This window comes from Gluconobacter sp. Dm-73, assembly GCF_018256215.1.
Lineage (GTDB): Bacteria > Pseudomonadota > Alphaproteobacteria > Acetobacterales > Acetobacteraceae > Gluconobacter > Gluconobacter cadivus.
Map to the genome: position 1 here is coordinate 1 of NZ_JAERLW010000005.1, position 230,686 is coordinate 230,686.

Here is a 230,686-nt window from a genome sequence, read left to right on the forward strand (position 1 = left end):
AGGCCTACACTCCATCGGTAAGCCTGTGAATCACAACCTCTCGCTCAGTTCAATAAATTAATAGGTCCTGAGCCTAGCGGCTCGACCCAGTACGAGGCATCTCTCAGAGCCTGCGAGGTGTTGAATGGCGCAGAGAAGTGTAGAGTTTTTTGTAAGTAGTATGATGCTGTCTGTATTTTCTGATGATGCATGATCGGTCTGTGAACCTCCACGTGAGGCGGTTCATCCGGACAGCAAAATCCCGTCTCGGACTCTGCAACGGACCATATCAGCGATTTTCTCGCCCCACCAAAACCGGGACGAAATGACGATCCAATCCTCTGAACTCGCTCCTTGGTAGACGACGGCTCAACTCTCCTCTGTTAGGCACAAGGAGGCGTCCGGCAGGTTCTATTCCAACAGTTGAAAAGTCAGGATCCTGCTTTGGACACGAGCTTTTCGACGCACGAACATTCGAGTTCATCACAAGAAGGCAAGAATGATCGTGAAGCAGTTGGCCGATCATGTAGGCCCGACCAGCTTTCTATCGTCAGTACCAGTCAGGCAACCATATCGAACGCGGCGTCCCCACAGGCATTCGCTTCGTCGATTGTCAGAAGCAGCCGGACACGCTCCGACACCGGGCGGAATGAAAGAGGGGGTGAGCGATGGAGAATTTTCTCCGCCTCGTCCCAGCCTGGAAAATGCTTCCCCTTGAGGAAAACGACTGCCCCTGTCGGAGCCTCCTGCACAGTCTGTCCCTCGTCAGCAGTCCACTGAACGCCCAGCCCGACATAAGCCCGAAGCAGCCGCAGATCCACACAATCCACGTGGAATTTCCGGCAACTGTCCGTGGTGATTTTCTCCAGCCGGACACGCAGATTCCGGTGTCCGGACACCGCACTGTAAACTTCCGCAAGCTCAAGCATGTCCGGAATCAGAAGCCGCGCTGACTCCGGACAATGCGGAGTAAGCTGTGCGGCCATTTCGGACAGAGCCCCCTTTGCCATAAGCAGACGCGGCCCCGTCACAAGATAGGCTGACGCTGCCGCCGTCAGAGCCGGTGACATGACCATCGGGTGCATCTCAAGGCTGCGATGCGCAGACAGGATGTCACCGAACGGGAACTGGCGCTCCAGACGGCGGCGTGTCGGACAGAAAGACATCGCAGACAATATCCCTTATCATTGATATGTTATATCATATCAAATAATGAAGGCGGATCAACCCGCTGCAACGTCCCAAGGATCTCCTCCACATGTCGGATACCCGATTGCCCGTGACTGTCCTTTCCGGTTTTCTGGGGGCCGGCAAGACAACGCTTCTCAATCATGTCCTCAATAACCGTGCAGGGCTGAAAGTTGCCGTCATCGTCAATGACATGAGCGATGTGAATATTGATGCGGATCTCGTTCGCAATGGGGGCAGCAACCTCTCGCGAACAGACGAAAAACTGGTCGAAATGACCAACGGATGTATCTGCTGCACCCTGCGCGACGACCTTCTGACAGAAGTGGACCGGCTGGCGCAGGAAAAGCGGTTTGATTATCTCCTGATCGAGTCCACCGGCATTGCCGAGCCTCTCCCTGTGGCCGCAACCTTTGAATTCCGCGATGAGGACGGGCGCAGCCTGAGCGACGTCGCACGCCTCGATACGATGGTGACGGTCGTGGATGCGGTGAACCTGCTCCGGGACTATGGCTCGACCGATTTTCTGCGGGACAGGGGTGAAGTCGCGGGAGGGGACGATGAACGCGCGCTCGTGGACCTCTTCGTCGATCAGATCGAGTTTGCGGATGTCATCATCCTCAACAAAATGGATACCGCCTCGCCTGCACAGGCCGAGGCGGCCCGACTGATCATCCGCTCCCTGAACGCCGATGCAAAGCTCATCGAAACACGCCAGAGCCAGGTTGCGCCGGACCAGATCCTGAATACGGGTCTTTTCGACTTCGACAGAGCACACCAGCACCCGACCTGGTTCCGGGAACTGCACGGTCATGCCGAGCATCGCCCCGAGACTGAGGAATATGGCATTACCAGCTTCGTCTACCGGGCCAAACGCCCCTTCAATCCGGAAGCTTTCGCCGCGTTCATCGAACAGTCATGGGAGGGTGTCGTCCGGGTCAAAGGCTATTTCTGGCTCGCAACACGACCGGACTGGGTTGGCGACCTGAGCATCGCAGGCGCTCTGGCCCGGCATCAGGCTGCCGGACGCTGGTGGGCCAGCGTTCCCCACCAGAACTGGCCGGACGACGCGGCATGGCGCACCACACTCGCAGGCTACTGGGACGACGTTTACGGAGACCGCCGTCAGGAACTCGTCTTCATAGGCGCAGGAATGGACGAAGCGGGCATCCGCGCAGCTCTGGACGATTGCCTTGTCCCGCCCTCACAGAATGAGGTGTTCATGCCCTGGCATTACGATCATCTCGCGGATCCTTTTCCACACTGGGAATAAATAAAAGTTTCTAGGCTCAGGACTCATAGCCAGAACAAGACGGTTGCAGCGAGGCAGATGGGTGAGAGGAAGACGGTCGGGCATCTGTCATAGCGTGTTGCGACCCGTCTCCAGTCTTTGAACCTGCCGAACATGATCTTGATACCTTTCTCCTCCAGGGCATCCCTGAACCAGTCAGCGTCATAGCCCCGGTCCGCCAGCATCCATTCGGCTGGTAGGAGACTGTCCAGAAGGGCAGCGGCATCGGTATAATCACCGATCCGACCTGCGGTCATGAAGAAGTTCAGTGGACGCCCGTTCGGTGACGGCATGCAACCTCGTATTCATCCCGCCTTTGGTCCGCCCGCTCAGACGGCCTGGGCCCCCTTGTTTAACCGCAGGCTCGAAGCTGTGCGATATGCCTTGAGATAGGTCGCATCAATCATGATCGTCTGAGGCTCCGCCTTGTCAGTGGCCAATCCGTCGATCATGCGAATGAATGTCCCCATAGCACTCCAGCGCTTCCAGCGGTTGTAGAGCGTCTTGTGTGGACCGTACTCCCGGGGTGCATCACGCCAGCACAGACCATTTCGTTTCACGAAAATGATCCCGCTCAACACACGATGGTCATCGACGAGAGGTTTGCCATGGCTCTTCGGGAAAAGGGCCGCAGACGATCCATCTGCTCGTCCGGCAGCCAATACAGATCACTCCTCTTCAGTCTCCTCAGGGAGCCTGAATTACATCCTGCCGTCCAGATCAATGCGTCCTGGGCCTAAAATGCGTTGGGAAAACCAGCGATGTTCCATGCAATGTGTGCTGCCCGATAACGCGACGGGCCAGAACTTCCGGATCATGCGACGACAGAGTGCGAACATCGCGCCAGTACTGATCGAAATCGGCTGCCCATGCCGTTCCCCGACCTCCTGCGAGTTCAAAAATACGCGGCGTGATCTCAAGAGCGGTCCGGGATGCAAAAGTCCGGAGCGAGAGTGTCTCAAGGGCGATTTTGCTACGTTCATCGTCCGTCAGTTCGCGGCGACGCTCCCACCCGACCTGAACTGTCTGGATGGTGGTGTCGAAATATGCGCGAGCTGCCTGGGCTTCTACCCAATACTGACCGAATTCTGCCTGTATAAACGGATCGTCTGCGGATACCGTGGCACCGGCAAACGTGCCCTGACGTCGACCGCTCAAAGTATACTCACGCACGCGCTCCAGTGCTCCCAACGTTCGTCCGATAAAAACAGCCGAATAAAAGATGGCTCCAAAACTTGCCCAAAGCGGCAGAGGCCCAGTCTGACCCGGCCCATGGGACCAGTGGAGAACTTCTTCGGGTAGAATTCTGACATTATCGAATTCAATCGTTCCGGAATCAGCCCCGCGCAAACCAATAGGATTCCAGTCATCGTGAAACGTCAGACCCTCCCGACTGGTCGGAATGACCGCATAGATATAGCGGTCGCGATCAGGATGAATGGCAAGAACAGTCGTGATTTCTGCCAGCGGAGCACCTGTATTCCATTTCTTGATGCCGCTGATTGTGAAGCCGCCTTCAGGATGATGTTGCGCCACGAAGTCCTTGTTCACATACTGCGTCACATTCCCCCAAAGCCAGCGTGACTGCGTTGAGCGTTTTACGAAATCAGCATTTTTATCCGTATAGTCGGCAAGTAACGGCACGAGTGAATTATAGAAGTGAAATCCAAGAAGCGCTGCTGTGGAGCCGTCAACTTTGGCAATTTCCAACACGCTCTGAGCCGCGTCTTGCAATGTCCCGCCGCCGCCACCGAGCGCTTTTGGATAGAGCAGACTCACCAGTCCGCTCTCACGCAGGCGGCGGATCTGGTCGACAGGTCGCTGGCCGTCATGATCCCGGTCAATGGCACCCGCCTGAAACTCCGCAGCAAGTTCACGGGCGCGTGCAATCCAGTCTTCAGGATAGGTTTCGACTGTTTTGGGACGTGTCGCAGCAACAAGGGCATTCCGCGCCGCGGCAACCGGAAACAGAGTATTGATGGTGTTCATGGTGTCCAAGCCTTGAGGATATGAAGGATCAGGATGCGCGGGTACGGAAGGTATGAAGGGTCAGGCCAATCCAGAAGATTGCTGCCAGAGCATAGAAAGCCGGACCGACCAGAATGGCGTTGGCCAGCCCGAAACGGTCCGACAGCAATCCGAGGAGCCATGGAGCGATCAGTCCGGAGATTCCCCCGGCAACCATTGCGCCGAACGACCCCGAAATCGTACGAAGCGATACCGGCACGGTCTCGATCAGCAATGTCGTCAGACTGCCAGCCGTTGCCCCGAACGTCGTAATCGCAAGCAGGCAGAAGACTTCGCACAACGGCAAACTGGAGGTCGTGAAGGCAACCAGGAACAGGGACGCAGCCAGCAACGCACTGACAGCAAGGGAAGCGGCAATTCCCCAGACCCGATCAGCCAGAAAACGTCCGGTCAGCCATCCCCCGAGAGGCCCTGCTGGCAAAGTGGCGATGAGAACCAGAAATGCAAAACGCGTGGCCTGAAGGTTATCCAGCCCATGCGCCCGGTGCAGAAAGGCCGGCAACCACATCTGTGCCGTCATCATACCCGAGAAAAACAGGCATAACGCCGCCAGATGCGTCACATATGGACCAATTTTCAGGACGGAAAGCTGATGCTTCCACCCCGCTGGGACTTTTCCGGTCACGATATGCCCATCGGCATGGCCGGGTGCTGGCTCAGTCACCAGCAGGAGTAGAAAGGCCAGAGCAAGCCCCGGAAGCCCCGTCAGCAAAAAAGCCTCATGCCAGTTTGCGTGGGCTGCGATCCAGCCTCCAACCCCGAAAGCCAGAGCGGACCCCAGTTTGTTTCGCAGCATGAACAGGGAGAAGACAAAGTTCCTCTCACGCCGATCGTAGAGATCTGCCAGCCATCCGGGGGCAATTCCCTGATAGGCAGCGATGCCGAAATTTGTCAGCGTGCGCCATAACACCAGTGTTGCCAGGCCAGACGCCAGGGCACTCCCCGCAGACGCAAGGCTCCAAAGAATAATTGATCCAACCAGAACGCTCTTTCGGCTGAACCGTGATGCCAGTGCAGCAAATAACGGCGCACCGACGACGCCCGCAACAGTCGAGACGGACGCAACACTTCCAAAAGCCGCATCTGACAGATGAAGATCCGCCTTGATCGGGGTTAGAAGCCCGGCAAGGATCATGCCATCCATGGCGCAGGTTGTTCCCGTCGCCAGCAGGAGGGCAAGCGCCCATCCGCGCGATGCGCGGGCAGAAGGGCCAGCTGTCGACATGGCGGCTCCAGTCTCGGCGGAGAGGATCAATGATGCGTCGGACATGGCGGTTAGACCTTCACGGTCCGGGCCTGCCGCTGACGATGAAGCGCCGTGGCATCGACAAGAATGGAACGGTCAATCCAACTTTCCAGATCGAAATCATGTTCGATCAGACGGTGTCGCAGGAGGAATTCCTTCTGGGCCGCCAGAGACGCGACGTAGTCATCGTTCAGCTCAAGACGGACACCTTGAGGAATATTTTCATAGACTGCCGCCAGACCTTCAGGGGCCTGCCCCAGATCACCGGCCAAGGTCCGGATAGCTTCCAAAGGAGCCTGCGCGGCCCGTTCCGACGCCTCAATCAGGCGCTCAACAATCCGGACCACAAGATCACGGCGTTCCTCAAGAAGCGGCTGACTGACAACCAGACCTCGCAGGACGGACGGATGCACACGCGAGACTCTGTCTGGCGCAAGGCGTGTGTCATAAACCACGTTAAGCTGCGGATAAAAGCCGCCATCAGGGGGGATAGAGGCCGCAACTGCATCTACGTCTCCGCTCTCAAGCGCTTCCAGTCCCTTGTGAAAGAGCGAGAGCAGAAAGCTGCCCTTTACGGCGCCGGGATAAAAACGCGGGAGGTAAACAGGCTCCACATCATCAAGAGATAACCCGACTGATTGCAGGGCGGTCTGATAGATTTTGAGCTGTTGGGCGACCATCAGATCGAACGGGCTGTCCGGATTATGGAAGACCGCAACGCGACGGCCTTTCAGAGACGCAGGACTGGCGATCCCCTTGCTATGAAGAGACAGGACAGGATAACGGCCTTCAAGGAAAGCAAGGCCCACGACCTTGCAGGCAACCCCCAGACTACGCTTCCACACCGCTGGTGCATGACCGGCATTGCGCAGCCACAGGCGGTCTGCGGCCTCATATTTCAGTTTGGGTGAAAACCCGACAGACGTGAATTCGAAATCCACATCGGGCTCATCGCGAAACTCTTCCTGCAAAAGCCCTTGTGCCTGCGCAAGCGCCGTGACGGTCGGAACGGAGGGGCAGCGGGTATAGTGAACAATAGGACGCGTCATGGTGCAGTATCCTTGAAAGCCGTCAGATGTGCGGGAAGGCCGCCATGGCGGGAGAGAAGCGAAAGGGCATTGGAAGAGAGCACGGCGCGCTGACTGTCCGGATCGGTGGATGTAGCGGCACGGACACGCTCAAGGGTGGGTCTGACGTCTGGCAGGGGCGCGTAATCGGAGCCAAAGACGACCCGTTCCGAACCCAGAACACGGATCGCCGCAGCCACCGCAGCACTTCCACTCCCCGCCGCACCGGTGTCCAACCAGATCTGACGGAAGTGATGGCGTAATGAGCCGACCTGAATGCGGGGAGACACTTCCGCCTGTTCTGCGGCCAATGCCCCCAGCCCGCTGCCTCCAAGCATCGCAATCTGAAGCGTGACATCAGGAAACGGATCCAGAAAATCCGTGAACGCCAGTGTTGCTATGGCCGAAGCAAAGTGAAAGCCGTTGTCGATGACCCAGCGGATCGCTTCGTTATCCTCATAGAGGATATTGGGCGGCTGCCCTGCGATGACGGGATTGGCGAACCCTGTATGCAGATAGATATGGCTGCGATGGGCCTGAGCCACCTCGAACAACGGCCTGAACTGCTCAGCGGACGCACGGGAAAAGAACCCATTCACCGGCAACACGCCGCCAATCAGACCAAGTTTCTCATGCGCTCTCGCCAGTTCGCGGGCAGACCATGCAAGATCGCTGGTGCTCAGTGCGGCGACTGCGCTGAAACGATCGGGATGCTGACGAACCAGAGACGATGTCTCGTCATTCCATGCAGTCCAGAGATTGAGCGTTTCCGAGGCCGGCAGAGCAGCATCAACGCCAAGAGTGGTCGGCCAGGACAGAAGCTGGTGCGCTATGCCTGCCTCATCCAGATGGGCAAGGCGCTTTTTGACGTCTGTCCATTGTGGGCCAAGGGGAAATGCGCCGCCTTTCCCCGCTCCAGCCCCGGGACGCCAGATGGCAAGATGATCCCCCTGCTGTCCGATGCGGGGCGCTTCCTTACGCTTGCCCAGAATATCGAGGGTCGAAGGGGCAAACCAATGGGCATGAAGATCAATGACCGGAAAAGACTGAACCATGACGATTCCCCTTCTCAAAAGAAATCTACGCGCGCGGACAGTAGGAACATCCGCGGAGCGCTGTATTGATATGTGAAAGTCTGGCTTGTTGCGGAGTACGGAAGAACCTGAACGACGTACCGGTTACCGGTAATGTTCGAGACAATCCCACTCAGCTCCCAACGACTGTTTCCGGGCCGAAAGGACGCATGCACATCTCCGAGCCAGACGGCCGATTGCTGCAAAGCAGAGGCTTTTTCATTCGAAACGAGGTAAAAATAGTGCCCCGTGTAGTTCCAGCGTGTTCCGACCGAGCCATCACCAATGCGGGTATGGTAGCTGTAATCGACGGAAATATTGGCCGTCTGGTGCGGAGCACGGGCAAATTCATTGCCTGTCAGATCCGTTGCGCCTGTCGGGGCCGTAAAGTTCGTAAACTTCGTGCGCAGGATACCGACATTTCCGGATACGGTCAGATCGTTCAGAGGACGGGCCTGAAACGCGAACTCTCCACCGTAGGAAATACCCGATGCTGCATTCGTCAATGAAATGATGGTCGATTTCGTTGCAGCGTCAGTAGCCGTCCAGGAAACCTGGATGTTGTCATACTTGGAATAAAAACCATCTGCGCTCAGGGTCAGGCGTTTGTTAAACCAGCTTCCCTTATAGCCGCCTTCATAGGACGACAGGGTTTCCGGATTGACAGGCGCGGCCTTCTGGAGCGGCGCTCCCCCGCGATTGACCGGATTGGGGGTAATCTGCGTGTTGAACAGCCCGGAGCGATAACCATCGGCAATCCGGACATAAAGCATATGGTTTTTCCCGAGCAGAACCTGCGGCTCGACTTCGTAGCTGACATTCGACCAGCTCCGCCCACCATGGTAGCTGTCAATCCCGGCAAGCGGGGAGACGACGCTTCCCCCATTCCACCAGTTGGCAGGGTTGGACGAGAACGAAACTGGTGACAGCCCCTGCCTGCTCTCCAGATCCAGATGGAGGTAATCATGCGTCCAGCGGACACCGCCTGCGATCTGGAACCATTTATTGACGTGGATCGTCGTGTTGCCAAAAATCGCAACGCTATCGGTTGTCTGCGTGTAGTTTGTTCCTGAATATCCCGGTTGACCAATAATCGCCGGTGTCGTCACCGCCCCCGGTGGAAGCGTTACGCTTGCATTCGCATCATTGAGATTTTCATGAAAGTAATAAGCCCCGGCAATCCAGGAAATACGTTTGTGTGCATCGGATGCCAGCCGGAATTCCTGACTGACCTGTGTCGGGTGCAGTTTGTCATAAGAGCGGCTGAACTCCTGAGGCGTGTAATCCCCGTCCCCCGAAAGGCGACGCTGGGCATTTTCGAACGCCGTTATCGACGTCAGTGCGAGCCCTGCCCCCGGACGCCATGTGGTGTGCAGTGAGGCTCCCTCTGAAACAAGCGCCTGCCGCCCGTTGACATTGGTGTTCGTCAGGTCACGACTGCCGGTTTTCAGAGGGGAATAAACCGAAGTCCCGGGCGCGCTGTAATATGGAACATTCGTGCCTTGCATGTCCCGCACATGCAGGTTGAGCAGGAATTCCAGCCTCTCGCTCGGACGCCAGAGCGTTTGGAAACGGGTTGCGAAATCGCCAAAATTTCCAACGCGCTTGTCAGTCTGCTGGTTATGAGCCCAGCCATCAGAGTTTTCGTAACGTACAGACAGACGCGTTGCGAGTTCGTGCTTGATAATCGGCGTGTTCAGAACCAGTTCGCCACGCTTTTGTCCATAATTCCCGAAATCGACCTGTGCATGCCCGTCATTGCGGAATGTCGGGCGCAGAGAGGTAAACTGAATTGCACCTGCCGTAGCGTTTTTCCCCCAGAGCGTGCCCTGCGGCCCGTTCAGAACGGCCACCTGCGCCTGATCGAACAGTGGAAATCCCTGAAAAGCGAGGCTGTTCAGGTAAACATCATCAGCATAAAGCGCGACGGCACCCACCGCATTATTGGCGACATTCCCGTTACCAACGCCTCGGATGTAGTACCGGGGGCGCAAACGACCATCGAAATTATACCCCAGTGCATTCGGGGCAAAAGCAGCGACGTCCGCTGCACTGTCCAGATGCTGGCGCGCAATCGTTTCTGCACTGATCGCCGTAATGGTCGCAGGGACTTTCTGAATATCCTGCGAACGACGGTTTGCTGTAACGATAATTGTCTCCAGCCCCGCCGGCCGCCTTACCGAAGCAACCTGCTTCCTGGCGTGTGTGTGTCCGACAGCTTTGTCCTTGTGAGGTAAATCACTGGCATGGCCCGATGCCGTGGACACGCCTATGGCAACAGTTACGAAGGCCAGCGTCTGCCCGCAAAGTGCCGATGCCATGCTCCATTTGCCTCGGCACGCGCAGCTCTGCGCGCCTGAAAACAGGGAGGACACAGTACGAACTGTAGCGTAACGGACGAGACCAACCACAACGTGAGCTTTCTTGCTATGCGACAAAACGAAGTGATAGGGTGAAATCAATATATCACGATAGGTACAGATCATATTGTTTTTATGGGTACAGATATAACGTAATCATATAGTTATATTTAGGCTCTGGAGAAAATCCCATGGTGATGTTCTTGCCATTTCTGGACCGCCAATCGGACGAAAGCCTTCAGAAACAGATCGTCCGACAGATGGTGAGCGCCATCACAAATGGCACATTACGGCCAGGGGAAGCTCTTGCAGGAATACGGGAATGCGCCACGAACTGGGGGGTCTCACGCAACACCGTCATGCACGCGCTGGAGCATCTGGAAGCTGAAGGCTATGTGGAAAAGCGCCCTTCAAAGGGGACTTATGTCCATCGCACACCACCGCGAGATGCAGACGCAGTCACGAACATGATTGGTGTTACCGAGGTGGGCGAGGCAGCCCATCTTGAAGTCGAGCCGCTGCACAATCGGGCCTTCGCAAGTCAAAACAACAAAAATAATGCGTTGATTGATTCCCCCACGACAATCAGCCTCGGGTTCGGAAACGATCAGCCCGTCTACCGATCGCTCGAATGGAAACGGACCCTGCAAAAACTGTTCCATTATGAGAACTGGAAACGTGGTGGCCAGTATCAGTCCAATGCCGGCCTACCGTTTCTTCGCGCAACCCTTGCCCGATGGCTGACGGCCCGCCACGGCGTCTCGGTAGATGAGAGGCAGGTCATTATCGTTGCCGGTCTTCAGCAGGCTCATTCTCTGGTCGCTCAGGCCCTGCTTGCCCCTGGCATAAACGTGGCCCTGGAAGACCCATGCTATATCGGGAAGAGGCTTCTGTATGAGAAACTTGGCCTTCATATCCTGAACCTTCCGGTGGACGAAAAAGGCGCCAAACTTTCTGGCGTGACGTTCGATGATGTGCGGCTCATCTGCGTTAATCCGGGTTGTCAGGTGCCGACGAATGCATCTTTGTCTCTCCCCCGCAGACGCAAACTGGTGACGCTGGCCGCTCAGACCCAAACGCCAATTTTTGAAGAATCAATGTTCGATCTGCTGATGCTGGAGGGAAAATCCACCCCTTCCCTTCTGTCCCTTTCTGGCGGGCAGAATGTCATACATGCCGGCCTCTTCGCCCCGGCGCTGGGGGGCGGCATGATGCTCGGATACATGGTTGTTCCATGGCCCCTCTTACCTGCCATACTCGACGCCAAACTGATCTTGGATAACGGATTGCCTTGGCTTGAGCAGGAAGCTCTGGCACGGTTTATTGATTCCGGTGATCTGGACGATTTTCTCAAACGCCGGCGGATGTCCCTGATGAGGCGTCAGGAGCATCTTGTCAGCGCCATGACGCATCAATGGGGTAATTTTTCTATTTTTAACGCCAGTCAGGCACCAAGAATGAGCTGGTTTCTTCCTGGCCCCGTTTCCGACAGCGCGACATATATAAATAATGCCCGGAAATTAAATCTCCATATCCCTGGAGATTATCCTTTCCATTCCAATTCCCCCACAAACATCCCCAATCTTGATCGGCTCATTTCTCATGGGTATGGCGAGCTGGCGGAGAATGATATCGATAAGGCTGTGCAGCGCATGACACAGTCCAATATTTGATCTGGGTAAAGCGGCTCCTGTTTTAGCTCACCTCAGAAGATCTTCCCCATCTTCTGCAGAATTCCTCGATATTTTCCTCCTGAAAACAGCCAAGACGTTCCATAATCAGGGGCAAAGGCCAGTCCCACCAGGCAATGTCTTCAAGCCTCTTTGCAACATCACGAGTGAACCGTTCCCGAATAACCCGGGCCGGCACGCCCCCTGCAATAGTGTAAGGCGGCACATCCCGACTGACGATGGCTCCCGCCGCCAGAATGGCGCCATCCCCCACAGTCACTCCGGACAGCACCACAACTCCGTGCCCGATCCAGACATCATTTCCGATGTGGACCCGTCTTGCGCGACGGTTCTGAAAGAACGCATGATCCCGTTGCACATCGTCTGAATAATATTCAGGACAATACGTAAAACGGTGCATGGACGGCCTGTTGATCGGATGATTGGGCGCCCCGATCCGGACATGCGCCGCAATCGCACAGAATTTCCCAATCGTTGCATCCGCAACCATCGTCCGCTCGCCGATATAGGAAAAATCGCCCAGCTCGCAATATTCCAAAACACAGTCTTCCAACACTTCGCACTGCGTCCCGATCTGCGCCTCTCTGAGGCGCACACTGGGATGAATGACAGTCCGCGCAATTTTCGGCCAGGCAGATTTTTCCTGAGACATCGTCACATATTCCACAGGTTGTTTTCAGAAATTTGCGTCAATTCGCCCGAAGTAATAGCCGCCATTGATCGGCACCTGCACGGAATCCTGATCGTACTGACTTCCTTCCGCCACCTTGAGTTGCTGCGAGACTTCACGCGGACGCACGTTGAAAATATTGTTCGCCCCCACCGCGACATGCAGGTTTTTATTGATCCGGTAGCCGATCTGAAGATCGGTCAGCCAGCGCGGCGTATTCTTGAACTGGGAAAAGCAACTGCTGGAATAGCGCAGGGCCCCACCCGATGGACAGGTTGCCGATGCCGGCGTCCAGTCCTGATATTCAAGCATTTCCGTAGTCTCGCCGTAGCGTGTCTGACGCACATTGATATCCCAGTTTCCAACCTTCCACAGCGCGCTCAGAATGATCTTGCTCCGCGGATAAGCGGTCGTGAGATAGCCAATTGTCTGGGCATTCAGCAGCGGCTTTCCAAGCAGGGACGTTCCGTTGTGATGAAGGCGCGTCCGGTTCAGGTTCAGCGCCATACCCAGATTCAGCGTGCCGTAATCGGGACGGAAGCGGAATGTATAGTCAGCCTTGATATCAAGACCCTGCGTCCGCGTGCTGGCGCCATTGGACAGGTAATAGGCGTTGAAGTCGGAAACCTTGGTTGCTGCCGCGGGAATGGCAAAACCGAAATTATTGATCGCTTCAAGAGCTTCTTCTCCAGAAACGGTTCCGCCCTGCACAATCCGGTCCCGAAGATTGATCTGATAAACATCCGCCTCGACATGGAAGCCGTTGACCGGTTCAAGGACAACACCGCCGCTGGCGTTGGTGGATCTCTCGGGCTTGAGTGGGGATGCTCCCAGGATCTTCGCCGCTTCGGAACTGACGGGCAGGAGGCCACGCACACTATCTGTATAGACATTCATCCGGCTGAAATGCTCTTCCTGAAGCGTTGGCGCCCGAAAGCCGTTACTGATCGTTCCACGCACTGCGATCCGACGTGAAAAATCATAACGGGCGGAAATCTTGCCGGTCTCGGTATCCTGTGTGTCCGTATAATATTCATATCGACCTGCCAGATCGATCTGGAGATGTTTGATCGGATGCAGGTTGACGTCCACATATCCCGCCCAGACGTCACGCGACCATTTCCCGGCACTTTGCGGCGGGATACCGGCATGTCCTTCCGCGCCGCCCGTCTGATAGGAGTCCGGATTGCCAGAAACGAGCTGGTATTCATCCATGCGCTGTTCGGCGCCGAAAGAGAGGCCAATGGGAAAAGCATGTCCGATCATGAACTGTCGGCGGAAATCAAGATTATTGGTCCACTGGGCATTTTTCTCGGTGTAATCCCAGAACTTGGTGGGAGAATATCCGCAGCCATTCTGTGAATATCGGGAGGACGTCGTATCCACGGCATTACAGTTCGAAGCGAGCATCCCGAGATTGATGGAGTCTTTCTCCGAAATACGGTCAGAGTCCGCTCCCCATGTCGTGGACAGATCCCAGTCAAATCCGAGGAAATGACGCCCCTTCAGACCGAGCGTGGCGGAATAGTCGTTTTCATCAATCTGGGTGATGGGTTCAACACCATTCGGATACATGGTCGTCGCGCCCGAAGGCCAGTCCAGATCAGGATATTCATACCCTTCCAGAATTTCGGCATGGCGATGGGCGTAAATGACCTGACCGTAGAAATCGATATTGTCCGTGACAGACTTCCCGAAATCGATCCCGAGATTTTCGCGGGTTTCTTCAGGAGTATTGGTATAGTTATTAACCTTGCCTGTATTAGCCTTCGCACCTGGAACAACACCCGCATAATAACCTGACGTATCAGCGCCAGCCGGCCAGTATCCGAGCATGCCGTGATCCTGGGAATACGCTACCATATGGTCTGTGTGATAAACCTGACCACTGATATGCATATATCCGTCATTGCCCAGCTTCAGCCCGCCATCGGCATTGAACTGGTACTGCCAGCCATCGCCGTTATAGGCATTGGCGCCTGTCTGGCCGCTCAGGTTCAGTCCATGATCCTGCTTTTTCGTTATGACGTTGACCACACCTGCAATCGCATCCGATCCGTACATGGCCGCTGCGCCATCCTCAAGGATTTCGATATGATCGATCATGTTCGATGGGATCATGTTCAGATCCACAGAAGATGAAGCGAATTCCGGTCCTGATTTCTGCACGATATTGGCTGTCGAATGACGGCGCTTGCCGTTCACCAGAACCAGAACCTCGTTCGGATCCAGACCGCGCATTTCGATGAACGACGTCAGGGCGTTCGTATTATGCCCACGCGGCGTTACTTCCAGTGAAGGATAGAGCCGCGCAAGAGCATCCGAAGTATTCATGGAACCGGACTGGGCAAGTTTTGCACCCGAAACTACAACGACCGGGCTCATGCTCTGTCGAGCACGCACATTCGTCGAACGCGTTCCCGTCACGATAACCTGTTCGTCTTTCGGGAGCGGCTGATTTTCGGAAATATTCGCCTGCCTCGACAAGACCATCGCAGCAGCCCGGCGCTTTTTGCCATCCTGCGCGACAGATGCTGGCTGAACCTGACGCGTCCGCCCTTCGGCAGCGACATGTCGTTTTTTACTGACAGGAACCTGCGTCGTTGGCAGGTCCCCTGAAGACGCGGCAAAAGCTGTCTGCGCCATGAAAAACGGCGAGGTGCAGGCCGACGTCGCGACGAGCAGAAACATGGCTCTACGCATCGTAATTCTCCAAAAGAAATCGCTCAGAAGCGAAACGATGAATGTTCGAACCGCATAAAGAAGGATTCTCTTGGTATTGTGTATGAATAAATTATGAATGAATCTATAAACTAGACAACAATAGCTTGTTGTCTATCCATTACAACAAATAGATGTTGTATAGTTATTTTGGTTTCATATTTCTTTAATAAATATCTTCTTCACAATTTTCTTCTTCAATGCAGAATAAGTCCGTTCTTTTCATGTTGGTTCGCCCAACATCTTTTGTCTGCATGAGGTCGCGATGACCGTTGATTTCTCTCCTGTCCCTGAACGGCAATTCTGGATGGGTCTTCTCGCGCGTGCCGAACCCGAGGTTCTGGTGCAGCATCTCCAACAGGTCGAACCCCTGCCGTCCTTTACCGTTCTGCGTCGTCCGGAAACCGGTCTGAGCATGGTGCGAGGACGCGTTGGAGCGGATGGAGAAGCCTTTAATTTCATTGAAGCGACGCTGACACGCGCCAGTGTGACCGACCAGAATGGCTATACCGGGCACAGCTATATTCTCGGCCGCAACGAAGAGCATGCCGTCGTTGCGGCACGGCTGGATGCCGCCCTTCAGAACCCGACACTGCGGGAAAGGTTGATGACGGCGGTGATCGAGCCTCTTCAGGCCCTTGAAACCGCCCGTCATGCGGTCATCGAGGCCCGTGCGGCAGAGACTGAAGTCCGCTTTTTCACCATGGCAACGGGGCGTCTATGACCGTCATGTTCCCTGGCCTCCGCGACAGCCACGAGGCCCAGCGCACTTTCCGCGCGCTGCTCAATGCCCTCGCCCATCCCGGTCGCCCACAGACCCTTCCCCGGCCTGAAAGAATGCCGGAAGGATATCCACCCTCCATAATCGGGCTGCTGTCCCTGCTCGACGCCACCGTCACTGTGGGTTTTCCTGCCGTGCTCACTGATCTGGAGCGTTGGCTGGTTTTTCATACCGGGACGTCTGTCGCTCCGATGCAGCGCGCCGATTTCATTTATGTCCCGCAGGGTTATGCCCGCCCCCCGCTGGCATCCCTGCGCCAGGGCGCTCTGGATGCGCCGGAAACAAGCGTCACGCTGATGCTGGAAATTCCATCGTTCTCCGCCGGCAATGCGCTGGAACTGACCGGCCCGGGAATTCAGGCCCGCGAGATCATCAGGCCCGTTCTGGATTGCGGGCTGCTTTCCGAATGGCAGCGCCAGTCCGGCCTTTTTCCGCGCGGCGTGGACATCTTTCTTCTCTGCGGCACCGATGTGATCGGCCTGCCGCGCAGCACAGCCATCCGGGAGATCTGACCATGGCGTTTGTTGCAACCAAAGGCGGCGAAGAGGCGATTGCCGCAGCCCATGCCTGGCGTGCCGATCGCCGGCATGGTGATGGTGAAGGCTGCACGCTCAAACAGGCCACCACGAGTTTCGGGCGCGCCATTGACCGCGTGATGGCCGAAGGCGCGCTCTATGATCCGGACCTTGCGGCCCGTGCCCTGCTTCAGGCCGAAGGGGATCTGGTGGAAGCGGCGTTCCTCCTGCGCTCTTTCCGCGCCACACGTCCCCGTCTGGTCGACAGTCTGCCTGTCGAGACGGGAAACATGCGGGTCCAGCGTCGCGTCTCGGCGATTTTCAAGGATCTCCCGGGCGGCCAGCGCCTCGGCCCGACAACGGATTATTCGCATCGCCTGTTCGAAGCTGACGACGGCGAGCAGCGGTTCGAACCAACCCTGACCGCCCCACCTGCCGAAACACCGTGCAGAATACCGGGTGCCATCAGAATTCTGGGCGAAGAAGCCCTGCTTGAAGGCGTGCCCCTGCCGCATGACGCAGATCTACCGCCCGATCTCTCAACCACGCCGCTCCGTTTCCCGGCGGAACGCCGGGTTCGCCTTCAGGCGCTGGCACGCGGCGACGAGGGGTTTCTGCTCTCCCTCGCCTATTCGACACAGCGCGGATACGGAAATACGCATCCTTTCGTCGGTGAACTGCGGATGGGGGAAGTGCCCGTCACAATTGCCCCGCCGGAACTGGGTTTTGAAATCGATATCGGCAGCATCGTCGTCACCGAATGCCAGATGGTCAACCAGTTCAACGGCTCCAAGGTCGCGCCACCGCAGTTCACGCGTGGCTATGGGCTGAGCATCGGACATGCGGACCGGCGCGCCATGTCCATGGCGCTTGTGGAGCGTGCCCTGCGTGCGGAAGAACTTGGGGAAAGCACGGGTAATCCCGCGCAGGATCCGGAATTCGTGCTTTCCCACTGCGACAGCATCCAGGCGACGGGATTCGTGGAGCATCTCAAACTGCCCCACTACGTGGACTTCCAGAGCGAACTGGAAATCGTCCGCGCCATCCGCGCCGAAGCGACCATGCCGACACAGCACAAGCAGGAGGACGGCGATGATCTCGTATAATTTCGCCTATCTCGACGAACAGACCAAATGCAGCATCCGTCGCGCCCTGCTCAAGGCCGTCGCCGTCCCCGGCTGGCAGATCCCTTTCGGCAGCCGTGAAATGCCTCTGCCCTATGGCTGGGGAACAGGCGGAATTCAGGTCACGGCGTCTGTCATCGGTGAGACAGATCGACTGAAGGTCATCGATCAGGGTGCGGATGATACGACAAATGCAGTGGCGATCGCGTCTTTCTTCAGACGGATGACGGGAGTGGACATCACGACGCGCACCGCAGATGCCACGATTATCCAGACCCGGCACCGCATTCCCGAACACCCGCTGACGGAAAACCAGATCATCGTTTATCAGGTCCCGCAGCCCGAACCCCTGTGGCGCCTCATTCCTGAGCGGCCCGTCGCCATGCGCGCCCATGCGCTCGGCGATTACGGCACGATGTACGTCAAGCTCTATGAAGATATCACCCGTTTCGGCCGCGTCGCCAGCGCCTACGAACATCCCGTCATGGTTGGAGACCGGGTGCTGATGTCCCCAAGCCCCATTCCGGCTTTTGACAACCCGAAAATGGACCGCATGCCCGCGCTTCAGCTCTTTGGCGCCGGGCGCGAGCGGCGCCTGTATGCCGTGCCGCCCTACACGTCCGTACGGTCACTGGATTTCAGCGACCATCCGTTTCACCCGGGACGCGCGGACGGCACATGCACACTCTGTGGCAGCACGACCAGCTATCTGGATGAAATCATCATGGATGATCAGGGAACGCGCCGTTTCGTCTGCTCGGATACGGATTACTGCTCTGAAAGGCAGGACGCGAAAGAGGCCACGTCATGAGCATCCTTCTTCAAGCCACAGGGCTGAACAAACGTTTTCAGAGTATCGATGCCCTCGACGATGTGTCCCTCACCGTCAGCCGTCGCGAAATCCTTGCTGTTGTTGGCGAAAGCGGGTCCGGGAAATCCACGCTTTTAGCCACGCTTGCGGGGCTTCAGACCGCAGATTCCGGACGCATCACCTATTATGGTGGGGACCGGCCGCGGGATATCGGCGATATGGACGAGATGCAGCTTCGCCGCCTGCAACGCACGCAATGGGGCTTCATTCACCAGAATGCCCGTGCGGCCCTGCGACTGGATGTCAGCGCCGGTGGCAATATCGGTGAACGGCTCATGATGAATGGCGCTCGCAATTACGGCGACATCCGCGAGACCGCCGCCCGCTGGCTGGATGAGGTCGAAATCGGCCGCGAACGCATCGATGAAATGCCCCTGAACTTTTCCGGCGGCATGCTCCAGCGCCTTCAGATCGCTGCCACGCTCGTCACCAGCCCCGAACTCGTTTTCATGGACGAGCCGACGACCGGACTCGATGTTTCGGTCCAGGCCCGTGTGCTCGATCTGATCCGCAACCTCGTCCACAAACTCGATGTCGCGACGATCATTGTCACCCACGACCTTGGCGTGGCGCGTCTTCTGGCGGACCGTACGGTCGTCATGCAGGGGGGCGCAATCGTCGAACATGGTCTGACCGATCAGGTTCTGGACGATCCGCAACATCCCTACACCCAGCTTCTCGTATCCTCGGTGCTGCCCTCATGATACTTTCCCATTCCGGGCCGCTGGCCATCAATGCCGCCGACCTGCACAAACGTTTCGTTCTCCATCTTCAAGGCGGACTGCAACTCGACGTGCTGCGCGGAGCCAATCTGAAGGTGCAGCCCGGCGCGTGCATTGCCCTTGTGGGGCCGTCCGGCGCCGGGAAATCCAGTCTGATGCGTGCCCTGTATGGCAATTACAGGATTGATTCCGGCTCCATCCGGATTGCCCATGACGGGGGGATGGTCGATATCGCATCCGCCTCCCCGGCGGAAATCCTCGCGGTCCGGCAGTGCTCTTTGGGGTATGTCTCGCAGTTTCTGCGGGCCATTCCACGCCTCAGCGCCCTGGATGTCGTCGCTAGTTCCGCCATTGCGCGTGGTATTGACGAAAACGAGGCGCGGCGTCAGGCCGGAGCAATGCTGGAACGCCTGCGCATTCCCGCCGCTCTCCATACTCTGCCGCCCATCACCTTTTCGGGCGGAGAACAGCAGCGCGTCAATCTGGCCCGCAGTTTCATCTGCGACTGGCCGACCCTCCTGCTCGACGAGCCCACGGCCTCCCTCGACCCCACCAGCCGCGATACAGTCTGTGACCTGATCGCCGAAGCCTGCAACCGCGGGTCAGCCATTGTCGCCATCGTTCACGATCCCGCACTCCGCGACCGTATCGCCGACCGCAGCGTACGGCTCGAAAACGGTGCCACCCTTGAGGAAATCCCTGCATGACCCGACTGATCAATGCACGTCTCGTCCTTCCGCACACCATCCTCGACGGCGACCTGACGTTTGATGATACGGGCATTATTGCTCCGGAAGCGACCACATCAGACCCTGCCGGGGATGTGCTGGATTGCGACGGTGACTTCATCATCCCCGGCATCATCGACCTGCACACCGACAATCTCGAACGTCAGGTCCTGCCGCGCGTCAACGCGCGCTGGCCGTCGCGCTCAGCCTTCATTGCCCATGATGCGCAATGCGCCGTCGCAGGGGTCACGACCGTTTTCGACTCCCTCAGTCTGGGAGACATCAATGGCCGCGACCGGATCCAGACCTTCGAGGACGGAATCGACGATCTGGCGGAACTGTCTGCTGCCGGTGTCCTGCGGGCGGAACATCTCCTACATCTGCGCTGCGAACTGATCGCGCCGGAAATGCAGGAGCTGTTCGAGATGGTCCGGGACGACGAGCGTCTCCAGCCGATCCTGCGTCTGGTCAGCCTCATGGATCACTCTCCGGGCGTGGGCCAGTACGCCGATATCGCCCGCTGGCGGAAAGGACGACTGGGCGACGGCCTGACCGAAATCGAGATCGATGTCTCCCTTGAGAAAATCCGCGCCAACCGGATCGAGCATCTGGAAAAGAACAGGGCCTATGTGCAGGCGTTCTGCCGCGAAAATCACGTCGCTCTGGCGTCCCATGACGATCGTCTCGAAGAGGAAGTGAACCGGAATCACGCGGATGGAATTTCCATCGCGGAATTTCCCGTTTCCATGACTGCAGCACGCTGTGCCCACGCCCTGAACATGGATGTCATTGCCGGAGCCCCCAATATCGTGCGTGGGGGGTCGCATTCCGGAAACGTGAATGCGATGGATCTGATCCGCGCGGGACTGGTGACGGCCCTCGCCTCCGACTATGTGCCATCCGCCATGCTGGAAGCCGCTTTCTGCTGTGTAAACCAGAAAGCCCTTCCCCTTCCCGACGCCATCCGCCTGATCACGGACGGACCAGCCCGGATCGCAGGCCTGACTGACCGGGGACGGATTGAAGACGGTCATCGCGCGGATCTCGTTCAGGTGCATGTCCATGACGGCCTGCCCATCGTTCGCCGCGTGTGGGTGGGAGGGCGCCGTGTCGTCTGATCCCGCCTATCGCTACGCCCTGTATTACGCGCCCGAACAGTCCGATCCGCTGTGGCGGGTGGGCTGTGAGTGGCTTGGGCGCTCTCCCGTGACGGGCGATCCGGAACCGGATCTGCTCTCACAGGCAGACGCAGACCGCGTGAAGCTGACGACCTCGGCCAGACGCTATGGTTTTCACGCCACCATCAAGGCGCCGATCGCCCTGTCTGGCAGTGTCGAGGACTTTCTGGCGGATGTGGCAGCACTGGCGGCGACCGTGAAACCATTCACCCTGCCGCGGCTGAGAATTTCGGAAGAAGACGGGTTCACTGCGCTCCGTCCGGTCGTTCTCAATGACGTCCTGCTGTCGGCCGGAGAAACCTGCGTCCGCGTGCTGGACCGGCACCGTCGCCCCGAAAACGCCGAGCGTGCTGCGGCGCGGGCCCGTCACTGTACCGAACGGCAGAAAGCCCTTCTGGCCCGCTGGGGATATCCCTATGTCTGTGAGGAGTGGCGGTTCCACATGACGCTTGCCGATGACATTCTGCCGTCTCCTCTGCGCGCGGAAGTCGAAACACGGTTCGCCCCCGCCCTGGCGATGGATCGCAGGGTCACGTCGCTCTGCGTCTTTCAGGAACAGTCTCCGGGTGCGCCCTTCACCATGCTGGCCCGTTTTCCTCTCGCGGTGCAGCCATGACAGTCGGGCGTCTGATCCTCGTCGTCGGCCCCTCCGGGGCGGGCAAGGATTCCGTAATCGGATATGCGCGCCAGCACATGGCACAACAGAACGTCGTCTTCGGACGCCGGATCGTCACGCGCCCGGCGGATGCGACCGAAACGCCGGATACGATGGATCTGGCGCAGTTTGAACAGGACGAACGTGCAGGTCTTTTCCTGACGTCCTGGCGCGCTCATGACCTGGCTTACGCCCTGCCCCTCTCCCTTGCCGAAGATGTGGCCGCGGGAAAGCAGGTCGTGGTCAATGTCTCACGGCGCGTCATCCCCGAGTTGCGGGAACGTTTCCCCTGTTTCGTGGTCGTGGTTGACGCTGACGAAAAACTCCGTCGTGACCGGATTGCGTCCCGGGGACGCGAAGCACCCGCCGCGCTCGAAGCCCGTCTCCGACGCCGCATCCCGACCGACTTTCATGCCGATGCCATCATCCGCAACGAAGGCTCTCTGGCCGAGGCAGGCGAAGCACTCATGCATCTGATCGGGGCACCGGATCATGACTGACGCCAACCGCACCTGTCTGATCCCCTGTCTGGAAGTTTTCGAACGCCAGTTGCATGCGACGCCCCGGATAATGGCCGATCGAAATCTCGATCGGACGTCCGGCGGGGGTCACGTTATAGCCGACGGTTCGCAGGATGGGATCGTTCAGCTCGATCCGCAGCAGGGAAGCCTCGTGAGAATCCGGGCACCGCGTACTCACCTGCGTCCTGCGCCGGACACTCTCAAGACCCAGTTTCCTCAGCGCCTCGGTAATTGAATCATGCGCCTCCAGAGCCGCCATCAGCCCTTCATGCAATCCGGCATCGAAAATATGCCGCGAGTAGGACACCGGACGGTCGGCGGAATAGCCGATCCGCTCCAGCACGATCACGTCCGGCACCCCTCCCAGCAGATCCCTGGCCAGAGCACGATCCGGCGCGTCCACCAGAGCCATACGACGCAGGGACAGTTTGCGCCGTGTGGTCGGCCGGTTGCTGTCCTTCATCAGTTCGCTGAATCTCGGACGGGCATGAATGCGGTATTCGACCGGATCGTCACACACGAAACTGCCCCGGCCCTGCTCCGTCCGGATCATGCCGATACTGGCAAGCTCTTCCAGCGCCCTGCGGATCGTATGGCGATTGAGCTGGAAATGCCGCGCCAGATCGTTCTCGGTCGGCAGCTTTTTTCCCGGTTCGTAAATACCGTTGCGAATACCTTCAGAAAGGGAATTGGCCACGTCCCGCCACCGGGGAAGTCTTTCCGTCATCTGCCACCTCTTCGCGATCACCGCGCGAAAATCATGCGCTCGTGGACATTCCAGAAAGGCACTCAACATGTCTAGACATGTCATGAAAGTTTCATCGCTGGCCGCGTTCTGCATGGGGCTATCCGTCTTGTCCGTCCCCATCACAGCCTCTGCGGAAGATGAGGTGCCGTGCCCTCATCCGGACGGAATCACGTTCGCCATCGAGCCCTACGAGCCCATCAATACACTTGAGCCCGTCTTCCGCGCCATCGGAGAACAGCTCTCCGAACGTCTGCACTGCCCGGTCCATGTCATGATTACGGTGTCCTACAGCGCCGAGATCGAGGCCATGCGTTCCGGCCATACGGACCTCGGACTGTTTGGTCCGCTGGGATATGTGATGGCTCACAAGATGGCGGGCGTCGATGCCATCGCGGTCCTCTCCACACCCACCGGCCAGGCAGGCCTCTATACCGCCAGCATCGTCACGCGCCCGTCGACTGGAATCCATGATCTGGCCGGACTCAGGGGGCGCAGCTTCGCCTACTCCGATCCGGCCTCCACTTCGGGCCATCTGCTGCCGGCAGCGGCCCTGCGCAACGCGGGGCTGGATCCGGACCATGACCTTGCCGTTCGTTATGCCGGCACGCATACCGCCGCTTTCGAAGCCATTCGCAACGGTCAGGTCGATGCCGCCGAACTCAACAGCGAAACAATCGCCGATGTGCGCGCAGTTGGCGAGTACGACCCGAAGGATTATGTGGTTCTCTGGCAGTCCGAACCCATCCCGCAAGGCCCGATTGCGGTTGCAGCCGGCCTCTCCCCGGCTTTTCGCCAGAAGCTCCTGACCGCGCTTATGAGTGTGGATGTCAGTAAAATCCGCCTCAATGATAACGGAAAAGATACGGTTGCCGCCTCCCGTCTGACACCGCAAACAGATGCCGCCTATGACGGAATCCGCAACCTCACGCCCATCATTGGCGTCGATACGCATCGGGGGCCGTGATGAGCGAGACGACGGACCGCTCCCTGCTGCTGCGTGGGATCACCAAATCTTATGAAACAGGTGCAGGCGGTTCGAAAACCGTTCTTGAGGGCATCGATCTGCATATTGGCCCCGGAGAACTGGTCGTGCTGCTCGGTGCGAATGGAAGCGGCAAGTCCACGACGCTCAAGATCGCATCAGGCATGATTGCGCCTACCGCTGGGGAAGTCCGGATCGGCAGGACCGATATCACCCAAATGCGTGGAGAAACCCGACGACAGTCCCGCATGAAACTGGGCATGGTGTTTCAGGATGCCCGCCTCATCAGGCGCAGAAGCGTCCTGTCCAATGTCCTGTGCGGCACCCTTGGACGTCATCAGAACATCGCCACAGCGCTGGGATTCCTCCCTCAGTCCGAACGTCCCCTCGCCATGGCGTGTCTGGAACGTGTAGGCTTGGGCGCTCTGGCGGGTCAGCGGGCTTCCACGCTGTCAGGGGGACAGGCGCAGCGTGTTTCTGTCGCCCGCGCCCTGGCCCAGAAGCCATCCGTCATTCTGGCTGACGAACCGGTAGCCAGTCTGGATCCTGAATCCGCAGAAGAAGTCATGACCCTGCTGACGACAGTGGCCCGGAACGAGCGACTGGCTGTTCTCTGTGTTCTCCATCAGATCGATCTGGCGCGCCGTCATGCAACCCGTCTCATTGGGTTGAAAAAAGGCCATATCGCCTTTGATCTGCCGGCCTCCGAAGTGACCGACACCATGATCTCGACCCTCTATACAAGAGACGCCCCATGACCAGAACAAATATCCAGCCCGCTCCCGACAGCGGCAACACGGCGGTCGCCCGCTTTTCGTCAGGCACGTTTCTGGGCTGGGGCGGAGCGGCCATCCTGCTGTTCATTCTGGCGCAGGCCGCCCATAACACACAGGTCAGCCCCACCAATCTCATTACGGGTGCCGGGCGGATTGTAGATATCGTCGGACGCGCGGTTCCCCCAGACTGGAGTCAGCTTCCATCCGAATGGGGCCCAACCCGCGAGACGATCGACATCGCCCTGATCGGGACAGCGCTGGGGGCCATACTGGCCTGTCCGCTGGCCCTTCTCTCGGCACGTACGCTTGTTCCCAATCCGGTCATCCGCATGCTGGCCCGAAGCATCGTCGCCTTGCTTCGGGCTGTTCCCGACCTCGTCTGGGCACTGATTTTCGTAACAGCCGTTGGTCTGGGGCCATTTCCCGGTGTCCTGTCCTTAATTCTGCATACCGCTGGCATGCTTGGCAGACTAGGTGCGGAAATGATTGAAGACATGGACGTGATGCCCCTGGAAGCGATGGAACTGGCAGGCGCCAATCGACTACAGATTTTCATACACGGCATTCTCCCAACTCTTATGCCTTCAATGTTTGGTCTGATCCTTTATAGGCTTGATGAAAACCTGCGCTGTTCCCTGGTGCTGGGGTTTGTCGGCGCGGGCGGACTAGGCTTTCAGCTTTTCACAGCCATCAGTCTCTTTCAGTATAGAACTGCGTCGCTTCTGCTTCTGATGATTCTGGCAATTGTTCTCATTGTGGAAACATCGTCTTCAGCAATAAGAAAACGACTGATGTGATCAATCTCCGCAAATTTTCTGGGATACACTGAAGCAGCTTGATACCCAGAAGATACCGCGCTCTGTGCGTCTTGAAAGGCTTATGACAATACCAGAAGCAGAGCCAAAACGGTAAACGACACCCCTATCGCCTTCGTTTCAGGTAACTATGGTGCATAACCCTTTTCTGAAAGCGAAATATGAGACGTCTCACCATCGCCGTCATATCCTGTTTATTCCTCCTGTTAACAGCATCTGAGGCGTTCGCTCAGAATTTTCCGGTTGAGCGGGCTGTCAACAATCTCGGCTTTCAGACGACTTATCAGAAAACAATTTCGGTCTGTGCGTCAGGGTGTGATTATTCCAGCGTTGTAGCGGCATTTACTGCTGCGGTCGGTCAGGCGCACAAACTAGCCACTCACGGCATCATCGTCGTCTCCGTTGCTGACGGCACCTATACCGAGACCGCACAGGCCTTCACGAACGATCCGGCGTCCTCTGCGGTTCAGGTCATCGGAAACACCCACGACCTGACAAAAGTGCAAGTCAATTTCACCCATATCTCCGGTACGAACCAGAGCGGCTTCATCGCAATCGGCGGCGGCCAGATTGGCCTGATCGACGGCATGACCATCAATGGTATTGGCGCACAGGCGTCTCATACAAACACCCGGACGACATGGAAGAACCAGTCTTACGGCGCCGGGATCATGGCGCAGGGAGGGTCGGTCATCAATCTCGGCCCGCACATGGATATCGAACATTTCTACTACGGCGTCGAAGCAGACGATGGCGGTGTTGTGAATGCCCGTTCGGGGGGTGTGAAAGCCGGAGATGCCGGCGATGTTGCATTTATGGCAAGGGGAAATGGCGTCATCGTCTGCACACCCTGTACGGCCGTTCGGGTCAGCGACCTCACCAATCCGGACACAGCAAAACTGGGCTATTGCTACGATGCCGAACGCGGAGGTGCGCTTTATATCGACGGTTCGACATGCTCACAGTTCGGATCGGGAGGACTTTACGCGCTAACCAACGGGAAAATGTGGGCGCACGGCGTAACCGTTTCCAATCCGCTGAACACAACTCTTGCGAAGGGCGCATACGCCTTGACCGGTGGCGTCATCGAAAGCCAGAACTCAACCTTTTCAGGGGGTTACATCGGCGCAGAAGCGCAGGATCTCGGCGTCATTACCTGTAATTATTGCACATTCAAAGGAGTGTCTTCCGATGGAGTTGTCTCTGACGGAGGCGCTTTTCTGGCGGGGTCTTCGGTCTCACAGAATAATGCGGGCTATGGCTATCATGCCATTCATCAGGGCGTCATCCGGCTCTATGGCGTAACCGCGAAAACGACCGGAAACAAAACCGGAAAATTCGCGGCAGACACAGCAGGGACGGCAAATGGCGTTGCCTATACCGCCGCTTCGGTTTTCGTCGGCAACTGAATCCTCCCGGCAGGCTCGCTGTTTCCAATCAACCCAGCCGCCTCCGGGCAGTTTTTATATCTGGAGAACGCTTCTTTCAGACCAAAAAGCAGATTAAAGACTGTATCCCATTCTCCGATACAGCCCGTTAATCACCGAAACACTGCGTCTCGCCTCGGCCAGATCAGGCGTTTCGTCCGTATTGTCGTAACCAAACCCCATATCATCGCCCAGCCACTGAACCACGATCCCGTCTCTTCTGGACACAACATAGACGTTTCCAAAACTCATACTGCACAGCGCTTCCGGCTGGGGAATGAGCCACGCGATCTGTCCGCGTACGGGAATGATGCTGTTGTCATTCCACAGCGCCCGCGCGCCATACCCGGTACAGTTGATGAAAACCGGTTCTGGAAGACCTGTCAGTTCAGACGGATGATGCAGGGTCAGGATCTTGATCTTTCCGCCCTGCTGCAGGAACTGCCGCATCAGATAGTCCGAATAGCTGGCAACATTGAAAATCAGATTGGGCTTCTTGTGCACTTCCGAATAAGGAAGCCGGCTGTCGTCCACCCGAATCAGGTTCCCCTGCGGTTCGATGTCCCGGATCCGCTCGTCCAGTCTGGCATAACCGATTGGATCGGCGTGAGGGGCGGAGGGTTCACGGGAATGCAGGCCATAAAACGTATCCCATTCCACCGGATTTCCCGGCAGCCCCTGAAGGCTCTGGTAACAGGAGAACGAATACCGGGCCATGCTCTCCCACCGTGCGGCAAATTCCGGTGTAACGGCGTCTGCGCGCGCAATGCGGGACGATGGCGTCCAGCTTCCGGACGCCCGTGACGAGCGGACGAACGGCGGCAGAGCCTCGGTATAGATCGTCACCTGCGCGCCAGCCTGCTGGGCGACGATGGCGGTTGTCAGACCAATCGCACCACACCCGATCACCCCGATATTTCGACTGACAGGCAATGCCCGCTCCACAGCCAGCTTCGCGCTCCCCCATGACAGCGACCAACCGCTACCACCATGTCCATAATTATGGACAACCGTCTTGTGCCCGACCTGAACAACATCCAGACGCGGCCCGGCGGCCCTGAAAGGACGCAGGCAGACCGTAATGCGGTCAATCCTGTCCGTCCGCGCCCGAATGACTGGAATGGAACGGACGTCAGCATCCAGATCGGGATTGAAAAGCGGTCGGGTCGCGCAGGCGGACAGGCCGGAAAGACCGACAACGGACGCCCCGCCTGCCATGACATGCCGACGGGAAAGAAGAGGCATCATAAAACCTTCCGGCTGGGACAGTGCATTCGATGGAAAACGAGCATCAGGCAAGCCGGGCAGGAAGGGAATTCTCAAAAAGCCTGCAAAGCATAGCCTCAGGTTATGGCCGCCCTGAAAAGCAGCCTCGGAGACGTTCCGCCACATCTCCTTTTGCAAAAGAAACGTAAAAAGAGTTTCATTCATTGCGGAAGGTACCGGAGCCCGCATCCGCTCCTTCCGCGAAACATTCAGCAACCCGCCTTCAGAACAAGGACCGCCAATGCGCCTGCGCCAGATCGAAGTTTTCTATGCGATCATGACGACGGGTTCGCTACGACGCGCCGCGGAGCTGCTTCATGTCTCGCAACCAGCCGCCAGCAAGGTTCTGCGCTACGCTGAACAGTCTTTGGGATTTGCGCTGTTCGAGCGGGCGGGAGGACGGCTTGTTCCAACGCGGGAAGCCCTCATCATGCTGCCACACGTCAACGCCATTTTCGAAAAACTGTCCGACCTCAAGCGCCTGACCAACAATCTGCGTTACGCGCGCGATGGGCACTCGATCAGTATCGGATGCGTACCGAGTCTGGGTCTGGGACTGGTGCCACGCGTGGTGCAGCGTTACCGCAAGGATCATCCGGGCATGGAGCTGACGATCGATGCCATGCACGGCACCGAAATCGTCTCGCGCATCATGAACCATGACCTCGATCTCGGAATCGTCTTCGGCGACTACACATTCGAAGGCATGACGGCCCTGCATCTTGCGGATATCCCGCTGATGATGATCGACGAAGAAGGCGGTGAAGGTCCGGTCAGCGTCACCGACATTGATCCCGAACGCTATATCGGGTTGAGCGAAAACGATCCCACAGCCCGCATGCTCGACATGCTGCTGGAAGAAGCGGGCGTTCCGGCCAAGACCCATGTGCGGGTTCGAACCCATTTCATGGCCGCCGAACTCGTGCGCCTCGGAGGAGGATGCGCCATCGTGGATGCCGTAACGGCCCTGCATCATCCGGGACTGTCACCGCCCCGCCCCCTTTCTCCGCCTCTGAGCGTCAGCTGTACCGTCCTGTTCCGGGCCGATCATGCTCTCTCGCATATTTCGCAGGATATCCTCGCCCTGCTCCGAAGCGAACTGGATGTCGATCTGCGCGCCCTGAAAAAATCCTGACAAAATGACGGGCAGATCTTAACCCGAGGTTAAGAGCACACTGCATCTTAGGACAGGACAGTCAGACCGTTTCGTGCTCTGAATGATGCTTCTTTTCGCAGGGTCCCGATGAATCCGGGGCCGGAAAATCATATTCAGAGCCGCCCATGATCCAGCCTGCCCGACAGTCCCTCATGCGCGCCATCTCGGCAGCGCTCCTTCTTTGCACGACATGCGCCACACACGCCGCAACGCTGCCCGCAGGACTACCCGAGGGCCTGACCGAACAGGTTATTACCACAACGGTAGAACATGCCCGCTCGGCCTTTGACGTGCCGGGAATTGCGGTAGCCGTGGTGCAGGACGGCGAGATCGTGTTCAGCCGCGGCTACGGACGACGCACACAGGACAGCGCGAGCGCGCCCGTCGACGCCCGCACGATGTTCGCCATCGGCTCCAACACCAAGGAATTCACCGCAACGGCACTGGCGCAACTGGTGGATCAGGGCAAACTGGGATGGAACGACCGCATCATCGATCACATGCCGGAATTCCGCGTCGCCGATCCGTCCATCACGCGGGACTTCCGCGTCTCGGATCTGCTGACACATCACAGCGGCATGGGACAGGGCGCAGGAGACCTGATGCTGTTTTCGCACAGCACCTTCACGCGCCCGGAGATTCTGGCGGCTCTGCCGTTCATGCCCTTTACGGCCCCCTTCCGCAGCGATTACGCCTATAACAATCTTCTGTATGTCGTGGCGGGCGCTCTGGTGGAGCGCATGACGGGCCAAAGATGGGAAGAGGTCGTCCAGAAACACCTGATCGACGCCGCAGGCCTGCCCGCCTGTCAGAGCACGCCACCGGTCAAAGGCCAGACAGACGTAGCCATCGGCGAAGGCGAGAGCACCGTCCTGCCAGACCGCAGCGCCCTGCGCCTGCCAGCCGTCGCACCCGCAGGCGGCATCTGGTGCAGCGCCGATGGCGTAGCACGCTGGGCCCAGACCTATCTCAATGGCGGCCGCGCCCCGAACGGCCGACAAATCTTCAGTCAGGCCAGCCGCGACACGCTCTGGGCGCCACACGGAATTCTGCCCCTGCCTGACACGGCCGCGGCCACAAAGACCCATTTCCGCGCCTATGGTTATGGTTGGTTCATGGAAGATTTCTTTGGTCTCAAGCGCGTCTGGCACACAGGAACCATCAGCGGAATGGTCAGCTATGTGACGTTCTTGCCAGAGCGGAAATCAGCCATTATCGTTCTGACCAACCATTACAGTCACGCGGCTCCTTTCGCCATCGCGACGGAACTCAGCGCCTATGTCGCGAACGGCAAAAGTGCGGACTGGGTTACGTATTTCCAGAACGAGCAGAATGCCAAAGAGGCGGCGAACAGGAAAAAAGCCGCCGAAACCGGCCCTGGCTCGCCCGCCCGACCTTTCATCACGCTCCTGGATGCAGCGCAAAAGGACTATATCGGAACCTATCGCGATGACTGGCGCGGCCCGATTTCGGTCAGTGGCCGGGGAAAGGATCTGCGGATGTCTTTCAGCCATGCTGACGGCCTGACCGGGACCCTCTCCGCCCTTCCGCATGATCTGTTCGTTGTTCGCTGGGATGACCGCGGGCAGGACGCTGATGACGATTCCTATGTCCAGTTCGAGCGCGACACGTCCGGTCAGGTGACCGGTCTGAAAATGCAGGTTATCGGTTCGGATTTCAGCTTCGATGCACAGGATCTGCATCCGAAGAAAATCAGTTCTTCTCCAGAGGCACTGACTCCCTGATTTATTGTTTTCATTACAAAACAACACCTTAACCGCAGGTTATGGGAAGATGGCCTCTTTGCATTGGCCCGAGCGGTTTGGGAAATGTAGGTTTTGATCATGATAATGGCGCAGGGGATTATAACATCTCCCTGCGCCCGGCCTCTGGACGTTCGGGACTTTTATGGCTGGCAAACGGACCATCACCATCATCGGCGGAGGCGTGATCGGCCTGACAGCCGCCTACGCCCTCGTCCGGGAAGGGCATGACGTCACCCTGATCGAACGTCGCGGAGACGTTGGGCAGGAAGCCAGCTTCGCGAATGGCGGCCAGCTCAGCTACCGCTATGTCAGCCCACTGGCCGATGCCGGGATCGCGCGGGACGCCCTGGGCTGGCTGTTTCGCCCAAACTCCCCGATCTCCCTTCGCCTGACGGCCGATCCGTCCCAGTGGCGTTGGCTGCTCGCGTTCCTGCTCGCCTGTAACCGGCAGACAAACCGCCGCAATGCTGGCGTCCTGCTCGATCTGGCGCTCAGTGGGCAGGCGGAACTTCAGACCTATCGCGAAGAAGGCTTGCGGGACTTCCTGTGGCGGCGTCCGGGAAAGCTCGTCCTGCACCGCAACGCCACCACTTTCCACAAAGCTGCGAAATCCGTCAGCGACCCGCAGCGCCAACATGCGCTCTCCCCGTCCGAATGCGCGGAGATCGAACCCGCCTTCGCAGGTCTGCGTGACAAGATCGCGGGCGGTATTTTCTCGCCCGAAGACGAAGTCGCAGACTGCTTCCTGTTCTGCGAAGCCCTGCGCGATGCCCTCGCATCGACACCGAATTTTCGGCTCATCCATAGCAACGCCACCCTCACGGCTGGTCCCAGAAACCGTTGTACCGTCTTGCTTGAGGGCAAGCCGTTCGAGACCGATCTCGTCGTTCTCGCAGCCGGGATCGCCTCCCGCAAACTGGCCCGACCGCTCGGGATCGACCTGCCGCTTTACGGCCTGAAAGGCTACAGCCTGACTACAGGTCCGCGCCCCGGCCTCGTTCCTTCGGTCAGCGTAACGGATTATGATAACCGCGTGGTCTATGCCGGGCTGGGCGACCGCCTGCGGGTTGCCGCGATGGTCGATATCGGCGCGCAGGACACACGCCTGAACCCCAAACGCCTCGGCGAACTCCGCGCGCTCGTGAACGAAACGCTTCCGGGCGCGCTGAGCCAAGGCACACGGGGTCAGGGCGACGATACACCTTGGGCCGGACTGCGCCCCGCCACCCCCACGGGCGTCCCGATCATCGACCGCACCCGGTATGACAATCTTCTGCTCAATGTCGGGCAGGGCGCCCTTGGCTTCACGCTTTCGGTCGGCTCGGCCCTGAGACTGAAAGAGATCGTGGCCGGGTGCGATTCCCGCGCCGTCAGTTGAAAAAGGAAAAGGTTCTTATGCAGGCCACCCGCCGCACGGTTCTTCTTGGCGGCGTCGCTGCCACCCTGTCCGCGACGGGATTCAAGACCCGCGCCGCAGCCCCCCTTCAGGGTCTAAAAGGCCTCGGCCAGCCGGTCGAAATTCTGGAAGACCGCTGGGGCGTCCCCCATGTCCGCGCGCAAAGCATCCCTGACGCTTTTTTCGCAGACGGCTATCTGATCGCCCGCGACAGGCTGTGGGAGCTGGATTTCGGCCATCGCCAGTCTCTGGGGCGTCTGGCGGAAGTGTTCGGCCCGGCCTTCGTCCCCTCCGACACGGCCAACCGGCTGGTGCTGTTTCGCGGTGATGCCGAGGGCGAACTCGCGGCCTTTCCTCAACTGACCCAGGACTGCGCCCGCGCCTATGTCGCCGGGATCAACGCGCGCATCGCGGAAGTCACCGCAACACCCGCTCTCCTGCCCCCGGAATTCGGCATTTTCGCCGCCACACCTCTGCACTGGGATGTGCTGGACCTGATCCGTATCCGCGCCGAAGTTACCGGCAACACCCGCACCGAAATCCGCCGCGCCCGACTGGCCGTACGCGGTGCGCTGGCCTACGACGCCCTCATCACGCCGCTGGAACCTGTTCATGACCTGCGGGTGCCGGACGGGCTGGACACTGCCGCCATCAGCGAAGCCGATCTCGGACTGTTCGGCGTGCTTCAGGCCCCCCTGCCCCGCCACGACATCCGCGCCGCAGCCGATGACGGCACGCGACGACGAAACGAGGGCAGCAATGCCTGGGTCATCGCCCCCTCCCGCACCGCAACCGGCCGTCCCATTCTGGCCAACGACCCGCATCTGTCCTTCGGCGTGCCCGGCCCGCGTCACGTCATTCATCTGACGGCACCGGGGCTGGATGTAATCGGCGGCGGCGGGCCGGGTATGCCCGGCGTGATGCAGGGCCATAACGCGACGATCGCCTTCGGGCGGACGAATTTCCATATCGATCAGGAAGACCTGTTCATCCTGCGCACCAACCCCGCCGATCCGCTGCTTTATGCCCATCAGGGCGGCTGGAAACGCATGGAACAGGTCGAGACGCGGATAGCAGTCCGTGGCGAGGCCGAGCGTGTGGTGAGCCTGTTCTATTCGGTGCACGGGCCGATCGTCTCACGCGATCCGGCACGTAACCGCGCCACCTCAGTCTCCGCCACATGGCTTGCCCCCGGCGCGAACGGGCTTCTGGCCAATATCGGAATCAATCTGGCCCATGACTGGACCAGCTTCCGCGAAGCCCTGCGCGTCCATACCAGCCCGACCAATTTCACCTATGCCGACACCAGCGGCAATATAGGCTGGCAGGCCGCAGGCGGTCTGCCCCGTCGCGCGCCGGGACATGACGGGCTGATGCCCGCACCGGGAGACGGGCGATACGACTGGCAGGGTCTTCAGCCGCTCGAAGCCCTGCCCAGCAGCTTCAATCCCGCCCGCGGCTGGTTCGGAACATCGAACGAGATGAACCTGCCCCCCGACTATCCGGTCGAGGAACGGCGCGTCAGTTTCGAATGGCGCGACGGCTTCCGCCACGAACGCGTGGCTCAGGTGCTGGATGCCACGCCGCGTGCGACCCTTGCCGACAGCGTAGCCCTGCAACACGACACATTCTCTGTGCTGGCGCTGCAAATGGTCCGGCTCCTACCCGACGTCCCGCCCGACCTTGCCGCAGAGGCCGCAGTGCTCAAAGCATGGAACGGTCGTGTGGATGCGTCGAGTGCAGCCGCCGCGCTGTATGAAGTCTGGTGGACCCGGCTCGAACGTGCCCTGCACGCGCTCATCATCCCGGCCGCCCTGCACGACCTGCTGCCGGGGCCGGTGAACGCCACGGTTCAACTCTCCCTGTTCCAGTCCCCCGACGCCCGCTTTGGCGCAGATCCGGTGAGCGCACGGAACAGGATGCTCGTCGAACAGTTCCGGGAAGCCGTTCAGGAGTTGCGGAAGCGCCTCGGCCCGCTTCCCGCCGCATGGCGTTGGGGCGCGCTTCATACCATCACGCTGCGTCACCCGCTCGCGTCCGTCCCGGCCATCGCCGCAGCTTTCCCCACGGTCGGCGGTCCTTCCGCCCAGAGTGGCGGCGACCCCTATACCGTCATGGCCCGCTGGTACAGTCCCCAGACCGGGGGGGCCGACGCCTATGCCACGACCGGAGGCGCCAGCTATCTGATGGTGTGTGACGTCGGCGACTGGGACCGCTCACTCTATCTCAACTTTCCCGGACAGTCCGCCGATCCGAAATCGCCGCATTACGCCGATTTCCTGCCTGTCTGGCTGCGTGGGGCCATGCAGTCGCTGTCTTTCAGCACCCGCAATGTCGATGCGGCCACTGTCCGACGTATGACACTTCGACCGGAGGATCGACCATGAGCAACTGGCATATTCGCAGCCTCACACTGATCGCCCTCGCGGCCCTGTCTTCAGCCGCACAGGCGCAGACACGGGTCCAGACGCCCACCGAGACCACCCATGCGCTGGATCATGTTCTGACGCAGGGTGAGGTCCGTCCGCTGGCCGCCATTGCCGCCGTCCGTCTGCGACACGGTCAGGTTGCTTACAGCTATTATGGCGGCTTTGCGCGACAGAGCCCGGACGCAACGGTGCCTGTTGGGCCACAGACGCTCTTTCGCATCGCTTCGATTTCAAAAGTCGTCACGACCATCGGGCTGATGGAACTGGTCGAGCAGGGCAAGATCAACCTCGATCACGATGCCTCCGACTATCTGGGATTCCGGCTCCGCAATCCGGATTTCCCCCAGACACCGATTACGGTGCGGATGCTGCTCAACCATACGTCCAGCATTCGCGACGGTGACAGTTACACACTCCCTCCCGAACACCGCATCAGCGAAGTCTTCGACGCAACCCACAAACCCGGCGATGCCAGCTATCATTTCGCCCATGGCGAGGGACACGCGCCGGGCACATGGTTCAGCTACTGCAATCTTTGCTATGGCCTTGTCGGCACGATCATGGAGCGTGTCAGCGGCGAGCGCTTTGACCGTTACCAACAGGCGCATGTGCTTGATCCGCTCGGGATTGATGGCGGCTATAACCGCGCCACCCTCACCCATCCCGAACGCCTCGCCACGCTCTACAGCCACCAGCCCACAGGATGGAACGCCGAGACAGACACCCTGCCACTGGTGCAGGTCTGGGATCCTGTCGCACTCGCTCAATACAAGCCCGGAACCAATGGCACGCTGTTTGCCCCTCAGGGCGGCCTGCGGATTTCCATGGAAGGGCTGACCCGGCTGGCTCGTTTCATGCTCGGCCACGGCACGCTGGACGGCACGACGCTGCTTTCGGCCCGCAGCATCGCCCTGATGCAGACGCCGAGTTGGCAGTATGACGGAAAGAACGGCGACTGCCCCTACCCAATCGCCAGCTACGGCCTGAGCATGGCGCGCCTGACCGGAGCACGGGATTCTTCGGGCCGCGAAACCCGGCCCTATAAAGGCTATTCCGGCGATCTGGCCGGTCATCTCGGCGATGCCTATTCGCTGCATTCGGGCTTCTGGTACGACCCCACAACCGGCGACGGCTTCCTGTTCGCCGCAGACGGCTTCCCCGACGCCGGGCAGGAACGTGCGGGCCTCTTTTCATCATTCACCCGCGTCGAGGAAGAGATCTTCACCGCCCTCGCCGGAGCCGGGAAAGACATCCCATGACCCTTCGCCTGTCCCTCCTTGCTGCCTCGGCGCTCCTTGCCGCCACAGTCTCCGGCGCAAACGCAACCCCCACGCAGGACAAAATCCAACTGGGTACCCTTCTGGCCATGCCCTATGCCAACGGCCTGACCGGGGCTGCGAAATCGGCGCGTCTGGCCTGGGTCGAACGTCGGGACGGCGTCCGCAATATTCTGATCTCGGACGGAGGCGCTGCCCCCCGCAGGGTCACGGCCTATACGCAGGATGACGGGACCGATCTGTGGGGCCTCGCTCTCAGCCCGGACGGACAGACACTGGCCTTCGTCGAAGGCGGCGATGCGGAATATCCCAACGACCACGCCCCCAATGCCGGCAACGCCGCTGTCCCGGGCAAGGAAACCGTGCGCGTCCTCCTGCCCGATGGCCGAACCGTCACCGCCGGAGAAGGACATAGCCCCGTCTTCTCCCCGGACGGACGCCTGCTCGCCTTCATGCGCGGCGGCACACTTCTTGTTGGGCAGCCGGGCCAGACGCCGCGCGTGGTCATGACCACGCCGGGCGACATCACCGCCCTGCACTGGTCCCCGGACAGTAACCGTCTCGCGCTCGAAATTGACCGGGGCTCCCACAGCCTGATCGCGCTCTGGGACGCCAGACACAGCAGCGCCGCACCCGTGTTCCTGCCCGCCGCACTGGGCCACGATCAGGACGCGACCTTCTCGCCAGACGGACGCGCTATCGCCTTCGTCCGGGCCTATCAGCCGCTTTTGACGGCCGAACGCGGCAAGGGACATTTCTGGTCCCTTCAGGTCTATGACACCGCCTCCGACGCAGAGCATATGCTTTGGACCGCACCGGAAGGCACCGGGAACCGCTTCTGGGCGCCTGAAGGCATGGACCTGACATGGACCCGCAACGGACAGCTCCTGTTCCCCTGGGAAGGCAGCGGCTGGCTCCGCCTCTGCGCCCTCAGCGTCACTGCACCGGCCTCAACACCACACTGCCTGACGCCGGATCACGCCGAAATCGCGTCTTACCGTCTGTCAGCGGATGAAACACGCCTGCTCTACACGGCCAATATCGGCGATCCGGATCACTGGCGCGCGTGGTCCCAGCCCCTCGATAACACTCAACCCGTAGCCCTCAGCGCACCCAACGAGCAGGTCATGGACCTTACACTGGCGGGACCGGCCATTGCCATGATGGCCACCGGCACAGAGCAGCCCGCCCATCCGGTCGTCCTTCAGGACAACGCCCGACACGTTCCCGTGACGCCCGCCGTCCCGGACGGCTTCACATTCACGCCTCCTCAGGTCGTCCATTTCCACAGCGAGGACGGCCGAGACATTCACGGACAACTGTTCCTGCCGCCCGCCGAAACACCCGGCCCGCATCCTGCGCTGGTTTTCGTGCATGGCGGCCCCCACCGCCAGATGCTCCCGGCCTTCAATCCGATGGGCTATTATTCCAATGCCTATGCCATGAACCAGTATCTGGCATCGCGCGGATATGTCGTGCTGGCCGTCAATTACCGCAGCGGCACCGGCTACGGCGTAGACTTCCGGACCGCCCCCGGAATCGGCCGTGCCGGTGCGAGCGAATACAAAGACGTTCGCGCAGCCGGGCTTTTCCTGCGCAACCGCTCAGATGTGGCCCCGGGCAAAATCGGCATCTGGGGCGGAAGCTGGGGTGGTTATCTGACCGCTCTGGCTCTGGCCCGCAACAGCGACCTGTTCGTAGCCGGAGCCGACTTCCACGGCGTCCATGACATGACAGAGCCAGATCATTCCGGTCTCTCCCCCGAAGAAAAACAGCGGGAAAAGGACAGCGAATGGCACTCCTCCCCGATCGCGGATATCGCCCATTGGCGCTCGCCCGTTCTGCTGATCCACGGGGATGACGACTTCAACGTCGAATTCGAACAATCCGTCCTGCTGGCGCGCATGCTCGTGGAGCGGAACATTCCGTTCGAGGATCACGTCTTCCCCGGCGAACGCCATGCTTTCCTGCGGACACAGGACTGGCTACAGGCCTATCTGTGGACGCTGCATTTCTTTGATACAAAGCTTCCAACCATACAGTCTCATTGATCTTCTATCGGATCTGCCAACGGAAAAAATATCCTGAAATGGCAGATCCTTGCGGAAAACGGGCCATCACTTCCTCTATCGCCCCCAAAATATTGCCTTCGTGAAACGTCAGGGGATGGCGCGTACATAACTTCGGGTTATATGGCGCGCGCAGTTTCGACATCGACGCCTGCGCGACCGACAGGCATATTAATTCGAAACCGAAACATCACCGCCCACTGGCGCTTATCGAAGGAACGAGGGTATGACCGCCAGACTGTCCCTGAAGTCTTATTTCCTGTCTTTTGCGGCCCTGTCATCGGGCGCAACGTTCCTCATGCAGCAGCAGGCTTACGCTGCCGCAACGGTCTCCACGCCTGCCGATACCAAGGCCGATGCCAAGCACGCATCCTTGCAGCCTGCGAAACCTGCCGCAAGTCACAAAAAGACACAAAAACAGACTAACTCCAACCGGGAAGTCATCACTGTTACGGGCAGTCACATCGCAAACTCGCACATCAAGTCCCCGACCCCCATAAGCTCCCTTAACCAGCAGGAAATCCTGAATCAGGCGCCGAGCAACAACCTCGCCGACCTGATCAACCAGATGCCGCAGTTCGCAGGCAGCCAGACGCCCCAGAACTCTGCCTACTCCCTCAGTGACGGCACAGCCGGCATCAACGCGCTCAACCTGCGCAACCTCGGCCCTGTCCGCTCCCTCGTGCTAATGGACGGCCGACGGATCACGCCTTCCGCCATCACCGGCATCGTCGACATCAACACAATCCCCCAGCAGCTCGTCAAACGCGTGGACGTCGTGACGGGCGGTGCATCCGCGCAGTACGGCTCCGATGCCGTTGCAGGTGTCACAAACTTCGTACTCGACAAAACCTATACGGGCCTGAAAGTCAGCGCGGATTCCGGCATTTCGGACTATGGGGACGGTGAGAACGAACACGCCGCCATCGCAGGTGGCTTCGGCTTCGCCCACGGCAAGGGCCACGTCCTGCTCAGCGGCGACATCGCCCATCAGGACGGCATTTTCCACGTCTCCCGCAGTTGGAACGTGAACGGCAGCCGCATCGTCGCCAATCCCGACTATGTCGCAGGAAACGGCCAGCCCTATTACCTTCGCGTCGGTGATGCAGGCACCAACAACGTCATGCCCGGTGGCATCATCAATGCTTCCACGGGCGGCGTGGCCAACTCCCTGCGCGGGATCTATTTCGGCCCCGGCGGCAGCGTCAATCACTACAACTACGGCTCGTTCTCAACGTCCAGCGTCTCGGTCGGCGGCGACCAGAACCTTGCCAACAACAACAAGAACATCGGCCTGGAGCCCCAGAGCGACCGCAAAAACCTCTTCGGACGCCTGAGCTATGACGTCGCGCCCTGGATGACCCTGTATGCGGAAGGCGCCTATAATGAGAGCGAATACGTCTACAATTCCGGCCCCCAGTATATCAGTTCGGTGTCCCTGAAAGGGACCAACCCCTATCTTGTCGATGCGCTCGGCGCGGCAGCCCTTCAGAACGTCTCGAATGTCACCGTCGGCACGACTGCGCTCGACATGCCGTATCGCCGGACCGACAACACGCGCAACGTCCAGCGCTACACGTTCGGTGGCGAAGGCAATTTCGAGATGTTCGGCAAACGCGCCTCATGGAGCGCCTACGGCCAGTATGGCGTCACCCATACGCACGAACAGATCTATAACGTCATGAACACGGCGAAGATCGCCAACGCGACTGACGCCGTCCGCAACTCCGCCGGACAGATCGTCTGCCGCTCGTCCCTGACCAATCCCGGCAATGGCTGTTCCCCCATCGACTGGCTGGGAACGGGCGTCATGTCTCCCGCATCCATCGGTTACGTCCTTGACGCACCATGGCGGAACCAGCGGTTCCAGGAAATCGTCTCGGGCGTGAACCTTTCCACGATCCCGTTCGCAACATGGGCAGGCGACGTGAACGTAGCCGTCGGCGGCGAATATCGTGACGAACGCTCATCGGGATATGTGCCGACCGAATACCAGTCCGGCTGGTCCGTCGGCAATTACCGCCCGACCTTCGGCCATTACAACGTCAAGGAAGCCTATCTCGAAACTGCCGTTCCGCTGGCAAAGGGCCTGGCCTTCAACGGCGCCGTCCGCGCTACGGACTATTCGACCTCCGGCTATGTCACGACATGGAAGATCGGTGGCACCTGGCAGCCCATCAGGGACGTCCTGCTCCGCGCCACGCAATCCCACGACATCCGCGCACCCAACATCAACGAACTCTACAATGCCGGAACGTCCCAGACGACAAGCGTGCTCAACCCGGCAACGGGCCTGACGAACACCGTTCTCGCCACCACGACCGGCAACACGAGACTGCGCCCCGAAACGGCCAATACGACCGTCGTCGGCGCTGTCATTACGCCGCGTTATGTGCCCGGTATGGCGATCTCGGTTGACTGGTTCCACACCAAGATCAAGAATGCGATCGAACAGTTCTATCCGCAGTCCATCATCAATGAATGTTACTCCGGATACACCACGTTCTGCTCGGCCATCCGGCCCGACCCGACAGGCACGCGCGATCTGCTGATCAGCGCCTCCCCGTTCAACTTCGCCAAGCTCGAAACCAGCGGCATCGACATCGACGCCTCCTACACCTTCCCGCTCCGCCGCCTGCTGCGCGACGCCGACGGCAAGATCACCATCCACGGTCAGGCCACGAACTATCTGAAATATGTCTCGGCTTCCGGCGTGGGCTACACAGTCGACACATCGGGCGACATCTCGTCCGGGCCGCCGCGCTGGATCTACCGCTTCTCGGCCACCTACAGCACCGACCGCTACAGCCTCACAGCCATCGCCCATGGCATCAGCGCAGGCAACTATTCCAACAGCTATATCCAGTGCTCTGGAACGTGTCCGGCGTATAACGCCAATTATCCCACGATCAACAACAACCGCGTCACGGGCATTTTCTACTTTGATATGAACGCGACCTACACTCTGCCGGTCGAGAAAATCGGCAAGATGCAGATCTTCCTGACCGTCACCAACCTCGCCAACACGTCCCCGATCCTGCTGCCGGAAGGCGGACTCGAAGCCGACGAAACCTACAGCAACCTGCTGGGCCGGGCCTATCGCGGCGGTATCCGCATGGAGTTCTGAGCCAGCCTTTCCGCACCTGACCTGCCTACGAGGCTGCCTGTCTCCCCGACACAGGCGGCCTCATGTCTTTTCAGCTTCCAATCCCACTCAGCCAGGGCCTTCATGCATCAGATCTCCAGCCATGTTCCGCACCGTTTGCCCCGGCTCTTCCACAAGCTGCTCTCCCGCGCCACCGCCGGACTGCCTATCGTCCTGAGTGCCTGCGCCGTCCAGAGCAGCCCACCCCCTCTCAGCCCGCACGCCCTTGCGAAGCAACTCGCTCCCATCCTGCAACCCTCGCAGGATCAGGGCGTCCGATGGGGCATCGTCATTGCCACCCAGGACGGAAAAATCCTCTTCTCCCGCAACGCCAGAGGACGCTTCATCCCGGCCTCGAACACCAAACTGTTCACCACAGCCGCAGCCATGGCCGAGGTTGCAGAACTTGACCATGAAGCCACCGCACACCCCACAACGCTCCTGCTCGCCTACCGCCACAACGGAGCACCGGACCTCATCCTGCGCGGCTCGGGTGATGCCGCCCTGTCCGATGACGCTGCCTGCAGAACCGACTGCCTGAAAACACTGGCGGATGCCGTCTCCGCCAGGGGCCTCAGACATATCCACGCCATCATCGCGGATGACCGGCTTTTTACGGACGAACGCTGGGGCGACGGATGGAGCTGGAACAACCTGCCGACACAGTGGGGCACCGCTGTCTCGGCCCTGACGCTGAACGACAACACCGCCGAACTGATCGTCCAACCCGGAGCCCACCCAGACGACCGCCCGATCGCTCACTGGTCGGCACCCGACGAAGGCCTGTCCCTACTCAATCAGGCCCTGACAGTTCCGGACGGCAAAGCTGAACTGAGTTTTGAAAAGAAGCCTGGCGACAACCGCGTCGTTCTGACAGGAACACTCCCGCTCACCGCCCCCGTCCAGACACTGAAAATCGGTCTGGACGACCCGGCCCTCTCAACCGCCCGTCACTTCAAATCCCTGCTGCACGACGCAGGCATCCGGGTGCAGACGGTACAGGTCCGACACCGTCTGACCAAAACCGCCGCTGATACTCCCACACCAGACGCCCGTATCCTTGCCACCCTGCCCGCTCCTGATCTGAAAGACGACATCCGCCACCTGCTCAAAGTCAGCCAGAACCTCCATGCCGAGCTTCTGCTGCGCCGTCTGGCACTCGTGCACGGAAACGGTTCGGTCGCGGACGGCCTCACAGAACGCAGCCGGGTGCTGGCAGCGCTAGGCCTGTATGCCGCAGGCGTCGCGCTTTATGACGGCTCGGGAATGTCCCCCTACAACCGCGTCACGCCACAGAGTGTCATTCAACTCCTGCGTCTCGCGGAGCTTCAGCCCTGGGGCGCAGACTGGCGCGACGATCTTCCCCTCGCAGCGCAGGACGGAACGCTGGTGCACCGCTTCATCGGCACCCCCGTCGCGGACCACCTGCACGCAAAAACCGGCACACTCGCCGCCACGCATTCTCTGTCCGGCTATCTACACACCACGCACGGCCAGACACTTCTGATCGCCATTTTCGCAAACGATATCCCGGACGACCTGCCGCATCCGACCAAAATCATGGATGATCTCGTCACCGCCGTCGCCAAAGCCGAGTAACGAAAGACCGGAAGCCCGCCTCACATGCCCCACCCTTCTTCCGCGCACCCCGCCCGAAAAACGAGCATCGGCCGCCGCACCTTCATGGGCCTGTGCGCGGGAACTGCGGCCACATCATGGGCAACCGCTTCGGGCCTCGCGGCCGGATGCCTCTCCCCTGCCAAAGTCCGAACCGGCTACGACGTTCTCGAAGCCGACCACTATCAGGCCCTCAAAGGCCGAAAACTGGGCCTGATCGCCAACCCCACAAGCGTGGACCGCCATCTGCGCCATATCGCGGACCGATTGCACGCCGCACCGGGCGTCAACCTGAAAGCCATTTTCGGACCGGAACACGGATTTCGCGGATCGGCACAGGCGGGTCATGCCGAAACGAAAAGCATTGACCCCCGCACCGGCATCCCCGTCTATGACATGTACACGCTCTCCGGCCCGAAGCTGGATGCGCTCCTGAAATCGGCAGATATCGACCTTCTCGTCTTCGACATTCAGGATATCGGCGCCCGGTTCTACACCTATATCTGGTCCATGTTCGACGCCCTCGCCGCCTGCGCCCGCTGCGGCATCGCGTTCATGGTGCTGGACAGACCCAACCCCATCACAGGCCTGCACCCCAGCGGCCCCACCCTCGATCCGGCCTTTTCTTCATTCGTGGGCAGGGTGCCACTTCTTCTGCGACACGGCATGACCGTGGGCGAACTCGCACGCCTGTTCAACAGCCAGTTCGTGCCCCAACAGGCAGGACGCCCCGCCCAACTCAACGTCATCCCCATGACCGGCTGGCGGCGCGATCTGTATCTGGACGAAACCGACCTCGTCTGGGTGCCTCCAAGCCCCAACATGCCCGACATCACCACAGCCCTCGCCTATCCGGGGACCTGCCTGTTCGAAGGCACAACCCTCTCTGTCGGCCGCGGGACGGCATCGCCCTTCCTCACACTCGGCGCGCCCGATCTGGACGCGACCCGTTGGGTGGACAGCCTCAACGACGCCGCCCTGCCGGGATGCCTGTTCCGCGAAGACTGGTTCACACCCACCGCAGACGTCGCGAAAGAGCAGCTATGCCACGGGCTTCAGTTCGCCATCATGGACCGCAAGTCCTTCGATCCATTGCTGACAGGCGTGACCCTGCTTCAAAGCGTCCTGAAAATATCGGACCGCCCGATCTGGAGAAAATCCGGCGCAACCTTCGACATCCTTGCCGGTAGCAGCACCCTCCGCCAGCAGCTTTCCCAGAACCTGTCAGTCACCGAAATCATGGCAGGCTGGAAACCTGAGGAAGCGGCCTTCACTCAGAAACGCCGCCCTTTCCTGCTCTACTAAAACTATAGGGTTTCTCATTTTTCAGATTCAGGCAGTGTTGATCTGAGGTAAAAATCTGCTTCAGTCTTGGAAAAGACCTTAAACTGCTCATCACACGCGATCGATAGTCACCTATGTCCAATGATTTGTAAGAAATAAAATCCAACCGGCCGCCATGAGCATACAGGCCACAGAGATGGGTGCTCCGACACGCGAAAAAGTTGCAAAAGAAATTTTTACACCGCAACGAGCTGCCTGTTCGACAACGATAATACCAGCAAGACTACCGAAAATTATCAGGTTACTAAAGAACCCTGTTCCCAGCGCCAGGGCTGCCCCTATAGCATTAACATTTGTACCCGGACTTAAAAATGGGACCAGCAACATAACAGTCGGATTATTCCCGATAATGTTGCTCAAGGTCGCACTTGTTAAGAACAGGGACAAAGGATTGTTTAAATCAATTCCATACCTATGAAGGTCATGCAAAATATTTTGAGGCAAACCTGTCTTCGACAGGGCCGCATTCACGATGAACAGGCCCGATATCAGCAACAAAAGATTTGCATCCACTCGCCGCAAAACATCGCTTGATGATATTTTTCGATTCAACAATAGAATTGCGGCGGCTGTCAGTGCCACCAGTTCTTTTGGCCAGACATCCAGAACAAATGCAATAATGACAGCAATGGTGATAAAAATTGCCTTACAGGTTTCAGGGATATTCAAGGAATTTGGGGCTGTTTTGTCTGTATCTTCCCCTTCCGAAACCCTTGCATGCTCTAAAGTCCATTTGCCCCGATACATCCAGGCAACAATGCCCCATACAATTGGCAGGGATACCAAAGCCGGTATTCCAGCTACGGATAAGAAGCCTGTAAATGAAATCCCCAATTCCTGGGCCGCAATCATGTTCTGGGGGCTTCCAATTAAAGTCCCGGCTGATCCGGTGTTGGCTGCAAAGCAGAAAGCCAGCAGAAACGGAACCGGATTAAGACCACGCGCCAGGGTAACGGATACCAGAAGAGGCGTCATGGCGACGACCACGACATCATTTGTCAGCAGTGCAGAGAGGCCCCCAGACACCGCAACGAAAACGGCTAGAAGCGTTACTGGCCCAACAGAAAGCGTTGCAACTTTGCGTGCCGCCCATTCATAAAAACCTGATTCAGCAAATGCACCCGAAACGACCATCAGGCCGAACAGCATTCCGATCGTTCGATAGTCCACTGCTACCCATGCAGCCTTGGCACCGATGCTGCCAACGGCCATCATCGCCATGGCACCAATCATGGCCGCGCCCGTACGATCGACTTTGAAGCCGGGCAACTTGCCCAGCCCCATTGCCAGATAAACCATCAGAAAAATAAAAAGTGTTATATTCATAAACTATACCCGCCCAGACATCGGGAACATCAAAACTCAATTTTGAAGACCACTCCTGAGCAGCCGATTAAATATTTTCTTTTTTCGCCTGATGATATTCTTTTCTGATTTCCTCAATATTAACGGTCGGTTCTGGAAAACGCAGATCCATATCCTGAAGGGTTTTCCAGATGATATTGGATACAGCCAGGTTCCTGAACCATTTGTTATTCGACGGAATAATGTACCAAGGCGCATGTTTTGTAGAACATTTTTCCATCATGTCCTGATAGGCGGCAGTATACTTATCCCAGTATTCCCGTTCCTTATAATCAGCATCGCTGATTTTCCACTGCCGGGCCGGGTCGTCCAGACGTTGACGAAAGCGTTCCAGTTGCTCTTCCGGCGTAATATACAGGAAGAACTTCAGAATGGTCACATTGTTCGCAACCAGCATTTTTTCAAAATCATTGATAAGATCGTATCGATTTGACCAGATTTTTTTGGGAACAAGATCATGCACTCTCGTCACAAGAACATCTTCGTAATGCGATCTGTTAAAGACACTGACCTGCCCGCGAGCAGGTGTATGGGGATGCACGCGCCATAGAAAGTCGTGAAGCTTTTCTTCTTCCGTTGGCTGTTTAAAGCCATGCACGGATGTTCCCTGAGGGTTCATCGCTTTCATGACGTGCCAGCACGTTCCATCTTTGCCGGCAGCGTCAATCCCCTGAAGAACAATCAAAAGAGCATGTTTCTTTTCAGCATATAATTTTTGCTGATACGCACTGACAAGGGCCTGATGTTCTTCAATATCCTTATCGGCGTCATGCTCTGTTTTGTAATGCGCGTGATATGACGCGTTGACATCCTTAAGACGAACTTCAGTTTTCGGCTTAACGATCAATTTACGACGTAAATCCATAGCAATAATCCTTTTTCGAAATCAAAAATTAGCTGTGAGCAATCGGCTGAACCAGTTTCAGACTATTTTTTTCGCGACGCTTTATTTGAGAGTTGGAAATAATCTTGACGGCATCGATAATGACCATCCAGATCAAGGCATAGGCCCAAACAACACCAATCATGATCCAGGGTAGTGCTGGAACGAGAATGCCGAAGACGCAAAGCAGCACGGCCACGATCTGCGTTCCAACAACCGCAAGAAAGAGCGGGCGGCTGGGATACGGAGGCCGAAAGATCGTATTGCGGGTACGCACAACGAACAGAAGCAGGTGGCCGCCAGCAGCAAGTTGAAGGAAAATCATCGTCTGAAGATGAGCGGTCGTGAGAGGAACGATGTCCATCAACCAGGGCGTATGCATCCAGCCGACGCCGAGAAGAAGAAGCCCAAAACTTTCAGCCAAAGACGCAATACCCATGATGGAAGAGAACGAAATAATACGGTGCATGTTCCACCGCACCGGTTCGGGCGACGTCACGACGTTGTCGTAAGCGATTGTCATGATCGGAATATCGTCCAGCAGCGCCAGAACGACGATCATGATCGCGGTCAGAGGCTGGAAACCGAAAACGAGATATGCGGCGACGACAAGGAACATGATATCGATCGTCATTGCGATACGATAATAAATATATGACGTGATACGCTCGAAGATTGCTCGCGCTTCCACGATCGCATTCACGATTGTTGATAGTCCCGGAGCTGTCAGGACGAGTGCCGCTGCAGAACGGGCTGCGTCTGTTGCCCCGCTGACAGCGACCCCACAATCAGCCTGTTTGAGAGCAGGAGCGTCGTTAACGCCGTCACCTGTCATGGCGACGATATGACCCAGTTCCTGCAAGGCTTTGACAATTTCAAACTTATGCTCGGGAAAGACGCGCCCAAATCCATCCGCGACTTCAACGGCGCGTGCCGCATCAACCGGAATTTTGTTTGGATTCATATCTGCTGAGAAGATGTCGCTCGCCTTGAGCAGATGCTCGCCCAGTCCCAACTGATGGGCGATTTCAGAGCCGATCGCGACGTCGTCGCCTGTCACCATTTTTACCGACAACCCAAGCTTTTTCGCCTGAGCAATCGTCGCTGCCGCATCCGGGCGCGGCGGATCCAGCATGGGCAGAAGCCCCAGCAAGGTCCAGGTCGCTCCATCATCCTGAGAAAGCGCTACACCCAGAGATCTGGTGCCATGGCTGGCCAGTTCGGAAACTTTACCGAAATATTCGGCCGTCGGAGTGTTATCATTCGCGCCAGCCGGCTCTTCTTTCATTCCGCACAGCGTCGCGATAACCTGTGGGGCGCCCTTGGCATATCGGATGTTATGCCCGGCAGCGTCTTGCACAATGCCGACGGTCTTCTTGTTAACAGGATCGAACGGAATAAAATCCACAGACTTGTAAGAACTCAGCGGATTATTGTCAGGAAGCGCCTTGAGAACAGCAAGATCAATGGCGTCCGTGCTTTCTTTCTGCGTCGCCAAAGCAGCGGCAATGACGAGATCGTCTGCTTTGGCGGTTCCAAATGGGATCGGAGCTTGCAGTGTCAGCTTGTTTTGAGTGAGTGTTCCGGTCTTGTCCGAGCACAGCACGTCAACACCTGCCAACTCTTCAATGGCTGACAGACGTGACACGATGGCTTTCTGCCGTGAAAGCGCCAGCGCTCCGAGCGCCATCGTTACAGACATCACCGCTGGCATGGCCACTGGTACAGAGGCGACAAGAAGAACCAGCACAAACTGTGCGATCCCGCCGGCTTCGCTCCAATGCCAGACACCATGATAAGCCAGATCGTGCCAGAGTTGCGCTCCAACCAGCACGACGGCGAGCGCTGCCGCAAGAATGATCAGAAAGTCTCCAATCCGCAGAACAGCCTGCTCTGCATGTGACTTGCTTCCAGCGGACGCGACCAGCTTTGCGGTACGGCCAAAAAAAGTATTATTTCCTGTCGCAACAGCCACACCGATCATGGAGCCCTGGCGCGCAATCGATCCGGAATAGGCTCCATCACCAATTTTCTTTGAAACCGGCAAAGACTCGCCCGTCAGAGCAGCCTGATCAACAGACAGATATTTCCCATCAATGAGCAGCAGGTCGGCAGGAACGATTTCTCCCGCAGCAACCGTTACAACATCTCCCGGCACAAGCTCAGTTGCATCGATGGAGGCCCACACACCGTCGCGACATACAGAGGCCTTGAGAGCCAGGCCTTTTTTGAGGGCGGCCAGCGCATTGGCTGCTTTATTATCCTGCCAGAAGCCGATTGCTGCGTTGTAAAGGAGCAAGCCGGCGATAACAAAAAAATCTGGCCAATCTGCACGCAGAAACGAAATAACCGCTGCAATTTCGATCATCCAGGGAATTGGTCCCCAGAAATAGCCCAATAGCTTTTTCCAGCGGCTTTCTTCATGCGCCTGAATGGCATTTGGTCCATCTTTGGCGAGACGGTCTTTAGCTTCTAATGACGTCAGGCCTTTAGAAGATGTTTTCAGCTCTGAGAGTTTCGCTGCAATTGCTGCAGCATCCAAGGTCTTTGAACTGCCAGTCTGATTTTTAATTTGTGCCTGAAGGGGCTTTGTGGAGGGAGAAGAATCTGCAGCTCCCAAAGGAGGAGATGACATAACAAACTCCAAAAATATAAATGAATTTACTCTGCAATAATCAAAACATATTTTAATGAAGGAGAATCATTCGTTAAAATGCAGGAAAATTTATTGCAATGATAAAAATAAATTTTTATCGCTATGGAACTTTTATTTTTTAAGTATTTCTAAAACTAACCATATCGATATTTCTGACGCAGATTGATTTGAATTACTTAAGAAATGATAAATTTTTAGAATTTCTCTGAACTGAGATGAGGACATTTCCGCACTTGGGCTTCCATAAGCCATTGACGTTCAATCTTCATAGAACTGACGCATCTCTCTGGACATCGATCCAGATACACGTTCTCCTGCCTGAACGACGCGCCCGCATAGGGCGTTCATGCGTTATGGCCGTCAACAGACGGCAATGTCTCAACGTGGATGCAAGGATCTCTGAAGCTATGGCCCATCTCAGTCCTCTGGCCGGAAAAACACTTTCCGCTTCCCAACTCACCGATATTCCCGCCCTGATCGCAGCCTATTATGATCGCAAACCCGACCCTGCGGTTTCCACGCAGCGCGTGTCGTTCGGAACATCAGGCCATCGCGGCTCTTCGCTCCATACCAGTTTCAATGAAAACCATATCCTCGCCATCTGCGAGGCCATCTGTCGCCATCGCAAGACCGAAGGAATTGATGGGCCGCTCTTTATCGGCATGGACAGTCACGCGCTCTCTGGTCCGGCACAGAAATCCGCCATCGAGGTATTTGCGGCTCACGGCATTGACGTGCGGATCGACGAAGATGGCGGCTATACACCAACCCCGGTCATCTCCCATGCCATCCTGACCTACAACAAGGGCCGCACCACGGGCCTCGCCGATGGCGTGGTCATCACGCCGTCGCATAATCCTCCGGCGGATGGCGGGTTCAAGTACAACCCGACCAATGGCGGCCCCGCAGATACCGCCATCACCAAAGCCATTCAGGACATGGCCAATGACTTTCTCGCCAACGGCCTGAAAGACGTCAAACGCCTGCCCTATGAACAGGCGCGGCAGGAAGCCTGCATCAAGGGCTACGATTTCATCACGCCTTATGTGAACGATCTGGACTCCGTCATCGACATGAAGGCCATTCGGGACGCTGGCGTGAAAATTGGCATCGACCCGCTAGGCGGCGCAGCCGTCGCGTACTGGAAGCCCATCATCGACCGCTATGGCCTAAGCGCCACCGTCGTCAGCGACGTGGTGGACCCGACCTTCTCTTTCATGACTGCCGACTGGGACGGGCAGATCCGCATGGACTGCTCCTCCCCCTATGCCATGGCGCGTTTGATCGAAATGGGAGACCGCTTCGACGTCGCCTTCGCCAACGATACGGATGCAGACCGCCACGGGATCGTCGCCATGCCCGATGGCCTGATGAACCCCAATCATTATCTTGCCGTGGCGATTTGCTATCTGTTCCAGAACCGCCCGGACTGGAGCCCGGAACTCGGCGTGGGCAAGACGCTCGTCAGCAGTGGCTTGATCGACCGCGTGGCAGCCGAGATGGGGCGCAAACTGGTTGAAGTACCGGTCGGCCTGAAGTGGTTTGTGCCCGGTCTGATGGATGGATCGCTGGGTTTCGGCGGCGAGGAAAGCGCAGGCGCCACGTTCCTGCGGCGCGACGGCTCCGTCTGGACCACGGACAAGGACGGTCTCATTCTGGGCCTTCTGGCGGCTGAAATTACGGCCAAGACCGGTAAGAACCCCAGCGCTCATTATCATGAGATCATCGCCCGTCTCGGCACGCCTTATTACGAGCGCATCGATGCGGCAGCAAACCCGGAACAGAAAGCAAAGCTCAGCAAACTCACGCCTGAACAGTTCCCACTGGAGACGCTGGCCGGTGACAAAATCATCAGCAAGCTGACCCGCGCACCGGGTAATGACGCACCGATCGGCGGACTGAAAGTTGTTACCGAAAACGGCTGGTTCGCCGCACGCCCGTCCGGCACAGAAGATGTTTACAAGATCTACGCGGAAAGCTTTGTCAGCCTGGAACACCTGCGCGCCATTCAGCAAGAAGCACAGGACGCCATTTCAAAAGTATTCGCTGCCTGAACCGTATTGCCCCCGGAGCGTACTCCGGGGGCAATCGGAAAACTAGAACGTCAGTTATAAACCAGTTCAAAATAAATACTGCGGCCGTAATCTTCTTTCGCTTCCAGGCGATTGAGGTGCTCTCCGTAATACATACGTGTATGCGAGCCAGCCAGATTATAGACTTCGTATTTCAGGCGAAGATTATCGGTAATATCGTTCCAGGCGCCAAGATCCAGACTGGGCTGTGAACCATAGCCATACATCTGGGTCGGGTCGTCATTGAGGCCTTCAAGATATTTCGCAGAATATGAAAAGGCTGCTTTGACCGCACCGCGGATCTGCGGGATGTGCCATGTCACGCTCCCGTTAAAGACATAGGAGGGCTGCTCGGTCAGTTGCTTCAGCTTGTATGAGACGTTGACACCTTGATAGGTCATCCGACCGCGCATCCAGGTTCCACTGGCATTGATGTCGAAGGACTGCCTCCATGGGCCTTGAATGCTACGATCAACAACAGAAACCTCGACACCCATCAGTGATGAATTATTGGCGTTGCGCGGCTGCGTGACATAAGTCAGTTCATCATTGATCAATTCGGTTGATCGGGTGGTATAGATGTCATGCTTGATCATCTTGTCGAAATAAGCGACGCTAAAGACGCCTTTTCCGCGATTGAAGAACTTATCAAGAGAAATATCGAAATTCTGAGCCTTACGCGGCATCAGATTAGGATTACCTCGTGACAGCGAACAGTTAATGTCTCCGGGCTGCGTATTCTGGGAGTCACCACAGCTATATTGTGCAGCCTGCGCGAGGTCCGTCGGCTGAGGGCGACCTACCGACTGGCTGTAGACGGCATGCAGTATCAGATTTTTGGGAAATTCATGAACGAATGTCACGGAAGGAAGGGGGTTGATATAACCGCCCCGGTTTTTCTCGATTTTCCCTGTCGGATTCGATGAACTGTCGGTGCCTGGAATAAACGCATTGAAGTTCACCGAGTCAGCACGGACACCGGCGATAATCTGTGACTTCCGCCACTTATAATGCAGCGAAACATACCCATCAAAGAGTTGTTCCTGATAACGGAAATACGCCAGTTCCGTGTAATTTTTGGATTTGGCGGGATCAGGGGTCTGCTTGTCCCACGGGAAATTCGTCAGATCGAAGAATGGCCCGTTCGGGTTCTGCATATTCGGGATGAACATGCTGGATGCCGCATTTCCGCCCGGCTTGTACCAAAGCTGATCTGACGAATTGGTGGCGTTCAGACTGCGCCATTCAAAACCGCTTGCAAATCCAAACCCGTGAAAATCCGGATTCAAATTACGCGTGTAATCCAAGCGGACGTTCGTAACCCCTTCATGGTCACGGTCGTATTCCTGCTGAACTGTCTGGAAAGCATAACCGCTGTTGAGGAGTTTGTTCATATCGATAATATCGACAAGATTGGCGACATTATCTTTGTTTATAGTATAATCGGCGTAAACAGCGCCTTTTGCATTTTCTTTAGGGTAGACTCTCGCAGTCACATAGGGCTCGTGATTGTAATAGTCTTCCCATGTATAGCCAGCGCGCAATTTCAGCGTCGAAATATTGTCGTGCCAGCTCAAATTCCCCAGAACACCATTGGTATTCATCCGCCAGTTATCTTTCCGGCCGATCGTCCGGGCGCGATAGATGTATTCACGGCCGGACGTGGGGGTCTGGTTCCAGATCGCTGTATCGTCGAGCAGGTATTCGTTGTGCTCCATGAAGGAATTTTCCCATCTTTCGTAGGAATATCCCATAACGGATGCATTAAATCCGCTATTTTCGGGATGCCATTCAAGACGCGCGGCACCACCCAGAGAGTTCAGATCGTTGGAATAGCTCCCGCCATCGACATAGCGAGGAGCGGTCATGCCATTCCACCCCGGCGTACTGGGATCATTCGGACTTAGAATTTTGCCCTTGGCATTATAATAATTGTAGCTGTCTTCCTGCCACTTCTTGGTCGTGTTCCGGGTCCGCCTCTGGTACCGGAACGAGGTCATGATGCCGAATTCCTTGTGTGCCCCGAACCGGTCCGAGAACACAGCTTTGGCACCCTGTCCCAGATGTGGCGACATGCCGGGGATCCTGTTGGCGCCTGCCGATCCTTTTTCGGTGCCGTAAATGCCGTAAGCATTGATGTATTTATAAAGTCCATCATGGTCGAAGGCGCTGCGGGGGTTCATGTTAATGACCGCACCGATGGCACCCCCATCCTGTTCGGCTGTAAAAGTCTTGTAAATATCGTCTTCGCCCGTCATTTCGGCCGGTATGTTCTGCATATTGACGCGTCGGCGGATGCTACCGCCGTCACTGATACTTGCGAGCGTCATACCGTCCAGTGTCGTCTGGTTAAGATCCGACGACACGCCACGCACGCTGATATAACGGGGTTCGTCGCCATTACGGATCCCCGTGACCCCCGGAAGCTGCGTCAGCAGCTGGGCCATGGACGTCGCTCCACCCAGATTGGACGTGTCATCATAAGTGATCGAATCAACGACACCCGCAAAATTACGCTTGGTCCGTAATTCGTGGCGGCTTCCCCTCACCGTCAGGTTGTCCACCATATCAGCTTCGGTACCGGTGGATTTTCTGGCAGGTCTCGCATGCAGCGTGATGTTTTTGGGATTTGATGCGTCAATTTTGAAGGCATTCTTACCAAGAAGCCTGCGAAGTGCCTTCAGATTATCCATTTTCCCATAAAGGGGAGCAGAACGCAGACTGTTTGCCGCCTTGGCATCAAACGCGACATGAACCCCGGTCTGTCGACTGAAAGCCGTCAAAGCAGATGTGAGAGACTGCGCAGGAAGAGAAAAAACGTTCTGGGAATCTTGGGCAAAAGCAAAAACAGGCGCAAGACATGGAACGGACGCGGAAAGCGCCAACGCGAAAGACCGACTTGAGAAAGACATTCGTAAAACCCTGGACTGGAAAAGACAGAGATCTGCTCTCGCTGCGCGGGACATTTACTGGTTTCTGATTATTTCTCTTGTTAATGTTTTGTTTCATTTAACGTTTTATAATGACATTTTCTATCAATTTTAACTCAGATCACGATATTTTCTGGTTTTAGACTACTGAAAACACCTCTTTTCTTATCGGAGGGACGCAACATCTAAAAAAATCTTTTCAGTATATTTTGTAAAAATTTATCACACTTATTTGAGTTTTTACGAAACAGGAAAGAACTCACCGAACTTTATTACAGTCACCTGAATATGATTTTCGTCATATCCGGAATGCTCATAATAGTCTCTTCCGAACCTCACTGTTTACTGCCGTGGCGAGGCGTAAACAGCTTTCTCCCGTGTATCTTTTTCTGATGCCCGTCCCCTCAACGGAGGCCTGAAAACCGATGCTGTCTCGACCTGAAATCCTGATTGTCGGAGGTGGTGTCGCCGGCCTGTCTCTCGCAACGCGTCTCGGAAAATCAATGGGGAAGCCCGGAAAAGCGCGCATCACGCTGATCGACAAGAGCTTTTCCCATGTTTGGAAGCCAATGTTGCACTGCTTTGCCTCGGGCACGCTCAGCAACGAGAATGATAAAGTAAATTTCATCTCACAGGCCAGCGGTCATCATTTCGAATTCTGGCCGGGCGAAGTTGCGTCCATTGACCGCGAAAACCGGGAAGTGATCCTCAGCCCGCTTCTGGAAGCAGACGGCACCGTCGTTCTGGAAAGCCGCCGTATGAAATACGACACGATCGTCATTGCGATCGGCAGTTGCGCCAATGATTTCGGCACACCCGGCGTTAAAGAATATTGCATGTCCATCGACAACCTCGTGGAGGCTAATGCTTTCAACGAGAAATTCCGTATGGAACTGCTTCGCGCATTCGCCAACACGTCCGAACTGGACATCGCGATTGTCGGCGGCGGTGCGACGGGTGTTCAACTTGCCGCAGAGCTGCACAAGGCGCTGGAAATCGTAGGCCCGTATAATCTGCACGCTTTCGGTAAGGCACCGCCCAAGCTGCATGTCACGCTTCTTCAGTCAGGCCCGCGTATCCTCCCCGCCTTTCCGGAATCCGTTTCTGCGGCTGCCCAAAAGGAACTCGAACATATCGGCGTGACCGTTCAGACCAATGCCCGCGTTGCGGGAGCGGACGCCCATGGCTTCATTCTGAAAGATGGATCTTACGTTCCCGCCAAGCTGCGTGTCTGGGCGGCAGGTGTCAAAGCCCCCGAAGTCACTACTGCCTATGGCGGACTGACGATCAACCGGACGGGCCAGATTCTCGTCAATCCGAACCTCTCTTCCATTGACGATGAACGTATTTTCGCGCTTGGAGACTGCTCTTTCATTCAGGACGATCCTCTCCCCGCCACAGCTCAGGTCGCGGGGCAACAGGCGAAACATCTGGCTCGGTATCTTCCCGCATGGATCGAACATGGTCGGGAAGTCCCGGGATGCATCTTCCATAACAAGGGCGCGATCGTGGCCCTCGGAAAATACAACGGATGGGCAGCTCTCCCTGGAGGCACCGTCTGGGGCGGAGGAATCTCGCATGGTTTTTCGGCGCGACTGGCGCATCTGATGCTGTATCGCCAGCATCAGATGGAGCTCTTTGGCTATTATCGTGGTCTGATGTCCTGTTACTCGGACTGGGTGGAAACCTTTGTGCGTCCCTCCGTCCGACTGGACTGACAGGACGTCGCAGGCCCCATTACATCAGGACGTGCGCAAACGTTCCGTAGAGTTTTCCCTGAATTCAGACGCTCTGACTTTCGCGGATCAGGCGGTGAATGAAAGCGAGTTTGTGCATGACACCTGCCGTCAGCACAAACGGGTAGAAATCCGCCAGACCCATGGAGCGGTTCAGACTGTTCACGGCGTAGGTCAGTGGCAACCAAGCCTGCATGATGTCTTCGAAAGATGCCTGCGTATACGGATCTTCGAGTGTTCGCCCGGAAGCATGGCCGATCCCCTCAAGACGCGGATTGACGCTCACACCGAAAGCACAGGCAGTTTCGAGCGTTGAGACGATGTGCAGGTAATGCGCCCAGGTTTCTGCAAAATCCTCCCAAGGATGAGATGTCGCATAGACGCTGACATGATTGTCCTGCCATTTGGGCGGAGGGGGGCTGTCATAATAGACCTGAAGCGCCTGCTGATAATCCGCGCGATCATCACCGAAAACGGCTCGACACTCCTCCAGCCGCCCAGCGTCGCGCACTAGCAGGTTCCAGTAATAATGCCCGATTTCGTGCCGGAAATGCCCTAGAAGTGTGCGGTAATATTCTCCCATCTCGACACGCATCCGTTCGCGCGTAGCATCGTCGGCTTCGCGCATGGCGATGGTAATGACGCCGTTGGAATGCCCCGTCATGACGGGGGCCGATCCGTCCAACGCATCGTCGAGGAAGTCGAACACCAGCCCGTTCTCCGGGTCCTGACGTCGATCCCGAATGGGCAGTCTGAGTCGCAGAAGCGTGTAGAAAAGCCGGTGCTTGGCTACCTCGATCTTGCGCCAGCGCTCCAGATTTCCGGGAATATCAAGGCTTGGAATCGTACGGTTGAAGCGACAGGCAAAACAGAACGACCTGTCACTCTGCGGGTCAGGTTCGGTCAGCCAGTTGCAGACGTCATGATCATGATTAGAGCAGTAGCGCAGACTCTCGTGCCGGGCCGAGGGCTCAAGCGGGTGCCACAGCCGCTCCCCAGTTGGGTCCAGCGCAGTCAGCAGAGACTGTTCCGGCAGGTACCCGACGGGGTGGCGGCAGTGCTCGCAAACCGTGTTTTCAAAAAAGAGAATCTGTCCGCAGGACTGGCACTCAAAGAGCTTCATGGGAATGCATTACACCGGCTTCCCCGATCATGGCCAGTTCCGGGATAATATTCCCGATGGGAAGCGGTGTCGCACGCATCGTGACTTCAAACGTGGCCTTGCACCGGTCCAGCAGCCCTGAAATGGGTGCGGTTTCCTCGGGACGCCCGGCGACCGCCAGCGGAATGTGATGCTGCGCCACCATCAAACCGGACGTCGTATCAAAACCAACCCATCCACTTTCTGGAATCCACGCTTCAGCCCAGGCGTGCAGGTCACAGTTCAGGCCAGTGACGTCATCCGGCTGGATCAGATAACCAGACACAAACCGTGCTGAAAACCCTAGATGCCGCAGGATCGTTACCAGAAGCCAGGCACTGTCACGACATGAGCCGCTTTCCCGCTGCAACGTCTCTTCAGGCGTCCACACACCCGGCTCAAATCTGCGCTGATAGGTCAGACGCTCCGCCACAGCCCGGTTGAGATCCGCCACCACGGACGGAACCCTCTGCTCACCCGCGACCCGCCACGCTTCAACGAAACGAGACACCTGCGCTCCAGCCGTATCGACATCCCGATAGGCCGCACAGACCGGTATTTCTGCTTCTCCTGTCTCGCCCGGCTGGCTGCCCAGATCCACCTCCATGCTGACCGTGACATCAAACGCCGTCACGCGCTCTGGAACCCGGATTTCCGCCACACGGTTGCCGTACGCATCGTGCCGCCAAAGCACATCCGCAGCGTCCGGCGATATGTCGAGCGCATAATTCCGGACAAGAGAGGCCACACGCGGCACCGGACACAGACGCACGGTCTGACGGCCCAGAAAGACAGGTCGGTCATACTGGTATTGGGTATGGTGACGCAGTACGACGCGGGAATTCATGCTCGGCAGGCCCTGAGAACAATCAGTTTCAGAAATACATTCCAGACACAGGATTTTCGGGCCATCCCGCTCCAGCAACCACCGGGTCTGATGGCCGTTCAAACCATTACCCTATCAGTCTTGTCGGGAACCGCAACAATTTCCGCCACACTTCCCACGATCTGTCCAAACGCCAAATTTCACGCTTGGCAAAGCGTCGAAATCTTGCTCCGTTAATAAAATATCGTAACGAACCGGCACGGCTGATCGGGCTTTCCTTCAGCAAACGGGGTCGGGAAAAAACAGGGTGTGAGGCAGAGAATGAACAAGCCGATTTTGCAGTCTCCCGATCCCTCCGCGACCAGCCTTTCCGTAATGGCTCCGACAAAGGCCGCGGCAGGTATTTTCGCCGCCTATGACACACCGGATTTTTTCTGCGAACTCATGCGCCGGACGGATGACATCCCCCCCGCACTCAGGACCGTGCGAGACCGTCTGGCCGGTTTTGATCTTTCGGAACTGCGTCATCGCACCAGCACGGCCGAGACGCAGCTCTATCGATTGGGCATCACATTCACCGTCTATTCCGACCGCGAAGCGATCGACCGCATCCTCCCCTTCGACATGATCCCGCGCGTTCTCACTGCCCCGGAATGGGATCATATCGACCGTGGCGTGCAGCAGCGCGTCAAAACGCTAAACCTGTTCCTGCGGGACATCTATCATGAGCGTCATGTTCTGCGAGATGGCATCATCCCCGCCAGTTTGGTCCTCGGCAACCCCAATTACTGCGAAGCCATGGTCGGCGTCCGCGTCCCCGGTGACGTCTATGTCCATATCAACGGGACCGATCTGATCCGGGACAGCAGCGGCCGCTTCATGGTGCTTGAAGACAATGCGCGCACGCCGTCGGGCGTCTCCTACGTCATCGAAAACCGGCACATGATGCTGCGCCTGATGCCTGACCTTGCTTCAGGAATGCCTCTGCGTTCGGTAGAGGAATATGGCCTCAAACTGCATCAAACCCTCTGCGAGGTCGCGCCCGAGGGCGTGACCGATCCGCAGGTCGTGCTGTTCTCGCCCGGCATCTACAATTCCGCCTATTTCGAACATGTCTTTCTGGCCCGCGAGATGGGCGTGCCCCTTGTCGAAGGCCGGGATCTGATCGTCGAGAACCATCGCGTCTATATGCGGACCGTCGCAGGGCTGCGGCCCGTTCATGCGATCTATCGCCGCCTCAACGACGAATATCTGGACCCTCTGGCTTTCAATCCGGACAGCATGCTCGGCGTACCCGGCCTCGTGGAAGCCTATCGCCGGGGTAACGTCACGCTGGCGAACGCTCTGGGAACGGGCGTTGCGGACGACAAGGCCGTTTATGCCTACATGCCCCGCCTCATCCGCTATTATCTGGGTGAAGACCCGATCCTCGACAGCGTCCAGACCCATATCTGCGCCGAGCCGGAGGGGCTGGCCTATACGCTGGCCAATATGGACAAGCTGGTCGTCAAACCCGTCGGCGAGTCCGGTGGCTACGGCCTGTTGATAGGCTCGCAGGCCACCCAGACTGAACTGGACGAATTCCGCGCAAAGCTGCTCGAAGATCCTTCCAATTATATCAGCCAGCCGGTCATCGACCTCTCGGTCTCTCCCACGCTTTGTCCCAGCGGTGTGGAAGCCCGACATGTGGACCTGCGACCTTTCGCCCTGACCGGGAAAAACACATGGGTCCTCCCCGGTGGCCTGTCCCGCGTGGCCCTTCGCAAAGGCTCGCTGGTCGTCAATTCCTCACAGGGCGGCGGCTCGAAAGACACCTGGGTGATGGCCCGATGACACAGACCGGCACACGCTTTCCCGCCATGCTCGCCAATCTCAACACGCTGCTGTCGCGCTATGGCGAGAGCATGATGTGGCTCGCCCGTTATATGGAGCGGATCGAAAATCTCGCCCGTATTCTGGAAGTAACGGAAGCCTTCGTCCGCAATCCCGATGGAAGTCCGGGATGGGATTCCATTCTTCAGATCAATTCTGATGAAGAGCGCTACGCCGCCCTTTATGCGTTGCCCGCGACGGAAGAAAATATCCTCGCCTTCTACATCACGGAAAGCTCGAACCCGACATCCATCCGCGCCATGGCGCATATGGTTCGGGAAAATGCCCGTTCGGCCCGTCCGCTGATCTCCACCGAAATGTGGATGCAGCTCAATATTTTCACCCAAAGCATGATGGAACTGTCCACGCCCGACATTCGCCGCAATGGTCTGTCCGGGCTGTGCAACCGTATCAAACAGGACTGCCAGACGCATTTCGGCGTTACCGAAGGCACTCTGTACCGCGATCAGGCGTGGCTGTTCTATCTGCTCGGGAAATATCTGGAGCGTTCCGACCAGATCACCCGTCTGATCGATATCCGCTACCATACACTGCTTCCGGGTGGCGAAATCTCTGGGTCGCAGATGGACCTGACGCAATGGGGGTCCGTCCTGCGTTCGGCTGCGGCCTATCATGCCTTCCGCCGACTTCAACCCGTGACGACCACACCGGCCAATGTCGTGGGGTTTCTGCTGAAAAACGAAGGGTTTCCGCGCTCCCTGATGCTCAATCTGCGGCAAGTTGAGAGCACGCTCAACGCCCTGTCCACACACTACAATCTCCGCCACCAGTGCGGTCCGCTACAGGAACGCATCATCAATCTGAGGGCCACGCTCGAAGACCAGACCGCTGAGGAGATCATTTCCCGCGGACTGCACGAATACATGACTTATATTCAGGACGAACTAGGGGCCTTGCAGGCGGAAGTTTCCGTCACATTCTGGCCAATCGCCCCGGTCATAACGCGACAGACGACTGTCAGTCCGCAGTAAGTCCGGGAGCGGGGCGCGGGACATTGGCAATCCTTAGCGATATGCCCGCGTCCCGCAATAGCTCGGCGCAGGCGGGATCGATCCCGTCATCCGTAATCACGACGTCGAATTCGGACAGGAGCGCCAGCCGGTTCATGGCCACAGTGTCGAATTTCCGGCTGTCTGCCAGAAGAACGCGGCAATCCGCCACGTCCATCAGGGCTCGCTTGGCCTGAATGATGTCCTCGACCTGATGATAGGCCGTCACGCCGGATATTGCGGCTGCCGACACGAATGCCATGTTGATCCGCATGGACATCACACTTTGCTCGCAGATCCTTCCCACGAAAGCATCGAACGTCGGACTATAACGTCCTCCCAGACCGATCAGTCCGACCGTTTCGCAAGGCCCCAGACGGCTGACGACGCCCAGACTGTTCGTCACGACCGTCAACTGGGCGGTTTCGCACAGCCTGTCTGCCATCGCCCCTGCGGTTGTGGAATCATCCAGCGCCACGGTGTCGCCTTGGCTCACCATGGAGGCAGCCAAGGTCGCAATCGCCCGTTTTTCAGCAACGGCCTGCGCCCTGCGATACATCACACTTGCCGATGCGCCGATGTTCGGAAGCGTCGTGATATCCGTTCCGATCCGCCGGACCAGACCCTGCGCGCAGAGCACCAGAAGATCCCGGTTGATCGAGGCCCGACTGAGCGAAAAGCGTTTCAGCAGGTCAGCGACCGGCACCACGCCATGTTCGGTGACATAATCAAGGATCCCGCGTCGGCGGCCAGACAGTGCCTGCCCTTCCGTAAGCAGGGCATTCATCATGCAGGAACCTTCGGAGAGACCACATCACGCACGCTCTCGACCAGATCCATGAAATCCGCTGGATCCCAGCCTGCCCGGCCGATCAGCACGCCGTCCACGTCGGGCAGGGCCACATAGTCGCGAATATTGCCCCGCGAAACGCTACCGCCATAAAGCAACGGAATCCGAACGGAACTGCCCTGCCCCGCAATCCCCTGCACAACACCACGCAGCGTCGTATGGATCTGGGAGACGAAAGCCGGTTCGGCCGGACGACCCGCCGCCCCTATGGCCCAGACGGGCTCATAAACTACCAGAACACGTTCAAGGTCTTCCTGAGAAACCCCATGCAGCGCAATTTTTGTCTGCCGCGCCAGAGTCTCCTGTGAAACACCGAACTCATATTCGTCGAGCGTATCCCCAATACAGATCAGAGGGCGCAGGCCATGCCGAAGCGCTGCGCGGACCTTCAAATTGACCGTCCAGTCCGTTTCCCCGAAATGCTGCCGACGCTCCGAATGCCCCAGCACGACAATGGACGCGCCGCATTCGGCGATCATGGGAGCGGAAATTTCACCCGTCCACGCCCCATTGTCCTCCCAGTACATATTCTGCGCGCCGACCATCAGGGGGCTGTCCTGAAGAACCGCTCCCACATCGCGCAGCGACGTGGCGGGTGGGGCCAGAAAACACTGGACGCCCTCCGGGGGACGAAAAAACGCCAGGGCGCGGGCATCCGCGATGGCTTCGGCCGGCCCCTTGTTCATTTTCCAGTTCGTCCCGACCCAGATGCTTTTCTGATTCACGATGCCTCTCCCGACAGCTTTCCGACCCGCTGGATCGTCACGACGATTCTCCTGACCCCAGACCAGCCAGAATTTTCTTTAGCGTTAAACAGTAACAGAGAAAATGTCATGCGTCTCATGAATAACGATACATCACGCAACTCAGCGACAGTCCCGAATTAAAGTGATCAGTACCTTTCCGACGTCTCTTATGTTGCCAACCGGCCCCTGCACGCCCATACAGACAACACGACATTGCAGGTCCTGCCGGGGGCGATCCCCGCTGGATTTCAGCCATTCGGCGTATGACGGCCTGCTTCTGGAGACGGAGCACGCACATGACCCGAGAAACAGCCGCAACCGCCTTTCTGACGGCCCGGAACATTCCTTTCAGCGTTCATGATTATGACTATGCCCCCAATGGCGGTCTGATCGGGATGCAGGCGGCAGAAGCCATCGGCGTGGCGCCAGAAGACGTGCTCAAGACGCTGGTTGTCGAAGTGGACAAGAAACAGGCCGTCTGTGTCGTCGCCCCCGCGCATCAGCGCATGAATCTGAAGAAAGTGGCAGCTTTGTTCGACGGGCGAAATGCCCGCATGATGAGCCCTGAAAAGGCGCATGAGCTAACAGGCTTCGAGTCTGGCGGAACCAGCCCGTTCGGATCGAAAACCCCGATCCCGGTCGTCCTGTCGCAAGACGCGATGCCGCGCGCACATGTCTATATCAATGCGGGTGGTCAGGGGCTGGTCGTGCGGATCACACCCGCCGATGCCCAGCGGGCCACGGATGCCACAGTCGCCGATATCGCGGCGGACTGAATGTCGTGAGTGTTTCCGGGAATGCCGCCACGGGCAAGCTCTCCCCAGAACGCGCACTGTCGGGGCCGCAGATGGATCTGTTGCAGCGCGTGGTTTCATTCTGCGAATGCCACCGACAGGACGACAGCGCCCTTTTCATTATTGAAGGCGCGGCAGGCACAGGAAAAAGCGTCGTCCTGAACGCAATCTTCAACACACTCCAGACCCGGGCACGAAATGGTTCACCCGCCGACCCGCTGAAGGGTCTGCGGAACATGCTGATCGTCAATCACCCGGAGATGCTCAAGCTCTATCGCAACATCACGGCCACCATGCCCAACCTGCGCAAGAGCGATTACGAACGCCCCACGACCTTCATCAATAAATCCGCAAAGACCGGACAACGCGCGGATATCGTTCTGGTGGACGAGGCGCATCTGCTGCTGACCCGTCCGGACCGGTACAATCACTTCTCCCAGCAGAACCATCTGGAAGAAATCCTGCGATGGGCGCGGATCGTGGTGGTGGTGTTTGATCCGCTGCAGGTTCTGAAGTTCAAAAGCAACTGGTCCAGTGATCTTCTCGAGAGCTTCCGCAAAGACCGTCCTTCAGAGACTTTCCATCTTAAAACCCAGTTCCGTGTCGCGGCCAGTACCGCCACATGTTCGTGGATCGACGCTCTGGCGCAGGGCAAAATCCTGCCCCGGCCAAAAGATCCGCGCTTCGATCTGCGGATCTATGACGACTGCGCAAAGCTGTATGCGGATCTGCGCGCTTGCAACGCGAAATACGGCCTTTGCCGTCTGCTTTCGACCTATGACTATCCCTACACGCTCAATGGTGAAGACCATTTCATCACCGAGGGCGACTTCCATTTACGATGGGATCGTTCCCTGCCGAGCGAAAAACTCCCCTGGGCCGAGCGCCCGGATACGATCGACGAGGTCGGGTCCGTCTATACGATTCAGGGGTTCGACCTGAATTATGCCGGAGTCATTCTCGGACCGTCTCTGTTTTATGATGCGGAACATGACCGGATCGGCGTAAGGCCGGAAAGGTACGAAGATAGCGCGGCCTTTCAGGGGCGGGATGGAATCGCTGCACCCGAAGAGGCAAAAAAGCGCGTTATTCTCAATGCCCTGAACGTCATCCTCACGCGTGGGATTCATGGGCTGTTTCTGTATGCCCACGACCCTGCCCTGCGCGCGCGCCTGCTGAAACGCTGATCTTCTGCACTCACGTGGGCGTGGGTTGTCAGGCCTGAGCCATTCTGTTCCTTTATCGGTAAAGGAGATCTCAGATATGGCTCGTCAGACATTTCTAACCTTCGCTTTCAGCGTCGGTATTGCAGCACTTACTACTGCCTCCCCCCTTCTCGCCGCCGAAACCGTCGACAAAGGTACACTTCCGTCCGGCAATGTGCAGGTCATCGGACGCTTTTCCAACGCACAGCCTTCCGGCATTGCCGTTCTGCCTGATGGACGCATGGTGCTCGGCTTCCCCCGGAGCGCGCACGAACATTCCGGCCCGAAACTGGGGCTGTATACGAAGGGTAAGCTGACCCCCTTCCCCGATGCTGCCGCACAGGAACAGTTCGTCTCACCGCTCGGTATGACCGTTGATGCCAACGGACAGCTCTGGGTTCTGGATGAAGGCATGGTCGCTGGCACGGGAACAGTAGCAGGCGCGCAGAAGCTCTTCCGAATTGATCCTGTGAGCGGAAAAATCGCGCAGGTCATTCCCCTCAGCGCCCCAGCCCTTCTGCCGGACAGCCACGTCAATGACGTCCGCATCGACCTGACGCATGGCAAGGCAGGAACCGCTTTCATTACCGACACGTCCGTCGATGTACATCCCGCACTGATCGTCGTTGATCTGGCCACGGGACATCAGCGTCGCATTCTGGCGGACACGGTTTCCGTCATGCCGGTTCAGGGCTTTGTTGCCGTAATGGACGGTGTGGCAGGACGCTACGATCCGGCGCATGCCACGATCCCTCAGGGGGGTGTAAACGGGGTTGCACTCAGCCCAAACCAACAGACGCTCTACTGGCAGCCGCAGAGCAGCCGCCGCCTCTATTCCGCACCAACCGCTGTTCTGTCTGATCCGAACACCAGCGAAGCCAATCTGGAAAAGGCTGTAAAGGATGAAGGCGAAACCGGAGTGGGCGATGGTATGGCAACTGGCCCGGACGGTTCGCTCTACATCACGGATGATGAGCGCCATGCCATCCTGCGACACCGGCCGGATGGTCAGGTTTCCGTGGTGGCACATGATCCGCGCCTGACCGAACCCGATGGCTTGACATACGCCAATGGCGCTCTGTACGGCACGGTCGGACAATGGGCACGCCTGCCGGTTTTTCATAACGGCAAAGACCTCGAAGTCATGCCGTATATCGTCGTGAAAATCGCACCGCTGGACTGAAGACAGTACCGTCGGAGATCAATCGTCAACTCTCCGGCGCATTTCCTGATCATATTAATACGGGAATGCCGGGACAGACACTTCTCGCTCCGGCATTTACCGTTTCCTGTGGTCAAACCATTTCGAAAACCTGAATAATATACTCTATCTTTTTTATGATATACGATACATCTATAATAATAGAAATTTATAGTAAATATTTATTATTAACTTTTGAAAAATCGCGTTATTTTATTTAAAACAAAGGCGAATTTATTTTTTTTCGAATTTATATTTATATCTATTGCAGAGTAAATTTCAATTTTATCATCAAAATTGAAATTATTAAAATATATTTCAAAAAAATCTCTTGAAAAAGGAATCTTTCTATAATCTTTACCAATTTTATTTGTATCTAAAATAATTTTATTATAATTCATTTCAATAAGATTAGAATTATAGAAACAAAAACATGATTTTTTTTGGATATCTACGATAATAGGAGAAAATCTATTATCTTCGAATGGAAACTCTGACCAAAAGGAGCCCGCTATCGACGAATAAAAACTCATTATATAACCGTGTTTGTTAATAATAATAAATAACTCAGAGCTTTCTTCATTTGGAAGATAATCATAAACGAAATAGTAGTATCCTCCATATTGATCTGGGTTATTAAAATATATTTGATTTTTAACGCAAATCTTTTCCTCTCGGGAAAGAGGAAATTCGAGATAAGAATTAAGAATATGTTCTAATATATTTTTAGTCGGCAATGAATAGGATTCATTTAATTTATTTCTAATCACAGAACTAAGAATTTTTCTTTTTTCAAGGCAATATAATGATAAGTGCCCCAAACCCGGAAGAACAACAATATTAATTTTATTAAGAAATTTGTTAATTAAGTAAAATGTCTTATTATCATCTTTTATTGATAAATCAAGTATAACTATAAATTTATCCTGATCTTTTGGTGAAAGGGATGATACCTTAATATTATTAAGGCAGTAATTTTCTATGTAGCTTTTATTTATTTTGTCAAATAAAATAAACTCTTCACTATCATTTAAATTCATTTCCTTTTCTGAAAGAGATAAATATGGACTACAAACAACGCATAAATCTACCTTTATGTAACTAGATATATAAAATGCAAAAAATCCCCCCATAGAATGGCTTATTATTACTACTTTAGAAAAATCTTTTAGAAAATTTCTTAGAAAATCAAGAGCATTTTCAGTAGAATCATTTATGAAGAAATCTCTTTTTTTATTTGTTATTCCTAAAACGTTAAAATCTAAAAAACTATCTTCTAGCAAGATATATTTTTCTGATTCATCTTCATGCCCAATACCACTTATAGTTACAATAATTGTGTTTTTTATATTTTTTTTTGTTGGAATTTCTTGCGCCTTTGAGAAATTCATCGAAATAAATTCATTACAGAAGACCATAGCATTCTCCAAAAAATATAATTACTTATATTTTTTTATTTTGTTTTTTTGTATAATACTATACCGTTGTGAACGACGCTGAGGGATTTGAGTTCCTCAAAAATCAATCTCACAATCGATTTCGTAAATTCCAAGTTAAAAAAAATACTACTATGTAAATATAGAATAAATATTAGTATTATATTATATATTATTATATTAATCGCCATAGCGGAGAATATAATGAAAATATTTGCCTGAATATCATAAATATATACTATATAATTTCTACAATTTCTGCGCCTATTCTAGCTGAATCTACCTTATATACAATGCGGATTCTTGGGGAAATCTTCCTATTCTAGGTATAGTATATGATTCCTTGCCTCCGGTTCGGATTGAAAAAATAGTGATCTGAAGCAGTCCAGCCCAGTCAGACCCGGCGCTGACGCTAAAACGATCCGTCCGTTTGATGAAAGTCCAGGAGCAATATCCTTGCTACTGGTTCATACGCTGAGCGAAATACCTCTCGAAACCAAGATACTATGCTCCCAAGCAACGGTTTGTCGCCTCTTGCAACTCCCGCTCGACATTTCTGGGAAGAGGAAATCTTTGCCGCTCAAATCACTTCTCTTGTGCGCGCCACACGATGCACATCGTTATGATGGGAGAACCGCTGACAAGAGAACAACGAACTGGCAGCTGGCTGCTACCGGCACGAAGTTATGATTATTTGATTTATTAGATTTTGGTGACCTGGTGGAGAGAGTTGGATTCGAACCAACGTAGGCGTACGCCAGCGGATTTACAGTCCGCCCCCTTTAGCCACTCGGGCACCTCTCCGGGTCGGCGGTTGAGATATGGCGGATTGGCGGCTATGTCAATCGCCTGTTGTCGATTATATGCTTTTTATGGCCAGAAGATCTCCCTCCCGCTCCGCTCCCGACCGTTCTACGGATCGCGCCTCCCCTCCATCCGCACGCGCGGACCAGCCGTCCCGCCCCTCCGGTGAGCGCTCTGGCGGACGTAGTGGCCGTTCCGGTCGCGGTCATGCTGGCAACTCCGGTTCCGGCTACTGGATTTATGGGCACCATGCCGTGCAAGCGGCTCTCGCCAATCCTGAGCGTGTGATCCATGATTTTCTGGCGACGCGCGAAGCTGCGGCGTCTTTCGAAGGCGCATCGCACAAGCCGCAGATTGTGGACCGTGAGCGCCTCGACAAACTCTGTGAGCGCGATGCCGTGCATCAGGGTGTTTGCCTGCGGGTTGAGCCTCTGGAAACACTCGCCATTCTCGATATCGTCGAGCGTACCGGCCCGGTTCTGGTGCTTGATCAGGTGACGGACCCGCGCAATATCGGCGCCATTCTCAGATCGGCTGCGGCGTTCGGAGCGGCAGCGCTTCTGGTGCAGGATCGCAATGCCCCGCAGGAAAGCGGCGCCATGGCGAAGGCAGCTTCAGGCGCGCTCGACCTCGTTCCCATTCTGCGTGAGGTCAATCTCTCCCGCGCCCTTCAGGCGCTTCAGGCCGAGAATTTCTGGGTTGTCGGTCTGGATGCCGGTGGCACACGACTGGATGGAAAAGGGTTTGTCGGGCGTCGTGTGGCGCTGGTTCTGGGGGCCGAAGGGGCTGGATTGCGCCGCCTGACGCGTGAGACCTGCGACGAAATCGCCAGTGTTTACATGCCCGGCGACATGGAGAGCCTGAACGTTTCCAATGCTGCGGCGGTCGCGCTGTACGAACTCGTCCGGCCCGTCTGACTGAAAATCCGGGAGCGACCAAGAGCTCCCGGACTGCCTCAAAGCTCAGTTAGGGCCTGAGGTCGCGGACGGGTAGTCGATATATCCTTCCGGCCCCTGACTGTACCAAGTCTTCATATTGTCAGGTTCAAGAGCGATGCCGCGCTCGAAACGCTCCGGCAGGTCGGGGTTCGAGATGAACTTGCGGCCAAAGGCAATCGCATCGGCGTGCCCTTCTGCCAATGCTTCCTGCGCCATCTCAAAGGTATAGTCCTGATTGAGAACCAGCGGCCGGGTAAAGGCCTTGCGGATCTGCGGGGACAGTTTGGGCTGATCGGTTTTGCCGAAAGTCCCGTCCGGGCCGGGTTCGCGCAGTTCGAGCCAGGCCACGCCCAGATCCTGAAGCAGTTTGGCGGCCGGTACGAAGACCGTTTCCGGCGCGCTATCGATGCAGCCCTGCGTATCACCATTCGGGGACAGGCGGACGCCTGTGCGTTCCGCACCGATCGCGCCAATCACGCGCTCGGTCACTTCACGCAGGAAGCGGATACGGTTTTCCGGCGAACCGCCATATTCGTCAGTGCGGAGATTCGTCCCATCCCGCAGAAATTCATCGATAAGATATCCATTGGCCGCGTGGATCTGCACACCGTCAAAACCCGCACGGATGGCGTTGCGCGCCGCGTTCTCGTAATCGTTCAGGATACGGCTGATGTCAGCGGCGTCGATTGCACGCGCCTGTTCGTAAGGCTTTTTGCCTTCATAGGTATGAACTTCGTTCGGAGCCGTCGTGGCCGAAGACGAAACGGGCTGCGTACCAGTGACGGAAGAATGGACCATCCGTCCCATGTGCCAGAGCTGGCAGACAATCTTGCCGCCCTTGGCATGAACCGCAGCGACAATCGGCTTCCAGGCTTCCACCTGTTCATCCGACCAGATACCGGGGGCAAACGGCCAGCCCAGACCTTCGCGGGAAATGCCTGTGGCTTCACTGATAATCAATCCGGCGCTACTGCGCTGGGCGTAATATTCCGCCATGATCGGAGTCGGTACGGCATTCCTGTCGGCGCGCGCACGCGTCAGAGGGGACATCAGAATCCGGTTCTTCGCGTGAATAGGACCGAAATCAATCGAATCGAACAGCGTTGGCATCCTGTTTCTCCTTCAATGGACTGATCACCATATTGTTCGATAAAACTCGAACAAAGCAAGTGTTGCGATAAAACTTCAGGAAAGGGATAAGACCTTTATGGCTGCCTACGACCATCCTGACTCCGCGACATTCGAACTGATTCCGGTGCTGCGTGCGCTGGCTGATCCTGCGCGCCTGGAGATCGTGCGACATCTGGGGCGCGTTGGGGAAGCCAACTGCGCCACGCTGATCGGAACGCGGCCCAAATCCAGCATGTCACACCATTTTCAGGTCCTGCGTGAGAGCGGCGTCCTGAGAACACGGATCGAAGGCGTTCAGCACCGTAATTCCCTACGGCTCGAGGAACTCAACGCCCGGTTTCCCGGGCTTATGGCGGCCATTCTGAACGCCGCCTGAGGCGTCTTTAGTTCGTACGCCAGATTTCTTCGTGAATGCAGGTGGCGAAGATCAGCCATGCAAAAAACGGAACCTGCATTGAGGCCGCCTTGCAGTCCACCTTGTGCGCTGCACAGATCGAGGCTCCGGACGTCATGATCAGGCCGACACAAATGGCCAGACCCGTTCCAAGCTGCCGTTTGCGGAACACGAAGAACGGAAAGCCTGCCACCCCTGCAACGCACAGTGCCCAGAGGATCAGCGCCGCCGTCCGGCAACAGGATTTTTCAGCACGCAGAAGCCGATACCCCGACCAAGCCAGAAGCCCGTCCAGAATCGTCCACACGATGCCGTAAACCGGACCGGGCGGATTGAAATACGGCTTGTTCAGCCGGTCGTACCACCGGCGCGTGGACGGATCGTCCGCCGGGCTGATTTCACGCGAGGCGTACTGCACTCCAAAAACCGTACCGACGGCCAAGGCCGCATCAATCAGACGTCCCATTATCCGTGATCCTTCACAAATCCTGCCGCCTTAACGCGGAAACACAGCGGCAGGTTCAGACCGGTCAGGGCGAAGACGGTGCGGGGGTTTCGAAATCCAGCTCGGCGGCGATTTTTCCGGCCTCGGGATTCCACAACAGCACCCGGTCACTTCCGGAACCGCTGAGCGTTACGGCCATCAGACCGTCAGGACGCGCCGTAACGGCCGTAATATGCTCGCCCGCACCAAGCGGAAGAGCCAGACGCGAGAAGCCTCCTTCGGCCAGCGGCACGGTTGCCGTAACGCTCGGCCGGGGATGCAGGAAGCGGTAGGCAATCACCCCGATCAATCCGAAAACGGCCGCGATAATCAGCACGCCCATCAAAATTACAGCGGCCAGAAGCGCTTTTGGTGTCTGCGACTCGCTGTTCGCCATTTCCTCGGCTACACCCTGTGTCATGTCTGATCCTGTTTCCCCATTCCCTCTTGTTGTCGATGCGTCCACGGCTGGCCAGAGGGCCGACCGCGCGCTGGCGGACGCCATCGGCACGGTTTCACGCTCCCGGGTCAAGGCCCTGATTGAAGGCGGCAGCTTTTCCGTCAACGGAAAGACGGTCTGCGAACCGGCGGAAACGCTGCGTGACGGCATGGAACTGCTGCTAACATTTCCCGAGCCCCTCCCTGCCCGCCCCATCGCTGAGCAGATCCCGCTGAACATCCTGTATGAGGACGACGACCTGATAGTGCTCGACAAGCAGGCCGGGCTTGTCACGCATCCCGCTCCCGGAAACGAAACGGGCACACTGGTCAACGCCCTGCTCGGCCATTGTGGAGAAGGTTTCGAAGGAATCGGAGGGGAGAAGCGCCCCGGTATCGTGCATCGTCTGGACAAGGACACGTCCGGCCTGATGGTCGTGGCCAAGACGGCCATGGTTCATAATGCCCTGTCAGAAGCCTTCGCTGCCCGCGATATCGACCGGGCCTATCTGGCCCTCGCCTGGGGGCTCCTGCCGCTGGAAGGCGAATTCGACGGTAATATCGGCCGGGACAAGCGGGATCGTAAACGCATGGCTGTTGTCGGAAGCGGCGGCAAGGTTGCCCTGACACGCTTTAAGCTGATCGAACCCTATCAGGCCGCCGTCTCCCTGATCGAATGTCGTCTTGCCACTGGACGCACCCATCAGATCCGTGTTCACCTTTCAAACGCAGGCCATCCCCTGCTCGGCGATCCGGTCTATCTGCGCCGGATTCCCGCTGCGGCACGTGGTCTGTCGCAGGATGCGAAAGATGCGGCGCTCGATTTTCCCCGTCAGGCGCTTCATGCAACCCGACTCGGATTTATCCATCCGCGAACGAAAAAGCAGCTTTCTTTCGAAACTGCCCCTCCTGAAGATTTTCAGACCTTGAAAAAGAGACTGATCGGCTAAACCTTAAAAGGCCATTGACTTTTTTGGCTGAGCCTGTCATAAACAGCTCATCCGACGAGCTGACGCGCCGCCGGAACGGATCGTACCGCCAGAGGTCGCCCAGTCCGGGGGCTGACGGTCGGGGACGTGAAAGTCCTTCCCAATGCGTCACCTGGGTCAGACGGAACTATCCCGTCGCCGGTCCGTATGAGTCTCCATCTCATCCGGATGCGGGTTAAGCCCCGGGCGAAAGGAGTCGAAGACCATGGCATCCCCAGCCGTCATTTCAGTGGGTCCAGAGAACAATCTCACCCGCTATCTTCAGGAAATCCGCAAGTTCCCCCTGCTGACCCCGCAGGAAGAGCTCGATCTTTCCCGCCAGTGGCGCAAGAACGAGGATACAAGCGCGGCACACCGCCTCGTCACGTCCCATCTGCGCCTCGTTGCCAAAATCGCCATGGGTTATCGTGGCTATGGCCTGCCGGTGAACGAACTCATCAGTGAGGGCAATATCGGCATGATGCAGGCCGTGCGCCGGTTCGACCCGGAGCGTGGTTTCCGCCTTGCCACCTACGCCATGTGGTGGATCCGCGCCGCCATGCAGGAATACATCCTGCATAGCTGGTCTCTGGTGAAAATCGGTACGACCGCCTCACAGAAGAAGCTGTTCTTCAATCTGCGTCGTCTGAAAGGACAGATGCAGGCGATTGACGACGGCGATCTGAAGCCAGAGCAGGTCAACTCCATCGCGACCACTCTGGGTGTGCCGGAACAGGACGTCATGTCCATGAACCAGCGTCTGGCCGCACCGGATCACAGTCTGAACGCACCGCTCCGCATTGATGGCGAAGGCGAATGGCAGGACTGGCTCGTGGACGACCACGACAATCAGGAGCAGACCTATGCTGCTTCTGAAGAGTTTACGGGCCGCAAGGCGCTTCTGGATCAGGCCATGATGACGCTGAACGAGCGTGAGCGTCACATCCTGAGTGAGCGGCGCCTGAAGGAAGAGCCCTCCACTCTGGAAGATCTCTCCCATCATTATAACGTCTCACGCGAGCGTATCCGTCAGATCGAAGCGCGTGCCATGGAGAAGCTCCAGAAAGCCATGGCCGCGGAAGTGGAACTGCGCCGCCGGGAAAACGGCCTTCAGGCCTGAAGCGACACATCACGAAAAAAGCCCGTTGGGATATCCCGACGGGCTTTTTTATGATGGCTGATTGACCCGCGCCTATCCGGCACCAGTCCAAAATTTCAGAAATAGGGCGTCTGGTCCGGCTTTGAGGGGGAGAGAAGCATACCCGTCGGGCGCCCACTGTGGATGGGTTCGCCCGTAGACGGTGGTGCGGGTGCTGTCGGCGGCTGATCGTAAGCCTGACAGCCCGCGAGACCGCATAATAGAAGACAGGCGGACAGCCCTCTTCTCCACATCGCCACTTCTCCATAAAAAAAGCCGAGAAGGTTGCCCTCCCCGGCTTTCGTTCAGGTGAGCCCCAGATCGTGGCCCGCAGAACGCAGAACCTCGATCCCCGGCAGGATTTTACCTTCCAGCCATTCGAGGAAAGCCCCGCCAGCCGTAGAGACATAGGTCATCTGGCTCACGACGCCTGCATGACGCAGGGCCGAGACCGTATCGCCGCCACCAGCGATCGTCTTGAGCTTGCCCTCTTCGGTAAGCTGCGCGGCATACTGCGCGACATCGACGGTCGCCTTGTCGAAAGGCGCGATCTCAAATGCACCGAGCGGACCGTTCCAGACCAGCGTTTTGAGCGTGTCCAGACGCTCACGGATCAACTCAACCGTGCGCGGACCAGCATCGAGAATCATCGCATCGTCCGGGACTTCGCCAATCAGGCAGGTCTCGGTCGGGACATTGGCCTTGAACTCGCGCGCCACGACCGCATCGACGGGCAGGATGATTTCGCAGCCTTTTTCCTGCGCGAGATGGGCAATTTTCCGCGCTGTCTCGTGCATGTCGGCTTCCTGCAGGGACTTGCCCACATTCATGCCTTCAGCCGCGAGGAACGTGTTGGCCATCGCACCCGTAATAAACAGCGTGTCCACCTTCTCGATGACATTCCCGATCAGGTCGAGCTTCGTCGAGATCTTGGAACCGCCGATGATCGCACCGACCGGGCGCTCCGGGTTCTCCAGAGCAGCCGACAGCGCGCTCAGTTCCGCCTGCATCAGACGCCCGGCAAAAGACGGCAGGTCGTGCGCCACGCCTTCGGTCGAGGCATGGGCACGGTGTGCAGCCGAGAACGCATCATTGACGAAGATGTCGCCGTTCTGTGCCAGAGCCTTGGCGAAGGCCGGATCATTGGCCTCTTCACCCGCATGAAAGCGCGTATTTTCGAGGACGATAATGTCCCCGTCCGCCATCGCGCCGACTGCGGCTTCCACGGTCGGGCCGACGCATTCGGCGACAAAGCCAACCGGCTGTCCGAGGATCTGACCGAGCTTCAGCGCGATCGGACGCAGCGACAGAGCCGGGACGACCTGCCCCTTGGGGCGGTCGAAATGGCTGAACACCACGACGCGCGCGCCTTTGTCGGCCAGTTCGCGGATCGTGGGCGCAACCCGTTGCAGGCGGGTGTCATCGGTGATGACGCCATCATGCATCGGGACGTTGAGGTCGGCGCGGACCAGCACGCGCTTGCCGCGTGCGTCCACACCATCAAGGGTGCGGAAGGCCATCACTCACAGGCTCCCGAACAGGGCAGCCGTGTCGGCCATACGGTTGGAGAAGCCCCACTCGTTGTCGTACCAGGAGCAGACGCGCACCAGCTTGCCACCATCGACCAGGACCGTCTGCGTCGCGTCGAAGATCGACGACGCCTTGTCATGGTTGAAGTCCGAGCTGACGAGCGGCGCTGTGTTGTATTCGAGGATACCCTTCAGGGAGCCTTCGAGCGAAGCGGCGCGAATGGCTTCGTTAACGGCTTCGGCGGACGCCGGAGCGCGCGTCGGGACGAAATCCAGCGAGACGACCGAAACATTCGGCGTCGGAACACGGATGGAGGTTCCGTCCAGCTTGCCCTTCAGGTGCGGTAGAACCAGACCGACTGCCTTAGCTGCACCCGTGGAGGTCGGGATCATGTTCAGGGCTGCGGCGCGGGCGCGGCGCGGATCCTTGTGGAGGGTATCCACCGTGCGCTGGTCGCCCGTGTAGGAGTGGATCGTGACCATGTAGCCGCACTCGATCCCGAAGGCCTTGTCCAGAACGGAGGCCACGGGTGCAAGGCAGTTCGTGGTGCAGGACGCGTTGGAGATGATCTCCATGTCGGGCGTCAGAACGTCGTTGTTCACGCCGAACACGATCGTCGCATCGACATCTGTAGCCGGAGCGGAAATGACGACGCGCTTCGCACCGGCTTCAAGCAGGGCAGCGGCCTTTTCGCGGGACGTGAACAGACCCGTACATTCCATCGCCACGTCGACGCCCTGAAACGGAACCTGTGCCGGGTTGCGCTCGGCCGAGACCTTGATCGGACCGTAGGTGCGGCCATTCGCTTCGATGATCAGGCTGTTACCCTCGGCACGGACCGTACCCGGAAGGCGGCCATGCGTGCTGTCATAAGCCAGCAGATGCGCGTTGGCCTCGACGGAACCCAGATCGTTGATGGCGACAACCTCGACATCCGTACGACCGCTCTCAATGATGCCACGCAGCACCAGCCGTCCGATCCGTCCGAAACCGTTGATCGCGATTTTTACAGCCATGACCTGCCCTACTCCGTTTTTTGAAAACTCGGGCATCCTCCATAGCACCGCCACAGCAGAGCGACAGGGGGCATCAACAGTTTTTCATGAAGTTGACTCTATAATCTTGCTCAAACCCTCCGTTCCTGCGACGGTTCCGCACGATATGGCACCATTTGTCCGACATTTCCGTTCGCAGCGGGGCTTTGTTCCGCATTCCGCACTCCTGATGGGAGGGCTGCTGCTGGCCGCACCCCTGCTGTCGGGGTGCAAGTTACTGGACCAGCGTACGTTTAATCCGAACGCGGGCAAACCTCCACACCCCTATATTCCGCCCGCACCTCCGGCTCCCCCACCGCATGCTCCGTTCCTGTCAATTCCAGACGGCACGCCGGAATCCGCATACGGCCCCATCGTCGAACGGGCCGCGAAAACTGCCCTGGCACGCAAGGCAAATGTCCTGTTCATCGTGCAGGCTTTCGCACCACCCCAGCCCAATCCGGACGCGCAGGCACAGGCTCTGACGGACGTGACCGATCATCTGGCAGCGGGTGTGGCAGCTCATATTGAAAAAGCCGGTGCCCAGTCCATCCAGATCGAAATGCACGCCATGACTGATCCGTCGGCCACAAAACCGTTCGTCCGTGTGGATGTTCGCTGAAGGCCATAAACGACAGAACACACCACGAATTGCCGAAATGCAGTGTCTCAGCGCCGTACTTTTTCAGGTTCGGCGCCAAGGATAGTTATTTCGCGGACACATCGCGTGTGGTCTGATTGATCAGAACGAAACTCACGACAGCCTGACAGGTCAGAGTAGCCGCGTCAGCAGCAGCCCCAGCACCAGGCCGATCGCAAGCAGGATCAACCCATTCCGCAGACGAGTTCCGATCGGTGCTCGTTCCGGCGCAATATTCAGCGCCACGCTGTCTCGAAGTGCGGCCATTTCTTCCTGTTGCGCGCGGGCTTCTTCCTGCTCCTGCCAGATCCGGCCACTCATACGCCGGATATAGTGCCCAGCATCGGCAGGTGTCGTGGCAGCATGATCCACAACACGCTCGGCGAGCGTCCGGTTGGCCGTATGTCCCACACCCAGAACGCGATGCGCCGGACAGACCGCCAGTGCTTCCATCACCTGTGGGCTTTCAAACACCACGAAATCCGAGGCATCCCCGCCGCCGCGGATCAGGACAACGATCTCTTCGCGACAGGTGCCAATCGCTTCCGCCAGACGGCCGGGATCGTTCATGGCCGTGGGCAGGCTTCTGACACGTTCCGGACGCCACGCGCCGCCAAGCGCCTGAAGAAAGTCTTCCGCTACCAGTGCACTGGACGCTGCCGAGTGGATCAGCAACAGGCGTGCCTCGGGCCGGGTTGGATACGGATGCGAGGCACAAGGCAGTCCGCGCAGAACGTCGAGTACGGAGCGTTCGGCACGCTCGACCTTTTGCCGCGCAGGATCGTGAAGTTCAACGGCCACCGCCTCGAAACGCAGCACAATCTGCCCCCGATATTGGCGCGCCCGCAGCATGCCCGTCACATGGACATAATCACCGGGCCCGACACCCGCTCGCGCCAGAACGGATTTCTGCACCTCCAGCGACAGGGCAGTCCCGAACTGCGGATCGGTCAGCGGAAGCTGGTAATATTTAGGATAGGAATTGGGCGCGGCATCTCCAAGCTGCCCCGCCACAATCAGCGGGAAACCCCAGTCGTCGAAGGCCGCACAGATTTCTTCCAGCCGCGCAGAGAACAGGTCCTGAACCTGTAGCGGCGAGAGAACTGTCAATGTTGTGGTGTCTCCTGCCCCGGAAGATGAGCGGGAGCGTCTCGGAAAAGCGTCCATTCATCACCATATGGAGAAAGAACAAATGTTCTTACAGGGGGATTGCGTCCTCTCACGCGATTTTTTGCCTGTTTTTCAGAAGGTTGTGGATCAGTGAGCCGTTTTGACCCCGAAGATCTCTTCGAACGCCTCGCCCGGTCCCGTTTCCGCTCACGCTTTCATCTGGACGATCAGGCCCGACTCTATCTGGAAAGCCGGGGCCTTGATGCGGTCATGGAGCATGGGGCAGCGTTCATCGCCGAACGCCTCGCACCGGCACATCCTCCGCGTGACGGCAAACAGACTCCCATGCGCGGTCATCCGGTCTTCATCGCCCAGCATGCTACGGGGGCCTGTTGCCGCAGTTGTCTGTCGAAATGGCACGGCATGGGGCTGGGCAAACCACTGACATCAGAACAGCAGAAACAGATCCTGTTTGTGCTCAAATGCTGGATCGAGCGGGATTTTGGGGCGAGCATCCCCGGAAGCCCGGCACAGGGAGCGTTATTCTAGCAGTCCCATCCCATGGCTCATAATGTGACTTTACTCCAAGTTAAGAAACTTCCTGATAAATATTTCGTCTTTAGTACAGATAGAAAATTCTGAATTACCCACGCAAAAATTATCAAATACGATTTTCAGGACCAGCCCAATGAAAATAACGTCTCTTTCCAGTATGATGCTGTCCTCTGTCCTTTTATTTCCGACAATCGGACAGGCCTGCTCAAGCCTAGCGATTACGGATAACAAAGGCCATGTTTTTCATGGACGCACATTGGAGCTTCCTGAAGATCTGCCGTCATGGGTGACTTTCTATCCAGCACAAACGGCGTTCCAGAAAAAAGCGCCGAACGGCAGTGCCGGAGCGCATTACAAGTCTCTCTATCCCATTCTGGCGATTACCACGCCCGTCTATGATGATGGTGACGACCACAACATGCTTGAGGGTATGAATGGGGCGGGCCTGTCTTTCAGCGCCAACATGGTGCCGGACGCCACCCTCACTCCACTTGCGGAATCAGACTACCGGGAATCCATTCCTGTAACATCGCTCGGGGAATGGGCACTGGCCAATTTCGCCACCGTGGAGGATGTCCGAAAGGCCGTGGACAATGGGCATTTCTGGTCTCCCGTTCTAGCCAGACTAGGTGGTGTGAAATCGCCTTTTCATTTTGCGTTTTACGATAAAAACGGCGGAAGCATCGTCGTCGAGACGCTCAATGGAAAATTCCATGTCTATGACAACCCCACAAAGGTCATGACGAACGGACCGGATTTTCCGTGGCATCTTCAGAACCTGAACAATTATACGCAGCTGACCAATCAGGACAGATCTGCCGCCACTTTGGGGGGCGTCGAGGTCGTCCAGCCGGATAGCGGGATTGCGGCCTCGGATCTGCCATCCTCAGACACCTCTGTCGGGCGTTTCATTCGTGGCGTTTACTACACCAGCTATGCACCGGTGGCCCAGTCATCAGGGGATGCGGTCAATATTCTGGCGCATATCATGAACCGGTTTGATCGCATGAAGAACATTACTACCGATACGCTTGGCGGCGAAACACAGAAGAAAGCCGGCAAAACGGTCTCTGAATACACCGTCTGGACGGCACTCTCTAACCTGAGCGACGGAGTGATGTTCGTCCGGGGATATAAGGATATCAGTTACCGGAAATTCTCACTCCAGACGTTTCACGACACGCCAAAACCGGTCTTTGAAAAAATCAACGACCGGGATCTGGCGGTACCTTACTAAGTCATCAGTCCGGCTGACGCCGTGGAACGAACCGTTCTGCGGCGAAGATCAGCAGGAGCGCGCCTGCCCCGAGAATAATCTGTGAGCGCGTTTCAGGCTGGATCAGCATGGCGACCAGCGTGCAGGCAATCAGCACCAACGCCGCATAGGCCCTCCACGCAGACTCCCGCACCAGTTTCAGACGTCCAGCCACGATCATGGTGTTGTTGAACACCATGAACCCGCCCGTCAGACTGACGAGCAGCCCGAAAATCAGCGTTGGCGACAACACGGCCACGGCTGCGACGAAAATGGAGGCCAGCGCACTCACCAGAATGGCCCGACGGGGGAGTTTCGTGGAGGTATCCACCGTCAGGAACAGCTTGGGCGCAGACCCGGATTCTGCCAGTTCGTACAAAATACGCGATGTCACGTAGATCCCGGAATTGAGGCTAGACAGCGCCGCCGTCATGACCACGACCGCAAGAGCCACATCCGCGAACGGTACATGCAGACGGTGCAGCACCAGCAGGAACGGCGAATAGCCTGACACCACATCGCTCCACGGCACCAGACAGAGGACCAGCGCGATCGAGACGATATAGAACCCGCCGATCCGCAGCGCGATGGAGCGCGTGGCGCGGACGATATTCTGCTCCGTATTGTCGGATTCAACGGCTGCGACGGTGGAAATCTCGCTGCCGCCCATGGAGAACAGGATGGTCGGAATGACTGCCAGCAGTGCCAGCCAGCCATGCGGCAAAAGACCGCCATGTGCGAACAGGTTTTCATGCACCGGAATGGGGCGGCTCAGCAGCGCCCAAACACCGATCCCGATGAAACAGACAATCGCCAGAACTTTGATGGCCGAGAACCAGTATTCGAATTCCCCGTACCCTTTGACGGACATGAGGTTCACGCCCGTCATCAGGGCCATGATGAGCACCTCGATAACGGCATAAGGCAGCGGAATATAGGGAGCGAGCATTGTCGCGACCGCGATGACTTCCACGGCAATCGCAATGATCCATGTCAGCCAGTACGCCCAGCCCGCGACAAAGGCTGCACGCTCCCCAAGCGCATACTGGATCTGCCCCAAAAATGAGGCCCGTCCCGGCACTTTCAACGCCAGATCGCGCATCATCAGATTAACCAGAAACACCAGCGTTCCGGCCAGCGCATAAGAGAGCAGGACCGCAGGGCCACCCAGCGAGAGTGCCGCGGACGCCCCGATAAAATATCCTGCACCGATCACCCCACCGAGGGCGATCATGACGACATGGCGCGTACGCAGACTGTGGGCAAGCTGGTCGGGCTGACTCATGGACAAAAGACTTCCTGCTGTGGACGGGATGGGCGTTTCAGACCGGAAGATCCCTGTTGTCCGCCAGGGTTTCCATGGTCATGTAGGACGTGATGGCATCGAGTTCCACCTTGCTGATGATCTGCTGATACACACGATCGAAATCGTTCATGTCGCAGGCCACCACCTTCAGAAGATAATCGTATTCGCCCGCGATCCGATAAAAATCAACTATGTTCGGGATCGAACCGACAACCTTACGGAATGTCTCGAACCATTCGCGGGAATGGTGACGCGTTCGCATCAGCACGAACACCGTTAGCGTCAGGCCCAGCGCAGTTGCATTGAGGCGGACCGTATCATGAGCAATCACGCCATCCTCGCGCAGGGCGTTCAGCCGCCGCCAGCAGGCATTCTGCGACAGCCCGACCTTCTCGGCGAGTTCACGTTGAGAGGGGGTACCCTGTTTTTGCAGGATTCTCAGGATCGCCCTGTCTGTCTGATCGAGTTTTCTGGCCATATCGCATCATATGACCACAAAAAGGATTTTTTATCCTCAAAAAAGAAGCGGTTTTCGCGCGTTTGGTCGGTCTATCGTTTCTCTATCACGCAGGGGAAAACATCGCGCCATGGAAACGATCGGCAATCTCGACAACAGCACTGCCATTCTTGAACAGTTCGAGCAGACATTGCGCAGCAACGGGCTGGCAGCGCTCGCCAAAGGCGTGATCGGTGATGGTGCGAAATTCTCGACGCCGTTCGGCACGCAATCCCTGCTCTACGCCGATTATGTTGCCTCCGGACGTGCGCTGAAGCAGATCGAGACGTTCATCATGGACGAGATCCTGCCATTCTATGCCAACAGCCACACCGAAGCCTCCTTCTGCGGCGCCTACATGACGCGGCTGCGCAACAGCGCCCGCGCAACCATCGCGCAGCTATGCCACGCCCCCTCCCCCGATTTCACGACCATTTTCATGGGCAATGGCGCAACAGCAGGGCTGAATCGTCTGGTACATCTGCTTGAAATCCCGGCTCTCTGTGATGCCGGACAGCGGCCGATCGTCTTTATTGGCCCTTACGAGCATCATTCCAACATCCTGCCCTGGCGCGAGAGCGGTGCGGAGATCGTCGAAATTCCTGAGGCAGCCGAAGGCGGGCCCGACCTGTCTATTCTGGAAGAGGCCCTGAAATCCTGCCCGGCGGACCGTCTGAAAATCGGCTCGTTCTCGGCCGCCTCCAACGTCACGGGCATTCTGACGGATGTGAACGCCGTCACGGCCCTGCTCAAACGGAATGGGGCCCTGTCGATCTGGGATTATGCAGGCGCTGGACCGTACTGCCCGATCGACATGCAGCCCGGAACGCCGTTCGAGAAAGATGCAGTTGTCGTTTCCTGCCACAAATTCATCGGTGGCCCTGCGGCTTCTGGCATTCTGATTGTGCGCAACGCCGCAGTCTCGCGCACATTGCCCGTTCTTCCGGGCGGAGGCACCGTGCGGTTCGTCTCGCCGTGGAACCACGACTATTCCGCCAATCTTGCGTCCCGCGAGGAAAGCGGCACGCCGAACGTGATCGGGGACATCCGTGCCGCGCTGGCCTTCATCGTCAAGGATGTCATCGGAGACGCCTATATGGCGCAGCGCAATGCGGAACTGCGCGCCCGGGCCGTGAAAGCCTGGAGCAGCAATCCCGCCATCGAAATTCTGGGCCACCCGACCGCTGCTGCGCTTCCGATCTTTTCATTCCGGATCCGCGATGTGAAGAACAATGTGTTCATCCATCAACAGCTTTTCACGCGCATGCTGTCGGACCGTTATGGCATTCAGGTGCGGGGCGGCTGTGCATGCGCGGGGCCGTACGCGCATCATCTGCTGGGGATCGACGAGACTGAGTCCGGCCAGATCCGTGGTGCCATCCTATCTGGTCAGGAAATCGAGAAGCCGGGCTGGACACGTCTGAATTTCAGCGTGCTGATGGATGACGCCAAGGTTGAACGTATTCTGGAGGCCGTCAACGAACTCGCCAGCAATCCCTGCGAAACCGCCGCACAATATGACTGCGACATCACCACGGCACGTTTCCGGCCGAAGGCGGCGGCCTGACGGTCAGAAAAGATAGGCGATCTTCATGTAATAGGCGTTCGTTTCCGGCACGTTCCGTCCTTCGACCGAATGGGAATAACGAGGCGTGAACGACAGGCGTTTGGTGATGTAAAACATCGCACCGACGCCCAGCGCCGTTTCGCGGCTGCTCGAATTGGCGACCCAGAGATTGGATGTGTTGTCGTGCATGCCGCCGCTGTTCTGCCAGTCGAGCGAAAAGAACGGCTCAAAACGTGACGTGGCTTTCCAGCTGAAACGCAGGTTCGTGTAAAACACGTTGCCGGGCGAGTAGCTGTGCTCGCCATTGCGGTGTTTGGTCGAACTCACGACGCTGCCCAGATCGCCATCGAAGCTGAAATGCTTCCATTCGTAGTCGAAGATGATGCTCGACAGGTTCGCCCAGTAATGCATCGCCATGGAATCCCGCGTCCCTGACGGGGTTTCCATAAAGGTCTGGATGCCGAGCGTACTGTGTTTATTGGGCTTGAACCATGCTGCAGGGCCAACGATCGTCGTCCCCAGACCGCCCCAGTTCTGCCCGTTGGCCAAAGTATAGGCCTCGGACTGGATCAGCTCGAAGGCAAAGCTGACATGCGGGATCGCGTCGAAGCTACGGAAATGTACGTATTTCGTCATGCCGCTCCAGGTATGGCTGCCGCCATGAGCCCGGCGCTGGCCACCGCTGTCATAAACTGAACCGGCAGCATTTCCGTCGCCGTACTGCACGACGACGTTGAATGGCTTGAAATCCACCGGCAGGTCGTATTCGTGCGGGCCGATGATGGCCAAGGGAATATCCGCGCCATGAGCGGCAAAACCCGGAACAAGAGCAACAGCAGGCAACCAGGCGGTCAGGGCACCAAGACGCACTCCGAGCGTGAATTTGCGACGCATGACGTGAATTTCCATAGAGATTGAGCGGGAGTGTGGAGCGTGTCCTCAGGGGGACACGCTCCGTCCGTAAGTGGGCGATCAGTGCGCGCTCGCGCTCTGGTCTCCATTCAGGCTGTAGGCGATGATATAATCACCGCTGCGGGTGCCAAGGCCCCCATGACCACCTGCGGCGATCACAACATACTGCTTCCCATCAATTTGATAGGACATCGGTGTTGCCTGTCCGCCTGCGGGCAGACGGTCCTGCCAGATGACCTTGCCGTTCGACATGTCGAAACCGCGCAGGTAATCGTCGGCCGTCGCTCCCATGAAGGACACGCCGCCCTTCGTCAGGACGCTGCCGCCGATGTTGTACATGCCGGTCGGAAGCGGAAGGTTGTTATGCGTCCGGAAAGGACCCGTATCGCGCGTGGTGCCGACAGGGTGCTGCCAGACGATTTTCTTCGTCACCAGATCGATGGCGGTGATCGTACCCCAGACCGGTCCCTTGCAGGGGATCTGAAGCGGATTTAGCCACGGGCTGGTATAGGCGATATAGGGTGTGCCGTAGTCCGGAGACACGCTCAGCGCATCGCCCTTGGCTTCCGGCTTGTCGCCCTGACCATTCCACTTCGGCAGAATACCGGCGTTTTCGGCCTTCTGACGTTTTTCCAGACGAATCCGGAACGGCAGGTAGCTCGCATTGGCGATCAGCAGTTTACGCTGCGGATCGATGGAAGCGCCCTGCCAGTCCACCACACCATAGAATGCCGGATAGACAATCGTCGTCTTGCCGACATGCGGCGGCGTGAACTGACCTTCGTAAGCAGACTGACGGAACTGGATGCGGCAGATCATCTGATCCAGCAGCGTCGCGCCCCACATGTCGCTTTCCTTCAGGTCCGGCGGCGTCAGGGACGGCAGACCGACAGCGAAAGGCTGCGTCGGCGTCACGTGATCGTCCGATGCGACACCTGTTGTCGGAACCGGACGTTCCTCGACCGGATAACCCGGAACCGGCTTGCCGGTGCGACGGTCCAGAACGAAGAACTCTCCGCGCTTCGTGCTCTGGATCAGAGCCGGAATGTTTTCGCCATTCGGGCCGGGCAGATCGACCATGGACGGTCCGATGGCCAGATCCATGTCCCACAGATCGTGATGCACGGTCTGGAAGGTCCACCGGCGTTCACCCGTCTCGATATCGAGGGCAATCGTGGCGCTGGAGGTCGCATCGTCGAACGGACGGCGCGAGCCACCCCAGTTATCCGGCGGCGAGTTGCCCATCGGCAGGTACAGAAGACCCAGTTCCGGATCGGCTGTGTAAACGCCCCATGCGTTCGGGGTGTCACGCGTCAGCTCGTCGTTCGGGCCGGGTTTCCAGTTTTCCGGGTTATGACCGGCATCCCACGCCCATTCGATCTCGCCGTTGATCGGGTTGAACGCACGGATTGCGCCGGAGGGCTCGAAATTCGCCTGATTGTCGAAAATCCAGCCGCCCAGAACCACGCGATCCTTCACCACCAGCGGCGGAGACGTCACGAAGTGGAAGCCATGCGGCACATGACCGAGATACTGGCGCAGGGAAATGAAGCCGTGTTCACCGAAATCTTCGCAGGGCTTGCCGGTTTCAGCATCTACAGCCAGCAGGCGCACGTCGCCAACCGGGGAGAAAATGCGCTTCTGGCAGGCCTTGGAGCCGTCAGGAGCCGTATAGTCGTCCGGCGCCTTGTAGTAAGATACGCCACGGCAGGCCAGATAAACGTTCGCAGCCAGATCCTCTGCAGCAGGCTTGGGATCGAACTTCCACTTCACCTTGCCCGTCTTGGCATCGAGAGCCATGACCCAGTTATGGGGCGTGCAGAGATAGAGCGTGTCATCGACCTTGATCGGGGTGACTTCAAGGTTGAACTCGTGGCCCTGATCGGGGCCTGCAACAACGCCTTCATCGGCCTTCTGAACGTCACCCGTACGGGTCACCCAGGCGCGCTTGAGGTTGCTGACATTCGCAGGCGTGATCTGGGCCAGCGGGCTGTAGCGGTCTCCACCCACCGTACGGCCATAGGCCGGCCAGTCGGCGTCGGGCGTGTCCTTGGCCGTCAGGTCGGACTGGTTGGTCGCGGCCATACGGTCAGCGGGGAGCGTGCCGTTGATGGAGTAGGACGTGAAGCAGCTTGCGATAATCGCAATCATCGCGATCACGGCAGAACCGAGAAGCTCGCGCTTGTCCGAAACCCAGGTCTGACCGGTCCGCCACACCCATGGCAGCAGCATCCAGGCCGCGATCCCCACGAGCGTGAAGAGACGGACTTCCAGACCCCAGATGTCGAACCCGACTTCGAAGACAGACCAGATGGTCGCCACCAGCAGCAGTGCAGCGTACAGACGCGCGCCCAGCAGCGGATTGCGGAAGCTGACACCCGCGGCGGCAAGCATCACAAGGCCCATCAGGGCATAGAACCACGAACCACCGAGAACGAGGAGATATCCTCCCCCTCCCAGCAGGAAAAGCCCGACAACTGCGAGCAGGATAGAGGTTAATGGAGACATTACCCTCTGGAGTGAAGCAGACATGACACCTCGTTCTTGCGAAAAACGAAAACCATTCTCTCTGAAATGATTTGTTTTTCCTGATCATCGGCGGAACGCGTTACCGTTAGCGCTCCGTCATGGCTGTGACGGACGGGACAGCTCTGTTCGTACGTCAGGAGCGGCAATGACCGGCGCTTGCAAAAGCTCCGGCTTTCATGCCTGTGTCCCTTCCGACCCACAGCACTGAACCGGAAAAGAAAGGAGTATTGCGTTACCGATGGCCTGCGAAGAAACACACCCGATACGCAACGCTTCGCCTTTTCCAGAACCCGTCATTCCTGAATGTCTTCGCCGCAGGCTATCCCGTATGGTTCCACCCTCACCCGATTGTGACTGTCTGCGCCGCACCTGTCGCAGAACTGCGACAGGTTTTCGGCACCGGGTGCCTTATCCCGCCCTATGGGGTGCGCGATGACCGCTGCCGCTGCCCGGACATGCCTGTCGGATTCCTGGGCGAGATGCTCGACAAACTACAATCTGGACCCATCCGAACGCTGGGAAACGCAGGTGCTCAGCCAGCCCGAACTACGCTTTGTCAGCGGGCGCACGCAGCGACTGATCCAGAGTGCTCTTCCGGAAATGCAGCGCCTGCATACGCTCGTGGATCCGCTAGATTTTACGGTCATGCTGGCCGACCCCACTGGCGTCGTCCTCTCCCGGCACACGCAGCGCAGCAATCTGAGCGGCTGCCGACGGTGGCGTTTTCAGGCGGGTGCGGTCTGGGATGAAGCCAATGCCGGGACCAACGCGATCGGAACCTGCCTGCGCGAAGAACGCCCGGTCATGGTTGTTCACGACCAGCACTGGCGTCTGTGTTTCCGTAAGCTGACCGGCATGGCCGTGCCGGTTTATAACTCCATCGGGGATCTCGCCGGGGCCATCGACATCAGTTCTTTCGTGGCCGAGAACGTGCTGCCTGCCGCGCCGCTTCTGATGGATGCACTCCAGACAACGGCCCGGCGCGTCGAAGAGAAACTGTTTCACGACCGTTTCCGGGAGGACATGATCCTGACGCTTGGGCCGTCGACATCGTCTTCGGCCATGCTGGTTGCGCTGGATCGGGACGGGCATATCCGTGGCGCCACCCATGCCAGCCGCCAGCATATGAACTGGCCGAAAGGCGAATTATCGGGCCTTCCGGCGCTCCTGCCTCTGCTCGACAGTCAGGAAGAGCCGAATTTCCGGCGGGCAGAGGCGCAGGTGATCCGCTCCGCCCTTGGGACAGTCCGTGGAAATGTGAGCGCGGCCGCACGTCTTTTAGGCGTGAGCCGCGCCACACTGCACCGCAAAATCAAGGCGCTTGGTCTGGATCACTAGGACCGGACAAAGCCTTTGCGTAGTCGTCGGGTCGGAACCCGACCAGCAGCACATCCGGCCCCTCCAGCACAGGACGCCGGATCATGGCGGGATGTTCCAGCATGAGCGCCAGCGCCCGGTCCGTATCCAGAGCCTCCCGAAGCTCGGGCGGCAGTTTGCGAAACGTCGTTCCCGAGCGGTTCAGGAGCTTTTCCCAACCCAGTTTCGCAACCCAGCCCTCCAGGCGCGCCTGCGGAACTCCGTCTTTGCGATAGTCATGGAAAGTGGCCGCAACACCGTGCTCGGCCAGCCATGAGCGGGCCTTGCGCATCGTATCACAATTGGGGATTCCGTAGATCGTGACGGACATGAAATCTGTCTCCGGTTTCAGGCGACGAGGCCGCCATCCACCAGAATGGATGCACCAGTGATGTAAGAGGCATCGGGGCTGGCGAGGAAGGACACCGTGCGGGCAATGTCATTGACCTTGCCGTAGGATTCCGTGGCCGTGAAGCTGCGGATGACAGCGGCACCCTCACCGTCTTCGGGGTTGAGATCCGTTGCGATCGGGCCGGGCTCGACGACATTCGCCGTAATGCCCTGCGGTCCGAGATCCCGCGCCACGCCCTTTGCAAAACCGATCAGACCAGCCTTCGTCGCGGCATAGAGTGAAATACCCTGAAATGGTGCGCGCTCGCCAAAAGCCGAGCCGATATAGATCAGGCGGCCACCTGTCGTCATATATTTCAGAGCTTCAACCGTCTCGATCATCGCCGCGCGCAGGTTGAGGTTCAGGACATCTTCGATCTGCGTCACGCTCATCTGGGCAATCGGGCCGTAGGGATAGATGCCTGCATTGCACACCAGCGTGTCCAGACGCCCGAACGCCTCATGCGTCTTCGTAATCGCTGCAATATTGCCGTCCGCGCTGCCACCATCAGCCTGCACCGCAACAGCACGACGCCCGAGGGCTTCAACTTCGGAAACGACTTTCTGCGCGGCCTTTTCATTGCGGGCGTAAGTAATGGCGATATCAAAGCCATCCTGCGCCAGCTTCAGCGCAATGGCCGCACCGATGCCGCGTGATCCACCTGTAACGAGCGCTACTCTCTGGGTCATGATCCTGTTCCTTCTGGCTGCATGGACGAAAGATCCGTCCTTGATCTGGCAGATCATGAGCCATTTTCGAGCCGGACCCAACCTCCTCCGGAACATTGTGAAGACAGATCCCGACCACAGGCCTAAAACACAGCTCATGTCAGCACAGCCCCAACCCACAGCGCCTCGCCGGAAATGGACCGATATTATCGCGGGGCTCTCGCTGGCGTCGGTGAATATTCCGCAGGTGCTGGGCTATACGCGCATCGCGGCCATGCCCGCGGTTACAGGGCTTTATACGGTCCTGCTGCCGCTTGTGGCGTTCGCAGCCTTTGGGTCCTCCCGACATCTGGTTGTCGCAGCCGATTCCGCAACGGCGGCTATTTTCTCAAGCGCGATTGGCAAGATGGCGCCGCAGGGCAGCCCGCATTACATGGCGCTCGTCAGCATGACAGCGCTGCTCTGTGCAGCCCTCCTGCTTGTGGCGCGGGTCTTCCGTCTGGGATTTCTGGCGGATTTCCTGTCCCGTACCGTTCTCACCGGGTTTCTGGCCGGTGTGGGCGTACAGGTCTGCATCGCGATGCTACACGACATGCTCGGCGTGTCCGTCAGCGCGCATAACCCGCTGCTTCAGGCGTATGGCACGCTTCGGCAGATCCCGCAGGCCAGCCTTGTTGTCGCCGGACTTTCCGCTTTTACGGTCGGGGTTCTCATGACCGGACAGCGCCTCGCCCCGCATCTGCCAGCCGGGCTTTGTGTCGTTATCGGCAGCATCGCCCTGAGCATGGGGCTGAACCTTCCGCATCATGGCGTTCCCATCCTTGGCCGTGTCGCAGGCGGGTTGCCGCATTTCGGTCTGCCGGATGTCGCATGGAACGAACTTTTGGCCCTCCTGCCCGTGGCGGCGTCCTGCGTGTTCGTCATCATCGCACAGAGTGCCGCCACGTCCCGGGTCTTCTGCGAGCGGTTTCATGAAACCGTTGATGAGAACCGCGATCTTCTGGGGCTGTCCGCCGCCAATATCGCCGCAGGTCTGAGCGGCACCTTCACCGTCAATGGCAGCCCCACCCAGACCGCGATGGCGGTGCATTCCGGTGCGCGCAGTCAGGTCGCACAGGTGACGTTTGCCTGCGTGACGCTCATGGTCCTGCTGTTTCTGACACGCCCGCTGGAGGCCCTGCCCCGCTGCGTTCTGGCCGGGATCGTTTTTACCGTCGCCATCGGGATGATCGACCTGAAAAGCCTGTGCGCAATCCGGCAGGAAAGCCCGGGCGAGTTCTGGCTGGCCATGACGACCGCCGCCGTTGTCGTGGGAGTTGGTGTTGAGGAAGGCATTTTCCTCGCCATCGCGCTCTCGCTGTTTCGCCATGTCCGGCACAGCTACGAGCCGCATACGGTGGTCCTGCAACAGGCCGCAGGCACAGGAATTCTGGAAGCCCTGCCCGCGAAGGACGGGCTGGAAACGGTTCCGGGCCTTATCGTCTTCCGGTTCTGCGCGGATCTGTTCTACGCCAATTCGACGCGCTTTCGCCAGGACCTTCTGGCTCTGGTGGACCACGCGCCGCACCCGGTCCGCTGTGTCGTCCTCGATGCCAGCCCCGTCACGGACATCGACTATTCTGCCGCCGCCGACCTGCGCGACCTGATCGCACAACTCCAGCAGCGCGGGATTACACTAATTTTCGGACGGGTGAGCGTCTATCTGCGTTCAGACATGGACCGCCATCACATCACACCCGCCCTCGGGGCAGGGAATATCTACCCGGAACTACATACGGCGCTGAAAGCCGCCCACGATATTCTGGACGGCCCGGCGTTGTCCGTCAGGCCTTCCTGACGAACTCGGATTTCAGGTTCATCGCCCCGATCCCGGCAATCTTGCACGCGATATCATGCCCGTCTCCGCCGTCCGACAGGCGGATGTTCTTCACCTTGGTCCCGCCTTTGACGACCATGGACGAGCCCTTGATCTTCAGATCCTTGATGACCGTAACCGTATCGCCATCCGCCAGAACATTGCCGTTGGCGTCCCGGATCTCGCCGGACGCCGCGTCATTTTCCGCTCCCGTCTCGGCCGGGTTCCACTCATGCGCACATTCCGGGCACATCCACAGCGCACCGTCCGGATAAACATGTTCGCACCCGCAGACCGGGCATTTCAGATTGCTGTCCATGATGACCTTTTTTCGTTTGTGGCCGGACACTACTGCACGCAGTCCGTATTTCAAAACGGGGATCGGCCGTTTTCATAACCTGTTCGTTTGACAGGACGCGCGCTATCAACAGCCAGACATAGATTGCCACGCTGATGGAAAGACTGTTCCGATGTCCGACGCCACGCCCCAACCCGTTGCCGCCCCCCTGACGCGCGCCGCCATTTTCCTTGTCCTGAACATCAATCCCGGCACGGATGCGGAAAAGACCATCCGCAGCCTTTGTGCGGATCTTTCCGGCCTGCGCCGCACGGTCGGCTTCCGGGATCTGAACGGGCAGCTTTCCTGCGTTCTCGGGTTCGGATCAACGGCGTGGGACCGGCTCTTTCCGGGCCCGCGTCCACAGGAACTGCACCCGTTTCAGGAAATCAAAGGCGTCCATCACGCCGTCTCAACACCCGGCGACATGCTGTTCCATATCCGCGCCACCCGCATGGACATGTGCTTCGAAATGGCCAAGCTGGTCATGGAGCGCCTGCGCGCCGTCTGCACGGTTGTGGATGAAGTCCACGGTTTCAAATATTTCGACGACCGGGACCTGATCGGTTTCGTGGACGGCACGGAAAACCCTGAAAATGCCGCAGCCTGCGAGGCCGCCATCATCGGCGACGAAGACGCGGCTTTCAAAGGCGGAAGCTACGTCATCACGCAGAAATATTTCCACGATCTCGACGCCTGGAACACCCTGCCCGTCGAGATGCAGGAAAAAATCATCGGCCGCAAAAAGCTGTCCAATGTCGAACTCGATGACAAAACAAAGCCCGCCTACGCCCATAACGCCCTGAACGTTGTGACGCGCAATGGAAAACAGGTCGATATCCTGCGCGACAACATGCCGTTCGGCGAGGCGGGCAAGGGTGAGTTCGGCACCTATTTCATCGGCTATGCCCGCTCCCCGTCCGTCACGGAGGAAATGCTGCACAACATGTTCGTCGGCAAACCGGCAGGAAATTACGACCGTCTGCTGGATTACAGCCGTCCTGTCACAGGCTCGCTGTTCTTTGTTCCGTCTGCCGATTATCTTGACGATATCGACGCCTGATCGTGCAAAGAAGCGTGGTCACACGCTCGCCCGTAATGATAGACAAACCGGGCCATAAAGCGGAGCGTGGTTGAGCATGTATCACTGGGGCAAGCGGATCGCGCGCTGCGTGATGGGCGTTCTTGGGGTCCTTTTCTGCGCGACGGCCTATTCCGCTGACCTCACCGGCGGCGGCTCCAGCTTTGCCGCCCCGCTTTACCGGGAATGGGGCAAAGGTTTTCATCGCCAGACCGGCCTGTCCTTCACCTATCAAAGCGTTGGCTCCGGTGCGGGACAAAAGCTCGTTATGGCTGCGGGCGTGGATTTCGGAGCCTCGGATCTCCCACTCTCGGCCGCTTTGCTGGACTCAAACAGCCTCTATCAGTTCCCGACCGCACTGGGCGCGATCGTGGTGATTATCAATGTCCCCGGCATTGCTTCGAACCAGATGAAACTGGACGGCCCAACGCTCGCTGCGCTGTTTGACGGCACGATCACAACATGGGCCGATCCACGTCTCCGGGCCCTGAACCCCGGCCTGCGCCTGCCGGATCTGGATGTTCTCCCCATCCACCGCGAGGAAGCCTCGGGCACCAGCCATGTTTTCGCGGATTATCTGCATGACGTCGCGCCCGACTGGAAAACCGGGATGTGGGGTGATGGACCGGAAGCGCGGGGCAATGACGGGGTCGCAGCCAGCGTACGCCAGTCCATCGGGGGCATCGGCTTTGTGGAATATGCGTTTGCGCGCCAGAACAGGCTCAATACCGTCCGGCTGAAAAACCATGCAGGGCAGTTCGTCACGCCGGAAAAAGCGTCGTTCACCAGTGCCGCCACCAGCGCGGACTGGTCGCACGCTGAGCATTACGCCGTGAATCTTCTTCAGGCCCCGGCGCCGCAGGCCTGGCCGATCATGAGCGCAACCTTCGTTCTCGTGCCTGCCCATCCGACAGACAAAACGGCAGCCGCCGCCACAAAAGCATTTTTCAGGTATGGCCTGAAACAGGGCGATGACGTAACGCGGGATCTGGATTACGTACCGTTGCCCACGAACGTGAAAGACAGGGTCCTGTCCGGCTGGCCCTGAACCCTGCCACGTCATAATAACTTCACTTCACTTCCCCCTCCCCGTCCTGTGAATGGTCCGAACAGTCCATGCCCTCAGGGAAGGGGAACCGTCTTGCCAGACCGTGTTCCGGGTCATTGCCGATCTCCACACGTCTCCAGCCCTGCAGGAGCACTAGATCCGGTTTTCCCACCGCTGTTCCTGTCCGCCTCTATCTGACGGGATACTGGCATGTCCGAAGGACATTCTCCTTCGTTTCTGCGGCTGACAGGCCGATATTTTGCTCTGGTTTTCCTGATCGGAACCGCACGGGCGGCAACAGCGCCGCTCGTCACCGATGTGCTGCCATCAGGCGTTCCCCTGCCCTCCCCGGCACCGGGTTTCGTTTTACCCCCTGAAGATACGGGAACCGAACTTCTTGGGGATGTCGGCGGCGCACGATCCTGGCTGGGCCGGAAAGGGATCCGCTTCAATCTTCAGGATGTCGAGGAAGTCTGGGGCCTCGCTTCCGGCGGCCTGCACCCCGGTCCGACCTATGACGGCATGACGGCCGCAACGCTTCTTCTGGAAACACGCCGGGCCTTCGGATGGCATGACGGGCTGTTCAATATCAGCGCCATTCAGGTCCGGGGACGGTCTCTGGCCGGAGAACGCCTTGGCTCCCTCAATCCGGTTAGTGGTTATGATGCCGGCCGGACGACCCGCCTGTTCGAACTCTGGTACGGGCAGGGGTTTTTCGGAAACCGGCTGGATATCCGCGTCGGGACGATTGATCTGGATACCGAGTTTCTGGTCAGCCAGAACGCATCCCTGTTCCTGAATGCCAGTTTCGGCTGGCCACTCTCCACGTCCAGTAATCTCTACTCTGGCGGCCCCTCATGGCCGTTTTCCGCCGTCGGAACACGAATCAAATGGTCCCCCGCCTACCCGCTCGTCCTCATGCTCGCCATCACGGACGACAATCCAACCCGAGGTCCCTTCTACAGCACCCTCAGCCCCACACGGATCGACCCGTCGGGGACGACCTTTTCCACCAAGGGCGGCACTCTTTTCATGGGAGAGGCCCAGCTCTGGGTCGATGCAGCGCAAAGCCTTTCAGGAAAGGACGCCCCTGCCCTTCCGGGAACATGGAAAATTGGCGGACTGTACGATACAGGCCGCTTTCCGGACCCGCGTTTCGACAATCAGGGTGGCCTTCTGGGGAGTCCGGAGAGCAATGGCACACCCTTTTACCATTCCGGAACCTGGCTGGGTTATGTCGTGCTTGATCAGGCGCTCTGGCGCACAGTCGGCGATCCGGTCAAGGCCATCAACACTTTCGTACGCGCCACCATGGCCAGTGGCACCCGAAACCGTCTTACCGCCGAGGTGGAGGCCGGACTGACCTTTCAGGGCTTTGTCCCTTCCCGCCCCAATGACGTGATCGGAATCGGCTGGGGAACAGGATTTTTCAGCCACCGCGCCAAGGAAAACGCACGCGATGTCATCCGTCTTTCAGATAGCACGGCCAGACTTCTGGTGCCGGAAAACCATATCGAGCTGACATGGCAGGTTCCGATCCGCGATTACGTCACCCTCCAACCGGATTTTCAGTATTTCTGGAATCTGGGCGGTCAGGAACCGGTAAAAGGCGCCGCATCCGCATCGCGGGGAGCTGTCTTAGGTCTGAACATGACCACGTCCTTCTAAAACCGGTTTTATGATTTCAATTAAGTTTCAAACTTCGGTTCCGCTTTGCCCGGTAAGGTTCTGTTCACGGCCTGTAAAGCCGGTGACAAAGGAAACTATTCATGACGCAGGACAACGATTTCGGCGGTCTCTCGCCAGACGAACAGGCTCGGGCGCGCATGCGCTACGAAATCATCGATGACCTGGATGAAGAATTCGAGCTTTCTCTGGAAGAAAATGAAGGCGAAGGTCTCGATCCTGCGGACCGTGAGTTCCGCCGCACCTATTTCCGCGAACTGATCCGCCTTCAGGGCGAACTCATCAAGCTGCAGGACTGGGTCAAAGCCAGTGGCGAGCGGATTGTCGTCCTCTTTGAAGGCCGGGACGCTGCGGGCAAAGGTGGCGCGATCAAACGCATCACCCAGCGTCTGAACCCCCGGATCTGCCGCGTTGCCGCCCTGCCAGCCCCAAATGACCGCGAACGCACGCAGTGGTATTTCCAGCGCTATGTGGCCCATCTCCCGGCCGCAGGTGAAATCGTTCTCTTTGATCGCAGTTGGTACAACCGTGCCGGCGTTGAGCGTGTCATGGGGTTCTGCACGGACGAAGACTATGAAGAATTCTTCCGCTCCGTTCCCGAATTCGAGCGCATGCTGGTCCGCAGCGGAATCCGGGTCATCAAATTCTGGTTTTCGATCACGGATGAAGAGCAGGAATCCCGCTTCCGCGCCCGAATCGAAGACCCGCTGAAGCAGTGGAAGCTCAGCCCGATGGATCTTGAAAGCCGTCGTCGTTGGGAAAATTACACTCTAGCCAAGGAAGTCATGCTGGAACGCTCCAGCATCCCCGAAGCCCCATGGTGGGTCGTTCCCGCCGTTGACAAGAAACGCGCGCGCCTGAACTGCATCGCCCATTTCCTGTCACTCGTGCCCTACGAACCCGTCAACCGCACAGAAGTTGTGCTGCCGGAGCGGGTCTTTCATCCGGATTATGAGCGCGAACCCACGCCCGAGACCATGCTCGTTCCCGAACGCTACTGAAAGCCACGTCTTCTCCTCCCTCTGACGGGAGGAGAAGATGCCTGATTTTAATCAGTCATCCCCGGGAAAGAGCGGTCCTGACGCGACGTTGAAGGCTTTTTCCAAAGTCATTGAATGGAATTTCAATGAAACGAAAGGCAAAATAGGACGCTGCCAAGGATATTGCGAGAACCGGAACAAGCATCAGGGAGGCCTGTACAGGAAGCGAGTACGGAAGCAGGAAAGACGTCATCAACCGCGCAACAATGACGATAACCAGAAAATGGACGAGATATATTCCAAAGGAAATATCTCCAAGCCAAACCAGCCAGCGCACCGAAAGAAGCCGGGACATATGGCTCTTTGTCGCAAGGCCATAAATGATGACAGCCGCAAAAATGGCTTCGACAAGACTGCGGAACGGATCGTTGAATGCCGGATCAACCTGGCCTGTCACCACCTCCACTATCTTCCAGGCCCCAACAAGTCCGATCACCGCCGCATAGAAAAACAGGTCGGAATATCGTTTGTCATGAGCCTGTAAAATCCTGAAGGTCAGAATTCCGACAACAAAATCGACCGCGTAAACTACAGGAAGACTTTTCCCGCCACCATCGGCAGCAATAAACGATAATACCGCCGCAATGACAAACGTCAGTACGGCAAGCCAGAGACGTCCTGTGCAGGCTTTGACCAAGAATGGCAATATCAATGCCACCAGTAATTCGCAGGCGATCGTCCAGTTCTGGGGAACGAGAGCACTGTTCATGCCAACAAAACATCTGGCCAGGATCGAGGCCGACAACGGCACGCCATGCGGAAGCAACCCGGCAAACCAGGAATTGGTAAATGGCACGTCCCAGGTCGAAAAAGACGATTTTACATAAATAAGCGATAAAGCCGTTACGACTGCAAGCAACGGAACAATGCGGAAAAAGCGCCGGACGTAAAATCCGGCAAGCCCACTCACGCTTATGGACTTTCTGAAAAGAGACGGAGACAGGACGAAGCCGCTTAGAACAAAAAATACGACAACGGCCGCCTGCGAATTCAGAAAGATATTCTGGTATGCCAGCCAGAAAGTTTCGCCTCCAGGAAAGCAACGCACATAATGACGCAACAATACGGTTATGGACGCAATTCCCCGCAGTGATTGCAGAGACGGGATATGATCCCCTGAAGAGCTACTCAAACCGGTGGGCTCGTGCGTCCTGTCAGACATTTTGTTTGTTGTTCCTGAAACGGTTTATTATCCAACATTCATACTGGAAACAAAAAAAGAAGCACCCGTTTCCAGGTGCTTCTTCTTCAATCCCGGAACAGACTAATCGCCAGAGCGATTAGCAGCCCCAGTGAGACGTGTTGTGGATCACAGATGCCTGGGAATGCGACGAAGACTGTCCCGATGACGAGAAGCAGCCGTGTGAACCGCTCTGCTGGCCCCAGTTGAAAGAAGAGCTCCAGCCGCTACCGGACTGGGCGGAATTGCCACCAAACCAGTTGCTGCTGCCACAGCTGCTCGACTGCCAACCCTTGCAGGACGAGAAAGCATTGCTCCAGGACGCAATGATCTGCTTGATGGAAGAGGAGTAGTCACAGCCACCCGATCCCCAACCCCAGCCCCAGCTCGCGCCATGGCCGCCACAACCCGTGCTGGAGCCATTATGACCGTTCGATCCCGAGTGACCGTCGTGGCCGTTCCAACCGGAATGACCGCTCGAGTTTCCATCATGATGACCCCAGTGGCCACCGTGCCCACCACAATGGTTGCCCGAGTTGCCACTGTTCGCGGACGTATCAGAAATAAGATAATTACCGCTCTTATCCTGAGTAATCGCGAGGGTGCCCGGAGTATATCCGGAAGCCATCGTGACACTGTTCAGGGTCAGCGTGTGGTTATCGCTTTCCTGCACAACGAGGCTGTAGCTACCGTCCGTGTTCTTGACGTACGATGCTGAGAGCGGGGTCTCGCCCGTATTGGCTGTGATGCCGAACTGGGTTTTGGAAGAAACACCCGAGAACTTGGTGTCGACCGTTCCGTCCGAACCATTGAGGAAAAACTGCTCGCTCGACTTTGAGTCGAATGCAACAGAGACACCCGTCGTCAGAAAACCCGTGTACATCGTGCTGTTGCCAGAGAGCGTGATGTGCATCGAATTTTCGACGTTGATGCTGGCTGTCTGGCTACCAAACGTGGAATCAACCAGATTCAGCGTACCGCCGCCATTCAGACGAGAACCCGCGCCCATGAAAACGTTGCTACGGTTGTTTTCGATGGTGAGAGTGCCGTTCATGACGTTGATGTCGCCAAGCTGAACTGCAGACGGCGTATCGATCACGATCGTGCCGTACTGGAACACCTGGAAAGCACTGGTCGAGAAGACAGGAGAGCTTTCGCTGGACTGGCAGGACGTTGCCGTGATGTCGAGTGTGCCGTATCCACCGATTGTCAGGCTGGGAACCGGCGTTGCACTGACCGTGCTCGCGACAGCTTCTGCCGTGACAGTAGCGCTCGTACCGAAAATGGAAACGTCATGATACGTGGTCGGAGACTCACCCGTCGACCAGTTCGTGACATTATAAAAATCGCCGCTAGTGCCGCCGGTCCAATAAGTCGAAGCCATGTCGCAGTTATCCTGTACTATCGGGAGCAGTCCCGAAAATATTACAATCAATCCCAAGGCGCTCAATTATTGAGTTAGCGCACTTTTGGATCGAATAATGTGCACTTACTCGCACATCCGAAAAATCTTTTCTCATTAATAAGACGTTAATGAGTTTTTTTGTTATCAACATCGCTCTCAAGGCCGAAATATGCGCAACTAAGAGGGCCTTTCCAGCGGAAAGGGCCCAACAAAAAAAATCCAATCCAGACTTTTCGTCAAAAAAGCCAAATATCTTCGGCAGATATTCCCAATAGTTAAAATGTGATTAATTTTGCCCTATTAGAACAAATGCTTAATTTTTGAGCATCGATGAAAAATATACGGAAAATCAACGGAGCATTGTCATTCTCTCAACGAGACGCCCATGCCGCCGATGGCCTTGGCTCCGAACAAACCATTAATATGGACCGGGAATCGGGTTGGTAGGCAAATATGCTAGCGCTATGCCCTGCACTGGAAAGAATGAGCAGATCGGAACCTTGATCTTCCACAATCCAATCTGACTGCATTGGGTAACCTGCATCCGCGCGCAGGTCTTTCCACCCTCGTCAGCAATTTTGAGGTCATGGCGCTGCCCTCCCGAAATAACATCAAAACATTTTAGGAGAGGGTTTTTGTAGGCAACAGCATGAAAGGCGGGTGACAAACCAAAATAATTCGGCAAAACGCAAAGACGAATGATGATAATTTTATTTTCACGGCATGGAACAAACGTCTCAAAAGAAATAATCTTAGAACTTGAACATCTCCTGGACTGGAGGCATCCATAACCAGAATGATAGCGCTGAAGGGTTGACGCACTCTCGTGACTAATAGCCTCGAACCGGAAAATGCCCCGATCCCGGAGCAGGAAAAATTTACGAACGTCGGCGCAAAAGCCGCACGCGGTGCGGCACTTCTGCTCGGGGCCAAGCTGTCAGGTCGTCTCCTGGATTTTGTGTCGCTTGTTGTTCTGACCCACCTTCTGCTGCCGGCAGATTTTGGCGTCGTGTCTCTGGCCATGTCCGTCATTTATCTTACGGAAGCCATTTTCGAACTTCCCTTATCTCAGGCGCTCGTTGTTCTGGAGACCATAGACAAAGATCATCTCGACACATCATTCACGCTCAGCTTCCTGCGCGGCACCATTATTTGTATTATTATCTTCGTCATTTCCCTCCCATTTTCCATTATATACCACGACTCCCGGCTGTTTCCGCTGCTCATGGCGCTTAGTCTGGCTCCTGCCCTGCGCGGAATGTGGAGTCCGACCCTGACGCTCTACACAAAGCGTCTCGATTTTACGCGCGAATGTATCATCGATTTTCTTGGAAAATTTGGCTCTATGACCATTGCGGTTATTGTGGCCGTGACAACGCGCTCCTACTGGGCTGTTGCAGCCGCAACGATTACAAATACTGCTTTTGGGATGATCGTTTCTTATGTGATCTCTCCATACAGACCACGCTTTACGCTATCGCGATGGAGCGATTTCAGAAATTTTCTTGGCTGGAGCAGCGGAGGCCAGATCATCAGCGCCATCAATTGGCAATATGACCGCCTTATTCTGGGACGTATGGTTCCTCCGCAAACCTTGGGAGCCTTTTCGATCGCGAGCGATCTGGTGGGGATTCCGTCACAGGCCATTATCGCGCCTCTCAGTCGCCCCCTGCTTTCTGCCCTTGTGGCGCGGCGGGACAACATGGATCACTTCAGAAACCTCTACCAGTTGTCGAACGCCAGTGTGTTCATGATCATTCTTCCTATTTTTATTGAAATGTCTGCGCTTTCAGGGGAGATCGTCCACACGATTCTGGGGGCAAAGTGGGAAAAATCCATCACCTATATTTCCCTGCTCGCCATTCCACCGATCCTTGCAGGATTGGCAGAAGGCATTTCAGCACTGGTCATGGCTTTCAAGAAAAACCACCTTTACATGCGCCTTAATTCTCTGGAATTTGCCTTCAAGATCCCTATCGTCACAGGAGCGTCCTATTTCTTCGGAGCGCTGGGAGCATGCTGGGGACGCATCTGCGTCGCATTCATCATGATGCTTATCTATCTCTCGACCACAAAAACCCTGATCAAAGTCTCTTATGGCGAAGTCTTCTTTCAGAACTGGCGGACCTGCCTGGCCGGCATCGTGTCGTGGCTCAGTATAGAAAGCATCAAATGGTATCTTCTGCCGGCTGCATGGCCCGGCATTATAAAACTCTTCATTCTCGGCAGCGCTGGACTCATGGCTTATGTTCTTGCGCTGCTCGCACTCTGGTCTATGACCGGAAAAAAACCTGGATCGGTAGAAGCCAGGGTCGTTGGACTATGCATGTCAAAGCTCAGGAAAAACCGCGTCGCGCTTTGACAGGCACACTGTCTGCCAGACAGGCATTCATCCCTGTCAGTTTTTCCTACCCGAAACGTTGCAGCAATTCTTTCGCAGCAGCGTTTCCTCGCGATGCTGCGAAATGCAGAAGCCTTTTCGCCTCTGCGGGATCAGCAGCACATCCCATTCCATTATAGACCAGCTGGGCCAGTGTTACCGCAGCGCCCGCGTGTCCGGATTCTGCGGCCCTGCGATACCAGGAATGGGCCTCAGGAAAATTGGGACTCACACCATCGCCCTGAAGATTGATATCTCCGACCAACGCAATCGCTTCAACTTCTCCACCCTGTGCGGCTTTGCGCAACCACGTCTCGGCTTTGGAAACATCTCGCTCCACGCCACGCCCCTGATAATAGGCGATTCCAACCTTCATCTGTGCCGCAGGCCGATCATCTTCAGCAGCTTTCATGAAATGCTCGAAGGCCTGCGCGTCTTTTCCGCCCTCATATTCCAAAACGGTTCCGAGAGTCAGTTCAGCATCCGCAAGACCAGCCTGCGCTGCCTTGCGGATACAGGATAGACCCTGCTCGCGCTCCGCGGCATTTTGCGCAGCTCCAAGCAGATCAAGACCATAGCCATAAAGACCCTGCACATTGCCAGCCTCAGCAGACCTGCGATAAAGCTCCCGCCCTCTTTCAGGATCGCGCAGAGTGTCAGGCCCCTGCATCAGGAGATGAGCCATCATCGCCATACCGTCGGGATCTCCGCCGTCAACGGCTTTCTCCGCCCAGTGCAAGGCGCCTTCATAGTCAGGCGCTCCCTGTTCGGGAATTCTTTCAAAAACTGTCGCGCGATCTACGGATGCTGGGCCCAGTCCCATGTAACACAACTGTGCCAGTTTATGGCACGCTTGGGCGTGACCATGTTCTGCGGCTTTCTGAAACCAGCGCAGGGCTTCTCCGGGGTTTATAGGGACGTCTTTATCCGCCAGATAAAGCTCTCCCAGAACAAACTGAGCCTCCTCATTGCCTGACGTCGCCAAAGTATGAAGCTGTCTGAGTCCCTGCCTGGCCTTTCCATGCTCCAGCAGTCTCTTCGCATTTTGCAGCTTTGCCTCGGGCCGGAGAAATAACGGGAATCCGAGTTTACTCATGGGACTTTTCCAGACTTGAAGAAATATAAGGTCAGGTTGTGGAGAGTGTTACAGGACAGTGCCTGAATGGCGCAACAAACCGGTGAGAAAAATATTCAAGCCATACTTCCGCTGGAGACCGCAGACCATGCAGTGACAAAGCCACAATCAGAACGCCCACAAGAAGCACTACAACAGACCAATCAGGCTTCTTTTGTTTCGAGGATGTCTGTATTTCCCGATAGCGTGCAAACGTCAGCAACAGAACGCCCAGCATTCCCAAAGCGCCCCCCACACACACCTCGGCAACGGAATGGACATGCAACCAGACACGTGCAGCGCCAGCGAGCAGTGCAATCGCCAGAGCCCCCATAAAACCCGCGATCGACAGCCTGCCAAACAGCACAATCATGCTGCCATAGACAAACGTCGTACCTGCTGTATGCCCGCTCGGGCTGTAAAGATTCTGGCCCGGAAGCCGGCCGCATGCTTCAAACTCCAGTTTGAGCACCAGCATTCCGCCAAACACCACGATCACCAGAGCCAGCCATTGGAAAAATATTTTCCGCCGCGCCTGCACGATCAACAGAAGACCAGTCAGGGCCATCACCGGCCACAGGATATTTTCGTCTCCGAAGTCGCTAAAAAACCCGATAAGACTTATGAGACCGTCAGGCACGCACCCGCTTTCCCGCTTTGGTCTGAAGGCGAATCAACGATGACACCAACATGGCCAGCATCACATAAAAATCCATCGTTCCCAGAACGGGCCCTGAAATCAGGGTCGCCACCGTTCGCCCGAGCAGGGCAGTAAATGTTGCCTCGATCATCCATGCATCAAGCGATCGTTCACCCGCTGCCGCCTTGATCGTGCGATAGATTTTCAGAAACAGGCTTCCATTCCAGATCACCAAAATCAGAACACCTACAACGCCTATCGTAGCCAGAAAGCCTGGAAGAAGACTGGAGGAACGGTCACTTCCCCAACCGGTCCCAAGGCCATAGGTGTCAAATGCAAGTTGGTACGAATCAGCGTCCTTCTGGGTCCGCTCCTCATAAGAAGCCGACTGTTTCTTGTCCTGAGTTTCCAGCATGACTACCGCCGCCGCTTTTACAACATCAGGCGCAAAAGCCGTCAGAGCCAATGTCGTCACCCCCATACACACTATTCCGCCTGCAATGAACATCATCAGACGTCGGAACAATCGCCTCTCACGACTTAATACGGCGTAAACGATCAACAGGACCAATCCAGCCAGCATGGCGACATATCCCGTCGTCGACGTCGTCATCAGCAGACACAGGGTACTCATGAAAATCATTAACCGTGTCGCCCAGTTTCCATACCCTCTCAGAGTGGACCATACGGTTGAATAAAGCGTCCCTGTGAGAAATGTCGCACAGGATGAAGGTTCGGTGAAGGTTGCATTGATGCGCGGCACCGGGCCGCTCATCTGCCCATCAAGCACGGCCCAGCCTGGATTGGAGTAGAAAAGTTCTTTCGGAAACGGAATACTTCCGACCAGACGGTGCGCCATCTCCCAGAAACCGATCCCACACGCCAGAGCGGCTCCCAGAAGATAGGCATTGTAAAGCCGACGTGGATCAGCCTCACGCCGGGTCAGAAAAAAAACAGTCATGACAAACATGACAAGATCTAAAACCAGATAACAATCCTGGGTCATGTTCCCGCGCGTGGGCGCAAGCGGAACACGGGCGGCTACGTCGTCCATTTTCTGGGGCCAAACCAGCACAACCCCTTCAAACAAACGGGGCAGCAGAATGGAACCAAGGAGCGCCCAGAAAAACGAGATAAAAAGCGGCACGCAAAATTTGAGGGTCGGTCCAACCGCGGGGAACTTGACCCCCAGCATGAACTGAAGACCCATGAACGCAATGAAGAGCATGCCCGGAGCCATTGTCGGCTGCAGGCCAAGCCCTCCCATGACCAGAACCGCTGCCGCCTGAAAAATGCCTCCTATGAGAGTCAATTCCAACAGACGCTGCGGATCTTTCCTAAAGAAGAAAATGAAGCTGAGGGGCCAGAAAATCAGCCCCATCGCGGTCAGAGGCATATCAGACCCTGTCGTTCGGCCGGGATGGCATGAAGTCTTGCCATTGCTGTTCGACAAAGGATGTGAAGCGTGAGCGGAACAGCTCTTCCGAAAAACGGAGAGCGTTCTGATGACATAGTTCCGGGGTCATATCCTGTTCATGCTCTTCGAACTCCTGAACAGCTGCGACGATGCTTTCCGCGCTTTGGGTATCAAAAAGAAGACCTGTCACGCCTGACTGGACGATATCGCACGCCCCCCCGCGACCATAAGCAATCACCGGCGTTCCTGCTGCCTGCGCCTCAACCAACGAAATACCGAAATCTTCTTCGCCCGCATAGACGAAAGCCTTGGCGCCACCCAGCGTCGACTGGAGTTCAGCATCGGACACATGTCCCTTGATCGAGATATTCGGAGCGTCTCCGGCCTTTTCCCGAACAAGTTCCAGATCTGTACCACCGCCAATAACGATCAGTGTCTTATCAGGCATGTTCCTGAAGGCTTCGACCACCAGATCAATCCGCTTGTAAGGCACCAGCCGCGACACCACGACGTAGTAGTCCTTTTTCACCTGTGCGACCGAAAAACGCTCCAGATTAACGGGAGGCGGAATAACCGCAGCCTCACGCCGCCATGTCTTTCGTATCCGCCGGGCGATATAATTGGAATTGGCGATAAAAGCATCCACTCCGGCCGCGGCACGAACGTCCCAGTTCCTCAGGCGATGGAAAAGCCAGCGGATATAGAAGCCCCGCAAGCCACGATTCAACCCGCTCTGGCGAAGATAGGTGTTCTGGAAATCCCACGCATACCGCATCGGCGAATGCACATAAGACACATGCAACTGATCAGGGCCTGTAATGACGCCCTTTGCCACTGCGTGATGACTGGAGATGACGATATCGAATCCACTGAGATCCCACTGCTCCACAGCAAGCGGCATCAGACCAAGATAATGCCTGAAAAGGCGACGTGCGAAGGGCAGTTTCTGAATGAATGACGTCTGGATTTTACGGCCACCGAGCCGCGCCCGGTCTTTTGGAGACAAAAAATCCACCACGGCAAAGATTTTTGCATCCGGGTAACACTTAATTAATTGCTCGATGACAAGCTCGGAGCCGGCCCAATTTTCAAGCCATTCATGTACGATCGCAACTCGGATGGATTCCATGTCTCTTTTTTCTCATTCTGCTGCCATCGAACGCCAGTCAATGGCAGGTGCCTGCACTCATTCAACGAAACCCGCGTCGGTGGAAGATACATCGCCCATCGCTGGCAGCGGAATTGGACTTGCGGCGTTTCTGGGAACATTCATCTGGATCGCTGGCGGTTACTGGCTCTTTTCCTGAGCTGTTGCCACTTGAGAGTAACAACCCAGTAAGAGCCTGCGACGCCCGGCATCAGAAATGCCGTTCGTATACCTTGATGACATCTCCCGGCTTTACGAAATTCTGGGGATAAAGCAGTCCGGCGACCGTATAATTTCCCTCTTGGCGGATTGTGTAGGCATATCGCTCCCACGACCGGTAAGTGAACCCACCAGCCGCAGCGACAGCTGACAGCATCGTCATGCCCGGCTGATACGCATATTGCCCCGGATGTTCGACTTCGCCGATTATTGAAATCAAACGGTAGGCCGTAACCTGAACCGCAATCTTCGCATCCCGAAGAATGGCTTTCTGTCGCAGAGCCGTTGTAACCTGTTGGCCAAGCTGTTCCGTCGTCAGACCCGACGCGTGAACGTTCCCGAGTAACGGGATATCAATGTCGCCTGCACTGTCGATTCGAAAATCAGAGGTCAGCTGATCCTGCCCGTAGGTTATCAGACGCACCTCGTCATCGGTTCCAAGACGATACTGCACTGGATCGTAGACAGGAACCGGGGAAAGACCGGCACCCGGGCTACAGGCCGCTAGAGCAATGCCCGATATGGGAAAAAGGATATATTTCCGCACACTCTGTAACAGCGACATTCGGGAGATTTCTGTCATGATGAGAACTTTATCATAATTGATATTTCACACTTATCATAGCCATATCGATGCTGTATCGGCTGCTCCCCGAAGCATTCGTATTTCGATAGACGTTAGAAGCCTCAAGAGAAAAATGCTGGTCCAATGCCCAGTCCACGCCAACGTTGAAGTTGGCATTCAGCTGGGACGTCATCGTCTGATACAACGGGGTATTGTTGAAGATAGCCGGGCTCTGTCCAGCTCCGCCCTGTTGAATCTGGAAGCCGGCGTGCAGGACGACATTACGGGAATAGACCTGACGGATATCAAGAGCAGCGGTCGTATAAACAAAACCGATCACGCTTTCAAAAGCACTATCAGAAATCCCACGTGATACGGTCAGCGACACTCGCGTCATGCGTGTAGGGGTCCATGTCCCACGCAGCTCTGCATAAAACGTATTGAGGGTTTTATAGGCTGAGACATTATAGAATCGATTCTGATACCCCCCCAAAACACGAATACTGAAAGGACCCGGCATTTCATAATCATAGCCGAGCAGAGCTGAAAAACCGTTGGAATCTCGTGAAGGAAGATGAAACCGGTTATTGGAGTACCGGATCTCAACACCCTGCCCGATCAGCAACAGATCGCTGCCTTCCGCAAGGCTGTAACGCACCCCAACGCCTTCAGAGAAAAGGAGCCGGTCACGATAGGACTGATGCAGATAGATGTTATCGCCTGGAAGGTCTGTGAAAAGGAAACGCTTCAGATCGAAGTTCGGAATGATCGACAATCTTCCGCGCGTCTCGATCCTATCATCCAGACTGAGATCTTCCGTAAAATAAGGAATGGGCTGATTGACCTCAGCAGCCCCCAGATCAGATGGCATCTGGGTCATCTTCTCATGATCAAACCGATAAGAGAGGCGATGGCGGCCGATCTTTTCATATCCGCGCAGAAAGGCCGTCCAGTTCGTCTGGTTCTGTAATTTCCGCTCCGGATAATACTGCTGGCTAACGGTAGCCCCGATATCAAGCAGTCTTCGATTTTGGGTCAGCAGCCCTTCAAGATTGGCATTGGTTACACTGGCTGCACTTGGAACCCCGCCCATCATCTGGTCGGCATTGTTGGTATAGCCCCATCCTTCGGACGCCCCTCCACTAATCGCCCAAGGCCCATATTGCAGACCCTGTGATCCATAGCGACGATCCGTATCAGACTGAAACGCATCGACAGAAAGGCCGTCTTCGGCGCTTCCCAGCGCAGAGAGATTCTGTGTCACGACCTGCGCATGCGCCGCCCCGCTCAGAAACAGGGAGAGCTGCGAGGCGATCCCGATCTCAAGCGCAAAAAACAGACGCAAACCAGTTTTTTCACGACACACGAACATAGGACCTCTTCTAACAGAAAAAGATCCACCCAGAAATGCTTCGATTGCAGCAATAGCGACAGATATGAGACATATACGCTATGACGATTTATTAATTGTCAATATTGTAGACGTACATATGTTTTTGTGTCTATAAAAGCCTTAATTACCGATAGATCGTTATTTTTGTACCCGTTCGCCCGGAGACTAATTGGGGAACAACGCTGCTATCGCATCCGGTAGCATCTTTGAAATGCAGAGAGCCGATGAGCCTATTTCCTTCTTCTTTCCCCCAAGACGCTCTCGAAATTTTTCCAGACAGGGAAGCCTTAACTGCGCCCGACGGCGTGCGCTCCCGATTAACATCTGATCGCTCATCAAGGATTTTTTTCGTCTTTCTTGTGAGTGACGTGATCGCTTTATGCTTTTCGGTACTGTTTGGCAGTTGGGTCGCCTCAGTCCTGCACAACATGTCCTCTGGAAACCCAGCTTTTCTGGATGCCCGTATCAACGCGGTGCACACGATGGGCTCTCTTATGCCCATCTGCCTCGGCGTTCTCCTCTATATGTTTGCGAGTGGAGAATACCGCATCCGGTTTCCGTTCTGGAGTGAGTTCGGGCGCCTGATCACAGCCGCTTTCTGTGCCTTGCTGGCGACAGGTTTCTGGGCCTTCGCCTTTCAGATTTCCGGACCACGCTCTGCGCTTCTGCTGCCTTGGATTATCTTTCCCTTCTTTGGCGAATTCATGCGGCAGTGCGCCAGGCGCATTCTCCACGCGCTGCGGTTATGGCAAATTCCTACGGTCCTGATCGGAAACGAGACCGAAACTGCTCAGGTACGTCATGTTCTGGCCAGCGAAACGCTCTCCAGCTACGAAATCATCGGATCCCTGAGCCCCGAAGCCGCAATAGGGTCTCTGCTGGCTTCTGAAAATGCGAATGCATCTTCGAGGTTTCAGTTTCTCCTCTGCCTCGACCCGACCGACACGTATTCACGCGATATCATCGAGTGGCTGACGCGTCGGCGTGTTCCTTTTGCGCTGATCCCGCAGATTTCCGGGATGCCCACGCATGGCCTGACACAATCGTCCTATTTCAGCCACGACACCATTATTCTGTCCTACAAGAGCAATCTGGAAAATCCGCTTCAGCGCAGGCTCAAATTCACCTTTGATTTCCTCGCCGCCCTGCTTCTCTTCATTCTGGTCCTGCCCGTTTATGTGATCCTCTATGTCCTGATTGCTCTGGACGGTGGTCAGCCAATCTATGGTCATCGACGGATTGGCCAGAACGGGCGTGAGTTCAAATGTCTGAAATTCCGCTCAATGGCGAAGAATTCCGATGAACTGCTGAAGCAGCTTCTGGAGACCGATCCTCTTGCCGCGGCCGAATGGCAGGAAACCCAGAAACTTCGCAATGATCCCAGAATCACCCGTGTTGGTCACTTCATCCGGAAAACGAGCCTTGATGAACTGCCGCAGCTCCTCAACGTATTACGCGGCGATATGAGCCTGGTCGGGCCACGACCCATTGTTCAGGCAGAAGTCCGTCATTACGGCGAGAATTTCGATTATTACCAAGCCATCCGTCCTGGAATTACCGGGCTGTGGCAGGTCAGTGGCAGAAGCGATACCGGCTATGCTGAACGCGTCCAGCTGGATCGATGGTATGTGCGTAACTGGACTTTGTGGCACGATATCGCAATTCTTGCGAAAACCCTACCCGCCGTTTTCCTGAGACGCGGCGCACGGTGAGCAGGACACATCACTCATGAGCCAGATTTCCGGTGCAATGCCCCCACAACAGTATTCCCCGATGGACATTGGTCCTGCCCCCGAGCAGGAATTTGCCGGTTTCGGTAGAATTTTCTCCATCCTGCGCCAACACAAACTTCTGATGTGTTCCGTTGCGGGCGGCACTTTCCTTCTGGGAGCGGCCGCTATTGCGACACTGAAGCCCTATTACGAATCTGTCGCCGAAATTGCGATCGGTGCACGAGGCATGATTTCCCCATCGGAACTCAGTCCTTATGCAGACCGTGCTCTGGATCTGGTCGCCCTTAATACCCAGATTGATATCCTCAAAAGCCCAACCATTGCCCTGATGGTGACGCAGCGTTTGCACCTCGCGGACACTCCTGAATACGTCAAGGCTTTGAATCCTTCTTTTGTGTCACAACTCAAGAAAAGACTTGGCCTTCAAAAAGCCTCCCCTCCTCTGACGCCGCAGCAACGTAACGAGTTGGTTTCCGGTCTGCTCATGGGGAAAGTTCACATCAGCAATGATGGGCGCTCCGCGATCATAGGAATTACTGCACGATCTGCAGGTCCTGATCTGGCGCCCGCCATCGCCAATGGCTACGTCAAAGCCTATCTCGACTTCGAGCAACAGGCCAAGATTCAGGCCGCACGGAACGCGAGCCTCCTTCTGGAGGAACAGATCGCTCCTTTGCGCCAAAGATCAATCCAAGCCGAACAGGAGCTCTCGCGGTACAGGCAGGAGCATAATCTCTACCTGCTGGGCGATGATTCGGGCGGCGATTCGGGTCGGACGGCCCGTATTGCACTGCCTGCCACACCCAATGACCTTCATCTGACACAGATGAATCATGAACTCGGCGAAGCAGAGGCAGATCTGGCGAGCAAGCAGGCTATTTATCACGAGGCTGCTTCTAGCGGTAACGTTGGAACCATTACTGCCATCACCGCCTCCCCCCTGATTCAAGGCCTCAGACTTCAGCAGACCCAGATCAACGCCCGTATTTCGACACTCGCATCCACGGCACTGGAACAGAACCCGGAGCTGGTCGCAGCCCGCGCCCAGGCCGCACGCATCGATGCCCAGATTGCGGCAGAGAGCCAGAAACTTCTTCAGAATTTGCGTTACGAAGCGGACGCTGCCCAGCAGCGGGTCAATGCTTTAAAAGAGCGCACTAACGCCCTGCAGGCGAATGTCACGGAGGAAGAACACGCAGACATCCGGCTTCGCCAGCTTGTGGGGGAAGCAACTGCGGCACAGACCCTGTATCGTGACTACCTCTCACGCCTTGGTCAGGTGTCCGCAGAAACCACCATTCAGCAGGCAGAGGCGCGCCTGATTACACCGGCAAACCAGCCTCTGGGGCCGGCGGGGCCGCCCAAGAAGCAGTATGGCATATTGTTGTTCCTGGTTTCTCTGGGGCTGGGCGCTGGTGCGGCCCTTCTACGTGACCGCTCCCGCAGCAGTCTGCGGACGCTCGCCGAACTAGAGCAGCAGACACGGCTGTTCGGGCTCGGCGCACTCCCGCGTTTCAGAGGCTCGCTTCGCGAACAACTGACATCCGGAGACTCCCTGTATGGCCGGATGCTCAACTCCATGCGGGCTATCCTGACCTTCGGCAATCCCTCGATCCGTACGAAGATCACGGTCATCACCTCTGCGGAGAGCGGCGAAGGAAAGACCACGCTCGCCATTTCGCTGGCTGCCAGCATCGGGGCACTCGGCAAACGCGCTCTTCTGATCGACTGTGATGCCCATCGGCCCAGCGTCCTGCGGGCGCTCGACCTCAGAGCACACGAAGAAGGTTTCATCCATGATGCCCTCCCGGGGCTGGATATTTTCGTCGCCAGCCAGACAGGCGAACCCGGCGTCCTGAATTTCGGCGCCCTCGGAGAATTTCTGGAGAAGCATCGCGGCGAATATGATCAGATCATTATCGACACGCCACCCATTCTGAGCTTTCCCGAAGCGGGCGTTCTGGCGTCCTTTGCCGAAGGTGTCATCATCGCCGTCAAATGGCATCAGACATCCGCAAGTGCCGTGATCGAAACGCAGAGAATTTTGCGGACACATCACGCAAACTGTCTGGGCGCGGTCCTGACCTTTGTTGATATCGAAAACCTGCGACCGGAAGAAAGCCTTCGTATGGGTGATTATTCACACTATCGCAAACTTGTTTCTTCTTCGTAATGGCTGTTTCTCCAATGAGCAAATTTTTCCTTAACGGACGCTTTTCCGTCCAGTCGCTCAGTGGCGTTCAGCGTTTTGCGACGGAAATTACGCGTGCCCTTTCGGAAATCTGGCCTGCAGATCTGCCACATCCAGAACTCCTGACACCCCGGACAAATCCCGGGACTTCAGTGTCTGTCGATCTTGGTTTTCCTGCACGTTCCTGTGGCCGGTTCCAGGGACAGATCTGGGAACAGATTGATCTGCCAAAAGCCGCAGCATCAGGTTTACTCGTGAATCTGGGCAATACGGCCCCTCTTCGTCTGTCATCGCGGCATAGTCGACAGCTAGTTGTCATTCATGATGCCGGTGTCTTTTCAACGCCACAGTCTTACTCGCGTCAGTTTCGCGCCTATTACAAGATTTTGCATCGCCTTCTGGCGATGGGCAAAACACGCATCGTTACGGTCTCAGAGTTTTCCAGAAATGACATCGCACGTCATTTAAAGATCGATCCTGCACGTATCAGCGTCATCACCGAGGGTGCGGATCATGCCACCCGTATTGCGGCGGACAGATCCGTTTTAGAGACCCATGGTCTGGAAAGCGGAAAATACGTTCTGGCAGTTGGCAACAAAGCACCTCACAAAGATTTTGCAGCCCTTGATCACCTGGCCGCAACGCTGGGTCAGCGCGGGATCAAACTCGTCATCAGCGGTGGAATGAACGGACGCGTTTTCAGCGCAGGCGCTCCTGATCTGCAACACGCAGCCTATGTCGGCAGGGTCACGGATGCGGAACTGCACGCGCTCTACAGCGAAGCCGCGTGTTTTGTCTTTCCGTCCATCTATGAAGGTTTCGGCCTCCCGCCCGTAGAAGCTATGGCAGCCGGTTGTCCAGTTGTTGCACGCGATATTCCCGTCTTGCGCGAAGTATGCGGTCAGGCCGCCCTGTTCGGCCGAGCCCCCGCCGATCTGACGGCGCGTGTCATTGAATTGCTCGACAATCACGAGCGCGCCAATGACCTTCGCCGCGCGGGTTACGAACAGGTTCAAAAATACCACTGGACGATCGCCGCAAGACAGCTCCTAGACATCATGCGCGAGGAATCTGCCAAATGCTGACAGCTTCCCGCCTATTGGCGATAATGATTGGCATCGCTGCCATCGTACCTGCCTGTGGACAGGACGAGAGCGCAGGCCTTTCCCCAAGAAAGATGGTCTTATGGTGCACAGTCATGGATGGAGCCTCGAAACGCCTTTTCGCGTCTGATCCGGTTCCTACATCCGCACTTAGCCATATGGCTCTATGGAATGCCAACAGTCGTTTCATAACAATCGTCAATAGTCGCTACAATCTGACAATCCGTAACAACGATCATTCATGTTCCGTTTACCTCGATATGACACACGCTACAAAAGCCCGCGACGTGCTCGTCTCCCTAGCGCAACAGCGTGGCAACCGTATTGTAAACGTCGGATCGAATTAATTCATGACCCCCGATACAACCCAGATGCCCTCGGCAGACCTCCTCTGCCCTCACGGTTCTCATGAGGACAACCGACAGATGCAGCCGACACCCACGAACACTGAAGAGACTGTGCTTTTTACAGAAAAAATGCAGGTCGTCGTGGGTATCGCCACCAGTAGCCGTCCAACAATTCTGGCCGAACTCGTGCGTCAACTGGCTCATCAAACGGTCAAACCACACAGAATCATCATCAGTTACGCCAAACCGGACGATATTTCCGCTATTCCCCAGACACTTCGGGACATGGCTTCAGTCGAATTCGTTACCGGGCATCAGGGAGCTGCCGTTCAGCGCAATGTCATCCTTGACCGCCTTAAAGACGAAGATATCGTCCTGTTTTTCGATGACGATTTTTTTCCCCACCCAACATATATCGCCCGTATCATCGAAGCATTTCGTGACAATCCCAATATTCTGGGCGCAACAGGACACGTTCTGGCGGATGGCGCACAAGGGCCCGGTCTGCTGATTGAAGATGCAAACCGTCTGAATGCCCAGGCTGACACAGCGGCAGTTTCTAAAATCGAAGATGCTTTCAACACTTATGGCTGCAACATGGCGTTTCGTTGTGCCGCCATAAAACGTCTTGGCGCGCGCTTCGATGAAAGACTCCCTCTCTATTCCTGGTATGAAGACATAGATTTTTCCCGCTCTCTTCTGCCTCATGGCCGGGTCGTCAAGGTCAACAGCGCACAAGGTGTGCATCTTGGAAACAAGACCGGGAAAGGCTCCGAACTGCGGCTAGGTTACTCCCAGATCATCAATTGCATTTATCTGGCTCAGAAAGGAACGTATCCTTGGTCCAACGCCCTGAAAAGCGCAGGGCGGCATCTCGTTATTAACACCCTGAAATCATTCAGACCAGAATATTACATCGACCGCAAAGGCCGTTTGCTAGGCAATCTGATCGGACTTGGCGACCTGCTGAGGAACCGCATTACGCCAGAACGAGCTGCAAAACTTCATTCAAATAAAAAGGCTTCCTGAGATGCGATTCTCCTTGGTTGTCTCGACTCTGGCCCGCCCTGCCGAAGTCGAGGCCTTCATGCAGGGGTTAGAGAAGCAGACGTTCAAAGATTTCGAAGTCATTCTGGTCGATCAGAGTCAATCGGACATCTACGAAGATCTTGTCGCTCGATACAGCGCCAAATGGCCTTTGAAACACCTTCGCCCCGAGATCAACGGACTGCGTTATGCTCGCAATTTTGGCGCAAACCTCGCAGTGGGCGACCTCATAGCCTTTCCGGACGACGATTGCATTTACGAGCCCGACACGCTGGAACGGGTGAACGCCTATTTCCGCAAAACAGATGATACAGGCTTCATTACTGGTGCCGTGCTCAATCTGGACGGCGCCCCCACAGCCATGGGGCGCTGGCTAAGAAAAAGCCAGAACCTGAATAAGCATAACATCTGGACCGGGCTAATCGAGTTCAATTTTTTCATGCCGCGCAACACGTTTGAAAAAATCAATGGGTTCGATGAAGATCTGGGGATTGGAGCCCCATTTGGGTCTGCAGAGGGCCCTGACCTTGCCCTCCGCCTGATGGCGGTAGGATCGAAAGGGTATCACGATCGCGCCCTTCTGGTCCGCCATATGGACAAACCGCCCACTCTCAACCGTGAACGCGCCTATGACTATGGCATTGGGATGGGGTATGTCCTTCGCAAGAACCGTGCAGCCCTGAAAACAGTCATGACATTCTTTATCCGCCCCTTCGGAGGGATCTGTCTCAGCATCATTCGCAGACGATCTGAAATGACAGCCTATTATTTCAAGATGCTTCAGGGGCGATTGTCTGGATATTTCTGCCAAGCGGCCAGTGAGGCAGCCCGGCATAGTGCAGGAAAAATTCTTTCCTGACAGACGTTTTTTACAAGTGGGAAAGACATACCGCCATGCAAGTTCACTCACTGAAGATCCTCGCGGTCGCTAGCATGGTGGCAGTGTCGATTTCCACTTCTCCTGCCATTGCCCGTCCGAATGATCCTGCCGCGATGATCGCAGCCTGTCCCGCATGGCCAGCCCATTGTCGGGTCGATCTGAACGGGCGCGTTTACAGACTTCAGAACACCCTGCACCTCAATCCGCTTACGACAACTCTGACCAATGGCGTATTGGACGCCTCCAGCCTTCCCGATGGGCAGCCTGCAATCCTTGTCTCATCAGATGGTAAAGGGCAGCCGGAAAGTTACGATACTGCCTCTAACAGCATTGATCATCTTGTTCTGACCGGTCAGTCCAAAGCAGACGGAATCGTTCTGGACAACAAAGATGATGATAACATTCGTGCCGCTGCAATTACGCTGGAAAACGTCTCCATTTCAGGCTTTCGGCGGGGACTGACTTTCGGAAACCATGCCTATGTTTTCGGTCTCTCGCATGTTCAGATCCATAATAACGCGACGGGGATCTATACCATTCCCAACCCCTCGGATGCCGGTGAACGGATTGCGTTGGAAGACGTCAATGTTTTCAACAACACACTCGGCGTCGATGATGAAGGCGGCATGGAGTTGGACTGGCTCGCATCACGTCTCGATTATAACGCGACAACCGCCTTCATTTCCGGTCCGTGGACGTTTGACGGGCATATCGAACTTGCTCCTCCGCAGACGCCTCCGATCCGGTTGCACGCCTTGGTCGGAAAACCAGCAGGTTCTCTTTACATGACCACCGGATCGATCATTCTTGTCAACCAGTCCGGCGGCAAGGCCAGCAGTGATTACTGGGTCCAGAGCGACAGTCCCTACAGCACCATCCAGTTTCCAGCCCAGACTTATGGGGTCCGCGGAAAGATCGGCATCATGAATGGCCCTGCCGCCGTTTATGGTCCCGCCTTTCCGGCGTTCAACCCTCACTGATCAGACAAAGCCCCTGATGAGGTGCAAAGCCTGATCAGGGGGCTGTCGCCTACGCCATCCAGCGTCTGACAGATTCAAGAGCCAGTGTCAGGAGTTCTTCGGCCCGTTCGGAGGTCGCCGACTCAACATATACCCGCAATTCCGGCGCATTCCCGGATGGCCGCAGATGAATGATGTCGCCACGTTCGAACGTCATCCGGATACCGTCCGTCTCATCGACGGTCGCGACAGGCCCACAGGCCTCCACGAAGCCCAAAGCGCCGCTCACAGCCGGAACATCTGCGCGCAGGAGGGCCAGACGGGCCTTGCTTTGCTCTGTCGGGACATCTTTCAGACGGTCGCTCACCGTGAAGCGGGGCGGAAGTGTTTCAAGCAGCTCCGCAAGCCCGCTCTGCCCGCTTCTGACCGAAACCAGCGCACAGAGCATCGGCAGGACGGCATCGCGCGTCGGCAAAGCCACGAGACGTCGGCCGTCATGCTCGATATCGCTGGCGAGCAGAAAGCCCCCATTGGCCTCATAACCAACGGACGGAACATTTCCCTTCTCCACAGCCTCCGTCATGCCTGACACAACAAACGGCGAGCCAATGCGCGTTCTTTGAACGAAGGGCGCAACGCCTGACGCTTCCAGCGCCGTATTGCTGCTGACAGGCGTTGTGACGGAAACGGCGCCAAGTTTGCGGGCCGCGAGAATGCCTAGTACATCCCCCCGGAGCCAGCGACCGTTCTGATCCGCCAACAGCGGTCGATCGGAATCGCCATCCGTCGTGAGGATCGCATCGAACTGTCCAGTCTGCGTCCAGTCCCGTGCGAGAACAACGTCTTCCGGGCGCACGGCTTCCGTATCGACCGAAACGAACACGTCCGAGCGCCCCAAAGGATGCGCTTCCCCCCCGAGGGCTTCGACGACGGACACCAGAACGTCCCGGCCTACAGCGGAATGCTGATAGATCCCGAGTTTCAGACCCGAGAGCGCTGTCGGGCCGAAGAAATCGACATATCTGGCGACATATTCCGGCAGCACATCAGTCAGAGGCGGAACTGCGACGTCAATTTTTAGCGCGCCGTGCTCATCGAACCAGCCATCCGGAAGTGTGACGTCCTCATGCCGCATGGCAGCTTCGTCGCTTTTGAGAAATTCGCCGTGCGCGCGGTTGAACTTGATGCCGTTCCGGTCGTCCGGAATATGGCTTCCCGTCACCATGAGGGACGGAATGCCCCTGCCAAACGCATAGAGGCTCAACGCAGGCGTCGGCACAAAACCGCAGTTTACCGGCTGGCCTTCCATCCAAAGAATGGCAGCCGCACAGGCACGCAGAATACGCGGCGTACTCGGCCGCAGGTCTCCCGCGATGGCGACGGATGTGCCGGGAGTGAACTCACCCAGTGTCTGTAAATGTTTGAGATAGCCGACGGTATACGCAAAACAGACAGCATCCGTCATGGACGTCACAAGCCCACGCGCGCCGCTCGTTCCAAACGCAACGCCTGATTCCACCATCCAGTCAGCTATTTTCATATGTAATCAGTCCCAAACAGTTAGAAAAACAGGCGATGGATGGACATGTCAGTGCCTGATTGCGAGCAGTATGACGCGCTTCTTTTTGCATCCACTCAAGAAGAAGCATTCCCTGTTTTTATGGCTGAGGGTTGCTGCGATGACAACCGTGCAGGTTATCCGAACCAGATCAGATTTCTGGCCCGTCATCGGGGCATCAGCGTGATAAGTCACACTAAATCTTAAAATATCACAGATATATGTGTTCTATATCTCGCAATCGGTGATATGGCTGTCCTTCGAATTTGAGTGTCCCTGACACTGAAGCCGTCTGGAGGGCCAGAAATGCGCCGGGATTTCATCATCGGAATCGATAGCGGTTCCACCACGACCAAAGCCGTTGTGTTTTCGTCCACAGGGGCCATCGTCGGAACAGGGCGACGCCGTGTCGCACAGCACATGGAGCGCCCGCACCATGTCGAGCGCGATATGCACGAAGCGTGGCAGGCCGTTATTGGGTCCATTCGCGATGCGCTGAGCACCGCGGGGCTGGACGGAAATGCCATTGCCTCTGTCGGTGTCACCGCGCACGGGGATGGTGTTTTTCTACTTGACCGCTCAAGAAATCCGCTTGGTCGGGGTATCATGTCGCTCGACAGCCGGGCGACGGCCATTCACGAGCGATGGAAGCGTGACGGCATTTCCGATCTAACGCTCCCGATCGCGGGGCAGCGTCCGTACGTCTATTCGGCCAACACACTTCTTGCCTGGATCCGGGACAACGAACCGGAACGGTATCAGGCAATCGGCTCCGTGATTTTTGCCAAGGACTGGATCCGTTACTGCCTGACGGGTGAAATCGCGACGGATCTGACCGAGGCCAGCACGTCTTTTACCGATCTGTACACGCAGGATTACAGCGACGACCTGCTGGATGTTCTCGGCCTTGCGGACATTCGGAACGCGCTGCCGGAAATGCGCCTCTCCTGTGAGCAGGGTGGCGTTGTGACTGCCGAAGCCGCAGCCCTGACAGGACTTAGAGCCGGAACGCCCGTTTCGGTCGGGTTGCATGATGTGACGGCCGCGGCGGTCGGTCTAGGCCATACCAGAGCGGGCGATCTGTCGATCACGGCTGGGACCTTTTCGATCAACGAGGTTTTCCGTGACCGCCCTGTCGTCGGGGAAGGCTGGGCCTGCCGTGCGGGATATCGCCGCGGGTTGTGGAACTGCATGGCGATTTCTCCAGCATCTTCGAGCAATCTCGAATGGCTGGCAAAAATCCTCATGCCCGGCGATCAGGACGCTGCCCGTGTTCTTTCTGCGGAAATAGAAGCGCGCTTGTCCCAGCCGGGAGCCCGTCCTGCGGTTCCGCTGTATCACCCGTTCCTGTTCGGCTCGCCCTATGACGCCCCCGCCAGCGCGTCCCTGTTCGGTGTGCAGTCCTGGCACGACCGGGCGGACCTGTTTCAGGCAATGGTGGAAGGCACTGTCTTCAATCATCGCGAACATGTCGATGCCCTCAAACAGACCGGACCCGTCCGCAGGATCGGAATTTCGGGAGGTGGAAGCGGACAGCCTGCCATCGCTCAGATGTTCGCGGATATTCTGGGCATGCCTGTCCGCATCCCCGAAGTCCGCGAAGCCGGAGCTTTGGGCGCGGCCCTGACGGCGAGCGTTTCCGTAGGGTTGTACGCAAACCTTGAGGATGCCGTGGCCGCGCAGGACGTGCCGATGCATACCTACAGGCCGCAAGCGGAACGCGAACGGGTTTATGAGGGAATTTATCGCCGCTATGTCGCCCTGACGCAGGCCATGAGGCCGTTCTGGTCAGATCTTTATGATGGCGGAACGTCCTCTCTGAAGCCTGCCGTGGCGGAGCGGTCCCGCGAAAACGATCTCGTGGAGGCCGGGCCGGTTCTGAACTACGCGATGGCCGGCACCATAACGCAGGGAGTTCGGCCATGAGCGGACTGAAAGATATCCGCGAGAATGCGGAGTTCGATGTCGTCATCATCGGGGCCGGTATCAACGGAGCCGGACTATTTCGCGAACTGGCCCTACAGGATCTGCGCGTCCTGCTTGTTGACCGGAGCGACATCTGTTCCGGTGCCTCCTGCGCGCCCTCCCGGCTGATTCATGGCGGCATTAAATATCTCGAGACGGGTGAATTCCGTCTGGTCGCGCAGTCCACTTTGGAGCGCAATCTTCTGCTGCGGAATGCACCGCATGTGGTCAAACCCCTGCCAACGGTTCTGCCAATCCGCTCCTGGTTCGGCGGCATCGTCCCTTCCCTAAGGAAGTTCCTGCGTCTGGGCGGAAAAATGACCGACCGGGGGGCTCTGGTGCTGGAAGCCGGGCTTCAGATCTATGATTTCCTGGGACGCCGCGCGCGTGTCATGCCGCGACACAGCCTCTTCCTCAATCGCAGAACGCGGGAAGAATGGCCGCATATGGCGACGGACATTCTCGCCACCGCACAATATTATGACGCAGCCATCACCCAGCCCGAGCGGCTTGGTTATGAATGTGTGCAGGACGGCCTAAATGTCGGGACCGGCTGCGGGGTTGCGACCTATACCGTTCCGGTTTCATTTGCCGATGGTATTCTGCGCCTTAGGGACAGCATGACCGGAGAGACACGCAACGTCCGGGCGCGGGCGCTTGTGAATGCGGGAGGCGCGTGGATCGATCGCATCAATGCCGTCCTCGGCCAGACGACGCGTTATATCGGCGGCACGAAGGGCTCGCATTTGCTGTTGCGGCACGACGGGCTGCTGCGCGAACTCAAAGGACGCATGATGTATTTCGGAACGCCGGACGGGCGGATCTGTCTGGCCTATCCGTTTTACGGTCACGTTCTGGTCGGCTCAACGGATATCCGGATCGAAGATCCCGATACCGCCACCTGCACCGACGACGAACAGGAGTACATGCTGCGGATGGTCGCGGACCTGTTCCCCGGCTTCAGCTTCAGCGCCGACGACGTGGTTTACCGCTACAGTGGCGTCCGCCCCCTCCCCGCGACCGATGCGTCCGATCCCGGAGCCATCAGCCGCGATCATATCGTGCATGAAAACCGGATTGGAGACACGCCCCTCCTGTCACTGGTTGGCGGGAAATGGACGACATTCCGTGGGCTGGCCGAAGAGGTTGCAGACCGGCTGCTTGAAACGCTGGGCGCTGCACGGCACCTCTCCACAAAGACTTTCCCGATTGGCGGCGGCCGCGATTATCCGGCACCGGAGCGCTATTCCGCGTATCTGGACGAGTTTTTCGTAACCTATGGCATGCCGCGCCAGAGGGCCGGAGTTCTGCTGGAGCGGTACGGATCGCGCGCCCGCGCTTTTGCGACGTTCTGCCAGAAGGAAGCCGACGCGCCATTGCGGACACTCCCGACCTACACACGGCGCGAACTGGCCTTCATCGCTTCGGAAGAACTGGTCCGCACCCTTTCCGATGTTCTCTTTCGCCGAACGCCAATTGCCCTGAGCGGCCTCCTCACACCCGACGTCGTTCTCGAGGTGGGCGGTGTCGTGGGTGCAGCTCTGGGATGGAACGCGCAGGAAACAGACCGGCAGTGCCGCGCCGCTTGGAAAGAAGCGCAGGAGCGCCACAACCTGAAGGGCAACCTCCCCGACACCTCCCCCTCACAGACAGCCCTGAGAGCCTGAACCATGAACCGTTACGAAGAAAAAATCGCGCGCATGCTGGCCGGTCAGGACGACCGTACGGATTTCATTCTCGCAGATGCCAAGGATTCCGACATGGCCGCGGGCATCAGCGCCACGGGCCTGAGTCGCGACCCCAAACAGGGTCATTCCCGTTTCCGGACGCGCCGCGAATATGTTGACGTGATCCACAGCATCCTTCAGCAGAACATCGTGGACATCATGCTGACGTCAGCCTCCATTCTGGAGACCCTGATCGCGGAAGACGGTTTTGCCGGAACCCGGATCCAGTCCGCGATCCGGGCCAATGACACGACGGATCTGTGGCGCGGACGGGGTGGGTCCTACCAGTCCCAGAAATCCGTCCCGTTTCGTTCGGCATCTCTGAAAAAAGCGCAGACCAGCCTTGGCCTGTATTCCATGACCTTCAACGGCGACGCCGAGCAGGACAGCTTTGCGCTGGAAGAATTCGCCCGCTTTCGGGAAGAAGCCGAAGAAAGCCGCTTTTCGTATTTCCTTGAGGTCTTCAATCCCAATGAAGGCCGGATCGCACAGGCGGACCGCGGCTTTTATCTGAACGACATGATCGTCCGCTGTCTGGCAGGTTTGCGGCGTGAAGAACGCCCCGTTTTCCTCAAGGTACCCTTCAATGGCGCGGACGCCCTGAGCGAACTCTGTGCGTTCGACCCTTCCGTAATCGTGGGCATCATGGGGGGCAGTAGCGGAACAACGCGCGACTGTCTGGAACTGATCCATCAGGCACAGTGCTGTGGTGCGCGCGCAGCGCTTTTCGGCCGCAAGATCGTGGATGCGGATGACCCACTTTTACTGATCGAGGCCATGCGCAGCGTGACCGACGGCGCGCTGTCGGCGAAAGAAGCAACGCATCTGTATCATGAAAAACTGGGCGCTCAGGGCGTACCGCCCCTCAGAGAGGCGGATCTGGATAGTGTCGTGACCGAAGCCGTCCTGCTGGAGCGCGCAGCGTAACATTTTTATGTGATGATAAAGCAGGGTGAATTTCCCAAAAATTCAGAAGAAAATCGCTCTCAAAGAGGATTTTTCTTCTGAACTTCCTAAATTTTGTATCGTTACTTTTGGTATTGGTAACTCTCTTATGTTATGCTTTAACGTTCAAGCTAACATATGCCGTTCTGCAACACGGAGAATCGGGATGAACATTCAGCCTCTCGGAAGGTCAGAAATGGATCAGGTCTGGATCGGAACGAGCTGGAAGATGAACAAGGGACCAGCCGAAGCCATCGCTTCAGCGCAGGCCCTTGAAGGATTTGTTCCGCCACAGGGGATCCAGCCTTTCGTCATCCCGCCGTTCACGTCCCTGAAGGATGTCTGCACCGTGCTCGAAGACAGCGCCCTGATGGTGGGCGCGCAGAACATGCACTGGGAAGACAGCGGTTCCTGGACGGGCGAAGTTTCACCGGAAATGATCCGGGGCTGCGGCGCTTCGATGGTGGAGATCGGCCACTCCGAACGTCGCCAGCATTTCGGCGAGACGGACTGGACGGTGAACCTGAAGGTTCATGCAGCCCTCCGCCACGGGTTACGCCCGCTCGTCTGCATCGGCGATACGCTGAACGAGTACGAGTTTGGTGTCTCGCACGAAACGCTGGCCCGGCAGACCAAAATCGCACTGCATGGTGTGACGCGGAAAGATCTGGCGAATGTCCTGATTGCCTATGAGCCGGTCTGGGCCATCGGAGCTTCCGGCCGCCCGGCGGACGCAGACTTCGTTTCGGATGTTCACACCCGGCTTCGGCGCGTCGTGCAGGATCTCGCAGGTGCGGAGGGCGCACGCATCCCGCTACTTTATGGCGGCAGCGTCTCGCGGGACAACATCCGCAGCTATGTCGGACTTGCGGATGTGGATGGTGTGTTCATCGGGCGGGCGGCCTGGAAGGCGACGGACTTCATGGCCCTCATCGACAGTGTGCGTGATCTGGTTTCGGACAAAATAGCGGCCTGAACGGTCGCCTGAGCGCAAGAACAGGAAAAATGACCATGCGTATTGCCATTGGTGGAGACAGCGCCGGCGAAGGTCTGGCGAGACTTCTGACCCAGCATCTCTCGACGCTTGGACGACATGTCGTCGTCGACATGTCCCATCCCGAAGATGAACGGGTCGAACTGTATTCCGAACTGAGCGAGCGCGTATCGCTGGCGGTTCTGAGCGGTGAATTCGACCGGGGCATTCTGTGCTGTGGAACCGGAATTGGCGTGTGCATTTCCGCCAACAAAATTCCCGGCATCCGGGCGGCGCTGACCCATGACACCTATTCCGCCGAACGCGCGGCCCTGTCGAACAACGCGCATATCATCACCATGGGCGCGCGGGTGATCGGGCCGGAAGTGGCGAAGTCGATCGTGGAAGCCTGGCTGGCCTGCACCTTCGATCCCAAAAGTGCATCGGCGCGCAATATTGCCGGAATTGATGCACTCGGCAGGAAATACCGGCAACCCGTCTCCGCGGACATGAGCTGCTGAAATAAAAACCTTCAGCCCGAACAGGTTCTGGCTGATCTTCGAAAGAACAGAGTTATGAAAACGGCATTCGCTTTTGCCGCAATGCTGGCGGCTGCGCCAGCTCTGTCCTCCGGCGTCGCCTGTGCGGCGGAGAGTGGCGCGCCCCTGCATTTCGTTCTGATCCCCAAAACGGTCCATCCGTGGTTTGACAAAGCCATGACAGGGGCGAAGGCCGCTGGCGACATGATCACCAAAGCGACGGGCCGCCCGGTCGAGATCGAATATCGCGCGCCACAGACGGCGGATGTGTCTTCTCAGAACGACATTATCGAACGCGCTGTCGCGACCCATCCTGATGGCCTGATCCTCGATCTGCTGGATGAGAAGGGCAATCGCGCCGCCATGGACGAAGCAGCGGACCAGAAAATCCCGATGACGGTGTTCGACTCCCTGCCTCCCGAAGGCATGGACATCACGGCCGTCGGCGCGGATTTCTGCGAACAGGGCACTATGGCGGCCGAGCGGCTGGCGAACCTTGTTGGCAAGAAGGGTGAGGTTGCCATCATGATGGGCGTGCCGACGGCTCCGAACCATACGCTTCGGGCCGAGTGTGAAAAGAAGGTCTTTGCGAAATACCCCGACATGAAAGTCGTCGCGACGGGGATCGACAATGACAGCATCGAAACCGCACAGAAACAGGCTTCCGCCATCATGCAGGCCCATCCGGACCTGGTGGGCTGGGTCGCCTGCGATGCCTCCGGACCGGTGGGCATCGGACAGGCCATCCGTGAGGGCGGCAAGACCGGCAAAGTCAAGGAAGTCGGCCTCGACAACCTCAATGACATGATCCAGCTCATTAAGGACGGCGTAGCGGAATCTTCCGCCTCCAGCCGCCCCGAAATGCAGGGTTACTGGGCCGTCATCTCCGCCTGGCAGAAAGCCATGGGACAGAAGACACCTAAATATATCGATACCGGAATTGATCTTTTGACCAGCAAAACCCTCTGACATCTTGCCGTACGATCAGGACAAGGGAAACACGACCATGACAATTCTTCAGATCGAAGCCGTACGGAAGACCTATCCCGGCGTGGTCGCGCTCGATCATGTGGATCTGACGCTGGAGCCGGGGAGAATCCATATTCTCGCGGGCGAAAACGGTGCCGGAAAATCCACCCTGATCAAGGTCCTGACCGGCCTCGTCGCCCCCGATGAGGGCCGCGTCCTGATCGAAGGCGGAGACGCGCTGGCGGACCGCACCCTGTTTACGAAAGTCGCCTATGTCCCGCAGGAGCTGAGCCTTTTTGGTTCCATGACGGTGGCCGAGAACATGTTCATGCCGTTCGACCGCTCCGGGTTCGGCCATCTGACGGTCTCGCGGCGTGCCATGGAAAAGGCTGCGGCAGACCTCATCCAGCGCTTCGGAATTCATGCAAAACCAGGCCATCTGGTGAACCGAATCAGCGTGCCGGACCAGCAGCTTCTGCAGATCGCGCGCGCGGCCTGCCGTGAGGAATTCAGGGTTCTCATCCTTGATGAACCAACCTCCTCGCTGACGGCGAACGAAACCGAGCATCTGTTCCGGATCATCCGCAGATTGCGCGATGACGGCTGCGCGATCGTGTTTGTCTCCCACAAGATGGAAGAAATCTTTGAGCTGGGCGACACGGTAACGGTTCTGCGCAATGGCCGCAGCGTCGGCACCTACCCCATGCAGGGCATGACGGAAGGACACCTGATCCAGCTCATGTCCGGCAGTTCTGTCTCACTGGAAGAGAAGTTCCAGCCGCGTTTCGCCGTTAGCGAAAACGACACGATCTTGAGCGCTAAACAAATTTCGGGACCGGGGTTTACGGACGCATCCTTCACCCTGCGCCGGGGCGAGATCCTTGGATTTGCGGGGCTTGTCGGCGCGGGCCGCTCCGAACTGATGCAGACGATTTTCGGCTATCATCGGGCGACATCCGGCCACTGCTTCCTCGACGGAGAAGAAATCCCCCGTGGCCGCACGGACCGTGCCGTCGCGATGGGGATGGTTTACCTCTCCGAAGAGCGCAAACATCACGGCATTTTCCCGCTGCTCAGCGTGCGGGAAAATATCAGCCTCTCGGTTCTGGATCGCATGAAGCGCGGCGGCATCATTTCCTCCCGGCGTGAAAATGACGTCGTGGCGGAGACGATCCAGCAGTTCGACGTCCGGACGTCCTCCGCGTCCAAAAAAATCGTTCATCTGTCAGGCGGCAACCAGCAGAAGGCGATCATCGGACGCGCGATGGCCCGCAGACCTCGCGTCCTGATTTTCGACGAGCCCACCAAAGGGATCGATATCGGAACTAAATTCCAGATTTACCGCATCATGCAGCAGCTTGCCGAAGAAGGCGTGGGGATCATCCTCGTCTCGTCCGAAATGACCGAGCTTCAGCGCTGCGCCTCGCGGATCATCACCATGTATTCCGGCCGGATCACGGGTTCGTTCGATCAGGCCACCACCGACGTCAACACGCTTGTCGGCGCGATCATCGGCGCCCCGGAGACCCGTCATGTCGCTTGAAACCACCCTCCCCGCCGCGCCCTCCAAGCCACCGAAACTGCCGCCCATGAAGGCTCTGGTGTCGCGTCTGGTCGGCAATCCGCTGGGCGGCGTCATCGCCGCGCTCGTCATCATTTTCGGGACGTCCTGTGCGCTGTCGCCGCACTTCCTGACGTCCTTCAACATGATGATCATCGCGCGTGCGCTGGCCTTTGTCGGGCTGGTCACAATCGGACAGTCCGTTCTCATGATCCTGGGCGAGCTCGACCTGTCCGTTGGTGCCATTGGCGGTCTGGCGGGCGTGGTCGGCGGCATCTTAATGGTGCAACTTGGGCTGAACCCGTGGCTTTCGCTCGGGCTGTGCCTGCTGATGGGAGCCGGGTGCGGGTTGCTGAACGGAGCGCTCATTACGCAGCTCCGCCTGCACTCGCTGGTGCTGACAATCGGTATGGCCGGCGTTTATGGCGGCGCCAACCTCGTTGCGACCAAAGGCGTGGCCATTACGGGCATCCCCCGTGACATCTCCTTTCTCGGACGTGGACTCGTCATGGGCGTTCCCGTGCCGTTCGTCGTGCTCCTGGTGTGTCTGGCGGTTGTGGCGTTTGTCATGTTCCGCACGCCCGTCGGCCGCTACATTTACGCGATCGGCAGCAACCCGGACGCCGCCCGGATGCTGGGCATCCGCGTCAATGCCATCCGTATGGGCGCTTTTGCCCTCGCCGGATTCCTGTCCGCCCTTGCCGGGATCCTGATGGTCGCCCGCCTGGGAACGGCCCAGCCTTCCATCGGTGACACATGGGTTCTCGCACCCATCGCCGCAGCCGTTATTGGCGGTGTCGCAACCACGGGCGGCATCGGCAGTCCGGTCGGAGCGGTTCTGGGTGCAGTCATCATCGGCATGATCGAAGACATCATCGTCCTGTTCGGAATTTCGCCTTACTGGCAGTCGGTCGTCAGCGGCGGGATCGTTGTCCTCGCCATCTCCTTCGACGCACTGGCCCGTCGTTACCTCAACCGTGATGCAGCCTGACGGTCCCGCTGCGGGACACGACTGGAGGAAAAACACATGACCAAGATCTGCGGCGACGCATCCAATTTCGCAATGTCGGCCCTTCGCGGGTTCAGCCTGATCCATCATGACCTTGTGCGCCTCGTCCGTGGCGGCGTTCTGCGGGCAAAGCCCGGCCCGAAAGGCAAAGTCGCCGTCGTGCTGGGCGGCGGTTCGGGCCATTATCCCGCCTTTGCAGGCTATGTCGGCAAGGGCTTCGGCGACGCCGCCGTAGCAGGAGACATTTTCGCATCGCCCTCCACGCAGGCGATCAAGAGCATCGCCCGACAGGCCGATCTCGGCGGTGGGATCATCCTCGGCTACGGCAACTACGCGGGCGATGTGCTTAATTTCGGGATTGCCGCCGACCGTCTGCGCGAAGAAGGCTATGATGTCCGCGTTCTGGCAACCGCCGATGACGTGGCCAGTTCGGACGCCTCCACCCGCGAACGCCGCCGGGGCATTGCGGGAGACCTGCCGATTTTCAAGATCGTCGGAGCCGCTGCCGAAGCCGGACTGACGCTCGATGAGGTCGAGGAAGTCGCGCATCGCGTGAACCGTCAGACTTGCACCTTCGGCGTGGCTTTCGATGGCTGCACCCTGCCCGGCGAGACTGAAAAACTGTTCGAAGTCCCCAAAAACCGCATGGCCCTAGGGCTTGGCGTTCACGGTGAGCCGGGAATTGATGAACAGGACGTCCCCAGCCCGGAAGCACTGGCAAAAACCCTGTTCGACCGCCTTCTGGCCGAAATTCCCCACGAGGCCCCGCGCCGTGTAGCCGTGTTGCTGAATGGTCTGGGCAGCACCAAGCAGGAAGAGCTTTTCGTGCTGTGGAACGCACTGGCGCCAATGTTCGAAAACGCCGGACTGACCCTCGTGGCCCCTCTGGTGGGCGAATATGTCACAAGTCTGGACATGGCAGGTTGTTCCCTGACCCTGACTTGGCTCGACAAAGATCTTGAGCAGTACTGGCGTGCGCCAGTGGATTCCGCAGCCCTGCGCCATGACAAGTTAGTCGGGGACGGCGTGGCCGACCTTGCCGTCGAAGATGAGGCAACGATCGTCTATATGCGCTCCGCTACCGCAGCGGGCCGTCAGGGCGGCGCGTGCGTCGCGGATGTCATGGAAAATCTGGCGAAAATGCTGGCCGCCGAGGAATCCAGCCTTGGCCATATCGATGCCCTTGCAGGCGATGGCGACCATGGACAGGGCATGGCGCGCGGGTCCGCAGCGTCCGCCCGCGCCGCCCGTAACGCGGCCAATGCTGGTGCAGGCCCTGCCACGGTTCTGGCCACGGCCGCCGATGCCTGGGCCGATCGTGCCGGGGGCACATCGGGCGCTCTCTGGGGGGAAGGTCTGCGGGCCTTCAGCACGGCGCTCGATGACGGCCGTCTGCCGAGTGCCGAGCAGCTTTCTCAGGGAGCCCGCAACAGTATGGAACGCATCATGCTGCTCGGCAGGGCCAAGCCCGGCGACAAGACACTCGTGGATGCGCTGGTCCCGTTTGTGGAAACGCTGGAGCGGGAACTGGCCGCGGGCCATGAGCTTGTCAAAGCCTGGATGGAAGGCGCTGAGGCCGCCTATCAGGCCGCGCAGGACACACGCAACCTGTTGCCCCGGATGGGACGGGCGAAAATGCACGGCGAACGGAGCAAGGGCCATCCCGATGCCGGTGCCCTGTCCCTCGCCCTCTGCGTACGTAGCGTTGGCAGGGACCTGAAAGCCGGAATGGCTGCCCAGCACGCACACGATCTGCTGCACGACCTCAGGGCCTGACAGCAAAGTCACCGATCATCGTCTCTTCTGCTGTAGCAGACGATGATCGGTGTTCCCTTTCGTTGGTTAAAGGGCGATCGGATATTCACGCGACGGCCTGTGTTCCGACACAAGCCGCGCGGAAAGTTCACGGACAATCTCGGGATATCTGTCGGCCACATTACGCTTTTCGCCCGGATCTGCCGTCAGGTCATAAAGCTCCAGCCGGGACGATCCGACAGGCCGCACGATTTTCCATTTCCCCAGACGCGCCGCCTGCCAGAAAGACGGCTCATATGTCTCCCAGTAGAGCAGTCGCTCCGGCAGCTCCCCCTGCCCCAGCAGAACGGGCGTCAGATCGCGACCATCCGTCACCACAGGAACACTGCGCCCTGCCAGCCCGAGAACCGTCGGCAGCAAATCGGGATGATAAACGGGTGTCCCGTTCGTCGTGCCCGCGGCGATCCGTGAAGGCCAACGCGCAATCAGCGGAACACGGATGCCGCCCTCGTAAAGCTCGCGTTTATAGCCCCGCAACGGACCATGAGAGTTGAAGAAGGTCACAACCTCCGTCTGCTCCGCCGTGGGTTCGGATCTCGGCCCATGATCGGACGACACAAACACGATCGTATCATTGTCCAGCCCGGACGCTTCAAGCGTTTGCAGAATACTGCCGACGCCAGCGTCCAGAAATTCGATCATGGCCGCATAGGCCTTTTCCCGGGCGCCCCAGGGCTCTCCTGCATAATCCCCCTCGGCTGGCGTAATATGCGGGCTATGCGGCGCATTATAGGCGACCGTCAGGAAAAAAGGCTTCTGGCGATGACGCCTGATGAAGTCGCAGCTCTGACCCGTCACGATGTCGGTTTCGTAGACAGCCCGCCCTCCGTCGGCATTTCCCGCGACATCCTGCAACGTCGTGCCGTCGTACCATTTCTCCGGAAAATAGCCCTGCGTCTTTTCCGTCTGCGTCAACCATCCGTGGAATTCATCAAACCCGTGCCGCGTCGGGATGGCATCAGGATCGTAACCATCGAGATGCCACTTCCCCACCAGCCCCGTCACATATCCCTGCTCTTTCAGAACGGACGCGACCGTCGGTTCCTTATCGAACAGATTGGCCCTGCGGATCTGTTCCTTCCCCTTGTATCCGACCACGCCTCCGGCGAGCGCAAAATTGTCTCGGATGGACGCATGTCCCATATGGCGCCCCGTCATGAGCGCACAGCGGGAAGGCGAGCAGATGGGCGCGCCACCATAAGCCTGCGTGAACTTCATGCCCTGAGCCGCCATCCGGTCGATATGCGGTGTGCGGATTCTGGTCTGGCCGTAACAGCCCAGATCATACACACCCAGGTCATCCGCGATGATGTAAATGATGTTGGGCGCCCGCGAGACTGCCTTGGAAGCTGCATGTGCAGCCCCCTCCGACAGCCCCAAAGTCACCGTGCCGAGCGCTGCGGTTCCGGCGAGGAGTGTCCGGCGGTTCATACGGATTGAACGGATCAAGGCCTGCGCCTCCTGTGATGGAACGGGATTCATTGGCCGGAGGACTGCGCAGTCGTGAGGGTGACCGTGTCGATACTGCCCGTAAATGCTGCGGGCACCGTATAGGCCGGGCTCACGGCAGACCCCAGATCACGACCGATATCGAGGGTCTCGCGCGATGACAGGGCGATGTTGCTGAAACGCGCCTGCCGGGCCGGAGCTCCGTCCACGGAAAGCCCTACCGTCGCGGGAACCGGCTTCCCGCCCACCCAGCGCCGGATCATCTCCGCTGCCGCATCGCTTTTACCCGCTGTCCGCTCCTGCTCCGGTGTGACCGTCAGGACAATATGCCGCCGTCCTGCCGCCAAAGGAGCAGACGTTACGATCTGTCCTGTCCGCACACCATTTGCATTGGCTTCATAAACAAGGCGCCCCTTCGAAACATAAAGGGTGACACCCCCATATCGCCCGCCCTCGGCGAAAATCACCCCCTGCGCCCCGCCCGCAGGAACATCGACATCAGCACTCAGCGTATACGGATCATGCCCCAAATCCGGTGCAAAACGCGGCCCTACGCGATCCACGCCAGAGTGGTATGTAAAGACCGTCTGGCCTGTCGCCGTACCAAGCGGATATGCGTCAACTCCAGGCCGGAGCGGATCTGCATGATTACGGCTGGCCTCGTGCTGGAAAAGCGCCTGAAGCTCTTTGAGTTTTTCGGGATATTTCGCAGCCAGATCATGGGCCTGACTGTAGTCATCGCTCAGCCTGTAGAGCTCCCACGGATGCGTCTGTGGCTGTGTCCCACGGGTCAGATACACGCGGTTATCACCCACCTCCCATGTTTCCTGAGCAAGCTGACCGGCCCACCATCCATCGGAATAGATGCCCAGATTTCCGCTCGTGGTGAAATACTGCACTTTATGCCGCGACGGAGCGTCGGGATGATCGAACGTATAAAGCAGGCTCCGGCCTTCAAGCGGGAGTTGCTCAACGCCCGCCGTGTGGGACGGCGGTGTAATCCCGGCGGCTTCATAAAGCGTTGGCGCAATATCGTTCAGATGTCCGAACTGCCCCCGTATTCCGTGAGTGTCGTGGATGCGTGCGGGCCAGGAGATGACCAGCGGGTCCGTCGTCCCACCCAGATGGGCGGCATCCTGTTTCGTGCCCTGAAACGGAGACGTCAGCGCCCATGCCCATGCGGCGGCATAATGGTTGAGATACAACTCGCTTCCCAGCGCATCACTGTTGGCCAGACGCGTCCTGACATCCGGCGTTCCGCCCTCCGCAGTCTTCGCATCCCTCCCCAGAAACCCGCCTTCGGCACTCCCGCCATTATCCCCGAACACTTCCAAGACAAGCGTGTTGTCCGCAATGCCTTCCTCCCGCAGAGTCGCCAGAAGCCGTCCGACTTCATGATCGGTTTCTTCGGCAAAAGCGGCATAAACCTCGGCCTGATGCGCGAGCAGCTTCTTTTCATCCGCAGACAGACTGTCCCATGCAGGCAGGGTGGAGGGGCGCGGTGTCAGTTCCGCATTCGCCGGGATGACGCCAAGCGCCTTCTGACGCTCAAAGCTCTGCTGCCGGATAACATCCCAGCCCTGATCGAACTTCCCTTTATATTTCGCAATCCATGCCTTGGGCACATGATGCGGCTCGTGCGTCGCACCCGTCGCATAATAAAGGAAGAACGGTTTATCGTGCGCCACGGCGTCATGCTGATGCAGCCAGCGGACGGCTTCGTTGGTGATGTCGGTCGTGAAATAATAGCCCTGTTCCGGCGTGGAAGACGGCTCAACAGGGGTCTGGTCACGGTAAAGACGCGGATAATACTGGTTGTCCGCTGCGGCAAGGAAGCCGTAGAAATGTTCGAATCCCCACCGCCCTGTCGGCCACAGATCAAACGGCCCCGCCGCGCTGATCTGCCAGTAAGGCGTATTGTGCCATTTCCCGAACGCCGCCGTATTATATCCGTGCTCCTTGAGAACTTCGGCAACCGGTGTCACGTTCGCAGGCAGAACGGTATTATATCCCGGATGCTTCGAAGCCGCTTCCTCGATATTTCCAAACCCCACCTGTCGGTCATTATATCCTGTCAGCAATGAGGCCCGCGACGGGGAGCACAAAGCATTGACGTGAAAATTGTTATATCGCAGCCCAGCATCCGCCAGACGTGCAAAATCCGGTGTCGAAATCGGGCCACCAAAAACATTCGTCGCACCAAATCCGACATCATCAATCAGAATCACGACAATATTCGGCGCCCCCCTGGGCGCCTGTGGCGATTGCGGCCAGCCCTGCGTCGCCTGGGACGGCTCTGCGGCACGGGCATGCTGCACAATACTGCCCCATAAAAGCGTACTGCCCAGAAGAAGGCCTAGAGACGTCTGTCTTTTCATGACCATTCCTCGCCGGTTCAGTAATTCACGCGGGCAATAAAGCCGAAATTGCGGGGCTGCGTGACATAGGCGTACCAGCTGCCATTTCCCGAAGCGGCGCTTCCTTGGGAAATCTGCGTGACACGCCGCTCGTCCGTTGCATTATTGATGAAGCCCGCAAGCTCCCAGCGCCCCTGATGGTCGCGAAACCCGAAATTCAGGTTCAGCGTGCCATAAGCCGGCACCCAGCCATAAACGGAGTTGTTGCTGGAGGTGTTCATGCGGGTGTTGTAATTGTAGCTCCCGCCTGCATAAGCATCGAGAGGGCGGGAAAAAACCTTTCCGATCCCGTGCGAATACTGCACCGCAGCCGACAGCGCCCATCTCGGCACGAACGGAATCTGCGTATGGGCGAGACTGTAAGCGCCTTTCCACGCCAGCTCCGGCGGCGCACTTGTGGAATACTGGAGGAACTGGGCGTCATTGTAAGATGCAGACAAAGACGTCACGAGATTGGCAAGCGGGCTGTAATGAATGTCCATCTCCGCGCCACGAACCCGCACTTTCGGAGCACTGCTCAGATAGGAAACCAGCGCACCCTGATATTCATGGACTGCCGTGACCTGATAGTTGTGGTCGTTCGTCTGATACAGCGCACCGCTGACCAGAAGACGGTTCTGAAGAAACTGCGCCTTCGCCCCGACCTCAAAAGAGTCGTCCGTCTCCTTGCCCACATTCGGCGAAACTGCGCCCTGAGAAAGCTGGCTCGCAGAAAAAGAGACCAGATTGAGGCCACCGGATTTTCCACCGCGGCCATAGCGGCCGTAAACAATGGCATTATCCGCCACATGGTATTTCGCAACGAACTGTCCAGTTACGAAACCATTATCGACATGCGCGCCATATCCCGTGTTACTACCATACAAGCCCCAGATTTTCTGCGCCGTAGCCAGTGGTGTGATGGCTGAATTATAGCTTTCAGGTGTGACCTGCCATTGGGAAAAACTTCCCGTTTTGGTGCTGTAATTATATCGTACACCCGTCACGAAATCCAGTTTGCGGGTGATGTGCCAGGTCCCGTTCGCATAAAGCCCGTAATAATTGGTGGTGGGCTGTCCGTAGCTGCGCACGTCATAATTGTTCAGGACATTCGAGGCCTGTTCGGCAGAGATACCACTAACGGGTGAGCTTCCGGTTCCATATCCATACCACGCTCCGGCATCCGGCCCGTAGCGGGTATCACCATAAACGCGGTTTTCCTGCCACATGTAAAACGCTCCAACCCGATAATCGAGCAGACGCCCCAGAGAACTGGAAAAACGGAGTTCCTGCGTGAACTGCCTTTGATCGACCTTGGCATTGCTGTTGAGAATGGCATTCGCCGGCCCCAGATCACCGTCATTATGCGGTGCCCAGTCCCACCACCGGAAAGCCGTGATGGAGGACAGCGTGAAATTGGCATGGTGCCAGTCCACATGGCCCGAAAGCCCCATGTCTTCCTGCTCTGCGTCAGAAAGAGAGCTTCGGTTGATGGTATAGGGCGCATTGGACGGAGCCGTCGCGCCATATCCGGCCCAACCCAAACGCTGCGGCAGCGTTCCCGCTACGGCGCTGCCATCCGTCTTGGTTGCAACGATCTTGTAGAGCCCCCCAGAGCAGCAGTTTTCACGAAGATGGGCATAATCTCCCGTCAGCCGGACACTCAGCTCATCCGTGGGGTGATACAAAACCTGTGCGCGGAAAGAGCGGCTTGTCTGGCCATTAATATCGCCCCCGCCCGCAAGGTTTTTGACCCAGCCGCTGTTGCCATATCCCAAAGCACTCAGCCGGACCGCAAGCTTGTCCTTGATCAGCGGCGTCGTAACGCCAAGGCTCCAGCGGTTATAATCATAATTTCCAACCCCCGCCTCGCCATAGACATGTCGGGTATGCAGATCCGGCGCGGCCGTTGTGAGTTCGATGGCGCCTGCCGTAGCCGTCATGCCCCCTTCCGTTCCCGCCGGACCACGCAGGACGGTGATCCCGTTCAGATCGACCAGATCGCTCAGCGCAGTCGCAGGGCGTGAACGATAAACACCATCGACATACACCGCCACGCCCCCTTCGATCCCATCCGTCGCTGCCGTCCCGGCGGCTCCGAGGCCACGGATATTGATTGTGGTGTTGCGCGGATTGGAAATATTGAGCTGAACGGTCGGCAGGAGACGCGCGGCCTGAGGGAGGGCCGTGATATGTTCGGCCTTCAGTTCCTGTGCACCGATCCGTGTCGCAGCCTGCGGAACGTTCTGAAGCGCATGCGTTTCCTGGTCAATCGTATGCGCTGCTGCCTGCGCCGGAGATGCGACCACGTGGATCCGTTCCGGATCGGAAACCGGCGCCCTGACCGCTTTGAGAGTGGGCCGTGCTGCCGGAACCGATTTTGCCGTGTGATGCCTGTGCGCGGCATGCGTGGCCGCGATTCCTTCTTGGGGGGCAGCGTTCTGTGCCTGCGCACTGTCCCACCCCGTCACATCAACCACGGCAGCGATGGCGGTAAGCAGGACGTATTTTTTCTTCATGACCAGAATATTCCCGAACCGCATTAACATTTATATATCGTTGTTCTTACATAAGAACGATATATCGTCGTTTTGATTCGGTCCATACGAACGAATCGGATTCGGGATGTATTTATTTATACTATTTTATAATGTTATATATCCTATGTTCTGGTCTGCTTTGGTGAACCCCACATCAGTCAGACCGGGACGCATCATAATGATCCGCAAAATCCTGGGCATCCGCTCCCCAACTGTAGCTGCCCTGCGGGAAAGGCAGCATCGTTGCATTCCAGGCTGCCCATTCCTTTTTCAGACGGGCAAAAAGCTCGGGTTTGCGATCTTTCAGATTGGCTCTCTCGCGCGGATCGCTGACAACGTCGAAGAGAAATTCGTTCTCCCCGATTTTCAGATATTTGTAATCGCCATCGAGATGAGCGTGCTGGTCATGGATCTTGTAACGCCAGAACAATGAGCGCGCCTGGCGTTTCTCCGGATCACTCAGGAACGGCAGAAGATTTGTACCGTCGGACGGGAAAGTTGCGTCCGGCGTCACACCCGCAGCAGCCAGAAAACTGGGAAGCCAGTCCATCGTGATGAGGGTCTGGTCACTTTCAGACCCTGCCCTCACCCGTGCGGGCCACCTCAGAACCGCCGGTACCCTGAGCCCACCTTCCAGAAGCTCCCCCTTCATACCCGTAAAAGGCCAGATCTCGGAGAAACGCTCGCCACCGTTGTCGCTGGTAAACACGACGATCGTATTTTCCGTCAGTTGATGGCGGTCAAGTGTTGCAAGAACCCGGCCGATCTGGTCATCCATGGCTCTGACCATCCGGCCATAGGTCTTCTGCGTTCCGCCATCATAGTCGAAGATCCTGCCTTTCAGGCGCTTTGATTCGGCCTCGTCCTCCGGCCCTTCCCAAGGCCAGTGCGGCGCATTGAAATGCAGACTGAGGAAAAATGGCGACGGGTCCTGTGCAAACGTCTCGACCAGCCGAACGGCTTCGTCCCCCAGAAGCCCCGTCAGATAACCATGATCGTGGATCAGATGGTCGTCCCGATAAAACTGGTCCTCACCGGGTTTTCCCTGATGGGTGAAATAGTCGGCAGCACCACCGGAAATACCGTAAAAATGGTCATAGCCGCTCTTGAGCGGCCCGAACTCTGGAGGGCTCCCAAGGTGCCACTTCCCCACCAGAGCCGTCCTGTACCCGGCCCTGTGAAGTTGTTCCGGCAAGGTCGGCAATCCCGGCGGAAGCCCGATTTTCCCGCTGGAGGAGGCAATCGGTTCTTCCAGACCACAGGCAATCCGGTCCTGATAACGCCCGGTAATCAGGGCCGTCCGCGTCGCGGAACAGACGGCGGAGTTCGCATAGGCGCGCGTCAGCTTGATGCCTTCATGCGCGATACGGTCGATGGAAGGCGTTGTAAAACCCGGCGTGCCGAAGCAGCTCACATCCGCGTATCCAAGATCATCCGCAAGAATGAAAATGATGTTCGGTGCCTTTGCTCTTTCGCCGGAACGGCCCGAAATCCCCGGCTGGGCGATCGCCCGCGCTCCCGGCCCCGTCATTGCGCCAAGGCCGATCCCTGCGACAGTGGAAAGGAAGGCGCGACGCCTCTGGACAAATCGGGTCATCTGCGGGCTTTCAGTCTGGATTATTAAACTATCAATTATGGTTAAAAATATTAACAACCAAAAAATAGGATGTAAATTCATAAAAACCAATATTGATGGTTGAAAGAACCTCGAAAAGCGGTTTCAGTTGGCAAACTCCTCCGGGAGACCATGATTCCAGATAACAGGGTAAGTGATATGGCTTCGTTCCCACTCAGGCTCTCCACCAGCGCTATGGGCACGATGGCCTTGTGCACTGCCCTCATGGCCATCCCCAACGCAGCAAAAGCCGTCCCCAGCGTGGTGCCGACCGGCGTCACCCGTTACAGCCCCGAAAAAGCTTACAACAGCTTCATCCTGTTTTCCGGAAGCGACAATCACACCCATCTCATCGACATGAACGGTCACGAAGTCCGGCAATGGGCACAAGCCGGATTCCCCGCCAAATACATTGATCCCGCTCTGGTCCAGGGGCAGAAAGGCATTATCGGGCTTCAGCTTTCAGAAATCCGCGGGGACGGCACCCACAAGATCCCCGGAGCCACAGCCGGTTTCCGTAACCGAACGTTCGGCTATGTGGACTGGTCTGACAAAACGCTCTGGGAATGGGGTCTTCAGTCGCCCGAAGGCAATGCCCGTCAGCATCATGACTGGGCCCGCCTGCCCGATGGCGGCACGCTTCTTCTGGCCAACCAGAACCGCTCCATCCCCGGCGGGGCCAAGCCGGTACTGGATGACGTGATTTATGAGATCGCCCCGGACGGCAAAATCCGCTGGACCTGGAAGGCCGGAGACCATCTTCGGGAATTCGGCTTTACCGACAGCCAGCTTCAACTGGTAACGCATGCTGAAAATCCGGATTACCTTCATATCAACAACATGCAGCTTGTAGGCGATAACCACTGGTACCGTGCGGGAGACAAACGTTTCGCACCGGACAACATCCTGATCGATTCACGGGAGGCCAACTTCATCGCAATCCTGGACCGCCATTCCGGCAAGGTCGTCTGGCGTCTGGGCCCCAACCTCCCGCAGCGGCGCCGCAGCGAACCTGCTGTTCCTTTCGCCGTCGACCAGTTCGTCGGACAGCATGACGCGCATCTTGTTCCCGAAGGCCTACCGGGTGCAGGCAACCTGATCGTTTTCGACAATCAAGGCGAAGCAGGCTATCCCGCCCGTCCGTTGCAGGTCGCCAACGGTTCGCGAATTCTAGAAATCAATCCTGTAACGGCGCAGGTCGTCTGGCAGTACACAGGCGAGAATTCCGGCGGCCCGCCATGGTCCTTCTACAGCAGCTTCATCAGCTCCGTGGACCGGCTGCCCAATGGCAATACCCTAATTGACGAAGGCATGAACGGACGCTTCTTCCAGGTCACGCCCACGGGTGAAATCGTGTGGGAATATGTGTCGCCCTATTCAGGTGAAACGCCTGGCAGCTCGCCCGGAAAAACAACGCGCTCCAACTGGGTCTATCGTATCCAGCCCGTGCCATATGGATGGGTGCCCTCGACCGTCTCCCATACCGAAACAGTCGTGGTTCCGGCTTTAGATCCGGAAAAATAATACAACCGCAGGGCTGCCGGCCAAAGTCATGACGCCAGCCCTCCCTGCTCAGGCAGGCACCGTCGGTCCCGAAGGGGACTGGCCATCGGGCGGATTGACAACCGCCCCCGCCGGAGCCGCTACAGGCCCTTTGAGAAGCGGGTCCTGCGTCTCCTGCATCCAGCGCCTCAGGCGCTTTCTCATTTCCCGCAGAACGTCTCCATACTGCGGATCGTGACACAGGTTACCGGTTTCCGCAGGATCGAACGTCAGATCATAAAGAGCCTCTTCAGGCAGACGATGATCCGGCCATCCGGCCCCGACCCAGACGGACTTGCTGGGACTGTCATCGCAGTTCGGCAGCACGGGCTGCCTGCGATTTCCAAATCTGCGAATATATTTCCATCGCTGCGTCCGGACGGCCCGCATCGGTTCATATGACGCGTGATACGTCATCTCAGCATAGACGGCATCCCGGATTTCCGCCTGACTGCCCCGCAAGACCGGAAGAAAAGATTGCCCCACAAGCCAGGAAGGACGCGGGATGCCCAGATAATCATAAACTGTCGGAAAAACATCAATCTGCGAGACCATCACGTCCGACTGATGCCCCACGGCCAGACCCGGCCCTCGCATGATCAGTACCGTTCCGATCCCGTCATCCGTCAGGTTGCATTTCATGCCCGGAAAAGCGATGCCATGATCCGTGACGAAAATAACCAGCGTATTGCGGTCATAACCATTTCTGGACAAAGCCCGCAAAACCCGCCCGACACCCGCATCCAACTGACGCGCGCTTGCCCCGAAAGCCGCGAAATCGTGGCGGATTTCCGGCGTATCGGGTAATGGACGCGGAACGCTTCGCACACGCTCCAGATCCGCGGGTGTCGGGTCCGGATACTCCCGATGCGTCTCGAAAAATCCGACATCCAGAAAAAACGGCTGCTTGGGCCGGCTGTCCAGAAACCGCTCGGCTATGGGTGCCACCACAGAAGCTTCCGCACGCCATTTCCCGCTCTCGTCGCGATAGGCAAGATTCCTGTCATACCCCAGCGTGTCCGGATCAGCGGCAACATGCTGCATCCCTGTCAGCACGGCCTGATATCCGAATTTCTGCAGGTCCCGGAAAAGGAGCTGCCGCGGATCGTTCAGCCTGAAACCCCGATGCGCCAGCCCAATCATTCCGGAACGATGGGGAGACTGACCGGTCAGCAGAGCCGCACGACTAGGAGAGCAGACCGGTGCCGCACTGAACGCCTGCCGGAACGTCACGCCCTCACGCGCCAGAGAGGCTATTTCCGGAGTAGAGACCGCGCTGTCATAAGGCTCGAGCGACCGTCCACTGTCGTGGGAATGAAGATAGAGAATATTCGTCCACCTGCCTTTCGGAAGGGACTGCCCATATCCTTTTGCCACGAAGGCGCCTCCGCCTGAGGCAAGAAGGGTGCGACGTCTGACCTGTACCATGATGTTCCTGCGGATATTCTGCCCCCGCGCAGAGCCAAAAGCTTTGCGGAGAGTATGAGAGAATTGAGAGTTTCTTCCCGCAGCCTCTAGATCTGCGGATCGCTGATCCTGCCTCCCATGGCCGCCACCAGCTTCTTTCCTGCCGGACTCTGCATGGCGGCTGCATCAAAATCGGACGGCTGTTTCAGACGCGGCGTATAGGTTCCGGCGCGTTTTTCGCTGAGATACCGCGCGGCGGCCCGTACCGCGAAAAGCCCCAGAACACCCTGCACATCAGGCGGCGAAACACGCGTCGTCAGGGCCGCCTGAACAGCTGGCGTTACGGCGGGAGAGCGCACGTTCCGCCCATAAGTCGCCGCCAGAACCGCAGCCAGCGCCCCCTCCGGATCACCCGTTTGCGCGATCTTTCCCGCAACCCAGTCGATGGCCTGAGCAGCATCGGGGCCATTCAGCAGAATTTCACCCAGCACAGCCCTGATCACCACAGACGGCTCTTTTCCAAATGCCAATGCCACATCATGAGTGGTCCGGGCATCCAACGGCGTCTGCACCGCAAGAATACCCGTAGCCGCCCAGTACCGCACGGCTTCGCTATCATTTCCAAGAGAGGCCCTGAACGCCGGAAGATGGTCTGCGCTACGCTGGGTCACCTTCGCCCCCAGCGCCATCAGTTCGGGCAACGGATAGGCTCCAGACTCGCGGCTTGCCTGATATCCCTGATGTCGCAGTCCTTCCGCAAGGAACGCATTATCGTTGATCGCAGTCATCTGCGCATCAAGCACATCCCGCAGATGTTGCAGTGCAGCCTGATGCGCCGGATCGTCGATCAGGTTGCTGATCTGATGCGGGTCAGCCGCAAGATCGTAAAGCTCCTCACCCGGCTTGGCCTGCCAAAAGGCTGCCTGAACGGGATTTAGACGCCCCGCCAGCCACTCCTCTTCCCAGGATTGATAACCGCGACCTTTCCACTCATACGCATTATGCTGTCCGTAAATGCGATGTGGCATGTAGTTACGGATATAGCGGTAACGCCCACTCCGGACCGTCCGTATCAGATCCAGCCGTTCATCCATCCGGTTGCGACCGCTGAACACATGTTCGCGTGGCGGGGGAACGTGCTGCCCCAGAAACGGCTGTCCCTGCATATGCCGGGGAATTGCTGCCCCTGCCAGCGACAGTGTCGTCGGCGCCATATCCACCAGACTCACAAGATCCGGACTGACCTGCCCGGCCGCACGTTGCGCAAAATGCTGGAATTTCTTTGGAAACCGCACGATCAGGGGCACGTGCAGCCCCCCTTCATAACAGTAGCGCTTCGTTCTGGGCTGCACGCCGCCATGATCAGCGAAAAACATGACGATCGTGTCCTGCGCCAGACCATCCTGTTCAAGCTCGCCCAGAATATGGGCCAACGCTTTATCCTGCCGGTTCACCATGTCGATGTTGCGCGCAATAGAATCCCGGATATCGGGCGTGTCCGGCAGATAGGGCGGAATATGGACCCGCGCAGGATCAGTCACGGTCGCACCCGTCTCAAACAGATGGGATTCATGCGTGATGAGATAATTGTAGACCGCGAAAAAGGGTTTCCCCGTCGGGCGGTTCCGCCAGTGCGCCGTCACTGAACACGCATCCCAGATCGTCGCAGGATCAAGGTCACAGTTGTAGTCGGTAAAGACGTTATTGGTGCAGTAATACCCCGCCCCACGCATCAGTTCCGGAAGGCTTTCGAACTGTCCTGCAATGCGGGCCACAGCGCGCATGTTTTCCGCCGGTCCACAGCTTTGCGGATACAGTCCCGTGACCAGCGAGAAACGCGACGGAGAGCAGACCGGAGCGGTAGCATAGGCGCTTTCAAAGCGGTTTCCCTCGCGGGCCAGCGCGTCAATCGTCGGCGTCACCGCCAGAGGATTGCCGTAACATCCCAGAAGAGGCGCATGGATATCATGGCAGACGATCCAGATAATGTTCGGCTTCCGGTCTATCGGGGTCTTTGACGCGGCAGAGATGGTCTTCGCCCTGGCATTAACACCAGCACCGGCCGAAAACGCCACACCGGCCGCGCCCGTCGTCGCCAGAAGATGACGACGGCTCACCGCTCTGGAGGGTCGATCCATGCTCACAGATCTACCACGGCCGATGATGCGCATCTGAAACCGATATGACCGAGAGAGCTGTCAGGCGTCGTATGGGTCCGTGCCGAATTGCGATACCGGTTGCAATAAGAGTGATGGCACATATGCGATCCCCCCCGGATCACCCTGTCCGTCCCCTCGGGTGGTCCTGAAGGATTGCAGCGCGTCAGGGCATTTTCAGCCTGATGCCAGACCGGGCTCCAGAAATCGGAGCACCATTCCCACGTATTGCCCACCATGTTGTAAAGGCCGTATCCATTCGGCGGAAATGCGGTAACGGGCACGGTCGTCACATACCCGTCCTGCCGGGTGTTCTCATCAGGGAAACGTCCCTGCCAGATGTTGCACTGCACCTCCCCATCAGGACGCAGTTCATTTCCCCAGGGGTAACGGAAATTCTGCATCCGGCCCCGCGCGGCAATTTCCCATTCCGCTTCCGTCGGCAAACGCTTGCCTGCCCAGACCGCATAGGCGGCCGCATCATTCCACGACACATGCACGACCGGATGATCCTGACGGGCCGAAATATGCGACCCCGGCCCTTCAGGATGACGCCACTGCGCGCCACGGACCGGCAGCCACCACGGCGTCTGCGGAACAGAACCCCGCAGACGGCGCTTCTTCGCCGTCGCCGTCGCTACCCCTTCGAAAACGAACGACCACCCCTCTGCTTCAGCTTCCGTCACATATCCCGTAGCTGCGATAAAAGCCGCAAACTGCCGGTTGGTGACGGCATATCTGTCGATCCAGAAAGCATCGACCTCCACGAGCCGGACCGGCCCCTCGCCATCCGCGACATGGGTTTCGGAATCATCAGCGCCAATCTGGTGTGTCCCCTCCCCGATCAGCACCATGTCCTCATAGCCCGATGCATGGCAGAGCTGACGATCCTGAAACACCGGAACAGACGGCGCGCGCGAAGACGCCCGTGCCGCCTGCGGAACGCAGCACGCTTTTTTCGGGTGAGCAGAAGCGGAGCTGAGGGTCATTAAACTGATCCTGATAGTTTTATTATTTAAAAACTCTATTTCATCGTTATTGAAAACACAAACCCTTCGGCGTTTTCAATCCCGCGTTGCAGAATCGTTCTGTTTTCTTCTGAAATCTTTGTTTTTCAGCCGATTTTCAAGAATCGATCCGGGACACGCTTGACGGCAAGAGGCAGATCTATAATCAAAATTATATCGTTGTTTTAATTAATGACGTTTTGTTTTTGTTATATAGATCGACCCGACATTCCCCTGCTCCCGAAGGCTCATGGCCATGAAAAACCTGTCGTCCCGCCGTTACACCCTCAAAGGAACACTGGCTCTCGCTGCAACCCTCATCGCAGGTCCGTGCCTGGCAGCCGCACATGCTGCGGATTACCACCTTCTGAATGTGTCCTATGACCCGACGCGCGAGCTTTACAGCGACATCAACCAAGCCTTCCCGGCCTTCTGGTCCAAGACCAATAGCGGAGATAGCGTTGTCGTAACGTCATCGCATGGCGGCTCCGGCGCGCAGGCGCGCTCGGTTCTGGAGGGTGCACCAGCGGATGTCGTCACGCTGGGCCTCGCATACGATATTGATATTCTGGCCCAGAACGGCCTTCTGGCTACAGACTGGCAGAAACGCCTGCCGCACAATTCAACGCCCTATACCAGCACGATCGTGTTCCTCGTGCGTAAAGGCAATCCAAAGAACATCCACGACTGGCCCGATCTGATCCGCGACGGTATTCAGGTTGTCACCCCAAATCCCAAGACATCCGGGGGCGCACGATGGAACTATCTGGCCGCGTGGGGCTGGGCACTCCATCAGCCCGGCGGGACGGAACAGTCTGCAACGACGTACCTCAAGGCGCTCTTTGCGCATGTCCCCGTTCTTGATACGGGCGCGCGTGGCGCCACCAACAGCTTCGTCCAGCGCGGCCTGGGCGATGTTCTGATCGCATGGGAAGACGAAGCCCTGCTGGCCTCGCGCGATCTGGGACCCGATAAATTCGATATTGTCGTGCCCCCCCTCACCATTCTCGCCGAACCTCCCGTCGCCACCGTGGACCGCAACGTGCAGGAACACGGAACCGAAGCCGTCTCCCGCGCCTATCTGGACTTCCTGTTCTCCCCAGAAGGCCAGCGGATCGGCGCCAGACACTATTTCCGCCCCGTGGACCCTGCGATTCAGGCCGAAACAGCCGCAGTCTTCCCACACACCACAACCTTCGACGTCGCCAGTCTGGGCGGCTGGACCCGCCTGCAGAAAGCCCATTTCTCGGACGGCGGCGTGTTCGACCAGATCTACAGCCACTGAGTGTGAAACCCCTGACCGTGACGGGCCTGCGTTCTTTCCCGCGCCGACGCCAGACATTACCCGGCTTTTCACTGTCGCTGGGCCTGACCCTGCTCTGGACCGGGTTGCTCGTCGTGCTCCCCCTGACGGCGCTGCTGCTCCGGCCCTGGCAGCACGGCCTCAGCCCGATGATCCATGCGCTGCATGACGCACGCATGTATGCCGCCCTGCGGGTCAGTTTTATCTGCGCCTTCCTGGCGGTCCTCATTGACCTGCCGATCGGCCTACTGCTGGCCTGGACCCTCGTCCGCTACCGCCCGCCCGGCCATCGCGCCGTAGACGCCCTGATCGACCTCCCCTTCGCCATTCCCACAGCCGTGACCGGCATCGCTCTGGCCACCCTTTACGGCCCCGGCGGATGGATCGGCGCCCCTGCAGAAAAACTGGGACTGAAACTCGCCTTTTCTCCCGCCGGAATTGTCATCGCGCTGACCTTCATCGGACTGCCTTTCATCGTCCGTTCCGTCGAACCCGTGCTTCGCAGCTTTCCCAAAGATGTCGAGGAAGCCGCTTTCCTTCTGGGCGCATCGGGATGGCAGCGTTTCTGCCGTATTCTCCTGCCCGCTCTCGCGCCCCCGCTTCTGAGCGGTGCAGGGCTCGCCTTTGCACGGAGCATTGGGGAATACGGCTCCGTCATCTTCATTGCGGGCAACCAGCCTTTCCACAGCGAGGTCGCACCGCTACTGATCGTCATGCGGCTTCAGGAATTCAACTATGATGGCGCAACATCCATCGCGCTGATCCTGCTCGTCACGGCCCTGCTCTGCCTCATTGCCGTCAGCCATCTGCGTCGTTCGGTCTCTTCCGGACTGGTCCGCGAGGACGGCGCATGACCCGTCAGTCTTCCCGGATAACCCCCGTTGTCCTGACCCTGCTCAGCTACACCATCATCGGCCTTCTCATCGTCCTGCCTGTGGCCCTGATCCTGCATGAAGCCCTGCGTCAGGGTCTGCATACGGCTCTTGAAACCCTCAAAGACCCGGAAGCCCGATCCGCCATCCGCCTGACAGCCTGCGTCACCGCCATCGTGACGGTCATCAACACGGCAGGCGGCATCGCTGCGGCCTGGACATTGACGAAATACGACTTCCGAGGTGCCCGCCTTCTGGTCAGCCTGATCGAACTGCCCATCAGCGTCTCGCCCGTGATTGCGGGGCTGGTCTGGCTGCTGCTTTTCGGCCGGCAGGGATGGTGGGGGAACTGGCTCGGCCATCACGGCCTACACATCGCCTTCGCCGTCCCCGGCATCATTCTTGCAACGCTCTTCGTGACCTTCCCCTACGTCGCACGCACCCTCATGCCCTATATGGAACAGCAGGGCCGTGCCGCCGAAGAAGCCGCCTTCCTGCTCGGCGCGGGCTTCTGGAAAACCCTGATCCACGTCACACTCCCAGACGCAGGCTGGGCGCTTCTTTCGGGAATTCTTCTCACGACAGCCCGCGCCATGGGGGAATTCGGCGCAGTCGCCGTTATTTCAGGCCACATCCCCGGCGTCACCGAAACCATGCCGCTCCATATCGAGACCCTCTATAACGGCTACCAGTCCGTAGCAGCCTTCGCGATGGCGGCCCTTCTCGTCCTTGTCGCAATGACAACGGTCCTGATCCGCATGTTTCTCGAGCGTTCTTTCAGAAAACAGCATCCATGAGCATCACTCTCGAAGCCTTCACGCAATACGCTCCCCGCTCTTCGCGCAAACTGCTCGATAACATCGCGCTAACCGTCGAAGACCGCGCGTTCGTCGCGCTTGTCGGGCCATCCGGAGCCGGAAAAACCACCCTGCTCAGAGCCATTGCAGGCCTTTCCTCCCATTCCGAAGGCACGCTGCTGATCGACGGCCTCCCCATCCACGACCGCCCCGTACAGGACCGGGGCATCGGGTTCGTCTTCCAGAACTATGCCCTGTTCCGACACATGACCGTGGCCCGGAACATCGCCTTCGGGCTCGACGTCCTGCCCCGTGCGCGGCGACCCGATCGCGCCGCCATCCAGCGCCGCGTCACCGAACTTCTGGACCTCATCCAGCTTCCCCATCTCGCAAAAGCCTATCCGGACCAGCTTTCCGGCGGCCAGAGACAGCGCGTGGCCCTTGCCCGCGCACTGGCAACCGGCCCCAGACTTCTCCTGCTCGATGAACCTTTCGGCGCCCTGGACCCTCTGGTCCGCCGTGACATCCGCCGCTGGCTCCGGGACCTGCACGACCGGATGAACCTGACGACCATTCTCGTCACCCATGACCACGAAGAAGCCATGGACGTCGCAGACACGCTCGTCGTCATGCAGGAGGGCCGCATCGTTCAGGCCGCCGACGCCTCCTCCCTGAATGCTGCCCCCCAAACGCCCTTTGTCATGGAGTTTCTGGGCGAAACCCTCAAATTTCCGGGTACCGTCCGGTCTGGTCAGTTCGTTCCGGACAACCCCGACATCGCCCCTTTCCCGTTCGAGGGGCCAGACGGAAACGCGACCGCTTTTATCCGCCCACATGACGTCTTCCTCCTGCCCGGGGCTGGACAGGCTTCCGTGGAAAAACGCCCCCATTTTTCCAACGGGCTTTTCCGCTATCAGATCGTTACCGCCGAGGCCGCATTTGAAATGATTACACCCACAGACCTCTCCCCACAGGAGATGCAGAATGTCCGCGTCGACATCAGCCGCGGAAAAATTTTCTATCCCGCTGCTGCGTCAGAAGACCCTCCGAAGCCAGCCTGAGCGGGCCATTCATATCTGCACATCAAAGGTCGTCGTCCATTCCGATCGCTCACCAGCCTGGCTCAGGACCAGCGTCCCGCCATGTCCCCTGACAATCTGGCGCGCCAGAGGCAGTCCGATCCCGTTGCCGCTCGCCTTGAACGAGACAAACGGCTCGAAAACCTGTTCCCGCAGCGCTGCATCAATCCCTGAACCATTATCGCGGATTCTGATCAGAACGGCCCGATCGGCCATTTCAACAGCCAGTTGCACTCGGGGCGCAGACTGTCCCAGAGCAGCCTCGGCCCCGTTGTTCAGAAGATTCATGAGCGCCTGCTCCATCTGCGCGGCATCAAGCCGGACCATGAGCCACCCCGCAGGCACCACCACGTCCAGCACCACGCGCGCACCCCATCGCGCCATAAAAAGCGTGGCGATTTCACGCACCAGCGCGCCAAGGTCTGCGGGCTTCAGATCCGGTCTGGGCAGACGCGCCAGATCGCGATAGCCGCGCACGAAACGATCCAGCCCCTCTGCACGGCGCCGGATCGTCCCAAGCGCCTCCGCAATCAATGACCCTGTCTCATGGCTGCTGTTTGCCGGTCCCCGACATTCGGAAAACAGCTCTTCGGCGGTGGCGGACAGGGAAACGATGGGTGTGAGGGAATTCATGATCTCGTGGCTGAGCACCTGAAGAAGACCACGCAGCGCCTGAGCTTCCGCAGCGTTCAACCCGGCTTCGATGTCCGTCAGCGCCAGATACGCAACGATCCCTCCTGCCCCGGCACCTTTTCCGACCGACAGCGCATAGACCCGCGGCGCACTCCCAGCGGACGGCAGACGGATCAGGCGTTTTTCCGGCCCCGACCCCTCCTTCTCCAAAGCCGCGATGAGAGCTTCGGGTGGCTCACGCAGAACCCCTTCCGTCATGAACAAACGCCGCGCCGCACGATTGGCGGCATGCAGGGTCCCATCCACATACTGGACCAGAAGCGGCACCGGCGCATGATCGAGCAGCGCCCGGTTCCGCAGCTTTTCCCGATCCACGGGACGCACGACGGAAGGCTCATGCCGTTTCAGACGCCGCGTCACCCGGATCTGCGCCGCAACGACAGACCCTGCACAGATCAGCCCGACGCATATGCACAGCAGGGCCGTCGCATAAAACCCCCGCTGCCAGGCCGGAACGGTCAGCAGACAGGCCGCCACGATGCCGCAAAGCCGCAGGAACGTCTCAGCCACGACCCGCATCTAAAGCCCGTACCGTGCCATACGACGATACAGCGCCGGTCTGGTCAGACCCAGTTCCCGCGCAGCCTGCGTCACATTGAATCCATGCTTGCGCAACGCCGTCTCGATCAGGGATCGCTCGGTATCACGCAGCGTCAGCGCTGCGTTCGGAACCGCTTCGGCCTCTTCGGGAGCCGTTTCCCATGTCCCGGTGAGTACAGCCCGCTCAACCACCGCACGCAGACCGCGCACATTCTGAGGCCACTCTTCCTCACACAGCAATCGAAGCCGGCCCTCATCCATTCCGGGTTCGGCAAGCCCATGCCGCGCTGCGAAATACCGCAGGAAATGCGTGCTCAGAGCAACGATATCGTCCGCTCGCCCCTGCAAAGGAGAGAGGGTCAGTCCGACCATTCCCAGATGCAGCATCAGCCGCGGATCAAGCATACCCTCCAGAGCCGCATGATCGCGCGAGGACAGAGCAATCACCCGTGGAGCCACGCGTGCGTCCAGCCTGTCCGCCAGACGGCGCTGCATGGGCGCAGACAGCGCCTCGATATTGCGAAAGATCCACGTTCCCCGCCCTTCCGGCAAAGCCTCGCAATCCTCCGCACGGAGCATCACCGCAGGATCGTCTTCATAAGAAAGAGCATGAATGCGCCGCGCCAGCAGCACCTTCCCGACACCCGGCGCACCCGTGATGATCAGTGACGCGCGGGTCACAGCCAAACGGTCCGCTTCGGCAATGGTCCGCCTCAGATCATCAGACGCTACAATCAGAGCGGGTTCTGCCTCAGTCGCCTGACGGGCCCGGCATTTCTTCAGCGTCCCTTCGACCAGCGCCAGAAGGCGCTCGTTATTCCAGGGCTTCATAACGAAATCGACAGCCCCCGCGCGCATCGCCGCAACAGCAATCGTCACGCCACTATGGCCGGTCACGACAATCACCGGCAGGTCCGGGCGCAGGACCAGCATGTCCCTGAGCAGGGCCAGCCCTTCGGCACCAGCAGTCATTCCTTTCGTATAATTGAGATCGAGCAGCACGAGATCGACAGAAAAGGACGCCAACTGCGTCAACGCCTCATCCGCTCCATGCGCGGACAGAATATCCAGCCCACTACGCCGGAACAGCAGACGGGCCGCAACCTGCACATCGCGATCGTCATCAACGAAAAGAAGACACGGTGCCGGAGGGGCGGATTCCCCCGATTCGTTTCGGATTGCGTTCATTATGATCTTGACAGACCTCTCAGGGGTGTCCGGTTCCGGACACCCTGTTCGAAACCGGACATACCCGTAAAATCAGAATCAATTTTATCGTTATTTATCAATAAGTTAAATTCCATTCCCACCATGATACACTGTTTGCCGACAGGAGAAACAGTGCATGGATCAACCCGTTTCAAAAGCCCCACCGAACGCCGCACTCCGCCCTGCATCCGGTGCCGTCATGGACCGGGCAGTCGCCCCGTCGCGGAGCAGGATCCTGACCCGGCGGGCGTTGCGTTATGGTGCCCCCGTCGCGGTTGCGGGCCTGATCTGGGCCGGGTGGCGCCTTGTCCCGGCATCGGGAACGCTTTCTGTCTCCCAAGACCAGTTGACAGTGGCAACCGTCCGATCCGCGCCCTTTCTCGACTACCTTCCCGTCCGCGCCACCGTGGCGCCCCTCAACGTGACCTTCATTGATGCCATTCAGGGCGGCGAAGTGTCCGAAGTCGTGGCGAAGGACGGCGCGCTCGTGAAAAAGGGAGACGTTCTGGCGCATCTGACCAACCCCCAGCTCCAGCTCGACGTCACCTCCCGCGAAGCCCAGATCGCAAGCCAGCTTGGGGCGGTCAGCGCCCAGCGCCTGACCCTGCAACAGACCCGCACGACCGAAGAAACGCAGCGCGCGGAGGCCCGCTACAATCTCCTCAAGGCCCAGCGCGAACTCTCCATCCGCCAGCAGCTTCACGATCAGGGTTTTGAATCTGACGCCAACGTCCAGTCCTACCGCGACGAGGCGGACTATTATGCCCAGCGCCTGAAACGCCTCGAAAGCGCCCTGACGCAGGACCTGAAAGTCGCGGACCGGCAGGGTGGCGAAATCGACGAGGAAGCCCAGCGCCTGCGCTCCAATCTGGACGTGGTGGAGGCCAGTCTCGGAGCGCTTGATCTCCGTGCGCCGCTGGATGGTCGTCTGACCAATTTCGATCTCCAGCCCGGCCAGTCGCTCAAAGCCGGAGACAAGATCGGCCAGATCGACAGCGAAGGCCACTACAGGCTCGATGCGGATATCGATGAGTTCTATCTGGGCCGGATCGCCGTCGGCGAGCGTGCCGAAGCCGATCTGAGCGACACGAAACTGCCCATGACCGTCTCACGGGTTCACCCACAGGTTACGAACGGTCAGTTCCGCGCGGAACTGACTTTCGACAGACCGCCACCAGCCGGACTACGGCGCGGAGAGAGCGTCGATCTGCGCATCACGCTCGGAGAAACCCATCGTGCGCTCGTCCTGCCCAACGGAGCATGGCTGGAGGCCAGCGGCGGCTCTTCGGCCTTCGTCATGGCCTCGGGCGAGCATAGTGCGGACCGCGTATCGATCACATCCGGCCGCCGCAATCCCGAACAGGTCGAGATCACCGGCGGCCTGCATGACGGCGATCGGGTGATCGTCTCTTCCTACAATTCCTACAAGAATTTCAGCCATCTCGCGATTCACTGACGCAACGCATTGCAGGACCGGACACCATGCTGATCGAACTCTCGCACATCCAGCGCCTCTACCGCTCCGACGAAGTGGAGACGACCGCTCTGCACGACATCGAACTCCAGATCGAAAAAGGCGAATTCGTCGCGATCATGGGGCCGTCGGGCTGCGGCAAATCCACGCTGCTCAACATCCTCGGCACGATCGACCGTCCGACCGGCGGCTCATACCGCTTCGGCGAGCATGAACTGACGGCGATGAACGAGGCAGAACTGGCGAAATTCCGCCGCGAACATCTGGGCTATGTGTTTCAGAGCTTCAACCTGATCGACGAACTGACGATTGAGGAGAATATCGAACTCGCCCTGATCTATCGCAACATGCCCAAAGCCGAGCGGCAGAGCCGTGTGTCCCATGCCATGGACCATGTCGGCATCGCCCATCGTGCACGACATTACCCGTCCCAGCTTTCGGGCGGCCAGCAGCAGCGTGCGGCCATCGCCCGCGCCATCGTGGGCGAACCCAGCCTCATCCTCGCCGACGAACCGACCGGCAATCTCGACACCGAAAACGGCGCACAGGTGATGGACATCCTCCAGCGCCTCAACGACGAGGGTGCCACCATCATCATGGTCACCCATTCCCCCAGCCACGCCGACCTCGCCCGCCGCCGCATCGACATGCTCGACGGACAGGTCGTCGTCTCCGTCCGCAACGCGATCTGAAGCGACAGCAAGGGAGGAACGAGGGCCATGAGGACGATGATATCGGATTTCTGGCGGCTGGCCGTGCGCTGCAGGCTCTACACCGCCCTGAACGTGATCGGTCTTGGATTGGGCGTGGCCACGTTTCTCACCTTGGCGCTGGTGGCGCGTTACGAACTGAGCTGGGACAGCTTTTACCGGCACTCGGCGTCGATCTACGAACTACAGGCTGATTTCGTGATCGGCAGCGGCACATTTCATATGGCCGCGCTTCATGACTCGGTGCTTCCGGCAGTCCAGACCCGTATGCCCGGTCTGCAAGGCACGCGCCTTGAACAAATCTCCGCAGATCTGGTGGCGCCTTCGGACATCAGCAAAACGGTGCATTACGACCAGACGGTCAGCTTCGTCGATCCGAATTTCTTCGACCTTTTCGACCTGAAATTCACAGCCGGTTCGCCAGCCGTTCTCTCCTCGCCCGAAAACATCATCCTGTCGGCGACCATGGCGCGGCAGCTGTTCGGAACAAAACCCGCGCTCGGCCAGACACTGGAGGTCACGCGTCACGGGAAAACCTCCGTCTATCGTGTCGCGGGAGTGCTTCGCGACCATCCGTCCAACACCACGATCCCGACCGATCTGATTGCCGCTATCCCGAAAACTGCTGCGGACCGCCCGTGCGACGGCTGGAACACGATGTGCGCGCAAACCTACGCGGTGCTGCCCACACCCGCATTGCGCCAGTCTTTTCTGCAAAACGCCCATGACGTCCTGATGACCTCCCCGATGTCCCGCGCCATTGAGCAGAAAGATCCGGGGGGTGAAAAAATGACCCTCAAGATTGTTCCTCTCCCGCTCGTTCATTTCGGCTCCGATGGCGTGGCGGAGGACGGGGCATCACGCAGCGTGCTGTTCGCACTCGCTGCGATCGGCACCCTGTCCCTGCTCGCGGGGGCGATGAATTACGTCAATCTCGCCACAGCGCAGTCTCTGGGGCGGGCGCGGGAAGTGGCCATCCGCAAAGTTCTCGGCGCCTCCCACACCCGACTGGTGGTCCGCTTTCTGGGGGAAACCCTCGTGCTGACGACGCTGGCGGCCATACTGGGGCTGGTGTTGACGGAGATCGCCGTCCCGACAGTTGCCAGCCTCTCGGGCTGGGCCGTGACGCTGGATTACGGCTGGGCGCTCCCGCTTCTGTGCGCCGTCATTGTCGTCCTCACGCTGGGAGCCGGCTTTTACCCCGCCTTCATGCTGTCCTCCTTTTCACCCGCACCCGTCCTCGCCTCCGCCCGCCTTCCGGCACAGGGGCGCTTCGGTGCACGGATCCGGCTCTTTCTGGTGGGGCTCCAGTTCGCATTCGCCGTGACGCTCGGGATCTGCACCCTCGTCGTCAACGCGCAGGCGCTGCATCTGCGTCATCTGGACCGGGGCATGACGATCCCCGGCCTCGCCATTATCGCCACGGAAAATCTCAACGCGCTGGACAGGCAGCAGACCGCCATCGTGAACCTCCTGCGCGCCATGCCCGAAGTCACCGACCTGTCCGTCTCGGCGGGAGGGACACTCGGGCGCTACGACGTCGGGAGCGTCCACCGCGCACCCGGCCAGAAAGCCTTCATGGCGCAGACCGTCGCCCATGACGAAGCATTCTTCAGGACGTTCCGGCTGCACCTGCTCGCGGGACGCCTGACAACATCCGCCCGCGCGACAGATGTCACACATACGAAAAACGGCAATCCGGACGTGCTGGCGCAGAACTTTGTCCTCAGCCGGGAAGCAACGCGCAAGCTCGGTTTTTCCTCGCCGCAGGCCGCTCTGGGACAGACCTTCATGTTTGGTGACAGCCATATCGCCGAGAAACGCACGATTGTCGGTGTCGTCGAGGACGTCATTCTCAATTCAGGGCAGGACACGTTGCCTCCCTCAATCTACGAACTGGAAACAAGCCCGATCGAGCAGGGGATCATTGCGTTCCGGACCGCACCGGGTGCGATGCCCCGTGTTCTGAGCACACTGCGCAAGGCGTGGCCGACACTGGCGCCCGGCGTTCCGTTCGAGCCCCAGACCATGACCGAAATCATCGCTGAATCAACCCGGAGCGATATCGCACGCGGCCGTCTGTTCAGCATTGGCGCGGCCGTCGCCATCGCCATCGCCTGCCTCGGTCTGTACGGACTGGCGGCTTTCAATGCCGAACGCCGGATGCACGAAGTCGGCATCCGCAAGACACTGGGCGCCACGACCGCACAGATCATGCGTCTGCTGCTGGGGCAGTTCCTGCGCCCTGTCCTGTACGCCAGCCTGATCGCCTGGCCGGTGGCCTGGCTGTTCATGCGGAACTGGCTCACGGGCTTCGACAACCCGATCGCACTGACGCCTCTGTATTTCGTGCTCACCACGCTGCTCGCCGCACTGCTGTGTGCGCTGACAATCTTCGGCCGGACTTTCGGCCTCGCCCGGGCCGAACCCGCCCGTGCCCTTCGCGCGGAGTGATCGCCATGCTCTCCCGATACGTCTCTCCTGTTTTCACGGCGTTCTTTCGCCAGATGCGCCATCATCGGCTCTATACGGCCATCAACATCGCAGGACTGGCCCTTGGGCTTGCGACCTGCCTCACCTTTGGGCTGATCGTCCGCTACGAATTCACGTTCGACCGGTGGCTGACAAGCGCAGGCGACATTTACCGGCTAGACGCCGTCAATGCATCCGGCGGGAAACCAGCGGAAATCGCGGATGCCCCGTTCCGGGTTTACGACGTGCTCCGGGCAGCCTTCCCCGAAATTACGCATGCCACGCGCATCCGCCCCGACAATATTTCCATTATCACACCGGACGATATCCACGCGTCCAACGCGCTCTATGTGGATCCCGATTTCTTCGCGACGCTGCCCTACCCCCTCATCCGCGGCAATGCGGCTTCCGCGTTCTCGGCACCAAACAGCATCGTCCTTTCGCAGGAACGGGCGCTGGCCTATTTTCATACGATCGACGTGATCGGGCGCAGACTGACCGTCGATCACGACGGGCGCAAGGCCGACCTCACCGTCACCGGTGTTCTCGGCCCGGTCCCGGGCAATACGACACTCAGACCCGACATGCTGATCCCGATCGACAGTGCGATGCTGGCCTCCCCGGCCTTCATGCAGTGGGGGATCGAGGGCGGATATCTCTTCTTTCGTCTCCGCAGTCCCTCCGACGCCAGACTCATGCAGAATGCGATGGTGCAGTTTTCCAACGACCATGTGCCTACGCAGGTGCGGCAGAACGGGGAATTACGGGACTGGCGGGTCCGCGAACTGCCGTCCCTGCATTTTCTTGACGGAACGCTGGGCGCGTCGGACGCCAGCCGCACCGGCGTCATCATGCTGGGGCTCATCGGCGTTCTGGCGCTCCTCTCCGCCCTTATCAACACGATCAACCTGTCTACCGCCCGTGGTCTGCTCCGCGCCCGCGAAGTGGCGATGCGCAAGACGCTGGGTGCCACACGATGCGATCTGATCGTCCAGTTCATGGGCGAAGCGATGCTGCTTGTCCTGTGCGCAGCCATCCCGGCCCTGGCCCTGCTTGAAATCGCCATTCCGACGGTCAACGCGCTGGGCGGCTGGGATATCGTCATTCCCTATGGTCTTGTGCTGCCGGCACTCCTGGCGCTGACGGTCCTCGTGGGCCTGATGGCGGGCGCCTATCCGGCGCTATGGCTTTCGTCCTACCAGCCCGCAAGAGTGCTTGCGGCCTCGCGCATGGCGACGATGGGCCGCCTTGGCGCCATCGTCCGTCTCGGACTTGTGGTCGTTCAGTTCGGCTTTGCGATCGGGCTGAGTGCCTCAAGCGTGGTAATCCTGCGCCAGTCCGTTTTCGTGCGGGACATGAACCGCGGGTTCGAAAGCAGCGGGCTGGCCTTCATTCCGTTCATCGACAATGTCGGCCCCTCGGCCACACAACTGTCGCTCATGGATGCTTTCCGCAGCATTCCGGGTGTGACGACGGTGTCCTATTTCTACACGATGCCGGGTAATTACGGCTTCTTCGCAGGTGATTATTTTTCACCCGCAACCATGCCGGATCACCGCCCGCGGCTCGAATGGCAGGATATCGGACGCGACTACTTTCAGCTCTTCGGAATGCACCTGATAGCGGGGCGTCTGTTCGACGACGCCCATGGCGAAGACGACCAGCAGAAAGGAAGCGGCATCCATTCAGCCATCATCGACGTCAGTTCCGCACGCGCACTGGGCTACACAACGCCAGAAGCCGCGTTGGGCCAGACGATCCGCAAGAATACTGATCGTGCGTCATGGCGCATCATCGGCGTGGTGAATGATATCCGCCTGAAATCGGCACGCGAACAGAGCGTTCCCCATGTTTATTTCTACACGTCCTCCCCGTACCGTTTCACAAGCGCCGGCATCCGCTTTGAAAACCGTTCGAAACAGGACGTCAAAACCGCTCTTCAGGCGATCTGGCGGCAAAGAGCACCTGGTCTCGCATTTAACGCCGTTCTGGCCACCGATCTGCTGTCCGGTGACTATCGTGACGACGAACGGCGCGGCGAGCTTCTGGCCATCGGCGCGGGTGTTGCCATCTTCATCGCGGTGATGGGCATGTACGCGCTCGCCTCCTTCACCGTCGCCCGCCGCATGCTTGAAGTCGGAATCCGCAAGACGCTGGGCGCCACGACCGGCCGCGTTCTGGCTCTGCTGATGGGACAGTTTCTCAGACCGGTCGTGGGGGCGGGGCTGATCGGCTGTGCCCTGGCATGGATGGCGATGCGGAACTGGCTGTCCGGCTTCGACGCGCGCATCGCCCTCTCCCCCCTTTATTTCGCCTCGGTTTTCGCGGCGGCACTGCTTGTGGCCGCCCTGACCGTCCTGTTCCAGACCTTGCGCGTCGCCCGGGCCGAGCCTGCCCGTGCCCTGCGCGCAGAGTGACCGTCATGCTCTTCACCATCCTGCGCAGCATCCTCCGTCAGGCCCGTCGTCAGCCGCTGTATCTGGCGCTCAACGTCCTCGGGCTGGGGCTCGGCATGGCGGTCTGCCTCGTGCTGACCCTTCAGGTCCGTTACGAATACAGCTTCAACGCGACCATTCCCGACGCGGCGCATGTCCTGCGACTGGACTCCCATCTCATGTTCCCGGGAAGCGCACCGCAGGAATATGCCGATGTCCCGTTCATCGCCTTTCCGTTCCTGCGCACCGATTTCCCGCAGATCGTCGATGCGACGCGCTACGAAACGGAAGACTACCAGCTCCATACCGGCAACAGAAGCATCTCCGCCGACGCCGCCATGGTGGACCCGTCCTTTTTCAACGTCATCGCCCTCCCGCTTGAGCACGGCGACGCGCGTTCAGCCCTGAGCAGGCCCGACGCCATCGTCCTCTCCGCCGAGACGGCACAGGCCCTGTTTGGCACGACGGACGTACTGGGTCGCACGATCACAACCGATCATGAAGGGCACCGCAGCAGTCAGACGGTTACAGGCGTACTGGCCCGTGCCACAGGTCCGGTCACGATCGCCCTGGACGCCATCACGCCCTTCCTGTCCGATGAAATGCAGAAACCACAGTTCACACGCTGGGGTTCAAGCTCGGGCAATATCTTCCTACGCGTGCGGAACGAAGCCGACCGTACCGCCATCGCAAGAAACCTGACTCGCTTCGTGATCGATCATGCTTCCGGTACAGCGAATGATGACAGCAGCGAGGGTGTCCACCCCGAGCGGCGTTTCGCCCTCTCCCTCGTCAGCCTGCGCGAGACGCATTTCAATGACCTGCATGTCGTCGGGGGCGATGACGCGACCGATCGCTCGGTGGTGAATATTCTCGCACTGATCGGCGCGATTGCGCTTCTCCTTGCTGTGCTTAACGCCATCAATCTTGCCACGGCCCGCTCTGGCCTTCGGGCGCGGGAAGTCGCCATCCGCAAGACGCTCGGCGCCACGCGAAAGACGCTGTTTGTCCAGTTCGTCGGCGAAGCGATCGCCAGTACCGCCATTGGCGGCGCACTTGCGCTTGCGCTGTGCGAGATCGCCCTGCCCTTCACGGCCGCTCTGACCGGCACGACCCTGCACATGGATTACGGCTTCACGCTGCCCTTCCTCCTCGGGGCCGTGCTGCTGACGGGGCTTACCTGCGGGATCTACCCCGCGCTCGTCCTATCTTCCTATCAGCCCGCGCATGTTCTGGCGGCTACGCGCATGCCGTCTGGCGGACGCGGGGCAACGCGCCTACGGAACGGTCTTGTCATCGTGCAGTTCGCCTTCGCAGTGGCTTTCGCCATCTGCACACTGGTGGTGAACCGGCAGGCCCATTTCATGCAGTCACAGGATCTGGGGTTCACGCGTGACGGCATTCTGATCAGCTCCGATATCATGACGAGCGACATCGGAAAGCAGCGGGCAATTCTCGAAGCCCTGCGCCATACGTCGGGTGTCGTCTCGGCGTCGCTGTCCGAACTGACCCCGCATATCGACAACCGCCACCGCTTCAACGTGACGCCGGTTGGCCCGCATCACGAAGACATTCATGTCCTTGGCGATACGGTCGTCGGAGACTACGCCACGACCTATCGACCCCGCATGCTCGCGGGTCGCTGGTTCGACAGCAGCCATGGCGAAGACGACAGCCCCGGTGATAACGGATTCTACCAGACGCCCGGAAAGACCTGGAACGTCGTCCTCAACCGCACGGCGTTGTCCCGCCTCGGGTTTTCTTCCCCCGAAAGCGCCATAGGCACGCCCCTCAAAAGCGGACACACCACGCTGCGGGTCATCGGCGTCATGGAAGACATGCGCTTCGTCTCCGCCCGCGATGACGTCTCGCCGCAGATTACGTTCAATTCAACCGCCGCCCTCGATTATCCCCATGCGTCGGTCCGTTTCTCGGGTGTGCCCGAAAACATCATGAAAACGCGCCTCAAATCGGCCTGGGACCCGGTCTTTCCTGATGATCCGACCAGTTTCCGCACGGTGCAGGACCGTATGTCCACGTTCTACATCACGGAGCAGCGCCGGGGATGGATGTTCTCCATCGCATCCGGCATCGCGATCTTCATCGCCTGTCTGGGCCTGTACGGTCTGGCCTCCTTCACGGCCCTGCGGCGGACCCATGAAGTCGGAATCCGCAAGGCGCTTGGGGCCACGACGCACAACGTGCTGACCCTCATGCTCGGTGATTTCCTGCGCCCCGTCCTGTTGGCCTGCATCATGGCGGCCTTTCCGGCGCTGTTCATGATGCGCTCCTGGCTGTCCGGTTTCCATCAGCGCATCGCGCTTTCCTGGCTTGATTTCGCAGCCGTCGTCCTCGTGACCCTGCTTATCGCCGCCCTCACCGTCCTCGGACAGACCCTGCGCCTCGCCCGGGCCGAACCGGCCCGCGCGCTCAGAGCGGAGTAAACGCCATGCTTTCCCATATCGCCCTCGTTTTCTGGCGCGGCATTCTCCAGCGCCGCCTGTTCACGACCCTGAACGTGCTGGGCATGGCGCTCGGCATGGCGACGTTCCTGACGCTTGCGCTGATCGTACGTTACGAATTCACCTTCGATCGCTGGATCCCCGATGCCGGGCACATCTACCGGCTGGATGCCTTCTCCGACGAGGAAGCCTCGGTCTCCAGCATCCGGCTGATCGATGCGCTCCGCGCAGAGCATCCGGACTGGAACGCGACCGCGATCCTGCGCGGCTTCTCCGGAGCAACCGTCCGCATCAATGACAACGCCTGGGACGTTTTCATCGCCCGGACCGATGTCCATCTGTTCGACGTATTCGCGCTCCCGCTGGCGGAAGGCGATCCGCGCACGGCCCTTGTGCCGGACGGCGTGGTGCTGACACGAACGCAGGCGCGGCGCTTCTTTGGGCAGGATCATAATGTTCTGGGGAAGACGCTGGACATCACGCAGAAGGGCCGGACCGAACGGCTCCATGTCACCGGCGTCCTGAAGGACCTGCCGCCGAACACTACGCCACAATTCGATCTTCTCGTCCCAACCTCCGCCTCCGAAATGCAGGCCGGGTCCTCGTGGGAAATGAGCGCGGCCGAGACCTGGGTGCGGGTTTCACCAGCCATTGCGTCCCAACTGCCCGATCTTCTCAGTGGTATCGTACAGCGTCACGCCACCGGACTGTTATCCGACGACGCCAAGGCGTTCAAAATTCGCGCACGGCCCCTCACGACGCTCCATTTTTTCGACGCGACCATTGGCTGGGGCGGAGCGGATGAACGCCTGCCGATCATTCTCGGTGTCGTCGGGCTGCTCGCACTCGGGGCGGGGCTGGTCAATTTCGTCACGCTCTCCACGGCCCTTGCCGCAACCCGCGCGCGGGAAGTCGCAATGCGCAAGGTGCTGGGGGCCACCGTCCTGACACTCGGACTGTCTTTCACGGCGGAGGCCATCGGCCTGGCCCTGATCGCGGCCGTCATCGCGCTCGTCCTGACCGAACTGACACTCCCCTGGATCAGCACATTAAGCGGCTGGCCGGTCGGCCTCGATTTCGGTTTCGCGCTGCCCCTGCTGCTGGCTTCCGCCATCATCGGCGGGGCCTGCGCGGGCGCCTATCCGTCCTGGATGCTCTCACGCTTCCGCCCGGCGGCCGTGCTCGCCTCGGCCCGGATGCCGGGAAGCGGGCGTCTTGGCAGCCGTCTGCGGGAGGGGCTGACCGTCGCTCAATTCGCCTTCGCCGTGACGTTAACGATCTGCACGCTGGTCATCTGGCGCCAGACCCATCTGCTCCAGACGATGGATCGCGGCTTTCACCAGTCCGGCCTCCTGATGGCCTATCTGCCGAACGAACAGGCTGAGCGCCTGCGCCAGCAACGCCTGAGCGATCTCGTCCGTGGCCTGCCCGGCGTCACCGGCGTCACGGTTGCGGACGACGCACCCGGCGGCGGGAGAGCGGGCATAACATTCGATACGACCCGTCCGGGACGTTCAGACCCACCGCCTCTGCTGGCCGTAGTCGCGATGCAGCCCTCCACGCTGCCTGTCTGGGGCGCGCATCTCCTCGCCGGTCGCCTGTTCGACACGAGCCACGATTATGACAGCCGCGCAATGCCGGTCGCACCCTTCGACAGCTTTCTGGCCGGACAGAGCTGGACATTCGGCACCCACAACGTCGTCCTCAACGAGTCCGCCATCCGCGCGCTCGGCTTTACGAACGCCGCCAGTGCCATCGGAGCGCCCATCACACTGCACGGCAAGGACGTCCAGACGGTCATTGGTGTCGTCGCTGACATGCGGTTCAAAAACAGCCGCGCCAGTGTCACGCCCGCACTGTATTACGCCGTGTCCGGCCCGATCGGTTACGGTGTACTCTCCATCCGCTTCGACCACGCTCCCGAAAATGCCGTCCGGACTGCGATCGCCACGGTGTGGAAGCAGGTCTATCCAGAAAGCGCGCTGAATCTGCGCAGTGTCGGCGACATCATCGACAACGACACCCGGCCGGAAAAACAGCGCGGAACGCTGATGATCGTCGCGTCCTTCGTGACGCTGTCGATTTCCTGCATCGGTCTGTACGGCATTGCCGTGTTCAACGTGCGCCGCCGCCTGTTCGAGATCGGCGTCCGCAAGGTGCTGGGCGCAACGGCGGAACAGGTCACACGGCTTCTGGTGCTGCAATTCCTGCGCCCCGTCCTGATCGCAAACCTCATCGCCTGGCCGGTCGCCTGGTGGGTGATGCGGGGCTGGCTGTCCGGGTTTGACCGACGCATCAGCCTCTCCCCGCTCTATTTCGCCCTGACCGCGCTGATCGTGCTGACGCTCGCCACACTCACCACCCTGCTCCAGATCCGCCGCGGCGCCCGAAGCGCCCCCGCCATCGCTCTCAGCTCCCAGTAAGTCCCCCGCTTCTTCCGGACCCGATACGCCCATGACCCACCGTAAAGCCCTCCTTCTCGCCCTGCTGGCCTCGGTCCCTGCTCTTCTGCCCGCTCCGGCGGAAGCCCTGACACTTCAGGAGGCGCTGGCGCTGGCCTATCGCAGCAATCCGACATTGCGGGGGGAACAGGCCAACCAGCGCGCCGTCACCGAGAATTCGGCGCAGGCCCGATCCGGCTGGCGACCGACCGTTCAGGTCAACATGGACGCCTCCTATCAGCAGGGGCCTTACACGAGTGCCTTCGCGCTGGGGTCCTATACGTCCAATTCCGCTGAAGGATATGTTTCGGCGAAACAGACGCTCTATTCGTTCGGACATGTTGCCAATCAGGTGCGCGCGGCGGATGCGCGCTCGCGGGCAGAGCTGCACCAGTTGCGACTGACCGAGGCGCAGGTCTTCACCGGTGTGGTAACGGCCTATATGAACGTGTTGCGAGACCGGAACATTCTCGACGTGCGGCGGGCCGATCTGGATATGCTCACCCGTCAGGTACAGCTCACAACCTCCCGCTACACTCTCGGCGGACAGCCCTCCGAACAGGTGACGCGCACGGATGTCGAACAGGCGGAAACCCGGCGTCGTTCGGCGGAAGTCGCCGTCACGCAGGCTCAAGCCACGCTCGCGGCCTCGGTCGCGCAGTTTCGCGCGGTCATCGGGACGGACCCGGACACCCTGACGATGCCTGAGGGGCTACCCGGCCTGCCCACCACACTGGATCAGGCGCTGAAAACCGCACTGGCGCTCAATCCGCAACTGATCCAGATGCAGGAAACCAAGAAAGCCACCGCCGCCGATATCGACACAGCACGCTCGCAATGGGGCCCTCAGATTCAGGTGCAGGGCACGTTCGGAACGATCGGTCCGGCCTCTCCGTTCCATGGCGACCAGTATGGCGAGCAGGTGACGGGCCTCGTCCAACTCGTGCAGCCGATCTATAATGGCGACCTGTACAACTCCCAGATCCGTCAGGCCCGCAACAAGGACGAACAGGCCCGCGAGAGCGTCGAACTCGCTCGGCGCACCGCGTTGCAGGACGTGGCGACCAACTGGCACGCGGTCGAAAACGGGTTACAGGCCATCCGCGCCGGGACGGCGGAAGTCCGCTCCGGCGAGACCTCCCTCAAGGGTTATCAGATCGAATATGGTTACGGCCTGCGTAGCACGACTGACGTGCTCTATGCCGATCAGAATTTGCGTTCGGCACAGGTGGAACTTGCAGGAAGCCGCCATGACACCATCGTCGCCGAAGCCACCCTCCTCGCCTCAATGGGCCGTCTGCAAGCCGAAGACCTGTTGCCCAACCTTCCGCATTATGACGCCGCCGCGAAGCTCCAGCGCGCACGCACGCGCGGTTGGGAGCCCCTTCAGGCGCCGATCTCCGCCATCGACAAAGCCGGCTGGTAAGGAAAAAACGATGTTCGCAGAGACCTTCCGAGCAACCTGGCGCACTCTTGCCGCCCAGAAACGCTATACGCTTCTCAATCTGGCGGGTCTGGCGCTCGGCATCGCCGTGTTCCTCACGATGGCGCTGATCGTACGGTACGAAACCAGTTATGATTCCAGCGTTCCCAACGTCTCGCATCTCTATGCCGTGGACGAAGCCTTCCGCCCGGCCGGACACGCACCGGCCGACAGCGATTTCATCAGCTTCGTGCCTTTCCCGTTCCTGAAGCAGGATTTTCCCGAAATCAGCAGCGCCATAAGGGTTCTACAAGAAACGCTCGTAGTGCGGGGTGGGACGATCCTCGCGCAGGAAAAGGTGACGATGACGGACCCGGAATTCTTTTCCGTCTTCGCACTGCCCCTGCTCGCCGGAGACCGCACAACCGCACTGGATGGCCCCGGGAAGGTCGTGATTTCAGCCGATATGGCGCGAAAATACTTTGGAACCGAACAGGCGCTGGGCAAGCGGCTGCGCATCGATAATGGCCAGACGGACGCGATCGTGACTGGTATTCTCGCCCCCCAGCCACCGAACCAGACGATGAAATTCGATCTGATCGAAGTTATTCCGACGAACTGGCTCTCCCGCTACGCCTTTACGAACTGGGGGTCACTCTGGGGCACGATCTGGCTCCGTATTGATGACCCGCGCGCCATCCCGCGCATCCGCGCCGGTCTCGCGCACTATCCCTACACCCATCCCGGAAACTGGACGAAGGCTCTACTTGAGGAAATGTTCGGGACCGGCGGACTGAACCTGCTGCCGCTGAAAGATTTTCATTTTCATGCGGCGGCCATCGGGGAAGGCGGCAACAGCCAGGCTCTCATCCGCATTCTGGGTCTGATCGGACTAGCTGGTCTGGCCACAGCCATTATCAACTATGTCAATCTGGCCACGGCACGCTCGGCCTTGCGTGCGCGTGAAGTGGCGGTGCGCAAGGTTCTGGGCGCGACACGTCCGCGCCTGATCGCGCAGTTCATGAGCGAAGCCTATCTGATGGTCATGATCGCTGCCGCTCTGGGTACGGCTCTGACGGAGCTCGCCCTGCGCTGGGTCAATCTCTGGGGCGGCTGGAGCCTGTCGATGGACTGGGGATTTGTCCTGTCGGTTGATGGGCTGGTCGTGCTGGGTGCCGGAACACTGGCAGGCTTCTATCCCGCTCTGGTCATTTCTGGCTTTCGTCCGGCTGCGGTTCTCGCCGCCAGCAAAACCCCCGCGGGCGGGCGGATCGAGAGCGGACTGCGCTCCCTTCTGGTCGTGCTGCAGTTCAGCTTCGCCATGACACTCGCAATCTGCAGTCTCGTCATGAGTCTTCAGGCGCGTCATGTCCGGACACTGGATCGTGGCATGACGCAGGACGGGCTGATCGTCATCCCCGCACTCGATGATTCCTCCCTCCTCAGTCGCCAGCGCGACATCATGGCGCGTCTGGCCCAGGTGCCGGGTGTGCGGATCGCAACGCGGTCAGACATTTATCCCTATAACGCCGTCAACAACGAAGACTGGCTACGCGTTGGCCATCCCGAAAAGCACTCGATGAACTGGGGACGCGCAACCGAAGGGTATTTCGACGCGATCGGCGCGCATCTTCTCGCGGGGCGGTTTTTCGATCCCCATCATGGGCAGGATTATCCCGCCAACCCGTTCACCGCCGGCAACGGCACCAGCGTCATCCTGACGCGCCTCGCCGCCGAACGCTTCGGGTTTGCGTCTCCGCAGACTGCCATCGGAAAAGATATTCAGGAATCAGGCGCGCCTCAGACCTATCATGTCATCGGCGTCATCGACGATATCCGGATCCATTCGGCAAATGCCCCCATGAAACCGCTGCTGTTCACAGGGGCCTCTGGCTCGTTCCCCTATATCGGCGGCCTGATCCGCTATAACGGCGCGTCCGCGCAGATCGAAATGGAGCGCTTGGCAGAAGCCTGGGCCGAAGTCGCACCGGACGTTGCTTTCTCTGCCCGGACAGCGTCAGACATTTTCGCCGAGGACTATCGTGCAGATGAAAGCCACGGCGCACTCTTCGGTATCGGCTCGACGATCGCTATCGCAATTGCCTGTCTGGGCCTTTACGGCCTCTCGGCGTTCAATGTCTCAAGACGACGTCAGGAAATCGGCATCCGCAAGGTCCTCGGTGCAGGAACGCGGGACGTGTTGTGGCTTCTCCTCACACAGTTTCTCCGTCCGGTCGCTTTCGCCAGCCTGATCGCATGGCCCGTCGCCTGGGGCCTCATGCGGCTCTGGCTGTCCACATTCGATGACCGGATCAGTCTGACGCCCCTGCCCTTCCTCGCCGTTACGGCCGCGGCCATCTTCATCGCCGTCCTGACGATCATCACCCAGACCCGGCGCATCGCAACCCTGCCCCCCGCCACTGCCCTGCGCCAAAACGGATAACAGGCCGCACAGACAGCTCCCTCACGAAACCCAACCATGAATTAAATTCATAGAACAATGAAATAAAATCATTTTTGCTCACTGAACCTCTCGGGCATAACAGCATCCAACGCGTCTCAACATAACCGGCCTGAAAACTGCCGATTGGAAGCTGCACACACGTAAAATTCTCTACAGATCCCATCATGATCTGGAGAATTTCTGCCCGAGCAAGGTGAAACAGGAATGTCTGCCGAATTTACGTTCTCTATCAAAAAAACCCGGTTTGACGAAGACTATACGCCTTCGGACGACACACGCCTGACAACCAATTTCGCCAATCTGGCCAGAGGTGAACACCGGCGAGAAAACCTGCAGAGAGTTCTGCAGATGATCGATAACCGCTTCAATTCCCTCGCGCATTGGGACAACCCCAAGGCAGATCGCTATTCCATTGAGCTTGAAATCATTTCCATCGAAATGAACATCAATGCTGATGCAAAGCGTGACGTCTTTCCGCTCATTGAAATTCTCAACACGACCATTGTCGACAAGGTTAAAAACGAGCGGATCCCGGGCCTCTCGGGAAACAGTTTTTCGTCCTATGTTCGCGATTATGATTTCAGCGTCCTGCTTCTGAAACACAATCAGGGCCGTTCAGAGTTTCAGGTTCCCGAGCATTACGGGGATCTGCATGGCAATCTGTTCAAGGCGGCGATCCATTCGGCTGACTACAAAGCCCTGTTTGGCAAGGCACCCGTCATCTGCCTGAGCGTTTCCAGCAACAGAACCTATCACCGAACCGAAAACCATCACCCGGTTCTGGGGACCGAATACGAACAGCGCGAATTTTCCCTGACCGATCAGTATTTCGGGAAAATGGGCATGAAAGTCCGGTATTTCATGCCCGCTTTTGCCACCGCGCCGCTGGCATTCTATTTCATCGGGGACCTTCTGTCAGACTATTCCGATCTGGAACTGATCAGCACGATCAGCACGATGGAATCCTTCCAGAAAATCTACCGGCCGGAAATCTACAATGCCAATTCCCCGGCATCCGACTGCTATCAGCCCACCCTGAAGCATCAGGATTATTCGCTGACCCGCATCGTTTACGATCGTGAGGAGCGCAGCAGGCTGGCCGTTGAACAGGGCGTGTTCACGGAAGAACGCTTCATCAAGCCGTATCAGGACATTCTGGGACAGTGGTCTGCCCAGTTTCCCGCCTGATCCATCAAAGACACCAAGGCCGTAATCATCATGAAAACACTTCTCCCGACCTCGACCGCTGGCAGCCTGCCGAAACCGTCATGGCTCGCGAAGCCGGAAACCCTCTGGTCCCCCTGGAAACTTCAGGGTGACGAGCTGGTCGAAGGCAAGCAGGACGCCCTGCGCCTGACGCTGGATAACCAGAACCGTGCCGGCATTGATATTGTCAGCGACGGCGAACAGACGCGCCAGCATTTCGTCACGACATTCATCGAACATCTGAGCGGCGTCGATTTCGAGAACCGCCAGACGGTCAAGATCCGCAACCGTTACGACGCCAGCGTGCCGTCCGTCGTGGGTGCCGTGTCGCGCGAAAAGCCCGTCTTCGTCGAAGACGCCAAGTTCCTGCGCAAGCTCACGGACAAGCCGATCAAATGGGCCCTCCCCGGCCCCATGACCATGATCGATACGCTGCATGACGCCCATTACAAGAGCCGTGAAAAGCTGGCCTGGGAGTTCGCCCGCATCCTGAACCAGGAAGCCCGTGAACTTGAAGCGGCTGGCGTGGACATCATCCAGTTCGATGAACCTGCCTTCAACGTTTTCTTCGACGAAGTGAATGACTGGGGCATTGCAACGCTGGAAAAGGCCATTGAAGGCCTGAAATGCGAAACCGCCGTCCATATCTGCTACGGCTATGGCATCAAGGCGAATATCGACTGGAAGAACACTCTGGGCTCGGAGTGGAGACAGTACGAGGAGATTTTCCCCAAGCTGCAGCGGTCGAACATCGATCTGATCTCGCTGGAATGCCAGAATTCGCGCGTTCCGATGGATCTCATCGAACTTATCCGCGGCAAGAAGGTGATGGTCGGCGCCATCGACGTAGCCACCAGCACCGTTGAAACACCAGAAGACGTCGCCAACACGCTGCGAAAGGCCCTTCAGTTCGTCGATGCGGACAAGCTGTATCCGTCGACCAACTGCGGAATGACCCCGCTGTCCCGCCAGGTCGCAACGGGAAAGCTAAACGCCCTGAGCGCAGGTGCTGCAATCGTTCGGAAAGAACTTCTGGGCTGACCTGTCTGACGGAGTGGAGGTCGGCATAGCGGCCTCCACTCCACGTCCTGTTTTACGGGATCAGAACGTCCTGATCCCCGGGACTGGCCGCAAATTTTATGAAATTGGTGAGATACTGGACGTCCTCGTCCGTTTCGCGCCGTCCCAGAAAAATCTGCTTTGCAATGCCATGTTTGCCAATCCTGATGGCATGCAGATCAAAGCGTGTGGCGTATTCCTCCACCAGCCATCGGGGAAGAACCGCCACACCCCGGCCATGCGCCACCATGACCAGCATGATATCCGTCGTTTCGATCTGCTTCTGCTGGCGCGGCGCAATCCCGGCGGGCTGTAGAAACTGCGTGTAAATATCCAGTCGTTCCGTCGGCACCGGGTAAGTGATGAGGGTCTCATCCGCCAGTTGCTCAGGTGTGACACATTGAACATCGCGCAATCTGTGGCCGCTTCCGACAACAAGAACGAGTTCATAGTCAAAGACGGGTGTGAACTTCAGTTCCGGCTTGTAGAGCGGATCAGGCGTTACGAGGATATCAATCTCGTTACCCAACAGCGCCCCAATCCCTCCGAACTGGAATTTCTGCCTGACATCCACATCGACTTTCGGCCAGCGTTCCAGATACGGCGAGACGACGTTGAGCAGCCATTGATAACACGGATGGCACTCCATCCCGATCCTCAGCGTACCGCGCTCTCCATTGGCAAACTGCTCCAGACGCTCTTCAGCCAGAGAAAACTGTGGCAGAAGCCGGTTCGCAAGCGAAAGCAGCCACTGCCCCGCCTGCGTCAGAACCAGCGACCGTCCCTCCCGACGCCAGATCTTCACGCCAAGTTGGATTTCGATCTTGCGAACCGCATGGCTCAGAGCAGGCTGGGTCAGGTTCAGTCGCGCCGCAGCAGCCGTCAGCGACCCCTCCCGGGCGACTTCCTGAATGATGGTCAGATGATTACGTTCGAGAATGGCCATACCCTGTCAGTCATATGCACAAAACTCATATGCCGACAGGGAAATGTTCTTCCTGAAGCCCTGCGCCTAGTAGAATTTGAGCGTGTCGGCCTGAAGCCACGCGGTCGTTCCCGGAGCACAGGAAAGACCGATCTCCAGATCGGTGATGTCCCGGCCTGTCCAGCCCCTGTGATGCGGATTGTCCACGCTGGTCAGACTGATGAACGGAACCCGGATCGTCTGCCAGTGCCCAGACAGCGGCAGGGATGCGCTCCAAGACGCTCCGACCGTTCCATTGGCCGTCATGCGCGCATCGCAGGATGATCCCCGCACCTCAACGGAAATCCCATGATAGGCCGAGACATCCACGGGCAGGATCGCGCCCGTCGAAAGCGGCACGGAGACACCCGCATAAGGCGTCTTCTGCTGTGCCATGGTCGCCGTCATGAACAGCACATGCCCTTTGCCCGCCTCGCGCGGCATGACTCCGGAGACCTCGACCGTGCGGTCCGGTCCGCGATCCATCGTGTCGGTCCGCAGCGTATCCAACGAGGACCGCCCATCCGTCCGCTCAAAATCATCCACAAGTTTCGCGGCAGGCACCGGCGCAGGCCATCCGGGCCGCCCGTCGGCAGGCAGAGATTCAAGCCCGTAGAGCGGCTTTCCATCCACCATGGTCATTGCCACATGATGAATGTCGGAAATCGTCTCCCAGGGCCGTCCATCAAAAACCGTGATATCCGCCCGCAGACCCGGTGCGATAACACCGCGGTCCTTGTCCTGTCCGATCAGGACCGCACTGGAATGCGTCGCAGCCGTAAGGGCCTGCGCCGGCGTCAGACCGGCACGGACCAGAAGTTCAAGTTCATGAAGCGTTGAAAGACCATGCGGCGTCGCAGGCATCCCCGCGTCCGTTCCCACACCGATGACGACGCCCGCGCGGAAGAGCTTGCGGACATTGCGCAGTGCATTGTCGAACAGGACGCTGTTCGCAACGACCTTATGGTCGGAAGAATGAACCCATTTGTCCGGATCGAAAACCGAAAGTGTCGGGATTTCACCCATCCCGCTCTCCCGGATAACGCCGACTTCGTCCTCGGTCAGCACCCGGTCCTGAAGACCATGCGCCAGCGAATCAACCTTTGCCCGCGCCGCAATCAGCCCCCGTTCGACGGTCAGGGTATGGGTCATGACCTTGAGACCCTTGACATGGGCCTCCGCCACGGCCGCCGCCAGCGTGGCTTCGTTCATGCTGGTGTTGTCGGGCATGCGGTTATAGCGCCAGCCATCCGAGAAAATCTTGATCAGGTCCGGATGATACGCCACCACCGCGTCAATCGCGGCTTTCGCGCTGTCCGGAGAACTGATCCAGCGTGTCGTGTTCTGGTCCGCCCAGTCCGCACCATGGCCGCCCGGCGTGCTGATCCGGGCCGCAAAATTGACATGCGGCGCATAGAGCTTCGTCAGCCAAGCCCGCAAGGGCGCATAGGCTTCCGGCGCTTCGTTAAAATCGCTGACCGTCGTCACACCCGAACGCAGATAGGCGGCGGCGATGGACGGAAAATCAGTGGGCTCACCCGCCACGGTCCAGTGCGTGTGAAGATCGAAAAGTCCCGGTGTGACAGCCATGCCGTGCACATCAATGACATGCGCATCGGAAGGAATGGCGATGTCCTTTCCAACCTCCGCAATTCTGCCATCACGGATCACAATGGTCTTCCGCGCCGCCGGAGCGCCCGTGCCGTCAAAAACGACACCGCCGACGATGGCGGTCGTCTCCGCCATCGCCGCCGGAACAGCAGCGCACAGAAACGCTGCTCCAAGGCTCGCGGTCATCAGGGTTCGTTTCATCATCTGCGTCTTTCAGTCCTCGGCGTTCAGTCTGGCTCGGAAATGGCCGGTTTCAGATTGGGGCATCTTCCGAAAGCCACCCTCCTTCGCCCCCGCCGATGGGTGTTCCGGGCGGAATATTGGCGGCTGGCCGCGTTGTTTTTAATGCCTCACGCCCCAGACGCGCCTGATCATGCAGCAGGACACTCATTTCCTGACACCAGACCGCTTCATCCCCCTGCCCTTTGAACGCCGCCAAACTCCCGGCCACCTGCCGAATAGCCCCGGAAAGAGCCAGCGCAACATCCGGCGAGGTATGCGGATCGTCGCGCGTCTGGGCCATGCTGAGAATGGTCCGATAGGCAATCCGCCGCTCCAGAGCCGTCTGATGCCGGGACGCGACATCAGCCGTCAGCCTGTTCAGCAGATCGTCAAGGCCGGGCAGCGCAGGATCGCGGGCATGCTGCAGAACCATCCGCTCCAGACGGCCCGGCCCGAGCAGGGAATGCAGCGTGATCTCGGCCGCCGTCTCCGCCGCATTGAGCGGATCAAAAGTGGAAGACCCGGCCATCCGGAAGACTTCGGTATCGTATTGCGGATCAGCATTGCCATTCACACCAGACGACAGCATGAGCGTCAGCGCGGGCGAAACGCTCAACACCTTCGGAGACAGCGTCTCTAGCAGGACATCCATCGCCGCATGCTGCCGCTTCGCATCAACCGAGACCGGCAGCGGACTCTGTCCGTCAACAACGGCATAGCGGTAATCCAGCCCACCGATCAGCTTGCCGACAGCCTCGACGTCATAACGATGCACCAGCCAGAGCGGAACGAATTTGCGACGCAGGTCAGACAGCCGCTCTCCCGGATGCAGGACATGAGGCCCAAAATGCGACAGCGCGATCTCACGCACCTTCAGCATCTGCCGCAGATCGTCCGGCGTATCGCCGCCATCCGTCCACATATTGTTGCCCGCGAGTGCGGAATCGCTGTCCCGGCCGTCGATATCGGTGCCGAAACGCATGCCCTGCGCCTCGATCGCTTTGGCCTTGAGCGCCGCGGCCTTCTCCGGATCCTCGCCAGGCTTCGGCTGACCGTACAACCAGTCGATGGCATAGCGGTCCCAGGAGCCGACACCCTTCGCATAGGCATCGGAAAAATCGAGCTTATCGCCCGTTATCCCAATCCGGGGGCCGGGATAATCCATGACGGAGGCACGGTCCTGCGTGCTGGCATAAAAATTATGCACAAGGCCAAGCGTATGACCCACCTCGTGAACGCCAAGCTGCCGCAGCCGGTCCAGCGAAATCCGGACGGGATCATCGGCACGGCCGGTATTCTCGTCCTCAGTCCCCGCCAGCGCCTCGAAGATGATGATATCCTGCCGGAGCCGAAGCCCTTCCAGCACCACGTTTCCGCGCAGCACTTCGCCCGTCCGCGGATCAATCACACTGATCCCGTAGGAATAACTTCGGGTCTGACGTTCATTCCAGTTGACGATGTTATAGCGGATATCCTGCGGATCGACGCCCGGCGGCAGGATCTTCACCTGGAACGCGTCAATATACCCGGCCGCATCAAATGCCTTGTTCCACCAGGCGACCCCCTCGGCCAGAGCGCTCCGCACAGGCTCGGGCGCGGCATTGTCGATATAATAAACGATCGGCTTCACAACCCGCGAGCGCGCTGCGGACGGATCGGTTTTGACCAGCCGGAAACGGTTGGCATACTCGATCAGAACATTTTGTCCCAACGGTGCCCCGAAATCATAAACCGCCGTCCCATGACTGCCCGAGCGGATATCCAGCTTGCGCGGCACATATCCCGCCCCCGGAAGACGCACGAGCGAATGATGGACAATGAAGCTGATCTGATGCGGATCAGGGGAAAGCTGGCTGACTTCCTTTCCCGGACTGTCGGACGCGAACGTCAGAACGGATTCCGCCTCGATATTGTCGGGAAAAGCCTTGACGCTCGCTGAGTCCACCTGACTGAGGGCGGCAAGCTGATGAAATCCCTTCCCCCCGGCCTCGACCGTATCCGGCAGCTTCATCCCGCCGCCATTCAGCGTGTCGGCAATGGCCATCGTGTCATGGGTATAAAAAGGCGTGAGATCGACCACCGTATGGCCAGCCTGATCCACCGAAACGATATCCAGCATCGCAATCACGCTGAACGGAAAGCTCCGCTTGACCCCTTCCCGAACGTCCGCATCCCCCTGGGACAGGAATTTCGGATTTTCAAAAATCACCGCAACCCGCGAGCCGATCCGGCGAAAAGCCAGAATATGCGTCGGCCCGAGCATCCCGTGATCCAGCCGGATATTGGCCGACCCGATCCCTGTCCGCAGCGCACTGGCATAAAGATAGCGTCCATACAGCCCATCACTGTCCGGCGCGGGAAGCGAAACCAGTATTTTTCCGTTATGGGCATCGACACGAACAGCCAGCAGTGGCGCCTCTTTCGCCTCCTGACCAGACGCCGACACCCCGATCCCCAGACCCGCAGTCGCAATGGTGCTCACAAGAAGCAGAAAACGGAAATTTCGTGACGGGTGGAAAAATTTCAAAGGCAACATGAAGACTTCCTGCTTTCTCCGGGAAAGAGCGAAGAAGTTCAGGAGACCATTCCCGAACACAATCCGCCCTTTTCCGGAGGCGATAAACGGCCTGTTTTCAGAAATTCGCAGTAACGGCGACGCGGAAAACCCTTCCCAGATAATTGTAGAGGGACTCATTGGTCTGGGCATAGGCAGGCACGTTGTTTCCGTCAGGCCCGCTCCCGATCAGAACCGGTTTCGAATTGAGCATGTTGTTCATGACGAACGTCGCTCTGACAGGGTGGTTATAGGCCGTGAAATCATAAGCGATGGACGTATCGAAATAGACGGCACCCTTGATGTGGTTGTTGTTGATCGTCCGATGCTGCGGCGTCGAAACCGGGCAGTTCGTGGTGCACTGGACATAGTCGTTGCCATACACACCCGAGCTGAAACCACGCGCCACGAGATTGAATGTATAGTTGTCCACCTTATAGAAAGAGCTGATCCGGTAATTCCATTTCGGCGCGCTGTAATCGCCCGACAGACTACCGCCATTCACCCCGGCATAGTTGATCGGATAGACGTTGTTATCAACCGTATTGGAGATGTAGTGCGTGATTTCGCCATGGACCGAGAATGTCCCCGGCAGCTTCTTCCAGATCTTCGCAAGGCGGAACCTGTAGCTCGCCTCGATATCCAGCCCCCGCTCCTTCTGGCTGGCAAAGTTGAACGGTTGCAACAGAATGCTCTGCAACACGCCATTCGAATAATGGATGTTGTTGCACCAGGCCGTTCCGCCGGAATAGCAGAAATCAACAGCGTTCTGCCCGGTGACGGTCCCGATCGCATTGCTGATATTGATGCTGTAATAATCAACCGACGCCATAAAACCGGGCAGGAAACGCGGACTGAGAACCGTTCCTACCGTCCAGGTGTTAGAGGTTTCCGGTGAAAGACTGGTGTTGCCAGTCCGGATCTGCGTGAACGGCTGTGAACCCGGATCGGGCGAATTCGCCGGCAGAACCACGGTATTGTTCAGCGATGTTCCCGCAGCATAAAGCTCGTTCAGATTGGGCGCGCGGATATCATGGCTGTACGTCCCACGGAACTTGATGTCCTGAATAGGCGCATAAGTCGCACCCGTCTTCCAGGTCTCGACGCTTCCGGATGTGGAATAATCCGTATAACGCCCGGCACCATTGATATCGACGCCCTTCAGAACCGGCAGATCAAGCTCAACATAGCCTTCCTTGACGTTATAGGAGCCTTTGTTGGCCAGGAAGTTCCCGTACTGCCAGCCTGACTGATAGGCGGAGTTCACATAGCCCGACACCGACTCACGCCGCCAGTCGCCCCCCATGGCAATGGCTGCATTTCCGCCCGGCAGATGGAACATGTCCCCCCCGATATCGAAGGAGGCGACATGCTGCTGAAGCACCTGCTCACGCGCTGGCTGTCCCGTCTGACCACCATAAATGTAATTCAGCGCGGCGGCAGACGGCCCGCTCGTGCCAAGACGGTCAATCGGCACACAACCATTGCCGGGATTGCTGATGGTCGAACGGCACATGATCTGGCCATTATGCAGCACGGCATCCTGAGCCAGAGCCATCCGCGACACATTCCAGGTATTCTTCAGCCGAATATCATCAAGAGTCCGACCGTACTGGTAATACCAGTCCCAGTGCCAGTTATTCCCCGCAAACTTGAACTTCCCGTTCATCCCGCCGACATAACGAAACACCTGACGGCTCACATCGCTTCCCGGCACCGGAAAGCCCGCATTGCTCGTTCCCATATTGAACGAATTCAGACCGGCCGCAGCCATCTGGCTGGCGACCTGTGAATAATCGCGATTCAGATAGGCATTGTCGCGGTTGATCGTAACCCCGGTACTGGGCGTCTGCTGGTAATAGCTGCTCCCGATATACTTGTTCCAGGAAAACTGGCCGAAGATCTCGGTATGCTCGCTGATGTCGTAGGACGTGCGGTTAAAGACGCTGATGCGCTCCTCGCTCGGGGTCAGCGAGTTGGTCCCCACATGCCCTTTCAGCGTCTCCTCCGTATCCCCACCAATCATGTAAGGGCTCGAAGCCGCACTTCTCACACCATATTTAAGCTGCCCGGTCTGCCCCGGTGCTCCGAAATACGTTCCCGCAAGCGGCCCCGAACTGATCAGACCACCCGACGTATAGGTCGAGGGACCAAATCCTGACCCCACAAGCCGCTGTGGCTGACCATTGGTTGCCGTATAGGCCGGGTTGTTGATCTGGAAATATCCGCTGTCGTTCCAGGACCGATCAATCGTATCCACGCCGAACTGCTGGTAATACTGCGCATCCAGCAGCACATGGAGCTTCCCGTTCAGGAAAGTCTTTCCCATTGTTGCGTTGATCGTGTAATTCGGATCATCCGCATAAGTCGTAAAACCGGTATTGGCCGAGAGCTTCACGCCCGAGAACTTCTTGTTCAGAACAAAATTGACGACACCGCCCACCGCATCGGAACCATACTGCGCGGAAGCGCCGCCCGTCACAACTTCCACACGCTCAACAAGGTTCTGCGGAATGGTGTTGACGTCCACCAACCCCGTAATGGACGACGGCACAGACCGCTGACCATCAATCAGGATCAGTGTACGGTTGGCCCCCAGACCGCGAAGATTGACGGAGTTGATCCCAGCCAGCCCCGAAGACAGAAAGCCCGAACTGGTCGCAGATGTGCTCCCCTGTGTCACCGCAGGAAGCTGGTTCACCAGATCGGAGATATTTGCCGGAACCTGAGCAGCGATATCTTCATGCCCCAGTACTGTCACCGGCGTTGGAGAACTGAAGCCGTTACGGACAATATGGCTCCCCGTAACCGTCACCTGTTCCGCCGCGCTACTTTTGACAGACGTGACTTTCTGCAATTCCTTCTTTTTTGCAGAAGCCTTTCCGCTGGTTCCAGAAGCCGATCTGTGTTCGTATCCGGAACGTTCTGAAGAATTTTTTTTGACTTCTGCTGAAGGCGTTGCAGCATCTTTCACATCAGCCGCACACACAGCCGTCATCGGGAAAACACACAGGATCGACGTTGACAGAAGAGAGCGGGAAAAGCGACCCAGCGGAAACTCTGTTTGTGCCATTCTAAGACATCCTGTGTGGTATTATGAAAAAAACTTTTACGAAAGTTGCCTGATTGAAACAAGAAATTTGTCAGATATTCGCGCTTTGTATTATTTAGAACAGTACCAGAACGTCTTTTCCCACAGACTGCAGGTTTCCCAGACATTCTGGCAGATGCCTAAAAAAGGGCCTTAAAGCTGGAGGAGCAACTCGGTCAGCAGGTTCCATCTCATAGGGATGCTGGAGATTTCTATATATTCCTGAAGGGTGTGTGCCCCGTCTCCCACGATGCCGAGCGCATCAAGGGTCGGAACTCCCATTGCGGCCGAAAAATTGCCGTCCGAGCCCCCACCCGTAGACAGGTCAAAGAGTATCTGACCGTCCGCAATGGAAATAGCTTGCGCTTTTTCAACCAGCGCTGCGATCCCAGCGCTTTTCACATATCCGGGGCGGTTGATCTCGCCTTCGACAACGAAACTAACATCCGGATCAACCGCTTTGAGGCCTAGAATACGCTCATTCATTTCTATGCCAGTCGCGGCATCCGGAACACGCAGATCAACGACCGCAGACGCATGTTCCGCCACAACATTGGCGCCTGTGCCTCCGGAAATGAGACCAACATTGACAGTGATGCCCCGGCTTTCATCCGTCATGGCTTCAAGAGCCAGAATCTGATGAGCCAGTTCACGGATTGCACTGCGGCCTTCAGCATGCGCCCGACCGGAATGAGCGGGGCGGCCATGACATGACAGGAAGTACCGCCCAACGCCTTTTCGACCGCTCACGATGCCATTTCCCGGACGTCCCGGTTCCGTTACGAGCACATATCTGGCTTTGGAGGCTTCCTCTTCGATCAACTGACGGGATGACGGGCTGCCAATTTCCTCATCCGACACAAGCAACATTCGTATGGGCAAAGGCGACTGCCGTGACAGTCTGGCCAGCGCCCGGAACGCCAGAAGAACGCCCGCTTTCATGTCAGCAATACCCGGCCCGTACAGCCTGTCCCCTTCCTGTTTCCAAGGCAGATTATGGGCAAGAGTACCGATGGGATGGACGGTATCGATATGACTGAGCAGCAGAATACCTTTTTCATTCGACATCCGTTCGGGATCGAAAAGAACGAAATGATCCCCTAGCGGAACACCACGGGTGTCCATATTGCCGCTGTGAATTTCAGCCGCCAACCCGACATCGCGGGCGCTGGACATGATCAGTCGCCCCAATTCGTTTACCTTGTCAGGATTAGTGGTCGGCGTCTCAATACTGACCCATTCTTTAAGTTCCGCAAGAAACGACGACAGGTCTTCAGATGACATCTTCATAAAGAAAACTTTCAGAGAACTGGAAAATCAGGGCGTATGAAGGCCGGCGGCCAAAGAGGCAGGTGTATCGCGCAGGCGCTTTCTCATCCACAGGAACGGAACCGTGGACAGCAAGGCCATGACCACCACATAGAAACACCATGAGACAGAACTACCTGTCCGGTTGATAATCACGGTGAAAATGGGCTGGGCCGATCCGCCAAACACAGTCACGGCCAGAGAATAGGCACAGCCCACACCCACGGTTCTGACAGGCATTGGAAACAGCCGCGTGAGAATACCGGTACCCGTTCCCGAGGCCGCGCCATGGAAAATGGCCAGAAATCCCAGAAGCGAAAAAACGACCGGAAACCCTGCGCCATGAGAAAACAGCATGAAAACCGGAACAATCGTACAGGCCAGAATGACGCGGCAGGTCACGACAATCGCGGTCTGGCCAAATGTTGACACCAGATACCCACTGGCAATTGCTCCGAATGCCGTACCGGCACCGATCGCAATATTCACTGATAGGGCCGGAAGCGCATGGAAATGCAGGTTTTTCCCAGCAAACAGCGCACAGTAGAGAAAGAAATACTGAAGCACGGTTCCGCCCGCCGTGATCAGCATGCCCGACAGAACCTCCACAGGCATTCCGGTGAAAACGGACAGAATATGAGGCGGCTTCTGCTGCCCTGGTTCGGGAACAAGAGTTTCCTCCAGCGCACCCCGCAACCAGAGTCCGATCGGCCCAATCATGGCCCCGATCGCGAACGGAATGCGCCACCCCCAACGGGCAAGTTCATGATGGGTCAGCACAAGGCTCAGCAAGGCTCCCAGAAGTCCGGAAGCGATGGTCGCAAAGGACTGGCTCGCAAGCTGCCAGGACGCCGCCCGCCTGGAGGTTTTCGTATCGGGTGCGGACTCCACCAGAAACGCCGTGGCAGGCCCCATCTCCCCTCCAACCGAAAACCCCTGAAGCAGTCGCGCCACAAGAAGCAGAGCCGGCGCGGCAATCCCGATCGCTTTGTAGCCCGGCAGAATGGCAATCAGCAGAGACCCGACGCACATCGAAAGCAGCGTCAGGGTCATGGCGGCTTTCCGCCCGCGCGTATCGGCATAATAACCGATCAGCAGAGCCCCCAGAGGCCGCGCGACGAAACCAAGACCGAACACGGAAACCGCCTGCAAAACGCGGACGTAATCATCCGTACTGCCGAAGAAATAATCCCCGATATAGGCCGCATAAGCCGTAAAGACCGTAAAGTCGAAGAACTCCAGCGCATTGCCGACAGTCGCGGCAGCGATCGTCCGGGCGGTTTTTCTGCCTGTCATACATGCTGTCCCTTCTGGCCTGTAACGACGTTTGGCATCATCAGAAATTGTAATTCAAACGACCACCGATAAACCGGGGCGGCCCTGAAATCGCTGTCTGCACATTCGTGGCCTGAGAGCGCGTTAGATCATATTTCCGGTCGGCCAGATTGGTCGCATAAACTGTGGCGGACCATTTTCTCGAATTGGGCTCAAACGTCAGGAACGAGTTCAGAAGGAAATAGGCCGGAACAGTTCGGTAAGGAGGGTTGCCGGGAATCAGACCTTCTGCACCGCGATAGGAATAATCAACATCGAAGAGAACATGATAATGCGGAAGGACATGAATGGTATAAACAGCAGATCCGTTCATTGAAATCTTGGGAATGCCGCTGTCAACACCATGATAGTTGCTGTAAAATGCCTGCCAGATACCGGTCTTGGCGTAATAAGCGTTCACCTGTGCCGCATTGATCGAATGAAACTGGTCATAAACGCCCCGCTGATATCCCACAACCTGCGTGAGGGTCAGATCCCGCGTGGGGTGCGCCTCCATGGAGCCTTCAACGCCCCAGATGGTCGAGCGCGGCACGCTGACATAAGACCCCACAGACCCATAACTGGGAACAACAATGTTCCCGAGTACCTGCTGATCACGATAATCATAATAAAAGGCCGCGGCATTCAACCGTAGACGGTGGGCGAAGAAATCGTTCTTCGTCCCGATCTCATAGGCCAGAATTGTTTCCGGCTTGATAGGCTGTGCCTGCTGCGCCACGACCGTATTATTGGCCGTAAACCCTCCGGGCTTCATGCCTTTGCGAATATCCGCGTAAAACAGACTGGTCGGCGTCGCCTGATATTCAATCCCGACCTTCCCGGTAAACTGGTTTGCGAGCGCACCATGCGTTCCGAAATTAAGGTCGTTATGCCCAAAGTGAATTGTCGTGAGATCGACAAGCTGCCGGGAGTCCGATTCATGTGAGATACTGCCAACAAAACGCAGGTTTTTCAGAACCTTGTACCCCAGCGTGACATACTGGTTGAACGTCTCTTGCGGCGAACTGAACCTCGTTTCAGACATGTACCCACGCAGGGCGTAATCCGAGAAATCATAATAGTTGTTCTGCTTCTGCATGATCCGGTTGTAATAAAGACCGGCATCCCAGCTGAATCGGCTCGTACTGTCTTTCAGGTTGTGAAAATTGACTTCCTGCGTGAAGGAATTCGCAACCTGAGTGCGATAATCATCTGCCGTGGCATACGGCATACCGTCCTGATCCTGATATTCATGAAGCTGAACGGCATCGTAGGCGCTTGAAATGTCGAGTTGCCCGAACCGGAACCGATGCGCCATGGCCAAATGAAAGCCCCAGTTGAGATCATTGAACTGAGGTTTGGTGTCATGATAGCCGATCAGCTTCGCAAACGCCGGCTTGATGTCCCAGCCCGTCTGGTAATAGCCAAGATCGCGCCCATACTGTCCCGCAAAAGCCGAGAGGTTGTTATTGATCCTGAAACCCGGAGCTTCCGAGCGGTTCAGAGACCAGTATCCGGTTAGATTGACGTCCGTCTGTTCATCCGGCTGCCAGGCCAGCTTGCCGCGGATCGCCCCGGTATGCTGGTCTCCGAGAGACTGCCCTGTGTCACGATTGGTATAGTAACCGCCGCCTTCAAGAAGTTCGGTAGCCAGACGATACTGGAGGTTATGCGTGATGGAACCAGTGACAAACGCATCGGTTTTGCTTCTGTTATAAGACGCGAAGTCTTCAGCAATCCCGGCATGGAACTGTTTTTCCGGCGCCTTGGTCGTAATACGGACTTCGCCTCCCGTCGTGGTTTGACCATGCGTAAAGCCGGATGGTCCGGGATCGACCCCAATACTTTCGATATCGAACAGAGGCCCTGATGTCATGGACGAAATTGGATACGCCACGCCATCAATATAGGGCATGACCGAAGGCGTATTGTTCATGGTCAGATCGTTGAAACCGACACCACGAAGATGGAAATTCAGCGCACTCGAACCGTACTGAGTTTCAATCTGCAGGTTTGGCGCCAGTTTCTGAATATCCGTCGTGGTGATGACCGCACGTTGCTGAAGCGTTTCCGCGCTGATCATTGTCGTCGAGGAACCCACATGCTGTTCTGTATTGAAGCGCGTCGGGAGCTTACGTGTCGTCACTTTGATGGTTTCGGCATCCGTAGCCGTTCGGAATGTTGCATGGCCTGCATTTCTGTGACGTACCGGAGCGCTCCCCAAAGGTGCCGCATGTTTGACGGAATGCACTGGGTGCGTTGGCGCAGCTTCGGCGGCATAAAGAGTTGCGCCAACCGTACCGAATGCCAGCGCTGTTGTGAGTTTACAGCTCCGGGAAAGAACGCGCAGCACCATGAAAAGCTTCCTTATAGAGGCCTGTCTATACGCAAGGGCAGATTGCAGGACACCCCGGACGACAGCCGGAAAGCCCTACTCGTTTCTTAAATGAAATATTAAAAAAACAATTGAATCCATGCCGTAACATCGACAAGAATGTTGCATCCAATGCAACGGAGTAACGAAATGTTTGGAGGGCATGAATTAAGCGAACGAACCCTGCAATACCTGGACGCAGTCGCGCGTTTTGGCAGCATCCGCTCCGCAGCCACGGCCATCGGTGTCAATGCGTCCACAATCAGCCGTCAGATTGCGGCCCTCGAAGACCAACTGGCCCTCAGCCTTCTGATGAAGCGTGGGCGCATTACGGCCCTGACGGAAATGGGGGAAGTCGTCTGTAATTATGGGCGCGAGCGCGCACGTCTGACGCGGCGCTTCCAGAACAGCCTTCAGGAATACCGCACACTGGAACGTGGGCATGTCACGATCGGAAGCGGCGAAGGCATTGTCAGCGTTCTGATCAAGGCCGTTCTGCACAGATTCGTCGCCAGTCATCCCGGCATCACCATTGAAATCCGCACCGCTCCCCTGCCCCAGCTTGTTCAGATGGTGCGTGATGATGAAGTCGATGTCTGTATTTACGCTGGCACAGCGCGCGACCCCATCCTGAACGCCCGCCCGTTCCAGACCGAACCGTTATGCGCGATCCTGCCAGCCGCACACCCGCTGGCTACAAGAGACACCGTGACCATGGAAGATATCGTGGATAATCCGCTGATCTTCTTTCAGTCCCACTTTGCCGCACAAACCTATGTCGATGCCATTCTGGAAGACCGGCAGCTTAACTGTTTCCCGGCTTACCGGTGCGATCTGTTCGGAACAGCTTTGTCCCTTGTCGCGCATAATCTGGGTATTGCCTTCATGACAAAAGGTGCCGCGCAGGATTATATTGATCTCAATCGCGTCTGCGCCGTTCCTTTGGACCATCCTATTGCGAAATCCTTTGAACGTTATGCCGCCGTGCGCGCCGGCCGACGTCTGATGCCAGCGGCATTCGACCTGTGGCGGGATATTCTGACTGCCAATTCAGGAGTGTTCCAGACTCCTGCCTGACTCGTAATCGTTGCCTCTTAAAAACATTTGGCATCACCATTTTGTCAGAGCGAACAAGAAATAGTCATTTCCATTATTGGCGAAAACTCAGGAAGAAAGCGCATCACACATCACGCTATTCCTTGAGGAGAGCGCCATTGGACACATTCTCTGATCCCAATCCGGTTTCGGCCACGCTCTCTCGCAGGCGGCTTCTGGCCCTTTCCGGTGCCTGTCTGACGGCAGTTGCCATAGGCTCGGCAAAAAAAAGTTCTGCTCAAGAAATAGTGTCCTCAAATCGTGATGGCATTTCCGACTTCATGCAGCTTTCCACCTTTGCAACCGGCCATAAAAACCTGGATCTCGGTGTTGGATCGGCACTTTTCCTGGCTTTTGAGGCTCAGAAACCGAATTTTCCCACGCAGGTCGCAGCCCTTCGTGAGCGTATTGCGAAAAACGGATATCCGGATGTCGAAGCGCTGGAGGCGGCCCTCACCGGTGATCCTCTGCACACCACGCTCCTCCAGATTATTCGCGGCTGGTACTCGGGCGTCATTGAAAGCGGAACGAATGCCAAGGTTTACGCCTTCGAAAAAGCGCTGATGTATCAGACATCCCGCGATGTCGTCGTCATCCCGACCTATGCTCATAACGGGCCGAATTACTGGGTTGCAGAGCCCGCTTCCGTTGCTGTCATGCCGGAATTCTAAGGGAATTATCTCAGTGATCATGCGATATTTTCGTCCCCTGTCCGGCACGGCCCTGACGACTGTCCTGCTCCTCGCCGGAACGTCCGCTCTGGCGCAACCGACGGAGCCGACACCCGCCTCAGCCCATCGTCCCTCCATCAGTCGCGGTCACTATCTCGCGATCGCAGCGGACTGCGCGGCCTGTCATACCAACGGACGCGATGGCCAGTTTCTGGCTGGCGGATATGCCATTTCCTCTCCGATGGGGAATATTTATTCCACAAACATTACGCCATCGAAAAAATATGGCATCGGAAATTACACGCTCGAGCAGTTCTCGCAGGCGTTGCGGCACGGTATTCGCGCCGATGGAGCACAGCTTTATCCGGCCATGCCGTATGACGCCTATAACCGCCTGACGGATGAAGACGTCAAATCGCTCTACGCCTACATCATGAATGAGGTGAAGCCTGTAGACGCCCCCTCACCCAAGACGCAGCTTCCCTTCCCGTTTTCCATCCGCGCCTCTCTGGGCATCTGGAAAATTGCTGCACGGATCGAAGGCAAGCCTTATGTTTTCGACCATACCCATAACGACGACTGGAACCGTGGCCGTTATCTGGTCGATGAACTGGCCCATTGTGGCGAATGCCACACACCTCGTAATTTTCTCCTCGCTCCGGACCAGTCCGCCTATCTCGCCGGTGCAGACATAGGCTCCTGGCGCGCACCCAATATCACCAATGATCCCCAAAGCGGCATTGGCGGCTGGTCGGATCAGGATCTCTCTCAGTATCTGAAAACCGGCCAGACAGCGCATGCCCGTGCGGCTGGTCCAATGGCTGAGGCGGTCGAGCACAGCCTTCAATATCTGCCGGATTCGGACATTTCGGCAATCGTGACCTATCTCCGTTCCGTTCCGCCCAAGACCGAAGCCGGAGAGACCGTCGCCAATTTCGCCCATTCCGGCCGTCCATCCAGCTACAGCGTGGCAGACGCCAATGCGCGCCGAAACAACAGCACTCTGGCCCAGACCACAGACGGCGCAGCATTGTATGAAGCCGTTTGCGCGAGTTGCCATCAATCCAACGGCAAAGGATCGCCTGACGGATATTATCCCTCCCTCGTGGGAAACACGACGACGGGTCAGCGCAATCCGAACGACCTGATTGCCAGCATTTTGTATGGCGTGGATCGTACGACGGAAAATCACGAAATCCTGATGCCCGCTTTCGGCCCAGGCTCTCTGGTTCAGCCGCTGACGGATGAGCAGATCGCGACAATCGCAGATTACGTTCTGAGCCACTTTGGCAACGCACAGGCCACGGTTTCCGCAGAAGCTGTCAAACAGGTCCGCATGGGCGGCAAGCAGGTTCCGCTCGCCCAACTCGCAAATCCGGGCGTGATGCTCCTGCTCGGGGCCGGTGGTGTCCTTGGGGTCATCATCGTGGTGGGTGGCATCTGGTGGCTGGTCAGCCGTCGCAAACAGCGTGTCGCTCAATAGAATTCAAGGATCATATCATGTCTGGTGAAACGCTTTCGGCTGATGTCGTCATCATTGGAGCAGGAATCTGCGGCTCCCTGCTTGCCCATAAACTCGTCCGTAACGGGCTTTCCGTTTTGCTGCTAGATGCCGGTCCGCGCCGCGACCGCTCGCAGATCGTAGAGAACTGGCGGAACATGCCGCCCGACAACAAATCCCAGTACGACTACGCAACGCCTTATCCCAGCGTTCCGTGGGCGCCTCATACCAACTATTTTCCGGACAACAATTACCTGATCGTCAAAGGCCCGGACCAGACGGCCTATAAGCAGGGCATCATCAAAGGCGTTGGCGGCACGACATGGCACTGGGCCGCGTCGAGCTGGCGCTACCTGCCCAATGATTTCAAACTGCATTCCACCTATGGCGTCGGACGCGACTACGCCATGAGCTATGACGAACTCGAACCCTATTACTATGAAGCCGAGTGCGAAATGGGCGTCATGGGGCCGAATGATGAAGAAATTATACCCTCAGCACCCCGCAAAAACCCCTGGCCCATGACCTCCATGCCTTATGGCTATGGAGACCGCACCTTTACCGAGGTGGTCAGCAAGCTCGGTTTTTCAAATACTCCCGTTCCACAGGCCCGTAACAGCCGCCCCTATGACGGCCGCCCCCAGTGCTGCGGCAACAACAACTGCATGCCAATCTGCCCGATTGGCGCAATGTATAATGGCGTCTATGCCGCATTAAAGGCCGAAAAGCTCGGCGCGAAGATCATTCCGAACGCCGTCGTCTATGCGATGGAAACGGACGCGAAAAACAAGATTACTGCCATCCGCTTCTACGACCCCGAAAAACAGTCCCATCGTGTCGTTGCCAAAACATTCGTCGTGGCGGCCAACGGAATCGAAACCCCGAAGCTGCTGCTTCTTGCCGCCAACGACCGCAATCCCAACGGCATTGCCAACTCGTCCGATCTCGTCGGGCGGAACATGATGGACCATCCGGGCATCGGCATGAGCTTCCAGTCCGCAGAGCCCATCTGGGCGGGTGGCGGATCGGTCCAGATGAGTTCCATCACCAACTTCCGGGACGGCGACTTCCGTTCGGAGTATGCCGCAACACAGATTGGTTACAACAATACGGCCCAGAACTCGCGCGCGGGCATGAAAGCCCTCTCCATGGGGCTGGTCGGCAAGAAGCTGGATGAGGAAATCCGCCGTCGTACGGCGCATGGCGTGGACATCTATGCCAACCATGAAGTCCTGCCCGACCCGAACAACCGTCTCGTTCTTTCGAAGGACCATAAGGACGCTCTGGGCATTCCACACCCCGAAGTGACTTATGATGTGGGCGAATATGTGCGTAAATCGGCTGTTATTTCCCGGCAGCGTCTCATGGACATTGCCAAGGCCCTTGGCGGAACGGAAATTGAGATGAGCCCGTATTTCACGCCTAACAACCACATTACCGGTGGCACCATCATGGGCCACGACCCGCGCGATTCCGTCGTAGACAAGTGGCTCAGAACCCACGATCACGCCAATCTGTTTCTTGCAACAGGTGCCACGATGGCGGCCTCGGGAACGGTGAATTCGACTTTGACAATGGCTGCGCTCTCGCTGCGCGCCGCAGACGCCATTCTCAATGATCTGAAACAGGGATAGGTCTTTTGAAAACAATGTTCCAACGCAGGACCACGGGCGTCGTCCTCAGTCTTCTCATCGCAATAACAGGCTTTGCATCAGCGAAGGATCTGACAGTGAATCTGACAACTTCCAATACTCTGATCGAGCAGGCCAAGAAGCTGGCAACGGCCAGTCATAACCGCGTGGCCATAGCGATTGTCGATGCAGGCGGAAATCTGGTGGCCTTCCAGAAAATGGACGGCACACAGCTCGGCAGCATCGAACTGGCTATCCGTAAAGCCAAGACAGCCCTGTCTTTCGCCCGCCCCACCGCCGACATGGAACATGCCCTCAACAGCGGCAACTACATGATCAGCACGCTGCCCAACGCGCTTCCCGCAGGTGGCGGTTATCCGATCGTGGTGAACAACGAACTCGTAGGCGCCCTTGGTCTGAGCGGTGGCGAGGGCGAAACCGACGCCCATCTCGCCCAGTCCACAGTCACCACGTTCCTGCAGGCTTCAAAGGCAAAGAGCACTGAATGAAAACCCGACGTCTCCTGCACAGGAAAAAACTCGCCGGGTTTTTCCTGTGCGCGGTTCTGGGGATCATTGGCCCCGGCCGTCAGGCACTCGCACAGAGCGAGACCTCCCAGAACCTTGCGACACCTGACTCTTACAAATCCCGCGCTTTTGCCATGGAAGGCGTGGGCACATTCACGGTTGGCCCACTCGTGCCATCGCTGTACGGCAACCCTCATCTATTCGGAGACTGGGGTGGAGCCCAGACATGGCTGACAAAGCACGGCATGTATCTCAATGTCGCGCTCAATGAGGAATACATGGGCAATGTTACCGGCGGCCGGACGCGAGATAACGTGCTGGCCGGTCAGGTAGCGGCCGAACTGGATGTGGACTGGCAACAGCTTGCAGGCGTTAAAGGGCTCTGGACGCATCTTCTCGTGATTAACGGGCATGGACGCAGCTTCAGCCACACTCTGGGCGATTCGGTTACCAATCCAGAACAGATTTATGGCGCACGCGGTAACGTCATCGCGCATCTTGTCTCCATGTATGCGGATAAATCCTTCCTGAACGACCGCATCATCCTGTCTCTTGGCGACATTCCGACGGGAAGTTTCTTCGCTTTTGATTACGTCGCCTGTTCCTTCATGAACGTTTCGGTGTGCAGTAACTTTGCTCCCGGTAAATATGTTCCCGGCGGACGTGACTGGCCGTCAGGGAATCTGGGTGGCGTGTTGCGCCTACGACCGACAGAGCAGACCTATATCATGGCAGGCGTTTTCGCGGTGTCTCCACACAGCTATAACGGCGGCATTTCGGGCTGGGCCCTGGCCCAGAGCGGCCTGGGGAAAGTTTCGTCACAGATCGAAATCGGCTGGATGCCCTCTTTTGGCAAAGACAAATTGCGGGGCAATTACAAGCTGGGAGCCTGGTACGACAACTCGCGCTATCCGAACCTCTACGAAGACATCCACGGCAACTCCTTTCAGGCCACGGGTCTGGAACGCCGCTATGAAGCCGGGATGACATCAGCCTGGTTCATGTTCGACCAGATGCTGGTCCGCAACGGACCAGGCGTGACAGACGGACTGATCGTGATTGGGGGCGTCGGATATGCGCAGGGCAATCTTGTTGCCATGCGCGACCACGAATGGATTGGTTTCGTCGAGAGCGGAACTCCATGGCATCGAAGCGGCGATCAGGCCGGCATCATGTTCCAGCACATGGACATGAGCCATACCGTGACCCTTCAGCAGGAATCGTCACTGGCGCTCGGACTGCCGTATCTGGCCAATCAGTGGGGCCCTGTTTACGGGGTGCAGCACTGGGAAAATGTCTATGAGGCCTTTTACAGCACCCACATCATGCGGGGCACAACCCTGCAGGCTGATTTTCAGTACCTTCAGCGCCCGGGAGCCACGACGACGTTCAAGGACGCCGCCGTCATCGGCGGGCAGTTAACGTCGAATTTCTGAGATCCTCCTGCAAAAGAGGATCTACAGAGTTCCCTCAGCGGTCCGTCAGAGTTTTGAGAAACGCAATAATGGCCTCGCGATCATGCGGGGTCATGGCAGGCTGCTCGCCGGGTTTGCGATCGAATGGAGCGTCAGTCTTGTCCAGATTGGCACGATACTGGGCCGGGAGATCGTTGTACGCCTCGACATGCCCGGTCTTTGAAACCGGATAGAAGCGTTTGGGTTCAAGGTCGCGCAGGGCGTAGAAATCAAGTACGTCCTCCAGCGAACGAAAAACCCCGTTATGAAAAAAGACCTTGCGGGTAGCCACGTTGCGCAGCGTCGGCGTGGTGAACATCCCGCAGTAAAGACTCAGAGCCGTTCGTCCGTCAGGCTGACGATCACAGACCCCGAGATCATAGGAAGACGGGTTGTGATTGGCCTTGAGCGCCATGTTGCGCGGCCCTCCCAGAGCTTCGTACTGGTGATCCGTGAACAGTGGCGGCAGGCGCGTGCTGGCAACCGTATCGACATGACATGCCGCACAATTGCCTTTTGCGGGGTCGTTGAACGCCAGATATCCCTCCCGTTCCAGAGGGGAAAATTTTTCGTGTCCTTCGAGCCATCCATCGAATTTACTGTTGTAGCGATGAAAGGCCGGGTCTTCGATCTGATACCGGGCCATGGCAAAAATCGCCTCGGCCAGCAGGAGCGAAGAGGAGGCGTTGGCGCCAGCACCCGCAAGCTGTTTCAGTGTGTCCGAATAAGGCGCATGGATGACGCGCTCCGTCACCTTTTCAGGCGTCGATGCCATTTCGGCGGGATCGTAGAGCGGGCCAAGGGCCTGTTCCTGCAAGGTGTCGGCACGACCATCCCAGAACAGGCCACCCTGCGGTACCATGTTCGCTGATGCAGCGCCCGGATTGGCCGCATTTTTTCCGCCACGCTGCGTAGCCGCCGCATTGGCCACGATGGCGGGCGCGGCTTCGCTGGTCGGATTATCAGGGCCGATGCTGAAATTGGGGTTCCGCTCGGCATAGGTCAGGGTCGGAATGGAGCGCCGCCCCTGAAGATCCAGATGCGCACCACCCAGAAACACAGGTGTTGCAGCCGAGGATGCGTAATGATTTCCGGGTTCATGACACGACGCGCAGGACAGTCGGCCAGACCCGGAAATCAGAGGATCGTGAAAGATCTGTTTCCCGATTTCCGCCATCTGCGAGAGCGGATGAACATCCGGTCTCCGCAACGACACAGGACAGGGATTGCTGCCATCCTCTGCGGGAAGGCAGGAGCCAGTCTGCTGCGCCAGAGCACTTCCCGTCCAGAGAAGTGCGAGAAGAGCGATGCGACCCAGAACGGGCCGCATCCGATGGTGAAAATCAGGCATAAAGATCAGAGATAGCGTGAGAACATGGAGAAGATCGAGGACAGCAGGGAGGAGAAATAACCCTGCGCGTTATCGTTGGAAGCCGTGTCACCCGAGTGATGGCCGAACGGTGAGTCATCATGCCCGAAAGAATGATGGCCACCGCCATGATGGGGGTGACGGGTGGCAACGATATCGCCCGTGTTATCGTCGAGTTCAAGCGTTTCCGTGTTGGGGTCGTGACGGAAGTCGAACAGATCGTCGATCTTGCCAGCCGTGGCGTCAAAGGAGCCCTGCCCCAGACGCTTGCCGCCGAGCCAGTTGTCTTCAATGAAGCGCGCGATGGAGGCCTGGGTCGTCAGAGTATGGCTGACGAAGTTCTGCTTGGCCCAGGGCGAAATCACGATCAGCGGGATACGCGTGCCGGGTCCGCAACGACCATTGACCGGCTTTCCGCCAACACCTGTCGGAGCCGTACCGGTACCGCAGATCCCCGCGCCACCCAGCTGGTCCGCAGCGGCATCGAAAGAGCCATGTGTCGGCGCGACATAGGCATGGTCATACCAGCCGTCGGAGTCATCATAAGCGATCAGGATCGCCGTATCCTGCCATTCCGGCAGCTTCTGAACGGCATTGACCACATCAACCACACCAACCTGCTCGTCCAGCGGGTCGGAATAGCCGGCATGACCGTCCTGATAGGCGGGGAGCTTCACGAAAGACACCGCAGGCAGGTTGCCGGCTTTCACAGCGGCGTAGAAATCCTTCAGATCATATTCATGATTTGCCGGTTCCTTTTTCGCCGTCCCCGGAACGTAGCTGTATCCGATGGAGCTGACCGAGGCCGGGCGGGCATGGGTCGGGTTGGACGTGCTGAGGTAATACTGGAACCAGTTGTGATGCGGGATATAGTCCGCAACATTTTCGGACACGATGCTGGAATATGTCGTGCGCGAGCAACCCGTTGACCCGTCCGTATTGGAGGCGGTGAGGTCAAAGCCCCCCATGAAGCCGCCCCAGGTAATGCCACGCTCGTTCAGCAGATCGCCGATATTACGACCCGTCATCATGCCCTGATTGGTCGTGGAGGAGCAGGCGTCGTAGCCGGGGTCGATGTCGTTGACCATCGTCCAGCCACCCTGTCCGTCAGCCACATACGCGGACGACTTGGCAACGGTGGACGGCTTCTGCGTGGTCGCCAACAGCTTCAGACCATTCGTCTGGCCGGAAACGACTTCAAGCGCACCCGGCGTCGAAGGACCATAGGTGTCGGTGTAGGAATTGTCGCTCATGGCAAAGCGCTGTGCATAGCGCCAGTACGCCGTGACCGTGTTGCCATCGTAATAGCCGAGAACCTGCCCCTTGGTGCCGAAAGCACCAACGCCGCCGGATGTGCCCTTACCCGTGTAGAGCGGGAACAGGTCCGCCTTGCCGTTGTCATAGGCCATCTGTTCGGCCGTATAGGCGTGATTCTGGTCAGCCGTGCTGGCCTGCGTACGATCCAGACGGAACGGAAGCGCTGCGTCAGATCCGTTGGCCGTATTGGTGTTGGGGTTCTGCTCCAGCAGTCCCTGCGAAAGCAGGTTGTTGACTGTCGGCGTACCCGGACGCGCCCTAAAGCCTGGCTCTCCCGTGGGGTTCGCAGCCTTCGGATAGGTGGCGAAGTAATGATCGAAGGAGACGTTCTCCTGATAGATCACCACGAGATGACGAATGGGCGTCCGCGTCTCGGACCCATGCTGGAATGAACCCTGATTCTGGTTCTGTCCCTGATCGTTCCAGGGATTCCAGCCACGGGCCTGACTGAGGGCAGGAGCGGCAACGGACAGGGAGAGAAGAACGGACAGTGCAATTTTGGTGCGCTTCGCAGACACGTCGCGGAATCTTTCATGATGCACGGCATGACCGGAACAAGGTGCCAGAGGTTCGGGCGAACACCATCTTTACCGGCCCACGCCAACACAGTGGATGAGACAGTGCGTTAACTAAATGAAAGCCTTTGAAAGAAGTGTTATGGTTTCGTGAAAAGCGATATCGTTTGACACATCACTGTCACGGAGCCTCTCCTGACGCCGGATCGAAATGAAACGTCGGCTTTGACTGCCCCGAAATGGGGGCCGTGGACGGGACAACCGGTGGCGTCACCGGCGTCGTTGTCCCCTGCGGCTGGGATGCAGTCTGAACAGGATGTTTCACGAAAACCGGGGCAAGACGCCGCACACTTTGCCCGCGCCTGAGAATCACCCCGGTCGCGCTGATCTCCGCAATGCTCCAGTCGCCCACTTTGTCCCCGACAGCCACGACCCTGCCGCGACTGCCAGAAGCGCCGGTCCGGACGATCGCCCGCCATCCTCCCGGATGGCCGGAAATCCCCACAACCTGCGGCTCACCCGCCTGCACAGCGCCCCTGCCCTTTGGCTGGCGGTCAGGCTCGAACAGGGGGCGGGCCAGAATGGAATCGACATCAACCTTCTGCGATTCCTTTGACGGTTGGGCAGAAGCCTGCCCCATCAGAAGGAGGCTCCCGAACAGACCGACCTGAAACCGTCGTGCCAACATCATCATGGAACGCCTCTCCCTAAACGGACCGCATTTTCCGCCCTCATCTCCTCACTCTCCCGCCGGAGCGGCGAGCAGCGGGCGCACCAGAATGGCGGGCCAGAGTTCCCTTCCGTCGATGCGCTCCATCCGGATGCGGACCAGCAGGGGTAGCACCCGACTTTCCCATGTTTTCTGCCAGACATAGTGCCCCTCAACGACGCCGTAATAGGAAAATTCAACGCGCCCCACGTCGCGGGCCAGCGTTTCTTCGTGCGGAACTTCAGGTTGCAGGGCGCAGTCCGCCCGGCGGAAGCGCCGCCAGCGCAGAACCAGCCGTTTGCCCGCATCCACGCCAAACGCCACCTGAATCTGCCTGCCGTAACCGCCCTGCTCCGGAAGCCACGACACGAAACCGAGCCGCTCCGCATCACCGGAAAAAACGGAGCCTCCCCGGACATCGGGAGTCTCCGCGCGCTCGATCAGACGGCGCAGAGAATCCTCCGCCCCCTGAAACGTCGCTTCGTCTCCATAACGTCGTTCCGCCTGCGACCAGCCCCGCGTTCCTACACCCACACCCTGCCAGAGGGCGACGGACAGCAGCCCGAACACGACCGTCACGACCAGAATTTCCAACAGCGTGAAACCGTCTTCTCCCGAATTTGGCTTCATTCCTGCAGCGCAGCCCCGACTGCCCTCCCCGACAGGGATACAGACCGCGCCGCGCCGTCTTCCCACACCCGCACCTCGACCGAAAACAGCCCCAGTGGCGCCCTATCCCCCTGTGCCGGAGACGCCGCAATCTGTCGGATGTCCACGCTGGAATGATAATGCGGCGGGACGTCATAGGTCTGCGACCCCGGCCGGAAAGACGGCATGGCCAATGCACCATCCAACTGCGACCGGGCCACAGAAAGCAGGCGCAGACCATGATCGGCCCGTCCTCCACCCGCCAGTCCCGCTTCGATCGAACCCAGCATGGCCGCCAGAGCAAAACCCGCGATCATCAGGGCCACGATGACTTCCAGCAGCGTGAAGCCCTGATCCTGGCGCAAAGTGCGGACCGGCCGTTCAGCGCTCATCGATCTGAATCCGTCCCGTCACGTCACTGAAGCTGACAAGGGCAGCATGATGGCCCAAAACAACCATCAGCGGCGCCCCCGTCACGCGCCCATCCGCCATGAACCGGTAAGACGCCCGCGCCATCATCCCGCCAGAGAGCGTCGGAACAAACACCCGCGCAGGCTTGTGAATGCGCGTCGTCCGGAGCGTGTGCCCCTCAACCGTCAGGAACGTCCCCTCCGCGCTGTCCAGCAGAACCGTCACGGTTTCACCGCGGGTTTCAGACAGATCCTGAGCCTGATGCAGAAGATCCACAACCTGTCGCCGCGCCACGGAAAAGGACAGGGCCTCACTCCGCAGCGGTCCCCGCTCCAGCGCAACACCCAGCAGGATTCCGGCGATGGCCAACACCACCATGATTTCCAGAAGGGTAAAACCGGCATCCCCCCGGCCCTGCGCGTCAATGGGCAAGATCATTGAGGCTCAGCATCGCCAGAAGCAGCGCGGAAACAATTCCGGCCACCAGAACGCCCATGATGATGGTAATGGCCGGGACGAGAATGGCCAGAAGACGCTGGATGATGACGCGGCTTGCATCCTCGTGAATATCCGCAGACCGCAGGGCAATGGCCGAAAGCTGTGCCGTTTCTTCACCCACGCGCAGAAAATGGATCATGGCTTCGGGAAAAACCTTCGTCCGCTCCAGAGAATAGGCCAGCCCCCGCCCCTCGCGCATGTCCCGCGTGGCCTCGCTCACACACGCCGCGCCCGCCGTATTGCCAATCACCCCTTCCGTGATTCTCAGAGCCCCCACAATGGGGACACCGTTCTGCATCAGCGTACCGAGCGTGCGGGTAAACTGGGCGGCCATGATTTCCAGCAGCAGCGATCCGAGGATCGGAACCCGCAGCAGAAAACGGTCAAAGACAAGCCGCCGCTCAGGCTTCCGAAGTATTGCGTGAATACTGACGCCAGCGATTCCGAAAGCGGCCAGCAGCACCAGCCCCCAATGCGTCAGGAAACTGCCCGTCGCAATCACGATCCGCGTTGCCAGCGGCAGGGTGGCGCCATTTTCCTCAAACAGAGGCACGAACTGCGGCAACACCTGCGTCAGCAGAAGCACGATCGAGAACACGGACGCCACGACAAGAACCGCCGGATAGATCATCGCGGACTGAATGGTCGCCCGCAGCTTTCTCTCCCGTTCGAGCAGCTCCGAAAGATGCAGCAGAGCCTCTCCCAGCGCGCCTCCCGCTTCCCCGGCCCGGACCATGCCCACATAGAGTTTTGGAAAGACGGAGGGCATGGTCTCAAGGGCCTCGGCAAAGGCCTCACCATCCCTGACCCGGTCCCGCAACGCCCCGATGACCCGACCATTGCGCGGCCCCACGGCCGTTTCCCCCAGAAACCTGAGAGCACGGTCCAGATCGAGCCCGGCGGTCAGCATGGTTGCCAGTTTGCGGGTAAAATCCGCAACCTCCGCAGGCCGCAGCCGAAGCGTATGGCGTCGCCCCAGCAGCATCCGCACGCCGCCCTGCACTGCGCCCCGCCGCGTTGCGGGCGCAACCTGCACGACCATCAGTTTCTGCCGTTGCAGGCGCTGCATCACCTGCTGTTCCGTGCTGGCAAGCATGTCGCCATGCACCAGCCGCCCGTCCGGACCAACCGCGCTGTAGTGCCACGTCTCGGAAGGACCCGACGCCGCACTCATCCGTCATGCCCGATGATGCGAGAAACCTCTTCAAGGGACGTCTCTCCCTGAAGTGCCAGTCTCAGACCCGCCTGAAACAGCGTTTCCATTCCTGCCGCAACGGCTGCCTGTTCGATCTCGGAATGGTCTGCCCCTGCCATGATGAGGCGGGAGATCTCCCGCGATGCCGGAAGGAATTCCGCCACGGCACTGCGGCCGCTATAGCCGGTCTGACGACACTCCGCACAGCCCACCGGATGCCACAGCGTGTGCGACGCCCCCGGATCGAGACCCAGTCGATGCGCCAGCGCCGGATCGACAGCTTCGGGACGGCGACAGTGTCCACACAGCCGCCGCACAAGCCTCTGCGCCAGAATACCGCGCAGAACGGCCGTCATGAGATAGTCTTCCAGCCCCATGTCCCGCAGTCGCGTCACCGCCGCAGCCGCCGAATTCGTATGCAGCGTGGACAGCACGAGATGCCCGGTCAAAGCCGCCTGAACGGCGATCTGGACGGTCTCGATATCCCGGATCTCACCGACCATGATGACATCCGGATCCTGACGTAGAATGGCCCGGAGCAGACTGGCGAATGTCAGCCCGATGGCCGGCCTGATCTGAAGCTGGTTGATCCCCGAGAGCTGGTACTCCACCGGGTCCTCAACCGTCATGACATTGCGCTCGGTCGCATTGAGCCCGGCCAGCCCCGTATAAAGGGTCGTGGTCTTGCCCGAACCCGTCGGCCCCGTCACCAGAACAATCCCGTTGGGCATCTCCAGCGCATTGCGGAACGCCGCGATGACGGAGGGCGCAAGGCCCAGCCGGCTGTAGTCGAAACTGACGGTCGTGCGGTCCAGAACACGCAGGACAACCGTCTCCCCATGCAGCGACGGAACGGTCGAGACCCGGAAATCCACCTCATGTCCGCGCACGGCCAGCTTGATGCGTCCGTCCTGCGGCAACCGGCGCTCTGCAATGTCCAGCTTGGCCATGATCTTGATACGCGACACGATCGCAGCCGCCAGACGCGGGCTCTGGCTGTCCACCTCATGCAGAACGCCGTCATAACGATACCGGACCACAAGCCGGTCCTCGAAGGGTTCGATATGAATATCCGACGCCCGCGTTTCCACCGCCTGGAAAATCAGCTGGTTCACCAGCCGGATAATCGGCGCCTCGCTGGCGAGGTCCTTCAGTCGGTCCGTATCGTCTTCCGCGGCAGACCCTTCCGCATCAAAAGCACCCTGCCCTTCGGAGCCGTCCGCGCCGTCCTCAGGATAAAGCCGGTTCAAAATCGCTGAAATATCCGACGGCCGCCCCACCTCACGCCGGACCTCACAGCCCGTAGCAAGCTGAACAGCGGCCGAAGTATAATCATCCAGCGGATCCGCCATGGCCAGACGCAGCGTACCCTGCGCATGGTCCAGCGGAACGGCCCGTGCCTGATGTAGGAACCGTGACCCCAGATCGTCAGGCAGGACCGGTTCCTGAACGGCAGCCAGATCCTCCGGCGTCAGAACCGTTACGTCCAGCATGGCCGCATAGGTTGCGGCCAGATCGCCCTCGCTGACCAGACCGAGCTGGAGCAGAACAAGCGCCAGAGACTGTCCTGTCTCGGTCGCGACGTTCCGGGCCCGCTCCAGCGCGCGACCTTCGCAGACACCGCGCTCGCTCAGAGCAGCCTCAAGGCGCGCATCAGCCGAAACCATGCAAAACTCCCGCGGTCTTGCGAGACAGACGGACGCTTCTCATGAGCTTGTCGTGCGATTGCAAATCCGCCAGTGTCCCACCGCCATGACCGTTTCCCTGCTTGTTACCATCTTCCTTCTGGCCCCGGTTGCGGGGAGTTTTCTGGGCGTGCTCATACGCCGGATTCCGAGGGGGGAAACCGTGGTCTCCGGCCGCTCGCATTGTGAAAGCTGCCGTGTTCCGCTGTCTGCCCGCGACCTGATCCCGATCCTGTCCTATGTGGCGCAGAAGGGGCGATGCCGTCACTGCAAGAGCCGGATTGCCCCAGAGCATCTCTGGATCGAACTTGCAGCGCTCACCGTGCCCGCCATGGCCCTTCTGGCCCGCGTGATCGCCGGTCATTTTCAGGATCTTCCCTTCCAACTGGCCGACTGGGACGCGCTGCCCTTTGTAGGAGACTGCATCCTTGGCTGGGGGTTGCTGGCCCTGTCCGTGATTGACCTGACCTGCCTGCGGCTTCCCGACATGCTGACGCTGCCGCTGCTTCTGATGGGGCTTGTGGAAGGATATGCCACAGCCGGAACGGACGGCGCACTGGACCGTGCGCTCGGCAGTGCGGCTGGGTGGCTGATCTTCGCGCTCATTGCCGCCGGATACCGGATGATCCGTCACAGACAGGGTCTCGGGGGTGGGGACGTCAAACTGCTGGCCATGGGCGGAGCCTGGGTCGGGCTGGGCGCGCTGCCTGTCGTCATCGGTGCGGGTTCGGCCTTGGGTATCGTGCTGGCTCTGGCAACGGCCATGCGCTCGGGGCGCTTCAACATGACGATCCTTGTTCCCTTTGGCCCGTGCCTTGCCGCGGCGATCTGGCTGGCGCGTCTCATGCTGTGTCGTTCGTGATCCTGCGATGACTTACCCGATGCGCTTGTGCACGGGCCAGAGAGGTTTTCGAACTGTCATGAATTTATAATATTCCAGCCCTGTCATCGTGCAGGGGTGGAATGATATTGCCTCGCGAAGCTTTTCATTGCCTTTCATGTGGACCGTTTCATCAGGTGGCCCCTCCCCGCTTTTCCCATGTTCTGTCTTAACGCATGATCCTGTCGATACCGGGGCCTGAGGCTGTTTTCCGCTGGTGGCTGAGCCGTATGGCAGAAATCCTGCCTGCCGCCCTGAGGCGGAACCAGAAGCAGGATGTGCGCCTCCCGGTCCGGCGGGACGGAACCCTCGAGCCCGGCAGCCTGTCCCGCCTTCCGCGCCCGGCCTCCCGCAAGAAGAGCCTTCTTTCAGTCCGTACCGCGCCGGTCTGCCTTGTCTTGCCTGCCGGTGCCATCCTGTCGCGTAAACTCACTTTGCCCCGCGCAGCCGCCCCCCATGCGGTGCAGACCATCGGCTACGATCTGGACAGACTGACGCCGTTCCGCCCCGAAGACGTCGTCTGGACTGTCACGCCAACGGGGAAAGCCTTTCCCCTGCGCAACGGTCATGTAAGCTTCCGCCTTCTCGTGGCACCCCGTCGTGCCTTTGAAGCGGCGATGCAGGAACTGGCAGAGCATGCCGTCATCCCGACGCATCTGCGGTGCGAAGGTCTGGAGGGCGCCCTGCCACTCGGCACGCCCTCAAAGACCACAAAGATCCGGTCGTCCCTGCTCGTCCTGCTGGGTCTTGCCCTGATCGCAGCCCCCTTCATTCGTCAGGAAATCTCGCGTCTGCGGCTCGATCACGCCCTCTCCGCGCTGTCCGCAGAAAAACAGCAGGCCGAAGCATTGCGACGCGACATCGCCGGTTTCACACAGGGACCAGCCGCCATCCGCCGGGAAGAACACCGGCTCGGATCGTCCCTCCTCGTATTGCAGACGCTCACGCAGGCCCTGCCGGAAGAGACGTTCCTGACGGAACTGCATCTCCATGAGCGCCATGTTTCGCTGGAAGGACAGTCCGCACAGGCCACGCAACTGATCGGCATTCTGGAGCATCGCGCCGCTTTTTCGAACGCAGCTTTCTCGGGGCCGATCACACGCTCCGAAGACCGTCGGCAGGATCTCTTCACCCTTCATGCTGACGCTCCGGGTTGATCCTGATGTCCGCTTCCGCCTCACCCCCCATGTCCGGTCTGCCCGACGGACGAAAAGGACGTCTCCTCGCCCTCGGCATGACGGTCGTCCTACTTGTACTGGTCGCCTCTGCCGCCTCCCTTCTGCTGAACAAGTATGCCGAGGGACAGGCCGATCTGGCCGAGCAGCAGGACATCCTCGCCCATACGCAGATCCTCGTGGACAGTCTGCCCGATCTTGAAAAACGGGCTCGGACGGCATCGCTTCAGGCCCGTGGCAGCACGCTCCTGATCAGTGAAACCTCACAGGAAACAGCCCTTGCCCGCCTCCAGCAGATCGTGCACGACACCGCCCTGGAGGGGAAGGCCCTGCCGACGAGCATGGAACCACTCCCCGTTTCCCGGGCTGGAGCGTTCGAGCGGCTCGGCGTGAGGGTTTCCCTCACCACATCCTATGCCGTGCTAGTCCGTCTTCTGGATGCCCTGGACCACAGTACTGCTCCGCGCTTGCTGGTCGATGATCTCCGGATCGACGTGTCCGGCAACCCGCAGGCGATTGACGAAATGGCTGAAGGGCGCGCCCTGGATGCGTCCTTCACCATCCTCGCATTGCGCGACCCCCGTTCCATCGCGGCGTCCACCGCTCCCCGGCCATGATTCCTTTCCGCCGACAGAACAGACTGAGAGACAACGTGCCTGCTTCCCTGTCCTTTGCCATCTCCGGGATGTCCCGCCGTTTCCTCCTCACGGCAGCACTTCCGCCGCTGGCCTTGCTGGCGGGCTGTTCGTCCACGCCACCGCACCTGACACCCCTGCCGATCTCGAAACATCTGTACGGCCAGACAGCCACGCCCCGAATTGACGGTCCGGTCGGGAGCATGGAATCCGCTCGGGGCGGCATGCTGAGTTATGGCCGGGCCTCCGGCACTCGCCAGACGGGCGGTGGCGCCTCCGAAAATGGAACCCTGACCCTCAATTTCGTGGATGCCGATATCCAGTCGGTTACGGACGAGATTCTCGGGCGGCTGCTTCAGGCCAACTATCTCGTTGATTCAAACGTCCACGGCACCATCACCCTGCGTACACCGCATCCGCTGCGTCAGGACCAGCTTCTGCCCGTTTTCCGGACTGCACTCGCGGGCGCAGGCGCGGCGCTGGTCGAGGAGAACGGCATTTACCGCGTCACCACCCTTGCAAGCACGGCGGGAACCGGCGGCGGAACGGCAGGCAACACGATCGTTCCGCTGCGCTACACTTCGGCTGAAAGTCTGGTGAAGGCGCTTCAGCCCATCCTCAAGGGCGGGGACCATATCGTTGCGGCCCCTGCGGGAAATGCCGTCGTGATTTCGGGCGATCCCGCCACGCGGGCCTCTCTGGAAGAACTGGTCCGGACCTTTGATTCCGATGTGCTGGCCGGACAGTCCTATGCCCTGTTCCCCGCAACCAGCGGCAATGCCAGCGAAGTCTCGCAGGCCCTTCAGGCTGCTCTGGGCAGCAAAAAGGAACAGGCGCTGGCAGGCCGGATGCAGGTCGTGCCCATGCCACATATCGAAGCGGTGATGGTCATTGCCGCAACCCCCGCCCTTCTGGATCAGGCCCGTCGTGCCTTTTCCGTCATCGAGGCGCAGCGTCGCAGAACCGTTCGGAAATGGAATGTGTTCTACATCCAGAACAGCCGGGCGAACGACGTGGCCTACGTTCTGCAACAGGCCTTCACCCCCGGCCATGTCACGGCCGTTCCCACGGCAAAAGCCCAGACCTCCTCTTCCGGTTTCCAGAATTCCTCGTCCGGTTCCGGGAGTTCGGGAAGTTTCGGCAGCGGGATGGGCTTCGGATCTTCCAGCGGCGGAACGTCCCAGCAGGGCAACCAGCTCTCGGGCTCCGGCCAGAACGGCTCCTCTTCGGACGGCCAGTCCGGCCAGACGCAGACCGCACAGGACGGAATTTCCAATAATCCCCTGCTCGGAGGCCTGGGTCTGGGCAGTTCGGGCAATAATTCCGAAACGGCGGAAATCCGCATCATTCCCGATACCCAGAACAATGCCGTTCTGGTCTATGGCACAGCCAACGAGATGGAAACCGTGGCCTCCATGCTCCGCAAGGTGGACATCATGCCTCTTCAGGTCCGGGTGGATGCCACGGTCGCCGAAGTGACGCTGAATGACTCGCTCAATTACGGCACGCAGTTCTTTTTCAAATCGGGCGGAATAAACGGCATTCTCAGCAATGCGTCCCAGTCTCTCGGAAGCGCCAATCTGGTATCGTCGCAGCTCTCCAGTTCGTTCCCGGGTTTCGTTCTCGGCGGATCGGGACAGGGGGGAGCGCCCTTCGTCATCAACGCGCTTCAGGCCGTCACGAAAGTACGCGTCCTGTCCTCGCCCGAACTGATGGTCGTGGACAACCAGCCCGCTTCCCTCATGGTGGGCGACATGGTGCCGTATCTGACCGGCTCGACCACCGGGGTTCTGACGTCGAATTCCACCATTACGAATTCGATCAACTATCAGCCCACGGGCGTGATCCTTCAGGTCACTCCCCATGTCAGCAATGGCGGGACGGTCACGCTCGACATTTCCCAGCAGGTCAGTTCCGTGGCTTCCAGCACGACGACGACTGGCAGCGGGTCCATCAACAGCCCGACCTTCTCTCAGCGTCAGGTTACGTCGCGCGTCGTCATCGCGGACGGTCAGACGGTCGGACTGGCCGGGCTGATCTCGGACACGTCCAACCGCAACAACAGCGGAATGCCTTGGCTGAAAGACATTCCGCTCCTTGGGATGCTGGGGGCAAACCAGACCAACACAAGAAACCGCACGGAACTCCTGATCCTCATCACGCCCCATATCATCCACAGCCAGAGCGAAGCCTACGCCCTGACGGAGGATCTGCGCGAACAGCTTCTTCACGCAGCGCTCCTGCCCAGCGAAATGAACGGAATGTCCCCGACCGGCTCGGCAGATCCGCAGCACCGCATTCTCAAAGCAGTCGGACTGCACGACTGACATGCCAAGCGGCACCCCATCGCTCCCTTCCCGTCCAAACGGTCCGCTGCGCGGCCGGGAGGCAGGGTTTGCGCTGCTGCTGGTGCTCTGGACGCTCGCTTTTCTGGCCCTGATCGGCACGCAGGCCCTGATGCTGGGCCGGGCGTCGCTGAAACTCGAAAGCACGGCACTCTGGAAAGCGCGGCTCCAGACAACGGCAGACGCCGCCATCACGACGGAACTCTACGCCGTCGCCACGGGGCGCACGCGCCCGACGGGCCAATGGTCTTCCAGCCCTGAGGCCACGGAGTTTCAGGTCAGGACGCGCAGTCAGATCCGACGGGACAGGATCAATCCCAACATTGCCAGTCAGCCGCTGATGGCGGCGCTCCTGATGACGCAGGGTTTTCCATCCGATCAGGCCGCCTCTCTGGCAGCCACACTTCTCGGGTGGCGCAGTGAGGGGTTTCATGTGGCGGACAGGGCCTCGGCCTGTGTGTCACAGGGACTGCCGTTTCATGATCTGGATGATCTTTCGGCCGTTCCCGGTATGACACCTTTGCTGCTTGAGGGGCTGGAGCCGCATCTGTCTTTTGCCCAGCAGGAGCTGCCCGATCTCCACACCGGCGATCCGTCCGTCCGGCAGGCTCTGCTGAAATCCGGAATTTCAAGTGGCGCGGATCAGACGGATCCGAACGGCGAAAGAACTGGTGGCGTCCTTGTCTCCGTGGACGCCATCGTCCTCCACGGCGCTTTCAGGATGTGGCGTCATGCCGAGGCCATCATGCTTCCTGATGAACGCCCCATTCCCTGGCGTCTGGTCCGTCTGGAAACCATGACGCCAGACAGCAGTCCTTCAGGGATTGCAGATCATTCCTGACCCGGCCTCGCCCCGGCCGTTCGGTCCATGAGAACAGAGGTCATAGTCATGTCCCTCCCGCTCCGATGGGGCGTGATAGACATACGCATGGTTCCAGGGATCGGCAGGAACAGCGCCGCCCTTCAGGTAAGGACCGTTCCAGTTCTCCACCGATGACGGACGATGGACCAGCGCGTCCAGACCTTCCTCCGTGGAGGGATAATCGCCCGTATCGAGCTTATACATGTCCAGAACCGTACCGATCCGCGCGATCGACTGCTTGACGACGGACTGGCGGGCACCCCCCAGCTGGCGCAGTGCAGCCGGCGCCACAAGCCCGACCAGCAGGCCCAGAATGGCCAGAACCACGAGAATTTCCAGAAGGGTAAAACCGGCATCATCGCGACACTCGGCACAGGAGACCTGTCTGGGACATGACATTTTAATGACGTACCTTTTTTAACCGTTCGTCAAACGGTACTAAAGCCTCGAACCTTCTCTGCCCAGCGCATGACGAGGCTCACAATGCTGTCTTCATAATTTCTTCATTCGGGACAAAGCATCCCGACAGGTCTGCCATGCCCGCTCCTCTTCTGGCCTGCATGCTCGCAGCCGCCATCCGGTACGATCTCCCTCCACGGGTCCTGCCCGCCATCTGGGAAGTCGAACGCGGCGCCATTGGCCTCGTGCATCACAATACGAACGGCTCCGACGATCTGGGGCTGATGCAGATCAACACGCAGTGGGTCGGCCTCCTTTCCCAGATCACCCGCATGCCCGCTACACAGACGGCTGCGCGTCTTGTCTCGGACGGATGCTTCAATATCGCTGCCTCGGCTCTTATTTTGCGAAGTTACCTCAACGAGACGCATGGAGACCTTCTTCAGGCCGTGGGAAACTATCATTCTCATACGCCCCAGCTGAATTCCGCTTATCAGAAGCGGGTTCTCCAACAGGCCAGACGTCTGTTTGCGGCTGGACACAACCCTCAGGAATGATCTCTGCCTCAACATTCAAGGGTGGAAACCGCGACGCCCCGGTCCTGTCCCTTTGATTGCAATTCAGTGAATATTGACGCGTTTTAACCGGAAATGAGTGTTGGCGGATTTTACGTCAGGTTCCGGTCAGACTGCTCAAATATCTCTTTCTTCAGACCGAAACGACCATGAGAACTGCAACCGCAGCCGGTGGGAAGTTCGGGCAAGAGGGTAAGTCATACCTTGCTCTCTGATCGCAGATTTCCTGATGTGGAGAGCAGTATGTCCACGGTTGACAGTTACAACACAACATTTAGCCCGACGAGCACGGGCGACCTCAACACTTCAGCGACCGGCCAGAACCTGAGCACGGAAACGGCACAGGAAATGGAGCAGGCCCTGATCCAGCTCCTGCAGGAAATGGAAGCCAGCGGCAACGCCTCGGGCACGGGTTCGTCCGACACAGGGTCTTCGACGCCCACACCCGTCGGAAACACGGGCCTGTCCCTGACCGGCAATCTCAGCGACGACATGAAAACGCTGAAGACGCTCGTCGACATGAATGGCACGAACGGCAACACCCTGCAGCAGTACGCCCAGGCTGTTTCGTCGGAAGCCAGCCAGCAGGGTAACGGCCTCGACTCTTCCGTTGCGGGCAATATCGGTCGCAGCCTGTCGGATGGTACCTACGACCAGGGCGGCAGCAGCAATGCCATCAAGCAGGCTCTTCAGGGCAACAGCGTCGATGCGCTGAGCAACAACGTCGACACGATTGCGGACGCCCTGCAGTCCGGCAAGTCCGGCTCGGATGAGTTCAACAACCTTAATGCTCTGGCTCGCGAAGCCTCGAACGCTGGCAACAACAACCTTGCCGATGTTGCGAAGATGCTCGCCAGCGAAATTCAGTCCGGCACGTTCAACAGCAACTCTGCTGCATCCGAACTGAAGTCCGCACTGGGTTGACGCCCGGCATTCTGGCCGATGCGCCTTCGGGGCGGCGGGAGAATGCAGAGCGTGTACAGGCGTTCGCTACGAACGTCACAGTTTTCGGGAGTTCATGTGAGCTTCCGAATGGCGCTGAGAGAAAACGGCGCTGTTTTTAATCACTAACAATGTCATGGAGAACAAAATGAGCGGTTCCATCTCTGCCAGCAGCGATTCAACCATGCAGCAGATCATGCAGGAGTCCGAAGCCATGGAAGACCAGAACCTGCAGAAGCAGGAACAGATGTCTGAAATCTCCAACGCCCAGACATTTGCAAACGACTTTGCCCAGACGATGGAAAGCAACGCGAAGTCCGCCTTTACGAAGGACTGATTTCCGCATCGTCGGACATGGCCTGCATGCCGGGGGCAGACCCCGTCGTGCGGGCCATTTTCTGTTTTTGCCATCTGGAGGATCCGTCCTCCCAAGCCGGGATGCATCATGCTGGTTGTTCAGAACGGATTGCACAGCGATGCCGTCATGACGTTCGGCACAGAGCCTGTCATTATCGGCTCAGGCCCGGATGCGAGCATGGCGCTGCTCGATGACGGCATCGCGGCACAACATCTTTCGATCAGGCAACAGTCTGAGAGTGTCTACCTGCTGCAAGCCCTCGCACCGGATGTCGTTGTGAATACGGTGGCACTTCTGCCTGGTGAGGGCACGACCGTCACAGGTCCTGCAACACTCCGGCTTGGTCCCGTCTCGCTTCATCTGAATTCTGATGGCACCATCGCGGCTTCGCCAGGAACGTTTATCCCCGAAGCCGAAGATATTCCCAATACAAAACGAAAAATCAATCCCACGCTCATGATCGTCGGGGGAATGGCAACAGTTCTAATGCTCGTCGTGATACAGGCATTGTCACACTCCGCGACACCCGCGCACAAAACAGCCAGCGTCTCCCCTTCCCGCACGCCCGATCTGGAAACAGCCTCACTTCAGCAGCCGGTCAGCGATGCCGAACTTGGTCGTCTCGTCGTGCAGCAACTAACGAAAAACAATCTTCCTGAACTCAAGGTCAGTGCATCTTCCGGCGTCATCATCATTGATGGAAGCCTCTCGGCTCAGGAGATGAAAACATTCCGGGACGTCGAAAAATGGTTCGATGCGTCTTTCGGAACGCAGGCGGTCTGGGTTTCGAACGTCTCAGTTGCACCAGAGGCTGCGCCGGTTGATGTGCCCATTCAGGCCGTCTGGAGCGGAAAAAATCCCAATATTGTCGTGCATTCGCAGCGCTATCGGGTTGGCACTGAAATTGTCACAGGATTGTCTCTTTCAGAGATACGGAAACATACCGTAATAATGCACAAAGGTTTACGGCCTATTAACTTTAAGTACTGATTTGCCTCACCGGTAGATCAGCCGGAGACAGTACAGATGGTTCAGAGAGTCTGGTCTGAAGGCACTGTTCGTCTCGACCGCGCTCTGCAGGATCTGTCGCTTCAGCATGACGACAGTCTGTTGAACGCTGAAGTTGCTGCCCTTCGCCAGACGCTTGCGCCTGAAAACGCACTGTCCGAAACCATCGACCCACCCACCGTTATCGGCGCGGTGTACGCCCATATCATGCCGCATCTCCGCAACCCGGCGGTTCTTCTGCCATCCCGCAGACAGGAACTACTACGACGTCTGGAAGAACAGGCCTCCTCACGCTCAAGCTCGGCTCCTGTCGTTCCCGGAGGGGTGGAGACGCTCAGGCATGAGCTTGCGGCTCTGGAGCAGTTGCTCAAGGCATCCAACAGTCTGATCGGCGGCTAGGCATGGAGAGCGATCAACGCGATCTCCTGCTGTCTCTGGCCTATCTCTATATCTGCTGCGGACGGCCCTGGCGGGCTCTGCCCATGCTGCTGCTGGTGCTCGCCCAGCGCACGGGAGACCATGAATGTCTGCGGATGCTGGCGCATGTCTATACTGTCATCCGCCGCAGTGAACTCGCCCTCGTCGTGCTCGACTGTCTCGACAGGCTTGAGATTACTCCCGATGCGGGCAATGCCCTTCTGAGAGCGCGGGCGCTGCATCAGCTTGGTCGGCTCGACGAAGCGCGGACCTGTTTTGCGCACTATACGCGGCACGCTGCGGCATGAAGCATCTCACGCCCTTTTTCCGGGTCATGAGCCAGCGACAGGATCTGGCCCTCGTTCTGGTGCTGGTCCTGACGATCGGCATGCTCATCATGCCGCTGCCCGCGGCCTTTGCGGATGTGCTGATCGGGTGCAATCTCAGCCTGTCGGTCCTGCTTCTGATGGTGGCCGTCTATCTGCGGTCGCCGCTGGATCTGACGGCGCTTCCCGGCATGATCCTCGTCTCGACCGTGTTCCGGCTGGCGCTTGAAGTCACGGTCACGCGGCTGATCCTCACGACGGCGGATGCCGGGGCGATTGTTGAAACGTTCGGCGAATTCGTCATTGGCGGAAACATCGTCGTCGGTCTCGTCGTTTTCGCCATCGTCACCACCGTCCAGTTCATTGTCGTCACAAAAGGCACCGAACGTGTTGCCGAAGTGGGCGCACGTTTTACGCTCGATGCCATGCCCGGCAAGCAGATGAGCATCGACAGCGATCTGCGCTCGGGCGATATCGACGCGATCGAGGCCCGACGCCGGCGCACGGAACTGGCCAGCGAAAGCGCCTTGCACGGTGCCATGGATGGCGCCCTGAAATTCGTGAAGGGCGATGCGATCGCCGGGCTGATCATCATCGTGGTCAATCTGGTCGGGGGGATCGGCATTGGTGTGGCGCAGCATGGCATGGCGATCGGTCAGGCCATGCAGACCTACACGCTGCTGACGGTTGGCGATGCTCTGATCTCACAGATTCCGGCCCTTCTGCTGTCCATCACGGCGGCCGTCGTGGTCACGCGCGTGGGCGGTCATGGCATGGATCTGGGCCGCGATATGGCGACCCAGCTTACGGCCAACAGCAGCGCCCTGCGCGTGGCGTCGGTCGTTCTTCTGGCGATGGGACTTATTCCCGGCTTTCCCAAACCCGTCTTCCTCATTCTGGCGGCAATTTTCTTCTGCGGCAGCCGCCCGGATTGGAAGGGCCTGACGAACCGCGTGTTCCGACGCTCCGTCGAAACGCATCCCGGCGCGCAGGACGATGTCTTCTCCGCCGCCTCACCGGCGGGGCAGACCAGCACGACACTTCAGGAACACTTCACCCCCCTGATGGCGATTACTCTCAGCCAGAAGCTGAACGCCACTCTGGATCAGGGACGTCTGACCCGTCTTCTGGCGCGCGTCAGCATGGAAATCGGCAACGATCTGGGCTTCCAGTTTCCCCCGCCCACGCTCCGGCAACGCGACGACAGCGGGGATTTGCGATTTTCGATCGATCTGGAAGACGTTCCCATCGAGGAGCATGAACTCCGCAAGGACTTCCTTCTGCTGCATGACGATCCGGTTCATCTGGACCTTGCCGGAATAGATGGCGAGGAAGGCGTTGCTCTGCTGACCAATGATCCGTCCCTCTGGGTTCCCTCCGTCAGCGAGGGACGGCTCCGGGCGGCTGGGATCGGGTTTCACGATCATGCCGGGATCATTGCTTTCCGCTTCCGTGCTGCGTTGCGTCGTCATGCCGGGCGTTTCCTCGGGCTTCAGGAAACGCGGCAGATCGTCCAACGCGTGGAGGCACAATATGCCGATCTGACGCGCGAGGCCACGAAACTGGTGCCCGTCCAGCGTCTCGCCGAAGTTCTCAGGCGTCTCGTGGAAGAGGACGTGTCGCTGCGTAATATGCGCCTCATTCTGGAAACGCTCGTGGAGTGGGGCGAGACCGAAAACAAGGTCCCGATGCTGGCCGAACATGTCCGCAATGCCCTGTCCCGTCAGATCTGCCACCGTTATGCGACGAACCACAGGGCGATCCCCGCGATCGTTCTATCGCAGGCAACGGACCAGCTTCTGCGACAGTCCGTTCGCGAAACACCAGCCGGCTCGTTTCTGGCGCTGGAAGTGGATGCGTCCCAAAAACTTCTGGAGGCTGTCCGCGAGCGTCTAGCCAACGCGCCCGGAAAATCCGGCGCGGAAGCGGAAACCACCAAACCCATCATCGTGTGTTCGGTCGACACGCGACGCTTCGTCAGGGGATTCCTGATCCGGAACGGCTTCGACAATCCCGTTCTCTCGTATCAGGACCTTGCCGACGAATTCCCGGTCCATCCCATCGCATCCATCGGAACGGACGTGTTCGGGGCCGATGCAGCCATTGCCAGACAGCAATGACAGATCAACGGATTTTGCAGGAGAAACGCACATGAGACTGATGATCATGTCCCCCGATAGCGGGTATGCCGACGGCCTTGCCAAAAACCTTCAAAGCGCCGGTTTCGGCGCGGATGTTTTCACGACGCTCGACGACGCCAACGAGGCCCTGACGGCATCGAATTACAGTCTTGTCCTGCTGGATTCCACAAGTGGCGATGGCGTCTACAGCGTCTGGTGGCAGGCGCGCTGTCGCTGCCGGCGACACGACGGCGACGAATTCCTCGTGCTCATCGCCAATTGTCAGGACGAGCGGATTGCAGCTCTTGAAGCGGGCGCGGATGACAGCGTGACGCGTGACGTGAGCCCGCGCGAACTGGTTGCGCGTGTTCGCACCATCATGCGTCGTCCCCGCATCCGTTCGGCCGAACAGCATCAGTTCAGTGACCTCACCCTCTGCACCGCCACACGTGAAGTGCGGGTCGGCAATCTTGAACTCACGCTCCAGCGCCGAGAGACGCTCATTCTGGAATCACTGATGCGCCGTCGTGGTCACGTCGTGCCCCGCGCCGGACTTGAGCATGACGTCTATGGCGCGCAGGCCGAATACTGCCCGAACTCCCTTGAAGTCCGTGTCAGTCGGATCAGACGGCAACTCGCAAAGGCACGCTCTCTCGTGACGATCGAATCCGTGCGCGGCGTGGGTTATCGTCTTGCGGCACGGCTCGATAAGGACATGGGACTTACGGCATGATGGACAGTTTTTCAGTATGATTTCAGGCCGTTCAACACACCGCACACGCTTCTGGCAGACCGCCCGCACTGGCGCATTGCAGGGATCTTTTCTGCTCATGGGCGCCGTATGCGTCGGAGTCATCCCGCAAGACGCAGTCGCACAGGTGCAGCCCGCCCGGCATGGTGGGTCCATGACGCTGTCTGTCGGAGGAGCGCAGCTGATCCAACTTCCCCGAGCGGCTGGCAATGTCATGATTGCCGATCCGACGGTTATGGACGTGCAGTACACCGATAATGACGGCCTGTTCATCTTCGGCAAAAAGCCCGGCCATACGACACTTATCGTGCTGGACCAGAGCGGCCAGAAAATGATTTCCGGCGACGTGACGGTCACGTTCAACATGGACGCGATGCGTACCATGATCGCCAAGGAAGGGGGCCGGAATATTCAGGTGCAAATGTCGCCTGAAGGCGTCGTCCTGTCCGGCTCGGTTCCAGATGCCAAAGCCGCCGCGCATCTTGAGGCTCTGGCCCGGCAATACGGCGGAAACGCCTCGAAACTGATCAACCGTCTGACCATCGGCGAGCCGGTTCAGGTCAATCTTGTGGTGCGCGTCGCGGAAGTGCAACGGCAGCTTTCGCAGGATCTAGGCTTTAACTGGACAACGGTTTTCAATGGTGTGGGCTCTTTCGCCATCGGTGCCGCAACGGGCGGACTGAGTGGCGTCCCCAGCGCCATCAAGGCCCTGTCGAGCGCAACCAATACGCTTTCGGGAAGCTATACGAGCGGAGGGTCTTCCGTGACGGGCACACTGGACGCCATGGCGACGGAGGGGCTTGCGACCATGCTGGCGGAGCCCAACCTCACCACCATGTCCGGCGAGACAGCCAAGTTCCTGTCCGGCGGGCAGTTCCCGGTTCCGATCCCGCAGGGTCTGGGTACTGTCGGGATCACCTACAAAAATTATGGTGTCAGCGTCGATTTTACGCCAACGGTCCTGTCTGACGGGACCATCAGCATGCATGTCGCACCGGAAGTCAGCTCCGTTTCTACCGAAGCGTCGGAAGGGGCGTATTCCATTTCCGGCAGCAGCGTTGTTCCCGCCATCCGAACCAACCGGGCTGATACGACCATCCAGCTTGCTTCGGGTCAGAGCTTTGCGATTGGTGGCCTGATTTCAAACGACGCCAGCAATACTATCTCCAAGGTACCGGGGCTGGCGGATATTCCGGTACTTGGATCGCTGTTTCGCTCCACGTCGTTCCAGCGTAACGAGAGCGAGCTGCTGATTGTCGTCACGGCCTATATCGTTCACCCGTCCGATCGTGTTCCGGCGCTGCCAACCGATTACATCCGTCCGACATCCGCCATCGAGGCGCTGCTGCTCCGACGCTCGGCGGCCGCCGCGACGGATGCGCCCGATCCCACACGTATGCCCCATCTTCAGGGTGCGGCCGGGTTTCTTTACGAATGAGATACGCGCTGTCCGCCCTTCTCGCACTGTCACTGGCCGGATGCACCTTCAGCGGCACCCGTTCGTCCGGCTCGCCTCCTCCGCTTCTTCTGGACGTCAACCAGCATCGCATTCTTCTTGACGCCGCCAACGCAGACAGTGCGCTCGATGCCGCGCTGAGCAAACTGGGCGATCCGCGCGCTGTTCACGCCACGATCAACGGTGCAAATCCGCAGATTACTGCTCTCGTGACGCATGCGCTCGTCCGTGCCGGTGTGGAACCGGCGCGGATCCGCGTGGTCCACGATGCGTCCGACACACTCGTCCTCAGGGCGTATGTCGTAGCCCAACCCGATTGTCGTCAGGCCATCCGACCGACCTGGACGGGAGACACATCCGACAGCCTTTATCCCCTTGGACAGTGTCTTCAGGCGGCAGCACTCGCCGCGGAAATCGCCAATCCGGGAGATCTGCTGGAGCCCGCCCATCTGCAACCGGCGAATGGCGCGCGGTTTGGGCGCGTTGTGGAATTGTGGGAATCGGGGATGGATCGCACTTCGCAGAACAGAACGCCTGCGACGTCGAATTTCCCGTCCGCCGTCGGTGGTGGAAGCACGGGGGGAGCCAGTTCGTCTGCGACGACTGGAAGCGACACCCCGGCAACATCCACAAACACCACGACGCAGACTGATGCGTCTCAGTCTCCCGCAGCGGACGTGGCGGCATCCACGCCCTGAGCGGCGTGCAGGAGCGTATAGAACCGCATATTCTGCTGGATCTGTTCGCTGCTGAGGGCCGCTGAGCGTGCGGATTGCCGCGCGTCCGATAATTTGCCCTCAAGAGCGTAAACAATCGCCAGATTTCCATCGATCGTGGAGAGCGACGCCGCTGAAGCCCCGCGCTCCACGGCCTGCGTCCGCAGGGCCAGAAGCTCGGTCAGCGCCTGGTGAGGCTGCCCTCCAAGGGCTTCCGAAAGGGCAAGATCATTGGCGGCAGCGATATTGTTCGGGTCGATCCGCAGCGCATCACGATAACTCTGGCGCGCGCCCTGTGCATCTCCGGAAATTTCATAGGAAATTCCCAGCGCCACACGCAAAGGAGCGGAATTGGGGTTCTGCTGGATCACGGGGAGGAGAACCCCGATCGCTTCCTGTGACCGCTGTGCGGTATTGAGCAACTGGGCAAGCAGCAGTGCAAGACGTACACGCTCGGCAGACGTTGCGTTGGCCTCTGCACCATGAATGGCTTCGATCGCCTCGTTCGTCCGCCCCTGATGCATGAGCGCTTCGACATAAGGCCCGACATAATCCGGCTGTCCGGGGCGCAGTGCAACGGCTCGGCCATAAAAAGCGGCGGCGGTGGTCCAGTCTCCGCGTGCGCGCGCACTGTCGCCGACTTTCATCATGGTCTCGGGGTTTCGCGCCGCCTGCCGCTCCCGCGCGACATCCTGTGCGTTATGTGAAGCGTTTGAGACACAGCCGGCAAGAGGCACCGTCAGCGTGAAAGCAAGGAACACAGCACGTGACGGAAAAGAAACCCGCATGGAAAAACTTTCGTAACGAAGCGCAGAACAGATCTGAGGGGCGCAACCTATCAATCTTATCCGATGCTGACGATTTCAGGCGGCCTTCTGAAATATGGAATTTTTTTGACAGGGCCCAAAAGCCTGATTTTCATCAGATTATTATGGTTCCGTGAAACCGGAACAGCGCTTTGTAAATGTCAAAACCAGATCAGGATAAAGACAGACTGCTCTCTTACAGAATGAAAGCACGCCGATTTGCCCCTCTGTCCCGGTCTTTCAGCATTTCGGTGATGAACGCAACATTGATTTATAGAGAGAGCCAGAGATGCCCGGTAGAATCGGATCCAGCGAAATTGAGCCGCATACGCCTGTAACCCACGTGGGCGGCAGCACCTCCACCCCGCAGAGCGAAATTACGGGTTTCAACGAGACCCTTCACAACACGGCGCCGAGACCCACCAGCTCCGTTTATTCGCAGGATTCGGGAATGCATCCCGCGTCGATAGCGTCTGAACATGCGCCGACTACGCACACCCCTCATACTGAAACCGAGACTGTCACCGCAGAACCGAAAGCAAAGCCTGCCAAGTCCAAAAGCGACCAGGCAAAAGATTTCGGTGATAAATTTGACAAGATCCTGAAGCCTCTCACCGTCACGCTGGGCTCTACCGCACAGATTGCCAGCCTGATTTCTTTCGGCCAGGCTCAGGAAGCCAAGAACAAGGACTCTTCCAGCAGTTCCAGCGCAAAGGACACGGCAACGAGCGGCGACGCTTCGGGCACCGATGCTTCCGGCACGACCGGACAGCTGCCGGATCTGGCCCCCATTCCCTCGCAGCAGACGTCCTGAAACCTGCGCGCACTTCTCTTCCCGGTCATAATTTCTGACCGGGAAGAGTTTTTATATCCGTTCGTCAAAAAACGTCCCGATCTATTTCGAGACTTCCTGAACGGCACTTCCCCGGAAAATTCTGACAGTCCGATGGCCTGCACTTGGCCCGCTGAGGGACTGGATCGTCTGGCTGATGCGATCGCGCAGATCGGGCGGTCCGAAGACGCTGACGGAACGCCCGCGATCATCGGTGTGGACCGAATAATGGGGCTCGAGCATTTTCTTCGCGTCTACAGCCCGCATCAACGCCGCATAAGACACACCACCCAGCGGAAAAGACTGTGTCGTCGTCGCGGATGATGGCGTGACGTGCAGCGTATTGCCGTCATAATACCAGTCCAGCCTGTATTCGGTAGACAGCGCATTCAGGAATGCTAGCGGCGTCTCGGCGGTGAAACCGGAGCGCACATTCCCCTGAATGGATGGGTCCACGACGACACGCAGATTCACGTCTTCACAGAACTGGGTCAGGACGTCGGGCAAAGTCTGATGGATGACCGTATAGCGTCCCTGATCGGGTAGCGGGAGCGGCTCGGCCCGGACGCTATGCGGCAGTGCCAGCACCACAGAGCTCAACACCACAGAGGCCCGCAGAACGCCGGAGAGAAATCGCTGGTGCAGCGTCGCCGTCTTTTCTGAACTGCAATTGGAGTTCTGCTTCATCTGTTCTTCTATAGACCGCGCGCAGAGGCCCGACAATTCTTGCCGAACGCCTGAAGGCACTTTCGGACAACTCGTTTGAAGGTCAGGTTCAGATCAGCTTTCGTCCCTAGGCTTGATCCCGATAGGTCCGGGCCTGTTGCAGGAAATTGTTCGGGGTCGCAGGTATGACAGGCATTACGGGATTGGATGCGACAGCGCTGGCCCAGCGCTCCCTCACCGACCAGACGAACGGCATGGCCGCAAGGGTGCCTGCGCCCGGCGACGATCAGATTGCCTTCCTGCAAAGTACACCTGCCCGCCAGACATACGAAACGCAGTCCCTCTCCACGACAGACACACTGGGGGACCAGATCCTGTCCGGACTGGGGCGGATCAGCAGCGCTTTTTCCACGCTTAATACGCTGGCGCCGACTGTTATTCCGACGACGGGAACGGAACACCTGGCTCTCCCACAGGGCAGCGTCGGAACAGCGGGACTTTCAGGCGCTTCCAGTGCTGTTTCCACAGGCAAGACAGACGCAAAAACCGCCCCTCTGAACAGTCTGTTCGAGAAAGTCGAGCAGGAGGGGATTGCGATGTACAACGAGGCCCTGACGCGACAGATGGCATTCACCAACTCCGAATTCGAAACCCATATCATCACCGTGTCGTCACAGAACATGACCTCCACGCTGAAGAGCCTCCTCACACAGGGAGGCTGAGACCATGTTCCGTATCCGACGTCTGTTTCTCACCTTTCCCGCCCTGCTCCTTCTCCTCTCCCTCACTGCGTGTCAGACGGTGCTCTACACTGAGCTTTCGGAACGTGATGCGATGGAGATGATCGCCATCCTTCTGCAGCACGGGATTTCAGCCACCCGTCTGATCGCCAAGGACGGCAGTTCCACTGTGGAAGTGTCGGAACGGCATGTGGCGGATGCCGTCTCCATCCTGCGCAGCAGTCATTATCCCCGCAACGGATATGACAGCATGGACAAGATCTTCCAGCAGCAGGGCATGATCAGCACTCCCACGGCCGAGCGCGCCAAACTGTATTACGGCATCAGTCAGGAGCTTGGGCACACGCTCAATGACATTGATGGCGTGATTGATGCGCGTGTTCATATCGCGCCTGCCGCGAGCGATCCGGTGACGGGTGTGGACAAACCGGCCACGGCATCGGTCGTCATCCGGTACGATTCCGGAACGGCTGTGTCGGGACTGCTCCCCAAGATCAAGCTGATGGTTGCCAATGCCGTTCAGGATCTGGCCTATGACCGGGTGTCCGTCATTCTTCTGCCGGTCGCGGTTCCCCATCTTCCGCCGGTTCAGACGGAATGGATGAGTCCGCTCGGCTGGACCGGATGGTTTTTCGCTTTTGCCTTCCCTGCCGGATATGGCGCCAGTCTCCTGTGGCGGCGCTTTCGCAGGAAACCGGTGGCGACCACGACGGAACTGGCCATCGTGCCGCGTGAGGCTGCGTGACCGTAGCCCACAGCATGAGCACATCTTTAGGGTCAGACTATAGTCAGATGCTGGCGAGTATCCACCCGTCCCATCTGCAACTGCGCCTGCCGATGCTGCACCGCGATACGGTCCAGAAACTCCAGACCTGTTCGAGACTGTCAGACCGTCTGATTGAATTGCTGGGTTGTGAGGGGCTTCCACCGGCCCACGCTCCACAAGGTCCGCTGGAAGCACTGGCGCTTCAGCCAGAGGATCGTCTTCAGAGCGCAGGACGTCGTATGGGCGCTGTCGTCCACTGGCGCAGTCTGGCCAAACAGGTGGACCGTCAGGCAATTACGGTCCTTGATACCGCATTGGACGAAGGCGTCAGGCTGTTTGGTATCCGCAACGGGGCTCACTGGGCGCAGGCCGGTCTGTCAATCCCGTCCGCAGGCGCACCAACCGAACCCGACAGGGATCTTCCCGGCCTCGCAAGAGCCGTCACCGACTGCGGCTGGTCCTGTCTGATCCGTTGGCGCGACAGTCTGGCCGGAGATTACGGGCGTCTCGCCACACTGAAACTGCCCGCAAGGACCCTTCTGCCCGCAGCCTCCAGCGCGTACGATCCGATTATCCTGAAAGTCGCGGAAGGGATTGCCGCGCATGTCTGAACGGATGTTTTCGCGAATGCGGCCTTCCACGACGGTCTTGCGCCCTGAAGACATGAGCGCCTGGTGCGACGCGTCCCTGGCCTATGACACCGCCGTCCGCAACGCCACGATGCTGCTGTCCGCCACACGGAACGCCTATAATGCGGAATGTCGACGTGGCTATCAGACCGGCCATGACAAAGCCTCAGCAGAAATGGCGCGTCGTCTTCTCGTGACGGACGAAGCGGTCGCAAAAGTGCTTCGGGATCTGGAAACGAGCCTTCCGGCCATTGTGACGGACGTCGTGACGGATCTGTTCGGGCGGCTTGATATCGGGAGCGCTCTTCCGGCCGCCATCAGGCATACACTAGGGAAAATCAGGCATGGTACGCTCGCCACGCTACGGGTGGCGTCCGACTGTGCTGACATCCTGCGCCCGGTCGTGGAAGACCTGACGGTCCATAATCCCGGCCTGCGTCTTGAGATCGACCCGATGCTGTCGCCCGGACGGTGTGTGCTGGAGAGCGAACTGGGCGTGGCGGAACTGGGCGTCGACGCCCAGCTTGCCGTGCTGCGGGAACATCTCAGCGCACAATGGATGCAGCATGACTGACATCCCACTCACGCCGCCTTCTCAGGCTCCGGGCGACACGGTTTCCATGGACGGGATCATGGATGCCGCGCGCCCGGCTGTGTCTCTCGCCAGTGCGCTGGAAGCGGACTTCGTCCGCCTGCACATGTTTCAGCAGACGGATAGAACGCTGCCGGAGCAGGACCCGCCCCCTGAAAACGCGGAACAGGCTGTTTCCCGTCCCGATCCCGAAACACAGGACGCCCGGGCCGATCAGTCCGAAGCGTCTCTCATCAAGCGCGATCCGGCTTCTGAAAACCCGGAACTGAAAGACACGCCCCGTCTTTCTGGCGCGCCCGTGACGCAGGACCGGAAGGCTGATTCTCTGCCCCGGATGCAGGTGAGCCACGATCCGTCACAGACAGCCGATCATGTTATCGCGCGGATGAAAACCCTCCTGCCCATGCTCCGCTCACGGGCGGCGGGGATCGACACACATCCGATGCAGGGGCGCGTCGTGAGCGCCACCGGAACCATTATCCGCGCCATTCTGCCGAATGTGGCCGTGGGCGATCTGTGCCGGTTGCAGAACCGCGACCGGGACTGGTCCCTGGATGCCGAAGTGGTGGGGCTGGACGGCAACGAAGTCCTCATGACGCCGATGGGCGGTCTCGAAGGCGTCTCAGTGGACACGGAAGTCGTCACGACCGGAGGGCGACGCAGCTTCCCGGTCGGCGAACGGCTGCTGGGCCGGGTTCTCGATGCGCTCGGCACGCCGATTGATGGTCTGGGACCACTGCCAGCCGGACCATCACGTTCCGTTCAGGCCGCACCACCTCCCGCGATGGAGCGTCAACCAATCGACCGGCCGCTACCCGTCGGGCTGCGGGCTTTGGACGGCTTGCTGACCTGTGGCGAAGGGCAGCGGCTCGGGGTGTATGGCGAGGCCGGGGCGGGTAAATCCACGTTGATGTCCGCCATTGTCAAAGGCAGCTCCGCCGATGTCGCAGTCGTGGCGCTGGTGGGCGAACGCGGCCGCGAAGTGCGCGAGTTCGTCGAGCATAATCTGGGGGCGGACGGACTGAAAAATGCTGTCCTGATCGTCGCCACCTCCGACCGGCCCGCCGCCGAACGCGTCGTCTGTGCTCAGGCCGCCACGACTGTCGCGGAATATTTCCGCGATCAGGGGCTGAAGGTTCTGCTGTTCGTGGACAATGTTACCCGTTATGCCCGGGCCCTGCGCGAGATCGGGCTGGCTGCCGGGGAGCCACCCACACGGCGCGGTTTTCCCCCTTCGGTTTTCGCGGCCCTGCCCCAGCTCATGGAGCGCGCGGGCATGGGCGTGAGGGGGTCGATCACGGCATTTTATACCGTGCTGGTCGAGGACGGGATGGATGATCCGATTGCCGAAGAAACACGCGGCATTCTGGACGGCCATGTCATTCTGTCGCGCGCACTGGCGGCGGCGGGGCATTATCCGGCCATTGACGTCCTGACCAGCCGGTCGCGCGTGATGTCTCTCGTAACCGATCCTCGGCATCAGGCTGCGGCCACGAAAATCCGGAGCCTGTGGGCGAAATATCAGGAGATCGAATTTCTGTTGCAGGTCGGCGAATACAAGCCCGGCGGCGACGCGCTGGCGGACGAGGCTATTGCCAAAATCGGCGCGCTGCGGGGTTTCCTGCGTCAGGGCAACGACGAGCGGACATCCTTTGCGGAGATGCTGGAATGGCTGAACCGTCTTTGCGCCTGAACCCGCAGGCAGCGGGACAGCTTGTGACGCTGCGCCAGCGCCGTGCCGCAGAGGCGCGTCAGCTTCTGTCGGCGGCAACGTCGCAGGCCGATCAACGTCTGGTGCGCCTCAACCACGCCAGACAGACCCTGTCCGACCATCAAACACATCAGCTTCGGGTTCAGACGGAGATCGCCGCACGCGCACAAAATGCGCCGGTCAGCGCCGTGCTGCTGCGTCGGGATCATGAGCATATCGAAGAGCTCGCCCGTCACGAAAAACGCCTGAAAGATGGGATCGCCCAAGCGGAACGGGACGTCGAAAAAGCCCGGCAGCTCGCCGCCGCCACACGGCGCCTCCTGATGCAGTACGAACAGCGCGAAAAACAGGCACGCGACCTGCTGGAGCGCGTTCTGACAGAACGCCGCACGGCGCAGGAACAGCGCGAGGAGCAGGACATCGCGGAACTTGCCATGATGCGCCAGAGCAGCGGACGCCTCATCCGCCAACGCAGCACAATGTCGCGGTTCAACGCTCCATGACGCTGTCTCTACCGCGCGCGATACATCGCCTTACACCGAGGCCGCTGGGCTATGACGCTTCGGCGGCAGGTCTGCTCGGACGGCATGACTTTGTCCTACTGTTGGGCGAAGAGCGGCTTTCGGTGCGCTTTATGCCGCCGATCCCCTTACCAGCGCGCTGGAGTACGGTCTGCTTTCGGATCGGCGACGTGGAAGGAGAGTGCCTTTTCCCTCACGAGATCCTTCAGAGGCTGGTTTCGCTGGCGGAGCCGAAGCCTCGCGCCCCGATGGAAGCGCCGGCAGCCCTGCTGCTGCTTGAGATGTTGCTAGATCAGGGCCTGATGGTGCTGGAAGCTGCGATAAACGCGCCGATCCGGTTTGCGCGGATCGAACCCGCGCGGGAATCCATATCTCACGCTACCCCTCTGGTCGAAATCGGATTTGAGGCCCGTTTTGACACAGCGGACAGCTTTTACGGACTGATTCGTCTTCCTCCGGCATTAATGCCTGAACTGCACCGTCTTGCACCGTCGCTTGTGCGCCGGTTTCCCGATCCGCCGGTGATGTTGTCTCTGAGGATCGGCAGCGTTCTGGTCTCGCCCGCAGAACTCATGACGCTCGGCCCCGGTTTCGGACTGGTTCTCGGAACGGCGGCACAGGTCCGGCATGTGATTGTTGCGGGCGACGTGCTGGGCGCAGCGGTTCGGCCTGACGGTAGCAGGATTGTCTTTGAGGGCGGGTTTGTGCCTCTCGCCCGGATTTGGCCAGCAGATTGGAACAGCATGACTGAAACACCCCCGTCCTCCGTGAGCGAACCGCACCAGCCCACAACAGTCGAAGCGTCTGCAATCGAGCAGCTTCAGATCTCCCTGACCTTCGAACTGGCGCGGATGCCGGTCTCGTTGGCCGAACTGAGGACGATCGGAGAAGGACATGTGATTGATATCGGCGCGCTCACGGAACGTTCCGTGTCGATCATGGCCAATGGCCGCCGCATTGGCGAAGGCGAACTCGTGGACCTCGGGTCCTCCGTCGCCATCCGGGTGACGCGGATCATCACCGCATGATCGGCTCCACCAATCTCGTCACGGCCCTCGTCCTGACCCTTGGGTTCGGCGTCCTGATCCTCGCGGTCATCACCACCACGTCGTTCGTGAAAATCTCGGTCGTCCTGTTCCTGCTGCGCACCGCGCTCGGCATCCAGCAGTCGCCGCCGAATATCGTGCTCTATGCGATCTCGCTGATCCTCACGCTCTTCATTTCCGCGCCTCTCGGCCACGACATCTACAAGGCGGCCATGGAGAGCGACCAGAAATACGAGACGTTGACGGATTATGTGGATGCCTATGAACGCGTGCAGGCGCCCGTCGCCCAGCATCTGCTCCGCTTCACACAGGCACCCGAACGCAATTTCTTCATGAACGCCACCCAGCGCCTGTGGCCCGAGGACATGCGCGACAGCCTGACGCCGGAATCTCTCCCGATCCTTCTCCCGTCCTTCCTGACGGGAGAACTCAAACGCGCGTTCGAAATTGGCTTCCTGATCTATCTGCCGTTCATCACCATTGACCTCGTCGTCACCACGATCCTGATCGCGATGGGCCTGTCCCAGGTGCAGCCCAACACGATTTCGGTTCCGCTCAAGTTGCTGCTGTTCGTTCTGGCCAGCGGCTGGACACGCCTGCTGCACGGGCTGGTAATGAGCTATGCGTAGGCCCTCGCGGCGCGCACATCTGCGGGAGAACACCGCCTGTGGATGATGCGGCCCTCACACAGGAACTCTCTTCCGCGCTTTTCCTGTTCGCCTCGATCGCGGGGCCACCGCTGGCCATTGCGCTGGTGGTCGGGCTTCTGATCGGGCTTCTGCAGGCCGTAACGCAGCTTCAGGACCAGACAATGCCGCTGACCTTCAAGGTCGTCGCAGTCTGCGCGACGCTGGTGCTTATGGCCTCGACGCTCTTCCCGCCTCTGCTGGCCTTTACCGAACACGTCCTGACCGATTTTCCGGCCATGACGCGCTTCTGAGCCGTGCCTGCCACTGACGCCCTTGTTGTTCTGCAACAGATGATGCCCTGGTTGAGCGCCATCGCGCTGGCGATGAGCCGCCCGGCGGGGGCGGCCATCGTGTTGCCGGTCTTTACACGCATGCAGCTTGGCGGCCCCATCACGGGGGCTATTGCCTTCGCGCTCGCTATTCCCGCAACCCCCATGATCCATGCCGGACTGCTCACCAATCCCCGCTCCCTGATGGCGCTCGGTATGCTCGGGGCCAAGGAAATGGTGATCGGCGTCATCATCGGTTTGCTCATCGGTCTGCCGATCTGGGGCGTGCAGTGCGCGGGCGAACTGCTCGACACCCAGCGTAGCGCAACGCAGGGTCAGGCTGAAGATCCGGGAAGTGGCAATCAGGAGTCCACAACCGCCGGGTTTTTTGCCCTTGCCGTCACGACGCTGTTTGTCCTGTCAGGGGGGCTCAATCTTCTGGCCGCTACGCTGTTGTCGTCCGAAACGCTCTGGCCTCCGCTCGCTCTGGCGCTAGCGCCGCAGCCGGGGTTCGGCCTGCTCCTGCTGGGTCTGCTTGACCGGCTGGAAACCGTGAGCCTTTCAATCGGCGCTCCCGTCATGCTGGCGATGCTGCTGTGTGAGGCGAGCGTTATTCTCCTGATGCGCGCCATCCCGAAACTGCATCTCTATGATCTCGCCCCGAACCTGCGCAATCTGGTCTTCATCCTGATGATGTTCGGCTACTGCGCGTGGCTCGTGTCATACATGAGGCATGATCTTGTCGCCTCGCGGGATGTTCTTGGCACTATGCACCAACTGCTGAAGCCATGAGCGGTAGCAGCAGCGAGGAAAAATCGCTCCCGGCCTCTACCAAGAAGCTCGCGGATGAACGTCGCAAAGGCCATATCGCCAAGGCTCCGGATCTTCAGTCCGGAGTGGTGACCATCATCCTGATCGGCTGGCTTCTGCTGCGGCGAAACGCGATTGCCATCCATCTGCAAGCGATGATGGATGCGGTCGGGAATGCTCTCACGATGGATTTCAGATCCGGGATCGCAAGCGTGGGTCAGGCCCTCAGGACCATCTGCCTCGAAGATGCCCTGACCCCTCTCGCTCTGGCCGTCGTCACGGGCATTCTCGTGCGGCTGCTGACCAATGGCGGATTTGTCTTCGCACTCGACCCTGTGATGCCGAAATTCGAGAAAATTAATCCGGTTTCGGGGTTCGCAAACCTCTTCAAGGCCCGGACTTTCGTGGATCTGGGCATGTCACTGGTCAAAGTTCTGTTTTTCGGTGGAACACTTGCGCTGATTATTCATGGTGCGATTGGCGGCCTCGTCCGTGTACCCGAGGCCGGGATTACCGAACTACCCCGCATTCTCTTCACGCTCCTTATGCCGATCTTCGGTGCAGCCTGTATTTTCTACATGGTTGCCGGCGTGATCGACCTGCTGATCCAGCGGCAGATGTTCCTCAAGGAAATGCGGATGACGCCCACCGAGGCAAAGAACGAACGCAAGGAAAGCCAGGGTAATCCGCTCATCAAGCGCCAACAGCGCCGTCTTCAGAGTCAGGCCCGTCGCAATACGGTGCCGCTTGGTCCGAAGCAGGCCAGCGTCATGATCTGTGGAGACACAATCTCTATCGGCCTGCGCTACCAACCGCCTCAAACGCCGCTTCCGCGCATTGTCTGTCGGGCGCATGGAGAACAGGCAGAGATCTATCGCACAATCGCTCAGGAGAGCCATATTCCTGTTGTCTGGGATTATGAACTTGCGCGAAACCTTGCGGAAAAATTCAAACCCGGAACAACAATCACGCCTGAATTTTTCCAGCCGGTTGCGCGTATTCTTCAGAACCTTCCCTCGTAACGTCGTCAGGGCTCAAATCAGGCTGACGTCAGCTTTGCATCGTAAACAGACTGTGCAGAAAAACGCGGCCATGAATCCGTTTGCCATGCCCGCTTTCAGCCGCACGATGAGGACGACATGAGCACTTCAATCACGCCCGACACCCAGAGCCTGATCCAGGAACTGATGGCCGCAATGCAATCCGGAAGCCTCTCTTCCGGGACTGGAAGCGCGACTGGCGCAGGCCAGAGCAGCGGGACCCAGAACACGCAGGAAGAAGCCAAACTTGCAGAGGTCTTTCAGGAACTCATGGCCCTGCTGAAGCAGGGAAACAAGGAAGACTCAACAAGCCCCGGCTCCGATACGGCAAGCCCGGCCATTTCTCCGGTTGCCTCTCCGGCGGCTGGATCTTCCGCCTCCGCAACACCGGCCGCAGGATCTACGTCGCCCACAACCCCGGCTTCGAGTGACGCGTCCAGCTCCGCTGCCGCAACGTCTGGCACGTCCAGCACCAGTGCAGGAGACGGCCCCAACACGACCACCATCACAAATACCAGCAATCACGACGAAAAGATCGGTCAGTTTCTCAATGGCGGCTCCACGACCCAGCCCACAGCCGAGATCGACCTCAAACCCGGCCAGACCGGCACGCTGAAATACGAGAATGGCCAAGGCGGCTATGACGCCGAAGCAGACTCGTCCGGCAATTTCCAGTCCACCGCCAGCCGCCTCGAATTCTATGCGGATGCCAAGGGCGTCAATAACGACGATGTCAGCTATATCGACGGACGAAACGCCTCCATCAAGGTTTCTGACGGCAACGGCAAAACCGCAGGCGATAGCCAGAGCATTGCTAACAGTGCCCCTTCCGATGCCATCACGAAGGACGCAGGTGGGCGTGCGACCGTAACCGGATGGTATGACGGCTCAACGCAGGGCATGAAAGACGGCGGAGCCTATATGGAGTCAAAGCTGGGCACCGGGAACGCCTATATCCATCCGGATGACGATCGTAACGCGACCAGTTCCAATCCGATGACTATGGCACAAGATACAAGCCAGCATTACACGGCGGACTTCGGAGACGCCTGATCCGGCATCAGACGAAACAGCCATGAACCGGGGCAATATTGCCCCGGTTCATGGCTTCTGCTTTCAGAACATCAAACCGGAACGCAACCAGAGTGGCGTAACACGGTCTCTCTACTCAGGCTTCGCCTGTATTTTTGTGCTGCTGCACAATTGGGTCGCCCTGGCCCATGCTGTAAAGATTATAGCCATAATCGGCTGTATCCAGACCAGTCATAAGTCCGTTGCCGACTTTTCCAGCAGCACTTTTGAGAATGTCGCCAATCGAAGATGCTCCCTTCTCCGCACTCTGCGTAACGCCTTCGGCCGTGCGGGCCGCTGCTTCCGCGCCATCCACTTCGGGCGCGATTTCGGGGACAAAGAGCAACGCCGCATCGCTGGCAACGCCTTCGAACATTCCGCCAAGATCTTTCAGACCCTGACTTTTGTTTCCCTTGGCAAACTGGTCGATCATGCCGACACCATCCGTCAGCGGAGAGACCATAGAAGACAGGAAGTTACCCATTCCCGTCTCAAACTTGTCCCATCCTTTGGCGGCCTTCGTGCTGCCACGATCAATCGTGCCTTCACCGAATTCTGCCTCGAACTCCGCAGCGTCCTTCTTCGAGACCTTGCCTGCCCCCATCTGTCCGATCTGGCTTCCCAGTGCCGCAGCATCCGCATCGGAGAATGCCCCGCCATAACTGGCCGCCTCCTCACCAGCAACTTCCAGATCCTGCGCCATGGCATTGCCATTCTTCTTGCTGGCATCGTTCGAAAACTGCTGGGCCAGAGAAGGATCTGTCTGCTCCAGATCAGACATGGCCTGCTGTGTCGCGGTCGACAAAGCACCACTTCCTGCCTGAAGGATCGTTTCCTTACCCGGACCGTCAGACGTCTTGGATTTGATACCCTTCACGATCTGCGCAATCGGGGACGTATCTTCGAGGAATTTGAGGATCGCATGACCGGCACGGGTCTGGCCGCCCTTGATATAACTTCCTCCCAGAACCTCTTTCGCCTCGGTTCGCTCTTTCTTGCTGATCCGTCCGCCGCCATTATTGTTTGCCAGTGACTGCGCACCGGAAATCGCCGCAATCGCCTGACTCTTGGTCAGATCGCCATCTTTGTAAGCTTGAAGCTCATCCTCGACGAGACTGTTGCCGTTTCCGGACTCTCCGGCTGTCATGATCTTTGAAAACAAGGCAGGATCGCTCTGCTGAAGCGTATCCATTCCCTGTTCCAGATTTTCATTATAGGCAGCGTTCTTGTCGGCTTTCTTCCCCGTCTTGGTACTGTCCGCACCAGCCTGTTCCAGTTCAGTGCCAACAACCTGCCCCCCGGATGCCGTGCCCCCCGCCGCAATCGACCCAATCAGCATATCCACACCCCATCAAGACAGAGAAAAATCATTCTGTCCCTGACGCTAAAAGCCGATGCTGACGTCAACCTGTCTGTACAGAGCCATACCAAATTTTGAGCTTGTTATTTCGCCATCCTACGGCCTTTTCCAGACAAGCAAAACCCCGCTAAGCCGTTGACTTAGCGGGGTTTCAGAAACTGTAAGTGGTTGCGGGGGCCTGCAACCAAAGAAAACTGCTGCTTGTCAGCGGGTTCGTAGAGAGGCTCGCCGCATGACATAGTCGATTGATAAACAATCGTTTTTATCAATATTCTATCTCGCTGTGACCTCTTTCGATCAGACCGTGTCAGTCAGCCAGTCCTCGGTTCGAAGACCCTCTACCCGCTGAAATTCTCGTAGATTGCCGGTCACCACAATCAGCCCTCTGCTCCGGGCATGCCCGGCAATCATGAGGTCATATGGACCTTTGATACGGCCATTCCGTTCAAGTTCGGCCCGAATGTCTGCCGTATGGGCGGCCGCTTCACTGTCGAATGGCAGGATCGCCAGCCTTGCCGCAAAGTGCTCGACCTCACGTCTTGTGCGCACGGGATCAGACGAGCGTTCCGCGCCATAAAGCAGTTCATACAGAACCACGTCCGAGATGCAGAGTTCCTCCGCACAGCTGTTGAACCTCGGACGCAACCCCTGCGGCCGATCTCGCAATACCCGGATACAGAGGTTCGTATCCAGCAGGTAACGCAGCATTCAGAGCGCCTCACGTCCCTGCATGACCGGCTGGTTCCGCTCTCCCAGATCCACCCCGGGAGCCGCAAAGAAATCATCCCACGCTGCGTCAGCGGGGGCGATGATCCGTCGTGAACCTTCGGACACAATGACGACGTCACGCACCTGCTCCCCGAAGGCGACCATCTTCGGCAGACGCACTGCCTGCGAGCGGTTGGATAGAAAGAGTGTCGTACGGGTCAGCATCAAATATTACTCCCCATGGATATGCATCATGTATATCCCATTTCAACAAAGATGTCCCCTAATTTCGGGCCCCTCCGCACCACATGCCTACAATCCGGACAGGTGATACAGTGGCCCTTCCGCCTGCCCCATGATGGGATCGCTCTCCTCTCTCCCGGAAAGATAAAAAGACAGCATTCATGACAGACAGGCCACGAACACAAAGTGACGCTTTCGCCCGGGCAAAAGAACGGGGTCGCCACCTGGGAGCCACCATTCTGTCAGATCCGGACATGCTGACGGGTGAGGCTTTTGCCCACCGCCTCGGCCTCACTGTCTCAGACCTGCGTGATCTGAAACAGACCCATGCTGTCCTCGTTCTGCCAGATCCGTCACCACGGGGATCGCGCTATCCGGCCTGGCAGATCGACGCGACGGGACAGCCCTTCCCTGTCATGCCCGCACTTTTCGATACGCTGGGCGACAGCGGATGGACCATTTACCGCTTCCTGACGCAATCTCAGCCCGAACTTGCGGGTCAGACAGCCTTGGAAGCGCTTCGCGATGGCAGGAACGCACTGGTCGTCCGGTTTGCCCACAGCATTGCGGCAGGAACCTTCGCCTGACCGCCCTGCCGATCGAACCTCTTCACTTTACCCCTCGCACACCCTACGGGCTCGCAAAGTGAAGCTTACCCCCGGCTGCCGGAGGCATGGCAACGGGCCCGATCATTCGCAACAGCTTCAGCACAGCCTGGTGCGTGCATGGACATGATGGAAGCCGAGCATGACAGAAACGGTCTAACCCGGGCAGAGGAATTTTTTACGAGCGTTTTTTCTACGAACTCTTCTGTCGTATCCGTCCCGCATATGTATGGCGGTGCCGGTATGGATTTCTGGCGGACCAGCCATGCAAGTTCCCGGCTACGGCAGCGGCTGAAAAGACGGCACCATGACAGCCAGATGATGGGGAAAAGCAGAGGGTATGCAGAAAAAACGATCTTTGGAGTGGTTATGTGACGCAGGATTGCCTGCTGACACGCCAGCGCACCATGGCCCTGAACCGATACTGCAGATTAGTAATGAAAAAGGAAACCGGTATGACGGATGATGAAGTGCTGGCGCATTTTACGGTGGGCAGGCCAGATTTTCAGACAGCGGCATCCAACCTGACCGCAGAGGAAAAAAGCTGTCTCTGTGCCATAGCCCGTATTGTCCATGATGTAGGAATGGACTGGTATTTTACCGAAACGCCAGGAGATTATTTCAGGATTGGTTGCAAGACCGTTGCCGATTATCTCGCAGGGCGGCACGGCAAGGCATTTGGCTACCTATTGAATACAGGTGGTGGGTGCCGGTTATCTTTCAACAATGCATTGTGCAAGGATCTTGGAATAGAAGAGGGAAAGAAGTTTCTCCTGAACCCTGAATGCGTAAGCATTACCAGAAAAATAATTGATGAAAATAGGTCAGTTATTGAACGCAAGTGGCGCGGTGTCGGCCTGTGGCCCGATGCCTATCGCAAAGAAGAGCAGCCCTCGACCGCCCCACACGACACAACACCAGAGAAAAAAGACGTCATGACCGATACTGCTGCCACCGATAATGCCGTGAACCTGATCTTGTACGGACCGCCGGGTACGGGCAAGACGTATGCTACGGCGGCCGAGGCAATAGCGCTGTGTGGCGTAACCGTGCCGGAGAATCGCGCGGACCTGATGGCGGCCTATCATCGCCTGATGCGCACAGGCCAGATCGAGTTTGTGACGTTCCATCAGTCCATTGCCTATGAGGATTTTATCGAAGGGCTACGTCCCCTGCAGGAAGTCACGCCATCCGGCGCGGAAGGTGGTCAGCCTGCCGCCGGTTTCACGCTTGCGCCACAGGATGGCGTGTTCCGACGGATCGTGCGCGCGGCATTAGGCGAAGTTGGGGAAGATGAAGAGGAGAACGTATTTTCTCTCGGCGACAGGCGTGTTTTCAAACTGTCCATGGGTGTGGCGAATAACCATGAAGATGCCCATATCTTTGAAAACGCCATCCGCGACGGTTACGCAATTATCGGGTATGGTGAAGTGGATTTCACCGCCCCCCGCTTTTCCAGTTCCGATGCCATTCTCAGGGGCGTGCAGGAGTCAGGGGTCACGGATAAGGTGCTCACCTCCTCGTCCGGATGGGTCAAGATGCCAAATATCTTTCGCAACCAGATGCGTATTGGTGATATCATCGTGGTCTCGCGCGGGAATACCCAGTTTCGCGCCATTGGCCAGGTCACGGGCGATTATTATTTCGAACCGCTGGAGACAAGGCCGGACTACGCCCATCGCCGCAGGGTAAAATGGGTGTGGGTGGACCCCAAAGGCCAGCCGGTCGGTAATATCTATGCCAAGGATTTTTCCATGGCGACCGTCTATCAACTCGGCCGCAGCCTGATCAACGTTCCAGCGCTGGGGCGGTATGTCAACGGACCACAGGACGCACCGCTGCCCGAACGCAAACCCTATGTCCTCATCATAGATGAAATCAACCGTGCCAATATTTCCAAGGTATTTGGTGAACTCATCACCCTGCTGGAGCCGGACAAAAGGTTGGGCAAGCCCAATGAATTACAGGTACGCCTACCCTATTCGGGTGATCAGTTCGGCGTACCGCCAAACCTGCATATCGTCGGCACGATGAACACGGCTGACCGCTCCATCGCCCTGCTGGACACGGCGTTGCGCCGCCGGTTCGACTTCCGCGAACTGATGCCTGACCCGACAAGACTGGAAACCGTAGGGGGTATCGACCTTGCCGCCGTGCTGCGCGCGCTCAATGAACGGATAGAATACCTGTTTGACCGAGAACACCAGATCGGGCATGCCTATTTCATTGGATGCCAGAACCGCGCCAGTATCGACAGGGTCATGCGTGACCGGATCATTCCCCTTCTAGCGGAATATTTCTACGAGGACTGGGACAAGGTTGCCGCCGTGCTGGGCGATGCGGATGAAGCGGAGGGCGACCACAAGGGCGGTTTCCTGATCCGTGAAAAGTTGCTCGTCCCCCGGGGGCTGGGACTGGAAAGCGAAGGTTCTTCACGCTACCGCTGGCGCGTGCGCACACCACAGGAAGGCTTTGATTACACAAAGGGGCTGCTGGGCGCATGATCCGCCGTACGGTTCTGGAATGGGACATCGTGCCCTATGGGCAAGGAGAGATGGAAATTCCCCGTGATGCTGCCGACCGCCTTGCCGCCGTGGCGGAAAGTGCCGCCATACCAGGCGCACTGCACTACCAGCGCAACGGGTTGCGGGCTAGTGGCGTTGTGGGGGTGATCGTGGCTCCGGGGGCCGAAGTGGAAATCCTGCCCAAGATCGAAACCCCGGGGCAGCACGGCGGGCAGGCGGCTGCCAGCATACGCAAGCATCTTGTACATATGCTGGCCGCAGTACTGGATATCAACGTGGCCGATGGTGACATGGCCCATCTGGACACGCAGAACGAGACCCTGCTGGAAGTGCTGATAAGGCTATTCTCCCGGCGCCTATGCGCAGTCGTGAAGCACGGCCTGCCCCGCCGTTATGTAAAACATGCCGATGATCTGCCCGCCATGCGAGGCAGGCTGGATGCCGCGCGGCAGTTCAGCACACTGGCGGTAAGCCCGCAGAAGCTGGCGTGCCGGTATGATGAGATGACCTGTGACATTCCCCTCAATCAGATCATGAAAGCGGCGGTGGAGCGTCTGCTGCGGCTAGCGCGCGCGGCGGATAACCAGCGACGGTTACGGGAACTGGCTTTCATCTATGCTGATGTTTCCGCCGTGCCCGTGGCGGCGCTGCGCTGGGACAGCGTGACGCTGGACCGTACTACCACACGCTGGCTGGCACCGTTCCGACTGGCACGGTTGCTGCTGGGGCAGCGGTTCCAGACGACATCGGGCGGGATGACCCAGGGTTTTTCCCTGCTGTTTGAAATGAATGTACTGTTCGAGAAATACATAGCCAGCAAGCTGCGGGGGGCACTGGCGGGCACGGGGCTGCACGTCACCACGCAGGGCGGCAGGCGATATGCCCTCTATACGCCTGATAAAAAGGGCGTGTTCCGGACCATTCCGGATATTCTCATCAGGCGCGGTGACAGGATCGTGCAGATCATCGATACCAAATGGAAACGCCTGGCCCAACAGGTTGATGACCCGAAACAGGGGATCAGCCAGGCTGATGTCTACCAGATGATGGCTTATGCCAGAATTTATGACTGCCCGCGCCTCATGCTGCTTTATCCGCATCATGCACGGTTGGGGGCAGCCCCGGTGCGCAATGCGCATTGTATTGCAACAGACACTGGGCCCGATGTACTGGAAGTTGCAACGGTGGACATGTTCGCTACGACCGGCCTGCAGAACAGGTTGCGCCAGCTTTGTGAGGCATGATGATGACCGGCTGCATCGACGCGCAACAACATTATGCAGCCGGCGTGGTGCTTCCCTGCCTGAAACCCGCAAGGAAAATTTGCATCGCGCATTCAAAGCACGGACGGATCATGCTCTCGATCCATGATGCTTCCGACACACAGGACAGGTTTTCCGCGCTGCCTGCCCTAGCGGCGAGGCGTCCTGCCCGCGCTTTTCGATGCGCTGGGCGATAGCGAATGGACCATTTACCGCTTCCTGATGCAATCTCATCCCGAACTTGCCGGTCAGACAGCCCTGGAAGCGCTTCGTGATGGCAGGGACGCACTAGTCGTCCAGCTTGCCCACAGCATTGCGGAAGGAACCTTCGCCTGACCGCCAGCCGGTTGAACCTCTTCACTTCACCCCTCGCACACCCTACGGGCCCGCAACGTGAAGCGTAACCCCGACTGTCCGGCTGCCGGTGTCATGGCAACCGGCCCGATCATCCTCCGCAGCTTCAGCACGGTTTCCGTATCATCCCTTTCCCTCAGCGCGCCGATCAGCTTGCGGGCCTGTGTCGTGAAGCGGCGTGGAGCCGTCAGAACCGCACGTTGGTGGGCGCCGGCAATCTGCAGGCTGGCACGCAACTGGGCCG

General features: G+C 58.2%; 187 protein-coding genes, 1 tRNA gene and 1 pseudogene (1 of these 189 cut by a window edge). 115 read left to right on the forward strand and 74 right to left on the reverse strand.

The genetic code is table 11. The features are described 5' to 3' along the window. Nucleotides 1-539 precede the first annotated feature (539 nt). Entirely contained in the window at nt 540-1,145 is a 606-nt protein-coding gene (locus tag JK176_RS06435; protein ID WP_211587107.1) for a DUF1826 domain-containing protein, read from the reverse strand. Between the two features lie 92 nt (nt 1,146-1,237). Here JK176_RS06435 and zigA point away from each other — a divergent pair, with 92 nt between their 5' ends. Next, nucleotides 1,238-2,440 carry a zinc metallochaperone GTPase ZigA gene (zigA, locus tag JK176_RS06440; protein ID WP_211587109.1) on the forward strand — a complete coding sequence of 401 codons (1,203 nt, stop codon included), beginning with the start codon at nt 1,238-1,240 and terminating at the stop codon, nt 2,438-2,440. A 23-nt stretch (nt 2,441-2,463) separates the two neighbouring features. Here the strand turns inward: zigA and JK176_RS06445 are convergent. From JK176_RS06445 to JK176_RS06470, 6 genes and pseudogenes are all read right to left on the reverse strand, one after another. Next, nucleotides 2,464-3,101 (reverse strand): annotated as a pseudogene (locus JK176_RS06445) (IS5 family transposase). 77 nt (nt 3,102-3,178) lie between these two features. Beyond that, a complete protein-coding gene (locus JK176_RS06450; RefSeq protein WP_211587111.1) occupies nt 3,179-4,447 on the reverse strand; it encodes an acyl-CoA dehydrogenase family protein in 1,269 nt (422 codons plus the stop codon). Nucleotides 4,448-4,475: 28 nt separating this feature from the next. Next, on the reverse strand, nt 4,476-5,711 hold the full coding sequence (locus tag JK176_RS06455) for an MFS transporter (protein WP_211587114.1): 1,236 nt from the start codon (nt 5,709-5,711) through the stop codon (nt 4,476-4,478). 50 nt (nt 5,712-5,761) lie between these two features. Further along, nucleotides 5,762-6,781 carry an ABC transporter substrate-binding protein gene (locus tag JK176_RS06460; protein WP_211587116.1) on the reverse strand — a complete coding sequence of 340 codons (1,020 nt, stop codon included), beginning with the start codon at nt 6,779-6,781 and terminating at the stop codon, nt 5,762-5,764. After that, nucleotides 6,778-7,854 carry an amidohydrolase family protein gene (locus JK176_RS06465; protein WP_211587118.1) on the reverse strand — a complete coding sequence of 359 codons (1,077 nt, stop codon included), beginning with the start codon at nt 7,852-7,854 and terminating at the stop codon, nt 6,778-6,780. Before JK176_RS06465 ends, JK176_RS06460 begins: the two co-directional genes overlap by 4 nt. A gap of 14 nt (nt 7,855-7,868) precedes the next feature. Further along, nucleotides 7,869-10,193 carry a TonB-dependent receptor gene (locus JK176_RS06470; RefSeq protein ID WP_211587119.1) on the reverse strand — a complete coding sequence of 775 codons (2,325 nt, stop codon included), beginning with the start codon at nt 10,191-10,193 and terminating at the stop codon, nt 7,869-7,871. A gap of 230 nt (nt 10,194-10,423) precedes the next feature. On the opposite strand from JK176_RS06470, the gene JK176_RS06475 reads away from it, so the two are divergent. Beyond that, the gene (locus JK176_RS06475; protein ID WP_211587121.1) at nt 10,424-11,905 is read left to right on the forward strand and encodes a PLP-dependent aminotransferase family protein; all 1,482 of its coding nucleotides are present in this window, start codon (nt 10,424-10,426) and stop codon (nt 11,903-11,905) included. A gap of 22 nt (nt 11,906-11,927) precedes the next feature. Here the strand turns inward: JK176_RS06475 and JK176_RS06480 are convergent, their stop codons facing one another. Together JK176_RS06480 and JK176_RS06485 are read right to left on the reverse strand one after the other, a co-directional pair. Continuing rightward, nucleotides 11,928-12,575 (reverse strand): DapH/DapD/GlmU-related protein, encoded by a 648-nt coding sequence (locus tag JK176_RS06480; RefSeq protein WP_211587123.1) that lies wholly within the window; start codon nt 12,573-12,575, stop codon nt 11,928-11,930. A gap of 24 nt (nt 12,576-12,599) precedes the next feature. Further along, entirely contained in the window at nt 12,600-15,296 is a 2,697-nt protein-coding gene (locus JK176_RS06485; RefSeq protein WP_249194285.1) for a TonB-dependent siderophore receptor, read from the reverse strand. Between the two features lie 283 nt (nt 15,297-15,579). Here JK176_RS06485 and phnG point away from each other — a divergent pair, with 283 nt between their 5' ends. From phnG to phnN, 9 genes are read left to right on the forward strand one after another with little or no spacing between them, the layout of a single operon-like run. Continuing rightward, on the forward strand, nt 15,580-16,038 hold the full coding sequence (phnG, locus tag JK176_RS06490; protein WP_249194287.1) for a phosphonate C-P lyase system protein PhnG: 459 nt from the start codon (nt 15,580-15,582) through the stop codon (nt 16,036-16,038). Between the two features lie 5 nt (nt 16,039-16,043). After that, nucleotides 16,044-16,607: a phosphonate C-P lyase system protein PhnH gene (phnH, locus tag JK176_RS06495; RefSeq protein WP_211587125.1), complete on the forward strand. Its 564-nt coding sequence runs from the start codon at nt 16,044-16,046 to the stop codon at nt 16,605-16,607. Between the two features lie 2 nt (nt 16,608-16,609). Next, nucleotides 16,610-17,716: a carbon-phosphorus lyase complex subunit PhnI gene (locus JK176_RS06500; protein WP_211587127.1), complete on the forward strand. Its 1,107-nt coding sequence runs from the start codon at nt 16,610-16,612 to the stop codon at nt 17,714-17,716. Further along, a complete protein-coding gene (locus JK176_RS06505) occupies nt 17,703-18,545 on the forward strand; it encodes an alpha-D-ribose 1-methylphosphonate 5-phosphate C-P-lyase PhnJ (RefSeq protein WP_211587129.1) in 843 nt (280 codons plus the stop codon). Before JK176_RS06500 ends, JK176_RS06505 begins: the two co-directional genes overlap by 14 nt. After that, a complete protein-coding gene (gene phnK, locus JK176_RS06510; RefSeq protein WP_194262559.1) occupies nt 18,542-19,309 on the forward strand; it encodes a phosphonate C-P lyase system protein PhnK in 768 nt (255 codons plus the stop codon). The genes JK176_RS06505 and phnK overlap by 4 nt, the downstream gene beginning before the upstream one ends. Beyond that, the gene (phnL, locus tag JK176_RS06515; RefSeq protein ID WP_211587131.1) at nt 19,306-20,034 is read left to right on the forward strand and encodes a phosphonate C-P lyase system protein PhnL; all 729 of its coding nucleotides are present in this window, start codon (nt 19,306-19,308) and stop codon (nt 20,032-20,034) included. The genes phnK and phnL overlap by 4 nt, the downstream gene beginning before the upstream one ends. Further along, nucleotides 20,031-21,173, forward strand: coding sequence for an alpha-D-ribose 1-methylphosphonate 5-triphosphate diphosphatase (locus JK176_RS06520; protein WP_211587132.1), 1,143 nt, complete (start codon nt 20,031-20,033; stop codon nt 21,171-21,173). The genes phnL and JK176_RS06520 overlap by 4 nt, the downstream gene beginning before the upstream one ends. After that, nucleotides 21,163-21,849, forward strand: a complete 687-nt coding sequence (locus tag JK176_RS06525) for a DUF1045 domain-containing protein (protein ID WP_211587133.1) — start codon at nt 21,163-21,165, stop codon at nt 21,847-21,849. Before JK176_RS06520 ends, JK176_RS06525 begins: the two co-directional genes overlap by 11 nt. Continuing rightward, on the forward strand, nt 21,846-22,388 hold the full coding sequence (gene phnN, locus JK176_RS06530; protein WP_211587134.1) for a phosphonate metabolism protein/1,5-bisphosphokinase (PRPP-forming) PhnN: 543 nt from the start codon (nt 21,846-21,848) through the stop codon (nt 22,386-22,388). The genes JK176_RS06525 and phnN overlap by 4 nt, the downstream gene beginning before the upstream one ends. Here the strand turns inward: phnN and phnF are convergent. Beyond that, nucleotides 22,354-23,136 carry a phosphonate metabolism transcriptional regulator PhnF gene (gene phnF / locus JK176_RS06535; protein WP_211587135.1) on the reverse strand — a complete coding sequence of 261 codons (783 nt, stop codon included), beginning with the start codon at nt 23,134-23,136 and terminating at the stop codon, nt 22,354-22,356. The genes phnN and phnF overlap by 35 nt on opposite strands. An 82-nt stretch (nt 23,137-23,218) precedes the next feature. Here phnF and JK176_RS06540 point away from each other — a divergent pair, with 82 nt between their 5' ends. The 4 genes from JK176_RS06540 to JK176_RS06555 all read left to right on the forward strand — a co-directional run bounded on the left by JK176_RS06540 (nt 23,219) and on the right by JK176_RS06555 (nt 27,139). Then, entirely contained in the window at nt 23,219-24,121 is a 903-nt protein-coding gene (locus JK176_RS06540; RefSeq protein ID WP_211587136.1) for a phosphate/phosphite/phosphonate ABC transporter substrate-binding protein, read from the forward strand. Next, on the forward strand, nt 24,121-24,897 hold the full coding sequence (locus JK176_RS06545) for a phosphonate ABC transporter ATP-binding protein (RefSeq protein WP_211587137.1): 777 nt from the start codon (nt 24,121-24,123) through the stop codon (nt 24,895-24,897). Before JK176_RS06540 ends, JK176_RS06545 begins: the two co-directional genes overlap by 1 nt. Further along, nucleotides 24,894-25,712, forward strand: a complete 819-nt coding sequence (gene phnE, locus JK176_RS06550; RefSeq protein ID WP_211587138.1) for a phosphonate ABC transporter, permease protein PhnE — start codon at nt 24,894-24,896, stop codon at nt 25,710-25,712. The genes JK176_RS06545 and phnE overlap by 4 nt, the downstream gene beginning before the upstream one ends. A gap of 179 nt (nt 25,713-25,891) precedes the next feature. Next, nucleotides 25,892-27,139: a hypothetical protein gene (locus JK176_RS06555; RefSeq protein ID WP_211587140.1), complete on the forward strand. Its 1,248-nt coding sequence runs from the start codon at nt 25,892-25,894 to the stop codon at nt 27,137-27,139. 93 nt (nt 27,140-27,232) lie between these two features. Here the strand turns inward: JK176_RS06555 and JK176_RS06560 are convergent, their stop codons facing one another. Next, nucleotides 27,233-28,405, reverse strand: a complete 1,173-nt coding sequence (locus tag JK176_RS06560) for an FAD-dependent oxidoreductase (RefSeq protein ID WP_249194290.1) — start codon at nt 28,403-28,405, stop codon at nt 27,233-27,235. 259 nt (nt 28,406-28,664) lie between these two features. Between JK176_RS06560 and JK176_RS06565 the strand changes: the two genes are divergently transcribed. The 9 genes from JK176_RS06565 (at nt 28,665) to JK176_RS06605 (ending at nt 44,583) form a co-directional block, all read left to right on the forward strand. After that, complete coding sequence (locus tag JK176_RS06565; RefSeq protein WP_194262549.1) at nt 28,665-29,558, forward strand: LysR family transcriptional regulator; 894 nt, start codon at nt 28,665-28,667, stop codon at nt 29,556-29,558. A 146-nt stretch (nt 29,559-29,704) separates the two neighbouring features. Continuing rightward, a complete protein-coding gene (locus JK176_RS06570) occupies nt 29,705-31,324 on the forward strand; it encodes a serine hydrolase (RefSeq protein ID WP_249194291.1) in 1,620 nt (539 codons plus the stop codon). 163 nt (nt 31,325-31,487) lie between these two features. Beyond that, a complete protein-coding gene (locus JK176_RS06575; protein ID WP_211587142.1) occupies nt 31,488-32,723 on the forward strand; it encodes an FAD-dependent oxidoreductase in 1,236 nt (411 codons plus the stop codon). Between the two features lie 17 nt (nt 32,724-32,740). Then, nucleotides 32,741-35,128, forward strand: coding sequence for a penicillin acylase family protein (locus tag JK176_RS06580; RefSeq protein ID WP_211587144.1), 2,388 nt, complete (start codon nt 32,741-32,743; stop codon nt 35,126-35,128). Beyond that, nucleotides 35,125-36,429, forward strand: coding sequence for a serine hydrolase (locus JK176_RS06585; protein ID WP_211587145.1), 1,305 nt, complete (start codon nt 35,125-35,127; stop codon nt 36,427-36,429). Before JK176_RS06580 ends, JK176_RS06585 begins: the two co-directional genes overlap by 4 nt. After that, nucleotides 36,426-38,498, forward strand: coding sequence for an alpha/beta fold hydrolase (locus JK176_RS06590; RefSeq protein ID WP_211587146.1), 2,073 nt, complete (start codon nt 36,426-36,428; stop codon nt 38,496-38,498). Before JK176_RS06585 ends, JK176_RS06590 begins: the two co-directional genes overlap by 4 nt. A gap of 244 nt (nt 38,499-38,742) precedes the next feature. Next, the gene (locus tag JK176_RS06595; RefSeq protein WP_211587147.1) at nt 38,743-41,643 is read left to right on the forward strand and encodes a TonB-dependent siderophore receptor; all 2,901 of its coding nucleotides are present in this window, start codon (nt 38,743-38,745) and stop codon (nt 41,641-41,643) included. 102 nt (nt 41,644-41,745) lie between these two features. Next, nucleotides 41,746-43,260, forward strand: a complete 1,515-nt coding sequence (dacB, locus tag JK176_RS06600) for a D-alanyl-D-alanine carboxypeptidase/D-alanyl-D-alanine-endopeptidase (RefSeq protein ID WP_211587148.1) — start codon at nt 41,746-41,748, stop codon at nt 43,258-43,260. 24 nt (nt 43,261-43,284) lie between these two features. Beyond that, nucleotides 43,285-44,583, forward strand: coding sequence for an exo-beta-N-acetylmuramidase NamZ domain-containing protein (locus JK176_RS06605; RefSeq protein WP_211587149.1), 1,299 nt, complete (start codon nt 43,285-43,287; stop codon nt 44,581-44,583). A gap of 111 nt (nt 44,584-44,694) precedes the next feature. On the opposite strand, the gene JK176_RS06610 is transcribed toward JK176_RS06605, so the two are convergent. The 3 genes from JK176_RS06610 to JK176_RS06620 form a co-directional block, all read right to left on the reverse strand. Then, nucleotides 44,695-45,948 carry an SLC13 family permease gene (locus JK176_RS06610; RefSeq protein WP_211587150.1) on the reverse strand — a complete coding sequence of 418 codons (1,254 nt, stop codon included), beginning with the start codon at nt 45,946-45,948 and terminating at the stop codon, nt 44,695-44,697. A gap of 67 nt (nt 45,949-46,015) precedes the next feature. Next, nucleotides 46,016-46,852 carry a polyphosphate kinase 2 family protein gene (locus JK176_RS06615; protein WP_211587151.1) on the reverse strand — a complete coding sequence of 279 codons (837 nt, stop codon included), beginning with the start codon at nt 46,850-46,852 and terminating at the stop codon, nt 46,016-46,018. Between the two features lie 28 nt (nt 46,853-46,880). Further along, on the reverse strand, nt 46,881-49,505 hold the full coding sequence (locus tag JK176_RS06620; protein WP_211587152.1) for a plasma-membrane proton-efflux P-type ATPase: 2,625 nt from the start codon (nt 49,503-49,505) through the stop codon (nt 46,881-46,883). 428 nt (nt 49,506-49,933) lie between these two features. Here JK176_RS06620 and pgm point away from each other — a divergent pair, with 428 nt between their 5' ends. Further along, on the forward strand, nt 49,934-51,580 hold the full coding sequence (pgm, locus tag JK176_RS06625) for a phosphoglucomutase (alpha-D-glucose-1,6-bisphosphate-dependent) (protein WP_211587153.1): 1,647 nt from the start codon (nt 49,934-49,936) through the stop codon (nt 51,578-51,580). Nucleotides 51,581-51,630: 50 nt separating this feature from the next. Here the strand turns inward: pgm and JK176_RS06630 are convergent, their stop codons facing one another. Next, the gene (locus JK176_RS06630) at nt 51,631-54,564 is read right to left on the reverse strand and encodes an outer membrane beta-barrel protein (RefSeq protein WP_349291910.1); all 2,934 of its coding nucleotides are present in this window, start codon (nt 54,562-54,564) and stop codon (nt 51,631-51,633) included. Between the two features lie 389 nt (nt 54,565-54,953). Between JK176_RS06630 and JK176_RS06635 the strand changes: the two genes are divergently transcribed. Beyond that, the gene (locus JK176_RS06635) at nt 54,954-56,246 is read left to right on the forward strand and encodes an NAD(P)/FAD-dependent oxidoreductase (protein WP_211587155.1); all 1,293 of its coding nucleotides are present in this window, start codon (nt 54,954-54,956) and stop codon (nt 56,244-56,246) included. Between the two features lie 64 nt (nt 56,247-56,310). On the opposite strand, the gene JK176_RS06640 is transcribed toward JK176_RS06635, so the two are convergent. Then, the gene (locus JK176_RS06640; RefSeq protein ID WP_211587156.1) at nt 56,311-57,387 is read right to left on the reverse strand and encodes a putative zinc-binding metallopeptidase; all 1,077 of its coding nucleotides are present in this window, start codon (nt 57,385-57,387) and stop codon (nt 56,311-56,313) included. Then, nucleotides 57,374-58,252, reverse strand: coding sequence for a transglutaminase family protein (locus JK176_RS06645; protein ID WP_211587157.1), 879 nt, complete (start codon nt 58,250-58,252; stop codon nt 57,374-57,376). Before JK176_RS06645 ends, JK176_RS06640 begins: the two co-directional genes overlap by 14 nt. A gap of 354 nt (nt 58,253-58,606) precedes the next feature. On the opposite strand from JK176_RS06645, the gene JK176_RS06650 reads away from it, so the two are divergent. Continuing rightward, nucleotides 58,607-60,064 carry a circularly permuted type 2 ATP-grasp protein gene (locus tag JK176_RS06650; protein WP_228125527.1) on the forward strand — a complete coding sequence of 486 codons (1,458 nt, stop codon included), beginning with the start codon at nt 58,607-58,609 and terminating at the stop codon, nt 60,062-60,064. Then, nucleotides 60,061-61,095, forward strand: a complete 1,035-nt coding sequence (locus tag JK176_RS06655; protein WP_249194292.1) for an alpha-E domain-containing protein — start codon at nt 60,061-60,063, stop codon at nt 61,093-61,095. The genes JK176_RS06650 and JK176_RS06655 overlap by 4 nt, the downstream gene beginning before the upstream one ends. On the opposite strand, the gene JK176_RS06660 is transcribed toward JK176_RS06655, so the two are convergent. Further along, on the reverse strand, nt 61,082-61,903 hold the full coding sequence (locus tag JK176_RS06660) for a DeoR/GlpR family DNA-binding transcription regulator (protein ID WP_249194293.1): 822 nt from the start codon (nt 61,901-61,903) through the stop codon (nt 61,082-61,084). The genes JK176_RS06655 and JK176_RS06660 overlap by 14 nt on opposite strands. Further along, a complete protein-coding gene (locus JK176_RS06665; protein WP_211587278.1) occupies nt 61,900-62,691 on the reverse strand; it encodes a triose-phosphate isomerase in 792 nt (263 codons plus the stop codon). Before JK176_RS06665 ends, JK176_RS06660 begins: the two co-directional genes overlap by 4 nt. Before the next feature lie 314 nt (nt 62,692-63,005). Between JK176_RS06665 and JK176_RS06670 the strand changes: the two genes are divergently transcribed. From JK176_RS06670 to JK176_RS06680, 3 genes are all read left to right on the forward strand, one after another. Continuing rightward, nucleotides 63,006-63,485 carry a YbaK/EbsC family protein gene (locus JK176_RS06670; protein ID WP_211587159.1) on the forward strand — a complete coding sequence of 160 codons (480 nt, stop codon included), beginning with the start codon at nt 63,006-63,008 and terminating at the stop codon, nt 63,483-63,485. 5 nt (nt 63,486-63,490) lie between these two features. Beyond that, on the forward strand, nt 63,491-64,690 hold the full coding sequence (locus JK176_RS06675) for a DUF2075 domain-containing protein (RefSeq protein ID WP_349291911.1): 1,200 nt from the start codon (nt 63,491-63,493) through the stop codon (nt 64,688-64,690). A gap of 76 nt (nt 64,691-64,766) precedes the next feature. Beyond that, nucleotides 64,767-65,891 carry an SMP-30/gluconolactonase/LRE family protein gene (locus JK176_RS06680; RefSeq protein WP_211587160.1) on the forward strand — a complete coding sequence of 375 codons (1,125 nt, stop codon included), beginning with the start codon at nt 64,767-64,769 and terminating at the stop codon, nt 65,889-65,891. 206 nt (nt 65,892-66,097) lie between these two features. Here JK176_RS06680 and JK176_RS06685 read toward each other — a convergent pair whose 3' ends face one another. Both JK176_RS06685 and JK176_RS06690 read right to left on the reverse strand, forming a co-directional pair. Beyond that, the gene (locus JK176_RS06685) at nt 66,098-67,300 is read right to left on the reverse strand and encodes a hypothetical protein (protein WP_211587161.1); all 1,203 of its coding nucleotides are present in this window, start codon (nt 67,298-67,300) and stop codon (nt 66,098-66,100) included. 763 nt (nt 67,301-68,063) lie between these two features. Beyond that, nucleotides 68,064-68,149 (reverse strand) — tRNA-Tyr (locus tag JK176_RS06690). Nucleotides 68,150-68,217: 68 nt separating this feature from the next. Here JK176_RS06690 and rlmB point away from each other — a divergent pair. Further along, a complete protein-coding gene (rlmB, locus tag JK176_RS06695) occupies nt 68,218-69,066 on the forward strand; it encodes a 23S rRNA (guanosine(2251)-2'-O)-methyltransferase RlmB (protein WP_194262529.1) in 849 nt (282 codons plus the stop codon). 45 nt (nt 69,067-69,111) lie between these two features. Here the strand turns inward: rlmB and JK176_RS06700 are convergent, their stop codons facing one another. Beyond that, nucleotides 69,112-70,197, reverse strand: coding sequence for an alkene reductase (locus JK176_RS06700; RefSeq protein ID WP_211587162.1), 1,086 nt, complete (start codon nt 70,195-70,197; stop codon nt 69,112-69,114). 97 nt (nt 70,198-70,294) lie between these two features. On the opposite strand from JK176_RS06700, the gene JK176_RS06705 reads away from it, so the two are divergent. Further along, complete coding sequence (locus JK176_RS06705) at nt 70,295-70,594, forward strand: helix-turn-helix transcriptional regulator (protein ID WP_211587163.1); 300 nt, start codon at nt 70,295-70,297, stop codon at nt 70,592-70,594. Nucleotides 70,595-70,601: 7 nt separating this feature from the next. Here JK176_RS06705 and JK176_RS06710 read toward each other — a convergent pair whose 3' ends face one another. Next, the gene (locus JK176_RS06710) at nt 70,602-71,078 is read right to left on the reverse strand and encodes a TspO/MBR family protein (RefSeq protein ID WP_211587164.1); all 477 of its coding nucleotides are present in this window, start codon (nt 71,076-71,078) and stop codon (nt 70,602-70,604) included. Nucleotides 71,079-71,142: 64 nt separating this feature from the next. After that, the gene (locus JK176_RS06715) at nt 71,143-71,517 is read right to left on the reverse strand and encodes a hypothetical protein (protein WP_211587165.1); all 375 of its coding nucleotides are present in this window, start codon (nt 71,515-71,517) and stop codon (nt 71,143-71,145) included. Here JK176_RS06715 and JK176_RS06720 point away from each other — a divergent pair. Both JK176_RS06720 and rpoH read left to right on the forward strand, forming a co-directional pair. Next, complete coding sequence (locus JK176_RS06720) at nt 71,516-72,484, forward strand: RluA family pseudouridine synthase (RefSeq protein WP_211587166.1); 969 nt, start codon at nt 71,516-71,518, stop codon at nt 72,482-72,484. The genes JK176_RS06715 and JK176_RS06720 overlap by 2 nt on opposite strands. Nucleotides 72,485-72,728: 244 nt before the next feature. Continuing rightward, nucleotides 72,729-73,622, forward strand: coding sequence for an RNA polymerase sigma factor RpoH (gene rpoH / locus JK176_RS06725; RefSeq protein ID WP_194262523.1), 894 nt, complete (start codon nt 72,729-72,731; stop codon nt 73,620-73,622). A 323-nt stretch (nt 73,623-73,945) separates the two neighbouring features. Here rpoH and JK176_RS06730 read toward each other — a convergent pair whose 3' ends face one another. Both JK176_RS06730 and gap read right to left on the reverse strand, forming a co-directional pair. Then, nucleotides 73,946-75,160: a phosphoglycerate kinase gene (locus tag JK176_RS06730; RefSeq protein WP_211587167.1), complete on the reverse strand. Its 1,215-nt coding sequence runs from the start codon at nt 75,158-75,160 to the stop codon at nt 73,946-73,948. Between the two features lie 3 nt (nt 75,161-75,163). Beyond that, nucleotides 75,164-76,186: a type I glyceraldehyde-3-phosphate dehydrogenase gene (gap, locus tag JK176_RS06735; protein WP_211587168.1), complete on the reverse strand. Its 1,023-nt coding sequence runs from the start codon at nt 76,184-76,186 to the stop codon at nt 75,164-75,166. Between the two features lie 145 nt (nt 76,187-76,331). Here gap and JK176_RS06740 point away from each other — a divergent pair, with 145 nt between their 5' ends. Next, a complete protein-coding gene (locus JK176_RS06740) occupies nt 76,332-76,826 on the forward strand; it encodes a hypothetical protein (RefSeq protein ID WP_211587169.1) in 495 nt (164 codons plus the stop codon). A gap of 150 nt (nt 76,827-76,976) precedes the next feature. Here the strand turns inward: JK176_RS06740 and JK176_RS06745 are convergent, their stop codons facing one another. Further along, a complete protein-coding gene (locus JK176_RS06745; RefSeq protein WP_249194295.1) occupies nt 76,977-77,954 on the reverse strand; it encodes an exodeoxyribonuclease VII large subunit in 978 nt (325 codons plus the stop codon). Nucleotides 77,955-78,104: 150 nt separating this feature from the next. Between JK176_RS06745 and JK176_RS06750 the strand changes: the two genes are divergently transcribed. Both JK176_RS06750 and JK176_RS06755 read left to right on the forward strand, forming a co-directional pair. Next, nucleotides 78,105-78,503, forward strand: coding sequence for a DUF4186 domain-containing protein (locus tag JK176_RS06750; RefSeq protein ID WP_211587171.1), 399 nt, complete (start codon nt 78,105-78,107; stop codon nt 78,501-78,503). 139 nt (nt 78,504-78,642) lie between these two features. Then, nucleotides 78,643-79,746 (forward strand): linear amide C-N hydrolase, encoded by a 1,104-nt coding sequence (locus tag JK176_RS06755; RefSeq protein WP_249194298.1) that lies wholly within the window; start codon nt 78,643-78,645, stop codon nt 79,744-79,746. A 4-nt stretch (nt 79,747-79,750) separates the two neighbouring features. On the opposite strand, the gene JK176_RS06760 is transcribed toward JK176_RS06755, so the two are convergent. After that, nucleotides 79,751-81,049 (reverse strand): amino acid permease, encoded by a 1,299-nt coding sequence (locus JK176_RS06760; RefSeq protein WP_211587172.1) that lies wholly within the window; start codon nt 81,047-81,049, stop codon nt 79,751-79,753. A 37-nt stretch (nt 81,050-81,086) separates the two neighbouring features. Next, complete coding sequence (locus tag JK176_RS06765; protein ID WP_062031049.1) at nt 81,087-81,548, reverse strand: Lrp/AsnC family transcriptional regulator; 462 nt, start codon at nt 81,546-81,548, stop codon at nt 81,087-81,089. Between the two features lie 109 nt (nt 81,549-81,657). Here JK176_RS06765 and JK176_RS06770 point away from each other — a divergent pair, with 109 nt between their 5' ends. Continuing rightward, complete coding sequence (locus JK176_RS06770; RefSeq protein WP_211587173.1) at nt 81,658-83,133, forward strand: aminotransferase class V-fold PLP-dependent enzyme; 1,476 nt, start codon at nt 81,658-81,660, stop codon at nt 83,131-83,133. 3 nt (nt 83,134-83,136) lie between these two features. Here JK176_RS06770 and JK176_RS06775 read toward each other — a convergent pair whose 3' ends face one another. Continuing rightward, nucleotides 83,137-84,027, reverse strand: a complete 891-nt coding sequence (locus JK176_RS06775) for a transporter (protein WP_194262516.1) — start codon at nt 84,025-84,027, stop codon at nt 83,137-83,139. A gap of 78 nt (nt 84,028-84,105) precedes the next feature. Beyond that, a complete protein-coding gene (locus tag JK176_RS06780; RefSeq protein WP_211587174.1) occupies nt 84,106-86,577 on the reverse strand; it encodes a membrane-bound PQQ-dependent dehydrogenase, glucose/quinate/shikimate family in 2,472 nt (823 codons plus the stop codon). Nucleotides 86,578-87,006: 429 nt separating this feature from the next. Here JK176_RS06780 and JK176_RS06785 point away from each other — a divergent pair, with 429 nt between their 5' ends. Beyond that, nucleotides 87,007-87,912: a helix-turn-helix domain-containing protein gene (locus tag JK176_RS06785; protein ID WP_194268176.1), complete on the forward strand. Its 906-nt coding sequence runs from the start codon at nt 87,007-87,009 to the stop codon at nt 87,910-87,912. Here JK176_RS06785 and JK176_RS06790 read toward each other — a convergent pair. Beyond that, nucleotides 87,887-88,261, reverse strand: a complete 375-nt coding sequence (locus tag JK176_RS06790) for an ArsC family reductase (protein ID WP_099287016.1) — start codon at nt 88,259-88,261, stop codon at nt 87,887-87,889. The two genes, JK176_RS06785 and JK176_RS06790, sit on opposite strands and share 26 nt — an antisense overlap. A 17-nt stretch (nt 88,262-88,278) precedes the next feature. Further along, a complete protein-coding gene (locus JK176_RS06795; RefSeq protein WP_211587175.1) occupies nt 88,279-89,010 on the reverse strand; it encodes an SDR family NAD(P)-dependent oxidoreductase in 732 nt (243 codons plus the stop codon). Nucleotides 89,011-89,146: 136 nt separating this feature from the next. Between JK176_RS06795 and JK176_RS06800 the strand changes: the two genes are divergently transcribed. Continuing rightward, on the forward strand, nt 89,147-90,826 hold the full coding sequence (locus JK176_RS06800; RefSeq protein WP_211587176.1) for a SulP family inorganic anion transporter: 1,680 nt from the start codon (nt 89,147-89,149) through the stop codon (nt 90,824-90,826). Here JK176_RS06800 and JK176_RS06805 read toward each other — a convergent pair. After that, nucleotides 90,813-91,163, reverse strand: coding sequence for a zinc ribbon domain-containing protein YjdM (locus JK176_RS06805; protein ID WP_194268180.1), 351 nt, complete (start codon nt 91,161-91,163; stop codon nt 90,813-90,815). The two genes, JK176_RS06800 and JK176_RS06805, sit on opposite strands and share 14 nt — an antisense overlap. A 151-nt stretch (nt 91,164-91,314) precedes the next feature. Here JK176_RS06805 and JK176_RS06810 point away from each other — a divergent pair, with 151 nt between their 5' ends. The 4 genes from JK176_RS06810 to ppk2 all read left to right on the forward strand — a co-directional run bounded on the left by JK176_RS06810 (nt 91,315) and on the right by ppk2 (nt 95,997). After that, nucleotides 91,315-92,244, forward strand: a complete 930-nt coding sequence (locus tag JK176_RS06810) for a Dyp-type peroxidase (RefSeq protein ID WP_211587177.1) — start codon at nt 91,315-91,317, stop codon at nt 92,242-92,244. A 76-nt stretch (nt 92,245-92,320) separates the two neighbouring features. Further along, nucleotides 92,321-93,310 (forward strand): phosphate ABC transporter substrate-binding protein PstS, encoded by a 990-nt coding sequence (gene pstS / locus JK176_RS06815; protein ID WP_211587281.1) that lies wholly within the window; start codon nt 92,321-92,323, stop codon nt 93,308-93,310. Nucleotides 93,311-93,520: 210 nt separating this feature from the next. After that, nucleotides 93,521-94,978 carry a carbohydrate porin gene (locus JK176_RS06820; RefSeq protein ID WP_249194300.1) on the forward strand — a complete coding sequence of 486 codons (1,458 nt, stop codon included), beginning with the start codon at nt 93,521-93,523 and terminating at the stop codon, nt 94,976-94,978. Nucleotides 94,979-95,079: 101 nt separating this feature from the next. Then, nucleotides 95,080-95,997, forward strand: coding sequence for a polyphosphate kinase 2 (gene ppk2 / locus JK176_RS06825; RefSeq protein WP_211587178.1), 918 nt, complete (start codon nt 95,080-95,082; stop codon nt 95,995-95,997). 55 nt (nt 95,998-96,052) lie between these two features. Here the strand turns inward: ppk2 and JK176_RS06830 are convergent, their stop codons facing one another. Continuing rightward, complete coding sequence (locus JK176_RS06830) at nt 96,053-97,198, reverse strand: acyltransferase (protein ID WP_211587179.1); 1,146 nt, start codon at nt 97,196-97,198, stop codon at nt 96,053-96,055. Between the two features lie 118 nt (nt 97,199-97,316). Beyond that, complete coding sequence (locus JK176_RS06835; protein ID WP_194262507.1) at nt 97,317-98,600, reverse strand: hypothetical protein; 1,284 nt, start codon at nt 98,598-98,600, stop codon at nt 97,317-97,319. An 847-nt stretch (nt 98,601-99,447) separates the two neighbouring features. Here JK176_RS06835 and JK176_RS15160 point away from each other — a divergent pair. After that, nucleotides 99,448-100,983 carry an oligosaccharide flippase family protein gene (locus JK176_RS15160; protein WP_349291912.1) on the forward strand — a complete coding sequence of 512 codons (1,536 nt, stop codon included), beginning with the start codon at nt 99,448-99,450 and terminating at the stop codon, nt 100,981-100,983. A 46-nt stretch (nt 100,984-101,029) separates the two neighbouring features. Here the strand turns inward: JK176_RS15160 and JK176_RS06845 are convergent, their stop codons facing one another. Genes JK176_RS06845 through JK176_RS06860 form a run of 4 tightly spaced genes read right to left on the reverse strand, consistent with a single transcriptional unit; the run spans nt 101,030 to nt 105,301 of the window. Then, nucleotides 101,030-102,097, reverse strand: a complete 1,068-nt coding sequence (locus JK176_RS06845) for a tetratricopeptide repeat protein (RefSeq protein WP_211587181.1) — start codon at nt 102,095-102,097, stop codon at nt 101,030-101,032. Nucleotides 102,098-102,128: 31 nt separating this feature from the next. After that, nucleotides 102,129-102,755 carry a phosphatase PAP2 family protein gene (locus JK176_RS06850; protein ID WP_211587182.1) on the reverse strand — a complete coding sequence of 209 codons (627 nt, stop codon included), beginning with the start codon at nt 102,753-102,755 and terminating at the stop codon, nt 102,129-102,131. Then, a complete protein-coding gene (locus tag JK176_RS06855) occupies nt 102,748-104,151 on the reverse strand; it encodes an O-antigen ligase family protein (protein ID WP_211587183.1) in 1,404 nt (467 codons plus the stop codon). Before JK176_RS06855 ends, JK176_RS06850 begins: the two co-directional genes overlap by 8 nt. Before the next feature lies 1 nt (nt 104,152). Then, on the reverse strand, nt 104,153-105,301 hold the full coding sequence (locus JK176_RS06860; RefSeq protein WP_211587184.1) for a glycosyltransferase: 1,149 nt from the start codon (nt 105,299-105,301) through the stop codon (nt 104,153-104,155). Here JK176_RS06860 and JK176_RS06865 point away from each other — a divergent pair. Further along, complete coding sequence (locus JK176_RS06865; RefSeq protein WP_211587185.1) at nt 105,300-105,479, forward strand: hypothetical protein; 180 nt, start codon at nt 105,300-105,302, stop codon at nt 105,477-105,479. The two genes, JK176_RS06860 and JK176_RS06865, sit on opposite strands and share 2 nt — an antisense overlap. Nucleotides 105,480-105,530: 51 nt before the next feature. Here the strand turns inward: JK176_RS06865 and JK176_RS06870 are convergent, their stop codons facing one another. Next, nucleotides 105,531-106,121 (reverse strand): polysaccharide biosynthesis/export family protein, encoded by a 591-nt coding sequence (locus JK176_RS06870; protein WP_249194301.1) that lies wholly within the window; start codon nt 106,119-106,121, stop codon nt 105,531-105,533. A 13-nt stretch (nt 106,122-106,134) separates the two neighbouring features. Further along, entirely contained in the window at nt 106,135-107,448 is a 1,314-nt protein-coding gene (locus tag JK176_RS06875) for an outer membrane beta-barrel protein (RefSeq protein WP_211587186.1), read from the reverse strand. A 272-nt stretch (nt 107,449-107,720) separates the two neighbouring features. On the opposite strand from JK176_RS06875, the gene wbaP reads away from it, so the two are divergent. The 6 genes from wbaP to JK176_RS06905 all read left to right on the forward strand — a co-directional run bounded on the left by wbaP (nt 107,721) and on the right by JK176_RS06905 (nt 115,777). Further along, nucleotides 107,721-109,208: an undecaprenyl-phosphate galactose phosphotransferase WbaP gene (gene wbaP / locus JK176_RS06880; protein ID WP_249194302.1), complete on the forward strand. Its 1,488-nt coding sequence runs from the start codon at nt 107,721-107,723 to the stop codon at nt 109,206-109,208. 16 nt (nt 109,209-109,224) lie between these two features. Continuing rightward, the gene (locus JK176_RS06885; RefSeq protein ID WP_211587188.1) at nt 109,225-111,402 is read left to right on the forward strand and encodes a polysaccharide biosynthesis tyrosine autokinase; all 2,178 of its coding nucleotides are present in this window, start codon (nt 109,225-109,227) and stop codon (nt 111,400-111,402) included. A 14-nt stretch (nt 111,403-111,416) separates the two neighbouring features. Next, nucleotides 111,417-112,505, forward strand: a complete 1,089-nt coding sequence (locus JK176_RS06890; protein WP_249194303.1) for a glycosyltransferase family 1 protein — start codon at nt 111,417-111,419, stop codon at nt 112,503-112,505. A 443-nt stretch (nt 112,506-112,948) separates the two neighbouring features. Beyond that, nucleotides 112,949-113,899 (forward strand): glycosyltransferase family 2 protein, encoded by a 951-nt coding sequence (locus JK176_RS06895; RefSeq protein ID WP_249194305.1) that lies wholly within the window; start codon nt 112,949-112,951, stop codon nt 113,897-113,899. A 1-nt stretch (nt 113,900) separates the two neighbouring features. Then, on the forward strand, nt 113,901-114,776 hold the full coding sequence (locus JK176_RS06900) for a glycosyltransferase family 2 protein (protein WP_211587190.1): 876 nt from the start codon (nt 113,901-113,903) through the stop codon (nt 114,774-114,776). Nucleotides 114,777-114,811: 35 nt separating this feature from the next. After that, nucleotides 114,812-115,777: a hypothetical protein gene (locus JK176_RS06905; protein WP_211587191.1), complete on the forward strand. Its 966-nt coding sequence runs from the start codon at nt 114,812-114,814 to the stop codon at nt 115,775-115,777. Nucleotides 115,778-115,826: 49 nt separating this feature from the next. Here JK176_RS06905 and JK176_RS06910 read toward each other — a convergent pair whose 3' ends face one another. Continuing rightward, nucleotides 115,827-117,278 (reverse strand): phosphomannomutase, encoded by a 1,452-nt coding sequence (locus tag JK176_RS06910; protein WP_211587285.1) that lies wholly within the window; start codon nt 117,276-117,278, stop codon nt 115,827-115,829. A gap of 342 nt (nt 117,279-117,620) precedes the next feature. Between JK176_RS06910 and JK176_RS06915 the strand changes: the two genes are divergently transcribed. The 9 genes from JK176_RS06915 to JK176_RS06955 all read left to right on the forward strand — a co-directional run bounded on the left by JK176_RS06915 (nt 117,621) and on the right by JK176_RS06955 (nt 128,778). Continuing rightward, entirely contained in the window at nt 117,621-119,240 is a 1,620-nt protein-coding gene (locus JK176_RS06915) for an FGGY-family carbohydrate kinase (RefSeq protein ID WP_211587192.1), read from the forward strand. Next, nucleotides 119,237-120,946 carry a glycerol-3-phosphate dehydrogenase/oxidase gene (locus JK176_RS06920; protein ID WP_211587193.1) on the forward strand — a complete coding sequence of 570 codons (1,710 nt, stop codon included), beginning with the start codon at nt 119,237-119,239 and terminating at the stop codon, nt 120,944-120,946. Before JK176_RS06915 ends, JK176_RS06920 begins: the two co-directional genes overlap by 4 nt. A gap of 3 nt (nt 120,947-120,949) precedes the next feature. Next, nucleotides 120,950-121,933, forward strand: coding sequence for a hypothetical protein (locus JK176_RS06925; RefSeq protein ID WP_211587194.1), 984 nt, complete (start codon nt 120,950-120,952; stop codon nt 121,931-121,933). A gap of 184 nt (nt 121,934-122,117) precedes the next feature. Continuing rightward, complete coding sequence (locus JK176_RS06930; RefSeq protein WP_211587195.1) at nt 122,118-122,927, forward strand: triose-phosphate isomerase; 810 nt, start codon at nt 122,118-122,120, stop codon at nt 122,925-122,927. A 35-nt stretch (nt 122,928-122,962) separates the two neighbouring features. Then, on the forward strand, nt 122,963-123,445 hold the full coding sequence (locus JK176_RS06935) for an RpiB/LacA/LacB family sugar-phosphate isomerase (protein ID WP_211587196.1): 483 nt from the start codon (nt 122,963-122,965) through the stop codon (nt 123,443-123,445). 54 nt (nt 123,446-123,499) lie between these two features. Beyond that, on the forward strand, nt 123,500-124,432 hold the full coding sequence (locus JK176_RS06940) for a substrate-binding domain-containing protein (protein ID WP_211587197.1): 933 nt from the start codon (nt 123,500-123,502) through the stop codon (nt 124,430-124,432). Nucleotides 124,433-124,469: 37 nt separating this feature from the next. After that, on the forward strand, nt 124,470-125,975 hold the full coding sequence (locus JK176_RS06945; RefSeq protein WP_211587198.1) for a sugar ABC transporter ATP-binding protein: 1,506 nt from the start codon (nt 124,470-124,472) through the stop codon (nt 125,973-125,975). After that, nucleotides 125,965-126,984 carry an ABC transporter permease gene (locus JK176_RS06950; RefSeq protein ID WP_211587199.1) on the forward strand — a complete coding sequence of 340 codons (1,020 nt, stop codon included), beginning with the start codon at nt 125,965-125,967 and terminating at the stop codon, nt 126,982-126,984. Before JK176_RS06945 ends, JK176_RS06950 begins: the two co-directional genes overlap by 11 nt. A gap of 36 nt (nt 126,985-127,020) precedes the next feature. Continuing rightward, complete coding sequence (locus tag JK176_RS06955) at nt 127,021-128,778, forward strand: dihydroxyacetone kinase family protein (protein ID WP_211587200.1); 1,758 nt, start codon at nt 127,021-127,023, stop codon at nt 128,776-128,778. A gap of 66 nt (nt 128,779-128,844) precedes the next feature. On the opposite strand, the gene JK176_RS06960 is transcribed toward JK176_RS06955, so the two are convergent. From JK176_RS06960 to JK176_RS06975, 4 genes are all read right to left on the reverse strand, one after another. Further along, nucleotides 128,845-130,266: an arylsulfatase gene (locus JK176_RS06960; protein ID WP_249194307.1), complete on the reverse strand. Its 1,422-nt coding sequence runs from the start codon at nt 130,264-130,266 to the stop codon at nt 128,845-128,847. A 29-nt stretch (nt 130,267-130,295) separates the two neighbouring features. Next, a complete protein-coding gene (locus tag JK176_RS06965; protein WP_211587201.1) occupies nt 130,296-132,644 on the reverse strand; it encodes an arylsulfatase in 2,349 nt (782 codons plus the stop codon). A 17-nt stretch (nt 132,645-132,661) separates the two neighbouring features. Beyond that, a complete protein-coding gene (locus tag JK176_RS06970) occupies nt 132,662-135,181 on the reverse strand; it encodes a TonB-dependent receptor (RefSeq protein WP_211587202.1) in 2,520 nt (839 codons plus the stop codon). Nucleotides 135,182-135,356: 175 nt separating this feature from the next. Beyond that, on the reverse strand, nt 135,357-136,799 hold the full coding sequence (locus JK176_RS06975; protein ID WP_211587203.1) for a sulfatase: 1,443 nt from the start codon (nt 136,797-136,799) through the stop codon (nt 135,357-135,359). Between the two features lie 177 nt (nt 136,800-136,976). Here JK176_RS06975 and JK176_RS06980 point away from each other — a divergent pair, with 177 nt between their 5' ends. Then, a complete protein-coding gene (locus JK176_RS06980) occupies nt 136,977-138,341 on the forward strand; it encodes an aryl-sulfate sulfotransferase (protein WP_211587204.1) in 1,365 nt (454 codons plus the stop codon). A 48-nt stretch (nt 138,342-138,389) separates the two neighbouring features. Here the strand turns inward: JK176_RS06980 and JK176_RS06985 are convergent, their stop codons facing one another. The 3 genes from JK176_RS06985 to JK176_RS06995 form a co-directional block, all read right to left on the reverse strand. Further along, nucleotides 138,390-139,787: a sulfatase gene (locus JK176_RS06985; RefSeq protein WP_211587205.1), complete on the reverse strand. Its 1,398-nt coding sequence runs from the start codon at nt 139,785-139,787 to the stop codon at nt 138,390-138,392. Between the two features lie 86 nt (nt 139,788-139,873). Then, the gene (locus tag JK176_RS06990) at nt 139,874-141,904 is read right to left on the reverse strand and encodes a sulfatase (protein ID WP_211587206.1); all 2,031 of its coding nucleotides are present in this window, start codon (nt 141,902-141,904) and stop codon (nt 139,874-139,876) included. Nucleotides 141,905-141,906: 2 nt separating this feature from the next. Then, nucleotides 141,907-142,911 (reverse strand): formylglycine-generating enzyme family protein, encoded by a 1,005-nt coding sequence (locus tag JK176_RS06995; RefSeq protein WP_211587207.1) that lies wholly within the window; start codon nt 142,909-142,911, stop codon nt 141,907-141,909. Between the two features lie 268 nt (nt 142,912-143,179). Between JK176_RS06995 and JK176_RS07000 the strand changes: the two genes are divergently transcribed. From JK176_RS07000 to JK176_RS07015, 4 genes are read left to right on the forward strand one after another with little or no spacing between them, the layout of a single operon-like run. After that, nucleotides 143,180-144,214 carry a sulfate ABC transporter substrate-binding protein gene (locus JK176_RS07000; RefSeq protein WP_211587208.1) on the forward strand — a complete coding sequence of 345 codons (1,035 nt, stop codon included), beginning with the start codon at nt 143,180-143,182 and terminating at the stop codon, nt 144,212-144,214. A gap of 17 nt (nt 144,215-144,231) precedes the next feature. Further along, on the forward strand, nt 144,232-145,086 hold the full coding sequence (cysT, locus tag JK176_RS07005; RefSeq protein ID WP_349291913.1) for a sulfate ABC transporter permease subunit CysT: 855 nt from the start codon (nt 144,232-144,234) through the stop codon (nt 145,084-145,086). Continuing rightward, on the forward strand, nt 145,083-145,901 hold the full coding sequence (locus JK176_RS07010) for a sulfate ABC transporter permease (protein ID WP_211575787.1): 819 nt from the start codon (nt 145,083-145,085) through the stop codon (nt 145,899-145,901). Before cysT ends, JK176_RS07010 begins: the two co-directional genes overlap by 4 nt. After that, complete coding sequence (locus JK176_RS07015; RefSeq protein WP_211587209.1) at nt 145,898-146,962, forward strand: sulfate/molybdate ABC transporter ATP-binding protein; 1,065 nt, start codon at nt 145,898-145,900, stop codon at nt 146,960-146,962. The genes JK176_RS07010 and JK176_RS07015 overlap by 4 nt, the downstream gene beginning before the upstream one ends. Nucleotides 146,963-146,971: 9 nt before the next feature. Here JK176_RS07015 and JK176_RS07020 read toward each other — a convergent pair whose 3' ends face one another. Together JK176_RS07020 and JK176_RS07025 are read right to left on the reverse strand one after the other, a co-directional pair. After that, nucleotides 146,972-148,192: a PAS domain-containing sensor histidine kinase gene (locus tag JK176_RS07020; RefSeq protein ID WP_211587210.1), complete on the reverse strand. Its 1,221-nt coding sequence runs from the start codon at nt 148,190-148,192 to the stop codon at nt 146,972-146,974. Further along, nucleotides 148,193-149,401 (reverse strand): sigma-54 dependent transcriptional regulator, encoded by a 1,209-nt coding sequence (locus JK176_RS07025; RefSeq protein WP_211587211.1) that lies wholly within the window; start codon nt 149,399-149,401, stop codon nt 148,193-148,195. A gap of 157 nt (nt 149,402-149,558) precedes the next feature. Here JK176_RS07025 and JK176_RS07030 point away from each other — a divergent pair, with 157 nt between their 5' ends. The 10 genes from JK176_RS07030 (at nt 149,559) to JK176_RS07075 (ending at nt 167,550) form a co-directional block, all read left to right on the forward strand. Continuing rightward, nucleotides 149,559-150,878 carry an efflux RND transporter periplasmic adaptor subunit gene (locus tag JK176_RS07030; protein ID WP_249194309.1) on the forward strand — a complete coding sequence of 440 codons (1,320 nt, stop codon included), beginning with the start codon at nt 149,559-149,561 and terminating at the stop codon, nt 150,876-150,878. Between the two features lie 26 nt (nt 150,879-150,904). Beyond that, the gene (locus JK176_RS07035; protein WP_146859045.1) at nt 150,905-151,588 is read left to right on the forward strand and encodes an ABC transporter ATP-binding protein; all 684 of its coding nucleotides are present in this window, start codon (nt 150,905-150,907) and stop codon (nt 151,586-151,588) included. A 27-nt stretch (nt 151,589-151,615) separates the two neighbouring features. Beyond that, nucleotides 151,616-154,060, forward strand: a complete 2,445-nt coding sequence (locus tag JK176_RS07040) for an ABC transporter permease (protein WP_211587212.1) — start codon at nt 151,616-151,618, stop codon at nt 154,058-154,060. Between the two features lie 5 nt (nt 154,061-154,065). Beyond that, a complete protein-coding gene (locus JK176_RS07045; protein ID WP_211587213.1) occupies nt 154,066-156,495 on the forward strand; it encodes an ABC transporter permease in 2,430 nt (809 codons plus the stop codon). A 5-nt stretch (nt 156,496-156,500) separates the two neighbouring features. After that, entirely contained in the window at nt 156,501-158,957 is a 2,457-nt protein-coding gene (locus tag JK176_RS07050) for an ABC transporter permease (RefSeq protein WP_211587214.1), read from the forward strand. 5 nt (nt 158,958-158,962) lie between these two features. Then, nucleotides 158,963-161,398 (forward strand): ABC transporter permease, encoded by a 2,436-nt coding sequence (locus JK176_RS07055; protein ID WP_211587215.1) that lies wholly within the window; start codon nt 158,963-158,965, stop codon nt 161,396-161,398. A 31-nt stretch (nt 161,399-161,429) separates the two neighbouring features. Continuing rightward, complete coding sequence (locus JK176_RS07060) at nt 161,430-162,842, forward strand: TolC family outer membrane protein (RefSeq protein ID WP_211587216.1); 1,413 nt, start codon at nt 161,430-161,432, stop codon at nt 162,840-162,842. 10 nt (nt 162,843-162,852) lie between these two features. After that, the gene (locus JK176_RS07065; RefSeq protein WP_211587217.1) at nt 162,853-165,282 is read left to right on the forward strand and encodes an ABC transporter permease; all 2,430 of its coding nucleotides are present in this window, start codon (nt 162,853-162,855) and stop codon (nt 165,280-165,282) included. A gap of 225 nt (nt 165,283-165,507) precedes the next feature. Further along, nucleotides 165,508-166,491: a DUF1852 domain-containing protein gene (locus JK176_RS07070; protein ID WP_211587218.1), complete on the forward strand. Its 984-nt coding sequence runs from the start codon at nt 165,508-165,510 to the stop codon at nt 166,489-166,491. A 30-nt stretch (nt 166,492-166,521) separates the two neighbouring features. Continuing rightward, a complete protein-coding gene (locus JK176_RS07075; protein ID WP_211587219.1) occupies nt 166,522-167,550 on the forward strand; it encodes a methionine synthase in 1,029 nt (342 codons plus the stop codon). 52 nt (nt 167,551-167,602) lie between these two features. Here the strand turns inward: JK176_RS07075 and JK176_RS07080 are convergent, their stop codons facing one another. From JK176_RS07080 to JK176_RS07095, 4 genes are all read right to left on the reverse strand, one after another. After that, nucleotides 167,603-168,514, reverse strand: a complete 912-nt coding sequence (locus JK176_RS07080) for a LysR family transcriptional regulator (RefSeq protein ID WP_211587220.1) — start codon at nt 168,512-168,514, stop codon at nt 167,603-167,605. A 66-nt stretch (nt 168,515-168,580) separates the two neighbouring features. Continuing rightward, on the reverse strand, nt 168,581-170,347 hold the full coding sequence (locus JK176_RS07085) for an amidohydrolase family protein (RefSeq protein ID WP_211587221.1): 1,767 nt from the start codon (nt 170,345-170,347) through the stop codon (nt 168,581-168,583). Between the two features lie 49 nt (nt 170,348-170,396). Continuing rightward, complete coding sequence (locus JK176_RS07090; RefSeq protein WP_211587222.1) at nt 170,397-172,901, reverse strand: zinc-dependent metalloprotease; 2,505 nt, start codon at nt 172,899-172,901, stop codon at nt 170,397-170,399. Between the two features lie 97 nt (nt 172,902-172,998). Further along, nucleotides 172,999-175,734: a TonB-dependent receptor domain-containing protein gene (locus JK176_RS07095; RefSeq protein ID WP_211587223.1), complete on the reverse strand. Its 2,736-nt coding sequence runs from the start codon at nt 175,732-175,734 to the stop codon at nt 172,999-173,001. A 28-nt stretch (nt 175,735-175,762) separates the two neighbouring features. Here JK176_RS07095 and JK176_RS15165 point away from each other — a divergent pair, with 28 nt between their 5' ends. After that, nucleotides 175,763-176,167: a hypothetical protein gene (locus JK176_RS15165; protein WP_211587224.1), complete on the forward strand. Its 405-nt coding sequence runs from the start codon at nt 175,763-175,765 to the stop codon at nt 176,165-176,167. On the opposite strand, the gene JK176_RS07105 is transcribed toward JK176_RS15165, so the two are convergent. From JK176_RS07105 to JK176_RS07115, 3 genes are read right to left on the reverse strand one after another with little or no spacing between them, the layout of a single operon-like run. Then, entirely contained in the window at nt 176,164-177,300 is a 1,137-nt protein-coding gene (locus JK176_RS07105) for a M20 family metallopeptidase (protein WP_211587225.1), read from the reverse strand. The genes JK176_RS15165 and JK176_RS07105 overlap by 4 nt on opposite strands. 27 nt (nt 177,301-177,327) lie before the next feature. After that, on the reverse strand, nt 177,328-178,614 hold the full coding sequence (locus tag JK176_RS07110; protein ID WP_211587226.1) for an MFS transporter: 1,287 nt from the start codon (nt 178,612-178,614) through the stop codon (nt 177,328-177,330). A gap of 40 nt (nt 178,615-178,654) precedes the next feature. After that, nucleotides 178,655-180,988: a TonB-dependent receptor gene (locus JK176_RS07115; RefSeq protein ID WP_211587227.1), complete on the reverse strand. Its 2,334-nt coding sequence runs from the start codon at nt 180,986-180,988 to the stop codon at nt 178,655-178,657. A 168-nt stretch (nt 180,989-181,156) separates the two neighbouring features. Here JK176_RS07115 and JK176_RS07120 point away from each other — a divergent pair, with 168 nt between their 5' ends. The 6 genes from JK176_RS07120 (at nt 181,157) to JK176_RS07145 (ending at nt 187,867) form a co-directional block, all read left to right on the forward strand. Beyond that, nucleotides 181,157-182,083, forward strand: a complete 927-nt coding sequence (locus JK176_RS07120; protein ID WP_211587228.1) for a LysR family transcriptional regulator — start codon at nt 181,157-181,159, stop codon at nt 182,081-182,083. 137 nt (nt 182,084-182,220) lie between these two features. Continuing rightward, nucleotides 182,221-182,772 (forward strand): sorbitol dehydrogenase family protein, encoded by a 552-nt coding sequence (locus JK176_RS07125; RefSeq protein WP_211587229.1) that lies wholly within the window; start codon nt 182,221-182,223, stop codon nt 182,770-182,772. Nucleotides 182,773-182,791: 19 nt separating this feature from the next. Continuing rightward, the gene (locus tag JK176_RS07130) at nt 182,792-184,255 is read left to right on the forward strand and encodes a cytochrome c (protein WP_211587230.1); all 1,464 of its coding nucleotides are present in this window, start codon (nt 182,792-182,794) and stop codon (nt 184,253-184,255) included. 17 nt (nt 184,256-184,272) lie between these two features. Then, nucleotides 184,273-185,907, forward strand: coding sequence for a GMC family oxidoreductase (locus JK176_RS07135; RefSeq protein ID WP_249194310.1), 1,635 nt, complete (start codon nt 184,273-184,275; stop codon nt 185,905-185,907). Between the two features lie 95 nt (nt 185,908-186,002). Then, complete coding sequence (locus JK176_RS07140; protein ID WP_211587231.1) at nt 186,003-186,413, forward strand: heme-binding protein; 411 nt, start codon at nt 186,003-186,005, stop codon at nt 186,411-186,413. Then, the gene (locus JK176_RS07145) at nt 186,410-187,867 is read left to right on the forward strand and encodes a carbohydrate porin (protein ID WP_194262458.1); all 1,458 of its coding nucleotides are present in this window, start codon (nt 186,410-186,412) and stop codon (nt 187,865-187,867) included. The genes JK176_RS07140 and JK176_RS07145 overlap by 4 nt, the downstream gene beginning before the upstream one ends. 34 nt (nt 187,868-187,901) lie before the next feature. Here JK176_RS07145 and JK176_RS07150 read toward each other — a convergent pair whose 3' ends face one another. The 8 genes from JK176_RS07150 to JK176_RS07185 all read right to left on the reverse strand — a co-directional run bounded on the left by JK176_RS07150 (nt 187,902) and on the right by JK176_RS07185 (nt 196,214). After that, nucleotides 187,902-189,236: a cytochrome-c peroxidase gene (locus JK176_RS07150; protein ID WP_249194312.1), complete on the reverse strand. Its 1,335-nt coding sequence runs from the start codon at nt 189,234-189,236 to the stop codon at nt 187,902-187,904. Between the two features lie 5 nt (nt 189,237-189,241). Then, nucleotides 189,242-190,918, reverse strand: coding sequence for a phospholipase C (locus JK176_RS07155; protein WP_408870686.1), 1,677 nt, complete (start codon nt 190,916-190,918; stop codon nt 189,242-189,244). Nucleotides 190,919-191,267: 349 nt separating this feature from the next. Further along, complete coding sequence (locus JK176_RS07160) at nt 191,268-191,780, reverse strand: hypothetical protein (protein WP_211587232.1); 513 nt, start codon at nt 191,778-191,780, stop codon at nt 191,268-191,270. 45 nt (nt 191,781-191,825) lie between these two features. Then, entirely contained in the window at nt 191,826-192,425 is a 600-nt protein-coding gene (locus JK176_RS07165) for a prepilin-type N-terminal cleavage/methylation domain-containing protein (RefSeq protein WP_211587233.1), read from the reverse strand. Next, nucleotides 192,422-192,835: a prepilin-type N-terminal cleavage/methylation domain-containing protein gene (locus JK176_RS07170; protein ID WP_211587234.1), complete on the reverse strand. Its 414-nt coding sequence runs from the start codon at nt 192,833-192,835 to the stop codon at nt 192,422-192,424. The genes JK176_RS07165 and JK176_RS07170 overlap by 4 nt, the downstream gene beginning before the upstream one ends. After that, a complete protein-coding gene (locus JK176_RS07175) occupies nt 192,825-193,292 on the reverse strand; it encodes a Tfp pilus assembly protein FimT/FimU (RefSeq protein WP_211587235.1) in 468 nt (155 codons plus the stop codon). Before JK176_RS07175 ends, JK176_RS07170 begins: the two co-directional genes overlap by 11 nt. Continuing rightward, nucleotides 193,276-194,526 carry a type II secretion system F family protein gene (locus tag JK176_RS07180; RefSeq protein WP_211587236.1) on the reverse strand — a complete coding sequence of 417 codons (1,251 nt, stop codon included), beginning with the start codon at nt 194,524-194,526 and terminating at the stop codon, nt 193,276-193,278. The genes JK176_RS07175 and JK176_RS07180 overlap by 17 nt, the downstream gene beginning before the upstream one ends. Then, nucleotides 194,523-196,214: a GspE/PulE family protein gene (locus JK176_RS07185; RefSeq protein WP_211587237.1), complete on the reverse strand. Its 1,692-nt coding sequence runs from the start codon at nt 196,212-196,214 to the stop codon at nt 194,523-194,525. The genes JK176_RS07180 and JK176_RS07185 overlap by 4 nt, the downstream gene beginning before the upstream one ends. A gap of 85 nt (nt 196,215-196,299) precedes the next feature. Here JK176_RS07185 and JK176_RS07190 point away from each other — a divergent pair, with 85 nt between their 5' ends. The 5 genes from JK176_RS07190 (at nt 196,300) to JK176_RS07210 (ending at nt 202,108) form a co-directional block, all read left to right on the forward strand. Then, nucleotides 196,300-197,094, forward strand: coding sequence for an A24 family peptidase (locus JK176_RS07190; protein WP_211587238.1), 795 nt, complete (start codon nt 196,300-196,302; stop codon nt 197,092-197,094). 194 nt (nt 197,095-197,288) lie between these two features. Beyond that, nucleotides 197,289-198,269, forward strand: a complete 981-nt coding sequence (locus JK176_RS07195) for a PilN domain-containing protein (RefSeq protein WP_211587239.1) — start codon at nt 197,289-197,291, stop codon at nt 198,267-198,269. A gap of 5 nt (nt 198,270-198,274) precedes the next feature. Then, on the forward strand, nt 198,275-198,904 hold the full coding sequence (gene gspM / locus JK176_RS07200; protein ID WP_211587240.1) for a type II secretion system protein GspM: 630 nt from the start codon (nt 198,275-198,277) through the stop codon (nt 198,902-198,904). 35 nt (nt 198,905-198,939) lie between these two features. Continuing rightward, nucleotides 198,940-201,249 (forward strand): type II secretion system secretin GspD, encoded by a 2,310-nt coding sequence (gene gspD, locus JK176_RS07205; protein WP_211587241.1) that lies wholly within the window; start codon nt 198,940-198,942, stop codon nt 201,247-201,249. Between the two features lies 1 nt (nt 201,250). Beyond that, nucleotides 201,251-202,108, forward strand: coding sequence for a type II secretion system protein GspK (locus JK176_RS07210; protein ID WP_249194314.1), 858 nt, complete (start codon nt 201,251-201,253; stop codon nt 202,106-202,108). Here JK176_RS07210 and gspG read toward each other — a convergent pair. Beyond that, nucleotides 202,085-202,528: a type II secretion system major pseudopilin GspG gene (gene gspG / locus JK176_RS07215; protein ID WP_211587242.1), complete on the reverse strand. Its 444-nt coding sequence runs from the start codon at nt 202,526-202,528 to the stop codon at nt 202,085-202,087. The genes JK176_RS07210 and gspG overlap by 24 nt on opposite strands. Before the next feature lie 137 nt (nt 202,529-202,665). On the opposite strand from gspG, the gene JK176_RS07220 reads away from it, so the two are divergent. The 10 genes from JK176_RS07220 (at nt 202,666) to JK176_RS07265 (ending at nt 211,179) form a co-directional block, all read left to right on the forward strand. Further along, entirely contained in the window at nt 202,666-203,085 is a 420-nt protein-coding gene (locus tag JK176_RS07220) for a lytic transglycosylase domain-containing protein (RefSeq protein ID WP_211587243.1), read from the forward strand. A gap of 261 nt (nt 203,086-203,346) precedes the next feature. Beyond that, the gene (locus tag JK176_RS07225) at nt 203,347-204,027 is read left to right on the forward strand and encodes a hypothetical protein (RefSeq protein ID WP_194268239.1); all 681 of its coding nucleotides are present in this window, start codon (nt 203,347-203,349) and stop codon (nt 204,025-204,027) included. 166 nt (nt 204,028-204,193) lie between these two features. Then, nucleotides 204,194-204,382, forward strand: a complete 189-nt coding sequence (locus JK176_RS07230) for a hypothetical protein (protein WP_141306867.1) — start codon at nt 204,194-204,196, stop codon at nt 204,380-204,382. 108 nt (nt 204,383-204,490) lie between these two features. Continuing rightward, nucleotides 204,491-205,393, forward strand: coding sequence for an EscD/YscD/HrpQ family type III secretion system periplasmic domain-containing protein (locus JK176_RS07235; protein WP_211587244.1), 903 nt, complete (start codon nt 204,491-204,493; stop codon nt 205,391-205,393). A gap of 36 nt (nt 205,394-205,429) precedes the next feature. After that, a complete protein-coding gene (locus tag JK176_RS07240; protein ID WP_211587245.1) occupies nt 205,430-205,810 on the forward strand; it encodes a hypothetical protein in 381 nt (126 codons plus the stop codon). 2 nt (nt 205,811-205,812) lie between these two features. Then, nucleotides 205,813-206,136, forward strand: a complete 324-nt coding sequence (locus JK176_RS07245) for a hypothetical protein (RefSeq protein ID WP_211587246.1) — start codon at nt 205,813-205,815, stop codon at nt 206,134-206,136. After that, on the forward strand, nt 206,133-208,274 hold the full coding sequence (sctV, locus tag JK176_RS07250) for a type III secretion system export apparatus subunit SctV (protein WP_211587247.1): 2,142 nt from the start codon (nt 206,133-206,135) through the stop codon (nt 208,272-208,274). Before JK176_RS07245 ends, sctV begins: the two co-directional genes overlap by 4 nt. 31 nt (nt 208,275-208,305) lie before the next feature. Then, a complete protein-coding gene (locus JK176_RS07255) occupies nt 208,306-209,007 on the forward strand; it encodes a response regulator transcription factor (protein ID WP_211587248.1) in 702 nt (233 codons plus the stop codon). Between the two features lie 16 nt (nt 209,008-209,023). Beyond that, the gene (locus JK176_RS07260; RefSeq protein ID WP_211587249.1) at nt 209,024-210,463 is read left to right on the forward strand and encodes a type II and III secretion system protein family protein; all 1,440 of its coding nucleotides are present in this window, start codon (nt 209,024-209,026) and stop codon (nt 210,461-210,463) included. Continuing rightward, complete coding sequence (locus tag JK176_RS07265; RefSeq protein WP_211587250.1) at nt 210,460-211,179, forward strand: hypothetical protein; 720 nt, start codon at nt 210,460-210,462, stop codon at nt 211,177-211,179. The genes JK176_RS07260 and JK176_RS07265 overlap by 4 nt, the downstream gene beginning before the upstream one ends. Here JK176_RS07265 and JK176_RS07270 read toward each other — a convergent pair. After that, nucleotides 211,140-211,985 carry a lipopolysaccharide assembly protein LapB gene (locus tag JK176_RS07270; RefSeq protein WP_211587251.1) on the reverse strand — a complete coding sequence of 282 codons (846 nt, stop codon included), beginning with the start codon at nt 211,983-211,985 and terminating at the stop codon, nt 211,140-211,142. The two genes, JK176_RS07265 and JK176_RS07270, sit on opposite strands and share 40 nt — an antisense overlap. Nucleotides 211,986-212,292: 307 nt before the next feature. Here JK176_RS07270 and JK176_RS07275 point away from each other — a divergent pair, with 307 nt between their 5' ends. After that, a complete protein-coding gene (locus tag JK176_RS07275) occupies nt 212,293-212,817 on the forward strand; it encodes a hypothetical protein (RefSeq protein WP_211587252.1) in 525 nt (174 codons plus the stop codon). Between the two features lie 81 nt (nt 212,818-212,898). On the opposite strand, the gene JK176_RS07280 is transcribed toward JK176_RS07275, so the two are convergent. Then, nucleotides 212,899-213,522 carry a hypothetical protein gene (locus JK176_RS07280; protein WP_211587253.1) on the reverse strand — a complete coding sequence of 208 codons (624 nt, stop codon included), beginning with the start codon at nt 213,520-213,522 and terminating at the stop codon, nt 212,899-212,901. A 164-nt stretch (nt 213,523-213,686) separates the two neighbouring features. Between JK176_RS07280 and JK176_RS07285 the strand changes: the two genes are divergently transcribed. The 12 genes from JK176_RS07285 to JK176_RS07340 all read left to right on the forward strand — a co-directional run bounded on the left by JK176_RS07285 (nt 213,687) and on the right by JK176_RS07340 (nt 223,367). Further along, nucleotides 213,687-214,223 carry a hypothetical protein gene (locus JK176_RS07285; RefSeq protein ID WP_211587254.1) on the forward strand — a complete coding sequence of 179 codons (537 nt, stop codon included), beginning with the start codon at nt 213,687-213,689 and terminating at the stop codon, nt 214,221-214,223. Between the two features lie 4 nt (nt 214,224-214,227). After that, complete coding sequence (gene sctJ, locus JK176_RS07290; RefSeq protein WP_211587255.1) at nt 214,228-214,986, forward strand: type III secretion system inner membrane ring lipoprotein SctJ; 759 nt, start codon at nt 214,228-214,230, stop codon at nt 214,984-214,986. 14 nt (nt 214,987-215,000) lie between these two features. Beyond that, nucleotides 215,001-215,618: a hypothetical protein gene (locus JK176_RS07295; protein WP_211587256.1), complete on the forward strand. Its 618-nt coding sequence runs from the start codon at nt 215,001-215,003 to the stop codon at nt 215,616-215,618. Between the two features lie 16 nt (nt 215,619-215,634). Next, nucleotides 215,635-216,210: a hypothetical protein gene (locus tag JK176_RS07300; protein WP_211587257.1), complete on the forward strand. Its 576-nt coding sequence runs from the start codon at nt 215,635-215,637 to the stop codon at nt 216,208-216,210. After that, complete coding sequence (locus JK176_RS07305; RefSeq protein WP_249194316.1) at nt 216,203-217,921, forward strand: FliI/YscN family ATPase; 1,719 nt, start codon at nt 216,203-216,205, stop codon at nt 217,919-217,921. The genes JK176_RS07300 and JK176_RS07305 overlap by 8 nt, the downstream gene beginning before the upstream one ends. Beyond that, complete coding sequence (locus JK176_RS07310; protein WP_211587258.1) at nt 217,897-218,442, forward strand: hypothetical protein; 546 nt, start codon at nt 217,897-217,899, stop codon at nt 218,440-218,442. Before JK176_RS07305 ends, JK176_RS07310 begins: the two co-directional genes overlap by 25 nt. Next, on the forward strand, nt 218,439-219,488 hold the full coding sequence (locus tag JK176_RS07315) for a FliM/FliN family flagellar motor switch protein (protein ID WP_211587259.1): 1,050 nt from the start codon (nt 218,439-218,441) through the stop codon (nt 219,486-219,488). The genes JK176_RS07310 and JK176_RS07315 overlap by 4 nt, the downstream gene beginning before the upstream one ends. Beyond that, nucleotides 219,485-220,135: a type III secretion system export apparatus subunit SctR gene (gene sctR, locus JK176_RS07320; protein WP_062029803.1), complete on the forward strand. Its 651-nt coding sequence runs from the start codon at nt 219,485-219,487 to the stop codon at nt 220,133-220,135. The genes JK176_RS07315 and sctR overlap by 4 nt, the downstream gene beginning before the upstream one ends. Before the next feature lie 38 nt (nt 220,136-220,173). Further along, the gene (locus JK176_RS15110; protein ID WP_062029805.1) at nt 220,174-220,446 is read left to right on the forward strand and encodes an EscS/YscS/HrcS family type III secretion system export apparatus protein; all 273 of its coding nucleotides are present in this window, start codon (nt 220,174-220,176) and stop codon (nt 220,444-220,446) included. Between the two features lie 3 nt (nt 220,447-220,449). After that, nucleotides 220,450-221,256 (forward strand): type III secretion system export apparatus subunit SctT, encoded by an 807-nt coding sequence (gene sctT, locus JK176_RS07330; RefSeq protein WP_194268253.1) that lies wholly within the window; start codon nt 220,450-220,452, stop codon nt 221,254-221,256. Then, nucleotides 221,253-222,296, forward strand: coding sequence for an EscU/YscU/HrcU family type III secretion system export apparatus switch protein (locus JK176_RS07335; protein WP_211587260.1), 1,044 nt, complete (start codon nt 221,253-221,255; stop codon nt 222,294-222,296). The genes sctT and JK176_RS07335 overlap by 4 nt, the downstream gene beginning before the upstream one ends. Nucleotides 222,297-222,413: 117 nt before the next feature. Continuing rightward, a complete protein-coding gene (locus tag JK176_RS07340) occupies nt 222,414-223,367 on the forward strand; it encodes a hypothetical protein (protein WP_211587261.1) in 954 nt (317 codons plus the stop codon). Nucleotides 223,368-223,482: 115 nt separating this feature from the next. On the opposite strand, the gene JK176_RS07345 is transcribed toward JK176_RS07340, so the two are convergent. The 3 genes from JK176_RS07345 to vapB form a co-directional block, all read right to left on the reverse strand. After that, complete coding sequence (locus tag JK176_RS07345; protein WP_211587262.1) at nt 223,483-224,730, reverse strand: hypothetical protein; 1,248 nt, start codon at nt 224,728-224,730, stop codon at nt 223,483-223,485. A gap of 312 nt (nt 224,731-225,042) precedes the next feature. Beyond that, nucleotides 225,043-225,453 carry a tRNA(fMet)-specific endonuclease VapC gene (vapC, locus tag JK176_RS07350; protein ID WP_211587263.1) on the reverse strand — a complete coding sequence of 137 codons (411 nt, stop codon included), beginning with the start codon at nt 225,451-225,453 and terminating at the stop codon, nt 225,043-225,045. Next, complete coding sequence (gene vapB, locus JK176_RS07355; RefSeq protein ID WP_283091964.1) at nt 225,454-225,678, reverse strand: type II toxin-antitoxin system VapB family antitoxin; 225 nt, start codon at nt 225,676-225,678, stop codon at nt 225,454-225,456. A gap of 179 nt (nt 225,679-225,857) precedes the next feature. Here vapB and JK176_RS07360 point away from each other — a divergent pair, with 179 nt between their 5' ends. From JK176_RS07360 to JK176_RS07370, 3 genes are all read left to right on the forward strand, one after another. Further along, on the forward strand, nt 225,858-226,283 hold the full coding sequence (locus tag JK176_RS07360) for a hypothetical protein (RefSeq protein ID WP_211587264.1): 426 nt from the start codon (nt 225,858-225,860) through the stop codon (nt 226,281-226,283). A gap of 455 nt (nt 226,284-226,738) precedes the next feature. Then, nucleotides 226,739-228,805: an AAA family ATPase gene (locus tag JK176_RS07365; RefSeq protein ID WP_211587265.1), complete on the forward strand. Its 2,067-nt coding sequence runs from the start codon at nt 226,739-226,741 to the stop codon at nt 228,803-228,805. Next, a complete protein-coding gene (locus JK176_RS07370; RefSeq protein WP_211587266.1) occupies nt 228,802-230,070 on the forward strand; it encodes an McrC family protein in 1,269 nt (422 codons plus the stop codon). Before JK176_RS07365 ends, JK176_RS07370 begins: the two co-directional genes overlap by 4 nt. Nucleotides 230,071-230,450: 380 nt before the next feature. Here the strand turns inward: JK176_RS07370 and JK176_RS07380 are convergent, their stop codons facing one another. After that, nucleotides 230,451-230,686, reverse strand: partial view of a recombinase family protein gene (locus JK176_RS07380; RefSeq protein WP_211587267.1) — the end only. Its footprint extends 1,303 nt past the window's final position; only the last 236 of its 1,539 coding nucleotides appear in the window; its start codon lies off the right edge, out of view; it ends in the stop codon at nt 230,451-230,453.

Bases quoted from the DNA above. Each gene is read 5' to 3' on its own strand.
- JK176_RS06860 (WP_211587184.1), bottom strand. From the start codon at position 105,301: ATGGAATCCATCCGAGTTGCGATCGTACATGAATGGCTTGAAAATTGG.
- JK176_RS07260 (WP_211587249.1), top strand. From the start codon at position 209,024: ATGATTTCAGGCCGTTCAACACACCGCACACGCTTCTGGCAGACCGCC.
- JK176_RS06705 (WP_211587163.1), top strand. From the start codon at position 70,295: ATGGCTGCCTACGACCATCCTGACTCCGCGACATTCGAACTGATTCCG.
- JK176_RS06775 (WP_194262516.1), bottom strand. From the start codon at position 84,027: ATGCGTCGCAAATTCACGCTCGGAGTGCGTCTTGGTGCCCTGACCGCC.
- JK176_RS07265 (WP_211587250.1), top strand. From the start codon at position 210,460: ATGAGATACGCGCTGTCCGCCCTTCTCGCACTGTCACTGGCCGGATGC.
- JK176_RS06765 (WP_062031049.1), bottom strand. From the start codon at position 81,548: ATGGCCAGAAAACTCGATCAGACAGACAGGGCGATCCTGAGAATCCTG.
- JK176_RS07190 (WP_211587238.1), top strand. From the start codon at position 196,300: ATGACCGTTTCCCTGCTTGTTACCATCTTCCTTCTGGCCCCGGTTGCG.
- sctJ (WP_211587255.1), top strand. From the start codon at position 214,228: ATGTTCCGTATCCGACGTCTGTTTCTCACCTTTCCCGCCCTGCTCCTT.
- JK176_RS06755 (WP_249194298.1), top strand. From the start codon at position 78,643: ATGAAAATAACGTCTCTTTCCAGTATGATGCTGTCCTCTGTCCTTTTA.
- JK176_RS07040 (WP_211587212.1), top strand. From the start codon at position 151,616: ATGAGGACGATGATATCGGATTTCTGGCGGCTGGCCGTGCGCTGCAGG.
- JK176_RS06545 (WP_211587137.1), top strand. From the start codon at position 24,121: ATGAGCGAGACGACGGACCGCTCCCTGCTGCTGCGTGGGATCACCAAA.
- JK176_RS07105 (WP_211587225.1), bottom strand. From the start codon at position 177,300: ATGAAGATGTCATCTGAAGACCTGTCGTCGTTTCTTGCGGAACTTAAA.
- JK176_RS06470 (WP_211587119.1), bottom strand. From the start codon at position 10,193: ATGGCATCGGCACTTTGCGGGCAGACGCTGGCCTTCGTAACTGTTGCC.
- JK176_RS07255 (WP_211587248.1), top strand. From the start codon at position 208,306: ATGAGACTGATGATCATGTCCCCCGATAGCGGGTATGCCGACGGCCTT.
- JK176_RS06885 (WP_211587188.1), top strand. From the start codon at position 109,225: ATGAGCCAGATTTCCGGTGCAATGCCCCCACAACAGTATTCCCCGATG.
- JK176_RS06740 (WP_211587169.1), top strand. From the start codon at position 76,332: ATGGCACCATTTGTCCGACATTTCCGTTCGCAGCGGGGCTTTGTTCCG.
- JK176_RS06485 (WP_249194285.1), bottom strand. From the start codon at position 15,296: ATGCGTAGAGCCATGTTTCTGCTCGTCGCGACGTCGGCCTGCACCTCG.
- JK176_RS06870 (WP_249194301.1), bottom strand. From the start codon at position 106,121: ATGACAGAAATCTCCCGAATGTCGCTGTTACAGAGTGTGCGGAAATAT.
- JK176_RS06910 (WP_211587285.1), bottom strand. From the start codon at position 117,278: ATGGTGGAATCAGGCGTTGCGTTTGGAACGAGCGGCGCGCGTGGGCTT.
- JK176_RS06610 (WP_211587150.1), bottom strand. From the start codon at position 45,948: ATGAATATAACACTTTTTATTTTTCTGATGGTTTATCTGGCAATGGGG.
- phnK (WP_194262559.1), top strand. From the start codon at position 18,542: ATGAGCATCCTTCTTCAAGCCACAGGGCTGAACAAACGTTTTCAGAGT.
- JK176_RS07085 (WP_211587221.1), bottom strand. From the start codon at position 170,347: ATGATGAAACGAACCCTGATGACCGCGAGCCTTGGAGCAGCGTTTCTG.
- JK176_RS06720 (WP_211587166.1), top strand. From the start codon at position 71,516: ATGTCTGATCCTGTTTCCCCATTCCCTCTTGTTGTCGATGCGTCCACG.
- JK176_RS06450 (WP_211587111.1), bottom strand. From the start codon at position 4,447: ATGAACACCATCAATACTCTGTTTCCGGTTGCCGCGGCGCGGAATGCC.
- phnN (WP_211587134.1), top strand. From the start codon at position 21,846: ATGACAGTCGGGCGTCTGATCCTCGTCGTCGGCCCCTCCGGGGCGGGC.
- JK176_RS06855 (WP_211587183.1), bottom strand. From the start codon at position 104,151: ATGCCTCTGACCGCGATGGGGCTGATTTTCTGGCCCCTCAGCTTCATT.
- JK176_RS06820 (WP_249194300.1), top strand. From the start codon at position 93,521: ATGTCCGAAGGACATTCTCCTTCGTTTCTGCGGCTGACAGGCCGATAT.
- JK176_RS07180 (WP_211587236.1), bottom strand. From the start codon at position 194,526: ATGAGTGCGGCGTCGGGTCCTTCCGAGACGTGGCACTACAGCGCGGTT.
- JK176_RS06655 (WP_249194292.1), top strand. From the start codon at position 60,061: ATGACACAGACCGGCACACGCTTTCCCGCCATGCTCGCCAATCTCAAC.
- JK176_RS07245 (WP_211587246.1), top strand. From the start codon at position 205,813: ATGGAGAGCGATCAACGCGATCTCCTGCTGTCTCTGGCCTATCTCTAT.
- JK176_RS07080 (WP_211587220.1), bottom strand. From the start codon at position 168,514: ATGGCCATTCTCGAACGTAATCATCTGACCATCATTCAGGAAGTCGCC.
- JK176_RS07150 (WP_249194312.1), bottom strand. From the start codon at position 189,236: ATGCCTGATTTTCACCATCGGATGCGGCCCGTTCTGGGTCGCATCGCT.
- JK176_RS06570 (WP_249194291.1), top strand. From the start codon at position 29,705: ATGATCCAGCCTGCCCGACAGTCCCTCATGCGCGCCATCTCGGCAGCG.
- JK176_RS07225 (WP_194268239.1), top strand. From the start codon at position 203,347: ATGTCCACGGTTGACAGTTACAACACAACATTTAGCCCGACGAGCACG.
- JK176_RS06670 (WP_211587159.1), top strand. From the start codon at position 63,006: ATGACCCGAGAAACAGCCGCAACCGCCTTTCTGACGGCCCGGAACATT.
- phnE (WP_211587138.1), top strand. From the start codon at position 24,894: ATGACCAGAACAAATATCCAGCCCGCTCCCGACAGCGGCAACACGGCG.
- JK176_RS06475 (WP_211587121.1), top strand. From the start codon at position 10,424: ATGGTGATGTTCTTGCCATTTCTGGACCGCCAATCGGACGAAAGCCTT.
- phnH (WP_211587125.1), top strand. From the start codon at position 16,044: ATGTTCCCTGGCCTCCGCGACAGCCACGAGGCCCAGCGCACTTTCCGC.
- JK176_RS07220 (WP_211587243.1), top strand. From the start codon at position 202,666: ATGCCCGCTCCTCTTCTGGCCTGCATGCTCGCAGCCGCCATCCGGTAC.
- JK176_RS06890 (WP_249194303.1), top strand. From the start codon at position 111,417: ATGAGCAAATTTTTCCTTAACGGACGCTTTTCCGTCCAGTCGCTCAGT.
- JK176_RS07195 (WP_211587239.1), top strand. From the start codon at position 197,289: ATGATCCTGTCGATACCGGGGCCTGAGGCTGTTTTCCGCTGGTGGCTG.
- sctR (WP_062029803.1), top strand. From the start codon at position 219,485: ATGATCGGCTCCACCAATCTCGTCACGGCCCTCGTCCTGACCCTTGGG.
- JK176_RS06575 (WP_211587142.1), top strand. From the start codon at position 31,488: ATGGCTGGCAAACGGACCATCACCATCATCGGCGGAGGCGTGATCGGC.
- JK176_RS06760 (WP_211587172.1), bottom strand. From the start codon at position 81,049: ATGAGTCAGCCCGACCAGCTTGCCCACAGTCTGCGTACGCGCCATGTC.
- rlmB (WP_194262529.1), top strand. From the start codon at position 68,218: ATGGCCAGAAGATCTCCCTCCCGCTCCGCTCCCGACCGTTCTACGGAT.
- JK176_RS06630 (WP_349291910.1), bottom strand. From the start codon at position 54,564: ATGTCCCGCGCAGCGAGAGCAGATCTCTGTCTTTTCCAGTCCAGGGTT.
- JK176_RS06435 (WP_211587107.1), bottom strand. From the start codon at position 1,145: ATGTCTTTCTGTCCGACACGCCGCCGTCTGGAGCGCCAGTTCCCGTTC.
- JK176_RS07015 (WP_211587209.1), top strand. From the start codon at position 145,898: ATGAGCATCACTCTCGAAGCCTTCACGCAATACGCTCCCCGCTCTTCG.
- JK176_RS06640 (WP_211587156.1), bottom strand. From the start codon at position 57,387: ATGAAGCTCTTTGAGTGCCAGTCCTGCGGACAGATTCTCTTTTTTGAA.
- JK176_RS06635 (WP_211587155.1), top strand. From the start codon at position 54,954: ATGCTGTCTCGACCTGAAATCCTGATTGTCGGAGGTGGTGTCGCCGGC.
- JK176_RS06730 (WP_211587167.1), bottom strand. From the start codon at position 75,160: ATGGCCTTCCGCACCCTTGATGGTGTGGACGCACGCGGCAAGCGCGTG.
- gspM (WP_211587240.1), top strand. From the start codon at position 198,275: ATGTCCGCTTCCGCCTCACCCCCCATGTCCGGTCTGCCCGACGGACGA.
- JK176_RS06685 (WP_211587161.1), bottom strand. From the start codon at position 67,300: ATGAATTTCTCAAAGGCGCAAGAAATTCCAACAAAAAAAAATATAAAA.
- JK176_RS06985 (WP_211587205.1), bottom strand. From the start codon at position 139,787: ATGGTACAGGTCAGACGTCGCACCCTTCTTGCCTCAGGCGGAGGCGCC.
- JK176_RS06650 (WP_228125527.1), top strand. From the start codon at position 58,607: ATGGCTCCGACAAAGGCCGCGGCAGGTATTTTCGCCGCCTATGACACA.
- JK176_RS06805 (WP_194268180.1), bottom strand. From the start codon at position 91,163: ATGGACAGCAATCTGAAATGCCCGGTCTGCGGGTGCGAACATGTTTAT.
- JK176_RS07270 (WP_211587251.1), bottom strand. From the start codon at position 211,985: ATGCGGGTTTCTTTTCCGTCACGTGCTGTGTTCCTTGCTTTCACGCTG.
- phnL (WP_211587131.1), top strand. From the start codon at position 19,306: ATGATACTTTCCCATTCCGGGCCGCTGGCCATCAATGCCGCCGACCTG.
- JK176_RS06500 (WP_211587127.1), top strand. From the start codon at position 16,610: ATGGCGTTTGTTGCAACCAAAGGCGGCGAAGAGGCGATTGCCGCAGCC.
- JK176_RS06700 (WP_211587162.1), bottom strand. From the start codon at position 70,197: ATGCCAACGCTGTTCGATTCGATTGATTTCGGTCCTATTCACGCGAAG.
- JK176_RS06785 (WP_194268176.1), top strand. From the start codon at position 87,007: ATGACCGCTGCCGCTGCCCGGACATGCCTGTCGGATTCCTGGGCGAGA.
- JK176_RS06900 (WP_211587190.1), top strand. From the start codon at position 113,901: ATGCGATTCTCCTTGGTTGTCTCGACTCTGGCCCGCCCTGCCGAAGTC.
- JK176_RS06645 (WP_211587157.1), bottom strand. From the start codon at position 58,252: ATGAATTCCCGCGTCGTACTGCGTCACCATACCCAATACCAGTATGAC.
- JK176_RS06895 (WP_249194305.1), top strand. From the start codon at position 112,949: ATGCAGCCGACACCCACGAACACTGAAGAGACTGTGCTTTTTACAGAA.
- JK176_RS06555 (WP_211587140.1), top strand. From the start codon at position 25,892: ATGAGACGTCTCACCATCGCCGTCATATCCTGTTTATTCCTCCTGTTA.
- JK176_RS07030 (WP_249194309.1), top strand. From the start codon at position 149,559: ATGGATCAACCCGTTTCAAAAGCCCCACCGAACGCCGCACTCCGCCCT.
- sctV (WP_211587247.1), top strand. From the start codon at position 206,133: ATGAAGCATCTCACGCCCTTTTTCCGGGTCATGAGCCAGCGACAGGAT.
- JK176_RS07090 (WP_211587222.1), bottom strand. From the start codon at position 172,901: ATGTTGCCTTTGAAATTTTTCCACCCGTCACGAAATTTCCGTTTTCTG.
- JK176_RS06845 (WP_211587181.1), bottom strand. From the start codon at position 102,097: ATGAGTAAACTCGGATTCCCGTTATTTCTCCGGCCCGAGGCAAAGCTG.
- JK176_RS06830 (WP_211587179.1), bottom strand. From the start codon at position 97,198: ATGTCTGACAGGACGCACGAGCCCACCGGTTTGAGTAGCTCTTCAGGG.
- wbaP (WP_249194302.1), top strand. From the start codon at position 107,721: ATGAGCCTATTTCCTTCTTCTTTCCCCCAAGACGCTCTCGAAATTTTT.
- JK176_RS06590 (WP_211587146.1), top strand. From the start codon at position 36,426: ATGACCCTTCGCCTGTCCCTCCTTGCTGCCTCGGCGCTCCTTGCCGCC.
- JK176_RS07370 (WP_211587266.1), top strand. From the start codon at position 228,802: ATGATCCGCCGTACGGTTCTGGAATGGGACATCGTGCCCTATGGGCAA.
- JK176_RS07305 (WP_249194316.1), top strand. From the start codon at position 216,203: ATGACTGACATCCCACTCACGCCGCCTTCTCAGGCTCCGGGCGACACG.
- JK176_RS07340 (WP_211587261.1), top strand. From the start codon at position 222,414: ATGAGCACTTCAATCACGCCCGACACCCAGAGCCTGATCCAGGAACTG.
- JK176_RS07050 (WP_211587214.1), top strand. From the start codon at position 156,501: ATGCTCTTCACCATCCTGCGCAGCATCCTCCGTCAGGCCCGTCGTCAG.
- JK176_RS06615 (WP_211587151.1), bottom strand. From the start codon at position 46,852: ATGGATTTACGTCGTAAATTGATCGTTAAGCCGAAAACTGAAGTTCGT.
- JK176_RS07025 (WP_211587211.1), bottom strand. From the start codon at position 149,401: ATGAACGCAATCCGAAACGAATCGGGGGAATCCGCCCCTCCGGCACCG.
- JK176_RS06780 (WP_211587174.1), bottom strand. From the start codon at position 86,577: ATGTCTGCTTCACTCCAGAGGGTAATGTCTCCATTAACCTCTATCCTG.
- JK176_RS06990 (WP_211587206.1), bottom strand. From the start codon at position 141,904: ATGGATCGACCCTCCAGAGCGGTGAGCCGTCGTCATCTTCTGGCGACG.
- JK176_RS07365 (WP_211587265.1), top strand. From the start codon at position 226,739: ATGAAAAAGGAAACCGGTATGACGGATGATGAAGTGCTGGCGCATTTT.
- JK176_RS07310 (WP_211587258.1), top strand. From the start codon at position 217,897: ATGGCTGAACCGTCTTTGCGCCTGAACCCGCAGGCAGCGGGACAGCTT.
- dacB (WP_211587148.1), top strand. From the start codon at position 41,746: ATGCATCAGATCTCCAGCCATGTTCCGCACCGTTTGCCCCGGCTCTTC.
- JK176_RS06975 (WP_211587203.1), bottom strand. From the start codon at position 136,799: ATGACCCGATTTGTCCAGAGGCGTCGCGCCTTCCTTTCCACTGTCGCA.
- JK176_RS06915 (WP_211587192.1), top strand. From the start codon at position 117,621: ATGCGCCGGGATTTCATCATCGGAATCGATAGCGGTTCCACCACGACC.
- JK176_RS06995 (WP_211587207.1), bottom strand. From the start codon at position 142,911: ATGACCCTCAGCTCCGCTTCTGCTCACCCGAAAAAAGCGTGCTGCGTT.
- JK176_RS06595 (WP_211587147.1), top strand. From the start codon at position 38,743: ATGACCGCCAGACTGTCCCTGAAGTCTTATTTCCTGTCTTTTGCGGCC.
- JK176_RS07360 (WP_211587264.1), top strand. From the start codon at position 225,858: ATGACAGACAGGCCACGAACACAAAGTGACGCTTTCGCCCGGGCAAAA.
- JK176_RS07285 (WP_211587254.1), top strand. From the start codon at position 213,687: ATGACAGGCATTACGGGATTGGATGCGACAGCGCTGGCCCAGCGCTCC.
- JK176_RS07170 (WP_211587234.1), bottom strand. From the start codon at position 192,835: ATGAGCGCTGAACGGCCGGTCCGCACTTTGCGCCAGGATCAGGGCTTC.
- JK176_RS07165 (WP_211587233.1), bottom strand. From the start codon at position 192,425: ATGAAGCCAAATTCGGGAGAAGACGGTTTCACGCTGTTGGAAATTCTG.
- JK176_RS06580 (WP_211587144.1), top strand. From the start codon at position 32,741: ATGCAGGCCACCCGCCGCACGGTTCTTCTTGGCGGCGTCGCTGCCACC.
- JK176_RS06950 (WP_211587199.1), top strand. From the start codon at position 125,965: ATGTCGCTTGAAACCACCCTCCCCGCCGCGCCCTCCAAGCCACCGAAA.
- JK176_RS06865 (WP_211587185.1), top strand. From the start codon at position 105,300: ATGTCTCTTTTTTCTCATTCTGCTGCCATCGAACGCCAGTCAATGGCA.
- JK176_RS06465 (WP_211587118.1), bottom strand. From the start codon at position 7,854: ATGGTTCAGTCTTTTCCGGTCATTGATCTTCATGCCCATTGGTTTGCC.
- pgm (WP_211587153.1), top strand. From the start codon at position 49,934: ATGGCCCATCTCAGTCCTCTGGCCGGAAAAACACTTTCCGCTTCCCAA.
- vapB (WP_283091964.1), bottom strand. From the start codon at position 225,678: ATGCTGACCCGTACGACACTCTTTCTATCCAACCGCTCGCAGGCAGTG.
- JK176_RS07185 (WP_211587237.1), bottom strand. From the start codon at position 196,214: ATGGTTTCGGCTGATGCGCGCCTTGAGGCTGCTCTGAGCGAGCGCGGT.
- gap (WP_211587168.1), bottom strand. From the start codon at position 76,186: ATGGCTGTAAAAATCGCGATCAACGGTTTCGGACGGATCGGACGGCTG.
- vapC (WP_211587263.1), bottom strand. From the start codon at position 225,453: ATGCTGCGTTACCTGCTGGATACGAACCTCTGTATCCGGGTATTGCGA.
- JK176_RS07130 (WP_211587230.1), top strand. From the start codon at position 182,792: ATGCGATATTTTCGTCCCCTGTCCGGCACGGCCCTGACGACTGTCCTG.
- JK176_RS07120 (WP_211587228.1), top strand. From the start codon at position 181,157: ATGTTTGGAGGGCATGAATTAAGCGAACGAACCCTGCAATACCTGGAC.
- JK176_RS07035 (WP_146859045.1), top strand. From the start codon at position 150,905: ATGCTGATCGAACTCTCGCACATCCAGCGCCTCTACCGCTCCGACGAA.
- JK176_RS07295 (WP_211587256.1), top strand. From the start codon at position 215,001: ATGAGCACATCTTTAGGGTCAGACTATAGTCAGATGCTGGCGAGTATC.
- gspG (WP_211587242.1), bottom strand. From the start codon at position 202,528: ATGTCATGTCCCAGACAGGTCTCCTGTGCCGAGTGTCGCGATGATGCC.
- JK176_RS07280 (WP_211587253.1), bottom strand. From the start codon at position 213,522: ATGAAGCAGAACTCCAATTGCAGTTCAGAAAAGACGGCGACGCTGCAC.
- phnG (WP_249194287.1), top strand. From the start codon at position 15,580: ATGACCGTTGATTTCTCTCCTGTCCCTGAACGGCAATTCTGGATGGGT.
- JK176_RS07110 (WP_211587226.1), bottom strand. From the start codon at position 178,614: ATGACAGGCAGAAAAACCGCCCGGACGATCGCTGCCGCGACTGTCGGC.
- JK176_RS07010 (WP_211575787.1), top strand. From the start codon at position 145,083: ATGACCCGTCAGTCTTCCCGGATAACCCCCGTTGTCCTGACCCTGCTC.
- JK176_RS06905 (WP_211587191.1), top strand. From the start codon at position 114,812: ATGCAAGTTCACTCACTGAAGATCCTCGCGGTCGCTAGCATGGTGGCA.
- JK176_RS06565 (WP_194262549.1), top strand. From the start codon at position 28,665: ATGCGCCTGCGCCAGATCGAAGTTTTCTATGCGATCATGACGACGGGT.
- JK176_RS07045 (WP_211587213.1), top strand. From the start codon at position 154,066: ATGCTCTCCCGATACGTCTCTCCTGTTTTCACGGCGTTCTTTCGCCAG.
- JK176_RS06940 (WP_211587197.1), top strand. From the start codon at position 123,500: ATGAAAACGGCATTCGCTTTTGCCGCAATGCTGGCGGCTGCGCCAGCT.
- JK176_RS06925 (WP_211587194.1), top strand. From the start codon at position 120,950: ATGAACCGTTACGAAGAAAAAATCGCGCGCATGCTGGCCGGTCAGGAC.
- JK176_RS06795 (WP_211587175.1), bottom strand. From the start codon at position 89,010: ATGACCCAGAGAGTAGCGCTCGTTACAGGTGGATCACGCGGCATCGGT.
- JK176_RS06770 (WP_211587173.1), top strand. From the start codon at position 81,658: ATGGAAACGATCGGCAATCTCGACAACAGCACTGCCATTCTTGAACAG.
- JK176_RS07135 (WP_249194310.1), top strand. From the start codon at position 184,273: ATGTCTGGTGAAACGCTTTCGGCTGATGTCGTCATCATTGGAGCAGGA.
- JK176_RS07075 (WP_211587219.1), top strand. From the start codon at position 166,522: ATGAAAACACTTCTCCCGACCTCGACCGCTGGCAGCCTGCCGAAACCG.
- JK176_RS07065 (WP_211587217.1), top strand. From the start codon at position 162,853: ATGTTCGCAGAGACCTTCCGAGCAACCTGGCGCACTCTTGCCGCCCAG.
- JK176_RS06480 (WP_211587123.1), bottom strand. From the start codon at position 12,575: ATGTCTCAGGAAAAATCTGCCTGGCCGAAAATTGCGCGGACTGTCATT.
- JK176_RS07175 (WP_211587235.1), bottom strand. From the start codon at position 193,292: ATGATCTTGCCCATTGACGCGCAGGGCCGGGGGGATGCCGGTTTTACC.
- JK176_RS06835 (WP_194262507.1), bottom strand. From the start codon at position 98,600: ATGGCTTCGACTTATTGGACCGGCGGCACTAGCGGCGATTTTTATAAT.
- JK176_RS06560 (WP_249194290.1), bottom strand. From the start codon at position 28,405: ATGATGCCTCTTCTTTCCCGTCGGCATGTCATGGCAGGCGGGGCGTCC.
- JK176_RS06520 (WP_211587132.1), top strand. From the start codon at position 20,031: ATGACCCGACTGATCAATGCACGTCTCGTCCTTCCGCACACCATCCTC.
- JK176_RS07275 (WP_211587252.1), top strand. From the start codon at position 212,293: ATGCCCGGTAGAATCGGATCCAGCGAAATTGAGCCGCATACGCCTGTA.
- JK176_RS07315 (WP_211587259.1), top strand. From the start codon at position 218,439: ATGACGCTGTCTCTACCGCGCGCGATACATCGCCTTACACCGAGGCCG.
- JK176_RS06810 (WP_211587177.1), top strand. From the start codon at position 91,315: ATGTCCGACGCCACGCCCCAACCCGTTGCCGCCCCCCTGACGCGCGCC.
- JK176_RS07115 (WP_211587227.1), bottom strand. From the start codon at position 180,988: ATGGTGCTGCGCGTTCTTTCCCGGAGCTGTAAACTCACAACAGCGCTG.
- JK176_RS06680 (WP_211587160.1), top strand. From the start codon at position 64,767: ATGGCTCGTCAGACATTTCTAACCTTCGCTTTCAGCGTCGGTATTGCA.
- JK176_RS07000 (WP_211587208.1), top strand. From the start codon at position 143,180: ATGGCCATGAAAAACCTGTCGTCCCGCCGTTACACCCTCAAAGGAACA.
- JK176_RS07070 (WP_211587218.1), top strand. From the start codon at position 165,508: ATGTCTGCCGAATTTACGTTCTCTATCAAAAAAACCCGGTTTGACGAA.
- JK176_RS07060 (WP_211587216.1), top strand. From the start codon at position 161,430: ATGACCCACCGTAAAGCCCTCCTTCTCGCCCTGCTGGCCTCGGTCCCT.
- phnF (WP_211587135.1), bottom strand. From the start codon at position 23,136: ATGACGGAAAGACTTCCCCGGTGGCGGGACGTGGCCAATTCCCTTTCT.
- JK176_RS06970 (WP_211587202.1), bottom strand. From the start codon at position 135,181: ATGAAGAAAAAATACGTCCTGCTTACCGCCATCGCTGCCGTGGTTGAT.
- ppk2 (WP_211587178.1), top strand. From the start codon at position 95,080: ATGACGCAGGACAACGATTTCGGCGGTCTCTCGCCAGACGAACAGGCT.
- JK176_RS06920 (WP_211587193.1), top strand. From the start codon at position 119,237: ATGAGCGGACTGAAAGATATCCGCGAGAATGCGGAGTTCGATGTCGTC.
- JK176_RS07240 (WP_211587245.1), top strand. From the start codon at position 205,430: ATGGTTCAGAGAGTCTGGTCTGAAGGCACTGTTCGTCTCGACCGCGCT.
- JK176_RS06660 (WP_249194293.1), bottom strand. From the start codon at position 61,903: ATGATGAATGCCCTGCTTACGGAAGGGCAGGCACTGTCTGGCCGCCGA.
- JK176_RS06605 (WP_211587149.1), top strand. From the start codon at position 43,285: ATGCCCCACCCTTCTTCCGCGCACCCCGCCCGAAAAACGAGCATCGGC.
- JK176_RS06710 (WP_211587164.1), bottom strand. From the start codon at position 71,078: ATGGGACGTCTGATTGATGCGGCCTTGGCCGTCGGTACGGTTTTTGGA.
- JK176_RS06965 (WP_211587201.1), bottom strand. From the start codon at position 132,644: ATGAAAAGACAGACGTCTCTAGGCCTTCTTCTGGGCAGTACGCTTTTA.
- JK176_RS06800 (WP_211587176.1), top strand. From the start codon at position 89,147: ATGTCAGCACAGCCCCAACCCACAGCGCCTCGCCGGAAATGGACCGAT.
- pstS (WP_211587281.1), top strand. From the start codon at position 92,321: ATGTATCACTGGGGCAAGCGGATCGCGCGCTGCGTGATGGGCGTTCTT.
- JK176_RS06945 (WP_211587198.1), top strand. From the start codon at position 124,470: ATGACAATTCTTCAGATCGAAGCCGTACGGAAGACCTATCCCGGCGTG.
- JK176_RS06620 (WP_211587152.1), bottom strand. From the start codon at position 49,505: ATGTCATCTCCTCCTTTGGGAGCTGCAGATTCTTCTCCCTCCACAAAG.
- JK176_RS06935 (WP_211587196.1), top strand. From the start codon at position 122,963: ATGCGTATTGCCATTGGTGGAGACAGCGCCGGCGAAGGTCTGGCGAGA.
- JK176_RS07235 (WP_211587244.1), top strand. From the start codon at position 204,491: ATGCTGGTTGTTCAGAACGGATTGCACAGCGATGCCGTCATGACGTTC.
- JK176_RS07055 (WP_211587215.1), top strand. From the start codon at position 158,963: ATGCTTTCCCATATCGCCCTCGTTTTCTGGCGCGGCATTCTCCAGCGC.
- JK176_RS06955 (WP_211587200.1), top strand. From the start codon at position 127,021: ATGACCAAGATCTGCGGCGACGCATCCAATTTCGCAATGTCGGCCCTT.
- JK176_RS06505 (WP_211587129.1), top strand. From the start codon at position 17,703: ATGATCTCGTATAATTTCGCCTATCTCGACGAACAGACCAAATGCAGC.
- zigA (WP_211587109.1), top strand. From the start codon at position 1,238: ATGTCGGATACCCGATTGCCCGTGACTGTCCTTTCCGGTTTTCTGGGG.
- JK176_RS07335 (WP_211587260.1), top strand. From the start codon at position 221,253: ATGAGCGGTAGCAGCAGCGAGGAAAAATCGCTCCCGGCCTCTACCAAG.
- JK176_RS06930 (WP_211587195.1), top strand. From the start codon at position 122,118: ATGAACATTCAGCCTCTCGGAAGGTCAGAAATGGATCAGGTCTGGATC.
- JK176_RS06790 (WP_099287016.1), bottom strand. From the start codon at position 88,261: ATGTCCGTCACGATCTACGGAATCCCCAATTGTGATACGATGCGCAAG.
- JK176_RS06585 (WP_211587145.1), top strand. From the start codon at position 35,125: ATGAGCAACTGGCATATTCGCAGCCTCACACTGATCGCCCTCGCGGCC.
- JK176_RS07145 (WP_194262458.1), top strand. From the start codon at position 186,410: ATGAAAACCCGACGTCTCCTGCACAGGAAAAAACTCGCCGGGTTTTTC.
- JK176_RS06460 (WP_211587116.1), bottom strand. From the start codon at position 6,781: ATGACGCGTCCTATTGTTCACTATACCCGCTGCCCCTCCGTTCCGACC.
- JK176_RS07300 (WP_211587257.1), top strand. From the start codon at position 215,635: ATGCGGCCTTCCACGACGGTCTTGCGCCCTGAAGACATGAGCGCCTGG.
- JK176_RS07230 (WP_141306867.1), top strand. From the start codon at position 204,194: ATGAGCGGTTCCATCTCTGCCAGCAGCGATTCAACCATGCAGCAGATC.
- JK176_RS06540 (WP_211587136.1), top strand. From the start codon at position 23,219: ATGAAAGTTTCATCGCTGGCCGCGTTCTGCATGGGGCTATCCGTCTTG.
- JK176_RS06715 (WP_211587165.1), bottom strand. From the start codon at position 71,517: ATGACACAGGGTGTAGCCGAGGAAATGGCGAACAGCGAGTCGCAGACA.
- JK176_RS07160 (WP_211587232.1), bottom strand. From the start codon at position 191,780: ATGATGATGTTGGCACGACGGTTTCAGGTCGGTCTGTTCGGGAGCCTC.
- JK176_RS06455 (WP_211587114.1), bottom strand. From the start codon at position 5,711: ATGTCGACAGCTGGCCCTTCTGCCCGCGCATCGCGCGGATGGGCGCTT.
- JK176_RS07020 (WP_211587210.1), bottom strand. From the start codon at position 148,192: ATGCGGGTCGTGGCTGAGACGTTCCTGCGGCTTTGCGGCATCGTGGCG.
- rpoH (WP_194262523.1), top strand. From the start codon at position 72,729: ATGGCATCCCCAGCCGTCATTTCAGTGGGTCCAGAGAACAATCTCACC.
- JK176_RS06980 (WP_211587204.1), top strand. From the start codon at position 136,977: ATGGCTTCGTTCCCACTCAGGCTCTCCACCAGCGCTATGGGCACGATG.
- JK176_RS07210 (WP_249194314.1), top strand. From the start codon at position 201,251: ATGCCAAGCGGCACCCCATCGCTCCCTTCCCGTCCAAACGGTCCGCTG.